The sequence below is a fragment of the Ensifer sp. M14 genome (assembly GCF_003355565.1).
GTDB lineage: Bacteria > Pseudomonadota > Alphaproteobacteria > Rhizobiales > Rhizobiaceae > Ensifer.
This window is the reverse complement of sequence record NZ_QJNR01000004.1, coordinates 3,855,781-4,081,459: the sequence shown is the minus strand read 5'-3', so window position 1 is coordinate 4,081,459 and position 225,679 is coordinate 3,855,781. Positions and strand designations below refer to the sequence as shown.

At 62.3% G+C, this 225,679-nt stretch carries 202 protein-coding genes, 1 tRNA gene and 1 riboswitch (1 of these 204 cut by a window edge); of the genes, 118 read left to right on the top strand and 85 right to left on the bottom strand.

The genetic code is table 11. From position 1 onward, the window contains the following. Window positions 1-113 precede the first annotated feature (113 nt). From BLJAPNOD_RS19815 to BLJAPNOD_RS19800, 4 genes are all read right to left on the bottom strand, one after another. Complete coding sequence (locus BLJAPNOD_RS19815; protein ID WP_147294561.1) at window positions 114-953, bottom strand: hypothetical protein; 840 nt, start codon at window positions 951-953, stop codon at window positions 114-116. A 507-nt stretch (window positions 954-1,460) separates the two neighbouring features. Continuing rightward, a complete protein-coding gene (locus tag BLJAPNOD_RS19810; protein ID WP_115420896.1) occupies window positions 1,461-1,982 on the bottom strand; it encodes a GNAT family N-acetyltransferase in 522 nt (173 codons plus the stop codon). Between the two features lie 225 nt (window positions 1,983-2,207). After that, window positions 2,208-3,272 carry an ATP-binding protein gene (locus BLJAPNOD_RS19805; protein ID WP_115420895.1) on the bottom strand — a complete coding sequence of 355 codons (1,065 nt, stop codon included), beginning with the start codon at window positions 3,270-3,272 and terminating at the stop codon, window positions 2,208-2,210. Further along, window positions 3,269-3,958, bottom strand: a complete 690-nt coding sequence (locus BLJAPNOD_RS19800; protein WP_115421384.1) for a response regulator — start codon at window positions 3,956-3,958, stop codon at window positions 3,269-3,271. Before BLJAPNOD_RS19800 ends, BLJAPNOD_RS19805 begins: the two co-directional genes overlap by 4 nt. Before the next feature lie 213 nt (window positions 3,959-4,171). Here BLJAPNOD_RS19800 and BLJAPNOD_RS19795 point away from each other — a divergent pair, with 213 nt between their 5' ends. Both BLJAPNOD_RS19795 and BLJAPNOD_RS19790 read left to right on the top strand, forming a co-directional pair. Continuing rightward, window positions 4,172-5,287 (top strand): efflux RND transporter periplasmic adaptor subunit, encoded by a 1,116-nt coding sequence (locus tag BLJAPNOD_RS19795; protein ID WP_244610976.1) that lies wholly within the window; start codon window positions 4,172-4,174, stop codon window positions 5,285-5,287. A gap of 10 nt (window positions 5,288-5,297) precedes the next feature. Then, complete coding sequence (locus BLJAPNOD_RS19790; RefSeq protein ID WP_115421383.1) at window positions 5,298-8,411, top strand: multidrug efflux RND transporter permease subunit; 3,114 nt, start codon at window positions 5,298-5,300, stop codon at window positions 8,409-8,411. Between the two features lie 170 nt (window positions 8,412-8,581). On the opposite strand, the gene BLJAPNOD_RS19785 is transcribed toward BLJAPNOD_RS19790, so the two are convergent. The 4 genes from BLJAPNOD_RS19785 to BLJAPNOD_RS19770 are packed head-to-tail and all read right to left on the bottom strand — an operon-like array spanning window position 8,582 to window position 12,727. Further along, window positions 8,582-10,087, bottom strand: a complete 1,506-nt coding sequence (locus BLJAPNOD_RS19785; RefSeq protein ID WP_115420893.1) for a tripartite tricarboxylate transporter permease — start codon at window positions 10,085-10,087, stop codon at window positions 8,582-8,584. Window position 10,088: 1 nt separating this feature from the next. After that, complete coding sequence (locus BLJAPNOD_RS19780; protein WP_115420892.1) at window positions 10,089-10,610, bottom strand: tripartite tricarboxylate transporter TctB family protein; 522 nt, start codon at window positions 10,608-10,610, stop codon at window positions 10,089-10,091. A gap of 1 nt (window position 10,611) precedes the next feature. Continuing rightward, on the bottom strand, window positions 10,612-11,592 hold the full coding sequence (locus tag BLJAPNOD_RS19775; RefSeq protein ID WP_244610975.1) for a tripartite tricarboxylate transporter substrate binding protein: 981 nt from the start codon (window positions 11,590-11,592) through the stop codon (window positions 10,612-10,614). A 31-nt stretch (window positions 11,593-11,623) separates the two neighbouring features. Next, window positions 11,624-12,727 (bottom strand): 4-oxalomesaconate tautomerase, encoded by a 1,104-nt coding sequence (locus tag BLJAPNOD_RS19770; protein ID WP_115420891.1) that lies wholly within the window; start codon window positions 12,725-12,727, stop codon window positions 11,624-11,626. A 100-nt stretch (window positions 12,728-12,827) separates the two neighbouring features. Here BLJAPNOD_RS19770 and BLJAPNOD_RS19765 point away from each other — a divergent pair, with 100 nt between their 5' ends. Beyond that, complete coding sequence (locus BLJAPNOD_RS19765; RefSeq protein ID WP_115421381.1) at window positions 12,828-13,727, top strand: LysR family transcriptional regulator; 900 nt, start codon at window positions 12,828-12,830, stop codon at window positions 13,725-13,727. 88 nt (window positions 13,728-13,815) lie between these two features. Here the strand turns inward: BLJAPNOD_RS19765 and BLJAPNOD_RS36020 are convergent, their stop codons facing one another. Both BLJAPNOD_RS36020 and BLJAPNOD_RS19755 read right to left on the bottom strand, forming a co-directional pair. Beyond that, window positions 13,816-14,775, bottom strand: coding sequence for a hypothetical protein (locus BLJAPNOD_RS36020; RefSeq protein ID WP_244610974.1), 960 nt, complete (start codon window positions 14,773-14,775; stop codon window positions 13,816-13,818). Window positions 14,776-14,932: 157 nt separating this feature from the next. After that, a tRNA-Gln gene (locus BLJAPNOD_RS19755) sits at window positions 14,933-15,006 on the bottom strand. A 330-nt stretch (window positions 15,007-15,336) separates the two neighbouring features. Here BLJAPNOD_RS19755 and BLJAPNOD_RS19750 point away from each other — a divergent pair. The 3 genes from BLJAPNOD_RS19750 (at window position 15,337) to BLJAPNOD_RS19740 (ending at window position 18,121) form a co-directional block, all read left to right on the top strand. Beyond that, window positions 15,337-16,884: a Ppx/GppA phosphatase family protein gene (locus BLJAPNOD_RS19750; protein ID WP_199565968.1), complete on the top strand. Its 1,548-nt coding sequence runs from the start codon at window positions 15,337-15,339 to the stop codon at window positions 16,882-16,884. Window positions 16,885-16,996: 112 nt separating this feature from the next. Beyond that, a complete protein-coding gene (locus tag BLJAPNOD_RS19745) occupies window positions 16,997-17,734 on the top strand; it encodes an RlmE family RNA methyltransferase (RefSeq protein ID WP_115420890.1) in 738 nt (245 codons plus the stop codon). A 3-nt stretch (window positions 17,735-17,737) separates the two neighbouring features. Further along, window positions 17,738-18,121 carry a VOC family protein gene (locus BLJAPNOD_RS19740; protein WP_115420889.1) on the top strand — a complete coding sequence of 128 codons (384 nt, stop codon included), beginning with the start codon at window positions 17,738-17,740 and terminating at the stop codon, window positions 18,119-18,121. 24 nt (window positions 18,122-18,145) lie between these two features. Here the strand turns inward: BLJAPNOD_RS19740 and BLJAPNOD_RS19735 are convergent, their stop codons facing one another. Next, complete coding sequence (locus tag BLJAPNOD_RS19735; protein WP_115420888.1) at window positions 18,146-19,555, bottom strand: DHA2 family efflux MFS transporter permease subunit; 1,410 nt, start codon at window positions 19,553-19,555, stop codon at window positions 18,146-18,148. Between the two features lie 181 nt (window positions 19,556-19,736). On the opposite strand from BLJAPNOD_RS19735, the gene BLJAPNOD_RS19730 reads away from it, so the two are divergent. The 5 genes from BLJAPNOD_RS19730 to BLJAPNOD_RS19710 all read left to right on the top strand — a co-directional run bounded on the left by BLJAPNOD_RS19730 (window position 19,737) and on the right by BLJAPNOD_RS19710 (window position 25,232). Continuing rightward, the gene (locus BLJAPNOD_RS19730; protein WP_115420887.1) at window positions 19,737-20,729 is read left to right on the top strand and encodes an MBL fold metallo-hydrolase; all 993 of its coding nucleotides are present in this window, start codon (window positions 19,737-19,739) and stop codon (window positions 20,727-20,729) included. 193 nt (window positions 20,730-20,922) lie between these two features. Next, complete coding sequence (guaB, locus tag BLJAPNOD_RS19725; RefSeq protein WP_077504250.1) at window positions 20,923-22,425, top strand: IMP dehydrogenase; 1,503 nt, start codon at window positions 20,923-20,925, stop codon at window positions 22,423-22,425. Between the two features lie 107 nt (window positions 22,426-22,532). Next, the gene (locus BLJAPNOD_RS19720; RefSeq protein WP_115420886.1) at window positions 22,533-22,949 is read left to right on the top strand and encodes an MAPEG family protein; all 417 of its coding nucleotides are present in this window, start codon (window positions 22,533-22,535) and stop codon (window positions 22,947-22,949) included. A gap of 237 nt (window positions 22,950-23,186) precedes the next feature. Continuing rightward, window positions 23,187-24,215, top strand: coding sequence for an alcohol dehydrogenase AdhP (gene adhP, locus BLJAPNOD_RS19715; protein ID WP_077504248.1), 1,029 nt, complete (start codon window positions 23,187-23,189; stop codon window positions 24,213-24,215). A gap of 141 nt (window positions 24,216-24,356) precedes the next feature. Continuing rightward, window positions 24,357-25,232: a dienelactone hydrolase family protein gene (locus tag BLJAPNOD_RS19710; protein ID WP_115420885.1), complete on the top strand. Its 876-nt coding sequence runs from the start codon at window positions 24,357-24,359 to the stop codon at window positions 25,230-25,232. Window positions 25,233-25,498: 266 nt separating this feature from the next. On the opposite strand, the gene BLJAPNOD_RS19705 is transcribed toward BLJAPNOD_RS19710, so the two are convergent. Then, complete coding sequence (locus BLJAPNOD_RS19705; protein ID WP_025426032.1) at window positions 25,499-26,449, bottom strand: LysR substrate-binding domain-containing protein; 951 nt, start codon at window positions 26,447-26,449, stop codon at window positions 25,499-25,501. Between the two features lie 208 nt (window positions 26,450-26,657). Here BLJAPNOD_RS19705 and BLJAPNOD_RS19700 point away from each other — a divergent pair, with 208 nt between their 5' ends. Then, window positions 26,658-26,954 carry a DUF1127 domain-containing protein gene (locus BLJAPNOD_RS19700; protein WP_115420884.1) on the top strand — a complete coding sequence of 99 codons (297 nt, stop codon included), beginning with the start codon at window positions 26,658-26,660 and terminating at the stop codon, window positions 26,952-26,954. A 244-nt stretch (window positions 26,955-27,198) separates the two neighbouring features. Here the strand turns inward: BLJAPNOD_RS19700 and BLJAPNOD_RS19695 are convergent, their stop codons facing one another. From BLJAPNOD_RS19695 to BLJAPNOD_RS19670, 6 genes are all read right to left on the bottom strand, one after another. After that, a complete protein-coding gene (locus BLJAPNOD_RS19695) occupies window positions 27,199-28,026 on the bottom strand; it encodes a DUF937 domain-containing protein (protein WP_115420883.1) in 828 nt (275 codons plus the stop codon). A gap of 198 nt (window positions 28,027-28,224) precedes the next feature. Next, window positions 28,225-29,598, bottom strand: a complete 1,374-nt coding sequence (locus BLJAPNOD_RS19690) for a glutamate--cysteine ligase (RefSeq protein WP_115420882.1) — start codon at window positions 29,596-29,598, stop codon at window positions 28,225-28,227. A 146-nt stretch (window positions 29,599-29,744) separates the two neighbouring features. Next, window positions 29,745-30,482, bottom strand: coding sequence for a 16S rRNA (uracil(1498)-N(3))-methyltransferase (locus tag BLJAPNOD_RS19685; RefSeq protein WP_115420881.1), 738 nt, complete (start codon window positions 30,480-30,482; stop codon window positions 29,745-29,747). 11 nt (window positions 30,483-30,493) lie between these two features. Further along, window positions 30,494-31,999: an inorganic phosphate transporter gene (locus BLJAPNOD_RS19680; RefSeq protein WP_077504242.1), complete on the bottom strand. Its 1,506-nt coding sequence runs from the start codon at window positions 31,997-31,999 to the stop codon at window positions 30,494-30,496. Between the two features lie 114 nt (window positions 32,000-32,113). Then, window positions 32,114-32,620 (bottom strand): NUDIX hydrolase, encoded by a 507-nt coding sequence (locus BLJAPNOD_RS19675; RefSeq protein WP_077504241.1) that lies wholly within the window; start codon window positions 32,618-32,620, stop codon window positions 32,114-32,116. Between the two features lie 205 nt (window positions 32,621-32,825). After that, window positions 32,826-33,614, bottom strand: coding sequence for a FadR/GntR family transcriptional regulator (locus BLJAPNOD_RS19670; RefSeq protein WP_244610973.1), 789 nt, complete (start codon window positions 33,612-33,614; stop codon window positions 32,826-32,828). A 13-nt stretch (window positions 33,615-33,627) separates the two neighbouring features. Between BLJAPNOD_RS19670 and BLJAPNOD_RS35650 the strand changes: the two genes are divergently transcribed. Both BLJAPNOD_RS35650 and BLJAPNOD_RS19665 read left to right on the top strand, forming a co-directional pair. Next, complete coding sequence (locus BLJAPNOD_RS35650; RefSeq protein WP_171986903.1) at window positions 33,628-33,780, top strand: hypothetical protein; 153 nt, start codon at window positions 33,628-33,630, stop codon at window positions 33,778-33,780. A gap of 17 nt (window positions 33,781-33,797) precedes the next feature. Continuing rightward, a complete protein-coding gene (locus tag BLJAPNOD_RS19665; protein ID WP_077504239.1) occupies window positions 33,798-35,072 on the top strand; it encodes a DUF3422 family protein in 1,275 nt (424 codons plus the stop codon). Between the two features lie 3 nt (window positions 35,073-35,075). Here the strand turns inward: BLJAPNOD_RS19665 and BLJAPNOD_RS19660 are convergent, their stop codons facing one another. Continuing rightward, complete coding sequence (locus BLJAPNOD_RS19660) at window positions 35,076-35,972, bottom strand: LysR family transcriptional regulator (RefSeq protein ID WP_115420879.1); 897 nt, start codon at window positions 35,970-35,972, stop codon at window positions 35,076-35,078. 106 nt (window positions 35,973-36,078) lie between these two features. Here BLJAPNOD_RS19660 and BLJAPNOD_RS19655 point away from each other — a divergent pair, with 106 nt between their 5' ends. From BLJAPNOD_RS19655 to glcF, 4 genes are all read left to right on the top strand, one after another. Further along, window positions 36,079-37,518 carry an FAD-linked oxidase C-terminal domain-containing protein gene (locus BLJAPNOD_RS19655; protein ID WP_115420878.1) on the top strand — a complete coding sequence of 480 codons (1,440 nt, stop codon included), beginning with the start codon at window positions 36,079-36,081 and terminating at the stop codon, window positions 37,516-37,518. Next, window positions 37,515-38,726 (top strand): glycolate oxidase subunit GlcE, encoded by a 1,212-nt coding sequence (glcE, locus tag BLJAPNOD_RS19650; protein ID WP_115420877.1) that lies wholly within the window; start codon window positions 37,515-37,517, stop codon window positions 38,724-38,726. Before BLJAPNOD_RS19655 ends, glcE begins: the two co-directional genes overlap by 4 nt. A 33-nt stretch (window positions 38,727-38,759) precedes the next feature. Then, window positions 38,760-39,140 carry a DUF4870 domain-containing protein gene (locus BLJAPNOD_RS19645; protein ID WP_077504235.1) on the top strand — a complete coding sequence of 127 codons (381 nt, stop codon included), beginning with the start codon at window positions 38,760-38,762 and terminating at the stop codon, window positions 39,138-39,140. 130 nt (window positions 39,141-39,270) lie between these two features. Then, window positions 39,271-40,566, top strand: a complete 1,296-nt coding sequence (gene glcF, locus BLJAPNOD_RS19640) for a glycolate oxidase subunit GlcF (RefSeq protein WP_115420876.1) — start codon at window positions 39,271-39,273, stop codon at window positions 40,564-40,566. A gap of 51 nt (window positions 40,567-40,617) precedes the next feature. Here the strand turns inward: glcF and BLJAPNOD_RS19635 are convergent, their stop codons facing one another. Then, window positions 40,618-41,313, bottom strand: a complete 696-nt coding sequence (locus BLJAPNOD_RS19635) for a L,D-transpeptidase (RefSeq protein WP_115420875.1) — start codon at window positions 41,311-41,313, stop codon at window positions 40,618-40,620. Window positions 41,314-41,504: 191 nt separating this feature from the next. Further along, window positions 41,505-42,275 (bottom strand): L,D-transpeptidase, encoded by a 771-nt coding sequence (locus tag BLJAPNOD_RS19630; RefSeq protein ID WP_115420874.1) that lies wholly within the window; start codon window positions 42,273-42,275, stop codon window positions 41,505-41,507. Window positions 42,276-42,524: 249 nt separating this feature from the next. Here BLJAPNOD_RS19630 and BLJAPNOD_RS19625 point away from each other — a divergent pair, with 249 nt between their 5' ends. Beyond that, the gene (locus BLJAPNOD_RS19625; protein ID WP_115421379.1) at window positions 42,525-43,160 is read left to right on the top strand and encodes a DNA-3-methyladenine glycosylase I; all 636 of its coding nucleotides are present in this window, start codon (window positions 42,525-42,527) and stop codon (window positions 43,158-43,160) included. Window positions 43,161-43,184: 24 nt separating this feature from the next. On the opposite strand, the gene BLJAPNOD_RS19620 is transcribed toward BLJAPNOD_RS19625, so the two are convergent. Then, complete coding sequence (locus BLJAPNOD_RS19620) at window positions 43,185-43,565, bottom strand: DUF305 domain-containing protein (RefSeq protein ID WP_115421378.1); 381 nt, start codon at window positions 43,563-43,565, stop codon at window positions 43,185-43,187. Window positions 43,566-43,761: 196 nt separating this feature from the next. Between BLJAPNOD_RS19620 and BLJAPNOD_RS19615 the strand changes: the two genes are divergently transcribed. The 4 genes from BLJAPNOD_RS19615 to hisG all read left to right on the top strand — a co-directional run bounded on the left by BLJAPNOD_RS19615 (window position 43,762) and on the right by hisG (window position 47,610). Beyond that, a complete protein-coding gene (locus BLJAPNOD_RS19615) occupies window positions 43,762-43,947 on the top strand; it encodes a hypothetical protein (protein ID WP_147294560.1) in 186 nt (61 codons plus the stop codon). Window positions 43,948-44,246: 299 nt separating this feature from the next. Beyond that, window positions 44,247-45,770, top strand: a complete 1,524-nt coding sequence (hisS, locus tag BLJAPNOD_RS19610) for a histidine--tRNA ligase (RefSeq protein ID WP_115420872.1) — start codon at window positions 44,247-44,249, stop codon at window positions 45,768-45,770. Between the two features lie 5 nt (window positions 45,771-45,775). Then, the gene (locus BLJAPNOD_RS19605; protein ID WP_115420871.1) at window positions 45,776-46,918 is read left to right on the top strand and encodes an ATP phosphoribosyltransferase regulatory subunit; all 1,143 of its coding nucleotides are present in this window, start codon (window positions 45,776-45,778) and stop codon (window positions 46,916-46,918) included. Next, a complete protein-coding gene (gene hisG, locus BLJAPNOD_RS19600; protein ID WP_115420870.1) occupies window positions 46,915-47,610 on the top strand; it encodes an ATP phosphoribosyltransferase in 696 nt (231 codons plus the stop codon). The genes BLJAPNOD_RS19605 and hisG overlap by 4 nt, the downstream gene beginning before the upstream one ends. A gap of 43 nt (window positions 47,611-47,653) precedes the next feature. Here the strand turns inward: hisG and BLJAPNOD_RS19595 are convergent, their stop codons facing one another. Next, window positions 47,654-48,406 (bottom strand): phytochelatin synthase family protein, encoded by a 753-nt coding sequence (locus BLJAPNOD_RS19595; RefSeq protein WP_115420869.1) that lies wholly within the window; start codon window positions 48,404-48,406, stop codon window positions 47,654-47,656. A 174-nt stretch (window positions 48,407-48,580) separates the two neighbouring features. On the opposite strand from BLJAPNOD_RS19595, the gene BLJAPNOD_RS19590 reads away from it, so the two are divergent. The 3 genes from BLJAPNOD_RS19590 to BLJAPNOD_RS19580 all read left to right on the top strand — a co-directional run bounded on the left by BLJAPNOD_RS19590 (window position 48,581) and on the right by BLJAPNOD_RS19580 (window position 53,623). After that, window positions 48,581-49,288: a glutathione binding-like protein gene (locus tag BLJAPNOD_RS19590; protein WP_077504402.1), complete on the top strand. Its 708-nt coding sequence runs from the start codon at window positions 48,581-48,583 to the stop codon at window positions 49,286-49,288. Between the two features lie 94 nt (window positions 49,289-49,382). Then, complete coding sequence (locus BLJAPNOD_RS19585; protein WP_115421377.1) at window positions 49,383-50,606, top strand: FAD-dependent oxidoreductase; 1,224 nt, start codon at window positions 49,383-49,385, stop codon at window positions 50,604-50,606. Between the two features lie 218 nt (window positions 50,607-50,824). Then, window positions 50,825-53,623, top strand: coding sequence for an EAL domain-containing protein (locus BLJAPNOD_RS19580; RefSeq protein ID WP_115420868.1), 2,799 nt, complete (start codon window positions 50,825-50,827; stop codon window positions 53,621-53,623). Window positions 53,624-53,698: 75 nt separating this feature from the next. Here BLJAPNOD_RS19580 and BLJAPNOD_RS19575 read toward each other — a convergent pair whose 3' ends face one another. From BLJAPNOD_RS19575 to groES, 3 genes are all read right to left on the bottom strand, one after another. Then, complete coding sequence (locus tag BLJAPNOD_RS19575; RefSeq protein ID WP_115420867.1) at window positions 53,699-54,145, bottom strand: hypothetical protein; 447 nt, start codon at window positions 54,143-54,145, stop codon at window positions 53,699-53,701. Window positions 54,146-54,807: 662 nt separating this feature from the next. Further along, on the bottom strand, window positions 54,808-56,445 hold the full coding sequence (groL, locus tag BLJAPNOD_RS19570) for a chaperonin GroEL (protein WP_077504224.1): 1,638 nt from the start codon (window positions 56,443-56,445) through the stop codon (window positions 54,808-54,810). A gap of 62 nt (window positions 56,446-56,507) precedes the next feature. Further along, window positions 56,508-56,804, bottom strand: a complete 297-nt coding sequence (gene groES, locus BLJAPNOD_RS19565) for a co-chaperone GroES (RefSeq protein WP_004675403.1) — start codon at window positions 56,802-56,804, stop codon at window positions 56,508-56,510. A 472-nt stretch (window positions 56,805-57,276) separates the two neighbouring features. Between groES and BLJAPNOD_RS19555 the strand changes: the two genes are divergently transcribed. From BLJAPNOD_RS19555 to BLJAPNOD_RS19535, 5 genes are all read left to right on the top strand, one after another. Further along, entirely contained in the window at window positions 57,277-58,125 is an 849-nt protein-coding gene (locus BLJAPNOD_RS19555; RefSeq protein WP_115421376.1) for a TIGR01459 family HAD-type hydrolase, read from the top strand. 13 nt (window positions 58,126-58,138) lie between these two features. Continuing rightward, the gene (locus BLJAPNOD_RS19550) at window positions 58,139-59,122 is read left to right on the top strand and encodes a bifunctional riboflavin kinase/FAD synthetase (RefSeq protein ID WP_115420866.1); all 984 of its coding nucleotides are present in this window, start codon (window positions 58,139-58,141) and stop codon (window positions 59,120-59,122) included. Window positions 59,123-59,465: 343 nt separating this feature from the next. Beyond that, window positions 59,466-62,375 carry an isoleucine--tRNA ligase gene (gene ileS, locus BLJAPNOD_RS19545; protein ID WP_115421375.1) on the top strand — a complete coding sequence of 970 codons (2,910 nt, stop codon included), beginning with the start codon at window positions 59,466-59,468 and terminating at the stop codon, window positions 62,373-62,375. 129 nt (window positions 62,376-62,504) lie between these two features. After that, on the top strand, window positions 62,505-63,125 hold the full coding sequence (locus BLJAPNOD_RS19540) for a hypothetical protein (RefSeq protein ID WP_077504222.1): 621 nt from the start codon (window positions 62,505-62,507) through the stop codon (window positions 63,123-63,125). A 3-nt stretch (window positions 63,126-63,128) separates the two neighbouring features. Then, entirely contained in the window at window positions 63,129-63,608 is a 480-nt protein-coding gene (locus tag BLJAPNOD_RS19535) for a GNAT family N-acetyltransferase (protein ID WP_077504221.1), read from the top strand. A 14-nt stretch (window positions 63,609-63,622) separates the two neighbouring features. Here BLJAPNOD_RS19535 and BLJAPNOD_RS19530 read toward each other — a convergent pair whose 3' ends face one another. Then, window positions 63,623-64,072, bottom strand: coding sequence for a nucleoside deaminase (locus BLJAPNOD_RS19530; protein WP_077504220.1), 450 nt, complete (start codon window positions 64,070-64,072; stop codon window positions 63,623-63,625). 73 nt (window positions 64,073-64,145) lie between these two features. Here BLJAPNOD_RS19530 and BLJAPNOD_RS19525 point away from each other — a divergent pair, with 73 nt between their 5' ends. From BLJAPNOD_RS19525 to BLJAPNOD_RS19515, 3 genes are read left to right on the top strand one after another with little or no spacing between them, the layout of a single operon-like run. Then, window positions 64,146-66,347, top strand: coding sequence for a pseudouridine synthase (locus BLJAPNOD_RS19525; protein WP_115420865.1), 2,202 nt, complete (start codon window positions 64,146-64,148; stop codon window positions 66,345-66,347). Between the two features lie 6 nt (window positions 66,348-66,353). Further along, window positions 66,354-66,914: a 16S rRNA (guanine(966)-N(2))-methyltransferase RsmD gene (rsmD, locus tag BLJAPNOD_RS19520; protein ID WP_077504218.1), complete on the top strand. Its 561-nt coding sequence runs from the start codon at window positions 66,354-66,356 to the stop codon at window positions 66,912-66,914. A 59-nt stretch (window positions 66,915-66,973) separates the two neighbouring features. Beyond that, entirely contained in the window at window positions 66,974-67,858 is an 885-nt protein-coding gene (locus BLJAPNOD_RS19515) for a patatin-like phospholipase family protein (RefSeq protein ID WP_115420864.1), read from the top strand. Window positions 67,859-67,883: 25 nt separating this feature from the next. Here the strand turns inward: BLJAPNOD_RS19515 and BLJAPNOD_RS19510 are convergent, their stop codons facing one another. After that, window positions 67,884-69,719 carry a monovalent cation:proton antiporter-2 (CPA2) family protein gene (locus tag BLJAPNOD_RS19510; protein ID WP_077504216.1) on the bottom strand — a complete coding sequence of 612 codons (1,836 nt, stop codon included), beginning with the start codon at window positions 69,717-69,719 and terminating at the stop codon, window positions 67,884-67,886. Window positions 69,720-69,869: 150 nt separating this feature from the next. On the opposite strand from BLJAPNOD_RS19510, the gene BLJAPNOD_RS19505 reads away from it, so the two are divergent. The 5 genes from BLJAPNOD_RS19505 (at window position 69,870) to BLJAPNOD_RS19485 (ending at window position 74,524) form a co-directional block, all read left to right on the top strand. After that, window positions 69,870-71,216: a TldD/PmbA family protein gene (locus BLJAPNOD_RS19505; RefSeq protein ID WP_115420863.1), complete on the top strand. Its 1,347-nt coding sequence runs from the start codon at window positions 69,870-69,872 to the stop codon at window positions 71,214-71,216. Between the two features lie 61 nt (window positions 71,217-71,277). After that, complete coding sequence (locus BLJAPNOD_RS19500) at window positions 71,278-72,093, top strand: 3'(2'),5'-bisphosphate nucleotidase CysQ (RefSeq protein ID WP_115420862.1); 816 nt, start codon at window positions 71,278-71,280, stop codon at window positions 72,091-72,093. Between the two features lie 58 nt (window positions 72,094-72,151). Further along, a complete protein-coding gene (locus tag BLJAPNOD_RS19495; RefSeq protein ID WP_077504213.1) occupies window positions 72,152-72,388 on the top strand; it encodes a DUF4170 domain-containing protein in 237 nt (78 codons plus the stop codon). 91 nt (window positions 72,389-72,479) lie between these two features. Further along, the gene (gene waaA / locus BLJAPNOD_RS19490; RefSeq protein ID WP_077504212.1) at window positions 72,480-73,793 is read left to right on the top strand and encodes a lipid IV(A) 3-deoxy-D-manno-octulosonic acid transferase; all 1,314 of its coding nucleotides are present in this window, start codon (window positions 72,480-72,482) and stop codon (window positions 73,791-73,793) included. A gap of 26 nt (window positions 73,794-73,819) precedes the next feature. Further along, the gene (locus BLJAPNOD_RS19485; RefSeq protein ID WP_115420861.1) at window positions 73,820-74,524 is read left to right on the top strand and encodes an HAD family hydrolase; all 705 of its coding nucleotides are present in this window, start codon (window positions 73,820-73,822) and stop codon (window positions 74,522-74,524) included. A gap of 60 nt (window positions 74,525-74,584) precedes the next feature. Here BLJAPNOD_RS19485 and BLJAPNOD_RS19480 read toward each other — a convergent pair whose 3' ends face one another. Continuing rightward, window positions 74,585-75,079, bottom strand: coding sequence for a DUF2938 domain-containing protein (locus BLJAPNOD_RS19480; protein WP_115420860.1), 495 nt, complete (start codon window positions 75,077-75,079; stop codon window positions 74,585-74,587). A 144-nt stretch (window positions 75,080-75,223) separates the two neighbouring features. Between BLJAPNOD_RS19480 and BLJAPNOD_RS19475 the strand changes: the two genes are divergently transcribed. Continuing rightward, window positions 75,224-75,889, top strand: a complete 666-nt coding sequence (locus BLJAPNOD_RS19475) for a metalloregulator ArsR/SmtB family transcription factor (protein WP_115420859.1) — start codon at window positions 75,224-75,226, stop codon at window positions 75,887-75,889. A 163-nt stretch (window positions 75,890-76,052) separates the two neighbouring features. Then, complete coding sequence (gene lpxK / locus BLJAPNOD_RS19470; RefSeq protein WP_115420858.1) at window positions 76,053-77,093, top strand: tetraacyldisaccharide 4'-kinase; 1,041 nt, start codon at window positions 76,053-76,055, stop codon at window positions 77,091-77,093. A 196-nt stretch (window positions 77,094-77,289) separates the two neighbouring features. Here lpxK and BLJAPNOD_RS19465 read toward each other — a convergent pair whose 3' ends face one another. Both BLJAPNOD_RS19465 and mutL read right to left on the bottom strand, forming a co-directional pair. After that, on the bottom strand, window positions 77,290-77,523 hold the full coding sequence (locus BLJAPNOD_RS19465; protein ID WP_077504207.1) for a DUF2093 domain-containing protein: 234 nt from the start codon (window positions 77,521-77,523) through the stop codon (window positions 77,290-77,292). 94 nt (window positions 77,524-77,617) lie between these two features. After that, window positions 77,618-79,426, bottom strand: a complete 1,809-nt coding sequence (mutL, locus tag BLJAPNOD_RS19460; protein ID WP_115420857.1) for a DNA mismatch repair endonuclease MutL — start codon at window positions 79,424-79,426, stop codon at window positions 77,618-77,620. Between the two features lie 306 nt (window positions 79,427-79,732). On the opposite strand from mutL, the gene BLJAPNOD_RS19455 reads away from it, so the two are divergent. After that, the gene (locus tag BLJAPNOD_RS19455) at window positions 79,733-81,457 is read left to right on the top strand and encodes a response regulator (RefSeq protein ID WP_115420856.1); all 1,725 of its coding nucleotides are present in this window, start codon (window positions 79,733-79,735) and stop codon (window positions 81,455-81,457) included. A 268-nt stretch (window positions 81,458-81,725) separates the two neighbouring features. After that, window positions 81,726-83,072, top strand: a complete 1,347-nt coding sequence (locus tag BLJAPNOD_RS19450) for an EAL domain-containing protein (protein ID WP_244611027.1) — start codon at window positions 81,726-81,728, stop codon at window positions 83,070-83,072. Window positions 83,073-83,092: 20 nt separating this feature from the next. On the opposite strand, the gene BLJAPNOD_RS19445 is transcribed toward BLJAPNOD_RS19450, so the two are convergent. Next, the gene (locus tag BLJAPNOD_RS19445) at window positions 83,093-84,025 is read right to left on the bottom strand and encodes a LysR substrate-binding domain-containing protein (protein WP_115420854.1); all 933 of its coding nucleotides are present in this window, start codon (window positions 84,023-84,025) and stop codon (window positions 83,093-83,095) included. Between the two features lie 90 nt (window positions 84,026-84,115). On the opposite strand from BLJAPNOD_RS19445, the gene BLJAPNOD_RS19440 reads away from it, so the two are divergent. Both BLJAPNOD_RS19440 and BLJAPNOD_RS19435 read left to right on the top strand, forming a co-directional pair. Continuing rightward, entirely contained in the window at window positions 84,116-85,666 is a 1,551-nt protein-coding gene (locus BLJAPNOD_RS19440) for a trimethylamine methyltransferase family protein (protein WP_115420853.1), read from the top strand. An 89-nt stretch (window positions 85,667-85,755) separates the two neighbouring features. Next, window positions 85,756-87,804 carry an NADH:flavin oxidoreductase gene (locus BLJAPNOD_RS19435; protein WP_115420852.1) on the top strand — a complete coding sequence of 683 codons (2,049 nt, stop codon included), beginning with the start codon at window positions 85,756-85,758 and terminating at the stop codon, window positions 87,802-87,804. A 60-nt stretch (window positions 87,805-87,864) separates the two neighbouring features. On the opposite strand, the gene BLJAPNOD_RS19430 is transcribed toward BLJAPNOD_RS19435, so the two are convergent. From BLJAPNOD_RS19430 to BLJAPNOD_RS19400, 6 genes are all read right to left on the bottom strand, one after another. Next, entirely contained in the window at window positions 87,865-88,506 is a 642-nt protein-coding gene (locus BLJAPNOD_RS19430; protein ID WP_115421374.1) for a PRC-barrel domain-containing protein, read from the bottom strand. A gap of 630 nt (window positions 88,507-89,136) precedes the next feature. Continuing rightward, the gene (locus BLJAPNOD_RS19420) at window positions 89,137-90,861 is read right to left on the bottom strand and encodes an IlvD/Edd family dehydratase (protein ID WP_077504200.1); all 1,725 of its coding nucleotides are present in this window, start codon (window positions 90,859-90,861) and stop codon (window positions 89,137-89,139) included. A gap of 183 nt (window positions 90,862-91,044) precedes the next feature. Further along, complete coding sequence (locus BLJAPNOD_RS19415) at window positions 91,045-91,929, bottom strand: SMP-30/gluconolactonase/LRE family protein (RefSeq protein ID WP_115420850.1); 885 nt, start codon at window positions 91,927-91,929, stop codon at window positions 91,045-91,047. After that, complete coding sequence (locus tag BLJAPNOD_RS19410; RefSeq protein WP_115420849.1) at window positions 91,929-92,564, bottom strand: 2-dehydro-3-deoxy-6-phosphogalactonate aldolase; 636 nt, start codon at window positions 92,562-92,564, stop codon at window positions 91,929-91,931. Before BLJAPNOD_RS19410 ends, BLJAPNOD_RS19415 begins: the two co-directional genes overlap by 1 nt. Before the next feature lie 16 nt (window positions 92,565-92,580). Beyond that, window positions 92,581-93,498, bottom strand: coding sequence for a 2-dehydro-3-deoxygalactonokinase (locus BLJAPNOD_RS19405; RefSeq protein WP_115420848.1), 918 nt, complete (start codon window positions 93,496-93,498; stop codon window positions 92,581-92,583). Then, window positions 93,498-94,268, bottom strand: a complete 771-nt coding sequence (locus BLJAPNOD_RS19400) for an SDR family oxidoreductase (RefSeq protein ID WP_115420847.1) — start codon at window positions 94,266-94,268, stop codon at window positions 93,498-93,500. The genes BLJAPNOD_RS19405 and BLJAPNOD_RS19400 overlap by 1 nt, the downstream gene beginning before the upstream one ends. 166 nt (window positions 94,269-94,434) lie before the next feature. Here BLJAPNOD_RS19400 and BLJAPNOD_RS19395 point away from each other — a divergent pair, with 166 nt between their 5' ends. The 12 genes from BLJAPNOD_RS19395 (at window position 94,435) to BLJAPNOD_RS19340 (ending at window position 106,415) form a co-directional block, all read left to right on the top strand. Further along, entirely contained in the window at window positions 94,435-95,247 is an 813-nt protein-coding gene (locus BLJAPNOD_RS19395) for an IclR family transcriptional regulator (RefSeq protein ID WP_115421373.1), read from the top strand. A 194-nt stretch (window positions 95,248-95,441) separates the two neighbouring features. After that, window positions 95,442-96,182, top strand: a complete 741-nt coding sequence (locus tag BLJAPNOD_RS19390; RefSeq protein WP_115420846.1) for an autoinducer binding domain-containing protein — start codon at window positions 95,442-95,444, stop codon at window positions 96,180-96,182. Window positions 96,183-96,351: 169 nt separating this feature from the next. Continuing rightward, the gene (locus tag BLJAPNOD_RS19385; RefSeq protein ID WP_077504193.1) at window positions 96,352-97,107 is read left to right on the top strand and encodes a LuxR family transcriptional regulator; all 756 of its coding nucleotides are present in this window, start codon (window positions 96,352-96,354) and stop codon (window positions 97,105-97,107) included. A gap of 445 nt (window positions 97,108-97,552) precedes the next feature. Continuing rightward, on the top strand, window positions 97,553-98,713 hold the full coding sequence (gene apbC / locus BLJAPNOD_RS19380) for an iron-sulfur cluster carrier protein ApbC (protein WP_115420844.1): 1,161 nt from the start codon (window positions 97,553-97,555) through the stop codon (window positions 98,711-98,713). Window positions 98,714-99,132: 419 nt separating this feature from the next. After that, window positions 99,133-100,110: a magnesium transporter CorA family protein gene (locus BLJAPNOD_RS19375; protein ID WP_115420843.1), complete on the top strand. Its 978-nt coding sequence runs from the start codon at window positions 99,133-99,135 to the stop codon at window positions 100,108-100,110. Between the two features lie 17 nt (window positions 100,111-100,127). Next, window positions 100,128-102,029 carry a potassium transporter Kup gene (locus BLJAPNOD_RS19370; RefSeq protein WP_115420842.1) on the top strand — a complete coding sequence of 634 codons (1,902 nt, stop codon included), beginning with the start codon at window positions 100,128-100,130 and terminating at the stop codon, window positions 102,027-102,029. 273 nt (window positions 102,030-102,302) lie between these two features. Further along, window positions 102,303-103,442, top strand: coding sequence for a cell wall hydrolase (locus BLJAPNOD_RS19365; RefSeq protein ID WP_199565966.1), 1,140 nt, complete (start codon window positions 102,303-102,305; stop codon window positions 103,440-103,442). A gap of 298 nt (window positions 103,443-103,740) precedes the next feature. Next, a complete protein-coding gene (locus tag BLJAPNOD_RS19360; protein WP_077504188.1) occupies window positions 103,741-104,100 on the top strand; it encodes an AtpZ/AtpI family protein in 360 nt (119 codons plus the stop codon). 60 nt (window positions 104,101-104,160) lie between these two features. Next, on the top strand, window positions 104,161-104,913 hold the full coding sequence (locus tag BLJAPNOD_RS19355) for a F0F1 ATP synthase subunit A (protein ID WP_077504187.1): 753 nt from the start codon (window positions 104,161-104,163) through the stop codon (window positions 104,911-104,913). 81 nt (window positions 104,914-104,994) lie between these two features. Beyond that, the gene (locus BLJAPNOD_RS19350) at window positions 104,995-105,222 is read left to right on the top strand and encodes a F0F1 ATP synthase subunit C (RefSeq protein WP_025426100.1); all 228 of its coding nucleotides are present in this window, start codon (window positions 104,995-104,997) and stop codon (window positions 105,220-105,222) included. Between the two features lie 76 nt (window positions 105,223-105,298). Then, window positions 105,299-105,916 carry a F0F1 ATP synthase subunit B gene (locus tag BLJAPNOD_RS19345; protein WP_077504186.1) on the top strand — a complete coding sequence of 206 codons (618 nt, stop codon included), beginning with the start codon at window positions 105,299-105,301 and terminating at the stop codon, window positions 105,914-105,916. Between the two features lie 13 nt (window positions 105,917-105,929). Next, on the top strand, window positions 105,930-106,415 hold the full coding sequence (locus BLJAPNOD_RS19340; protein WP_077504185.1) for a F0F1 ATP synthase subunit B: 486 nt from the start codon (window positions 105,930-105,932) through the stop codon (window positions 106,413-106,415). Window positions 106,416-107,074: 659 nt separating this feature from the next. Here BLJAPNOD_RS19340 and BLJAPNOD_RS19335 read toward each other — a convergent pair. Together BLJAPNOD_RS19335 and BLJAPNOD_RS19330 are read right to left on the bottom strand one after the other, a co-directional pair. After that, a complete protein-coding gene (locus BLJAPNOD_RS19335) occupies window positions 107,075-107,725 on the bottom strand; it encodes a ribonuclease HII (RefSeq protein ID WP_077504184.1) in 651 nt (216 codons plus the stop codon). Window positions 107,726-108,172: 447 nt separating this feature from the next. Beyond that, complete coding sequence (locus BLJAPNOD_RS19330; RefSeq protein WP_115420841.1) at window positions 108,173-109,330, bottom strand: PA0069 family radical SAM protein; 1,158 nt, start codon at window positions 109,328-109,330, stop codon at window positions 108,173-108,175. Window positions 109,331-109,528: 198 nt separating this feature from the next. Here BLJAPNOD_RS19330 and BLJAPNOD_RS19325 point away from each other — a divergent pair, with 198 nt between their 5' ends. Then, window positions 109,529-110,056, top strand: coding sequence for a glycosyl transferase (locus BLJAPNOD_RS19325; RefSeq protein WP_115420840.1), 528 nt, complete (start codon window positions 109,529-109,531; stop codon window positions 110,054-110,056). 361 nt (window positions 110,057-110,417) lie between these two features. Here the strand turns inward: BLJAPNOD_RS19325 and moaB are convergent, their stop codons facing one another. The 4 genes from moaB to BLJAPNOD_RS19305 all read right to left on the bottom strand — a co-directional run bounded on the left by moaB (window position 110,418) and on the right by BLJAPNOD_RS19305 (window position 114,893). Continuing rightward, entirely contained in the window at window positions 110,418-110,960 is a 543-nt protein-coding gene (gene moaB / locus BLJAPNOD_RS19320; protein WP_077504180.1) for a molybdenum cofactor biosynthesis protein B, read from the bottom strand. A 1-nt stretch (window position 110,961) separates the two neighbouring features. Then, a complete protein-coding gene (locus BLJAPNOD_RS19315; RefSeq protein WP_115420839.1) occupies window positions 110,962-111,873 on the bottom strand; it encodes a 4-(cytidine 5'-diphospho)-2-C-methyl-D-erythritol kinase in 912 nt (303 codons plus the stop codon). 7 nt (window positions 111,874-111,880) lie between these two features. Next, the gene (locus BLJAPNOD_RS19310) at window positions 111,881-113,713 is read right to left on the bottom strand and encodes a tetratricopeptide repeat protein (protein WP_115420838.1); all 1,833 of its coding nucleotides are present in this window, start codon (window positions 113,711-113,713) and stop codon (window positions 111,881-111,883) included. A 163-nt stretch (window positions 113,714-113,876) separates the two neighbouring features. Then, window positions 113,877-114,893 (bottom strand): polyprenyl synthetase family protein, encoded by a 1,017-nt coding sequence (locus tag BLJAPNOD_RS19305; RefSeq protein WP_115420837.1) that lies wholly within the window; start codon window positions 114,891-114,893, stop codon window positions 113,877-113,879. Between the two features lie 108 nt (window positions 114,894-115,001). Here BLJAPNOD_RS19305 and BLJAPNOD_RS19300 point away from each other — a divergent pair, with 108 nt between their 5' ends. The 6 genes from BLJAPNOD_RS19300 (at window position 115,002) to BLJAPNOD_RS19275 (ending at window position 118,901) form a co-directional block, all read left to right on the top strand. After that, complete coding sequence (locus BLJAPNOD_RS19300; protein ID WP_115420836.1) at window positions 115,002-115,223, top strand: DUF2007 domain-containing protein; 222 nt, start codon at window positions 115,002-115,004, stop codon at window positions 115,221-115,223. A gap of 37 nt (window positions 115,224-115,260) precedes the next feature. Next, entirely contained in the window at window positions 115,261-116,052 is a 792-nt protein-coding gene (locus BLJAPNOD_RS19295) for a methyltransferase (protein WP_115420835.1), read from the top strand. A 76-nt stretch (window positions 116,053-116,128) separates the two neighbouring features. Further along, on the top strand, window positions 116,129-116,995 hold the full coding sequence (locus tag BLJAPNOD_RS19290; RefSeq protein ID WP_077504175.1) for a S49 family peptidase: 867 nt from the start codon (window positions 116,129-116,131) through the stop codon (window positions 116,993-116,995). Between the two features lie 90 nt (window positions 116,996-117,085). Next, entirely contained in the window at window positions 117,086-117,277 is a 192-nt protein-coding gene (locus BLJAPNOD_RS19285) for a membrane protein (RefSeq protein WP_025426113.1), read from the top strand. Between the two features lie 110 nt (window positions 117,278-117,387). Further along, complete coding sequence (locus BLJAPNOD_RS19280; protein WP_077504173.1) at window positions 117,388-118,350, top strand: glycine--tRNA ligase subunit alpha; 963 nt, start codon at window positions 117,388-117,390, stop codon at window positions 118,348-118,350. Beyond that, complete coding sequence (locus tag BLJAPNOD_RS19275) at window positions 118,347-118,901, top strand: AAA family ATPase (RefSeq protein WP_115420834.1); 555 nt, start codon at window positions 118,347-118,349, stop codon at window positions 118,899-118,901. Before BLJAPNOD_RS19280 ends, BLJAPNOD_RS19275 begins: the two co-directional genes overlap by 4 nt. 3 nt (window positions 118,902-118,904) lie before the next feature. Here BLJAPNOD_RS19275 and BLJAPNOD_RS19270 read toward each other — a convergent pair whose 3' ends face one another. Continuing rightward, window positions 118,905-119,102: a hypothetical protein gene (locus BLJAPNOD_RS19270; RefSeq protein ID WP_077504171.1), complete on the bottom strand. Its 198-nt coding sequence runs from the start codon at window positions 119,100-119,102 to the stop codon at window positions 118,905-118,907. A 250-nt stretch (window positions 119,103-119,352) separates the two neighbouring features. On the opposite strand from BLJAPNOD_RS19270, the gene BLJAPNOD_RS19265 reads away from it, so the two are divergent. From BLJAPNOD_RS19265 to BLJAPNOD_RS19245, 5 genes are all read left to right on the top strand, one after another. Then, window positions 119,353-119,901: a LemA family protein gene (locus tag BLJAPNOD_RS19265; protein WP_077504170.1), complete on the top strand. Its 549-nt coding sequence runs from the start codon at window positions 119,353-119,355 to the stop codon at window positions 119,899-119,901. Between the two features lie 91 nt (window positions 119,902-119,992). Next, a complete protein-coding gene (locus BLJAPNOD_RS19260; RefSeq protein WP_115420833.1) occupies window positions 119,993-121,261 on the top strand; it encodes a 3-phosphoshikimate 1-carboxyvinyltransferase in 1,269 nt (422 codons plus the stop codon). Between the two features lie 107 nt (window positions 121,262-121,368). After that, entirely contained in the window at window positions 121,369-123,309 is a 1,941-nt protein-coding gene (locus tag BLJAPNOD_RS19255) for a DUF2207 domain-containing protein (RefSeq protein ID WP_115420832.1), read from the top strand. 112 nt (window positions 123,310-123,421) lie between these two features. Next, the gene (gene glyS / locus BLJAPNOD_RS19250; RefSeq protein WP_115420831.1) at window positions 123,422-125,587 is read left to right on the top strand and encodes a glycine--tRNA ligase subunit beta; all 2,166 of its coding nucleotides are present in this window, start codon (window positions 123,422-123,424) and stop codon (window positions 125,585-125,587) included. 13 nt (window positions 125,588-125,600) lie between these two features. Next, complete coding sequence (locus tag BLJAPNOD_RS19245) at window positions 125,601-126,104, top strand: DUF523 domain-containing protein (RefSeq protein ID WP_115420830.1); 504 nt, start codon at window positions 125,601-125,603, stop codon at window positions 126,102-126,104. 131 nt (window positions 126,105-126,235) lie between these two features. Here BLJAPNOD_RS19245 and BLJAPNOD_RS19240 read toward each other — a convergent pair whose 3' ends face one another. From BLJAPNOD_RS19240 to BLJAPNOD_RS19220, 5 genes are all read right to left on the bottom strand, one after another. Continuing rightward, the gene (locus tag BLJAPNOD_RS19240; RefSeq protein ID WP_115420829.1) at window positions 126,236-126,763 is read right to left on the bottom strand and encodes a plant virulence effector HPE1-like domain-containing protein; all 528 of its coding nucleotides are present in this window, start codon (window positions 126,761-126,763) and stop codon (window positions 126,236-126,238) included. 106 nt (window positions 126,764-126,869) lie between these two features. Continuing rightward, window positions 126,870-128,141, bottom strand: a complete 1,272-nt coding sequence (purD, locus tag BLJAPNOD_RS19235) for a phosphoribosylamine--glycine ligase (RefSeq protein ID WP_115420828.1) — start codon at window positions 128,139-128,141, stop codon at window positions 126,870-126,872. A gap of 147 nt (window positions 128,142-128,288) precedes the next feature. Beyond that, entirely contained in the window at window positions 128,289-130,652 is a 2,364-nt protein-coding gene (locus tag BLJAPNOD_RS19230) for a GGDEF domain-containing phosphodiesterase (protein ID WP_115420827.1), read from the bottom strand. Then, window positions 130,649-131,689: a spermidine/putrescine ABC transporter substrate-binding protein gene (locus BLJAPNOD_RS19225; protein WP_115420826.1), complete on the bottom strand. Its 1,041-nt coding sequence runs from the start codon at window positions 131,687-131,689 to the stop codon at window positions 130,649-130,651. The genes BLJAPNOD_RS19230 and BLJAPNOD_RS19225 overlap by 4 nt, the downstream gene beginning before the upstream one ends. A 171-nt stretch (window positions 131,690-131,860) precedes the next feature. Further along, window positions 131,861-133,060: an MFS transporter gene (locus tag BLJAPNOD_RS19220; RefSeq protein WP_077498099.1), complete on the bottom strand. Its 1,200-nt coding sequence runs from the start codon at window positions 133,058-133,060 to the stop codon at window positions 131,861-131,863. Between the two features lie 108 nt (window positions 133,061-133,168). On the opposite strand from BLJAPNOD_RS19220, the gene BLJAPNOD_RS19215 reads away from it, so the two are divergent. The 3 genes from BLJAPNOD_RS19215 to ubiA all read left to right on the top strand — a co-directional run bounded on the left by BLJAPNOD_RS19215 (window position 133,169) and on the right by ubiA (window position 135,990). Then, window positions 133,169-133,984 (top strand): helix-turn-helix transcriptional regulator, encoded by an 816-nt coding sequence (locus BLJAPNOD_RS19215; protein ID WP_077498098.1) that lies wholly within the window; start codon window positions 133,169-133,171, stop codon window positions 133,982-133,984. A gap of 203 nt (window positions 133,985-134,187) precedes the next feature. Further along, window positions 134,188-134,955, top strand: a complete 768-nt coding sequence (locus BLJAPNOD_RS19210) for a MipA/OmpV family protein (RefSeq protein ID WP_244611026.1) — start codon at window positions 134,188-134,190, stop codon at window positions 134,953-134,955. Window positions 134,956-135,030: 75 nt separating this feature from the next. Further along, window positions 135,031-135,990 (top strand): 4-hydroxybenzoate octaprenyltransferase, encoded by a 960-nt coding sequence (gene ubiA / locus BLJAPNOD_RS19205; protein ID WP_115420825.1) that lies wholly within the window; start codon window positions 135,031-135,033, stop codon window positions 135,988-135,990. 481 nt (window positions 135,991-136,471) lie between these two features. Here ubiA and BLJAPNOD_RS19200 read toward each other — a convergent pair whose 3' ends face one another. Then, entirely contained in the window at window positions 136,472-137,038 is a 567-nt protein-coding gene (locus tag BLJAPNOD_RS19200; RefSeq protein ID WP_077498095.1) for a DUF6101 family protein, read from the bottom strand. Between the two features lie 325 nt (window positions 137,039-137,363). Here BLJAPNOD_RS19200 and BLJAPNOD_RS19195 point away from each other — a divergent pair, with 325 nt between their 5' ends. Next, entirely contained in the window at window positions 137,364-139,814 is a 2,451-nt protein-coding gene (locus BLJAPNOD_RS19195; protein ID WP_115420824.1) for a DUF1217 domain-containing protein, read from the top strand. Window positions 139,815-139,825: 11 nt separating this feature from the next. Here BLJAPNOD_RS19195 and BLJAPNOD_RS19190 read toward each other — a convergent pair whose 3' ends face one another. The 3 genes from BLJAPNOD_RS19190 to BLJAPNOD_RS19180 all read right to left on the bottom strand — a co-directional run bounded on the left by BLJAPNOD_RS19190 (window position 139,826) and on the right by BLJAPNOD_RS19180 (window position 142,964). Beyond that, entirely contained in the window at window positions 139,826-141,259 is a 1,434-nt protein-coding gene (locus tag BLJAPNOD_RS19190; RefSeq protein ID WP_115420823.1) for an FAD-binding oxidoreductase, read from the bottom strand. A 44-nt stretch (window positions 141,260-141,303) separates the two neighbouring features. Continuing rightward, window positions 141,304-142,278, bottom strand: a complete 975-nt coding sequence (locus BLJAPNOD_RS19185) for an L-threonylcarbamoyladenylate synthase (RefSeq protein WP_115420822.1) — start codon at window positions 142,276-142,278, stop codon at window positions 141,304-141,306. An 86-nt stretch (window positions 142,279-142,364) separates the two neighbouring features. Then, window positions 142,365-142,964: a DUF6656 family protein gene (locus BLJAPNOD_RS19180; protein WP_115420821.1), complete on the bottom strand. Its 600-nt coding sequence runs from the start codon at window positions 142,962-142,964 to the stop codon at window positions 142,365-142,367. A gap of 316 nt (window positions 142,965-143,280) precedes the next feature. Continuing rightward, window positions 143,281-143,483, top strand: a riboswitch (cobalamin riboswitch). A 105-nt stretch (window positions 143,484-143,588) separates the two neighbouring features. Here BLJAPNOD_RS19180 and BLJAPNOD_RS19175 point away from each other — a divergent pair. Both BLJAPNOD_RS19175 and BLJAPNOD_RS19170 read left to right on the top strand, forming a co-directional pair. Then, window positions 143,589-144,833 (top strand): aromatic ring-hydroxylating dioxygenase subunit alpha, encoded by a 1,245-nt coding sequence (locus tag BLJAPNOD_RS19175; protein WP_115420820.1) that lies wholly within the window; start codon window positions 143,589-143,591, stop codon window positions 144,831-144,833. Between the two features lies 1 nt (window position 144,834). Further along, a complete protein-coding gene (locus BLJAPNOD_RS19170) occupies window positions 144,835-145,932 on the top strand; it encodes a hybrid-cluster NAD(P)-dependent oxidoreductase (RefSeq protein WP_115420819.1) in 1,098 nt (365 codons plus the stop codon). Between the two features lie 48 nt (window positions 145,933-145,980). On the opposite strand, the gene BLJAPNOD_RS19165 is transcribed toward BLJAPNOD_RS19170, so the two are convergent. Next, window positions 145,981-147,045: a GH25 family lysozyme gene (locus BLJAPNOD_RS19165; protein WP_199565965.1), complete on the bottom strand. Its 1,065-nt coding sequence runs from the start codon at window positions 147,043-147,045 to the stop codon at window positions 145,981-145,983. 417 nt (window positions 147,046-147,462) lie between these two features. On the opposite strand from BLJAPNOD_RS19165, the gene BLJAPNOD_RS19160 reads away from it, so the two are divergent. Beyond that, entirely contained in the window at window positions 147,463-147,894 is a 432-nt protein-coding gene (locus tag BLJAPNOD_RS19160; protein ID WP_171986761.1) for a BA14K family protein, read from the top strand. 66 nt (window positions 147,895-147,960) lie between these two features. Here the strand turns inward: BLJAPNOD_RS19160 and BLJAPNOD_RS19155 are convergent, their stop codons facing one another. Next, window positions 147,961-148,950: a transporter gene (locus BLJAPNOD_RS19155; protein ID WP_077498086.1), complete on the bottom strand. Its 990-nt coding sequence runs from the start codon at window positions 148,948-148,950 to the stop codon at window positions 147,961-147,963. Window positions 148,951-149,147: 197 nt separating this feature from the next. Between BLJAPNOD_RS19155 and BLJAPNOD_RS19150 the strand changes: the two genes are divergently transcribed. The 4 genes from BLJAPNOD_RS19150 to BLJAPNOD_RS19135 all read left to right on the top strand — a co-directional run bounded on the left by BLJAPNOD_RS19150 (window position 149,148) and on the right by BLJAPNOD_RS19135 (window position 156,693). After that, the gene (locus BLJAPNOD_RS19150) at window positions 149,148-150,929 is read left to right on the top strand and encodes an acyl-CoA dehydrogenase (RefSeq protein ID WP_115420818.1); all 1,782 of its coding nucleotides are present in this window, start codon (window positions 149,148-149,150) and stop codon (window positions 150,927-150,929) included. Between the two features lie 11 nt (window positions 150,930-150,940). Further along, entirely contained in the window at window positions 150,941-151,693 is a 753-nt protein-coding gene (locus BLJAPNOD_RS19145) for a crotonase/enoyl-CoA hydratase family protein (protein WP_115420817.1), read from the top strand. Window positions 151,694-152,055: 362 nt separating this feature from the next. Next, complete coding sequence (gene mcpU / locus BLJAPNOD_RS19140; protein ID WP_244611025.1) at window positions 152,056-154,134, top strand: methyl-accepting chemotaxis protein McpU; 2,079 nt, start codon at window positions 152,056-152,058, stop codon at window positions 154,132-154,134. A gap of 342 nt (window positions 154,135-154,476) precedes the next feature. Further along, complete coding sequence (locus tag BLJAPNOD_RS19135; protein ID WP_244610971.1) at window positions 154,477-156,693, top strand: methyl-accepting chemotaxis protein; 2,217 nt, start codon at window positions 154,477-154,479, stop codon at window positions 156,691-156,693. A 54-nt stretch (window positions 156,694-156,747) separates the two neighbouring features. Here BLJAPNOD_RS19135 and BLJAPNOD_RS19130 read toward each other — a convergent pair whose 3' ends face one another. Beyond that, window positions 156,748-157,998, bottom strand: a complete 1,251-nt coding sequence (locus tag BLJAPNOD_RS19130) for a class I SAM-dependent RNA methyltransferase (protein ID WP_115420815.1) — start codon at window positions 157,996-157,998, stop codon at window positions 156,748-156,750. Further along, window positions 157,995-158,765 carry a TlyA family RNA methyltransferase gene (locus BLJAPNOD_RS19125; protein ID WP_077498082.1) on the bottom strand — a complete coding sequence of 257 codons (771 nt, stop codon included), beginning with the start codon at window positions 158,763-158,765 and terminating at the stop codon, window positions 157,995-157,997. The genes BLJAPNOD_RS19130 and BLJAPNOD_RS19125 overlap by 4 nt, the downstream gene beginning before the upstream one ends. Window positions 158,766-159,012: 247 nt before the next feature. On the opposite strand from BLJAPNOD_RS19125, the gene BLJAPNOD_RS19120 reads away from it, so the two are divergent. Then, complete coding sequence (locus BLJAPNOD_RS19120) at window positions 159,013-161,226, top strand: HAMP domain-containing methyl-accepting chemotaxis protein (RefSeq protein ID WP_244610970.1); 2,214 nt, start codon at window positions 159,013-159,015, stop codon at window positions 161,224-161,226. Between the two features lie 134 nt (window positions 161,227-161,360). On the opposite strand, the gene dxs is transcribed toward BLJAPNOD_RS19120, so the two are convergent. The 5 genes from dxs to BLJAPNOD_RS19095 all read right to left on the bottom strand — a co-directional run bounded on the left by dxs (window position 161,361) and on the right by BLJAPNOD_RS19095 (window position 166,766). Beyond that, a complete protein-coding gene (gene dxs / locus BLJAPNOD_RS19115) occupies window positions 161,361-163,274 on the bottom strand; it encodes a 1-deoxy-D-xylulose-5-phosphate synthase (RefSeq protein ID WP_199566006.1) in 1,914 nt (637 codons plus the stop codon). A gap of 236 nt (window positions 163,275-163,510) precedes the next feature. Then, window positions 163,511-164,434, bottom strand: a complete 924-nt coding sequence (locus BLJAPNOD_RS19110) for a pirin family protein (protein ID WP_115420813.1) — start codon at window positions 164,432-164,434, stop codon at window positions 163,511-163,513. A 110-nt stretch (window positions 164,435-164,544) separates the two neighbouring features. Further along, the gene (locus tag BLJAPNOD_RS19105) at window positions 164,545-164,796 is read right to left on the bottom strand and encodes an exodeoxyribonuclease VII small subunit (RefSeq protein WP_077498079.1); all 252 of its coding nucleotides are present in this window, start codon (window positions 164,794-164,796) and stop codon (window positions 164,545-164,547) included. A gap of 2 nt (window positions 164,797-164,798) precedes the next feature. Continuing rightward, window positions 164,799-165,728 (bottom strand): histone deacetylase family protein, encoded by a 930-nt coding sequence (locus BLJAPNOD_RS19100; RefSeq protein ID WP_115420812.1) that lies wholly within the window; start codon window positions 165,726-165,728, stop codon window positions 164,799-164,801. Between the two features lie 63 nt (window positions 165,729-165,791). Next, window positions 165,792-166,766 carry a zinc-dependent alcohol dehydrogenase family protein gene (locus tag BLJAPNOD_RS19095; RefSeq protein WP_115420811.1) on the bottom strand — a complete coding sequence of 325 codons (975 nt, stop codon included), beginning with the start codon at window positions 166,764-166,766 and terminating at the stop codon, window positions 165,792-165,794. A gap of 16 nt (window positions 166,767-166,782) precedes the next feature. Between BLJAPNOD_RS19095 and BLJAPNOD_RS19090 the strand changes: the two genes are divergently transcribed. After that, window positions 166,783-167,184: a thioesterase family protein gene (locus BLJAPNOD_RS19090; RefSeq protein WP_115420810.1), complete on the top strand. Its 402-nt coding sequence runs from the start codon at window positions 166,783-166,785 to the stop codon at window positions 167,182-167,184. A 5-nt stretch (window positions 167,185-167,189) separates the two neighbouring features. Here the strand turns inward: BLJAPNOD_RS19090 and BLJAPNOD_RS19085 are convergent, their stop codons facing one another. The 5 genes from BLJAPNOD_RS19085 to BLJAPNOD_RS19065 are packed head-to-tail and all read right to left on the bottom strand — an operon-like array spanning window position 167,190 to window position 171,740. Then, complete coding sequence (locus tag BLJAPNOD_RS19085) at window positions 167,190-168,377, bottom strand: thiolase family protein (RefSeq protein ID WP_115421368.1); 1,188 nt, start codon at window positions 168,375-168,377, stop codon at window positions 167,190-167,192. Beyond that, on the bottom strand, window positions 168,361-169,857 hold the full coding sequence (locus BLJAPNOD_RS19080; RefSeq protein ID WP_115420809.1) for an AMP-binding protein: 1,497 nt from the start codon (window positions 169,855-169,857) through the stop codon (window positions 168,361-168,363). The genes BLJAPNOD_RS19085 and BLJAPNOD_RS19080 overlap by 17 nt, the downstream gene beginning before the upstream one ends. Window positions 169,858-169,860: 3 nt before the next feature. After that, complete coding sequence (locus BLJAPNOD_RS19075) at window positions 169,861-170,424, bottom strand: biotin transporter BioY (RefSeq protein WP_115420808.1); 564 nt, start codon at window positions 170,422-170,424, stop codon at window positions 169,861-169,863. Between the two features lie 36 nt (window positions 170,425-170,460). Next, window positions 170,461-171,066, bottom strand: coding sequence for an energy-coupling factor transporter transmembrane protein EcfT (locus tag BLJAPNOD_RS19070; RefSeq protein ID WP_115420807.1), 606 nt, complete (start codon window positions 171,064-171,066; stop codon window positions 170,461-170,463). Then, window positions 171,060-171,740, bottom strand: coding sequence for an ABC transporter ATP-binding protein (locus BLJAPNOD_RS19065; protein WP_115420806.1), 681 nt, complete (start codon window positions 171,738-171,740; stop codon window positions 171,060-171,062). Before BLJAPNOD_RS19065 ends, BLJAPNOD_RS19070 begins: the two co-directional genes overlap by 7 nt. Window positions 171,741-171,855: 115 nt before the next feature. On the opposite strand from BLJAPNOD_RS19065, the gene BLJAPNOD_RS19060 reads away from it, so the two are divergent. The 3 genes from BLJAPNOD_RS19060 (at window position 171,856) to BLJAPNOD_RS19050 (ending at window position 175,206) form a co-directional block, all read left to right on the top strand. Continuing rightward, complete coding sequence (locus BLJAPNOD_RS19060) at window positions 171,856-173,055, top strand: winged helix-turn-helix domain-containing protein (RefSeq protein WP_115420805.1); 1,200 nt, start codon at window positions 171,856-171,858, stop codon at window positions 173,053-173,055. A gap of 77 nt (window positions 173,056-173,132) precedes the next feature. Next, on the top strand, window positions 173,133-174,548 hold the full coding sequence (tldD, locus tag BLJAPNOD_RS19055) for a metalloprotease TldD (RefSeq protein WP_115421367.1): 1,416 nt from the start codon (window positions 173,133-173,135) through the stop codon (window positions 174,546-174,548). A gap of 148 nt (window positions 174,549-174,696) precedes the next feature. Continuing rightward, window positions 174,697-175,206 carry a GNAT family N-acetyltransferase gene (locus BLJAPNOD_RS19050; RefSeq protein ID WP_115420804.1) on the top strand — a complete coding sequence of 170 codons (510 nt, stop codon included), beginning with the start codon at window positions 174,697-174,699 and terminating at the stop codon, window positions 175,204-175,206. A 133-nt stretch (window positions 175,207-175,339) separates the two neighbouring features. Here the strand turns inward: BLJAPNOD_RS19050 and BLJAPNOD_RS19045 are convergent, their stop codons facing one another. Continuing rightward, window positions 175,340-176,578, bottom strand: a complete 1,239-nt coding sequence (locus BLJAPNOD_RS19045; RefSeq protein WP_244611024.1) for a D-alanyl-D-alanine carboxypeptidase family protein — start codon at window positions 176,576-176,578, stop codon at window positions 175,340-175,342. A 348-nt stretch (window positions 176,579-176,926) separates the two neighbouring features. Between BLJAPNOD_RS19045 and BLJAPNOD_RS19040 the strand changes: the two genes are divergently transcribed. Further along, on the top strand, window positions 176,927-177,976 hold the full coding sequence (locus BLJAPNOD_RS19040) for a polysaccharide deacetylase family protein (RefSeq protein ID WP_115420803.1): 1,050 nt from the start codon (window positions 176,927-176,929) through the stop codon (window positions 177,974-177,976). A 16-nt stretch (window positions 177,977-177,992) separates the two neighbouring features. Here the strand turns inward: BLJAPNOD_RS19040 and pdxH are convergent, their stop codons facing one another. Continuing rightward, a complete protein-coding gene (pdxH, locus tag BLJAPNOD_RS19035) occupies window positions 177,993-178,613 on the bottom strand; it encodes a pyridoxamine 5'-phosphate oxidase (RefSeq protein WP_115420802.1) in 621 nt (206 codons plus the stop codon). 140 nt (window positions 178,614-178,753) lie between these two features. On the opposite strand from pdxH, the gene BLJAPNOD_RS19030 reads away from it, so the two are divergent. The 4 genes from BLJAPNOD_RS19030 (at window position 178,754) to BLJAPNOD_RS19015 (ending at window position 182,138) form a co-directional block, all read left to right on the top strand. Continuing rightward, window positions 178,754-179,206 carry an RT0821/Lpp0805 family surface protein gene (locus BLJAPNOD_RS19030; protein ID WP_077498068.1) on the top strand — a complete coding sequence of 151 codons (453 nt, stop codon included), beginning with the start codon at window positions 178,754-178,756 and terminating at the stop codon, window positions 179,204-179,206. Between the two features lie 215 nt (window positions 179,207-179,421). After that, window positions 179,422-180,480 (top strand): DnaJ C-terminal domain-containing protein, encoded by a 1,059-nt coding sequence (locus BLJAPNOD_RS19025; protein WP_115420801.1) that lies wholly within the window; start codon window positions 179,422-179,424, stop codon window positions 180,478-180,480. Window positions 180,481-180,685: 205 nt separating this feature from the next. After that, a complete protein-coding gene (gene fabI / locus BLJAPNOD_RS19020) occupies window positions 180,686-181,504 on the top strand; it encodes an enoyl-ACP reductase FabI (protein WP_077498066.1) in 819 nt (272 codons plus the stop codon). Between the two features lie 49 nt (window positions 181,505-181,553). Then, window positions 181,554-182,138, top strand: a complete 585-nt coding sequence (locus BLJAPNOD_RS19015; protein WP_115420800.1) for a histidine phosphatase family protein — start codon at window positions 181,554-181,556, stop codon at window positions 182,136-182,138. A gap of 62 nt (window positions 182,139-182,200) precedes the next feature. Here BLJAPNOD_RS19015 and BLJAPNOD_RS19010 read toward each other — a convergent pair whose 3' ends face one another. Further along, window positions 182,201-182,461, bottom strand: coding sequence for a DUF1344 domain-containing protein (locus BLJAPNOD_RS19010; protein ID WP_053250645.1), 261 nt, complete (start codon window positions 182,459-182,461; stop codon window positions 182,201-182,203). Window positions 182,462-182,759: 298 nt separating this feature from the next. On the opposite strand from BLJAPNOD_RS19010, the gene BLJAPNOD_RS19005 reads away from it, so the two are divergent. The 3 genes from BLJAPNOD_RS19005 to ribB all read left to right on the top strand — a co-directional run bounded on the left by BLJAPNOD_RS19005 (window position 182,760) and on the right by ribB (window position 188,274). Then, window positions 182,760-185,939: an EAL domain-containing protein gene (locus BLJAPNOD_RS19005; protein ID WP_244610969.1), complete on the top strand. Its 3,180-nt coding sequence runs from the start codon at window positions 182,760-182,762 to the stop codon at window positions 185,937-185,939. Window positions 185,940-186,060: 121 nt separating this feature from the next. After that, entirely contained in the window at window positions 186,061-187,158 is a 1,098-nt protein-coding gene (gene aroC, locus BLJAPNOD_RS19000; RefSeq protein ID WP_115421364.1) for a chorismate synthase, read from the top strand. 15 nt (window positions 187,159-187,173) lie between these two features. Then, window positions 187,174-188,274, top strand: a complete 1,101-nt coding sequence (ribB, locus tag BLJAPNOD_RS18995; protein ID WP_115420799.1) for a 3,4-dihydroxy-2-butanone-4-phosphate synthase — start codon at window positions 187,174-187,176, stop codon at window positions 188,272-188,274. A gap of 142 nt (window positions 188,275-188,416) precedes the next feature. On the opposite strand, the gene BLJAPNOD_RS18990 is transcribed toward ribB, so the two are convergent. After that, window positions 188,417-188,947 carry an invasion associated locus B family protein gene (locus BLJAPNOD_RS18990; RefSeq protein WP_025426170.1) on the bottom strand — a complete coding sequence of 177 codons (531 nt, stop codon included), beginning with the start codon at window positions 188,945-188,947 and terminating at the stop codon, window positions 188,417-188,419. Window positions 188,948-189,302: 355 nt separating this feature from the next. Between BLJAPNOD_RS18990 and coxB the strand changes: the two genes are divergently transcribed. From coxB to rnhA, 13 genes are all read left to right on the top strand, one after another. After that, window positions 189,303-190,187, top strand: coding sequence for a cytochrome c oxidase subunit II (gene coxB / locus BLJAPNOD_RS18980; protein WP_077498063.1), 885 nt, complete (start codon window positions 189,303-189,305; stop codon window positions 190,185-190,187). A 21-nt stretch (window positions 190,188-190,208) separates the two neighbouring features. Then, window positions 190,209-191,897 carry a cytochrome c oxidase subunit I gene (gene ctaD / locus BLJAPNOD_RS18975; protein WP_077498062.1) on the top strand — a complete coding sequence of 563 codons (1,689 nt, stop codon included), beginning with the start codon at window positions 190,209-190,211 and terminating at the stop codon, window positions 191,895-191,897. A gap of 98 nt (window positions 191,898-191,995) precedes the next feature. Then, window positions 191,996-192,952 carry a heme o synthase gene (locus BLJAPNOD_RS18970; protein WP_077498061.1) on the top strand — a complete coding sequence of 319 codons (957 nt, stop codon included), beginning with the start codon at window positions 191,996-191,998 and terminating at the stop codon, window positions 192,950-192,952. Then, on the top strand, window positions 192,952-193,092 hold the full coding sequence (locus tag BLJAPNOD_RS18965; protein WP_053250651.1) for a hypothetical protein: 141 nt from the start codon (window positions 192,952-192,954) through the stop codon (window positions 193,090-193,092). The genes BLJAPNOD_RS18970 and BLJAPNOD_RS18965 overlap by 1 nt, the downstream gene beginning before the upstream one ends. A gap of 11 nt (window positions 193,093-193,103) precedes the next feature. Continuing rightward, on the top strand, window positions 193,104-193,703 hold the full coding sequence (locus BLJAPNOD_RS18960) for a cytochrome c oxidase assembly protein (protein ID WP_077498060.1): 600 nt from the start codon (window positions 193,104-193,106) through the stop codon (window positions 193,701-193,703). Window positions 193,704-193,767: 64 nt separating this feature from the next. Further along, window positions 193,768-194,646, top strand: a complete 879-nt coding sequence (locus tag BLJAPNOD_RS18955; RefSeq protein ID WP_077498059.1) for a cytochrome c oxidase subunit 3 — start codon at window positions 193,768-193,770, stop codon at window positions 194,644-194,646. A gap of 126 nt (window positions 194,647-194,772) precedes the next feature. Then, on the top strand, window positions 194,773-195,240 hold the full coding sequence (locus BLJAPNOD_RS18950; RefSeq protein ID WP_244610968.1) for a L,D-transpeptidase family protein: 468 nt from the start codon (window positions 194,773-194,775) through the stop codon (window positions 195,238-195,240). Continuing rightward, window positions 195,237-195,620, top strand: a complete 384-nt coding sequence (locus tag BLJAPNOD_RS18945; protein ID WP_077498057.1) for a DUF983 domain-containing protein — start codon at window positions 195,237-195,239, stop codon at window positions 195,618-195,620. The genes BLJAPNOD_RS18950 and BLJAPNOD_RS18945 overlap by 4 nt, the downstream gene beginning before the upstream one ends. Then, complete coding sequence (locus tag BLJAPNOD_RS18940) at window positions 195,613-196,356, top strand: SURF1 family protein (protein WP_115420797.1); 744 nt, start codon at window positions 195,613-195,615, stop codon at window positions 196,354-196,356. Before BLJAPNOD_RS18945 ends, BLJAPNOD_RS18940 begins: the two co-directional genes overlap by 8 nt. 146 nt (window positions 196,357-196,502) lie before the next feature. Next, window positions 196,503-196,868, top strand: a complete 366-nt coding sequence (locus BLJAPNOD_RS18935) for a DUF1304 domain-containing protein (protein WP_115420796.1) — start codon at window positions 196,503-196,505, stop codon at window positions 196,866-196,868. Window positions 196,869-196,871: 3 nt separating this feature from the next. Further along, window positions 196,872-197,879 (top strand): 4-hydroxy-3-methylbut-2-enyl diphosphate reductase, encoded by a 1,008-nt coding sequence (gene ispH / locus BLJAPNOD_RS18930; protein ID WP_115420795.1) that lies wholly within the window; start codon window positions 196,872-196,874, stop codon window positions 197,877-197,879. 39 nt (window positions 197,880-197,918) lie between these two features. Then, window positions 197,919-198,899 carry a homoserine kinase gene (locus tag BLJAPNOD_RS18925; protein ID WP_115420794.1) on the top strand — a complete coding sequence of 327 codons (981 nt, stop codon included), beginning with the start codon at window positions 197,919-197,921 and terminating at the stop codon, window positions 198,897-198,899. Beyond that, on the top strand, window positions 198,896-199,363 hold the full coding sequence (gene rnhA, locus BLJAPNOD_RS18920; RefSeq protein ID WP_077498053.1) for a ribonuclease HI: 468 nt from the start codon (window positions 198,896-198,898) through the stop codon (window positions 199,361-199,363). Before BLJAPNOD_RS18925 ends, rnhA begins: the two co-directional genes overlap by 4 nt. Window positions 199,364-199,409: 46 nt before the next feature. Here rnhA and BLJAPNOD_RS18915 read toward each other — a convergent pair whose 3' ends face one another. Together BLJAPNOD_RS18915 and BLJAPNOD_RS18910 are read right to left on the bottom strand one after the other, a co-directional pair. Next, window positions 199,410-199,895: a peroxiredoxin gene (locus BLJAPNOD_RS18915; RefSeq protein ID WP_115421363.1), complete on the bottom strand. Its 486-nt coding sequence runs from the start codon at window positions 199,893-199,895 to the stop codon at window positions 199,410-199,412. A gap of 140 nt (window positions 199,896-200,035) precedes the next feature. Continuing rightward, window positions 200,036-200,884 carry a protein-disulfide reductase DsbD domain-containing protein gene (locus BLJAPNOD_RS18910; RefSeq protein ID WP_115420793.1) on the bottom strand — a complete coding sequence of 283 codons (849 nt, stop codon included), beginning with the start codon at window positions 200,882-200,884 and terminating at the stop codon, window positions 200,036-200,038. A gap of 169 nt (window positions 200,885-201,053) precedes the next feature. Here BLJAPNOD_RS18910 and BLJAPNOD_RS18905 point away from each other — a divergent pair, with 169 nt between their 5' ends. Then, entirely contained in the window at window positions 201,054-201,659 is a 606-nt protein-coding gene (locus tag BLJAPNOD_RS18905) for a YqgE/AlgH family protein (protein ID WP_077498050.1), read from the top strand. A 212-nt stretch (window positions 201,660-201,871) separates the two neighbouring features. Here the strand turns inward: BLJAPNOD_RS18905 and BLJAPNOD_RS18900 are convergent, their stop codons facing one another. The 4 genes from BLJAPNOD_RS18900 to thrC all read right to left on the bottom strand — a co-directional run bounded on the left by BLJAPNOD_RS18900 (window position 201,872) and on the right by thrC (window position 208,303). Beyond that, window positions 201,872-204,781 (bottom strand): EAL domain-containing protein, encoded by a 2,910-nt coding sequence (locus tag BLJAPNOD_RS18900; RefSeq protein WP_115420792.1) that lies wholly within the window; start codon window positions 204,779-204,781, stop codon window positions 201,872-201,874. Further along, entirely contained in the window at window positions 204,781-205,392 is a 612-nt protein-coding gene (locus BLJAPNOD_RS18895; RefSeq protein ID WP_077498048.1) for a GNAT family protein, read from the bottom strand. The genes BLJAPNOD_RS18900 and BLJAPNOD_RS18895 overlap by 1 nt, the downstream gene beginning before the upstream one ends. Window positions 205,393-205,584: 192 nt before the next feature. Beyond that, window positions 205,585-206,886 (bottom strand): pitrilysin family protein, encoded by a 1,302-nt coding sequence (locus tag BLJAPNOD_RS18890; RefSeq protein WP_115420791.1) that lies wholly within the window; start codon window positions 206,884-206,886, stop codon window positions 205,585-205,587. Between the two features lie 16 nt (window positions 206,887-206,902). Then, a complete protein-coding gene (thrC, locus tag BLJAPNOD_RS18885) occupies window positions 206,903-208,303 on the bottom strand; it encodes a threonine synthase (protein WP_115420790.1) in 1,401 nt (466 codons plus the stop codon). Between the two features lie 279 nt (window positions 208,304-208,582). Between thrC and BLJAPNOD_RS18880 the strand changes: the two genes are divergently transcribed. Next, window positions 208,583-209,131: a hypothetical protein gene (locus tag BLJAPNOD_RS18880; protein ID WP_077498106.1), complete on the top strand. Its 549-nt coding sequence runs from the start codon at window positions 208,583-208,585 to the stop codon at window positions 209,129-209,131. A 75-nt stretch (window positions 209,132-209,206) separates the two neighbouring features. Here the strand turns inward: BLJAPNOD_RS18880 and BLJAPNOD_RS18875 are convergent, their stop codons facing one another. Together BLJAPNOD_RS18875 and BLJAPNOD_RS18870 are read right to left on the bottom strand one after the other, a co-directional pair. Further along, on the bottom strand, window positions 209,207-210,313 hold the full coding sequence (locus BLJAPNOD_RS18875; RefSeq protein WP_077498047.1) for an ABC transporter substrate-binding protein: 1,107 nt from the start codon (window positions 210,311-210,313) through the stop codon (window positions 209,207-209,209). Between the two features lie 229 nt (window positions 210,314-210,542). Continuing rightward, window positions 210,543-211,238 carry an HAD family hydrolase gene (locus BLJAPNOD_RS18870; RefSeq protein WP_115420789.1) on the bottom strand — a complete coding sequence of 232 codons (696 nt, stop codon included), beginning with the start codon at window positions 211,236-211,238 and terminating at the stop codon, window positions 210,543-210,545. Between the two features lie 179 nt (window positions 211,239-211,417). Between BLJAPNOD_RS18870 and BLJAPNOD_RS18865 the strand changes: the two genes are divergently transcribed. The 3 genes from BLJAPNOD_RS18865 to BLJAPNOD_RS18855 all read left to right on the top strand — a co-directional run bounded on the left by BLJAPNOD_RS18865 (window position 211,418) and on the right by BLJAPNOD_RS18855 (window position 213,359). Beyond that, a complete protein-coding gene (locus BLJAPNOD_RS18865) occupies window positions 211,418-212,086 on the top strand; it encodes a GntR family transcriptional regulator (RefSeq protein WP_115420788.1) in 669 nt (222 codons plus the stop codon). A gap of 227 nt (window positions 212,087-212,313) precedes the next feature. Next, window positions 212,314-212,907: a biotin transporter BioY gene (locus BLJAPNOD_RS18860; RefSeq protein ID WP_115420787.1), complete on the top strand. Its 594-nt coding sequence runs from the start codon at window positions 212,314-212,316 to the stop codon at window positions 212,905-212,907. After that, complete coding sequence (locus tag BLJAPNOD_RS18855; protein ID WP_115420786.1) at window positions 212,904-213,359, top strand: DUF1284 domain-containing protein; 456 nt, start codon at window positions 212,904-212,906, stop codon at window positions 213,357-213,359. Before BLJAPNOD_RS18860 ends, BLJAPNOD_RS18855 begins: the two co-directional genes overlap by 4 nt. Here the strand turns inward: BLJAPNOD_RS18855 and BLJAPNOD_RS18850 are convergent. Then, window positions 213,339-214,019 carry a winged helix-turn-helix domain-containing protein gene (locus BLJAPNOD_RS18850; RefSeq protein WP_115420785.1) on the bottom strand — a complete coding sequence of 227 codons (681 nt, stop codon included), beginning with the start codon at window positions 214,017-214,019 and terminating at the stop codon, window positions 213,339-213,341. The two genes, BLJAPNOD_RS18855 and BLJAPNOD_RS18850, sit on opposite strands and share 21 nt — an antisense overlap. Window positions 214,020-214,099: 80 nt before the next feature. On the opposite strand from BLJAPNOD_RS18850, the gene BLJAPNOD_RS18845 reads away from it, so the two are divergent. The 3 genes from BLJAPNOD_RS18845 to BLJAPNOD_RS18835 all read left to right on the top strand — a co-directional run bounded on the left by BLJAPNOD_RS18845 (window position 214,100) and on the right by BLJAPNOD_RS18835 (window position 216,041). Next, window positions 214,100-214,420 (top strand): NIPSNAP family protein, encoded by a 321-nt coding sequence (locus BLJAPNOD_RS18845; RefSeq protein WP_115420784.1) that lies wholly within the window; start codon window positions 214,100-214,102, stop codon window positions 214,418-214,420. 4 nt (window positions 214,421-214,424) lie between these two features. After that, window positions 214,425-214,772: an antibiotic biosynthesis monooxygenase gene (locus BLJAPNOD_RS18840; protein WP_077498040.1), complete on the top strand. Its 348-nt coding sequence runs from the start codon at window positions 214,425-214,427 to the stop codon at window positions 214,770-214,772. A gap of 138 nt (window positions 214,773-214,910) precedes the next feature. Continuing rightward, complete coding sequence (locus BLJAPNOD_RS18835) at window positions 214,911-216,041, top strand: site-specific DNA-methyltransferase (RefSeq protein WP_112808508.1); 1,131 nt, start codon at window positions 214,911-214,913, stop codon at window positions 216,039-216,041. 124 nt (window positions 216,042-216,165) lie between these two features. Here BLJAPNOD_RS18835 and BLJAPNOD_RS18830 read toward each other — a convergent pair whose 3' ends face one another. From BLJAPNOD_RS18830 to mutY, 3 genes are read right to left on the bottom strand one after another with little or no spacing between them, the layout of a single operon-like run. Next, complete coding sequence (locus BLJAPNOD_RS18830; RefSeq protein WP_115420783.1) at window positions 216,166-216,525, bottom strand: nuclear transport factor 2 family protein; 360 nt, start codon at window positions 216,523-216,525, stop codon at window positions 216,166-216,168. A 15-nt stretch (window positions 216,526-216,540) separates the two neighbouring features. After that, window positions 216,541-217,158, bottom strand: a complete 618-nt coding sequence (locus BLJAPNOD_RS18825) for an HAD family phosphatase (protein WP_115420782.1) — start codon at window positions 217,156-217,158, stop codon at window positions 216,541-216,543. 22 nt (window positions 217,159-217,180) lie between these two features. Beyond that, entirely contained in the window at window positions 217,181-218,269 is a 1,089-nt protein-coding gene (mutY, locus tag BLJAPNOD_RS18820; protein ID WP_115420781.1) for an A/G-specific adenine glycosylase, read from the bottom strand. Window positions 218,270-218,362: 93 nt separating this feature from the next. On the opposite strand from mutY, the gene BLJAPNOD_RS18815 reads away from it, so the two are divergent. The 3 genes from BLJAPNOD_RS18815 to BLJAPNOD_RS18805 all read left to right on the top strand — a co-directional run bounded on the left by BLJAPNOD_RS18815 (window position 218,363) and on the right by BLJAPNOD_RS18805 (window position 223,512). Continuing rightward, window positions 218,363-218,869 (top strand): DUF721 domain-containing protein, encoded by a 507-nt coding sequence (locus tag BLJAPNOD_RS18815; RefSeq protein WP_077498035.1) that lies wholly within the window; start codon window positions 218,363-218,365, stop codon window positions 218,867-218,869. A gap of 224 nt (window positions 218,870-219,093) precedes the next feature. Beyond that, window positions 219,094-219,948 (top strand): DsbA family protein, encoded by an 855-nt coding sequence (locus BLJAPNOD_RS18810; protein WP_077498034.1) that lies wholly within the window; start codon window positions 219,094-219,096, stop codon window positions 219,946-219,948. A gap of 102 nt (window positions 219,949-220,050) precedes the next feature. Beyond that, window positions 220,051-223,512 (top strand): chromosome segregation SMC family protein, encoded by a 3,462-nt coding sequence (locus tag BLJAPNOD_RS18805; protein WP_115420780.1) that lies wholly within the window; start codon window positions 220,051-220,053, stop codon window positions 223,510-223,512. Window positions 223,513-223,802: 290 nt separating this feature from the next. Here the strand turns inward: BLJAPNOD_RS18805 and BLJAPNOD_RS18800 are convergent, their stop codons facing one another. Beyond that, complete coding sequence (locus tag BLJAPNOD_RS18800; RefSeq protein WP_115420779.1) at window positions 223,803-224,852, bottom strand: AraC family transcriptional regulator; 1,050 nt, start codon at window positions 224,850-224,852, stop codon at window positions 223,803-223,805. Window positions 224,853-225,011: 159 nt separating this feature from the next. Between BLJAPNOD_RS18800 and BLJAPNOD_RS18795 the strand changes: the two genes are divergently transcribed. Beyond that, window positions 225,012-225,679: the 5' portion of a hypothetical protein gene (locus BLJAPNOD_RS18795; protein WP_115420778.1), read on the top strand. It continues 43 nt past the right edge of the window; the window shows 668 of its 711 coding nt (coding positions 1-668); it begins with the start codon at window positions 225,012-225,014; its stop codon lies off the right edge, out of view.

Here is a 225,679-nt window from a genome sequence, read left to right as displayed (position 1 = left end):
CTCTTGGCAGTCGCAGCAGTCACTCCGTGCTCAGTGGAAAATCGTCGCGATGTTCGGCTTCGACGTCCTCGATGGACGCCGAAGTCGTTGCCACAGACCGCAAGGCCTCGCGGTCAGAACGATCGGCTGTTGTTAGACCAGACCGGTCCCAGGCGCTCTTCTTCCTTAAGGCTGTTCGACCCGTAGGAGAACCGCAGACCACCGAAGATGGTGCCGGTGTCGCCCGACACCGATGATCCGAAACCGGAAACCTCCTCGTTGGCGTATTTATAGCCGCCGAACACTGTGACCGGGAAGTATACCGAGCGATAGTTCGCCGTCAGCTTCAGGCTGCTGATATCGTAGTCGATGTCGCTGGCGGTGATACGGTCGAGCGCGCCGTCGAGATCGAAACGCACATTGTCGGTCGCATAGAAGCGGGCGCCGAGTGCTGCCATGTAATGATCGGCGTCGAAACCTTCCCACCGCGCCTGGCCGTAGCCGGCCGCACCATGGATGGTCCATGTGTCCTGGAAATAGGCGCCTTCGATGCCACCCATATAGTCGTTGATGTGGCTGTCGAAGCCTGCGTCAAGACGCGCTGCCTGTACGAACGCGCCCACCGCATAGACATTATCTCGGTAGTAACCGTGCAGAGTGCCGCTGTAGTTGTTCGTATTGGCGTTCTCGATCGAGGCGCTGGTGTAGCCGAGATCCGTCTGGAGATTGAAACCGCCGCCCGCATCGAAGTTGACGGCGCCTCGCAGTGCCCAGGCGTCGGCATCGATATCGCCGGGAGAATCGATGACGCTTCCATAGGCGCCTTCGATGTATCCCGTCACGCCCAGCGATGCCTGTTCGACCGGCGCCTCATAGTAGTCGTCTGTCCCGACCAGCGGTCCGTCAATATCGGCGGCTGCCGCGAGCGGTGCGCTCGACAAAAGAAAAACAAGAAAACTGTTTGCCCGAAACATCTGCCCACCCCGCTGGAAACCCTACCGAAGAGTAAGCGAACATCGTTAATACAATCTGAAAGCGTATCGAGTTTGCAGGGCATCAGATTTGAAGGCAGCGAACGCGGTGGTGTCTCTTTGAAAAAGGCGCTCAAGGCGGCAGCGCAGTGCGCGCGAAAGGCACACTTGCCGAGGCGATCGCGTTGCTGAATTTGTTTTTGAAAGAGATTGGCTGGGGAACCTGGATTCTCACGTAATTTCAATGGCTTAGCGAAATCGCCTTTGAATTCCCTGTATTCTTCCGCCGCGAGCGACCGTGGGTGCCACCTTTGTGCCCTGGCTTTGGGCCTCAGTCAACATCGGGGGAGAGCGGAAATAATTTCCGCTCTCCGAGGTCAAGTTTACGCTGAGGCGGCATCGAGCGCGCGACAGTTTCGCACCCTCAAATCTCTCATTCTCGCCATTGTGACCGGTCCTCAAAAGCGGACGTTTTTGAGCGCGAGATTCGGCCGTGAGATCGAACATCCGCTATCGCATGACCTTCTCGAACTGAAATCCCTCGCTTCCCGCCAGATCGCTGGTGCCGGTATGGTTCGGGTCAAGGTGGTGCGCGTGGAAGAACGCGATGATCTTGAAACCACATTTGTTGACGTAGAAGTGGATATTCCTCTTCTCAAAATACGGCGTATGCGTCTGCCACTGAACGGTCTGCGAATATCGCGCTTCAATTGCGAGCCAGGCCTTGTGACCCAGACCTTGCCCGTGCTCTCCGACCTTTAGGAAAAAGAGGTCGAGCGAGTTGTGATGGGTCTTTTCGTCAATGGTCACCACAGCGCCGCCGACCTTTCGGCCCTCGCAAAGGATGCGGAGCGCCACAGCCCCAGGTGCATGGATCGATTTGTCGAGGTCGTCGTCGGAAGGGATCGGGCCGTCCGGCAATCCCCCGAACTCCTCGATGACCGCGACAGCAAACGCCTCCTGGAGTTCCTTCTTGAAGTCCGGGAGATCGTTCGAATCGGCGATGGTCAGGCTAACATTATGACTTGTCATAACTTCTCTCAGAGTGTTTCAAGGCGCGGCCGGGCCTCACTGACTAGATGTCGGTGCGCGCTTCTGTGTCACTACAGAACGACTCTTGACCGCGCGTGGCATCGATTGACGCCTTGATGGCTAGCAAGCAGAGTTTGAGGCTGTGTGGAGGAAGTGTGGAGCGTGTGTGGAGCCGGGGGCTGGTGTCCTGCAGCGACCGGACCCTGGTCACTGGCGAGCTGTGGATCAGGAGACCGGCCTTCCAAGTGAAATCTCGAACATGGCGCCGCCTTTATCGGAAGGAGCGTAGCGAACCTTTCCACCATGCGCCTCAACGATGGCGCGCACCACGGACAGGCCGAGGCCATTTCCGCCTTTCTCCAGAGAGCGGGATTGCCTACCCCTTCGGAAGGGTTCGAAAGCCGAAGAGGCGATGTCAGCGTCCAGACCTGGTCCCTCGTCGGCGACCCGCAAGACCACCAGATCATTCTCCACCTGCAGGCTGATCTCGACGACGCCGCGCACTGCGTAGCGACGCGCATTGGTGACGAGCGCGAGGAGCACCTGCCGAATCCGCATCGCATCGACGGAAACCACAACATCGGCAAGTTGAAGCCGAAGTTCAAAACCGTCCTGTTTCAATTCCTGTTCCAGCACCCCCGCAAGCCGCTGGATCTCGTCCTTGAGCCGGACAGGCTGAAGACGGAGGTCGAGGTGACCGCTATCGGCCAACGTCACCGTTCGCAGGTCTTCAACGAGCCTGGCGAGCGAGTCCACCTGCAGTACCATGGCATGGAGGGACTTTTCGTCGGGTTCAAATACGCCGTCGATCATGCCTTGCAGGCGACCCTTCATGATGGTCAGGGGCGTGCGCAATTCATGGGCGATCGAGGCATTCCAAAGGGTCATGTCGGACGCCATATCCTGCAGACGCTGGGCCATGGCATTGAAGTCTTCGACAAGAAGGGCCGTCTCGCCAAGTGAATTGTCGCCGGGAATGGCGCGGGCCGAAAGGTCGCCGTCTCTGATGCGTCTGGCGCTCATCGCTAGCGATTCCAGCGGCTCGAGAATGCGCCGCGCAAGTCTGACCGACGCCATGGCTGCAACAATCACCGCGATGAAAATGAGGACGGCCAGGATGACGAAATCGAAGCCCGTCAACCAGTTGTCGGTGTCTTCGGACCAGGGAGAGAAATAGAACAGGATGCTGAAAGCGAGGTAGGTTCCGAAAAAGACCAGCAATCCGGCGGCCACGGTGACGGACGCCATGGCAAACAGAATTTGCCGGCTAAGCCCCTTCATGAGCATCATCGATCGACCGCCAGACGGTAGCCGACGCCTCTGATACTGGTCAGCATGCCTTCGCCTCCAGCCTGTTCGAGTTTCTTGCGCAGCTTGCTCAGATGACTGTCGATGGTCCGATTCAGCGCATCGGAACCGGGCAGACATGCATCGACGAGTTCGCTTCGAGAGAAGGCCTTGGTGGGGGTTCTGGCAAGATGCGCCAGGAGCCTAAACTCAGTCAATGTCAGGGAAAGGATGACCGGCGCGCCGTCCTTCTCGATCTTCACCTGATAACTGTCCAGATCGATCGTAAGGTTTCCGGCGCGGATCATCGCGCCCGCCTGGCTCAGACCTGCGCGCCGGAGCACGGCTTTCGCTCGTGCGACGACCTCTATGGGATTGAACGGCTTGACGATGTAGTCGTCCGCGCCGATCCGCAGTCCCTGTAAACGGTCTACGTCTTCATCCAGGGCTGTGATCATGATGACGGGGGTGCGGCCCCGCCTTTGAATTTCGGCGAGAAGCTCCCAGCCATCCAGCCGCGGCATGGTTATATCCGCCAGAACGATATCGGGTTTCAGCGAGCGGTGCAGATCGAGGGCGACCTGCCCATCGCGGGCGTGCACCGTGCGAAATCCCTCACGCGTAAAATAGGCCTCAAGAATGCCGGCGATCTCCGTATCGTCTTCGGCAATCAAAACAAGTTCCGCCATGGTCATCTAGCTCCTTGCAACTTCAATGCCATTGAACCGCCTTGCGGTCGAGTAGGCGCGCTTCGCGTCCACATGATCGCAACAGAACCTCCACAAAGCCCCAACGCAACGCTTTTAGAGCACCATCATCAAGCTCTTCCTCAGCAAGATGGATGGTGAATACCGATGCAAAGCGGATCTCGTTTCTGGAAATTCGGCCTGTTGTGCTTGCCGATGTTACTTTTATCCGCCTGCAGCGATCAGTCGGGCGCCGAGGCGGTTGCAGCCGCCGAGCCACAGCCCGCTCGCGTCAGTGTCATGACGGTCCAGCCGCAAGCTGTCACGGTCTACGACGAGTTGCCGGGGCGGGTTTCGGCCTTCCGCACGGCAGAGATCCGGGCGCAGGTGAGTGGCATCATTCAGAAAAAGCTCTTCGAGGAGGGAGCCTTTGTCGATGCCGATACACCGCTTTTCCAGGTTGATCCGGCCCCCTTCGCCGCGGATGCCGATGCGGCTGCGGCCGGGCTGGCGCGCGCGGAAGCCGAACTCGTGAATGCCAAGGTGAAGTTTGAGCGCGCGGAGCTTCTCTCAGCGCAAAAGATCACAAGCGACGAAGCCTTCAACAATGCGACAGCGGCCTTATCCCAGGCAAAGGCGACTGTTGCAGAAGCCAAGGCCAATCTGGCGCGGCGAAAGCTGGAGCTCTCCAACGCCACCATTCGCAGTCCGATCAGCGGTACAATCGGCCAATCCTTCATGACGGAGGGCGGACTTGCTTCCTCTTCCGCGACAACGCCCCTCGCCGTGGTTCAGCAGATCGAGCAGGTCTATGTGGACGTGCGTCAATCGTCCATGAGCCTGGAAAGCCTGCGCGAAACAGCCTCCGGAGCGGGGATGGGAGATCCGGAAGAACTGCCGGTCAGGATCAAAACAATAACGGGCAAGCCTTATGGCCATGCCGGACGAGTGCTGTTCTCCGACATCACAATCGACAGCGCCACGGGCAGCCTTGGGATCCGGATAGTTGTTCCCAATCCCGAGGAGAAACTCCTTCCGGGCATGTTCATCCGCGCAATGGTGCCGCGCGAGGTTTACTCCGCGGCTCTTCTGGTACCACAGGAGGCGGTCACACGCGATCCGGCCGGAAGGCCGGAGCTCATCATTGTCGGTGCGGACAAAACCGGCGTGAGACGGACCCTCGACTTGGGGCCGCTCGTCGACGGAAAATACCTCGTCAGGAGTGGGCTTGCGGCCGGCGAAACGATCGTCGTGCTGGGGCAGGAGCGGGTCCAGAATGGGCAGCCGCTGGAAACGTCGCCGTCGCAAGTCTCCCCCGAGACACAGAGCTAAGGAGCGGATGATGCCGCAGTTCTTTATCGACCGGCCGGTCTTCGCCTGGGTCATCGCCATAATGATCGTGATTGCCGGGCTGATCGCCATTCCACAGTTGCCTGTGTCGCGCTTCCCCACCATTGCCCCGCCGAGCGTCTCGATCTTCGCCACCTACACGGGGGCCACGCCCCAGGTGATCAATGACAGCGTCACCAGTCTGATCGAGCGCGAAATCTCGGGCGCGAAGAACGTCCTCTATTTCGATTCTTCCGCAGATTCGTCCGGATCTACAACCATCACCGTGACATTCAAGCCGGGAACTGATCCGGAACTTGCGCAGGTGGATGTTCAGAACAGGCTGAAGGCGGTGGAGCCACGGTTGCCCGAGCCGGTTCGGCGTGCCGGGCTGTCCGTGGAATCCGCATCGTCGGGATTCCTGATGATTGTCTCCCTGAAGTCGAAGGACGGGACGCTCGACGCGCTTTCACTTGATGATTATCTCGCGCGCAACATCGCTCCGGAGCTCAAGCGTGTGGCCGGCGTCGGTCGCGTCCAGTCGTTCGGTTCGGAAGCGGCCATGCGGATCTGGGTCGACCCCACGCGCTTGCTGGCGCACTCCATTTCCATGGCGGAGGTGACGCAGGCGATACAGTCGCAGAACATTCAGGTCGCGCCAGGACGATTGGGGGATGCCCCGACAGTCCCCGGGCAGAAAGTCAGCGTCCCGCTCAACGTCAGGGGCCAGCTTCAGACGCCAGAAGAATTCGCTGAGGTCATTCTCCGATCAAACACTGACGGCTCGCGATTGACCTTGGGCGAGATCGCCAGGATCGAGGTCGGATCGCAATCGTCCAGCTTTGCCATTCTCGACGGCGGCAAGCCTGCGACCGCAGCCGCCATTCAAATGACGCCGGGCGCCAATGCCGTCAGCACATCAAGCGGGGTGCGGGCGCGCCTGGCAGAGCTTGCCCTCACCATGCCTGCAGGGATCGACTACGCGATCTCCTATGACACCGCGCCCTTTGTGAAGATCTCGATCCAGAAAGTGGCGCAGACACTCGCCGAGGCCATGGTGCTTGTCTTCCTGATCATGCTGCTGTTCCTGCAGAATGTTCGCTACACGCTCATCCCGGCCATCGTCGCTCCGATTGCGCTGCTTGGCACGTTCGCCGTCATGCTGGCGATCGGCTATTCGATCAACGTCCTGACGATGTTCGGCATGGTTCTCGCGATCGGCATCATCGTCGATGACGCCATCGTGGTGGTTGAAAATGTCGAGCGGCTGATGGCCACCGAGGGCCTGTCGCCGCGTGAGGCGACGCGCAAGGCCATGACCGAAATCACAGGCGCGGTGATCGGGATCACCCTTGTGTTGACCGCTGTCTTTCTTCCGATGGGACTGGCCTCCGGATCGGTCGGCGCGATCTACCGTCAGTTCACAGTGTCGATGGCCGTCTCCATCCTCTTCTCCGCGTTTCTGGCACTCAGCCTCACGCCAGCCCTTTGCGCGACCCTGCTGAAGCCGATCGACCACGGTCACCATCAGCGAAAGGGCCTCTTCGGTTGGTTCAATCGTGGATTTGAACGTTTGACGCGGCGTTACGCGGGCTGGATTACGAGACTTGTGCAGAAGACCGGTAGGACGATGTTCGTCTATCTGACGATTCTCGGCGCAGTGGCCTATGGTTACACCACGCTGGCGACCACATTCGTGCCGGAGGAAGACCAGGGCTCCTTCATGACGTCCGTCACGCTGCCGGCAGAGGCGACTGCGGAACGCACGCGCGACGTGGTCAATCTCTTCGAGAAGCATGTGCAAACTCGACCGGATATCGTCAACAACCTGACGATCATGGGCTTTGGCTTCTCGGGTTCAGGCCCTAATACGGCCATGTCGTTCACGACCATGAAGGATTGGGACGAGCGCTCGACAAGCGTGGACGACGAAGTGAACGCAGCGACGCAAGCCATGGCCGACGCAACTGAGGGCGAGGTCTTCAGCCTGAAGCCGCCAGCAATCGAGGAATTGGGCACGACATCAGGCTTTTCGCTGAGACTTCAGGATCGCGCCAATCATGGAGAGAAGGCGCTAGCCGCGGCCGCGGCCCAGCTCACCCAACTCGCATCGCAGAGCAAACTGCTGAGCGATGTCCGTGTCGACGGGCTTCCAAGCGGTCCGAGCGTCACGCTCAAGGTCGATCGCCAGAAGGCCAGTGCCCTTGGTGTCGCATATTCCACGATCAGCGATACGTTGGGGGGTGCCGTGGGCTCGACCTATGTGAACGATTTCCCGCGCGACGGCCGGTTGCAACAGGTGATCATCCAGGCAGAGCCGGCAAGCCGCATGCAGGTTGACGATATTCTCAACCTTCATGTCCGAAGCGACACCGGGAAGATGGTCCGCCTTTCGGAGATCGTGACAGCGGAATGGTCGACCATCCCGCTGCAGGTCACACGCTACAATGGATATCCTTCGACCAGCCTGTCCGGTTCTGCGGCGCAGGGTGTTTCCAGTGGCAAGGCTATGGACGAGATCGAGCAACTGGCGCTCAAGCTTCCCAAGGGCTTTGCCGTTGAATGGACGGGGCAATCTCTGCAGGAGCGGCAATCTGGCGCTCAGGCCCCGATGCTGATGGCTTTCTCGTTTCTGATCGTCTTCCTGGTGCTGGCGGCACTTTATGAAAGCTGGACTGTGCCGCTCTCCGTCATGCTCGTTGTGCCACTCGGCGTTATCGGGGCCGTGATCGCGGTCCATCTGCGCGGTCTGGAAAACGATGTTTTCTTCAAGGTCGGGCTGATCACCCTGATTGGCCTTTCCGCGAAGAATGCGGTGTTGATCGTGGAGTTTGCCCGCAAACGCCAGATGGATGGTCAGGGTCTTGTCGAAGCTGTCGTCGAAGCCGCGCGTCTCCGCCTGCGTCCGATCGTCATGACATCACTCGCCTTCACCTTGGGTGTCGTACCATTGGTCATAGCCTCGGGCGCAAGCTCGGAAACGCAGAATGCCATCGGAACCGGCCTGTTCGGCGGAATGATTTCCGGCACGGTGCTGGCGGTGATTTTTGTTCCGGTTTTCTACGTGGTTGTCACCCGTTTGACGCGCCGCCAGGACCGGTCGCGGGCACTACACAGTGAGGCCTAGCCAGTCAGCGTTTTTCCGAAGAGGGGCAGTTCGCCAAATATGGCAGGTGCAAGGCGTTTCACGCCACCAGAGAGAAATGCCTTGAGGCGGCCAACATTCCGGCAAGATATACAAACAGCGGATCAATAGGGATCGCAGCGGACCATCTGGCCCGCTGCGATCCTTCTTTGTTACGCGTCCTTGAAGACGTCCTCTCGGCCGCGTCGCATCGAGGGCGAGATGGCGACGATGAGTGCCATCATGCCGACCGCAAGGAGGGTGGCGGAAAGCGGCGACTGGATGAAGGTCAGCGGGTTTCCATCCGAGATGATCAGCGACTGCCGCAGCTTTTCTTCCAGCAACCGCCCGAGCACGAAGCCGAGAGCAAGCGGTGCGGGTTCGAAATCGAGCTTGTAGAGCGCATAGCCGATGAAGCCGAAGAAGGCAGCCATCATCACCTGGGCGGCATCGTTGGCGATCGAGTAGAGGCCGATGCAGCAGAAGCAGACGATGGCAGGGAAGAGCAGGCGATAGGGGACGCGCAAGAGCTTCACCCAGAGCCCGATCAGGGGCAGGTTGATGATCACCAGCATCAGGTTGCCGATCCACATCGAAGCGACCAGTCCCCAAAAAAGTTCCGGATTGCGTTCGATCACCTGCGGACCCGGAACGATACCCTGGATCATCATTGCACCGACCATCAGGGCCATGACCGCATTCGGCGGCAATCCAAGGGTGAGCAGCGGGATGAAGGACGTCTGCGCGCCGGCATTGTTGGCACTTTCCGGCCCGGCGACCGCGGCTGGTGCGCCCTGGCCGAAATCCTGAGGTCGCTTGGAAAGGTGCTTCTCCACGGCATAGCTCGCGAAGGGTCCCAGGATAGCGCCATTGCCCGGCAAGACGCCAAGAATGGAGCCAAGGAAGGTGCCGCGGGCAATGGGTGCAAGATTTTCGCGCAGTTCGCCGAGCGTCGGCCAGAGGCGGCCGATCCGGCTACGCACGACATCGCGTGTCTCAGGATCGGCAAGGTTCTTGAAGATCTCGCCGAAGCCGAAGATGCCCATGGCGAGCACCACGAATTCGATGCCGTCATGCAGCATCTCGAGATCGAAGGTCATGCGCTCGCGCCCTGTTTCCATGTCGGCCCCGACACAGGAGAGAAGGATGCCGACGACGATCATGGCGATTGCCTTGATCAGCGAGCCGCGGGCCAGAACGACAGCGAGGACCAGGCCCATTATCATCAGCGAGAAATACTCCGCTGGACCGAACAGCAAGCCCATTCGGGTCATCGGCACGCCGAGTGCTGCAATCACGATGGTTGCGGCGGTGCCGGCAATGAAGGAGCCGATGGCGGCGAGGCCGAGTGCGAGGCCGGCCTGTCCCTTCTGGGCCATCTTGTGGCCGTCGATCGCCGTGACGACCGCGGTTGCCTCGCCCGGAATGTTGACCAGGATGGCGGTGGTTGAGCCGCCGTACTGGGCGCCATAATAGATGCCGGCGAGCATGATCAGCGATCCTGTCGGATCGAGCGATAGGGTCACAGGCAGCAGGATCGCGATCGTCGCGACCGGACCGACGCCGGGCAGGACGCCGACCAGCGTACCGATCAGGCAGCCGATGAAGCAGAGCGCCACATTGTTGAGCGTGAGCGCTACGGACAGGCCGAGGCCCAGATTGGTGAAAACGTCGAACATCTCAGTATCCTAGCAGCCAGGGCGCTACGGGTACCGAAAGGCCGAGCGCGTAGCGGAACAGCCCGATACAGAATGCGGTCAGCACGACCGCGAAGACGAGCAGTTCGGGAAGGCGAGAATCGCGAGCGGCCAAGCCGGATGCGACGATCGCCAGCGGGCAGGCCACCGCCATCCCGAGGTTCGGGATGGCGATCGGACCGAGGTGATAGCCACGGATCGTGATGGCAAACAGGATGACACCGAGGACCACCGGAATAGTCTCCCGGATCGCCCAGTGGCCTGTCGAGGGACCGGGATCCTTGAGGCTAAGGGCGATCTGGAGAGCGCCAAGCCCGACGATTATGAGCGAGAGGACGCGGGGCATGAGCCCCGAGCCGACGCCGTCGCTGGTCATGAAGGGCAAGTCTGCACCTCCCCAGAGGCCGAGGCTTCCGAGAGCCAGAAGCACGAGGCCGGCAATTCTCTCCCGTCCCTGCCACCCGTTCGCGGCTGGCGGTTCCGTATTGGTCGTAACGTCCTGCATGTCATTCGACCTTGATATCGGCGGCCTTCACGACCTCACCCCAACGGGCGCGTTCCTTGGCCATGAAGTCGGCAAAGGCCTGAGCTCCCATGGTGGAGGCCACGGCACCGTCGTTCCTCAGCTTGTCGAGAACCTCGGCATCGCCCAGTGTCTCCGCGGTTGCCTTCTCGAGCTTCGCCTTGACCTCTGCCGGCATGCCCTTGGGGCCGACGAGACCATACCAGGCCGATGCGGTGTAGCCAGCAAGCCCGGCTTCGATGGCTGTTGGAACGTCAGGAAGGGTTTCGAACCGCTTGTCGCCGGTGACAGCAAGGGCCTTCAGCGTACCGCTTTCAATGAGGCCGATGGCGGACGGAATGGTCGTGACCATGAAGTCGATATGTCCTCCGACGAGATCGTTCACCGCCGGGCCAGCACCCTTGTAAGGAACGTGCTTCACCTTGATGCCGGCCGTCTGGCCGAGCAGCAGCGCGCCGAGATGGCTGGCCGAAGCATTGCCTGCAGAACCGTAGACCAGTTCCTTGGTTTTGGCGGCCTCGATCAGCTCGCCGAGCGAGTTGACCTGAAGACGCGGACCGACGACGACGACGAGAGACGCATCGGCGATCATGGCGATCGGGTCGAGCGCTTCGGCCGGGTCAGCCTTCAGATTGAAGATGTGCGGATTGACCACCATCGGGCCCTGGTTGCCGATGAGCAGCGTGTAGCCGTCTGGATCGGCGGACGCAGCCACTTCCGTGCCGATGTTGGCGGCCGCACCCGGCCGGTTTTCGACGATCATGCGGCCATCAAGTGCCTTCTCCAGGCGAGCGGCAAAGACGCGTGCGATCGCGTCGGTGCCGCCACCGGCGGCGTACGATACGATCAAGGTGATCGGTTTGGACGGATAGGCATCCTGGGCGAGGCCGGAGCCTGCCACGGAAAAGGCGAGTGCTGTGCTGCACAGGGAAAGCACGAGGCGGCGGGTCATTGTCATGGGCATTTCTGATTTCCTCCCGAGTCAAGTATGGCATTCACTTCGAGGCGACGCGATAGTCTGCAACCATCGGATCGCGTTTGCGGACGAGCGCCGCGCCTTCAAACAGCCGTCGGCTGGTTCTCATCACCGAGACCGTCGGACTGTTGTCTCCTTGGGCCTTCTCGATGCGAACGCGGAGAAGACCTGTCGGATGCTCCCAAGCCAGCGAAACGGGCAGGGCCAAATTTGGAACGTGTTGCCCGACGAGGCTCGTGGGGATGGTGGCCGCAAGCCCGAGGCTGACAGCACCGGTCGTTGCCAGCGCCGTGTGGCAGGTCGCCGGCGTGAAATAGCGGACGGCGAGATCACCCTCGCGACGCGGGGCGCCGATCAGGAGCGGCTTTGGCAACACCGATTGGCTGACATCGCCGAGCCCCATCATGCGTCCAGCCTCGCGCCGCACGGTTTCGAGCCGGGTCAGGAAGGCCGTGTCGGCGTCGAGCGCCGCTGCAGGTTCGGAACCGGTGAAGCCGAAATCCGAGGCGCGCATAACGACGAGCGGCGTTGCGCCATCGACCAGCGTGGCGTCGATGTCAAGCACCCGGTCGACGGCGTTTCCGGTCGGCAGGAGCTTGCCGGTCTTGGCCCCGATCGCATTGCGGAAGGCGAGATACACTGGGGCAGCGGTTCCTGGGACGCCGTCGATCTGCGCCTCGCCCTGATAGACGAGTTGACCATGCGGCGTGCGGACCCGGGCCTCGATGATCTTACCGGTGTTTACGTTATGCACGCGTATCAGCGTTTCATCGGCCTGTATCGTCACCAGTCCGGCTTCGATAGCAAAGGGGCCGACGGCCGAAAGCATGTTGCCGCAATTGGGAGCCGTATCGACGGATTTTTCCAGGACCTTCACCTGAGCGAACAGGTAATCCACGTCCGCTTCCGGATGGGACGAAGGACCGACGATCGCGACCTTGCTGCTGAGTGAATTGCCGCCGCCGATGCCGTCGATCTGCAGGGCGTGGCCGGAGCCCATGATTTCCAAAAGGAGACGATCGCGCTCGGCCGGGTCGATCGGGAGATCGCGGGACAGGAAAAAGGGCCCCTTCGATGTTCCGCCACGCATCATCACGCAGGGTATCCTGATCAAGTCGTCCATTCGGTGTCATCCTCCAGGCCGGTCTCTGCCGGCTGCGAGAGGAGAGTTCTCACGTCACAAATCGGTTGTGAAATGCAAAGAATTGCGCGATTATTCCGATATGCGGAATAATTTCGAATTCCTTGACCTGAAGGCGTTTCTCGCCGTCCTTGACCTGGGCTCGTTCAACGAAGCAGCCCGGCAGCTCAATTTGTCACAGCCTGCGCTTTCAAGGCGGATCAAGGGTTTTGAAGAAGCTGTCGGGGCCCAGCTCATCGAGAGAACGACGCGGCACGTTGCGCCGACCCAGATTGGACGAGAGCTTCTGCCACTTGTACGCCGTCTTGTCGACGAATTCGAGGATTCTATCCTCTCGATCAGCGATCTCGGTGGCCGTCATCGCGCACAGGTGACGATCGCCTCGGTCCCAACGGCAGCATTCTATTTTCTTCCCAGAGTTGTGCATTCCTTCAACGAAAAATTCCCCGGCATTCGCTTTCGAATTCTCGACCTGTCGGCCAATGAGGGGCTCGATGCTGTCGCGAACGGCGAAGTCGAGTTCGGTATCAATATAACCGGTGCTGCACGGGCGGATCTCAACTTTACGCCGCTGATCGAGGATCCTTTCGTCCTCGCATGCCGCCGCGACCACCCGCTTGCCACCGCAAAGTCGCTGACATGGGCGGACCTCGCAGGCCATCCCTTGATCGGAGTCAGCAAGACCAGTGGCAATCGCGCCGTACTCGATCGGGCGCTGACGACAGCCCAGGTGCAGCTCAACTGGTTCTACGAGGTCAACCATCTCTCGACTTCGCTCGGTCTGGTTGAGGCGGGGCTCGGGATATCCGTGATGCCGAAACTCGCGACCCCACAGTTGGAGCATCCCGTCATTGCCACCGTGCCGCTGAAGGGGCCTCTGGTCAGCCGCACGATCGGCCTCGTCGAACGCCGCGGCGGTCGCCTGTCGCCGGCTGCGATCCGTTTTCGGGAAATGCTGATCCAAGAATGGACGGATTGCTGAAGCGGATTGAAGTGGCCAATCGCAGGCCAGGAACGAAGGGTTGGACGCGCTTGGACCAATGTCAGCGAACACGGCTCGGCGTTAGCCGTCATTCTGTTCTCGGTCCAAGGTAATCATTGCGCGGAGGGGTCCCCAGCCAACTTTTCTGCACAGTTCTCTGGTTGGGTTGTTGAGTGCCGAGCGCCCTCTTCTCTGTTGTTAGCGCCGTGCGCGGCGAAAGTTCGAGGTAAGCGATTTCCGGTGCTTCCAGGATATCGGTCGCAGTCGACGTGGGCTTGCTCTCATTGGCCAGCCTCAACGAGGAAGCAACAGCGGGTTCGACATCGACGGGCTTCTCCGCGACCACGGACTTGTTCGTTCTGCCGCCGCCAGTGAATTCACTTAAGGTGCGGTCGACGAGGTCGTGGCGTTCGTCGATATCCAGCAAGGCCGCAGCGCGGCCTTCGAACATTTTCGACATGGCGCGTTCGCGATTGAGCGCCGTGTCCTCAATCTCGAAGTGGTAGATCAGTCGTCTGATACCATCCTCAAATCCAGGGCTGCGAGCCGTGCTCAGCTCGCCTCGATAGTTCGCCCGGATGGCATCGACATGTGAGGCGGGGACGCCGTTTTTCAGGAGATGGGTGAGACCAGGGCAATCGCCTCCGAGACTGAGGTCCGAGCGGGTCCCGAACTTTGAGAGGAGCTGACAGGCCCAGCCAACCTCGAGATCGAGCTCCATCTCGACGACATCGCCACCGCGGCCGTTGCGCTTGGCCATCGTGCTGATGTCATCGAGCCTCTCGATTTCCGCATCCCGCACGTGCTCGAACAGGATCTGGAGCTGCTTCTTAGTAGACATTGCTTCTTTCGAATTCATCCTCAGTTCGGCCAGTCGCATATTGAGCTTCCGGCCGATGATCTGAGCCTTTCTATGGTCAGAACAATGAAGGCTGAGTGAAAGGCGACTGCCTGGGCGGCAATGGACGAAGAAGGCCGGGATGCGCGGCCGCCAGTAGAAGATGTTTCCGCGGCGGATCAGATTCTCGACCTCGTGGCGCACGGCCATGGCGTATACCCTGTCTTCGCCCGAAGGGTCTGCTGCGGCGCACTAGCGCCTGGGCATCACCTTTGGGCTACAGTTTTGGGCATCAGGTCGCCAATGATGCCAAAACGATATCCGGCACGACTGGAAAATCAAGGAATTAAGGGATTTTAGCGAGAGTTGGCTGGGGAACCTGGATTCGAACCAGGACTAACGGAGTCAGAGTCCGTGGGTCTACCGTTAACCTATTCCCCAAAGCCGCCGTCGGGGCGAAGCCCGTCGGGTTGGTTGGCGGGCTTATAAACAAATCAGCGGCTGATGCAAATACCTTTTGCAAAAAAAATCGCGCATGAAGCGAAGATCGTCGTCGCGGCGGTGATGGGAACGAGCCGGCAGGGCGCTGAACCCGCCATGTTTGCGGGGGGTAGGCCGGAACCGGCCGCTCGTCCGAATTGTTGTGCACAAGCCGTTTCTCAAAAAAAGTTTGGCGAATGGGGGCGGCGCTGGTACAGTCGCCCCAACGAAAAATCGAGAAAGCGCCTTGAGCGGCTGATAAGGCTTTGCGCGGCGCAATGGTTGAGACAAGTGAAAGACCCCGATCACGGCGAAAAGCCGTCCGAATCCGGGGCGTCGGCAGCAGGCCGTAGCGATGGAAACAAGATGGTTCCGCGCAACGGCAAGGGCAAGCGGAAACGGCGCAAGTCGTCTGCTTCGCCGTCTGCAATTGCCAGCCAACCCGGCGGTGCCGGTCTGGCAGGGCGTCCCGCAGGACCAGACGATGCGGAACCGGCGCGCAAGCGCAAACGGCGTCGTCGTTCGAAATCCGCAAAACAGCAGGCTCAGGCTGCACCCGCATCTGCGGGTAGCCGCGATGCGCAGCTTGTCGACCCGGCAATGGGCGACAGGAAAGGCCACAAGCGCAACAAGAAGGCACGGCATCGTCGTGGCATTCAGGGACGGCCACTCACCTCGGGCGAGCGGCAGCAGGCGCAGTCGCGCCCCAACGACGGGGCGGCCGTATCCCGGCCCGCAGCGCCTCAGCCTGGCGGGCAAGCGCCGTCGCGTTCCGACCAGCCTCGTGCACCCTTCGTTGCCGCCAGCGAGCCACCGGCGCCGCTTTATGCGGCACTGGATCTCGGCACCAATAATTGCCGTCTGCTGATTGCGCAGCCGACCCGTCCCGGCCAGTTCCGGGTGGTCGACGCCTTCTCGCGTATCGTCAGGCTGGGTGAGGGACTGGGCGCCAGCGGCCGGTTGTCCGACGACGCGATGGACCGCGCCGTCGAGGCACTGAAGGTCTGCGCCACCAAGCTGGGTGGGCGTCTCATTCGGCGCAGCCGGTTGATCGCAACCGAAGCCGCCCGTGCGGCAGCAAACGGCGAAAGCTTCCTTGAGCGCGTCGCCAAGGAAACGGGGCTCGAGCTGGAGATCATCAACCGCGAGACAGAGGCGAGGCTTGCCGTGTCCGGCTGCTCGTCGCTGGTTGATCGCGAGACGCGCTCCGTCGTTCTCTTCGATATCGGCGGTGGCTCCTCGGAGATCGCCGTCATCCGCATCGGCGACAACAGATCCAACCGCCTCGCCAACCACATCACCCACTGGACTTCACTGCCCGTCGGCGTCGTAACCCTGTCTGAGCGCCACGGCGGCCAGCATGTGACGCCTGCAAGCTTCGAAGCGATGGTTCAGGAAGTCGAGGGTATGCTGTCGCGTTTCGACAGCCCGCCGGTCGAGGCGCTGGCAACGGGTATAGCCGGCAGCGGCTTCCACCTGATCGGCACCTCGGGCACGGTGACGACGCTTGCCGGCGTTCACCTGGATCTGCCGCGCTATGACCGCCGTCGCGTCGACGGGCTCTGGCTGTCCGACGACGAGGTCTCTGCCATGCAGGCGCGGCTTCTGTCCTGGGATTTCGACGCTCGGGCGGCAAATCCCTGCATCGGCCCGGATCGTGCCGATCTGGTGCTGGCCGGTTGCGCGATCCTCGAAGCGATCCGTCGCCGCTGGCCCTCGACACGCATGCGCGTTGCCGACCGCGGGCTGCGGGAAGGCTTGCTCACCGACATGATGGCCGACGATGGCGCCTGGCGACGCTCGCGGCCGCGCAGGCATCAGCGCAGCTCGACCACATAATTCCTTCAATCGGAAATCGATTTAGGCAATTGTGCGATAACATCTGCAGATACGGCAGGCCCGGCGCGTCCGAAGGGATGCGCGGCCTTCGCCGCCACGAAGGATAAAACACATGACGAAACCTCCTGTTGGCGGCAACCGCAGCGGCCGAAAGCTTGGCCAGAAGGTCAAGAAGGGCAAGCTCAAGGCGTCGTCCCGCCGCTGGATCGAGCGCCACATCAACGACCCTTACGTCCAGCGCGCCCAGCTCGAAGGCTACCGTGCGCGCGCCGCCTTCAAGCTTCTGGAGATTGACGAGAAGCACAAGATCCTCAATGGCGCCCGCCGCATCATCGACTTGGGAGCCGCCCCCGGCAGCTGGTCGCAGATCGCCGCCAAGGTAACCAACTCGACGGATGGCGATCCGCGCGTGGCCGCGATCGACTTCCTGGAGATGGATCCGCTGCCTGGCGTGCGCATCCTGCAGATGGATTTTCTCGACCCGCAAGCGCCTGAAAAGCTGATGGAAGCGATCGGCGGCACGCCGGATCTGGTCATTTCCGACATGGCGGCGCCGACGACCGGACACCGTCAGACGGACCATTTTCGCACCATGCATCTCTGCGAAGTGGCGGCGCATTTCGCCGTCGACGTTCTGGCCGAGGGCGGGCATTTCCTGGCAAAAACCTTCCAGGGCGGCACCGAGCGCGATCTGCTCAACATGTTGAAGCAGAATTTCCGTCAGGTCGTTCACATCAAGCCTGCATCTTCGCGTGCCGAATCGGTGGAAATGTTCCTGCTTGCCAAGGGCTTCAAGGGACGCCGCGCGACCGATGCGGATGAGCCCGCAGAAGACGAGGCGGCGGACTGAGCCATGCTGCTTTATGTGACGGTCGGCACCAACGATCTCGACGGCGCGGGCGCGTTTTACGACCCGGTGCTGGCGACGCTCGGATACCGTCGTCAGCGGCAGGACGAGACCGAAATCGGCTATGGCGCCGATGGTGATATCAGGTGCCGGTTCTGGGTGGTGACGCCGTTCAATGGCAAGCCGGCAACCTTTGGCAACGGTGTGACGATCGCGCTTGTTGCCGAAACGCGTGCGGCGGTCGACGCCTTCCATGCGGCCGCCCTTGCCCAGGGCGGCATCGACGAGGGAGCGCCGGGCCTGCGCCCATTCCACGCCCATTTCTACGGCGCCTGGGTGCGCGATCTCGACGGCAACAAGCTGTCGGCGGTCTGCGAGCGGCCGGAATAGCCCTTAGACCAACCCGCCCCGATATTACTTTCCTGCCGACGTTTCGATCTCGCGCACGGGCAACCTGTGTCCGGAGACCGAGGCGCCGGCATTCTTCGCCATCGTCAGGAACGGGATTGCCGCCAGAAGGTTGGCAACCGCAATGATCATGAACGCTGTGTGGAAGTTGTCGAGCTGCAGCGGTCCGCCGCTGAGCGATGTCTCGATTTCGAGGATCGCGCCGGCAACGGCAACCCCGAGCGCCAGGCTGATCTGTTGCAGCACCGCGCTCATCGACGTTGCCTTGCTGGCATCGGCATCGTCGATATCGGCAAAGGATAGCGCGTTGACGCTGGTGAAGAAGAACGAGCGGGCAAAGCCGGCGATCAGCAGAATGCTGATCATCACCAGATAGGGCGTTGCCGGCGTGAAGAAGCCATTGGCGAAGGTGGTGACCGCCGCGATGATGGCGGCGATGATCAGCGTCGTGCGGAAGCCGGCAAATGCGAGCACGCGGCGCGCATAGAACTTCGTGGTGATCGCGCCGACTGCACCGATGAAGGTGATCATGCCGGATTGGAACGGATTGAGGCCGAAGCCGACCTGCAGCATCAGCGGCATCAGGAAGGGCACCGCACCGACGGAAATGCGGAACACCGTGCCGCCGATCTGGGCGGCGCGAAAGGCGCTGTCCTGGAAGAGCTTGAGGTCGAGGATCGGGTGGGGATGGCGCCGCGCATGGGCGATGTAGAGCAGGCTAGCGATCACGCCCGTGATCACTGAACCGATGCCGATGATCGGCGGCAGCGCCGGCAGGCTGATGACCGATAGTCCGAAGACGACGCCGGATGCGGCGATGCCGCCAAGCAGGAAACCGACAATGTCGACCGGCGGCGGATTGCGGGGTTCCATGTGGGGCAGGTAGATGCCGGAGAGGATATAGCCGGCGATGCCGACGGGCACGTTGATCAGGAAGATCCAGTGCCAGGAGAAATAGGTGGTGATGAAGCCGCCGAGCGGCGGTCCTGCAAGCGGCCCGACCAGCGCCGGGATCGTCAAGAGCGCCATCGCCGAGACGAGTTCGCTGCGCGGGGCGCTTCGCACCAGCACCAGGCGGGCGACCGGCGTCATCATCGCGCCGCCCATGCCTTGCAGGAACCGCGACAGCACGAAGGCGAGAAGGCTGTTGGAGATGGCGCAGAGGATAGAGCCGGCGATGAAGACGAGGATCGCCGCGCGGAAAATCTTCTTGGCGCCGAATCGATCGGCCATCCATCCGCTCAAGGGGATGAAGATCGCCAGCGACACCATGTAGGCGGTCAGCGCCAGCTTGAGCGTGATCGGCCCGACGCCGATGTCGCGGGCAATGGCCGGCAGCGACGTGGCAATGACGGTTGAATCCATCTGCTCCATGAAGAGCGCGACGGCAAGGATCATCGGGACGATACGGTTCATGCGAATGTGCCTTGGGCGTGGGCGGCGTCGGCTTGGGCTCCAAGCTAGCGCTTCCGATGGCTTTGTCGGGACCAAACCGACGATTGCAGATCAAAAGCCTGTGATCCCGCCTGTCCATTGCTGTCAAGACGCTACTTCTGGCCCAGAGATGACGAGAGGCAGTCAATAGCGGGAGAAAATGATGACGAGCGACATGTCGATGAAGCGCCGCACCTTGATGACGGCGTCGACAATGGGTGTATTGGCGGCGCCCTCAATCATCACCGGGTTCGCAGTGGCCCAGGAAAAGGCGGACAATCAGAACATGCAACCAGCACAACCGCCCATTCGGGCGCTGAAACTCGGCGCGTTCAGGGTCGTGGTGATATGCGACGGCATGCGCGTTTCTCCCAAGCCGCACGAGACCTACGGTACCAACCAGTCGGAACAGGCAGTCGCCGATCTGCTGGCGCAGAATTTTCTGCCGAGCGATAGGCTGGTCAACAGCTATTCGCCTGTCCTTGTCGATACCGGCACAGAAGTCATCCTGTTTGACACTGGTCTGGGCGAGGGCGGGCGTGAGGCCGGATCCGGCCGCCTCGTCGACGGTCTCCGTGCTGCCGGCTACACACCCGAGGGCGTGTCGACCGTCGTGCTCACGCATATGCACGGCGATCATATCGGCGGCCTGATGGAAGGTGGCAAACCGGCCTTCGCCAATGCCCGCTATATCATCGGTGAAACGGAGTATGCCTTCTGGAAGGATCCGGCTCGGATCGGCACGCCGGCAGAAGGCGGTCACAAGGGCGTGCTGGAAAAGGTGGTGCCGCTTGCCGCGAAAGCCACGTTCATCGGCGATGGGGCTGAGGTCGCTCCGGGCATTTCGGCGATCGCCGCCTTCGGCCATTCGCCCGGCCATATGGTGTTCCGTCTCGAATCGGACGGCAAGGCGATGATGCTGACGGCCGATACCGCCAATCATTATGTCCTGTCGCTGCAACGACCGGATTGGGAGGTGCGCTTCGATATGGATAAGGCAGCGGCCGCCGCCTCGCGCCGCAAGGTCTTCGACATGATTGCGAGCGAAAGGCTGCCTTTCATCGGCTATCACATGCCGTTTCCCGCCGTCGGTTTCGTCGAGATGAAGGACCAGGGTTATCGCTTCGTGCCGGCGAGCTATCAGCTCGATATCTGAGCTTTTGACGGCTGAAATGTTGCTCTGCAACAACAATGGGTGGAGCCCGGGACATTTCCCGGGCTTTGCTATTTGCATCCTGACATATCCGTGTTACGAGCCCTCGCCAACTTCCAAGACAAGCTTTGAAGTCACCCGGTGGGCAAATCGCAGCCCGTTTCCCGGGGATTTTCGTTATTGAAGGGAATTGGCCATGGCGCGTATCATCGAAACGGCAACCGGTCTGGAGGCTCTGACCTTCGACGACGTTCTGCTCCAGCCCGGGCATTCCGAAGTCATGCCGGGACAGACGAACATCTCGACCCGCATTGCGCAGGATATCGACCTCAACCTCCCGATCCTGTCCTCGGCCATGGATACCGTCACCGAAGGACGCCTGGCGATCGCCATGGCACAGGCCGGCGGCATCGGCGTCATCCACCGCAACCTGACCCCGGTCGAGCAGGCCGAAGAAGTTCGCCAGGTCAAGAAGTTCGAAAGCGGCATGGTCGTCAATCCGGTGACCATCGGTCCCGACGGCACGCTTGCCGACGCGCTCGGCCTGATGAAGATGCATGGCATCTCCGGCATCCCGGTCGTCGAGAACGGCGGCAATGGCGGCCAGAAGCAGGGCCGTCTCGTCGGCATCCTGACCAACCGCGACGTGCGCTTCGCCTCCGATCCGAACCAGAAGATCTACGAGTTAATGACGCGTGAAAACCTCATCACCGTCAAGGAAAGCGTCGACCAGCAGGAAGCCAAGCGCCTCCTGCACATGCACCGTATCGAAAAGCTGCTCGTTGTGGACGGCGACGGTCGCTGCGTCGGCCTCATCACGGTCAAGGACATCGAGAAGTCGCAGCTGAACCCCAACGCCTCGAAGGATGCGCAGGGACGTCTTCGCGCCGCCGCCGCCATCTCCGTCGGCGATGACGGCTTCGAGCGTGCCGAGCGTCTGATCGACGCCGGCGTCGACCTCATCGTCGTCGATACCGCGCACGGCCATTCGCAGCGCGTTCTCGATGCGGTCACCCGCGTCAAGACGCTGTCGAACTCGGTTCGCATCATGGCCGGCAATGTCGCTACCGCTGATGGCACCAGGGCGTTGATCGATGCCGGCGCCGATGCGGTCAAGGTCGGCATCGGCCCGGGCTCGATCTGCACCACGCGCATCGTCGCCGGCGTCGGCGTTCCGCAGCTGGCGGCCATCATGGCTGCCGTCGAAGCGGCTCAGGCGGCCGACATCCCGGTTATTGCCGATGGCGGCATCAAGTTCTCCGGCGACCTTGCCAAGGCGATCGCTGCCGGCGCTTCCGCCGTCATGGTCGGTTCGCTGCTGGCCGGTACCGACGAAAGCCCGGGCGAAGTCTTCCTCTACCAGGGCCGCTCGTTCAAGGCCTATCGCGGCATGGGTTCCGTCGGCGCGATGGCCCGCGGCTCCGCCGACCGCTACTTCCAGGCGGAAGTCCGCGATACGCTGAAGCTCGTTCCGGAAGGCATCGAAGGCCAGGTTCCGTACAAGGGTCCGGTCTCCGGCGTCCTGCACCAGCTCGCTGGCGGCCTGAAGGCCTCGATGGGCTATGTTGGCGGCGCGACGATCAAGGACTACCAGGAACGCGCCACCTTCGTGCGCATCTCCGGCGCCGGCCTTCGCGAAAGCCACGCCCATGACGTCACCATCACCCGCGAGAGCCCGAACTATCCGGGTTCGCACTAAGCATCTTCACGGGGGAGCCTTCCGGCGCTCTCGTCCGTTCCTGATATGAGGCGCCTTCCGGCGCCTCTGTCTATCCTGAGTGGGTTGTTTCGAGTGGAGTAAGAACGATGACGGGCTTCGAGATCTTCTGGCCGATGGTGGCGCATGTGCTGCTCGTTTTCGTCCTCTATGCCCTCCTGTCGTTCCGCCGCGTCGGACTGGTGAAGGCAGGCAAGGTGCAAGTCTCGCAGTTTCGCGAGAACCGCGAAGAGCCGGGCGAAAGCCTGGTCGTTCGCAACAGCATCGCCAACCAGTTCGAACTGCCGGTGCTGTTCCACGTCTGCTGCGTGCTGCTCTACATCACCGAGGCGGATAACATCGTCTCGCTGGTACTCGCCTGGCTGTTCATTGCCTCGCGCTATCTGCATGCCTTTGTCCATGTCACCAGCAACCGCATTCGTTACCGCCGCCCGCTGTTCATGGCCGGCGTCGCGACGCTCGGCGGCATGTGGATCTGGCTTTCCGTCTGGATGGCGAATAGCTGACACCTTGATGTCTTCCGGCCCCTTGCGCGTCTCACGCGGCGCGTAGCGCTTCCGGCACCCGTGTCGCTCCGGCACGACTGGCGCAGATCTGCGACACTTTCCAAGATGAACTTCGCGCCTTGATGCGTATCAAGTGCCCGTCACTACTTTGCGGATAGTCTGGCTGTTGTTAGCGTCGCCCCTGTCGCCGGCGCCTTCGGGCCTATCGACGTCGAACAGACAGCATCGGAGATCGAGATGACCGCAACGATGAAAGCCGCCGTGGTGCGCGAATTCCGCAAGCCGCTCGTGATCGAGGAAATGCCGATACCGGAGCCCGGCCCCGGCCAGGTGCTGATCAAGTTTCAGGCGACCGGCGTCTGCCACACCGATCTGCATGCGGTGAACGGCGACTGGCCGGTCAAACCCAATCCGCCCTTCATTCCGGGCCATGAGGGCGTCGGCTATGTCGCCAAGCTCGGTGCCGGCGTCAAGCGGCTGAAGGAAGGCGACCGCGTCGGCGTGCCGTGGCTGCACACCGCCTGCGGCGGTTGCACGCCGTGCCGGACCGGCTGGGAAACGCTGTGCGGCAGCCAGCAGAACACCGGCTATTCCGTCAATGGCACCTTTGCAGAATACGGCCTCGCCGATCCGGATTACGTCGGCCGCCTGCCGGACAAACTCGAATTCGGGCCTGCGGCCCCCATCCTTTGCGCCGGCGTCACGGTCTACAAGGGGCTAAAGGAAACCGAAGTACGCCCCGGTGAATGGGCGCTGATCTCCGGCATCGGCGGCCTTGGCCACATGGCGGTTCAATATGCCAAGGCCATGGGCATGCACGTCGCCGCCGTCGATATCTTCCCGGACAAGCTGGCGCTGGCGAGAAAGCTTGGCGCCGATCTCGTCGTCGATGCGCGTGACAAGGATGCTGTCGAGCAGGTGCAGAAGGCGACAGGGGGCGTGCATGGCGCGCTGGTGACGGCAGTCGCTCCCAAGGCGATGGAGCAGGCCTTCAACATGCTGCGTTCCAAGGGAACGATGGCGCTTGTCGGCTTGCCGCCGGGCCAGATGTGCGTGCCGATTTTCGATACGGTCCTGAAGCGCATCACCATCCGCGGCTCGATTGTCGGCACCCGGCAGGATCTCGAGGAATCGCTGGAATTTGCCGGCGAGGGCAAGGTCGCGTCCCACTTCACCTGGGACAAGATCGAAAACATCAACGCCATCTTCCAGCGCATGGAAGAAGGCAAGATCGACGGCCGCATCGTGCTGGACCTCAACAGCTGATGTTTCGGTCGCCAGGTGTGACCTTGGCCACCCATCCGCGGTAACGCAAGTTTGTATATCCGGAGCCGTCCGCTGACCTATTCTGTCGCGGGCGGTATCCCGTTGGGCTGCCGTTGAGGAAAGAAACCGAAGGAGGCCGTCATGAACAAACCTGTCATCACGCAGGCAATGATCGACGCTTACGACGAGTACACCCATCTCAGTCTGGATCGCCGCCGGTTCATGGAGACGCTGACGGGACTTGCCGGCTCGGCTGCAGCCGCTGCAACCATTGCACCGCTTCTTGCCGCCAGCAGCGCCAAAGCCGAAGTGGTCGCCGACACCGACAATCGCATCGTCGGCGAGGACATTTCCTATCCCGGTGCCGATGGCGACATGAAGGGCTATCTGGTCCGCCCGGCAAACATGACGGGAAAGCTGCCGGCCGTCATCGTCATTCACGAGAACCGCGGGCTCAATCCGCATATTCGCGATGTCGCCCGCCGCATGGCACTTGAAGGCTTCATCGCGCTCGCGCCTGATTTCCTGTCGCCATCGGGCGGCACGCCGGCGGACGAGGATAAGGCGCGCGAGATGATCGGTGCGCTCGATGCCGGCGAAACCAATGCGGATGCGGTGGCAACCGTGGCCTTTCTCGAGCAGCACGCGCAGTCGACCGGCAAGGTCGGCGCGATCGGCTTCTGCTGGGGCGGCGGGCTGGTCAATCGGCTTGCGGTCAATTCACCGGATCTCAAGGCCGGCGTCGCCTATTACGGTGCCCAGGCCAAGGCTGAGGACGTACCGAAGATCAAGGCCGCGCTGCTCTTGCATTATGCCGGCCTTGACGAGCGCATCAATGCCGGCATCGACGCCTATCGCAAGGCGCTGGCGGACAATGGCAAGGACGCGACGATCGATGTCTATGACGGCGTCAACCACGCCTTCAACAACGATACGTCGGCCGCCCGCTACAACAAGGCTGCAGCCGACCTCGCCTGGAGCCGCACCGTGGAGTTCCTGAAGGCGAAGCTCGCCTGAGCGGCACATGCCCGTCGGGCGGCTCCCGCAACACCGTCAGGTGCTCGTTGCGCACGCCAGGCTGAGCCACCCGGACGATGGGCAAGGGTTCGCGCGGCGCGTTGGGGCGCTCACGGTTTTGCGGTCGGGCAGGCTCGGCACGGTTGCGGGCCGATCGGGACATGCGGAGCAGGGACCAGGCGGCCCTCCCTCCCGGGCTCTGGATCGCGTTAATATGGCCGCGCGTCCCATCGGATGCGCGGCCGCTTTTTTGTGTCCCGAGATGCTTACCAGCCCGGAAGCATATGGCTTTGGCGCAGGCGCGGATAGCGCGGGAAGCCCTTGATATCGCCATCGATGTCATCGTTGACGGTGATCGGCGTGATGTTGTCAAGGCAGGCGGTGATGTGGTTGGTGATCGCGTTCGACAGCGACGGCGAAAGGCCCGGGCGCTTCATGATGCCGATCTGTACCGGCGCAAGTGCCGGGAAGCCATCAGCAAGCGTCAGCACCTTCATTCCCGGACGAAGGGCTGATTCCGGCAGAACCGAAACCGCCATGCCGGCAAGCACGGCAGCGGCGACGACCGTCGACGACCAGCTGGTAAACAGGATCTGGTATTCCTTGCCGGTCGCGTCGAGTGCTGCACAGGCCGCCTGCCGCCACTGGCAGTCGCGTCGGCCGACCGCAAGCGGGATCGGCGCGTTTTCCGGTAGTGGATGGTTGATCGAGCTTACCCAACAGAGCGGCTCCGTGCGCACCACGTCCGAGGCACGGGCACGCGGATTGTGCGTGACCAGCGCGATGTCGAGATCGCCCTTGGCCATCTTTTCCGCCAGATCCACCGAAGGTTCGCAGATGATGTAGAGCTCGACGTTCGGATGCGTCTTGGCAAACCGCACGATGATCTCGGGCATGTAGCGGTCGGCGTAGTCATCCGGCGTGCCGATGCGCAAGGTGCCTTCCAGCCGATTGTCGTCGAAGGAGGCCATCGCTTCGTTGTTGAGGCGGATCATCCGTCGGGCGAAATTGAGCAGCCGGTCGCCCTCGACGGTCAGCCGGTTGCCGCGACCGTCCTTCATGAACAGCGGCTTGCCGATGCGCTCTTCCAGGCGCCGCATCTGCATGGATACGGCCGACTGTGTCTTGAAAACCCGGTCGGCGGCCTTGGTGAAGCTGCCCGTGTCGGCGATCGCGACAAAGGTTTGCAGCTGATCGATATCAAGCGGTGCGGACATGGCCGTGATACATCCATAAGATTGTTTGATGAATATCATTAAAAACATTCGTTGGACTGATCAATAAGGATTTGCGATCTATCAGGGGCAAATTTCATTGATCCCGGCCGGCAACAAGTGCCGGTTCATCTCAAGTTCCCTGGCCCACCCCTGCGTATGACCTCGCGCAGGGGACGGGTCTCTTCGTGCCTGAAAAAGGAGTACCGTCATGCGCACGACCGACCACGTCCTCGATCTCGACCTCGTTGCAGGAAAGCAGTCCTCTGCCTCCCGTGCCACTGGCGTTGTCGGCGTGATGACGGCTGCATGGCGCCTGTTTAAAAATCGATGCGAAATCGCGCGCCTGAATGAGCTGGACGACCGTCATCTGCTCGATATGGGGCTGCGGCGCGAAGATGTCCGCGAGGCGATCACCTCGCCCTTCTTCGACAATCCCGCCAGCTATCTGACGCGCGCGTCGCGAAACCGCGTGAACCTCTTCTACAAGGGGGTCCGCCACGACTGATTTCCCCATGGCGCATCCCGCCGCTTGAGGTGCGCCAATCGAGCATGATCCGCGCAAGCTGCCGCCAACGCGGATCATGCTCCGAGTTTCGAAAGTTTCGGTGCTGCCGCTACGATCGCGCGCCCAAACGTTCCCCGCAGGGTAGAGCCAATAGACCCTGCCGCTTGGCCCGGTACATGAACCAAGACATGTACCGGGCCTTTTTCTTATCCGCGCAGTTTGAATGTGTGAGGGGCGCCCGGGCTCAGGCCTTGTTGCCGGTGCCGGATTTGTAGCTGTCGAACAGCGCCTCGATGTTCTTCTGATATTCTTTCTGCATCTCCAGTCCGCTGTCGAACATGCTGTTCATCATCTGCGAGAACTGGGCGACCGCAGGGTTGTCCGCAGCCGGCTTGGCCGTGGTGCTGGCGCCCGTTTGCATCATGTCCTGGAAGGCCTTCAGGAAAGGATTGTCGGCAAAGAAGTCGGGTGCCTTGGCGGCTTCTTCCTTCTTGCCGGCGGTGAAGAAGCCTTGCATCGCCTGGGTAAAGGGATTGTCGAAGGGGTTGGCTTGCGGCTCCGGCTTCCTGGCAAGGCCGGAGGCCTCCATCCACTGCTGCATCATCGTCGCCATCGGGTTGTTGGCAAAGGCAGCATTCGCGCCGGCAAACTGGCCGGTTGCCTGCTTGAACAGACCGCCCATCAGCGTATCGGCCATGGCCGGCAGCATCTGCTTGTAGATCTCCTGGCTGATGCCGGTGACCTGGGCCGCCTGGGCCGCGATCGCGCGCGACATTTCCTTGGAGCCGAAGAGCTGCCCGAGAATGCCGTTGCCGTCGGCCATGCCTTGCGGCGTGAACGCCTGGCTGACGTCCTCGAAATATTTGGCGTAGTTGCCGCTGGACATCGCCGTCAGCAGCGCGCCGAAGTCGTAAGGGTTGGTCGTGTTGCGCTTGAAGGCGGCGGAAAAGGCCGGCAGCAGTGCGGCCGTGGCCTTGGCCATCTGCTCCTGGGCCAGTCCGAATTGCCGGGCCATCAGCTCCGTGGCCTGTCCGTTCTGCGCCTGCGTGAACATATCAAAAAGCGGTGCCATCTCCGGGGTTCCCTTCGGCCAAACGACGCATGTCGTTGCACTATAACGGGAAATGTGAGGTGGGAAACCGCTTTTTACCGCATAATTCCTTAAATCGAGTTTGATTTAAGGGCGAAATTATGCAGCAATTTTAAGCTGTTACAGCGTCCTTGGCGCGTCATGCCTGACGCGCGGCGCTGTAATGGCAAGCTTACGGGCTCAGTACTGGTACTCGGCAAAGACCGGATCGACGGAGCCGTTCCAGCGGCCATTGTAGAGCGACAGCAGATCCTCCGCGAGCGTCGCCTTTTTGGCCAGCACTTCGTCGAGCGGCGCCAGGAATTGGCTTTCGTCGATGCCGTCGCCGTTCAAACGGTTGCGCCGTTTCAGGCCACCGCGCGAGATGGAAACCGCTTCGCGGGCGATATCGTAGAGGCTGCCAGCACGGAATTTTGTGTTGAGTGCCTGGGCGGGCACCGCGTCACGCAAGGTCTCGACCTCCTCGAAGGTCCAGTCGCGGGTGAGCGCTTCGGCGGCCGCGAGCGCCTCGCCGTCGTAGAGCAGGCCGACCCAGAAGGCGGGCAACGCGCAGATCCGGCGCCACGGGCCGCCATCGGCGCCGCGCATTTCCAGGAAGCGCTTGAGACGCACGTCGGGGAAGAGCGTCGAGAGATGATTGGTCCAATCGCCCATGTTCGGCTGCCAGTCGGCAATCTCGCCCTTGAGCGCCCCGTTCATGAACTGGCGGAACGTGACATGGGTACAGTCGTGATAGTGACCGTCGCGAACGACGAAATACATCGGCACGTCGAGCGCCCACTCGACATAGTCGATGAACCCGAAGTCCGGTCTAAAGGCCGAGGGCAGCAGGCCGGCTCGCTGGTTGTCGGTGTCGCGCCAGATATCGCCGCGCCAGGACAGAAGTCCGTTCGGCTTGCCGTCGGTAAAGGGCGAACTTGCAAACAAAGCGGTCGCCAGCGGCTGCAGCTTCAGGGATACCTGCATCTTGCGGCGCATGTCCTCTTCCGAGGAAAAGTCGAGGTTCACCTGGATCGTGCAGGTGCGATACATCATGTCCAGACCCTGGGTGCCGACCTTGGGCATGTAGCGGCTCATGATGCCGTAGCGCGATTTTGGCATCTGCGGCGTTTCGGCAAGCGCCCATTTCGGGCTGCCGCCGATGCCGAGGAAGCGAATGCCGAGCGGCTCGGCAACTTCGCGCAAAACGGCAAGGTGCTGGTTCGATTCCTTGCAGGTCTGGTGCAGGTTTTCGAGCGGCGCACCGGAAAGTTCGAACTGGCCGCCCGGCTCCAGCGAGATCGCTCCATTGCCGGAATGTTCGGCAAGGCCGATGATGTTGCCCTCGTCGACGATCGGTTCCCAGCCGCTCTTTGCGGCCATGCCGTTGAGCAGCGCCTGGATGCTGGCGTCGCCGAAATAGGGCACAGGGCTGTTGTCCGCCTTAAAGAAGGCAAATTTTTCATGCTCCGTTCCGATCCGGAACCGTTCCTCCGGTTTCGAGCCCGCCGCGAGGTAAGCGGTCAGGTCAGCGACAGAGGTTACCGGCGTCTGGTCGGTGGTATCTCGGGCCATGAGCGTCTTCTTTTGCTTGAGCGGTTCCCGCCGGTCAGCGGAAGTGGATGGTGGCTGCTTGAACCGTAATCAGGTGCGGTGCAAGTCAATTTCTTTCAAGGTCTATTCAAAAAAAGTATGCGCCGCGCTTGGCCGCAGGCGACCGGTCAATGCCAATCACCGACTGTTGCCTGTATCACGGCCATTGCCGCAACCGCTGCGGTATCGGCCCTGAGAATGCGGGGGCCGAGTGGAATGGCGGTGACGAAATCGAGGGTGCGCAGCAGGGTCCGCTCGCTGTCGGAAAAACCGCCTTCGGGCCCGATCAGCAATGCCAGCTTCCTTTCCTTGATGCCGGCGAGGATCGGCAGCGGGTTCTGGCTGTCGCTGCCTTCGTCGCAGAAAATGATGCGACGATCCGCAGGCCAACCCTGCAGCAGGTCTTCAAGCCGGCGGGGCTCTTCCACACTGGGAATGCCGAGCACGCCGCACTGTTCCGCGGCTTCGACGACATTGGCGCGCACCCGATCGAGATTGCCGATCTTGCCCTGGACGTGTTGCGTCATCACCGGTTGCAATACGCCCGCGCCCATTTCGACGGCCTTCTGCACGAGATAGTCGAGACGACCGACCTTGAGCGGTGCAAAGAGGTAGACGAGATCGCAAGGTGCCGGCTGCGGGCGGGTCTGCTCGACCGCGGTCAGCATCAGGCGCTTCTTTGTCGGAAGCGAAAGCTCGGCCCGCCATTCGCCGTCACGGCCGTTGAAGACGAGAATGGAGGCGCCTTCCTCGTAGCGCAGCACGTTGATCAGATAGTTGAACTGCTCCTTGGTGGCTTCCTGTGTCGAGCCAGCCTGGAGAGGGTGCTCAACGAAAAGACGCTGCATGCGGAAATTGGCGCGCATGGGAAATACCTTCAGATGAAAATGGCGGAAAGAACGAAATAGACGGCGGCCGAAAGCGCGGCCGATGCCGGAACGGTGATGACCCAGGCCGCAACAATCGTCAGGAAATGCGAGCGGCGGACCAGGCGGCGGCGGCGGACTTCGGCAAAGTTGGTTTCGGACGATCCCATGAAGTCTGTCTGGCCGGTCTTCTGGCGCACATATTCAAGGCGACGCTTCGAGTGCCGGGTATACCATTCGCGAAAGAAGCCGACGCCGAAGACAGCGCCGACGGCCGTATGGGTCGAGCTGATCGGCAGGCCGAAGGCCGAGGCGAACAACACGGTGACAGCCGTTGCCAGCGCAACGCAGAAGGCGCGCATCGGATTGAGGCGGGTGATTTCCTGGCCGACGACGCGGATCAGGCGTGGGCCGTAGAGCAGCAGGCCAAGCGATATGCCGAGGGCGCCGATCGCCAGTTCCCAAAGCGGCGTCGGCGCCGTCTCAGTGGTGATGACGCCGTCGAGGGCGGAGACGATCGCCGCGAGCGGGCCGATGGCGTTGGAGACGTCATTGGCACCATGCGCGAAGGAGAGCAGTGCGGCCGACAGGATTAGCGGCGCACGAAACAGCTTGCGCAGCGATTGATTGCGATTGTCCAGCCCCTCCGATTGGCGGCGGATCCAAGGCTTGCTGAGGAAATAGGTGGCGATGCCGACGACAAGGCCGAGGCCGAAGCCCACCTTCAAAGAGATCGCAGCAACCTGAACCAGCGCGATCACGGCGAAATAGGTGGTGAAACTGCCGGCCGTCACGCCCATAAGCACCGGCATCCAGCGTCGGGCCGACGCGATCTTGTCCTCGCGGTAGATGATGAATTCCTTGAGGAAGGCAAGGAAGGCGGCGGCAATGACGCCGCCGAGAACTGGTGAAACCGACCAGCTGGCTGTAATCCCCGCAAGCGTCCACCATTGCACGCTGGAGACGCCCGCCGCCGCAATGCCGGCGCCGACGATGCCGCCGATGATCGAATGGGTCGTCGACACCGGTGCGCCGGAATAGGTGGCGATATTGATCCAGACGGCAGACGAGGCCAGCGCCGCCATCATCACCCAGACGATGGTCTGGGGCCCGAGAATATGCTCGCCGTATAAGATGCCCGCCTCGACGGTCAGAGTGACCTGGCGGCCGGCCAGCATGGCGCCGGCGATTTCGAAGACGGCGGCGATCGTCAGCGCCGTCACCATCGACATCGCCTTGGCGCCGACGGCCGCACCGACGTTGTTGGTGACGTCGTTGGCGCCGATGTTCATTGCCATGTAGCCGGCGATCGCGGCTGCGGCGATGATGATCGGCGCGGTGGCCGAGTTCGTGACGAAGCTCGCGGCAAAGGCCATGCTGAGCAAGAGGAACAGGAGGGCAAGGCCGGGTGCGGCCAGGCCGCGCATCACCTGCTGCGACGCCTCCTCGGCAAGGCTGAACTTGTCCAGATCCTTGTCGAGCGTCTGCTTTTCAAGGCGCATGCGCGACTTTGGCAATGGTGGTCTCCCTTTTCACCATGGCCACTACTGCCACCGTGAAGCGCTTTCAAGCGGAATTGATGATGTCTGCAAAGCTGTGCAAACAATGACCGAAGATATCGCCGGTGGTGGCTAGCCGTTGACGGCCTTGGGTGCCGGCGAGGGCGGGATCGCCACGCGGTGGCCGAAGGCGAGGATAAGCTCCTTCAGTGTCGGTTCCGCGACGCGACTGGCGGCTTCTTCGTAGCCGACCCATTCCAGCTTGCGCACGCCCTCTTCGGGGAAATGCTTGCAGAGGTCGTCGACTTCGAGCGCATGCACCTGGACCTTGACCGAAATCTTCAGGCCGTGATCCATGCGTTTCTTGTAGAGATAGAACCCGGCTGGCGTCTTCTGGACCCGGCCCTTGACACCGGCCTCCTCGTAGGCTTCGCGCTCGGCCACCTCGTGGGCGCGCTTGCCCTGCATCGGCCAGCCCTTGGGAATGACCCAGCGGCCGGTGTCGCGGCTGGTGATCAGCAGAATCTCAAGCGCCTTGGACTTCTTGCGAACCCGGTAACAGAGCGCCGCATATTGCATGCGCGCCGGTCGACGCAGCATAAGCTGCACATCGGATGCGAGCCGGTTCAGGAAGTTCAAGGTCGTTTGCTCTCCTCTTAGCGAATCAGTGTTCTCTAGGTTTACCGGCCAGTATGCCAGCGTCGCGTTGTGTGTAAATGTCGCACAGCGTCGGCCGCCGGATATGCGGTCAGCTTCGCTGCCAACTGTGGTCCCTATGCGACAGAATATGGTGCCTTCGCGCCGGCTTTGCCAGCAGGGCGGCAGCCGGGCGTTGGCCTGGCTTTCAGCTCGCCTGGTCGCGTTGCTGCAGCCGCAGCCGGGCGATGCGTGCCCATTCGCCGGTGCGCTCCGCCTCGCGGGTGGAGGCTGCGACAAAATCGATGTGGCTTTGGGCTGCGGCCTTGGCGGCTTTCGGGTCGCCGGCCATGATCGCGTCGTAGATCGCTTCATGCTGGGCGAGCAGCCGGTCGCGCGCGCCGGGCGCATCGAAGACCGAGTTGCGGTGAAAGAAGATCCCCTGCGTCAGCAGCCGATAGCAGGCGCGCAGCGTGTGCATCAGTATTATGTTGTGGGCACTTTCGCCGATCGCCTGGTGCAATTCGACGTCTGAGGCAAGCTCATCGTTGAAATCGCCATCGCGGTGGGCAGTCCGCATGCGCTCGATGATGCGGGTGAGGATGTCGCGGTCGAAGTCGGTGGCGCGGCTTGCTGCCAGCTCCGCGGTGAGGCCTTCGAGCTCCCGGCGATATTCGAGATAGTCCTGCGTCGCCTTGTGGTGGCGGCCGATCAGTTCGATCAGCGGCTTGGAGAAGACTTCGCCGACGACATCGGCAACGAAGGTGCCGCCGCCGTGGCGGCTTTCGACGAGCCCGCGCGTCTCCAGTTCCTTCAGCGCTTCGCGCAGGATCGGCCGCGATACGTCAAAGCGCTTCGACAATTCCCGTTCGCCGGGCAAGCGGTCGCCGTCACGCAGGATGCCTTCGAGGATGAGAAGCTCGATCTGCTGGACCACCTCGTCCGCCGTGCGGCTGTGGCTGATGCGGGCATAGAGGTCGATCTGGTCTTCGGTCACGCTTGGGTCTCCCATGCGCGGCAATCTAGGCATCGGCAGTCAACTGGTCAATTTCCTTGTCCACTTCGCCCCTTGGTCCGCCAAGCCTGACAAAAGTCAAACTGCGGCAATGCGTCCTTTTGCTTTTGCTCATTCGATTGATAAGAAAGTGATGATGAACGCGTGAGGGGGACAAAGCGCTTCATGGCTAAGGGAAGTTTTGCATTTCCGGTCGCGCCGATGCGGGCGCAGGCACTGGGCGAGGTCCATTCGCGGCCTTACGCCCTGGTGGCGACGCCGCGCGTGATCTTTCAGCTCGCCTTCATGACCGAGGGCGGCTCGATCGTCGACCATGCGGTTCTGTCGGAACTGTCGCGCTCGCGCGGCATCGCCCCGCCCGGACGCGATGCCAACCATCATGCCATGGCCTGGGGGCAGGGCACGTTGCGCTGGGAGCGGCATACGGAATTTTCGACCTATTTCTGGGATGGCCCGGCGCCGGAACGGTTCGGCGGCGAGGTGGAGATCCACCCGTTCGGCGACGGCTTTTCGCCGCCCGGCTCGCTCATCTCGGGCATTCGTCTGGAGATCCGGGCCGATTCTCCGGAAACCCGCGAGGCGATCAAGGTCTTCGACCCGACCAGCCTCTGTTACAGCGAGACCAAGAACGGCCAGGCGATCCTCGTGACGGACTTTCGCCAGAACGGCGACGGCCTCACGCAGATCCTGGTGATCGACCGCGGTATGACCGAGGCCGGAACCGGTGCCTTGATCCAGCGTCTGCTCGATATCGAAACCTATCGCACGCTGGCGATGGTCGGCCTGCCGCTGGCGCAGTCGCTATCGCCGGAGATCCGTCGCACCGAAGACGGCCTGACGGCGATCACCCAGCGCATGAAGGAAAACGTCCGCGAAGAGGCGGACGACATGCTGGCGGAGATCACAAGGCTTGCAGCCGATCTGGAGGCAGGGGCTGCCCTCAGCCTCTATCGCTTCGGCGCGAGCCGCGCCTATTATGGCATCGTGCAGGAACGCATCCGCACGCTCGCCGAAACGGCCGTCCCCGGCTACGAGACGATCGGCACCTTTCTCGAGCGCCGGCTCGCGCCGGCGATGCGAACGTGCCAGTCGGTCGAAGAGCGGCAGGCGAACCTGTCGCGCAAGCTGGCGCGCGCCACCGCGCTCCTGCGCAGCTGGGTCGATGTCGAACTGGAACGGCAGAACAGCGCACTGTTGAACTCGATGGACCGGCGGGCGAAGCTGCAGTTGCGGCTGCAGCAGACCGTCGAGGGCCTGTCGGTCGCCGCCATCTCCTATTACGTCGTCGGTCTGTTCGGTTATCTCGCCAAGGCCGTCAGCCACGAACTGCCGATCGATCCCGGCCTTTTGACCGGACTTGCGGTGCCCTTCGCGGTGGCCGGCGTCTGGCTCATCGTTCGCCGTATCCGCCACCATCACGGCGACGGTGAGCACAAGTAGTGTCTACTGCTCCCAGTAGGGGACGGGCCCGTAAAGCGTGGCGAGATAATCGATGAACAGGCGCACCTTGGCCGGCAGGAACTGCCGGCTCGGGTAAACGGCCGAAAGCGTCAGGTTCTTCGAACCTTCCCATTGCGGCAGCACCTGTACCAATTGGCCACTGCGCAGTTCCGGGCCGATATCCCAGGTGGACCGCAGCGCAATACCGGCGCCGGCGATCACCGCGGCCCGCACGATCTCCGACGAATTGGTCACAAGCGGTCCCTCGGGATGCCAGACGAGCGAGCCTTCGGGGCCTTCGAGCTTCCAGTTGTCGTTGTTGTGGGCGGGCAGGCAGAAATGCCGGGCGAGGTCGCTGATCTCGCTCGGCGCGCCGTTGCGGGCGATGTAATCGGGTGAGGCGCAAAGCAGCCGGCGCACCGGCGCCAGCTTGCGCGCCACCAGGCTCGAATCGGTAAGCTCGCCGATGCGCACGGCCATGTCGAAGCCGTCGGCGACGATATCGGTAAAGTCGTCGGTCAAGACGATATGCAGCTTGAGGTCCAGATGGTCCTTCATGAAACCGGTCAGATGTGGCGCGATATGCATGCGTCCAAAGGATGTCGGTGCCGAAATGCGAAGCACGCCCTGCGCCTGCGACGAGCGCCCGGACGCATAGGCTTCCGCCTCCTCAATGCCTGTCAGGATGCCGAGCACGCGGTCGTAGAAGCCCTGGCCCGCCTCGGTCAGCGAGATCTGCCGGGTGGTGCGCTGCAGGAGCCGCGTGCCCAGCCGATCTTCCAGCCGCTTGATCCGTTTGGAGATGACCGCCGGGGAAAATCCGAGCGTCCGGCCCGCTGCCGACATGCTGCCGGAGGAAACGACGCGTGCAAAAATCTCAAGATCGCCTAAATTCGTCATCAATCGTTGCCATTGTTTCCGAAATGGAGAAGCTCAATAGCATTTGCGAGGGGGCTGTCCTAGTGGTAAAGAAAATGAACCAATTGACATCTGGGCGGAGGATTTGATGGCGGAAACGATCGGCTTTCTGCAGCCAAAACCGGCCGTCATCGCCCGCCGACGCGAAATCGCCGCCGACCTCGCCGACCTCTTGCCTCCGGGCTGCCTCATCAGCGACGAGCGCGGATTGAAGCCGTTCGAGACCGACGCCTTCATCGCCTATCGCCGCATGCCGCTCCTTGTCGCCTTGCCTGAAACGACCGAGCAGGTTGCCGCCGTTCTTAAGTACTGCAGCCGTTATGGCATTCCCGTCGTGCCGCGCGGCGCGGGCACGTCGCTTTCCGGCGGCGCCATCCCGCAGGAAGACGCCGTCGTGATCGGGCTGTCGAAGATGTCGCGCATCCTCGACATCGACTTCTTCAACCGCACGGCAACGGTTCAGGCGGGCGTCACCAATCTGAATATTTCCGAGGCCGTCTCCGCCGACGGCTTCTTCTATGCTCCCGATCCGAGTTCGCAGCTCGCCTGCACCATCGGCGGCAACATCGGCATGAATTCCGGTGGCGCCCATTGCCTGAAATACGGCGTCACCACCAACAATCTGTTAGGCGTGAAGATGGTTCTGTTCGACGGCACGATCATCGATCTCGGTGGCAAGGCGCTCGATGCCGCCGGCTATGACCTGCTCGGTCTCGTTTGCGGTTCGGAAGGGCAGCTCGGCATCGTGACGGAAGCAACTGTGCGGCTGGTCGCCAAGCCCGAGGGCGCCCGCCCGGTGCTGTTCGGCTTTGCCTCGTCGGAGGCGGCCGGTGCCTGCGTCGCCGACGTCATCGGTGCCGGCATCATCCCCGTCGCCATGGAGTTCATGGACAAGCCGGCCATCGAGATCTGCGAAGCCTTTGCCCATGCCGGCTATCCCCTCGATGTCGAAGCCCTGTTGATCGTCGAAGTCGAAGGTTCGGAAGCCGAGATGGACGCGATGCTTTCAAGCATCATCGACGTTGCCCGCCGCCATGGCGTCACCACCATCAAGGAAAGCCAGTCGGCGCTCGAGGCGGCGCTGATCTGGAAGGGGCGCAAATCGGCGTTCGGCGCGACCGGACGCATCGCCGACTATATCTGCATGGACGGCACCGTGCCGCTCAGCCAGCTGTCCCACGTTCTGCGCCGCACCGGCGAGATCGTCGCTTCCTATGGCCTGCGTGTCGCCAATGTGTTTCATGCCGGCGACGGCAACATGCATCCGCTGATCCTCTACAACATCAATGACCCCGAAGATGCTGCGCGCGCAGAAAGCGCCGGCAATGACATCCTCAAGCTCTGCGTCGACGCCGGCGGATGCCTCACCGGCGAACATGGCGTTGGCATCGAGAAGCGCGACCTCATGCTGCATCAGTTCACCCAGACCGATCTCGACCAGCAGATGGCGGCGCGCGCCGCCTTCGATCCGCAATGGATCCTGAACCCGTCCAAGGTCTTTCCGCTCGAAGGACGCCCTGCCGCATGATCGTGCATTTCGAACCCGCGAGCGAAGAGGGGATTGCGACCGTCGTTCGGGCGATGGCCGCTGACAGGGCATCGCTTGCCGTCATCGGCGGCGGCACGCGATCCGGCCTCGGCAACCCCGTGCGCGCCGATCGGGTGCTGTCCACCCGTCGCCTCTCCGGCATCGTCACTTACAAGCCGGCGGAAATGACCGTCAGCGCGCTCGCCGGCACGCCGCTTGCCGAGATTGAGGCGGCACTTGCCGAAAACCGGCAGATGCTGTCCTTCGAGCCGATGGACCATCGCCCGGTCTTTGCAACGACCGGTGAGCCGACGATTGGTGGGGTGTTTGCGGCCAATGTCTCCGGGCCGCGGCGCATCATCGCCGGTGCCGCACGCGACAGCCTGCTCGGCGTCCGTTTCGTCAATGGTCGAGGCGACGCGATCAAGGCCGGCGGCCGGGTGATGAAGAATGTGACCGGCCTCGATCTGGTCAAGCTGCTTGCCGGCTCCCACGGCACGCTCGGCATTCTGACCGAACTGACCTTTCGTGTGCTGCCGAAGCCACCGACCTGCGAGACCATCGTGGTCTCCGGATTGAACGATGCCGAGGCGGCCGCCGTGATGGCGGAAGCCATGGCGCAAACGGTCGAGGTGTCAGGTGCGGCACATCTGGCCGAGAGCGTGCGCGGCCGGTTCATCGGCGGCTTGCTGCCGGACGGCGCGGCGACCGTCCTTCGGCTCGAGGGTTTGCTGGCTTCCGTGTCGATGCGGATTGAGAAACTGTCGAAGGCGCTCCAACGGTTCGGTGCGGTCACGCGGCTCGGCGAGGAGCAGACTGTGGCACTCTGGTCGGAGATCCGCGATGTGAAGCCTTATGCCGACGGCACGGAGCGGCCGCTCTGGCGCGTCTCCGTTGCGCCCTCGGCGGGGCACCAGCTGGTCGCCGCCTTGCGGCTGCAGACGGGGGTCGATGCCTTCTACGACTGGCAGGGCGGGCTTGTGTGGCTGCGAATGGAGGCGGATCCCGAGGCCGCACTGGTGCGCCGTTATATCAAGGCGCTCGGCGGCGGCCATGCGACCCTTGTTCGCGCAAACGACGCCTTTCGAGCGACCATTCCGTCGTTCGAGCCGCAACCGGCGCCGGTGGCGCTTTTGAGCGAACGCGTCCGGGAGAAGTTCGATCCGCAGCGGATTTTCAATCCAGGCCGGATGCAGGCAGTCTCCTGAGGCACGGACACATGACGAGAGAGGGAGGTATCGATGAGTGACAACGGTCCGCGGGCTCCGTCTCCCAGAGAGACCGATCGCTGGCTCGAACCCGGCAAGGTCAACGTCCAGGTCATCTATGTGCTCTACCTCGTCGCTTTCGCCGTCGGGATCACCGCCATCATCGGCGTCGTGCTTGCCTATCTCAACCGCGGCAAGGGTGCGCCCTGGGTGCAGACGCATTATACCTGGGCGATCCGGACGTTCTGGATTGCGGTGCTGTTCAGCGTCATCTCTGCCTTGTTGATGGTGTTGCTGATCGGGTTCCTCGGGTTTATCGCCACCGCGGTCTGGATCGTCGTGCGCTGTGTCGTCGGCCTGCAGCGCGCCGCCCGTGAAGAACCGATCAGCAACCCGGAAAGCTGGATGATCTAAAAAGTGCCGCGCAGGATTGACGCGGCTTTGCGAGAACGACGCGGAAAAACAAGAGCTTGAATTGCCGCAAACGATCCCCGAGGGATCGCGACGCGCATCAGGGGCAGGGCCCCGACATTGGAGTAAGCGTTTGCAGACCAATTTTACGCCCGCGCAGCTTGCCGATCCGCATGTGGCCGAATCCGAGGCTATCCTGCGCAAATGCGTGCATTGCGGTTTTTGCACCGCCACCTGTCCCACCTATGTGACGCTGGGCGACGAGCTCGACAGCCCGCGGGGCCGCATTTATCTCATCAAGGACATGCTCGAAAACGGCCGGGCGGCCGACACGGAGACCGTGACCCATATCGATCGCTGTCTGTCCTGTCTTGCCTGTACGACCACCTGCCCGTCGGGTGTCGACTACATGCATCTGGTCGATCACGCCCGCATCCATATCGAAAAGACCTACAAGCGGCCACTGAAGGACAGGCTGGCCCGCGCGGTGCTGGCGCAGGTCTTGCCCTATCCCTCGCGCTTTCGCTTCGCATTGAAAGCGGCCGCTCTCGGACGGCCCTTTTCCAAGGTGCTGAAGCGGATCGCGGCGCTCAAGACGTTCGGCGTGATGCTTGATCTGGCGCCGAAGGCGGTGCCGGAGCCCTCGGAAACCGCAATGCCGGGTACCCATGCCGCCAGCGGCAAGCGCGTCGGCCGCGTCGCGCTTTTGAACGGTTGCGCCCAACCGGTCTTGAAGCCGGAGATCAACGAGGCGACGATCCGTCTCCTGACCCGCCTCGGCATCGAGGTGGTCATCTCGGCCGGGGAGGGCTGTTGCGGCGCGTTGGTCCATCACATGGGGCGGGAGGAACAGGCGCTTGACGCAGCCCGACGCAATGTCGATGCCTGGCTCAAGGTCGCCGACGAGGGCGGTCTCGATGCGGTCATCATCACCGCGTCCGGCTGCGGCACGACGATCAAGGATTATGGCCACATGCTGCGCCTCGACCCCGCCTATGCGGAAAAGGCAGCGAGGGTTTCGGCCATGGCGAAGGACATCACAGAGTACCTGTCGACGCTCGATCTGCCGGCGCAGGATCCGCGCGGCATGACGGTGACCTATCATTCCGCCTGCTCGATGCAGCATGGCCAGAAGATCACCATGGCGCCGAAGCAGTTGTTGAAGCAGGCAGGCTTCGTCGTGCGCGATCCGGCCGAAGGCCATCTCTGTTGCGGTTCAGCCGGCACCTACAACATCCTGCAGCCGGAGATCTCTGAAAAGCTGAAAGCCCGCAAGGTGAAAAACCTTGTAGCGACGAAGCCTGACGTGATCGCCACCGGCAATATCGGCTGCATCACCCAGATCGCCACCGGCACGGCGATCCCGATCGTCCACACCGTCGAATTGCTTGACTGGGCCTATGGCGGGGCGAAGCCGGCCGGGTTGTGAAACGAAAAATGCCGGCGCGATGCGCCGGCATTCATGTCTCTGGCGAGTGGATCAGCCGCCGAAGATCTGGCGGAAGATATCGACGCCGCGGTCGTTGAAGTAGGTGTCGCCGGTCTTGCTGCCGGGACCGATGACGATCACCTTGGTGCCGACGTCGGCGCGGTCATAGAGATGCTCGACATCGTCGTTCATCATGCGGATGCAGCCTGAAGACATGTTCTGGCCGATCGTCCACGGCTGGTTGGTGCCGTGGATGCGGAAGATGGTGTCGCGACCGCCCTTGTAGAGATACATGGCGCGCGCGCCGAGTGGGTTGTCGATGCCGCCCTCCTGGGTGACCGGCAGGATGCGACCCTTGGCCGCTTCGCGTACGCGCATTTCCTTCGGCGGTGTCCAGCTCGGCCATTCCGCCTTGCGGCCCACTTTCACCACACCCGACCAGCCGAAGCCTTCGCGGCCGACGCCGATGCCGTAGCGGGTCGCGCGGTTCGGGCCGTCGATGTAGTAGAGAAACTTGTTGTTGGTATCGACGATGATCGTGCCGGGTGCTTCGTCGGTGCTGAAGCGAACCTTGGTGCGCCAGAACTGTTTCGGCGGCTTTCTCTGCGTCGCGACGAGGACGACATCGCTGTTCTTGGCAGTGGTTCCGGATGTCGCAGCAGGCGTGAAAGCCTGCGCATTGGCGGCGGCAAGAATAGTGCTGGCCGCGATGGCGATCGCGACCAAATTGCTGGCATGACGTTTCATATACGATTCCCTCTAAGCCCTCGTTGCAAGCAGGCTATGCAAAACGGCCCTAAGTTCAAGTCCGGGATACATCCGATAGATCGAACGTGATCACGGATTTTGTATCTTGAGACCCGCCTGTTGCCTGAAGATCACGTTCAGGCAACAGCAAGACGTACGGGCGCCGGGAAATATTCTATGCAAAGCGCCAATTATATGACGATAACCTTCGTGCCGACATTCACCCTCTCATAGAGATCGACGACATCCTCGTTACGCATGCGGATGCAGCCTGACGAAACCGCATAACCGATCGTCCAGGGCGCATTGGTGCCATGGATGCGGTAGAGCGTCGAGCCGAGATACATGGCGCGCGCGCCAAGCGGGTTTTCCGGGCCTCCGTCCATGCGCGCCGGCAGGTAGTGTCCCTTGGCGGCTTCGCGCGAAATCATTTCCTTCGGCGGCGTCCAGCTCGGCCATTCCGCCTTGCGGGTAACCTTGTGGGCGCCGGCCCATTCGAACCCCGGCTTGCCGACGCCGACGCCGTAACGGCGCGCCTGGCCGTTGCCGCTGACGAGATAGAGGAAGCGGTTGTTGGTATCGATGACGATGGTGCCCGCCTTTTCCTTGCCATCATAGGCAACGGTTTGCGGCAGGTACTGCGGGTCGAACTTCGACTTGACCGGGCGCTGGGCGCGGGTGGCGTTGACAGGTTGAAGCAGCGGCGTGCCGACGCGGCGTTTTGCCTGCGGTTGTATCGTTTGGCCCTGATAATACTGTTTTCGGGTGGTCGCCGGAATCTGCTGGCGGTAGAGGACCCGGCGCGCCTGCTGCGGCTGGCCGCCGAGTTGCATCACCCAGGGGGCGGTCAGGTCGGGGCTGACGATCACCGGCGGCCGGTTCTGGTACCGGTCCTGGGCTTCCACCTGGCCCGCGACGAGGGTGAGGAAGGATGCTGCAATAAGAAGGGATTTTTTCAACATCGGACGGACTCGCTACCTTTCGCCGAAACGTATCAAAATGGCGCGGCCAGCCGGAGAACGGGTCTCCGGAACGGTCGGCATGCGCCTTGGCAATGGGGCGATCGTGTCATCGCGGCGCCACGGAATGGTAAACGGCGGCCCGTCAAAGGGGCGAAGGGCCGATAAAGCTTTGGGTAGGGTTATCCGTCGCTTTAGGAATCTGGTTTGTGAATGGTAAATGGGCAGGAACAGGATGAAGCGGGGCTGATGATGACGACCAAGGGCATAATGATCGGCGAAGACGGCCTTGGGCGTTGCGCCTGGCAGAGCAATCTCGATGACTACAGGCGCTATCACGACGAGGAGTGGGGGCGGCCGGTTACCGATGACCGGCGGCTGTTCGAGAAGATTTGCCTGGAAGGCTTTCAATCCGGCCTCTCCTGGCTGACGATCCTTAGAAAGCGGGACGCCTTCCGCGCCGCCTTCGCCGGTTTCGATTTCGACAAGGTCGCCACCTTCGGCGATGCCGATATCGAGCGCTGCCTTGGCGATACCGGCATCGTGCGTCACCGCGGCAAGATCGTCTCCACGATCAACAACGCCTTGCGCGCCCAGGCGCTCAAGGCCGAGTTCGGCTCGCTTGCCGCCTATTTCTGGTCGCACGAACCTGGTCCCGACGAGCGGCCGGCATTTGTCAGCTACGAGGTGATCGCCGCCAATCCGACGACGCCGACCTCGACACGGATCTCCAAGGACCTGAAGAAGCGCGGCTGGACCTTCGTCGGCCCGACGACGATCTACGCCTTCATGCAGGCCATGGGCCTCGTCAACGACCATATCGAAGGCTGCCATTGCCGCGCGACGGTCGAGGACATGCGGCGGGCGCTAGCGCGCCCGCAACCTTGAATTTGCATCTTTCCGGGAATGGCTTTAGCCGCCGTTCTTGGCAAGCCAATCCTTCATCATCTTTATCTCGCCCTCCTGGGCCTTGATGATGTCCTCGGCCAGTTTGCGCAGCTGTTCGTCCTTGCCGAATTCGAGTTCGACCTTGGCCATGTCGATCGCGCCCTGGTGATGGGCGATCATGCCCCGCACGAAGTCGGCATCGGCATTGCCGGTAAAGGCGATGTCCATGCCCTTGTGCATGCGGGCATTCGCCTCGGCGAAGGCCTTGCTGGAGGGGGAGGTGTCACCCGCCGGGGCCGCCGCGTCAGCCGATCCGTGATGCATGTTGCTGTGGTCCTGAGCCAACACGGGAGCATGGAGGGACACAGTCAGCGCCAGGGCTGCGATGATCGTTTTCAAAGACATGATGGTATCCTTCTTCATTGCATCGTCATCTCGCGCGACTGAGGCTGCGCCATACACGCGTCGAGATGTCGGCCGTTTTTTGCGGCCGGTCATGTGAAATGTCATTTCGTCAGCGCGACCAGTGCACCTGAAGGTGAGCCGCAAGGACGGTTACACAATCACGAAGGGCTTGGGTGGTGGCGAGAGGGGTCTGATCGTGACCGCGCGCAATGTCGGTTCGGTTGCCGCGGCCAGGCGTGACGATGTCATCCCCGCCCGCTCGAACGTCAAGGTGACCGGCCCGATTGCGACGCAGGCCGAACAGAGCGAAGGATGCGCCTGCTTCTGCGGCTGGTCCTTGCACGATCCGGCGTCGTCGCAGGCCGTCTCATGGTCAGCGTGAAGGGCCTGCATCTGCGACGCGTGATGGGCAATTGATGCGGGACCAGTCGCCAGGTCCTGCGCCTGCAGCATTGCCGAAGGCGCGCCCGAGAGCAGGGCTGCAACAAACAGGAGTATAATGGCCGCAAAACGCATGCCCTCTTACTTAGGACGCTCTGTGGCAAAGAGAAGGCGTCATTCGCCGGCGGCAGTCCCGGCCGCTGCCTTCACGCGCGCTCGCAGGCGCTTTGCGCTGCGCAAACCCTTGCCGCCCATGCCTCGATCCGGTAGGGAAAGCTCCAAACCCGCAGATAGTCCGGAATGCTCCCCATGACCGAGAAACAAAAGAAACCGCAGAAGCTCAAGGCGCGCCTGCCGCGTGGCTTTGTCGATCGTTCGGCCGCCGATATTCGCGCGACCGACGAGATGATCGTCAAGATCCGCGAAGTCTACGAGCGTTATGGTTTCGATCCGGTCGAAACGCCGCTGTTCGAATACACCGATGCGCTCGGAAAGTTCCTGCCCGACAGCGACCGTCCGAACGAGGGGGTATTCTCGCTGACGGATGACGACGACCAGTGGATGTCGCTGCGCTACGACCTGACGGCGCCGCTTGCCCGTCACGTCGCCGAGAACTTCAACGAGATCCAGCTTCCCTTCCGCACCTATCGCGCCGGCTACGTCTTCCGCAACGAAAAGCCAGGCCCGGGTCGCTTCCGCCAGTTCATGCAGTTCGATGCAGATACGGTCGGTGCCGCCGGCGTCCAGGCGGATGCCGAGATGTGCATGATGATGGCTGACACCATGGAAGCGCTCGGCATCAAGCGTGGCGACTACGTGATCCGGGTCAACAACCGCAAGGTTCTCGACGGCGTCATGGAGGCCATCGGCCTCGGTGGCGACGACAAGGCCAATGCCCGCCTGACAGTGCTGCGCGCCATCGACAAGCTAGACAAGTTCGGCCCCGAAGGGGTGCGCCTGCTGCTCGGCGAAGGCCGCAAGGACGAGAGCGGCGACTTCACCAAGGGTGCTGGTCTGACCGGCGAGCAGATCGACAAGGTTCTGTTCTTCGTCGGTATCCAGAACTATGCCGAAAGCGCCGACGAACTCGCAGCGCTCGTTTCAGGCACGGCCAAGGGCGGCGAGGGTGTGCAGGAACTCAACACCATCCGCAGCCTGGTCGTCAGCGCCGGCTATGAGGCCGATCGCATCAAGATCGATCCGTCTGTCGTTCGCGGTCTCGAATATTACACCGGCCCGGTTTTCGAGGCCGAGCTGCAGTTTGCCGTCACCAACGAGAAGGGCGAAAAGGTCGTCTTCGGTTCGGTCGGCGGCGGCGGTCGTTACGACGGTCTGGTCTCGCGCTTCATGGGCCAGCCGGTGCCGGCCACCGGTTTCTCGATCGGCGTGTCGCGCCTGATGACCGCGCTCAAGAACCTCGGCAAGCTCGGTTCGGCCGAGGTTGTCGCTCCGGTTGTCGTCTGCGTCATGGATCGCGATATCGACAGCATGGGCCACTACCAGCGCTTCGTGCAGCAGCTTCGTCATGCCGGCATTCGCGCCGAGATGTACCAGGGCAACAAGAAGAACTTCGGCGACCAGCTGAAATACGCCGACCGCCGCGGTGCGCCCTTGGCGATCATCCAGGGCGGCGACGAGCGCGCTGCCGGTCTGGTGCAGATCAAGGACCTGATTGAAGGCAAGCGCCTGTCGGGCGAAATCGAGGACAACGCCGCTTGGCGCGAGGCGCGGGTGGCGCAGGTCTCCGTTCCCGTCGGCGAACTGGTCGAGAAGGTGCGCGAGATGCTCGCGGCACAGGCCGAGGATCGGGCAAGGGCTGGCTGACGGCGATGCCTCTGATCAACCTTCCCGCCTTCTCCGCAGAGCTGCTTGCCGACTTCGAAAGCCTCGGCACGCTTCGGGTCGACACGCCGGTGATCCAGCCGGCCGAGCCGTTTCTCGCCATGGCCGGCGAGGACCTTCGCCGCCGCATCTTCATGACCGAGAGCGAGACCGGCGAGAGCCTCTGCCTGCGGCCGGAGTTCACCATTCCCGTCTGCCTTCGCCACATCGAAACGGCGACAGGCACGCCCAAGCGCTATGCCTATCTCGGCGAAGTGTTCCGCCAGCGCCGCGAAGGCGGCAATGAATTCTATCAGGCCGGCATCGAAGATCTCGGCGATACCGATATCGCCGCCTCCGACGCGCGCGCAGTCGGCAATGCCATGCGGGTTGTTGCCAATCGCCTTCCCGGGCGGCCTCTGGCGGTCACGCTCGGCGACCAGGCGGTCTTCGAAGCGGTTGTCGGCGCCTGCGGCCTGCCGGGCGGCTGGCAGAAGCGGCTGATCCATGCCTTCGGCGATCCGAAACATCTGCAGAAACTGCTGGCCGAGCTTGCCGATCCCAAAGCCGCCGGTGTCTTCGGCCCCGAAGTCGAACGGCTGGCGATCAACGGTATGCTCGATGACGAGGCGCGGCTTGTCGCCCATATCGGCGAAACGATGGAGGCGACAGGCTATTCCACCAATGCCAGCCGCTCTCCGCAGGACATTGCCCGCCGCCTCAAGGAAAAGATGGAGCTGGCCAATACGAGGCTCGATCCCGAAACGCTTGATCTCGTGCGTGAATTCCTGGCGCTCGATATGCCGCTTGCCGAAGCGCCGGCTGCCCTTTTTCGCTTTGCCGAGAAGACCGGGCTGACGCTCGATGGCGCGCTCTCGCGCTTTGACGCGCGAGTGGCGGCACTTGCCGCTATCGACGCCGACATCTCCGTCATTCGTTACCGCGCCGCCTTTGGCCGTCCGCTCGACTACTACACAGGCCTCGTCTTCGAAGTCGAAGCCGAGGGCACACCGGCGGTGCTTGCCGGTGGCGGGCGCTTCGACCGGCTGCTGACATTGCTCGGCGCTCAGGAGCATATCCCCGCCGTCGGCTTCTCGCTCTGGCTCGACCGGATCGAAGCGGCGATCACTGCCAGCGGAGGTGCCGCATGACCATCACCATCGCCCTGCCGTCCAAGGGACGGATGAAGGACGACGCCTCCTCGATCTTCGAGCGCGCCGGCATGAAGATCGTCGCCGTCGGCAATGACCGTTCCTATCGCGGTCGGGTCGAAGGCTGGGACGATGTCGAGATTGCCTTCCTGTCCGCCTCGGAGATCTCGCGCGAGCTCGGCAACGGCTCGATCGATTTCGGCGTCACAGGCGAAGATCTGGTGCGCGAAGGGCTAGCCAATGCCGACGCCCGCGTCGAGTTCTGCGCCCGCCTCGGCTTCGGCCATGCCGACGTCGTCGTCGCCGTTCCGGAGATCTGGTATGACGTCGACACCATGGCCGACCTCGGCGACGTCGCCGCCGACTTCCGTGCCCGCCACGGGCGGCGCCTGGCGATCGCGACGAAGTATTGGCGGCTGACACAGAACCATTTCTCCGGTAGCCACGGCATCCAGCTCTACCGCATCGTCGAAAGCCTCGGCGCGACTGAGGGCGCCCCGGCCTCCGGCTCCGCCGATATCATCGTCGACATCACCTCGACCGGCTCGACGCTCGTTGCCAACCACCTGAAGATCCTGACCGACGGCGTCATCCTGCGGTCGGAGGCTTGCCTGGTGCGTGCCCGCAAACCGGCGCATGACAGTGACCCGGTCGTCGGCCGCATCCTCTCGGCCGTGCGCGACGCGCTTTGAGATCTGAAACGCGCCGCGCCGGGATGCTTTCGGGCGGCAGCCATCAACCTTTCGAGACGTGCACCCAACCGCCGGTCTCGCCGGCGAGCACGCCCTGGTCGGCGGGTGCCGGGCGCTGCATGGCCTTGAACAGGGTTTCGGTCGCAGTCCAGTAGGGCACGTACCACTCGCGATCGATGTCCATCACCAGCACGCGGTCGTGTGTCGCATCATAGGCGCCGATCGGCGAGACATGCGGGCCATCCCAGTCGCCGGTGACCACACCCTGATTGAAGTAGACGACGATCATGTCGTTGGCCGACTTCTCATTTTCCGTGAGCGCCTTGCGGAATGCGTCGAGCGTGGCGCTCGTATCCGGGCCGACATGTGCTGCCGAAACGGTCGCCTTGATGTCGAAGGCTTTGAGGCTTGCGTCCGTCTGGGCGACAAGATCGGCGAAGAGGACGCCATCGCCGTCCTCCTTGGTCTGCTCGCGCCATTTGCGGCTGTCGACAGCCTCCAGTAGCCCGTCCTGAGTGATCAGATTGTCCTGCGAGCCGACCGGCAGACCGCGCAATGCGTTCGTCAGCATTGCGAGCGACGCGAGCGAACAGGCGCTCGATGTCTGCTGCGGCACATAGAACGAAGCCATCGCCCAATAGTCGGGGGCCGCCGACATCCGCAGGTGGCCGTTGTCGACGGTAACCGGCACGGCCATGGGGCCGAACTTCGGTTTGCTGGTTTCCTCGGCTTGAAGTGGCTGGGCAAAGGCCATCAAACCGATAAGGGCGAGCCATCGGGCAGTTTTGTCGGACATGTCTTCCTCGTTGATCGTCGCCTGCGAGCGGGCCGCATCATTCTCTTCCGGGCAAGGCGATTATCGCAGCGCGGTAAATTTTGCCTCACCGGCTGACAAATGTGCGCGAATGACCTTATCTACGCGGCGCAAGCGGCGGGTGTCGCTTGCGCCATTCGTTTCGAGGAGCATTTGATGGCCGATCTTTCCGCCTTTCCGATTACAAAGCGCTGGCCTGCGAAGAACCCTGGTATCGTCCAGCTCTATTCCTTGCCGACGCCGAACGGTGTGAAGATCTCCATTGCGCTCGAAGAACTGGGATTGCCCTATGAGGCGCACCGGATCTCGTTCGACACCAACGATCAGAAGTCGCCGGAATTCCTGTCGCTCAACCCGAACGGTCGCATTCCCGCCATCGTCGATCCGAACGGTCCCGGTGGCGAGCCGATTGGCCTGTTCGAGTCCGGCGCTATCCTCCTCTATCTCGCGGAAAAGACGGGGAAACTTCTGCCGGCGGATGCCTCCGCGCGTTATGAGACGATCTGCTGGGTGATGTTCCAGATGGGTGGCGTCGGCCCGATGCTCGGGCAGTTCGGTCACTTCTTCAAATTCGCTGCCGACAAGGTCGCCAACAATTCCTACCCGGTCGAACGTTATCGCGATGAATCGAAGCGGTTGCTGGGCGTGCTGGAAGGCAGGCTTCAGGGGCGGCAATGGCTGATGGGCGAAGACTATACCATCGCCGATATCGCCACCTATCCCTGGGTCGAAGGCGCGCGCAGGTTCTATGGCGGCGCCGACGTGCTCGACTACGGAAGCTTCCCGAATGTGATGGCCTGGGTCGAGCGCGGTCTGGCGCGTCCGGCAGCGCAAAAGGGCATGGAAATCCCGGCCAGGGACTGAATGATCGCTGGGTATGGCCATTCGTTCGAGTTGACGAGGCTCGGGCGGAAAGGCTACGCCTTGTTGTACAGACGGATAAATGACGGGTGAGAGCGTGACCGGAAGGCTTGTTGTAATCGGTGGTGGTCAGGCCGCCTTTGCGTTGGTCGCCAAACTGCGGGCGTTGAAGGACGAAAGACCGATCACCATCGTCTCGTCCGAGGCTAGCCTGCCCTATCAGCGCCCACCTTTGTCCAAGAAGTATCTGCTTCGCGAGATGAGCCTCGACAGGCTGCTCTATCGGCCTGAGGCCTGGTACGGCGAGCACCATGTCGACATCAGACTATCGACCACCGTGACGGAACTCGACCGCGTCGCCCGCCGCGTGACGCTGAGTGACGGAACGTCGCTTGACTACGAGACGCTTGCATTTGCAACCGGCTCCACCCCACGCCGTTTGCCGGCGTCGGTCGGCGGCGACCTGGACGGTGTTTTCACAGTCCGCGATTTCAGGGATGCCGATCTCTTGGCCGAAGAGATGAAGCCCGGCAGGCGGGCGCTCGTCGTCGGCGGCGGTTATATCGGCCTCGAGGCTGCCGCGGTCGCGCGCACGCTCGGGCTCGAGGTGACGGTTATCGAGATGGCCGACCGCATCCTGCAACGCGTTGCCTCCGCCGCAACGTCGGGCATCGTGCGCGAAATTCATCGGTCGCGCGGTGTCGACGTCCGCGAGGCAACGGGCCTGAACCGGCTGACCGGCGAGAATGGTCGCGTGACCGGCGTCGAACTGTCCGACGGTTCGGTGCTGCCGGTCGATCTCGTCATCGTCGGCATCGGCGTGACCGCCAATGATCACCTGGCGCATGGGGCCGGCCTCGAAACCGCTGGCGGCATCGTTGTCGACAGCCATGGGCGGACCGCCGACCCGGCGATTTTCGCAATGGGCGATTGCGCCGTCCAGCCCTGGGACACCATGCGTATCCGCCTGGAATCGGTGCAGAATGCCGTGGATCAGGCCGAGGCGGTTGCCGCCGTCATCGCCGGCGGGACGGAGCCTTATGCGCCAAAACCCTGGTTCTGGTCGGACCAGTATGACGTGAAACTACAGATCGCCGGTTTTGGCCTCGGTCATGACGAAACCATCGTTCGTCCCGGCCAGCGCGAAGGCAGCGTTTCGGTCTGGTACTTCCGCGAGGGAAAGCTCATCGCTGTCGACGCCATTAACGATGCCAAAGCCTATGTCACCGGCAAGAAGCTGCTGGAAACCGGCATCCATCCGGACAGGTCCGTCATTGCCGATCCGCAATCGGATCTGAAGGCACTTTTGGCACAGGCTTAGCCGCACGACCGTCACGGTCTCATTGAGCCGACTTGAGATGTTCAACCACAAGGCGGTGGTGTTTCAATCTTCGTTAAGGACGAAAGCATCGTGCCGTTTCGAAACGGCGGTTGCGTTCCGACTTTCACCATTCCTTAAATGGCAGGACGCCAACAGAAGCGATGAACCGGAAGTGGGAATCCATTTTCGGACCAGAAATTTCATTTAGGCGTTTGGCGATGTTCAAGGTTCTCACATGCCTCGTGGTCGAGCATGATCTCAAGCTGGTCGTGCTCGCCGCCCTCATCTGCTTCCTCTCGAGCTACGGTGCCGTGACGTTGCTGCAGCGAGGGCGTTCATCCGCCGGCAAGGCGAGGGCGATCTGGGCGGTGGCTGCCGGCATAGCCAGCGGCTTCGGCATCTGGGCAACCCACTTCATCGCCATGCTTGCCTATGATCCGGGCGTCGTGCTCGGCTATCAGATCGATCTGACGGCCCTGTCGCTGGCAGTCGCGGTCGTTCTGACGACGATGGCACTGCTGATCGCCACCTATGCACAGGGACCTGTCTCCTGGATTATCGGCGGCATCGTTCTCGGCTTCGGTGTGGCCTGCATGCATTTCCTCGGCATGTCGGCGCTCGATGTTCCCGGCCGCATCCGCTGGGACTGGACGCTCGTTGTTGCCTCGATCGTGGCCGGATCGCTGTTCGATGTCGGCGCGCTGCGGACCATCGCGCTCGTCGATCGACCGCTGAAGGCCAAGGTTCTGGCAACGCTGTTCATGACACTCGGTATCGTTGCCTTGCACTTCACCGCCATGGGCGCCGTGACGATCGAAGCCGATTTGCTGTTGCCTGCGCCCGAGGGCATGATACAGCCGCATTTCCTGGCGTTCGTCATCGCCGGAACCGCTTTCTTCCTGCTGACGATGGTTTTGCTGGCTGCCGGCTTCGCACACCATGCCGAGCATTCGGCCGCCGCTTCCGAACGCGAATTCGTCCGTTTCGTGCGGAGCGTGAAGGATTACGCCATCTACATGCTCGACGTGAAAGGCCATGTCGCGAGCTGGAATGCCGGAGCCGAAGCCAACAAGGGCTATACCGCCGACGAAATCATCGGCAGGAATTTCGCATGCTTCTATTCGTCTGAAGACCAGCGGGTGGGCCTGCCGCAAAAGGCACTCGACGAAGCGTGCGCCAATGGCAAGTTCGAATGCGAAGGCTGGCGCTACCGCAAGGATGGCACGCGCTTCTGGGCGCATGTGGTGATCGACCCGTTCCTGCACGAGGATGGGACCCATGCGGGTTTCATCAAGATCGTCAAGGACATCACCAAGCAAAAGGTCGACGCCGATCGCATTGCCGAGGTGAGCAAGAATCTCGACATTGCGCTCGAGAACATGTCGCAGGGCATTTGCCTCTTCGACAGCGGCGACCGTCTGCTGCTGTCCAACCGCCGCTGCCGCGAGATTTTCGGCTTTTCCGAGACGCTGGCCGGAAAGGGCCTGACGTTCCACCAGATCCTCGACGAGGTTTTTGCCCGCACCTATTCCGATCCGGTAATCGCCCGGACAAAATCGGAAGAACTTTACCAGAAGCACCGCGTCGACATGGTGGGCAAGGGCGGTGGCGACATCGTCGAAAAGTTGCCGAATGGACGCTCGATCCTGACCAAGCATCGCACCCTTGCCGATGGCGGCTGGGTCAGCACCTATGAGGACATAACCGAACGCCTCGACAGCGAGGAACAGATTTCGTTCCTCGCGCGCCACGACAGCCTGACCGGCCTTCCAAACCGCCTGCAGTTCAGCAGCTACCTCGAAGAGGAACTCGACGCGGCCGCCTGGTTCTCGCGCAAGGTCGCCGTCATCGGCCTCGACCTCAACAAGTTCAAGGAAGTGAACGACCTGCACGGCCATGCAGCCGGCGACTTTGTGCTCGTCACGATCGCACAGCGAATGAAATCGTTGCTCCAGGAGGGTGAATTCGTGGCGCGCTTCGGCGGCGACGAGTTTGCCGCCGTCAAGCGCTTCGAGGACCTATCCGAGCTAAACGATTTCGTCCGCCGCATTGAAAAGAGCCTGCATGAGGAGATGCGCTTCGGCGACTTCGAGCTGAAGTCCGGCGGCAGCATGGGCGTCGCCATCTATCCGCAGGATGCCGAGACCGCCGAAACGCTGATCAACAATGCCGACCTCGCGATGTACCGTGCCAAGGCGGCGCTTAACCAGACCGTATGCTTCTACGAGGTGTCGATGGACGAGGCGGCGCGCCAAAGGCGTAGCCTGGCCAACGACCTTTGGGATGCGATCGAGAAGAAGCAGCTGGCACTGCATTACCAGGTGCAGAAGTCGGTTATGTCGGGCGACGTCATCGGCTACGAAGTGCTGCTGCGCTGGCACCATCCCGATCGCGGCATGGTGCCCCCGAACGAGTTCATTCCGCTTGCCGAAGAGTGCGGCGCGATCCTGCCGATCGGCGAATGGGTTCTGCGCGAGGCCTGCCGTGAAGCGGCAGGATGGCAAAGTGCACACAAGATCGCCGTCAATCTCTCACCGGTCCAACTCGCCAACGGCGACATCGTCAGCCTCGTGGAAGCGGTTCTTTCCGAGACCGGCCTTGACCCGAAGCGGCTCGAACTCGAGATCACCGAGTCGACGATCATCGACGACAAGGAGCGTGCGCTGCTCACTCTCCGCCAGATCAAGGAACTTGGGGTCACCATCGCGATTGACGACTTCGGCACCGGCTATTCGTCGCTCGAGACGCTGAGAGCCTTCCCGTTTGACAAGATCAAGCTCGACAAGAGCTTCATGTGGGAAGTCGAGGCAAGCCCGCAGGCAAAGGCAATTGTCCGTGCCATCCTCGCTCTCGGGCAGAGCCTATCCGTTCCCGTTCTGGCCGAAGGCGTCGAGACACAGACGCAGCTCGATATCCTGCAGGCGGAAGGCTGTGACGAAGCGCAAGGCTACCTGCTCGGCCGGCCGGCGCCGATCTCGAGCCTCGTTTCCGGGCGGTCCAAGGTGGCGGCCGCCTGAGGGGAGCCGTTGCGTCTTACCCTCGGGAATGCCGCTCCCGCGGCTGCCAAGCCGTCCGAAAATGACGAGACGCGCCTACTGGCGCAGCAGAGCCTTGCCTGCGCCTTCGACGAGGAAGCGTGGGAAGAAGAAGATGCCGTGGATCGTGCCTGAGTAGCGCTCCTCGAGGCCCGAGGATTCGCCGATGCAGAACACCGGCTGCTTGTGGCCGGATTCGAGGCTGATCGTTGTGGAGAAGCAGAAGGACGAGCAGCTGGTTGCCGCCTGCTCGAAAAGCTCCAGCACGTGATTGCGGTCGGCCGGGTCGTAGCAGCGAACGAAATTGAGCAGCCCGCATTCGCTCTCGTTGAGGCCATGGATGGCCGATGCCTTTTCGCCGAGCTGGAACAGGCCCGTCGACAGGTCTCCCGACCAGCGTTCGGACACGCAGAACTGCTCCAGGAATTCCTGATGCGGAAGCCCGGAATGCATTTGTCCCGGGACACCGAGGGGAACTGAATTTGTTCTCGTGATCTTAAACACGGTCTACCCCAGCACGGCCCCTGGCGACTGTCGTTGTGCGACCAGGCAGGCACATCCCCACTATACAACCCTCGCCAGCCATCACCCCATAGGAAGAAGAACACGCACGATAAGTCGTTTGCGTCTTTCTGTACGGAAAGGTCACCAAACTGTGACGTAGCTCGCCAAGCGAAATGATTTCGCAGGAAAGGCCGGCTTAATTTGCGATTAAATACTTATATGCTTTGCGTGATATTCTCAAAGAGAGCTTGGACATACAGTTAATATGAAAAGTTTGAGCGATTTTTCGCTCTCTTTAGGCCCGCCATCCAGTCTCTCGTGAATCTCTGTCCACTTGGGGCGTTGTTATAGTTCGTTTTTTTTCGACTTCAACGCTTTTTTAGTGCTGCTGCAGTCGCCGGGTATTTTTTCCTGAGGACAGCTTTGACGTGCGCGTGATGCGCGACCCATCAACGCCTACAAAAACAAGAAAGGGCGACCCGAGGGTCGCCCTTTCCGATCCGAATGGATCATCGTGGATCTGCTTGAACAGGTCCGCGACAAGGCTGGCGCCTTATCACATCATGTCCATGCCGCCCGTTCAGCGCGCTTGACGCGCTGAACCGCTCTTAGTGCATGGGCGAAGCTTTATGGACAGTGCTGCGATTAAGGCTGGCGCCTTATCACATCATGTCCATGCCGCCCATGCCGCCCATGCCGCCCGGCATTGACGGAGCGTCCTTCTTCGGCAGTTCGGCGATCATGGCTTCCGTCGTGACGAGGAGGCCAGCAACCGAAGCTGCGTCCTGAAGGGCGGTGCGAACGACCTTGACCGGGTCGATGATGCCCATGGCGATCATGTCGCCATACTCGCCGGTCTGGGCGTTGTAGCCGAAGTTGTCCTGGTCCTTGTCGAGGATCTTGCCGACAACGATCGAAGCTTCGTCACCAGCGTTCTCGGCGATCTGGCGGGCCGGAGCCTGCAGAGCGCGACGAACGATGTTGATGCCGGCTTCCTGGTCGTCGTTCACACCCTTGACGGTGATCTTGACGGAAGAACGCAGCAGGGCAACGCCGCCGCCCGGTACGATGCCTTCCTGAACAGCAGCGCGCGTCGCGTTCAGAGCGTCGTCGATGCGGTCCTTCTTTTCCTTAACTTCGACTTCCGTCGAGCCGCCAACGCGGATCACGGCAACGCCGCCAGCGAGCTTGGCAAGACGTTCCTGCAGCTTTTCGCGGTCGTAGTCAGAAGTGGTGTCTTCGATCTGAGCCTTGATCTGGGCAACGCGGCCTTCGATGTCGCTCTTCTGGCCAGCACCATCGACGATGGTGGTGTTTTCCTTGGAGATCGAAACCTTCTTCGCACGGCCGAGCATGTCGAGCGTGACGTTTTCGAGCTTGATGCCGAGGTCTTCGGAGATCACGGTACCACCGGTCAGGATGGCGATGTCTTCGAGCATGGCCTTGCGGCGATCGCCGAAGCCCGGAGCCTTGACAGCAGCGATCTTCAGGCCGCCACGCAGCTTGTTGACGACGAGCGTAGCAAGAGCTTCGCCTTCGACGTCTTCAGCGATGATGAGGAGCGGCTTGCCGGTCTGAACGACAGCTTCGAGAACCGGGAGCATGGCCTGCAGGTTCGAGAGCTTCTTCTCGTGGAGGAGAACGTAGACGTCGTCGAGGTCAGCAACCATCTTTTCCGGGTTGGTGACGAAGTACGGCGACAGGTAGCCGCGGTCGAACTGCATGCCTTCGACGACTTCGAGTTCGGTTTCGGCGGTCTTGGCTTCTTCAACCGTGATGACGCCTTCGTTGCCGACCTTCTGCATTGCTTCAGCAATGTCGAGGCCGATCTGACGCTCGCCGTTGGCCGAGATCGTGCCAACCTGTGCAACTTCTTCCGAAGTGTTGATCTTCTTGGCCTTGGCCTGGAGATCCTTGACGACTTCGGTGACAGCGAGGTCGATGCCGCGCTTCAGGTCCATCGGGTTCATGCCGGCAGCAACGGCCTTGGCGCCTTCGCGAACGATCGCCTGGGCCAGAACGGTTGCAGTCGTGGTGCCGTCGCCGGCGATGTCGTTGGTCTTCGAAGCAACTTCGCGGACCATCTGGGCGCCCATGTTTTCGAACTTGTCTTCGAGTTCGATTTCCTTGGCGACCGATACGCCGTCCTTGGTGATGCGCGGAGCGCCGAAGGACTTGTCGATGATGACGTTACGACCCTTCGGGCCGAGCGTGACCTTTACGGCGTCAGCGAGGATATCGACGCCACGCAGCATCTTTTCGCGCGCGGTGCGGCCGAATTTAATTTCTTTTGCAGCCATTTGAGAAAACTCCCGGGCTCATTGCCCATTGGTTGTCATGGAAAGGTGTGGACGACGGCTGATCAGCCGATGATGCCCATGATGTCGGCTTCCTTCATGATGAGAAGGTCTTCGCCGTTGATCTTGACTTCGGTGCCCGACCACTTGCCGAACAGAACGCGGTCGCCAGCCTTGACGTCGAGAGCAACAACCTTGCCGCTTTCGTCACGGGCGCCCGAGCCAACAGCGACGATTTCGCCTTCCTGCGGCTTTTCCTTAGCGGTGTCCGGAATGATGATGCCGCCCTTTGTCTTTTCCTCAGACTCGACGCGGCGGACGACAACGCGGTCGTGCAGCGGGCGGAAATTGGTGCTTGCCATTAGTCTAATCCCTCGATCAAATGACATTACGGATCGCTCATCGACCCGATGGATGGGTGTTAGCACTCTCATTTGTCGAGTGCTAGCGAGGCCGAGATAAGGCTGGGTCCGGTGTGAGTCAAGGATTGGCCGTTCAAAAAATTTCAGACGACATGGTTATCGGCGGCGCATGAAAGGCAACGAACGGCGGCCGAGCCGGAAGGTTCGCTTGCCTATTGCATGAAGCCGTCGGAATTTGGGCAAGTCGGTCCCGAAAATCGTGCCTGGTGCGGAGGTCCGGTCCGCTCGCCATTTCGGCCCTTGGTTCCGCGGTTTACATCCGACGTCTGATAGACTGCGAGCCGCCTTCTCGGTGCGTACAGCGAGCGGGCGTCGAATCCTTGGGAATGGCGGCGTTTTTCGTGGGCCGAGGCTTGTATTCTCGCCCCTTCCTTGCCATGCAAGCCGGAAACCGAGTTTGCAGGAAGCCCGCATGGCCGCAAGGATCAACAGTTTTCGGGAAATCGCAGGGCGCTACGACGTCGTGCTCTGTGACGTCTGGGGTGTTCTCCACAACGGCGTCCAGGCGTTTGCGTCGGCCTGTGAAGCCTTGGCGGAAGCGCGGGCTGCCGGGTTGACGGTCGTTCTGATCACCAATTCGCCCCGGCCGAGTCCGAGCGTCAAGGTGCAGATTCGCGGGCTTGGCGTTCCCGACGAAGCCTATGATCGCATCGTGACATCAGGCGATGTGACCCGCACGTTGATCGCTGCGGCCGAAAAGAAGATCTTCTTCATCGGCGCCGAACGCGATCTGCCGCTGCTCGAAGGTCTCGGAACCGAAATCGTCTCGTCGGAAGATGCCAAGACCGTCGTCTGCGCCGGCTTCTACGACGATGAAACCGAAACGCCGGAGCACTACCGTGCGACCTTGACCGGCCTTGCCAAGCGCAAGATCCCCTTCATCTGCGCCAACCCGGACCTGGTGGTCGAGCGCGGACATCGACTGATCCCCTGCGCTGGCGCCATTGCCAAGCTGTATGAAGAACTGGGCGGCGAAGCGCGCATTGCCGGAAAGCCCTACATCGCCATCTACCGCGCCGCGCTGACGGAGGCCAAGGCCGTTCGCGGCGGGCTCGATCTGTCGCGTATCATTGCCATCGGCGACGGCATGCCGACCGACGTCAAGGGCGCCCAGGATGCCGGCTTCGACCTGCTCTACATCAGCGCCGGCATTCACGCGCAGGAATACATGAACGAAAGCCGGACCGACGAGGCGAAGCTCGCTGCCTTCCTGAAAAAGGAAGGCGCCTCGCCGAAGTGGTGGATGCCGAGGCTCGCCTGACGGGAAGACTGAGATGACGGTTTTTCATCGCAACGAGACCCGCGATCCGCTGCCCGAGCGTCTGCGCGGCGGCGTTGTCGCCATCGGCAATTTCGACGGTGTTCACCGCGGCCATCAATCCGTGCTGGAACGGGCGCTGGACGAAGCCAAGACCCGGGGCGTGCCCGCGCTGGTGCTGACCTTCGAGCCGCATCCGCGCACCGTCTTCCGGCCGGACACGCCGGTGTTCCGACTGACGCCCGCGCCCTTGAAGGCCCGCATCCTTGAAGGCATGGGGTTTGGCGCCGTCATCGAATATCCGTTCGACCGCACCTTCTCCGAACTCTCCGCTTCCGATTTCATCCATCGGGTCCTCCTGGAATGGCTGCATGCCTCGCATGTGGTTACCGGCTTCGACTTTCATTTCGGCAAGGGCCGTGAAGGCGGTCCGGCCTTCCTGATGGCTGCGGGCGGCGACAACGGTTTTGGCGTCACTCTGGTTGATGCCTTCCGCGACGAGAACGCCTCGGTGATCTCCTCGAGCTTCATTCGCTCGTTGCTCGGGCAGGGTGACGTTTCCCATGCCGCCGGTTTGCTCGGCTATCGCTACACGGTCGAGGCCGAGGTGATCGACGGCAAGAAGCTCGGACGCACGCTCGGCTATCCCACCGCCAATATGCGACTGCCCCCGGAAGTCGAGCTTAAGGCCGGCATCTATGCGGTGCGCTTCCGCCGGGCCGACGGCTCGTTGCATGATGGTGTCGCGAGCTTTGGCCGGCGCCCGACCGTCGACAGCGACGGCGAGGCTCTGCTCGAGACCTTCGTCTTCGATTTTTCCGGCGATCTCTATGGCGAAGTCTGTTCGGTTTCGTTCTTCGGTCACCTGCGCGACGAGCTGAAGTTCGACGGGCTCGATCCGCTGGTGACCCAGATCCGGCAGGACGAGGAAGAGGCGAGGGCGTTGCTCTCCGGCGTTGCGCCCTTGAGCGACATCGACCGCCGGATCAGCTTCGCTTGAAAGAAATCCGCCGCGCCGAAGCGGCGGACCTTTTCAAAAGGCCGAAAACGCCTTAAACAACCGGCCACCATGACCCGGCACCGTCGACTGCCCATCGATCAGCGAATTATTGGCCCGGCTTTCCGCGCGCACTAGGCCGCCGGAAGGTCCGGGATTTCGGCGTTTCCGACGCCCCAGTCATTTCTAGAGCGCCGCGCGTCTCCTGGATGCGCCAAGGTCGCTCTGAAACTTTGAAGCTGCGCATGATCCCTTCCGAAAATCGATCCGGATTTCGGGGTTATGCGCCAGATACCACCCTTTCGCATGCGCGATGATCCGCGCGGAAAAGATGATTGCAAAGACCATGACAGAGACCGCTGAGAAGATCGACTATTCCTCCACCCTCTACCTGCCGCAGACGGAGTTTCCGATGCGCGCCGGCCTGCCGCAGAAGGAGCCGGAAGCAGTTGCCCGCTGGCAGAAGATGGGCCTCTACAAGAAGCTGCGTGCCTCGGCCGCCGGTCGCGAGAAATTCGTGCTGCATGACGGCCCTCCCTATGCCAACGGCAACATCCATATCGGCCACGCGCTGAACAAGATCCTCAAGGATGTCATCAACCGCTCGTTCCAGATGCGCGGCTTCGACGCCAACTACGTGCCGGGCTGGGATTGCCATGGCCTTCCGATCGAATGGAAGATCGAGGAGAAGTATCGCGAAAAGGGCCAGAACAAGGACGAGGTTCCGGTCAATGAATTCCGTAGGGAATGCCGCGACTTTGCCGCCGGCTGGATCCAGATCCAGGCGGAAGAGTTCAAGCGTCTTGGCATCGAGGGCGACTTCGACAATCCCTACACGACGATGAACTTCCACGCCGAAGCGCGCATCGCCGGCGAACTGATGAAGATCGCCAAGATGGGCCAGCTCTATCGCGGCTCCAAGCCGGTGATGTGGTCGGTCGTCGAGCGCACGGCGCTGGCCGAAGCCGAAGTCGAATATGCCGATGTCGAAAGCGACATGATCTGGGTGAAATTCCCGGTCACCGAAGGTGCGGCAGATCTGGCCGGTACCTTCGTCGTGATCTGGACGACCACGCCCTGGACCATCCCGGGCAACCGCGCCATTGCCTTCTCGTCGCGCTACGCCTACGGCCTCTATGAAGTTGCGACCGCCGAGAACGACTTCGGACCGCAGCCCGGCGAGAAGCTGATCTTCGCCAAGCGCCTGGCCGACGAGTCCGCTGCCAAGGCCAAGCTCACCTTCAATTTCGTCCGCGACATCGAAGGCGCCGAACTGGCGGCCGTCACCTGCGCCCATCCGTTGCATGGCCTCGGTGGCGGTTACGCCTTCAAGGTGCCGCTGCTCGACGGCGACCATGTGACCGACGATGCCGGCACTGGCTTCGTGCACACGGCGCCCAGCCACGGCCGCGAGGACTTTGACGCCTGGATGGACAATGCCCGCGCGCTTGAAGCCCGTGGCATCTCCTCGGCGATCCCGTTCACCGTCGACGACGCCGGCTACTTTACCGCTGATGCCCACGGCTTCGGCCCGGACGCCGAAGGCGGCGCCGGCCGCGTGCTTGACGACAAGGGCAAGAAGGGCGACGCCAATGATCGCGTGATCAAGGCGCTGATCGCCCGCCATGCGCTGTTTGCACGCGGCCGCCTGAAGCATTCCTATCCGCATTCCTGGCGCTCCAAGAAGCCGGTGATCTTCCGCAACACGCCGCAGTGGTTCGTCTACATGGACAAGGGCTTCGGCGACGGCACGACGCTGCGCTCGCGCGCGCTGTCTGCCATCGACGACACCCGCTTCGTGCCGGGTGCCGGCCAAAACCGCCTGCGTGCCATGATCGAGGGCCGTCCGGACTGGGTGCTCTCGCGTCAGCGCGCCTGGGGCGTGCCGATCGCGATCTTTGCCGGCGAGCAGGGCGAGATCCTGGTCGACGAAGCGGTCAACGCCCGCATTCTGGAAGCCTTTGAGCAGGAAGGTGCGGACGCCTGGTTTGCCGAAGGTGCCAAGGACCGCTTCCTCGGCAATGACCACGACCACGAAAAGTGGCACCAGGTCATGGACATTCTCGACGTCTGGTTTGATTCAGGCTCGACGCATACGTTCACACTTGAAGATCGTCCTGATCTGAAGTGGCCGGCCGACGTCTATCTCGAAGGCTCCGACCAGCATCGCGGCTGGTTCCACTCGTCGCTGCTCGAATCCTGCGCGACGCGCGGTCGTGCGCCCTACAACGCCGTTGTCACCCATGGTTTCACCATGGATGAGAAGGGCGAGAAGATGTCGAAGTCGAAGGGCAACACCGTCACCCCGCAGGAAGTGATGAAGGACGCCGGCGCCGATATCCTGCGCCTCTGGGTGATGACCACGGACTATTGGGAAGATCAGCGCCTCGGCAAGACGATCATCCAGACCAACATCGACGCCTATCGCAAGCTGCGCAACACCATCCGCTGGATGCTGGGCACGCTGGCGCACGACAAGGGCGAGGAGATCGCCTACGCCGAGCTGCCCGAGCTGGAAAAGCTGATGCTGCACCGCCTGGCCGAGCTCGATCAGGTCGTTCGCGAAGGTTATGATGCGTTCGACTTCAAGCGGATCGCCCGCTCGCTGATCGATTTCTCGAACGTCGAGCTTTCCGCCTTCTATTTCGACGTGCGCAAGGATGCGCTCTATTGCGACGCACCCTCGAGCCTTCGTCGCCGCTCGGCGCTCGCCGTCATCCGCAAGCTGTTCGATAGCCTCGTGCTGTGGCTGGCGCCGATGCTGCCCTTCACCTGCGAAGAAGCCTGGCTGTCGCGCAATCCCGACGCGGTCTCTGTTCATCTCGAACAGTTCCCGGCAATCCCGGCGGAATGGAAGAACGACGCTCTCGAGGCGAAGTGGGAAAAGATCCGCGCTGTCCGCACGGTCGTCACGGGTGCGCTGGAAATCGAACGTCGCGAAAAGCGCATCGGTTCGTCGCTTGAGGCTGCTCCGGTCGTCTACATCGCCGACCCGGAGCTGTTGAAGGCGCTCGAAGGCGAAGATTTCGCCGAGATCTGCATCACCTCGTCGATCACGGTGGACGCGGGCGAGGGCCCTGCCGACGCCTTCCGTCTGCCTGAGGTCGCCAAGGTCAGTGTCGTGCCTAAGGCGGCTGTCGGCCGCAAGTGCGCCCGCTCCTGGCGGATCACCACCGATGTCGGTTCAGACGCGCTCTACCCTGAGGTGTCTGCCCGTGATGCTGCCGCACTTCGGGAACTTGGCTTCAAGGCTTAAGGGATCATTTGCCGGATGAATTGCGCTTGCCGCATTCATCCGGTAAAACCTGCCCGAAATTTGGCGGATTTATCCGCCATGGGCGCTGAGTGGCCGCGCACGTGACGGTGGCCGGCTGGAAGGAATTTCATGGAAATGACGCGAGAGTTGCGACTGTTTGCTGGCGTTGCCGCTATTCTGACGAGCGGTCTGGTGCTTTCCGGCTGCATCGGCGGCCCAACCTACGGCACCGACAAGACCGCCGGCGAGCAGCTGATGGACGATCTCGGAAGCGCCGTCAGCATTGCTCCCAAGAGCGGTGCTCCGGTCAAGTATCAGCCCCGCCCTGGCTTGGTGCTGCCTCCGTCCGGCCAGCAGACGGCGCTCGTGGAGCCGCAGAAATCGCTTGCCACCCGAGAAGCGAATCCGGAATGGGTCGAGTCTCCGGAAGAGGCCCGCAACCGTCTGCGCGAAGAAGCCGACGCCAACAAGAATAACCCGAACTATGTTTCGCCGCTCGCCAAGGCCAGCGCCAATGGCCGCCGCCTTTCGGCCAAGGAGCAGCAGGAAGCCTACCGCGAAGCGCGCAAGATCGAGATGGGCGCCTACTCCGACAAGCGCCGTTTCCTGAGCGATCCGCCGCTCGAATACCGCCGCCTTCCGGAAGGTTCCGAGGCTGACCTGGGCGAGCCGGAGAAGACCAAGGAGCGCCGCCGCAAGAAGGAAGCGCAGGTCAAGAATAGCGGCAGCAAGTGGTACTGGCCCTTCTAAATCATGACGATCAGCATTCGCGACGCGCGACCGGAAGACGCCGAAACCATCCTGCGCTTCATCACCGAACTGGCCATCTACGAGAAGGAACCTGACGCGGTCGAGGCAACCGTTGAACAGTTGCAGGCGTCGCTCTTTGGTCCGGACGCGCTCACCCGTGCGGTGATCTGCGAGAAGGACGGCAAGCCGGCCGGTTTCGCCATGTGGTTCTACAACTATTCCACCTGGCAGGCCCGCAAGGGGCTCTATCTCGAAGACCTCTATGTCACACCGGATTGCCGCGGTTCCGGCGCCGGCAAGATGCTTTTGAAGCATCTCGCCAGGATCGCCGTCGAGGAAGGGTGTGGCCGCTTCGAGTGGAGCGTGCTCGATTGGAACGAGCCGGCAATTCGCGTTTACGAGGCCGTCGGCGCCGAGCCGATGTCGGAGTGGACGCGGTATCGGCTCGCAGGCCCGGCACTCGAGTCCTTTGCAGCCGGCTGAGAGGTTTGCTCGCCTCAGCGTTTTCCGGCAAAGAACCCCTTGAGAATGTCCGCGGCTTCGCGCTCGGCGAGCCCTGAATAGACGTCGGGCACGTGATGGCATGTCGGCGAGCCGTAAAAGCGCACGCCGCTGTCGACAGCACCACCCTTTGGGTCTTCGGCGCCATAATAGAGGCGACGGATGCGGGCAAAGGAAATTGCCGCCGCACACATCGTGCATGGCTCCAGGGTGACATAGAGGTCGGCGCCGCTCAGCCGCTCGTCATTGAGCACAATGGACGCTTCGCGAATGGCAACGACCTCGGCATGGGCGGTTACATCGTTGAGTTCGCGGGTACGATTTCCGGCGCGCGCGATGATCTCGCCATCGAAAACGATGACGGCGCCGATCGGCACTTCGCCGCGCTGGCCCGCTTTTTTGGCCTCTTCCAGGGCCGCATCCATGAAGCGTGTCGTATCAGCCATCGCTCAAACAATAATTTCTCTTAACCCACGGGCTTTGACCTGATAGGACAGCCGCAAAAGGCAGGCAACACAAATGACATCCAAAGACAAGCCCACACGGCCTGGCGGCAAGCCCGCTGGCCGGGACAAGAAACCTAATTTCGCTGGCAAGAAGGCGGCAGCGCCTCAGGCCGGAGCCTCGCGTCCGCCCAAGGCTGGTCCGAAGCCCGCCGTCGCAAGCGCCGACGAGCCGCAGCGCATCTCCAAGATCCTGGCGCGCGCCGGCGTTGCGTCCCGCCGCGATATCGAGCGCATGATCATGGAAGGCCGGGTCAGTCTCAACGGTGTCGTCCTCGATACGCCTGTTGTCAACGCGACCCTTGCCGACCATATCGAAGTGGATGGACATGCGATCCGCGGCATCGAGCGCACGCGCCTGTGGCTCTACCACAAGCCGGCCGGACTGGTGACCACCAATGCCGATCCGGAAGGCCGTCCGACGGTCTTTGACAACCTGCCGGACGAGTTGCCGCGCGTGCTGTCGATCGGCCGCCTCGACATCAATACCGAAGGCCTGTTGCTGCTGACGAATGATGGCGGACTTGCCCGCGTGCTCGAACTTCCGTCGACCGGCTGGCTGCGCCGCTATCGCGTGCGCGCCCATGGCGAAATCGACCAGGACGAACTGGACAAGCTGAAGGACGGTATTGCCGTCGACGGCGTGCTTTACGGCGGCATCGAGGCGACCCTCGACCGCGTGCAGGGTTCGAATGTCTGGATCACGATGGGTCTGCGCGAAGGCAAGAACCGCGAAATCAAGAACGTACTCGGCGCGCTCGGCCTCGACGTCAATCGCCTCATTCGCATCTCCTACGGCCCGTTCCAGCTCGGCGAACTGCCGGAAGGACACGTGCAGGAAATCCGTGGCCGGACGCTGCGTGATCAGCTCGGACCGCGCCTGATCGAAGACGCCAAGGCGAACTTCGACGCGCCGCTCTACAATGATCCGTCCGCAACCGTCGCGAACGAAGCGCCGGAAGCCGAAGCCTCCGACACGCGCAAGCCCGAACGCGCCAATCGTTGGGAAAAGCCGGAAGACAAGCGCGAGCGCGCGCTTTCGAAGCTCGACACCCGTCGTGACGACCGCCGCGACGGTGGCCGCGGCAAGGATGCTCCCCGTGGCAAGGGTGGGCCGCGCGACGACCGCGGCGACGCCAAGTTCGAGGATCGGCCGAAGCGCACCCCGGCGCAGCGCGCCCGCACGGCCAACGTCTGGATGGCGCCCGGTGCCCGTCCACTGGCCGAGAAGAAGCCGAAATCGGCTGAAGGCGATGCTTCGGCAAAGCCGGCTCGCCGCGAGCGTCCGGAAGGCGCACCGACAACCAAGCGCTACGGCCGCACCAAGGATGGCTTTGCGACGAAATCGTCCGGCAAGTTCGATCCCGACCGCAAGGGCGGCGCGCCCAGGGACTATGATCGTCCGGCGTCCGCCGCACCGATCAAGCGCCGGGATGAAGAGGGCGAATGGATCAGTGCCAGCGAACCCGCTCGCAAGGGCAAGGACGAAGGTCGTGATGGCGGCTTCGGCCGTCGCAAATCGGGCGATGCGGGCGACCGCAAGTCGCGCGACCATGGTGACCGTCCGCCTCGCCGCGAAGGCGGCGACCGGCCGGCCCGTTCCGAGGGTGGCCCGCGCAGCTTCTCCGACAAGCCGCGGTTCCCGCGCGCCGACGGCGACCGCCCGGCACGTCGCGAAGGCGGCGATCGCCCGCGTGGCGATCGGCCGGCCCGCGCCGAAGGCGGCCCGCGCAGCTATTCCGACAAGCCGAGAGGCCCACGCACCGAGGGCGATCGTCCGCCACGTCGCGAGGGTGGCGACCGTCCGTTCGGTGATCGGCCCGCTCGTTCCGAAGGCGGCCCGCGCAGCTATTCCGACAAGCCGAGAGGCCCACGCACCGAGGGCGATCGTCCGCCACGTCGCGAGGGTGGCGACCGTCCGTTCGGTGATCGGCCCGCTCGTTCCGAAGGCGGCCCGCGCAGCTATTCCGACAAGCCGAGAGGCCCACGCACCGAGGGCGATCGTCCGCCACGTCGCGAGGGTGGCGACCGTCCGTTCGGCGACAAGCCCCGCGGCAAGTCCTTCGGTGGCAAACCGTCCGGCGGCAAGTCCTTTGGCGAACGCTCAGGCGGTCCGCGTGGCGGCAAGCCCGGTGGTGGCAAACCGGCTGGCGGTGGCGGCCGTCCTGGTGGCGGTGGACGTCCGGCCGGTGGCAAGCCGCGCGGCAGAGGAAACTAAGCGGTCGTGCGCATTGTCGGCGGAGAGTTCCGTGGCCGCAGTCTGGCCACGCCCAAGTCGAATGATATCCGTCCGACAACCGATCGGACGCGCGAGAGCCTGTTCAACATCCTGAGCCATTCCTATCCGGAGGCTCTCGATGGGACCCGTGTGCTGGATCTTTTTGCCGGCACCGGGGCCGTCGGGCTCGAAGCCCTGTCGCGGGGGTGCCGCCAGGCGCTCTTCGTCGAGCAGGGCGTCGAGGGCAGGGGCCTCCTGCAGAACAATATCGAGGCGTTCGGCCTTCAGGGCCGTGCCAAGGTCTTCCGCAGGGATGCGACCAGTCTCGGTTCCGTCGGCACGATGGAGCCGTTTCACCTGGTTTTTGCGGACCCGCCCTATGCCAAGGGACTGGGAGAAAAGGCGCTGGAATCGGCGGCTCTCGGCAACTGGCTGGTGCCTGATGCTTTGGTGGTGCTGGAGGAACGTGCGGACGTTCAGCCGGCGCCAACAGCCGTTTTCGAGCGACTGGACGTCAGGGTCTTCGGCGACACACGCATGCACTTCTACCGCTTCCGTGGCGCCTGACGTCACACTTTTGATTCGCTTGCACAGTTAGACTGCCGATTGAACTGGGGCGCACGTCGATGAAGCAGGACGTATCCACCGTGAATGTTTCGCCGGCAAGCGCGAGCGAGCCGTCGGTCGCGCTGGCGCTCGGTGGCGGCGGTGCCCGCGGGCTCGCCCATATCCATGTCATCGAGGCTTTCGACGAGTTGGGCATTCGCCCTGTCGCCATCGCCGGTTCGTCGATCGGCGCCATCATGGGTGCCGGCATGGCGGCGGGCGTTAGCGGCAAAGAAATCCGCGAGCACACGCTGGCCACGGTTGGCCACCGCCGCGAGGTGGTCAATCGCCTGTGGCAGTTGCGACCGGCAAGTTGGTCGGAAGCGATGACCAACGGTTTCCGTTTTGGTCAGTTCAACGTCGAACGCGTCTTGAAGGCGTTCCTGCCCGAAGGCATCCCTGCGACGTTTTCGGAATTGGACGTGCCGCTCAAGGTCGTTGTCACCGACTATTACGGCCAGACGGAGCACGTCTGCGAGACGGGCGATCTGCAGAAGGCTCTTGCCGCATCGGCGGCGCTGCCTGCGGTCTTCATGCCGGTGAAGATCGAAGGACGGGTGATGATCGATGGCGGTATCTACAATCCCATTCCCTTCGATCATCTGCGCGGCCTTGCCGAAATCGTCGTCGGCGTCGACGTCGTCGGCGGCCCTGATGGCGACGGCAAGACGATCCCGAGCCGCATCGACAGCCTGTTCGGGGCGAGCCAGCTGATGATGCAGTCGATCATTGCGATGAAGCTGAAGGAGGGCGCGCCGGATATCCTGCTGCGGCCCGATGTCGGCCGCTACCGGGTGATGGATTTTCTGCGCGCAAAAGAGATCCTGGCGGCGACCGCTGGCATCAAGGATCAGTTCAAGCGCACGCTTGAAGAGCGAATGAAGGTGGTGAGCGTCTCCGGGTGAGGCCGCAGACGGGTGCTGCTGCTGATCAAGCGCTTTCCCGCGCATCGGCCGGTAGCCCCGGCAGGATGCTGTCCCCGGTTTCCGAGGAATGATCGACGTCGCGCTTGGGCTTGACCAGTGGCTCGGGCCGCACGGGTTGCGAATGCAGCATGTCGCGGCCGGCGGTAATGCCTTCGGCCTCCTGCAGAACGAGACGAGCCTCGTCGCGCTTGCGGATATCGTCCATGATCGCGAGCGCCTCGTCGTTGCCCACACCCAGCGCCTCCAGCGTCTTGCGACCGAAGAGCAGACCGGACTCGAAGGTCTCGCGCAATTCGTAGTCGACGCCCTTTGCTCTGAGTTCAAGCGTGTGCAGCCGATCGTAGGAGCGGGCGAAGATCCGGGCATCAGGATATTCGGCCTGCACCAGATCGACGATCCGGTCGGTGGTTTCCTTCTTCTGCGTGCAGATGGCGATGAGCTTGGCGCGTTCGATGCCGGCGGCGCGCAGCACGTCGAGCCGGTTGCCGTCGCCGAAATAGATCCGGAATCCGAAGGTTGCCGCCTGGCGAACACGGGCGGCGGAGTGGTCGATGATCGTCACGTCGCGGCCGCCGGCCAGCAGGATCTGTGCGGCGATCTGGCCGAAGCGGGAAAAGCCGATCATCAGCACGTCGGCGTCGGCTCCTTCGAAGTCCTCGTCCATCTCGTCGACCAGTTCGTCCTGCTCACGCATCAGCCGAGGGGCAAGCATGGAGGCGATCGGGGTCAGCGCCATCGACAACGTCACGATAGCGACGAGCAGAGAAGCGCTGCCGGTCGAGAAGACGCCGGCGACCGCTGCAGCGGTAAACAGCACGAAGCCGAATTCACCGCCCTGCGGCAGAAGCAGGCTGACGCGCACCGCGTCGTTGTGGTGCGAGCCGGCCAGTCGGCAGATCCAGTAGAGAATGAAGCTCTTCACCAGCATCAACAGCGGCACGGCGACAATGATCACCAGGTAGTTGTCGATGATGACGTCGAGTTGCAGCGACAGGCCAACGGCCATGAAGAACAGCGCCTGCAGGATGCCGCGAAAGGGCTCGATATCTGCCTCGAGCTCATGGCGATAGGACGATTCTGCCAGGAGAACGCCGGCAAGGAAGGCGCCCATGGCCATGGAAAGGCCGGCCATCTGCATCAGTGTTGCGGCCCCCATGACCACCAGAAGCGCTGCGGCTATCATCACGTCGCGCGCGCCGGTGCGGGCGATGATCTGGAACAGCGGGTTGAGCAGATAGCGGCCGGCGGCGACCAGGATCGCAACTGCGGTGATCGCAATGGCAAAATCTTCGAGCGGCGGCGTCGTATCTTCCGGCGCCTGTGCCGCCAGAAGCGGGATCAGCGCAAGCAGCGGGACGATCGCCAGATCCTGCAGCAAAAGGATCGAGAAGGCGCGTTGGCCGAAGCGCGTATTGCGGTCGTTGCCCTCATCGAGAATCTGCATGGCAAAGGCGGTGGACGACAGCGCCAGGCCGAAACCGGCGACGATGCTTCCGGCATGATCGAGCAGTCCGGTCAGGGCGATCCCGTAGGACAGGACCACGCCGGTGATGAGGACTTGCGCCGTGCCGAGACCGAAGATGTCGCGCCGCATCTGCCAAAGTCGCGATGGTTTCAGTTCCAGCCCGATGATGAAGAGCAGGAAAACGACTCCGAGTTCGGAGCCGTGCAGGATCTCTTCGCCGTCGGTGATGCCCTTGGCAACTGGGCCGATCAGGATCCCAGCCGTGAGATAGCCGAGGATCGTGCCGAGCCCGAGCCGTTTGAACAGCGGTGCCGCGATGACTGCGCCCCCGAGCAGTATTAACGCCTGGGAGTAGATGATCGGGGTCGTCGTCATGCGCGCGGCTTTCGATATTGCTTCGTCCTGCCTCGGGCAGACGGAGGTTTCGGCGGGAGTAACATTACGGTGTATGGGCGGGAATCATGCCAATGCCCTTGATGCATGCTCCAGTGCACAATAAATGGGGCAGGAATGAAAGGCCACATCATGTCAGAAACGATCGATTCCGCCTCCCTCGAAAGACGCGCCGCCGAACTGGTGGACCTTGCCCGCAAGGCAGGCGCCGACGCAGCCGACGCCGTCGTCGTTCGCGGCCGCTCCCGTTCCGTCTCGGTTCGCCTCGGCAAGGTCGAAGCGACGGAGGCATCCGAGAGCGACGACTTCTCGCTGCGCGTCTTTGTCGGCAATCGCGTCGCCAGCGTATCGGCCAATCCCGGTTTCGATCTGAAGGTGCTCGCCGAGCGGGCGGTGGCGATGGCCAAGGCCTCGCCGGAGGATCCCTTCGCTTCGCTTGCCGACCCGGATCGCCTGGCGAATTCCTACCCGGATCTCGAACTCTTCGACAATCGCGAGGTTTCGACGGACGCCTTGACGGAAGCGGCGCTGGCCGCCGAGGAAGCGGCGCTGGCGGTGTCTGGTGTTACCAATTCCAGTGGCGCGGGTGCGTCGGCCGGTATGGGCGGGCTGGTGCTTGTAACCTCGCAGGGTTTCTCCGGTTCCTACATGGCCACCCGCTTCGGTCGCTCGGTCAGCGCGATTGCCGGCGAGGGCACCAAGATGGAGCGCGACTACGATTACGACAGCCGCATCTATTTCGACGAGCTGCGTGCGGCCGATGACATCGGCCGGGTTGCCGGCGAGCGCGCGGTCGCGCGCATCAACCCTCGCCAGGTGCCGACGGCCAAGAACGTCACCGTTGTCTTCGACCCGCGCATGGCGCGCGGCTTCGTCGGCCATCTCGCCGGCGCCATCAACGGCGCATCCGTTGCGCGCAAGACCAGCTTCCTGCGCGACATGATGGGCAAGCAGATCATGAAGGCCGGTCTGTCGGTGACCGACGATCCCTTGATCGTGCGAGGCTCGTCGTCGCGCCCGTTCGATGGCGAAGGCGTGAGCGGCGCAAAGTTGACGATGGTCGAGGACGGCGTGTTGAACCATTGGTTCCTGTCGACCTCGGCTGCCCGCGAACTCGGCCTTGAGACCAACGGCCGCGGTGTGCGCGGCGGCCCGACCGTCAATCCGTCCTCGACCAACCTGGCGCTCGAGCCCGGCTCTGTTTCGCGCGAAGACCTGATCCGCAGCGTGGGAACCGGTTTCTACGTGACCGAGCTTATCGGCCAGGGCGTCAACATGGTGACCGGCGAATACAGCCGCGGCGCCTCGGGCTTCTGGGTCGAGAATGGCGAGCTGACCTTTGCCGTATCCGAGGTCACGATCGCGTCGAACCTCAAGCAGATGTTCATGGCGATCACGCCGGCCGACGACATCGACAGAAAGTTCGGCGTCGCCGCGCCGACGCTCGCCATCGAAGGCATGACGCTCGCCGGTCTGTAAGCTGCGAGCGTCAATGCCATGACAAAAGCGTACGGCCATGCGCCGACGCAAGAGGATTTGAATGTCTGACAAAGCACCATCGATCGCGACGTGGAAGGAGGATCTGGATCTGATCCTTTCCGCCGCGGTCGCCGCCGGCGAAACCGCGCTGCGCTACTTCCGCAACAAGCCCGATGTGCGCTGGAAGAACGAGGGGCGTTCTCCGGTCAGCGAAGCCGATATCGCCGCCAACGACATTTTGAAGGAACGTCTGCTTCTCGCCCGTCCGAACTACGGCTGGCTCTCGGAAGAGACCGACGACGATCAGAGCCGCCTGTCCTGTGAAACCGTCTTCGTTGTCGATCCTATCGACGGCACGCGGGCTTTCATTGCAGGCAAGGATCTTTGGTGCGTGAGTGTCGCTGTCGTCCACCGGGGTCAACCCGTTGCCGGCGTTCTCTATGCGCCGGCGCTCGACGAGATCTTTCAGGCAACAGTGGATGGACCGGCGCTGAAGAACGGCACGGGCATCCAGGTGCGCGACGTTAACGACGGCGAGGCCCTGCATGTGGCGGTCGCCGAAGACATCGTTTCGAGCCTGGCGCCTTCCTACCGCAACGGGATCGTTCGGGTGCCGCATGTGCCGTCGCTCGCCTACCGGCTGGCAATGGTTGCCGATGGCCGGATCGACGGCACCGTGGTCAAGAAGAACTCCCATGACTGGGATCTCGCCGCCGCCGATCTCATCCTCGAAAGGGCAGGCGGGGGGCTCAATACGCTTGAATCTCAGGCCCTGTCCTACAATCGCCCCAATGTCGTTCATGGCCTTCTTTGTGCGGCATCGAAGGCGGCGCTGCCGGGATTGCTTGCCGCGTCCAGGACCCTTGAGGGCCATTGACCTTTCGGGCCGAATGCCGCAAACCAACGCCCATACCCTATAAGAAAATGGAATTCCGATGGCTCACGACTCCGAGAAGAAACAACGTCTGCATCTGGTCTTTGGTGGTGAACTGACCACGCTTACCGATGTTCATTTCCGTGACCTGGACAAGCTCGATATCGTCGGCATTTTTCCTGACTACGAAAGCGCGCACATTGCCTGGAAGTCGAAGGCGCAGATGACCGTCGACAACGCGCATATGCGTTACTTCATCGTTCATATGCATCGCCTGCTCGATCCGGAAAACGATTGATGCCGATGCCGAGGGCATGCGTGGCGCGTTCCTGCGTGCCCGCTGCGTCTGACCTTCGCCCGAGCTTTCCATTGGGCGGGGGGCAGCAGCCATGAGCAGCTTTCGCGCGCGGCTGGCGCTTTCGAGCTATCGCTGGATCGGTTCGGCGATCTATCCGTTCGTGTGGTCCTATCTTGCCCTGCGCGCCGCGAAGGGCAAGGAGGACCCGGCCCGTCGCCGCGAGCGCTACGGCTATGCCAGCGTCCCGCGTCCGCAGGGTCCGCTCGTCTGGTTTCATGCCGCAAGCGTCGGCGAGACCAACGCGGTCATCCCGCTGATCAAGGAAATCCATCGTCGCGGCATCAATGTGGTCCTGACCACCGGAACGACGACCTCGGCGCGGGTCGCGGCCGGGCGTCTCGGCTCGGCGGTCATTCACCAATACGTGCCGCTCGATTTCAAGCCGGCGGTCAACCGCTTCCTCGAATATTGGCAGCCGGATCTGGCGATCATCGCCGAATCCGAGATCTGGCCGATGACGATCCTGGAACTCGGGCGGCGCCACATCCCACAGGTTCTGGTCAATGGACGGCTTTCCGACCGCACATTCGCGCGCTGGAAGAAACGGCCGGCGCTCGCCGATGCGCTGTTTGAGAACCTCGCGCTCGTCATCGCTCAATCCGATGTCGATGCCGAGCGCTTTCGCACGCTCGGCGCCCTGCCGGTGATGGTCTCTGGCAACCTTAAGGTCGATACCGACGCGCCGCCGCACGATCCGCAAGCGTTGAAGGAATACAGCCAGCAGATCGGCGCGCGCAAAACCTGGGCGGCGATCTCGACCTTCGACGGCGAAGAAGCGGCTGCCGGCGTCGTCCATCGGGCGCTGAAGGAGCGCACCGGCCTCTTGACGATCATCGTGCCGCGGCACCCCGAGCGCAGCGATGCGATCGAGGCGGCACTGACGGCCAAGGGGCTGAAGGTTGCGCGCCGCACCCGCCGCGATCCGCTCACACCGGATGTCGATATCTTCCTCGGCGATACGATCGGCGAGATGGGGCTCTATCTGCGCTTGACGGAGGTCGCCTTTGTTGGTCGTTCGCTGTTTGCCGAAGGCGGACAGAACCCGCTGGAGCCGGCCATGCTTGGCTGCGCCGTTCTTTCCGGTGGCAACGTCCAGAATTTCCGCGAGACCTACCAGATGCTCGCCAAGAACGGCAGCGCCAAGATCGTCCGCGATGTCGAGATGCTGGCCAAGGGCGTCAACTATCTGCTTGCCAACGACGACATGCGTCGCTCGATGATCGATGCCGGCCTTGAAACCGTGCAAGAGATGCGCGGAGCGTTGTCGGCGACGATGAAGGGTCTTGAGCCCTATATCAATCCGCTCGTCGTCAAGGCGCGGCTCGAACCCCGCAACGACCTCTGACCGCCCCCGGGAGACGGAAAATCACCATGAGCGCACCGACAGCCATCGCCGGCATCCTTTTCGACAAGGACGGGACGCTGCTCGACTATGCCAAGAGCTGGGTTCCGGTGAATTACGAGCTGGCGAACATCGCCGCCAAGGGCGACGAAGCCCTGGCCCGCACGCTGCTCAAGGCAGGCGGCATGGATGCGGACACCGGCCACGTGATGCCCGACAGCCTGCTTGCCGCCGGCAATACCGTCGAGATCGCCACCGGCTTCGTCGCCGCCGGCGCGCCCTTTACCGTGGAAGCGTTGACGACACTGCTTGACGGGTTGTTTGCCCGTTCGGCCGAGTATGCGGTGCCGGTCACCGATCTCGGCCCGTTCTTCGCCGGCCTGCATGCCAAGGGCTATCGCCTCGGCGTCGCCTCCAGCGATAACGAGCGCTCGATCCGCGAAACGGCCCGGCGCTTCGGCTTCGACGGCTATCTGCATTACGTCGCCGGCTACGACAGCGGCTATGGCGTCAAGCCGGAGCCCGGCATGGTGCTCGGCTTCTGTGCCGCCACGGGCCTCGATCCGCAGCAGGTGGTGGTCGTCGGCGACAACAATCACGACATGCACATGGGCCGCAACGCCGGCGTCGGCATGACGGTCGCAGTGCTCACGGGCACCGGCTCGCGCCAGTCGCTGGCTGCCGCCTCCGACCATTGCCTGGCCGACATCACCGAGCTAGAAGCCGTCCTCTAGATTTCCCGCCGAGTCACAATTCGTCCATTGCCACCTTCACGGGGGGAAGTCATGGCTGGCTCACGGCCCGACGACCGCTAGAAGCAAGCCCGACAGATAGAGCCCCAAGCCGAAGACGGCATGCGTAGCCAGGCTGCGCAGCCGCGCAACGTTCGGGTTCGGCGTTTTCGAGGCGGCAATTCCGGCGCCCATGCCCGGCTGCATCAGGAAGAACGGCGCGGCCACGGTCGCAAGGCCGACAATCAGCGCCGGGGCAAGCGTCGGCCGCATCGCCCAGTCCTGGCCCCAGATCAGTAAAAGAAGGCCAGCGAAGACAATGCCGATGGCATAATGGGCAGTCCAGCCGATCGGGCGTTCGCAAGGAACAGGTGCGGCCGCTCCGATGCGCGGGTGCAGGAAGCGACCTTGCGGAAAATGCCCGATCCAGCGGCCGACCATGGCGTAATCCAAAGACGGTATGCCGAGAGAATGCTTCAGAGCCATTGCCCAGAGATCCATCACCGCAGTCGCGCCGATCCCGATGAGGATGGCTCGCAACACCAGATCCGTTTCCATGCCCTTATCCCTTCACATCATAGATGTAGCCGCACTTCGACAGATTGCACGCGTGCGGAAGTTCGATCTGCCATCCGCGGCAGGTCGAAATATCATTCAAACAAACAATTGAATGATAGATGGAGAAATGCTAGGCTTCTGTCAATGACCGACCTTCAACTTCAGATCTTCGAAGAGCTTGCCGAACTCGCCCGCACACTCGCGAGCGCCCAACGCCTGATGCTGCTCGAGCACATCGCCCAGGGCGAGCGCTCGGTGGAGCGCCTTGCCGAACTCGCCGGTCTCAGCATCGCCAACGCCTCGCAGCACCTGCAGCAATTGCGGCGTGCCGGCTTCGTTGAGACCCGGCGGGACGGCAAGCGTGTGCTCTATCGGCTGGGGACAGGCCCGGTGATCGGGCTGCTTTCGGCGCTGCGCCAACATGCCGAGCATAACCGTGCCCAGATCCGCGAACTGGTTGCCAATCGTTTGGATCGGCCGGAACGTCTTGAGGCGATTTCACGCGAGGAACTGCTCTTTCGGATGGGCGAGGGGAGCGTCACGCTGCTCGACGTGCGGCCGCAGGACGAATTCGCCTCCGGCCATCTTCCCGGAGCGATCAATATTCCGATCGACGAACTTGAGCGCCGCCTCGCCGAGTTGCCGGCGGGAGCGGAGATCGTCGCCTATTGCCGTGGACCTTACTGTGCCCTGTCGTTCGATGCGGTGACAGTCCTTCGAGGCAAAGGCTTTGCCGTGCGTCGGCTGGATAGCGGCTTTCCGGATTGGAAGGCCGCTGGCCTTTCTGTGGAAGGCAGGGATCCGGGCTGATCACTAGCCCTGGCGGACACGCCATTGTCTTGTACCGCTTGCCTTTTTCCGCGTTCTGACGTTTTTTGTGGGCCAACAATGCCGTCGCCGTCTTTTTTGGCAGCGATAGACAAGATGTGCATCGTCCTTCCCGGAAGGACCAGACGGGGTTACGGAAAGAACTATGGTATCGGAAGCGCCGCCGTTCTGGTGGACCAAGGCGGATTGGCGTGCCCGGGCTTTGTGGCCGTTCTCCTGGATTTATGGACGTGTTGCCGGCTTGCGCATGGACCGCGCCCGTCGCGCTTCCGTGCCGGTTCCGATCATTTGCATCGGCAACTTTACGGTCGGCGGTGCCGGCAAGACGCCGACGGCGATCGCACTTGCGCGCGCCGTCAAGGCGAAGGGGCTGAAGCCCGGATTCCTCAGTCGCGGTTATGGCGGCTCCCTCGATGTGACGACGGTCGTCGAACCCGAGCACCACAGGGCACGCGACGTTGGCGACGAGCCGTTGTTGCTGGCGCGCGAGGCGTTGACGGTCGTATGCCGTCGTCGCGTCGATGGGGCCCGCCGGCTGGTGGCTGAAGGCGTCGACATCATCATCATGGACGATGGTTTCCAGAGCGCGCGTCTCGCCTTCGACTTTGCCCTGCTGGTCATCGATTCCCGTCGCGGCATCGGCAACGGCTATCTCGTGCCGTCGGGGCCGGTGCGCGCGCCGATCTCCAACCAGCTGCGCCACGCGACAGCCCTGTTGAAGATCGGCGATGGCGCTGAGGCCGACGCCTTGATCCGCCGCGCCGCGCGGGCGGGCAAGCAGATCTACGAAGCGGAGGTCGTGCGGCTCGACGACGGCTCGTTGAACGGCGTCAAGGTGCTGGCCTGGGCTGGCATCGCCGATCCGGAAAAATTCTATCGCACCGTTCGCGAGACCGGCGCCGTCATCGAAGAAACCCGCAGCTTCCCCGACCATCATCATTTCTCGGAGGACGAGATATCGGATCTTCTCGACCGCGCCGCAGCACGCGGCTGCATTCTCGTGACGACCGCCAAGGATATGGTTCGTCTTGAGCCGGGCCACGGCCGGGCGGCGGAGCTGGCGGCGGCGAGCCGGGTGATTGAAATCGACGTGCGCTTCGACGACCCGACGGCACCGGCAAAGATCGTCACATCAGCGCTGTCGGCGGCGCGCGCCCGAAAGCTGCGGGAAGCGGAGCGGAAGTAAGCTGGGGACAGAGGCAAAAGGCAACTTCGCCTTGATCAGAGAGTTGCGGCAACGCTCGATCGCCTGCGTGATACGCATGTCCAGATGGAAAGTCGCCTCGCCCGCCGGGGCTTCAGAAGAACGGAGCAGAGGCGCTCCAGCATTGTGATCCTGGCGCCTTTGAAAGCGGGATGCTTTAGCTTTTTCCGGCGAAGTCTTAGCGGCGCTGGTTCGGCAGGGCGCCGGCGCGCTTCTCGGCTTCGAGCGATGCTTCCGCATCGATGTAGGGCTCCTGGCGTGCGACGCTCCAGTAGCGCAGTTCGTCGACCGGAATGGTCTTGCCCGTCATCGCGCAGATCACATGCGAGCCGGCAAGAACGATCTGGAAGTCACCATCGAGATAACGGATCTTCGCTTCGCGCGAGGCGCTTCCTTCAAACCGGTTCATCATCGTCTATGCCCATTCCGTCTTCTTGGTCTGGTCTCTGATCTAGCCCGGCGTTCGGCAAAATGCCAGCGCATTTCGCCTTCCCGATCCTCCGGGGTCAGCTCCGGCCGAACAGCCGCTCGATGTCGGAGAGCTTCAGTTCGATATAGGTCGGTCTGCCGTGATTGCACTGGCCGGAGCCGGGCGTTGCTTCCATCTGGCGCAACAGAGCGTTCATTTCCTCGGTGCGCATGCGGCGGCCCGAGCGGACCGAGCCATGGCAGGCCATCGTCGCGGCGAGATATTCAAGACGGCTTGAAAGCCCGCTCGCCGTATCCCATTCGGCAATCTCGTCGGCGAGCTGGCGCACGAGACCCGCAGCATCCATCTCGCCCAGCATCGCCGGCGTTTCTCTGACCGCGATAGCACCGGGACCGAAGCGCTCGATGCCGAGGCCGAGGCGGCCTAGTTCGTCGGCATGCGTCATCAGCCGGTCGCAATCGTCTTCCGAAAGATCGACGATTTCCGGGATCAGCAACGACTGGGCAGCAACCGGCTTTGCGTGCAGCGCCGTTCGCATGGTTTCGAACACGAGACGTTCGTGCGCGGCATGCTGGTCGACGATGACGAGGCCGTCTTGCGTCTGTGCGACGATGTAGTTTTCGTGAAGCTGGGCGCGCACGGCGCCGAGCGGAAACGATTGCGGCGCCGGCATTTCCGCGACCGTCCGCTCCGGTTCAGGCAACGGCGATGCCGTACGGGCCGACGGTGCCGAGAACGCGGCGAAGCTTGCCTGTGGCGTCTCAGACAGACCGCGAAGCATGGTATCGAAATGCGTTGGCCGGGAGGGAGAGGTCTCCGCGCTCCAGGGTTGCTGCGGCCGGTACTGCCCGGAGCGGAACGCTTGCATCATTCCGCTTGCGCCCGTCGTCGACGCCCGGTCGCCCTCGCGCGCCAGAGCCTGGCGGATCGCGCCGATGATCAGCCCGCGGATGAGGCCGGGATCGCGGAAGCGGACATCTGATTTTGCCGGATGAACGTTGACGTCGACGAGGGCAGGATCAAGCGTGATCGACAGCACCGCCACGGGATAGCGGCCATGCGGGATCGTTTCGGAATAGGCCGCGCGAATGGCGGACAGCAGTTGCTTGTCCTGGACCGGGCGCCCGTTGACGAAGACATATTGCTGCAGCGAGTTGCCGCGGTTGTAGGTCGGCACGCCTGTAAAGCCGGTCAGCCTTATGTCCTCGCGCTCGGCGTCGATCTCGATGGCGTTGTCGCGAAAGTCCTTGCCGAGCACCTGCGCCATGCGCGCCAGCCGGTCGTCGCCGGTTGCCGGAAACTCCAGCGTCGTTCGATCCGACCCGGACAGCACGAAGCGCACCTTCGGAAAGGCGATCGCCATGCGTCGCACGACGTCCGAGATCGCCGATGCCTCGGCCTTTTCCGACTTCATGAACTTGAGCCGGGCAGGGGTCGCAAAGAACAGGTCGCGGACTTCGACGACCGTGCCGGTATTGGCAGGCGACGGGCGGACGGGATCCGTCCTGCCGCCGGCGATGCTGATGACGGCGCCCTCGGCCGCACCGGCCGTTCTGGTGGTGATCGAAAGCCGGGAGACCGATCCGATCGAGGGCAGGGCCTCGCCGCGAAAGCCGAGCGTGCGGATATCGAATAGGTTGTCGTCGAGCTTCGACGTGCAGTGCCGTTTGACCGCCAACTCCAGATCTTCAGGCCGCATGCCGGCGCCGTTGTCGGTCACGCGCAGCAACGTCTTGCCGCCGCCGGCCGTGGCGATCTCGATCCTGGTCGCACCGGCGTCGAGCGCGTTCTCGATCAGCTCCTTGGCGGCACTGGCCGGACGTTCGATGACTTCGCCGGCGGCGATCTGATTGATGAGGGTTTCGGAGAGCTGCTTGATGGCCATCGCCTATTTTCCCGGATTCGGCGGCGGAACGGAAGCGAAAATAAACGTCTGTCCCCGTCCGCTTGCCCGGATCTCCGGGCTTTGGTTGTGCAACCACTTGGTGCACCCAAAAATGAGGCGAGGATTTAATTGCCCCTTAACATTCTGCTGCGATTTTCCACAACAACCTGAATGATCACGGGTTTTGTCTTCGAAGCACTGCGGCGTTGCTGGACGTCGTGTCACCCCGCTCGAAGGCCTGCCTTCCCAGGCAATCCCAGCATGTCCCGAAATGAAACCGCCGCAGGGGCGAGTGAGGACAGCGCAATGAACGATGGGGCGCCGAACGGCGCGGACATCAACAGGATCATTCTCGAGTCGAGCTGCGATGCGCTCGGCTTTGCGATGCTTGTCTGCGGTCGGGACGACACCATCCTCTTTGCCAGCCGCACGATGCTGCAGTACTTCCCTGTTCCATCCGAGATGCTGCTGCCCGGAACGCGCCTGCGCGATTTCCTCGGCGCCGTTTACGACACCGGCGTTCGCCCCGGCACCGTTCCCGAAAACAGCCGTCGCCGGACGAACCGTGAAGATTGGATTGCCGAGCACATGGCGCTGCATTGGCGCGAGCGCTACGAGAATGTCGAGAGGGCCGGCCGCACGCGCTGGGTATCGATGCGCAAGCGGCGTCTCTCCAGCGGTATCGGCATCCTGTCGATTACCGATGTCTCCGATCAGAGGAAGCGCGACGAGCAGCTGCAGACGGATCTCGAAAGGGTCGAACTGACGGAAGAAATTCTCGACGCTCAGCCCAATCCGATCTGCGTAAAGGATCGCAACCTCAACTACATCGCCGTCAACAAGGCGTTCTGCCTGATCCACGATCTTTCCCAGGACGCGATCCTCGGGCGTTCGGCCTGGGATCTGGTTGAAAGCGACCTTGCCGAACGGTTCGAGCAGTCCGATCGGCGCGTGCTTGAAACCGGCAAGCCGCATTCGGAAGCCGAACATATCGTTCGCGCCGATGGCAGCGATCTCTGGGTTCTCACCCGCAAGTATCGCGTCGGCATGCCCGGGCGCCATTTCGTCGTGACCTGCATGAACGACGTGACCGATATCGCCGGCTGGTACAATGGCTCCGAGGATGGTTCCGCTGCCTCGGGCGGTCTCCAGATCAGCGACTACAGCATTTTCGCGCCGGCTCAGAATTTCTATGATCCCTTTCGCGCGCTGAACGTGCAGCAGCTGGTCGAGGCGGGCTCGATGATCGAGACGCTCCCGGCGCGGGGCTTGCGTGTTCTGCTTGCGACGGCCGATCGGCTGACGGAAGACCGGCTGGTAACGCGCCTGCGCGGCTCGGGCCTGGAAGCGTGTGCTGTGCGCAACCTCGACGAGTTGACTGCCTTCGGCATGGCGTCCGAGAGCGCCGGCCTGAAGCTCGACGTTCTGCTTCTCGACGGCGCTCTTCCGGATGGTCAGCATGTCCCGACGGCCTGGCGCAACTGCCCGGTCCTTACGGTCGAAGCTGATCAGGACGCTGCCGCAGTGCTTGCCGAGGTTTTCCGCGTTTGCGCCGAGCGCCCGCAAGCCTCGCCGCTGTTGCAATCGGACTGGTCGCTGTCGTTTGAGGACGAGGTGGCCGCGACCGTGCCTGTGTCGCAGGTCGATGTCCTCGTTGCCGAGGACAACCAGATCAATCAGTTCGTCTTCACCCAGATCCTTGAAGGCTTGGGGGTCTCGCACCGCATCGCCGCCAATGGGCGTGAGGCGGTCGAACTCTGGCACGAGCTGCAGCCGGCGCTGGTTCTCATGGACGTGTCCATGCCTGTCATGAACGGTTTCGATGCGGCGGTCGCCATTCGCACTGCGGAAAAGACCAAGGGGCAGAGAACCCCGATCGTCGCGGTGACCGCGCAGGCCCTCGATATCGACCTGCAGCAATGCAAGGCATCGGGCATGGACGACCACATCATGAAGCCAGTCAGCCCGGACATGATCGAGGCCGTGTTGCGCAAATTCATGCCGATAAAGGCCATACGAACGACAGGTTGAACGAAAATCGTGTCAACTCGCTAGAATTGGGGATCTCGATGGCAGATGTTGGAGCGACGCGATATCGGATTGTTAACTCCCGATTGCGATCTTCTGCATCGAATTGCCCAAGAGCGTAGAGCCCCATCCCAATGCATCGCAGCCCCACAGCCGTCCAAGCCCATACCCTGCCGGAGGCGCATTTCCGCTCCGCAGGCAGGCGCGGTGCGTCAGGTAAAGTGGTCGGTTGCTCGCCCTGCCCACCTTCTGCTTGGGCGACTTGCCGATGATGTCAGGCGAAACCCCATATCATCGCGTCGGCAAGGAGCCACCGGCTGTCGCCAGCTCGGTCGATCCGTTGACCGGGCTTGGAAATGCGCGCCAACTCCGCAAGACCGTTTGCGACCTGGCTGAAGAGCGCGCCAGCGATCCTGCTCCCTTTACGATCGGCCTTGCCAATATCGATGGTTTCAAGCCGATCAACGACCTGTTCGGCCCGCGGGCCGGAGACGAAATTCTCTGCCAGGTCGCCCATCGGCTGCAAGCCTGTGCGCCCGAGGGCGCAACGATCATTCGCTCGGAAAATGACGAGTTCGCCTTCGTCCTGCCGCTCGTCTTCGAGCGCAAGGGAGCCGAGAAAGTCGGCCAGATGTTGAAGGAGGTGCTGTCGGCGCCCTTCGATCTCGGTGATCGCAACGTCCGCCTCTCGGCCTCGTTTGGTTTTGCCGTTTATCCCTTTGCCGGCGAAGTGTTCGAAGACCTGCTGAAGAGCGCAGACACGGCGCTTTATCGTTCCAAGCGCCGCGGTCGCGGCCAGATCACCGTCTATTCCCAAGAAATCGCCCAGGAAATGAAGCGGGCGACGCAGCTTGAGCAGGCTCTGCGCAACGCAATCATCGCCAACGAGGTCGATGTGCATTTCCAGCCGATCGTCGACCTGCGCAACGACGCAGTCGTTGGCTTCGAAGCCTTGGCCAGATGGTGCGACGCCGATCTCGGTTATGTCTCGCCGGCGGTCTTCGTACCTCTGGCTGAAGAGCGCGGCTTCATCGAATCGCTCGCCGAGACGTTGTTGCGCAAGGCGGCCCATGCGGCACTCTCCTGGCCGAAGGAGCTGTTCCTGTCGTTCAACCTGTCGTCGGCGCAATTGATGGATCCGGCGACCAGCACGCGGCTCTTGACGATCATCAACCAGATCGGCCTCGACCCGCGACGGCTGGAACTGGAGATCACCGAAACCGCCGTTATGGCCGACGCGGAGACCGCCCAGAAGATCGTGACCGAGCTGCGGGCAGCAGGCGTCCGCGTCTCCCTCGACGACTTCGGTACGGGCCAGTCGAGCCTTGGGCGCCTTCGTGATTTTTCCTTCGACAAGGTCAAAATCGACCGGGCCTTCGTGTCGCGGATCTCGGTCGATCGCGCGTCCGAGCACATCATCAAGGCGATTGTTTCGATGTGCGAAGGTCTGGAGCTTCAGGTCGTCGCCGAAGGCATCGAGGATTTTTCCGAAGCCTTGAAACTGAAGGCACTCGGCTGCGGCATGGGCCAGGGCTATTTCTACGGCAAGCCGGCTGATGCCGTTGCTACCATGCGCTACCTCTCGGACCGCTATCGCGGCGTCGCAGCCCAGCTTTAAATCCTCGCGTAAATTGGGCGTCAGCCTTTGGCGCTCTCGGCCCGGTTTCGTGTGCCTTCCGCCAGCAACCAGTCCCTGACCCGTCGCGCCTGGTTGTTCAGCTCGCGCGAGCGCGGCCACACGACGTAGAATGCCAGTCCGGTCTTCAGCACGTGACTGCCGACCGGCACAAGGGCACCGGAGCGCACCTGCGGATCGGTCAGGTGTTCCCAGCCGAGCGCCACGCCTTCGCCCGACAGCACCGCCTGGATCACCAGAACATAATCGTTGATCGCAAGCCGCCGAGCCTGCGGCGGGTAGGCAAGGCCGGCGCTGGCAAACCACTCGGTCCAGTCGCAGGCGCGGCGCACCGGCTCTTCCAGGTGAATGAGGTTGTGGCGCAGCAGATCGGCCGGCGTGCCGGGCAGTCCATGCTGCTCGATATAGGCAGGCGTCGCCACCGCGTTGACGACTTCTTCCGCCAGAAGGGCTGCGTGGTAGCGCGGCCAGTGGCTCGGGTCGCCGCCGCGGATACCGAGCGGGATCGGCTCTTCGTCGAGGTCGAGGTCGCGCACGCTCGTCTGGATCCTAAGATCGATCTCCGGCAGATCCTCGCGCATGCGATTGAGCCGCGGCAGCATCCACATCGAGGCAAAGGCGGTCGAGGCCGCAAGCGTCACATTGGTCTCGCGGCCCTTCGAGCGAATGTCTTCCGCCGACTTCTGGATACGCGACAGGCCGACGGAAACATCGGCATGGAATTTCTCGCCCGCTTCCGTCAACTCGACGGCGCGGTGCACGCGGTGGAAGAGCGGAACGCCCAGCTGCTCCTCCAGTCCGCGAATGGCGTAGGAGACGGCCGCCTGGGTCATGCCGAGCTCGTTGGCGGCGCGGGTGAAGTTTTGATGACGGCCAGCGGCCTCGAACACGATGAGGCTGGCTGCTGAGGGGAGCAGGCGGCGTAGATTTTCCATAACTTAGGCTTATCGCATGGCTCAATTTTTTCCAGCGTTACAACGTGATTTTTCGTCAATACCATCATCTCAAATGATGGGAGAACGGCGATGGAAATGGCAGCGGTGGCAGCGGGTGACGCGCCGAGACGGACAAGGGGGTCAAGGCCGCAGCGCGGCGGTGTCGGTGCCAAGGGCATTGGCGTGCCCTATATCATCCGCAACATTCCGACCTACGATATCCTGAGCGAGGAGAACCTGCTGCGGATCGAGGCGATCGCCGACCGTATCCTTGCCGAAGTCGGCATCGAGTTTCGCGACGACCCGGCAGTTCTCGATCACTGGAAACGTGCAGGCGCCAAACTCGATGGCCTCCGGGTGACGTTCGAACCCGGCATGCTGAAGGAGATCGTCAGCTCTGCGCCGCGCCAGTTTACCCAGCATGCCCGCAATCCCGCCCACAGTGTCGAGATCGGCGGCAGCAACGTGGTGTTCTCGCCGGCCTATGGCTCTCCCTTCGTCACCGATCTCGACAACGGCCGGCGCTACGGCACGATCGAGGATTTTCGCAACCTGATCAAACTGGCGCAGTCGAGCCCGTGGCTGCATCATTCCGGCGGCACGATCTGCGAGCCGGTCGATGTGCCGGTGAACAAGCGCCACCTGGACATGGTCTACAGCCATATCAAATATTCCGACCGGGCCTTCATGGGCTCGATCACGGCGGAAGACCGTGCGGAAGACTCAATCGAAATGGCGCGCATTCTCTTCGGTCGCGATTTCGTCGATGCCAACTGCGTCATCCTCGGCAACGTCAACGTCAATTCGCCGCTCGTTTGGGACGGCACGATGACGAAGTCGCTGCGCGCCTATGCGCGGGCAAATCAGGCGGCGGTCATCGTGCCCTTCATCCTCGGCGGCGCCATGGGGCCGGTCACCAATGCCGGGGCGATCGCACAGTCCTATGCCGAGACGCTGGCCGGTTGCGCCCTGACCCAGTTGGAGCGCAAGGGCGCACCGGTCATCTTCGGCAACTTCCTGTCGTCGATGTCGCTGCGCTCGGGATCACCGACCTTCGGCACGCCGGAACCGGCGATCGGTAGCATGGTGATCGGCCAATTGGCGCGGCGCCTCGGCTTGCCGCTGCGCTGCGCCGGCAACTTTTCCAACTCCAAGCTACCGGATGCGCAGGCGATGCAGGAAGGCGTCATGTCGATGCTGTCAGCCGTACATTGTGGAGCCAACTTCATCCTGCACTCGGCCGGCTTCGTCGACGGGTTGCTGGCGATGTCCTACGAAAAATTCGTCATGGACACGGACTTCTGCGGCGCGCTGCATTCCTATCTTGCCGGTGTCGTCGTCGACGACAACACGCTGGCCATGGATGCCTTCCTGCAGGTCGGGCCGGGCAGTCACTTCCTCGGCTGCGACCACACCATGCGCAATTATCAGACCGCGTTCTGGGATTCAGGCCTCTCCGACAATGAGCCGTTCGAGAAGTGGACGGAGGAGGGCGGCACGGACATGGCTGTCCGGGCCAACCGCAGCTGGAAGAAGACGCTGGCCGAATACGAAGCGCCGCCATTGGATGTGGCGATCGACGATGCTTTGATCGACTATGTCTCTCGCCGCAAGGACGGCATGGCGGACGCCTGGTACTGAACGGCCGCCAGCTTCTCGGACTGCACAAAACACAAATGATCGAGTGCTTCCTGTCCACCCCAGGACAGGAGACGCTCAAGGGAACAGAAATGACGCTGCCGAAAGACCCGCTGCTCCAGCCCTATCGCCTGAAACACCTGACGCTCAAGAACCGGATCATGTCGACGGCGCATGAGCCCGCCTATTCCGAAGATGGCATGCCGAAAGATCGTTACCGCCTCTACCACTTGGAGAAGGCCAAGGGCGGTATGGCCCTGACGATGACGGCGGGCTCGGCCATCGTCTCGGAGGATTCACCTCCGGCCTTCGGCAATCTCCATGCCTATTCCGACGAGATCGTGCCCTGGCTGAAGAAGATCGCCGACGACTGTCATGAGCACGATACCGCGGTGATGATCCAGCTCACCCATCTCGGCCGCCGCACCGGCTGGAACAAGGGTGACTGGCTGCCGGTTCTCTCCGCCTCGCCGGTGCGCGAAGCCGCCCACCGCTCCTTCCCCAAGGAAATCGAGGACTGGGATATCGAGCGCATCGTCGGCGACTACGCCGCCGCCGCCGCCCGCATGCAGGCGGCCGGGCTTGATGGTATCGAGCTTGAGGCCTACGGCCATCTGATGGACGGTTTCTGGTCGCCGGCGACCAACCAGCGCGACGACGATTTCGGCGGCTCGCTCGATAATCGTTTGCGCTTTACCCACATGGTGCTCGACGCGGTCCGCCAATCCGTCGGGCCGGATTTCATCGTCGGCATGCGCATGGTCGCAGACGAGGATTGGGACAAGGGGCTTTCGAAGGAGGAGGGCATCGAGATCGCCCGTCGGCTTGCTAACTCCGGCAAGGTCGATTTCCTCAATATCATCCGCGGGCATATCGACCATGATGCGCCGCTGACCAAGGTCATCCCGATCCAGGGCATGGCGGCCTCGCCGCATCTCGATTTTGCCGGCGAAGTCAGGGCGGCAACAAAATTTCCGGTGTTCCATGCCGCCCGCATCGCCGATGTCGCGACTGCACGCCACGCGATCGCCGAGGGCAAGCTCGACATGGTCGGCATGACCCGCGCCCATATCGCCGACCCGCATATCGTCAGGAAGATCAAGGAGGGCAGGGAGGCCGAAATCCGCCCCTGCGTCGGCGCGACCTACTGTCTCGATCGCATCTATGAGGGCGGTGGCGCGCTCTGTATTCACAACGCGGCGACCGGCCGGGAGGCGATCGTGCCGCACGTCATCTCCAGAAGCACGGGACCGAAGCGAAAGGCCGTCGTTGTCGGTGCTGGTCCGGCGGGCCTCGAGGCGGCGCGCGTGCTTGCCGAACGCGGCCATGCCGTCGAAATCCTCGAGGCCACCGGCCAGGCCGGCGGCCAGATCCTGCTTGCCCAGCGCAATCCACGGCGTCGGGAACTGATCGGCATCGTCGACTGGCGGCTATCGGAGTTGGAGCGGCTCGGCGTGCCTGTTCATTACAATGTCTTTGCCGGCATCGACGACATCAAGGAGCGTTCGCCTGACCTCGTCGTCATCGCCACCGGCGGCATCGCGCAAAACCCGGCTTTGGAGGCGGGGGACGATCTGGTCGTTTCGAGCTGGGACATCATTGCCGGAGCGGTGAAGCCGGAGGGACCGGTGCTTCTCTATGACGACAACGGCGCCCATAGCGGCATGACCGCGGCAGAACTCATTGCGCGCGCCGGCGTCGAGCTTGAGATCGTGTCGCCCGAGCGCATGTTTGCGCCCGAAGTCGGCGGCATGAACCACGTGCCCTATGCCAAGACCTTCGCGGATCACAATGTGCGCGTAACGATCAACACCCGACTGAAATCGGTTCGGCGGGAAGGCAATGCCCTGGTGGCGACGCTCGGGTCCGATTTTTCGGACAGCGCGTCGAGCGAGCGACGGGTCGCCCAGGTGGTGGTCGAGCACGGCACCGTGCCGATGGACGATCTCTATCGTGAACTCAAGCCGCTCTCCCGCAATCTGGGCGCCGTCGACTACAAGGCGCTGCTGCGCGGCGAGAACCCGATCAGTGTTCGCAATGCCGACGGTAGCTTCGACATGTTCCGTATCGGTGATGCGGTTGCCAGCCGCAACATCCATGCCGGCATCTACGATGCGCTGCGTTATGGCATGCTCGTGTAAACAAAAGGAGCAGCGGTGAAAACACCGCCGCTCCGTCTCCTGGTCGTCGCTTGATCCAGCTTACTGCTGGGTACCCTCAGCCGGTGCCGGCTCAATCGCTGTGGCCGGTGCCGTTCCGGTGGTCGAAGAGGTCGTCGAGGTGTCAACCGGCTGGTTGGCGTTCTGCTCAGCAACCTGCTGCGCCTTGGTCTTGAACTCCGGCGCCGCCTTCAAGGTCTCAGCGGTTTCCGTCGTCGTCAGCTTCAAGGCATCCGTGTTGGCCTGCTCGGAGATCTGGATACGGTCGAACGGGACCGCAACATTCTTTTCGCCGAGGCCCAGGAAGCCGCCGACACCGATCACCGCGGCTTCGACGCCGCCGTCCTTCTTGATGATCAGGTCGTTGATCTCACCGACCTTCTCGTCGCCGGCATTATAGACGGTCTGGCCGACATAAGTGCTGGTCGCGATCTGGTCGCTGGCCTGCTCGGTTATGTAGCTCCCACCAGACTGCGCCATCTCGGCAGGTGCCTCGGTGGTTGCAGGCGGTGTTGTCTGTGCCTGGTCGGCGGGGGCTTCAGCGCCCGGTGCCGGCTGAATTTCCATCGTCTGCGGCTCGGCCGGCTTCGGCTGAGTAGCATCCTGAGCAAAGGCCATCGGCGCGAATGCAACACTTGCGATAAGCGCACCGGCCGCAACGGAAGATACAAGTTTCTTGGTCATGTCGATCTGCCTTTCCTTGACGTTGTCGATCAAGGCGCGGTCCTGACTATCGCCAGGTTCCACCGCACCGGTGATACCAAAGCAACGCCCGGCGGCAGAAACGGTTCCAGAAAAATTTGAAGTGACAGCTCTGGAGGTCTGGCAGTCACGCAGGCCATTCGCGTGGGCGCTGACCAATATCGTCGACGGTTTCATATGATCTATCGGTAATTATCGAGCCTTCTTCATTTCATCTTTGTATTTTAGTGATTTATTGATCACTTCTTTACGTTCATGGATTCTTGAGTGTTCTTGTCGATACTTGCGGAAGACAGGAGAGGCTATCCTCGCGGATAGTCGGTCCTGTTGATCTGGGCGGTTCCCCATGTTTCTGCATGTTTCTGCCGCGGCGATTTCTCTCCGTTTCCCTGCTTTCCGTTTTGGTGATGGCCTGCCTTGTCGGCATTGAGCGCAGCCTGTTCGGCGTGCGCTATTTTTCGGAGCGATTGCCCCAAGTCGAGCCCTATAACCTATGGCATGCATGGGGCGCTCTCAGCCGCGCCGATCGGACGACGATCGATGGCGGGGTAAAGAAAACCCCGCCGAAACGGCGGGGCTCCCAATCCAGCGCTGTTTGACGCGACGTCAGTCTCAGTGGCTTTCGCGAAGAACCTCGCTGCCGCTGCCGCCGACGAGGAAGTCGAGGTCCGCGCCCTTGTCGGCCTGCAGCACCGTGTCCTGGTAGAGCTTGTAGTAGCCGCGGGTCCATTTCTGCTCCGGCGGCTGCCAGGCGGCCATGCGGGCGGCGAATTCCTCGTCGCTGATCATCAGGTTGAGTTCGCCCTTCAGCGCATCAAGCCGGATGCGGTCGCCGGTTCTGACGATCGCCAGCGGTCCGCCGGCGTTCGATTCCGGGCTGACATGCAGCACGACGGTGCCAAACGCCGTGCCCGACATGCGGGCATCCGAAACGCGTACCATGTCGCGCACACCTTTTTCGACCAGACGGCGCGGGATCGGCATGTTGCCGACCTCCGCCATGCCGGGATAGCCCTTGGGGCCGCAGCCCTTGAGCACCAGAATGGTGTCTTCTGTCACTGGCAGATCCGGATCGTCGATCTTGGCCTTCAGATCCTCGATCGTTTCGAAGACATAGGCGGGGCCTTCATGCGCCAGCAGATGTTCGCTGGCGGCCGACGGCTTGATGACAGCACCGTTCGGCGCAAGGTTGCCCTTGAGCACGCGAATGCCGGCGGCTGCCCTGAGCGGGTTGTCGAGCGGACGGATGACGTCGTCGTTGAAGACTTCGGCATCTTCCCAGTATCGGCTGATCGGCATGCCGAAGACGGTCGGCGCATCCGGATGCAACAGATGCTGGATCCGGTTCATGACGGCAGGCAGGCCGCCGGCATAGGCGAGATCCTCGATCAGATATTTGCCCGAGGGCATGCAGTTGACGATGCAGGGCACCTGGCCGCCGACGCGGTCGAAATCCTCAAGACAGAGATCGACGCCGGCACGACCGGCAATCGCCAGCATATGCACGACCGCATTGGTCGAGCCGCCGACGGCGGCGTTGGCGATGATACCGTTTTCGAAATTCTTTTTGGTCAGGATCTTCGACAGGCGCAGATCCTCATGCACCATTTCGACGATGCGCTTGCCGGTCATGTGCGACAGCGCCATGCGGCGCGCATCGACAGCGGGAAGGGCAGCGTTGGTCGGCAGCGACAGGCCCATCGCCTCGACGATCGAGGCCATGGTGGTGGCGGTGCCCATGGTCATGCACACACCCGGCGAGCGCGACATGCCGCTCTCGGCCGCCATGAATTCCTGAACGCTCATTTCGCCGGCGCGAACGGCTTCGGAAAACTTCCAGACGTCGGTGCCGGAGCCGATGTCCTTGCCCTTCCATTTGCCGTTCAGCATCGGTCCGGAGGAAACGACGATGGTCGGCAGGTCCACCGAGGCAGCCCCCATCAACTGGCCGGGGGTCGTCTTGTCGCAGCCGCCAAGTAGCACGACGCCGTCGATGCCATAGGCGCGGATCGCCTCCTCGACGTCCATCGCGAGCAGGTTGCGAAACAACATCGCCGTCGGCCGCATCTGTGTTTCGCCAAGCGAGGACACCGGAAACTCGACGGGAAAGCCGCCGGCCTCCCAGACGCCACGTTTCACGCCTTCCGCCAGAATGCGCAGATGGCTGTTGCAGGGTGTCAGTTCCGACCAGGTGTTGCAGATGCCGATGATCGGACGCCCGTCGAAGACGTGATCGGGAAATCCCTGGTTCTTCATCCACGAGCGGTGGATGAAGCCATCCTTGTGGGTGCCGCCGTACCAATGGCGGCTGCGCAGTTCTTTCTTCTTGTCGCTCATGCGAGCTTCCTCCTCACCATGCGATTGATCGCTTGGATCAATTGTATGACTTTTTATTGGCGCTTCGCTACTGCATGTTTCCTTAAATCCTATTTCGATCTAAGGAAAAAACATGCAGCACTTCAAAGTGCTACAGCGACCTTTGCGCGTCTAACAAGACGCGCGGCGCTGCAGGGCTTGCGATCAGAGGCGGAACGACGGCTCGAAACGACCCTTGACGCTGACGCCGAGTTCGAAGGTCTTGCCGGCATGTGGATCGGCCGCGCGTGCCGCTTCGTCCAGGTCTTGCCAGGCCGACGTCACCAGCATGCGGTCGGCCTTCGGCCCGATGAAGGCCGTGCAGCTTGGCTGCGTCGTCGGCATCGCATAGCGCGCGATCCGCAAGCCGTCGGGCCGATAAACGTCGACGGTGCCGCTGCCCCAGCGCGCGTTCCAGATCAGGCCATCGGCATCGCAGACCGAACCGTCGATGCCGCCCTGCTCGCCGCTGCCGTCGACGAGCAGGCTGGGCTCGCCCGTCGGTAAGCCGGTTTCGGCGTCGATGTCGACGCGCATCAGGTGGTTGATGTCGGTATCGACGAAATAGGCGACGGTACCGTCAGGCGAAAAGCAGATGCTGTTGGGAATGGTGACCCGATCGTAGAGCTTGGTCACCTTCGTGCCGGCAACGTGATAGATGGCACCCGCTCCCTTCTCGGCGCTGCGACCCATGGTGCCGATCCACAGCGAACCGGAAGCATGGACGCGGCCGTCGTTCGAACGATTGCCAGGCCGGCCTTCCAGCGTCGTCAGCAGGCTGAAGGCGCCTGTCTGCGCATCCCTGATAAATAACCCCTGGTCCGATGCGATCAGTTGCCGGGATGGATCGATCACGGCCAAAACACTGCCGAGGAACGGCAGCGCGTGCACGGTCTTGCGGCCGGATTCCAGATGCAGCTCATGCAGCTCCTGACCCTTGATGTTGAACCACCAGGCGGTGCCGCTGCCGGGGTCGTAGGTCGGGCCTTCCCCGAGGATCGAGGTCGACTGGCAGAGGATGCTGCCGGAAAAGGCAAGGGTATCGCTCATCAGCGTGCTCCGTAGACGGCGTCGTAGGCTTTGATCGTTGCAACGGCCCGCTTGCCGACGTCTGCAGCACTCATGCCCGGTTTGTAGAGGCTCGATCCGAGCCCGAAGCTTCTGATGCCGATCTTGGCGTAGTCGGCAAAATTCTCCTCCGACACGCCGCCGACGGCAGCCACTTCGACGTCTGTCGGCAGGACGGTGCGGATCGCGGCGATGCCGGACGGGCCGAGCACGCTTGCCGGGAAGAACTTGAGGCCGGTAGCGCCGGCTGCGGCGGCGGCGAGCGCCTCCGTCGGCGTGAAGACGCCGGGCATGGTCACCATGCCCTTTTCTGCCGCCAACCGGATCACAGCCGGTTCGACATTGGGGCTGACCATCAGCCGCCCGCCGACATCGGCAAGCTGTTCGACCTGTGCCGTTGTCAGCACCGTGCCGGCGCCGATCAGGCAGCCATCGGGCGCCATCGTCACGGCGGTTTCGATGGAGCGGAACGGGTCGGGGGAATTGAGCGGGATTTCGATCGCGGTGAAGCCCGCCTCGATCAGCGTGCCGACAACGCCTTCGGTTTCCTCTGGCTTGAGGCCGCGCAGGATCGCGACCAGCGGGTATTTCATCGGTGGGAAGGGGATACGGTTCATGGCAGCAGTCTTTCGGTCAGAGGGGCCAGATTGCCTGAGCGGCAGTCGAAAGGCCGGCGCGCACGGCTTCGTCGGCATCGACGATCCGTGGGCTAAGGTCGAGGCTTGCAAGGGCTGCGCGGTAGAGCGCGCCGAGCGAACCGGAGGCAACGAGGCAGACGCTGTCGACGGTGCCCGCCGTCGCCAATGCTCCGGCGATCTCAAGCCCGATCAGCGTGCCCGACAGCGTCGCCTTGGCGTCGGTCGCCGTCGCGCCGTGCAGCAACTGGCCGGCGCGCACGCCGAACGTCAGGTTGGTGGCGAGCGCCGGGTTGGCGCAGGCCGCGGCCACGGCTGCGAGGAACGCCGGATGCTCGCCGGAAAACACCTGCGCATCCGCGACCGAGTGGCTGAGAATGGAGTGTTTCGATATTACATCGAACAGTTCGCCAGTCATGAAGGTCGAGAAACCGGTGACCTTGCCGCCCTCGAGGCGCACCCATTTGCTGTGGGTTCCGGGCATGCAGACGAGATGTCGTCCGTCGCCGAGGCTCACCGCAGCACCGAGCAACTGGGTCTCCTCGCCGCGCATCACATCGGGATGCTGCGGATCGCGCTGGGCGAGACCCGGCAGAATGCGGATGTCGCGGCCGACATCGGGCACCGCGACAGCTCCAGCTGCAATTGTCGCGAGCGAGGCTGGCGTGTCGAGGTAGCCGGCCTCGAGCCAGCCCTGCTTGGCGCCGGCCATGCCGCAGATAATCACGGGCAGGTGCGGCGGTGCGGCTACTGCGGCCAGGTGGGCTTCCAAGATGGTCGAAAAGCCTGTCTTGGCAGCCGTGGTCATGCCTTCGCCGCTGCGCCGTTCGGCAAGGACCGTGCCGTCCTCGGCAACGACCCAGAGCCGAAAGCTCGTGGTTCCCCAGTCGACTGCGGCATAATAGGCTGCGGTCATCACAATGCGCCTCCGTCAATGATCATCGTTTGGGCCGTCATGCCCATGGAACAGTTCGAAGCCAGGTAGAGGCACGGGCCGATCAGGTCGTCGGCGGTCAGGCTTCGCTTCAGGCATTGCTTCTCCAGCATCGTCAGGATCGCCGTTTCGTCCAGCCAGAGCTTCTTCTGGCGCTCGGTGACGATCATGCCGGGCAGGATCGCGTTGACGCGGATATTGTCCGGGCCGAGCTTGCCGGCGAGCGACTTCGTCAATCCGACGATGCCGGCCTTGGCCGTCGCATAGGCCGGGATTTCCGCCATGTTCAGCAGGAAGGCGATCGACGAGAAGTTGATGATCGATCCGCCACCGGCCCGCCGCATGTGCGGCGCCACGGCCTGGCTCATGAAGAACAGGTGCCTGAGATTGACCGCCTGGCTTTCGTCCCAGCTCTCTTCGGTGACATCTTCGAGCGGCTGCCGGTCGTCGCGAGCGGCATTGTTGACGAGCACGTGGAGCGCGCCGAGCGTCGCTGCGGCCGTTTCGGCGGCGGTCCTCACCGCGTCGACATCGCGCAGATCGGCATGAATGAAGAGCGGCCTGTATCCGGTCTCGGCCGAGAGCCTGTCGACGAACTCCAAGCTTGCCGCCGCGTCGATATCGACGAAGGCGACCTGCGCGCACTGGCGAACGAAACCCTCGACGAGTGCCGCCCCGATGCCGGCGCCCCCGCCGGTGATAAGGACGCGGCGATCCCTCAGATCGTGAAATTGGGCCGCAGGCAACGGCATCTGTCCGGCACTCCCCGTTCGCGCAATTTCGGCGCGCTTGTCGATTTATTTGTTCCGATATGTGGAACGCGATTTTATTATATGGAATTATCGGGCGGCAGCGGTTATTTTGTCAAGATCGGATTGGCGATCCCAGACCCTTATGGGCGGAGATGAAACGGGCGACATGCGTGCGGAACTCACAGGAATTGCGGATGGCGAGGCGGCCGGCACCGGTACGCTCGGCAAGGCCATGGCCGTTCTGGAGGCGGTGGTCATGGCCGACGGGCCCCAGCGGTTCACCGATATTCTGGCGAGATCCGGCCAGCCGCGCGGTACCTTGCACCGGTTGCTCAGCCACCTCGTCGAGGAAGGGCTGCTCGTGCAGCGGCGCGATCTCTCCTACGAGCCCGGCCTTCGCCTGTTGACACTTGCCTCTCGCGCCTGGTCCGGCAATCGTTTTCGTGATGTTGCCGAACCGCATCTTCGCAAACTGCACGAGTTGACCGGAGAAACCGTGCATCTCGGTATCCTCAGGGAAACCGAAATCGTCTATGTCGACAAGGTCGAAAGTCGGCAGACGGTGCGCATGAGTTCGCAGATCGGCAAGGCCTCTCCCGTCTATTGCACCGGGATCGGCAAGGCGGCGCTGTCGTTGTTGCCGCAACCGGAACTGGAGCGTCTTGTCGCCAGGATGGCGTTCCATGCGTTCACCCCGCATACGCATCGCTCGGCCGAAACGCTGCTGGCGGAGATTGCCGACATCCGCCGCGACGGACACGCTTTCGATCGGGAAGAACATGAGATAGAGATCCGCTGCGTTGCTGCGCCGATCCGTGTGTCGGGCAGCGATCTGACAGCTGGAATCTCGGTTACGGGGCCGGCCTACAGGGTGAGCATGGAGCAGTTGACCGCCTGGTCGGGGGCGGTGCGGGCGGCGGCGGCGGCGATCGGGGAGGAGGCCGCGATTCGCCTCGGTCCGGGCCGTGGTGGACCTTGAGTTCACTTTACGGTAAATTAGAAGCTTCGACTGGACGTGGTGTTCCAACCTCGATAACGTTAATATATCAGACTCGCTTTGCGGTTGACCGCGACCAGGTTTGATTTTGTCATTAAGAATAATTTTGACGTGATCTTCATGCGGCGTCAGCGGCCGTGCTCCTCCCCGGAGCCGGATGTGGAGAAGGGCGGAAGATGATCGATTTCAGCGCGAATATGGCGTCGTTGATGCTCCCTGACGGGCGGTCCGTAAGGGGGCCCATCTGTTGCGAGGACGATATCAGACGGGTGATCGGGCAGGTTGCGGACGCCTATGGCTTCCGTGGGTTCCTCGTGCTCGCCGTTCCGGATACCGGCTGCAACAGCCTCGAGGCCAATGCGATGATGACGACCTATCCGGTCGAGTTCCTGAAAGGTTACGATAGCGCTGGCCTGATCAATGGCAGCCCTGTGATCCAGCGCCTGCGCCGCAGCACCATACCCTTCACCTATGACGCCCACCAGCTGGCGCGCCGGCGCGCCGACGGCAAGGGCGACGCGGCGATCTGCGTCTTCGAGCAGGCGGGCATGCCGCGCGGGATTTACCTTCCGGTGCATGACGCCGGCGGCCACCGCGCCGCCATTGCCTTTGGCGGTGATCGCCCTGTTGTGTCGAACGATGAAATGCAAGAACTCAATCTGTGGGCCGGCATTCTCTTCAGCAAGCTGGTCGAGGTGCGCGAGCGCGATCGGCGCGGGTCGGGAAGCCTGTCGCGCCGTGAGGTGGAATGCCTGCGCTGGGCCGCGGCCGGCAAGACCACGAGCGAGATGGCGCGGATCCTTGCGCTGTCGGAGTACACAGTGAACCACTATCTCAACCGAGCGACGCGAAAGCTGGATTCGGTCAACCGCGTGCAGACGGTCGCCAAGGCCATGCGCGCCGGTTTGATCAACTGAGAACTGGCACTTTCTGCACATCAAAGCTGGATGCTGCGGCATGGCGCAGTTCGCTTGTCTGGAAATACACAGGCTTTTAGGCGCGTAGGGCAGGGAATCTCGATCATCTGTTGGCATTGGCCTGCAGGTCGGTCTATTTGATAATTGATGAATGCCATGGAACGCGCGAATGCAGGATACGATGACCACCGGGACGACTGACGCAGATCTGCCCCGGGGCGGTGATTTCGCGTCTGAGATCGCAAAACTGGAGACCCAGTTCGACATCATCCGCTATATGCGGCGGGTCACGCAGATGTTTGGCTTCAAAACCTTTCTCATCTGTTCGATCCCGTCCATCGACGTGGACCGCCTGGCTGCAACCACCGTTATCTCCAATATGCCTGCCGAGCTGCTGAACAAGTATGACAGCCTGTCGATGCTGCGCTTCAGCACCGGCGTCAAACGGTTGCGGGAAACGACGACGCCTTTCCAGGTGACGCTCGAAGCCTGGGAAGGCGAGGGTGGCAAGCCCGATTCGGCCAGCGAATACATTGCCATGCTGCGCGACAACGGCATCTTCCAGGCCAGTTACTTCCCGGTGCACGACGCAGAAGGTGGTCGCGGCGCCGTGATCCTGATGGGGCCGGAAGCAGAACTGCCGATGACCGTGACCATGGAACTGCAGATGATCGCAATCCATATCTACAACCGGTTGGCAGAGATCGGCTCGGTCTGGAAGAACGCCAGTGCGTCCCTTTCCGAGCGCGAGATCCAGTGCCTCAGTTGGACGGCGGCTGGAAAGACCAGCGCCGAGATCGCCGGCATCCTCGGCCTCTCCGAGCACACCGTGAACCACTACCTCAACCACGTCACCAAGAAGCTCGACGCGGTGAACCGCACGCAGGCCGTCGTCAAGGCGATGAAGAAGGGCTACATCAGCTAGCCCCTTCCTCATGCGGCTGGTTTGCAATAGCTCCGGCCCGTGCCTCGCCTCACACCGATACAGAATGCCCCGTTCCTGTGCTGCATTGAGACCATTGCCCATAAACTGGGCAGATGCTCTCTGTCTCCGATCGGCGCGATTCTTATGCTATTTATCTGAAAAAATTCGCTTTTCTCGTTGATTTCGAATCTGGCACGCATCCTGCATTGCTTGGGACATGTCCAGAGGGGACTAAAACAAGACAGCGCCCAAGAAGGTCGCGACAAAAAGGGCCGCCACTCAACCCCCGTGTGATCCCGGATCAGGTAAATGATGCCGGATCACACTTGTGATCCCGGATGTACGGACACAAGGGATGAGTGGCGGCTCTGCTTTTTCCGTTGTGTCGCATTGGCGAAGCGCCCGGCCTCGACTATCTAAGAGGACAAAAGAATGAGAGGGCGCGATGCCGGAAGTCACCAGAGACGTGGTTCTTGATAAGCTGCGAACCGTGCGCGGTCCGGATATGGAAGGCAACATCGTCGAGCTTGGGCTCGTGTCGGATGTCTTCATTTCGGATGGCAAGGCCTATTTTTCGATCACCGTGCCCGCCGATCGCGCCAAGGAGCTCGAACCCATGCGCGCTGCCGCCGAGCGCGTCGTGCGCGAAATCCCCGGCATCAGCGCTGCAATGGTTGCGCTGACCGCGGACCGCAAGGCCGCACCTGCGGCGGCCCCTGTGCAACGCCCGCAACCGGCCGGCGCCCATGCCGGTCATTCTCATGGCCAGCGGCCGGCAGGCGGTGCACCTGCAAAGGCCGGCATTCCCGGCGTCGGCGCCATCATCGCCGTCGCCTCCGGCAAGGGCGGTGTCGGCAAGTCCACCACATCGGTCAACCTGGCGCTGGCGCTCAAGGCCAACGGCCTGAAGGTCGGCCTGCTGGACGCCGACATCTACGGCCCGTCGATGCCGCGCCTCCTGAAGATTTCCGGCCGGCCGCAGCAGATCGAAGGCCGGATGATCCGCCCGATGGAAAACTACGGCCTCAAGGTCATGTCCATGGGCTTCCTCGTCGACGAGGAAGTGGCGATGATCTGGCGCGGCCCGATGATCCAGTCGGCATTGCTGCAAATGCTGCGCGAAGTCGCCTGGGGCGATCTCGATGTGCTGGTGGTCGATATGCCGCCAGGCACCGGCGACGCGCAATTGACAATGGCGCAGCAGGTGCCGCTTGCCGGCGCGGTGATCGTTTCGACGCCGCAGGACCTGGCCCTGATCGACGCCCGCAAGGGGCTGGCGATGTTCCGCAAGGTCGAGGTGCCGGTGCTCGGCATTATCGAGAACATGAGCTATTTCGTCGCCCCGGACACCGGCAAACGCTATGACATTTTCGGCCATGGCGGCGCGCGCAAGGAAGCCGAGCGTATCGGCGTGCCGTTCCTCGGCGAGGTGCCGCTGACCATGGGCATTCGGGAAACCTCCGATGCCGGTACACCGCTGGTCGTTTCCGATCCGGAAGGGGAAATCGCCCGCATCTATCGTGAGATCGCGACGAAGGTCTGGCGCGAAGTCTCGGCAGCACGAGACGACAAGAGCCGCGCGATGCCGAATATCGTCTTCGAATAGGCCGTCGTCCGCGGCCTCTTCGATCGGGTCGACCCGCCACGCGATACAGGCCGGGTCGGCTCCGAAGCCCTGCGAATAGCGGCACAATTTTGTCCGAAACCCGATTTCGATTCGGCGAAACATGCAGTAGGGTGGCGCCGGAACGGTAGACGGCGCCTGTGTCATGTATCGAGGGGGCATTGATTTTGCGTCTGTGTTGCGCCATATGCCGTGCCGCACTTGCGAAGGTGCCCAACTTAGCGCCCTCTCGCCGGAGACCTTGCCCTCCCGCGATGACCGAGTTGAGGATTTTGTCCTGACTGGGAACGCTTCATCCGATGGATTTCGATCGTGGGAATAACGTGGCGCCGATGCGGTTGCTCACTTTCGTTCGGGTACGCGCCGCTGTCGGGTGCCGCGCCTGCGGGAAGGGCGCCTGAATGATAACGGGCTATTGCTCCAACGGAGAGACGGTCACCCTGTCGGTGGCAGACGAGCCTGTTACCCTGCGTCCCGACATCGTCTGGTTCGATCTCGTCGAGCCGACCAAGGCCGAGGATCTGATGATGGAGAAGCTTCTGGGCATCTCCATCCCGACCCGCGACGACCTGAAGGACATCGAACCGTCGAGCCGGCTCTATATCGAGGCCGATGCCGTGTTCATGACCGCGTCGCTGGTCTACCGCTCTGAAACCGATATTCCCGATCTCACCGACGTTGCCTTCATCCTGCACGGCGGGCGGCTTGTGACCATTCGTTACGCAGAACCCCGTGCCTTCGCTCTCTTCAAGACGGCGATGCACCGGATCCCCGGCGGCTGCCCGAATGGCGTCGTGATGTTGACCCGGTTGCTCGAAACGATTGCCGACCGCACCGCCGAAATCCTCGAACAGGCCGTCGGCAAGGTCGATGATCTGTCGCTGCAGGTCTTTGGCGATAAGGCCGTCGTCAAGCGTAGGCCGCCGCACTTCCTCGAAGCGCGTCTGCGCGACGTGGCCGGTCATCACCGTCTGGTCGCCAAGACCCGCGACAGTCTTGCCTCGCTATCGCGCCTTTTGACATTCGTCTACACCGTTCCCGAGGTCCAGGCGGACAAGGACAGCCGCGAACTCTGCCGCTCGATCTCGCGCGACATCCAGACATTGTCGGAGCATGCCTCGTTCATCTCCGGCAACATCACCTTTTTGCTCGACGCCTCGCTCGGCCTCATCAATGTCGAGCAGAATGCCATCATCAAGATCTTCTCGATCGCTTCGGTGGTATTGTTGCCGCCAACGCTGGTCGCTTCCGTCTACGGCATGAACTTTCGCGTCATGCCGGAACTCGAATGGCAGCTCGGCTACCCCTTGGCGCTGGCCGCCATGGTGATATCCGCCGTGATACCCTTTTTCTTCTTTCGCTGGAAAGGCTGGCTCTAACAGCCAGTAGGACACGCATGACCCAATCGCATGCCCCTTCCACACAAGGGTCGAAAGACCTGCGCCGGCTGCTCGTCCTCGGCCTCGGCTCCATCGGCGTGGTCTACGGCGATATCGGCACCAGCCCGCTCTACGCCTTTCGCGAAGCGCTGCGCCCGGTGTCCCACGACGGCGTGACCGATGTCGAAATCATCGGCCTGATCTCGCTGATGATCTGGACGCTGACGATCATCGTGACGATCAAATATGTGCTGTTCCTGCTGCGCGCCGACAACCAGGGAGAGGGCGGCACGCTCTCGCTGCTGGCGCTGTTGATGAAGACCGGGAACGGCCACACGGCAATCCTGTTCTTCATGGGCATTGCCGGTGCCGCACTCTTTATTGGCGACGCGATGATCACGCCGGCCCTATCCGTGCTTTCGGCCGTCGAGGGCCTGAAGCTCGTGACCCCGGCGCTGTCGGACTATGTTGTCCCCATCGCCGTCGTCATTCTGCTTTTGATGTTTGCGGTGCAGTCGAAGGGAACGGCCGCCGTTTCCAACTTCTTCGGCCCGATCACGCTCATCTGGTTCCTGGTCATGGGCGGCATCGGCGTCATCCACATTTCCGACGACCTGTCGATCTTCAAGGCCTTCAATCCCTATTATGCCGCCAGCTTCATGTTCAATGAGGGCTATGTCGGCATCATCGTGCTCGGTGCCGTCTTCCTGACGGTGACCGGGGCGGAGGCGCTCTATGCGGACCTTGGCCATTTTGGCCGCCGCCCGATCCAGTGGGCCTGGTTCCTCGTCGTCTTTCCGGCATTGACGCTCAACTATCTCGGCCAGGGCGCGTTCATCCTGAAGAACCCCGAGGCGATGTCGGACCCGTTCTTCCTGATGTTCCCGAAATGGGCGCTGCTGCCGGTCGTGATCCTTGCGACCTTCGCCACGATCATCGCCAGCCAGGCGGTGATAACCGGCGCGTTTTCCCTGACGCGCCAGGCGATCCACCTCGGCTTCCTGCCGCGCATGGCGATTTTCCACACCTCGGAAACCCACACGGGCCAGATCTACCTTCCCAACGTCAACACGCTTTTGATGTTCGGCGTCATGGCGCTGGTCTTCGTCTTCGGCTCGTCGGAATCGCTCGCCACCGCCTATGGTATTTCGGTGACCGGCGCGATGGTGGTCACGACGGTGCTCTCCTTCGAGTTCCTGCGCGCGCGGTGGAACTGGTCGGCGCTTTGGGCCGGCGCCGTGCTTTTGCCGCTGTTTGCATTGGAGTTCGTGTTCCTCGGCGCCAACATGCTGAAGATCCATGATGGTGGCTACGTGCCGGTGTTGATTGCCGCCACTTTCATCGTCATCATGTGGACCTGGAAGCGCGGCACGGAGATCCTCCATGCCAAGACCCGCCACATCGACATTCCCTTGGCGAGCTTCGTCAAGTCGATCGAGCGCAAGAGCGAGCATGCGCCGGTTTCTGTGCCGGGCACCGCGGTGTTCCTGACGAGCGACCCGGAATCGACGCCGGCAGCCCTGCTGCACAACATCAAGCACAATCACGTGCTGCATCAGCAGAACTTCATTCTGACGATCCGCACCGCCAACACGCCGAAGGTTCCCAAGACCGAACGCGTCAGCGTGCAGCCGCTGTCGGAGCGCTTCACGCTGCTCGAAATGCGCTTCGGCTTCATGGAGACGCAGAACGTTTCTCAGGCGCTCGGCCTCTTCCGCAAGTCCGGGCTGAAGTTCGACATCATGTCGACGTCGTTCTATCTCGGCCGGCGCAAGCTGGTTCCGGATGCGCAGTCCGGCATGCCGCATTGGCAGGATCGCCTGTTCATCGCGCTTGCCAATGCGGCGATCGACCCTTCCGACTATTTCCGCCTGCCGACCAACCGCGTGGTCGAACTCGGCTCACACGTCATCATCTGACGTCACCGGTTGGGAAGGCGGCTGGCGGGCCGAAAGTCCGCCCTCACTGTCTTTCAGTGAAGACGCATTAACCAAACATCAAGGTTAATGCTTCATTTTCAAGGCTCGAACGAAGCGTTGCCGGCCATGCGCCCGGCAGCTTCATTGTCCTAGCGTCCCCGCGCGGAATCTGTCCGCTGGCCCATCGCCGGCGAGGGCAGCGCCGTGCCTTCGATAAGCGTTGCGTGGAGTGGGTTGGTGCGTAAGAGTCAAAAACTGCGTCGCGAATCTCGTATGAACGTCTCCGCCTGGCTGGCTCCGACCCTCATCGGACTTGCGGTCTATATCGGTTTCCCGACGGTTGCCGCCTATTCCGACCTGGCGACCTTCCTCTCTGGTATCAATCGCGGTGGTGAACGCTGGCGGATGTACATGACACCGTCACCGGCGGGATCGATCCACGACGTCGAGATGGTCTTTGCCGACCCGATCACCACGAGCGCGCTCGATGGCGGCGCCGGTATCGAACTTCCAGATGGCAGCCGCGTCGCGTTGACCGCGGAAAGCAAGCACGCCGGCACGCCGGACGAAGACCGCGTCAACCGCAGGGGCAAGAAGGGCCGTATCGTCGCGGTCACCCCCGTCACCCCGCCCAAGGATTTTTCGGCCGGCTCGATCCTCCAGCGCACGAGTTCGCTAATGGAGCCCGGTTTCGAGGGCGCTGAAAAGATGGTCTTTTCCAAGCCGAAGATTAAAGGCAAGGAGATCGAGATCGCCACGGCCTTCTACAAGAAGAAGCCACCAAAGATCGAGCCCGGCCTCTCGCCGATGCTGGCCAAGCTCGTCACCAACGACAAGCCCGACATTCTTGCGACTGCCTATGTCCGGCCCGAGCCGGACTATGCGCGTGAATCGCCCTTCGATTCGATCCTGAGAGAAGACAAGAACGCCGGGCGTTTCATTCCCGACATCGCCCCGGAAGATCATGCCTGGGCCGCGACCCCCCTTCCGGCTGAGGTCTTCAGCAAGGAAGAGCAGACATGCCTTGCCGAAGGCATCTACTTCGAGGCGCGCAGCGAACCTTTGAAGGGGCAGGCGGCCGTCGCGCAGGTGATTCTCAACCGTGTCCGCAATCCGACCTATCCAAAGACGATCTGCGGCGTCGTCTATCAGAACAAGGCCTGGCGCAACCGCTGCCAATTTTCCTTCGCCTGCGACATGATCCGCGACCTGGTCTATTCCCGGTCGCACTGGAAGGAAGCCAAGGATGTCGCCATGGCCGTCACCGCCGGCAAGATCTGGCTGCCGGAAGTCGGCTCGGCAACCCACTACCACGCCACCTACGTCAACCCCGCCTGGGCGAAGACCATGAAGCGGGTCGGCAAGATCGGCCTGCACATCTTCTACCGGACCTATGGCGGCGGCTGGAGCTGACGCAGGCCGGCTTTGATCCTGCAGCGTTTGGAGCATTGGTCGCGGGCCGGAGATTCTGGCTCGCGATCGGCCGATTCCCGCCCTTGTCTGCCAGCTGGCGTTGTGAAATGCAGTCAAGCTAATGAAATCATTATGAAATATTGTCCATGTCGAAGCGCTATGCACGCCTTGACTATGCGAATGCCTAAAACTATGTTGCGCGCGACTTCAAATGGGGCTGAAACGTGGCTTGAACAGCAGCCTTTTGTGTGACCGAAATCACGGTCGTGACCGTGTAAGGTAACAATGGGAGAGCCACGTGACAGAGAAACCCGAGGAAAGTCTGGAAGCGCGGCTGAAGCAGCTCGGTGAAAAGATTGAGTCCAAGCGACCCAGTCAGCCGGATGGTGCTGAGGCCCGAGCCGCCGAAAGCCGTAAAGGCTATGCCGCGGCAATGAAGCTCTCCAGCGAGTTCATCGCTGGCATCGTGGTTGGGGCGTTTCTGGGCTATCTTTTGGACCACTTTGCGGGTACAGGGCCGTGGGGCATGATCATTTTCCTGCTCCTTGGCTTTTGCGCCGGTGTGTTGAATGTACTGCGTTCGGCCGGGATGGTGGCAACACTCGACTCGGTAAAGCGCAGTTCGGGGAATGACAAGACGGACGGAGATGGCGCCTGAGGCGTCGCCCGGAAAACACGGTATCCGCTCTAAAGGCGGGCAGAACGAAAGAGAAGCGCGGTGTCAAACGATCCGACCCACCAGTTCCTGGTCAACAAGATTGTCCCGATCGAAATTGGCGGAATTGACTTTTCCTTCACCAATGCGTCGCTGTTCATGGTTGCGACCGTGGGTGCTGCGGCCGGTTTCCTTTACCTGACGACATCGCAGCGCGGGCTGGTCCCGACGCGCCTGCAGTCGGTTTCGGAAATGTCCTATGAATTCATTGCTTCCATGCTGCGCGAAGGCGCTGGCCAGGGCGGCATGAAGTTCTTCCCGATGGTGTTCTCGCTGTTCATGTTCATCCTGACGGCGAACCTGCTCGGCATGTTCCCTTACTTCTTTACCATCACCAGCCAGATCATCGTCACCTTTGCCCTGGCGCTCTTCGTCATCGGCACGGTGCTGTTCTATGGTTTCTATAAGCATGGTTTTGGCTTCCTGAAGCTCTTCGTGCCACACGGCGTGCCAGGCGTGCTTCTGCCGCTGGTCGTGTCGATCGAAATCATTTCGTTCCTTTCCCGTCCCATCAGCCTCTCGGTCCGTCTCTTCGCCAACATGTTGGCCGGCCACATCACGCTGAAGGTTTTCGCTGGCTTCGTTACCTCCCTGAGCGCGCTTGGTGCGCTTGGTATCGGTGGTGCGATCCTGCCGCTCATCATGACCGTCGCTATCACCGGTCTTGAATTCCTCGTCTGCTTCCTCCAGGCCTATGTCTTCGCGGTACTGACCTGCATGTACCTCAACGACGCTGTCCATCCCGGAAGCCACTAAGGAATACAGTCGCTTGCTTCCGGTCGGTCCTCCGCCGGAAGCGCAATCCTAAGCCGCAACACCATTCGAAGGAGTTCAATCATGGAAGCGGAAGCAGCAAAGTACATCGGCGCAGGTCTGGCTTGCCTCGGTATGGCCGGCACGGCTCTCGGCCTCGGCAACATCTTCGGCAGCTACCTCTCTGGCGCGCTGCGCAACCCGTCGGCTGCTGACGGCCAGTTCGGCCGCCTCGTATTCGGCTTCGCCGTTACGGAAGCTCTGGGCATCTTCTCGCTGCTCGTAGCCCTGCTCCTCCTCTTCGCCGTCTAATAACGGCTGGAGTTTCGGCCGCGACCCGTAAAAGGGCCGCGGCCGAGCATATTCTTGAGTGCACCTGGAGGTGAGCATGTTTGTGACCGCGGCCTATGCCCAGCAGTCAACCACCACTGAAGGCGCCGAAGCACACGATGCCGCTGCGGCCGGTGAGGTGCACACCGAAACGGGTGTGGCCCACGAAGGCGAGGCTGGCTCCGGCGTGTTCCCGCCCTTTGATTCGACCCATTTCGCATCGCAGCTGCTTTGGCTCGCGATCACGTTTGGCCTCTTCTATCTCCTGATGTCGAAGGTCATCATTCCGCGCATCGGCGGAATTCTGGAAACCCGTCACGACCGGATCGCTCAGGATCTCGACGAAGCGTCGCGCCTGAAGGGCGAAGCTGACGCTGCCATCGCATCCTATGAGCAGGAATTGGCAACCGCCAAGGCCAAGGGTCATCAGATCGCCGACGGCGCCCGCGAAGCCGCCAAGTCCAAGGCTGTCGCCGACCGCAACGCTGTCGAAGCCGATCTTTCCAAGAAGATCGCCGCTGCGGAAGACCGCATCGCCGACATCAAGACCAAGGCACTCGCCGATGTTGGCGCGATCGCCGAGGAAACTGTGACGGCTGTCGTCAAACAGCTCATCGGTGGCACCGTCACCAAGGCTGAGATCGTCGCTGCCGTCAAGGCATCGGCCGGTAACTGAGGAGCACTGAACCATGCATCTTGATGCGACCTTCTATGCCCTCGTCGGCTTGATCCTGTTCTTCGTCCTGATTGCCTACCTCAAGGTTCCGGGCATGATGGGCAAGGCGCTTGACGCCCGTGCCGACAAGATCACCAACGAGCTGGCGGAAGCCAAGCGCCTGCGCGAAGAAGCCCAGGCTCTCGTTGCCGAGTACCAGCGCAAGCGCAAGGATGCCGAAGCGGAAGCTGCCGGTATCGTTGCCGCCGCCCAGCGCGAAGCTGAAATGCTGACCGCAGAAGCCAAGCAGAAGACGGAGGAATTCGTCGTCCGCCGGACCGCGCTGTCGGAACAGAAGATCAAGCAGGCCGAAAGCGACGCGATCAACGCCGTCCGTTCGGCTGCCGTCGATCTGGCCATCAGTGCTGCCGAAAAGGTTGTTGCTGCCAAGGCGGATGCCGGCGTCCAGAGCGAGCTGTTCAAGAAGGCACTTGGAGAAGTCAAGTCGCGCCTGAACTAAGCTTCGGCTGCAAGACACGATCTGAAACCCCGCCATGTGCGGGGTTTTTTCGTTTCGAAACTTTGTCGGGTGTGCAGACGTTTCACCGGAATGTGGCCCGCAGCGCCGGGCGTCAAAGACGACGCGCAAGGGATGGGGTCACGCTCTGGGACCTGCTGCTTGATTTTCTGCGCAAATCGATGCCGATTTAAGGGGCTGCGCAGTCGGAAGGCCAGAGTTGTGCCGTTCGATGGTGCGCAAGCTTTCAGCCGAGGACTGTATCGGGCCGGCGAAATAGGGCGACAAACCGAACGCACAGTGCGAGCGGTCGGTTTGGTTGGCACGCCATGTGTCAAATGTGACGCGCAAGGGAAGCGGTAACGCTTCAAACCAGCTGCATAATTTTCGGCTTGAATCGGTTCTGATTTAACGGGCCTTGCATTGAGGTCGGAGCGCTCGCCAATGGGGCGCGCTGAACTGGTCGACTTTCACCGGCAAGGCGCTGTCCAAAGCGCCCTTCGCGGCGCGTCCGCCAACAGCGGCCGTTGTAGCTGTCCCGATCGTTACAGCGCCGGCCTCCTACATGGCGGGCAGCGGACGCTTCCCGCTATGAACGGCCTCCATGTCCTTCCCATGAGCAGGTTCGGGAGTCGTGCAGGAGGCTCTGCCGACGTCGACCGTCAGTCCTTGCGCAGCGGACGGAAGCTCATGCGATGCAGCGGGCAGGGACCTTTGGCATCGATTGCCTTGCGGTGCACCACCGTTGCGTAACCGGCATGGACCGCAAAGCCATAGCCGGGGTGAGCGATGTCTGCCCGTTCCATCATGCGGTCGCGCGTCACCTTCGCAACGATCGAGGCTGCAGCGATCGAAAGCGAGCGGGCGTCGCCCTTGACCACCGCCTTGGCGTGGCACCCGAGGCCTGGCGGCACATCGCGGCCGTCGACCAGCACGAAGCGAGCCGTCAGCGACAGGCCGTCGACGGCCCTGCGCATCGCTTCGAGGCTGGCCTTGCGAATGTCGATGCTATCGATCGTTGCGGCCGAGGAAGAAGCGATCGAAACCGTGGCAGTTGTCAGGATCTCGTCGAACAATCGTTCGCGCGCCGCTGCGCTCAACTTCTTGCTGTCGTTCAGTCCGTCGGGAATGGCGTCCGGATCCAGAATGACGGCGGCGGCAACGACGGGGCCGGCAAGTGGCCCGCGTCCCGCTTCGTCGGCACCAGCGACAGGCCACGCACCGTCCTTTCGGGCGGCCAGCTCGAAGCTGAAGTCCGGCACAAGGAGAACATCCGGGAAAAGGGGAGAATCGATCGATCTGCGATGTGTCATGCGGCGAAACTCGCATGATCGACCGATTCTCTTCAAGTCCCCCGACCCGAGTGCGGCGGCAGCCGGGGGTATGCCAGCGTCATCCCGAGGCACGAGGGAGACGCCGGAATTCTCTTCTGTCACGGCGCGTCGGCCATGACGGGCGACGCCCGCAATTGCCTGCGCCGGCTTTCCCATCGGCATCAGATGCCGATCTCCAGTGGCCTGCGTCATTTCAAACGCCTGGCGGCTGCGCTAGGGGCCTGAATTATCGAATGTTTTTAGCTATGGATCGAATATGATCCAAGCAAACATGCAATCGATATCTGAAGCCGCAGCGCCAAGGCCGAGGTTGGCCGGCCTTCCGCCCGACAATCGAGGTCCACAGACCTCCGGGCGGGATCTCGCATCCTTCTACCCATCCGGAAAACTCTCGGCCTCCAGCGACATACGCAAGACATGTTGCCGCTAGAGCAGCGAAAGCTGGACGCCCGTCCCAAGCGGCGGGACGAAGATGTCGTCGCGCAATTGTCGGCGGTTGAGGTTGAGACCGAGGCGCTTGGCTGCAAGCTCGAATCGTCGACCGATCTGCCAGGCATAGGGTCCAGCACCCTTCATCCGCTTTCCGAACTCGGCATCGTAATCCTTGCCGCCGCGCATCGAACGGATGAGTGACATCACATGCCGATAGCGGTCGGGGTAGTTGCGCAGCAGCCAGTCGCGAAAGAGCGGGCTGACCTCCAGCGGCAAGCGCAACAGCACGTAGGTCGCTTCCAGTGCTCCTGCCGCCCGCGAGGTCTCCAGCACCCGCTCGATCTCATGATCGTTCAGGGCCGGGATGATCGGCGAAACCAGGACACCCGTCGGAATGCCTGCCTCCGTGAGGGCGCGTATCGCTTCCAGTCGTTTGGAAGGGGTCGAAGCGCGCGGTTCCATCGTGCGTGCCAGCTTTCGGTCGAGCGTCGTCACCGAAATGCCGACCCGTGCCAGTCCCTTTTCGGCCATCGGTGCAAGCAGGTCGATGTCGCGCGTCACCATCGCCGACTTCGTCACGATCATGACAGGGTGGTTGGCCGCCTGCAGCACTTCGAGGATCTGGCGCATGATCCGCCATTCCTTCTCGATCGGTTGATAGGGATCGGTGTTGGTGCCGATCGCAATCGGCCGCACCTTGTAGTCCGAGCGGGCAAGTTCGCGCTCCAGCAGGCGCGGGGCATCAGGCTTGGCAAAGAGCTTCGCTTCGAAATCAAGTCCGGCCGAAAGCCCCATGAAGGCGTGCGTCGGACGGGCGAAACAATAGATGCACCCGTGCTCGCAGCCGCGATAGGGGTTGATCGAGCGGTCGAAGGAGATGTCAGGAGAATCGTTGCGGCTGATCACCGAGCGCGGCTTTTCCACCTGCACTTCCGTCTTGAAGGGTGGGAGGTCTTCGAGGCTCTCCCAGCCATCGTCGAAAGCCTCGCGCGCCTGCTGTTCGAACCGGCCCGACATGTTCAGCCCGGCGCCCCGTCCGCGGCGGCGGTCAACCTCGATCCGGAGACCGGTTCCGCTCATCAAAGCTTCGGCAACCTCTGCCGTGTTGGCAGGTGCCAGCGCACCCTGCTTGATCTGAGACAGCTCGTTCATCGGAATCTCCGAGGGATCGCTGAAGTTTGATCCCGTTTTGTTCTGATTATTTTCCTATCGCGAAAACAAGAACAATTCAAGAACAAAAATCATACGCCTGAATTCTAAGCGAGAGCCTTCAGACGGTTCACAAACTGGGCGGGAGTGATCATGCCATACGGCGATAGCATTTTACGCTGCAATGCGGTAGGAACAGCTATGCTGACGATCATCATGGAAACGCGCGACAACGAGGCGGAACTGGCACAGACGCTATCCGTGCTCGTGGCAGGTGCCGTGGAGGGATTGGTCAGTGATGTCATCATCCTCGATCACGGCTCCAAGGACGGGTCGGTGCATGTGGCCGATGCCGCCGGTTGCCGTTTTTGCGTCGATTGGGATCTGGGCGAAATCGTGCGCTCGGCGCGTGGCGAATGGCTGATGCTGCTGGAGCCGGGTGCGCGGCCGATCGGGCGCTGGGTGGACGAACTCGTCGAGTACGTGTCGCTTCACAAGAGCCCGGCGCGCTTCTCTCCGTCGCGGTTGCACCGCAAGCCGCTGCTGCAGCGTATTTCGCGGCGAGGAAAGCCGCTCGAGGCCGGTTTCCTCATGCGCAAGGGTGACGCCTTGGCCGTTGCGCGCGGGAAGATGCTGCTGAGCGATATGACGAATATCCGCGCGGTGCGAAAGCTTGCGACCGAGCTGGTGCCGGCGTGGGTTGCAGTCGACAGCCGCCAGAGCATCTAGAACACGAGCTGGTGCCAACAAAAAAGGTGCCAGTCCTGCGGACGGCACCTCCAAGCGGCTACCAAATATCCTTGCTAGCAAATTCGAGTCCGAGCGACCGGGCGAGCCGCGCGTCGTATGTTTTGTTTCCCCTCGCCGGGGGGACATCGGCGATGGGTTCGTCTTTGCTCCGTTTGAAGGATTTGCTCGGGTCTCGTTGCGGTCCTTCAATGCAGGCTGACGGATGAAGCTGTAGCAGACAGGCAGGCGCTTGCCAGTTCCCCAGGGAACAGCCCCGCTCCCAGCGGGACCGGGTTCATCGATTGCCGCTCGCCCGCTCCGGCGTCTTGCAAGACGCGCCGTAGGTCGAAGACTGCGCCGCTCAGCCCCGCTTCAGGTGCTCGTCGAGCCGCGGCATGATCTCGACGAAATTGCACGGCATGTGCCGATAGTCGAGCTGCTGCTTGAGAATGCCGTCCCACGCATCCTTGCAGGCCCCGGGCGAACCCGGCAGGACGAAGATGAAGGTGGCGTTGGCGACGCCGCCGGTCGCGCGCGACTGAATCGTCGAGGTGCCGATCTTCTCGTAGGAAATCCGGTGAAAAACTTCCGAGAAGCCATCCATGCGCTTCTCGAACAGCGGCTCCAGCGCCTCCGGCGTGACATCGCGGCCGGTGAAGCCGGTTCCGCCTGTGGTGATCACCACGTCGATTGTGTCGTCAAGCGTCCAGGCCTCCACCTGGTCGCGGATCTCCTGGCGGTCGTCGGGCACGATCGCGCGCGCTTGGAGACGATGGCCGGCATCGCGGATGCGGGCTTCGAGCGTATCGCCGGATTTATCGTCGGCCAGCGTGCGCGTGTCGGAGACCGTCAGAATGGCGATGCCGACGGGCACGAAAGGGCGATTGTCGTTGATCCCGGCCATGCTAATTCCCCCTGCCCACGGTTCTTGCGGCGAGAACGTACCATTCGGGGTGGGCGGCAGAAAGAGTGTCTGCAGCGTGCCGCGCGCTTTCGTCGCTATCGAACAAGCCGAAGCAGGTGGCGCCCGAACCGGACATCCGAACCAGCGCGGCGCCGGTCTTTGCCAGCGCGTTCGAGACGTCGGCGATAACAGGCTGCAGCAGGCAAGCCGGCGGCTCAAGATCGTTGCGCATGGTGGCCATGGCCGCAAGCCAGGCAGCAGGGGTTTCGAGCCTGACGGGGAGGGACAGCGGCGGGTTGCTCTTTTTTTTCAGCGTCCGGAAGATCACCGGCGTCGAGACGGCGACCAGGGGATTGACCAGCACGATCGGAAAAGCGGGAAGCTCCGGGGCGGGGGTGATCTCCTCGCCGATGCCGCGGGCAACAAGCGGCCGCCCGTCGAGACACATCGGCACATCGGCACCAAGCCGGAGCGCCAAGGTGGCGAGAGATACCGGCTCGATCCGGACATTCCACAGATCGAGCAATCCACGCAGCGCTGCGGCCGCGTCGGCAGACCCGCCACCAATCCCCGAGGCAATGGGCAGGTTCTTTTCGAGATGAATATGAACCGGGGCCGTGTCGAGGCCCTCTAGGGCGAGGGTCTGGCGCAGCAGGTCCCGCGCCTTGAGCACGAGATTGCCGCCTTGGTCATCGCCCGTCACTGAAAGTTCGGCGGCGAATGGCCCGGAGAGAGTGAACCGGTCCTCGCTCGACGGCGCGAGGCCGATGCGGTCGCCCCGATCGGCAAAGGTAACGAGACTTTCGAGAAGATGGTGGCCGTCGGCCCGTTGGCCGACGACATGCAGTGCCAGATTGATCTTGGCGGGCGCCGCCCGCGTTAGCGCGAAGCCCGCGATCTCGCCTTCAGGCATGCTGGTATCAGGACTTCTTGTCCGGTGCAGGCGCCTGCGGGGTGACCTTCTTCGGCGCGGTCTCCTTGGCGTCGGCGGAGGCCGGAACCTCTTCCTTCAGCGCCGGCAAGCCGTTTTCGATCTTGGCCTTGATCTTCGGAATCTCGGCTTCCTCGGGCTTCAGCTCAAGCGTCTGCGTCCATTGGAACACGGCTTCCAGCTTGCGGCCGACGCGCCAATAGGCATCGCCGAGATGGTCGTTGATCGTCGGATCGCCGGCCATCAGCTCGGCAGCTTTTTCAAGCTCGACCACCGCATCGTCGAAGCGGTTCATGCGGAAATAGGCCCAGCCGAGCGAATCGACGATGTATCCGTCATCCGGCTTCAGCTCGACCGCCTTGCGGATCATGTCGAGCCCTTCTTCCAGGTTGATGTTCATGTCGACCCAGGAATAGCCGAGATAGTTCAGCACCTGCGGCTGATCGGGGTTGAGCTCGAGAGCCTTGCGGAAGCTCGGCTCGGCCTTGTCCCAGAGCTTCTGGCGCTCATAGGCAATGCCGCGCTGGAAGAACACGGTCCAGTCGCTGCGCTTCGGCACCGCGCCGATCTGATCAACGGCCCGGTCGTAAAGCTCGCCCATCTCCTTGTAATCCTTGGCATCGGAAAGCACGCTGCCATAGGCGAGATAGTTGCGGATGTTCTTCGGATCGACGTCGATCAGCGCCTTCAAATGCTTCTTGGCTTCCTCCACCTTGCCGATGCCGGCAAGACTGAGGCCCAGCTGCAGCTCGGAAAGCCTGCGCATGGGCGAAGCTTCGGGCACACTCTGGTAAAGCTCGATCGCTTCCTTCGGCTTCTTGAGGTTTTCGGCAATGCCAGCGAGCATGACCAGGATATCGGCACTATCAGGGTCGAGACGACGGGCCGTCTGGAGATAGAGCGAGACGATGTCTTCGGCGCCGTCACGGTTGAGCGCGCCGCCGATGGAGAAGAGCACGGCTGCCGCACCCTGCGATGCGTTCTTGACCTGCTGCTCCTGAGGTATGCCGGCCTCGATATTCTTCCTGAGCGCCTCGAGTGGCGTGTAGTTGTTGACCATGTTCTCGCCGACGGCGATCGTGTCCAGGGCCTTCTGCTTGTTGTTTTCACGCGCCTCGAAGCGCGCCAGGGCCTCGACCGCACGCATGAACGTGTCGGGCGCGGCGCTGCCGCCTTCGCGATCGAGGATCGCGTCGTTGAGTTTGGCGCGTGCGGTGGCCTTGTCGCCGGAAGCTATGGCAATGGCGCCTGCGTGGTAGTTCTTGAACACGCGGAACCACTCCGGCCCTTCAAGGCCGTTGACCTGCGCCAGCGCTTCCTTGGGCTTGCCCTGGCCGAATTTGGCCCAAGCGGAAAGCAGGCCGTTCATCAGCCGGTCGAGATCGTTCGGCCCCTCATAGTTGAGAAGCTTCTGCGCGTTGCGGTACTCGCGCTTGCTGATCGCCTCGATCGCCCGGATCACGGTGGTGATGCGCTCGACGGCCGGATCGGACTTCAGCTGCTCGGCGATCTTGGCGCCGTCGTCGAACTTGCCGGCCATCAGCAGCGTGATCATCAGTCGCTGCTTGACTTCATTGTTGTTGGGCTCGAACTGCAGGGCGATGCGGTAAAGTTCGTTGGCCGCGGCAAAGTCACGATCCGTGTCGGCCGTGCGGGCGGCGAGGAACGCGCCGGCGAAGGTGTTGACGGTCGTGATATCGAAAGGCTCGGTCTCCTCGACGGCAGCCTTTTCCTCGGCGAAAACCTGATAGCTGCCGCCAACCGTGGCAAGAGCCATCAGTGCAGCGCCGCTCAAAAGGCGGAGGATCGTCTTTTGCCGCATGTCAAACCTTTCATTGCCGATCTCTCGGCCTTGCGCACGACTGAGGGTTGTTCTGGAATCAGCCACGTGTTGCCCGGCACAACTCTTGAGGAACAGAATGGCTTTTTTGGCGCAACGCGGCAAGAAATTCCTCTTGGATGTCCCGGTTCGGCCGAAGGTCGCCTCAGCTGACCCGGTCGATGCAGAAGTCGATGACCTCGACCAGCGCCGATTTCCACGGCGAAGCCGGGAGCGGTGCCAAGGCATCGCGCGCGATCGTGCCGTAGTGCTGGGCACGGGCGATGGTATCGCTCAAGCCGCCGTAGCGCTTGATCAGGCCGAGCGCCTTTTCGAGGTTCGCATCGCTGCTGTCGCCACCTTCAATCGCCTCACGCCAGAAGGCGCGATCCTCCGGCGTGCCGCGGCGATAGGACAGGATCACCGGCAGGGTGATCTTGCCTTCGCGGAAATCGTCACCGACATTCTTGCCCAGCTCGCTGGCCGAGCCGCCATAGTCGAGCACGTCATCGACGAGCTGGAAGGCGAGGCCGAGGTTCATGCCGTAGGATTTCAGTGCATTGCGGTCGGACTTGCTGGTCTGAGCGACGATCGGACCGACTTCGGCGGCCGCAGCAAACAGCGCTGCGGTCTTGGCGCGGATGACCTGAAGATAGTCGTCCTCGGTCGTCTCCATGTTCTTGGCGACGGAAAGCTGCAGCACTTCGCCCTCGGCGATCACCGAGGCTGCGGTCGAAAGCACGTCGAGCGCATCGAGCGAGCCGACATCGACCATCATGCGGAAGGCCTGGCCGAGCAGGAAGTCGCCGACGAGCACGCTTGCCTGGTTGCCCCAGATCGTGCGGGCGGTGGATTTGCCGCGGCGCAGATCGCTTTCATCGACGACATCGTCATGCAGCAGTGTTGCCGTATGCATGAACTCGACGCTGGTGGCGAGCTTGACGTGAGCATCGCCCTCGTAGCCGAACATCGCAGCGGAAGCGAGCGTCAGCATCGGGCGCAGGCGCTTGCCACCCGAGGATATCAGATGGTTGGCAACCTCGGGAATCATCTGGACGTCGGAGCCGGCCCTCGACAGGATGAGCTGGTTGACGCGTTCCATGTCGGGAGACGTCAGATCAACGAGCGGCTTGACGGACGCCTGTTTGTTTTTGCTGTCTTCCAGCGGTATCACTACGCCCAACACCGGGACTCCTGTTTTCATTGTCGCTTTCGACAATAGGAAGGGGGGCCACGTGCGGCAAGAGGCGAATTGTCCCGCTTGCTGAAATAGGACAGGAAAAACCGCTGGATGAAGGAATTGATCCGCACCAACGACGTCGTTCTGCTCTCTTTTGCCGAGAGCCTGATGAAGGACGCTGGTATCAACAGCCTGATCGCCGATCAGGGCATGAGCATTCTGGAGGGATCGCTGGGGCTCCTGCCGCGCCGTTTCCTGGTGCCGGACGACGACGCCGATGCCGCGCGCCGCATCCTCGTCGACGCGGGGTTGGAAGCGGAGTTGCGGGCATGATTGCCGACTTGTTGGCACCCATCGGTGGTGATCGGCCATGAGCGACGGACCCGAGACCTTTGTCGAGACCGAAACGGTCGACGCGTTCCACCGCGGCAGGTTTCATGTCGTGCAACCGCTGGGGCAGGGCCATCGTTCCGGCATGGATGCGATGCTGCTCGCCTCGCTGGTCGCTGCCGACCGCGCCTGCCGCGTGGCCGATCTTGGCGCCGGCGCGGGTGCCGCCGGCATGGCGGTCGCCTCGCGGCTGGATCTGGCCGAGGTGGTGCTGGTGGAGCGCTCGCCGACCATGGCGGCATTCGCGCGCCGAAGCCTCGCGCTTCCGGAAAACGGGCGCTTCGCCGAGCGGGTTTCGGTGATCGAGGCGGACGTCGCGCTTGCCGGGCGGGCGCGCCGTGCCGCCGGATTGCCTGACGACGCCTTCGACCATGTGATCATGAACCCGCCGTTCAACGATTCCTCCGACCGCCGCACGCCCGATAGCCTCAAGGCCGAGGCGCACGCGATGAGCGACGACCTCTTCGAGATCTGGATCAAGACGGCGGGCGCGATCATGAAGCCGGGTGGGCAATTGTCGTTGATCGCCCGGCCGGAATCGATCGCCGATATCATTGCTGCCTGCGGTCGCCGCCTCGGTGGCATCGAGATAACACCGCTGCATCCGCGCAGCGGCGAAAATGCCGTGCGCATCCTCGTCACCGCGATCAAGCAGAGCCGCAAGCGACTGGTGCTGCGGGCGCCGCTGGTCGTGCACGAGGAGGGCGCTCATCGCTTTTCCAGGGATGTCGACGACCTCAACAACGGCCGTACCGCCTATCGGCGTCGTTGATTTACCGTATGCGGCATTGCGTTTGAGCGACCAGTGCATACATGCAGGAACAAGAGTTCGTATTGCAGGAGTTGAGATGGCCGGGTTCTTCAAAAGGCTGATGCCGAAGCGTTTTCGGCGGGATGGCATTGCGATCCCGGTCGTGCGGCTTCACGGCGCCATCATGGCCGGCGGCGGTCAGTTTCGCCCAGCGCTCAACATTGCTTCTGCCGCGCCTCTGCTGGAGAAGGCCTTCGCGGTGAAGGAGGCTCCAGCCGTTGCGATTTCGATCAATTCCCCCGGCGGCTCTCCGGTGCAGTCGCGGCTGATCTACCAGCGCATCCGCGACCTCGCCCAGGAAAAGAAGAAGCGCGTCCTCGTCTTCGTCGAGGACGTGGCGGCTTCCGGCGGTTACATGATCGCGCTTGCCGGCGACGAGATCATCGCCGATCCGACCTCGATCGTCGGCTCAATCGGCGTCGTCTCCGGCGGTTTCGGCTTCCCGGAACTGTTGAAGAAAATCGGCGTCGAGCGGCGCGTCTACACTGCCGGCGAGAACAAGGTCATGCTCGACCCGTTCCAACCCGAAAAGGAACGCGACATCGAGTTCCTGAAAAGCCTGCAGCTCGACATCCACGATACCTTCATCCAGATGGTGAAGGCGCGCCGCGGGCAATTGCTCGCCGACCATCCCGACGTCTTTTCCGGTCTGTTCTGGACAGGTCGGCGCGGATTGGAACTCGGCCTGATCGACGGTCTCGGCGATCTGCGCGGCGAGGTAAAGAAGCGCTACGGCGAGAAGGCGCGGCTTGAACTGATCCAGCCGGCGCGCAGTCTTTTCGGCCGTCGCCAGACGGGCGCATCGATTTCCGCCGATATCGCTGCACCGATCGCGGCTTCTGCCATGGCGGGTCTTGCCGAAGCCGTCGAGGAAAGGGCATTGTGGGCGCGTTTCGGGCTTTGAGCCGCGACCGGCGCTATGGGCCGACAGCGCCGCGCGTCTTAGTCAGACGCGCAAAGGTCGCTGTAACGCTTTGAATGGCTGGGAGGAAAAATGCCGCAGCTTATCCTGCTCCTGATCGCAGGCTTCGTTCTATGGATCGGCTACCGCAAGTTCATTGCGGATGCCCAGAAACTGACGCGTCAGCGCGATCAAACGCGCCGCGAGCAGCAGACCGGCGCGAGCGGTACCCTGGTCAAGGATCCCGAGACCGGTGAATACCGGCTGAAACGCGAAGACGACTGAGATTTTTCGCGCACTTTTGCGTGCACGCAGGTCGCCTTGAGCGCTTGACCCCTGCCGCCCGGCATGGCACCTGTCCGGCTCTCATTTCATGAAGAATTCGGACGTTCCCCATGACCACCGCCTCTCTGCCCGACCATATGAACCCCAAGCGCTCGTTCCAGGCCCTGATCCTGACGTTGCACAACTATTGGGCCGACAAGGGTTGCGCGGTGCTGCAGCCCTACGACATGGAAGTGGGCGCCGGCACGTTCCATCCGGCAACGACGTTGCGTGCGCTCGGCCCCCGCCCATGGCGCGCGGCCTATGTTCAGCCTTCGCGCCGCCCGACCGACGGTCGCTATGGTGAGAACCCGAACCGTCTTCAGCACTACTATCAGTATCAGGTGATCCTGAAGCCGAACCCGTCCAACCTGCAGGAGCTCTATCTCGGCTCGCTGGAGGCGATCGGCCTTGACCCGTTGCTGCACGACATCCGCTTCGTCGAGGACGATTGGGAAAGCCCGACGCTGGGCGCCTGGGGCCTCGGCTGGGAATGCTGGTGCGATGGCATGGAAGTGTCGCAGTTCACCTATTTCCAGCAGGTTTGCGGCATCGAATGCTCTCCGGTCGCCGGTGAGCTGACCTATGGCCTCGAACGTCTGGCAATGTATGTCCAGGGCGTCGACAACGTCTATGATCTGAACTTCAACGGCCGCGAAGGCGACGAGAAGATCAGCTATGGCGACGTCTTCCTGCAGGCGGAGCAGGAGTATTCGCGCTACAATTTCGAATACGCCAACACCGCCATGCTACATCAGCACTTCATCGATGCGGAAACGGAGTGCCAGGCGCTTCTGGCAGCCGGCGCGCCGGGTGACGGCACCAACAACCAGCTGCACAAGTGCGTCTTCCCGGCCTATGACCAGTGCATCAAGGCGAGCCATGTCTTCAACCTGCTCGATGCGCGCGGGGTGATTTCGGTGACCGAGCGGCAGAGCTATATCCTGCGTGTGCGCACGCTGGCCAAGGCCTGCGGCGAGGCGTTCCTCTTGACCGATGCCGGCGGCGCCAACCTCAACCGGGATGCCGCTTGACCACCGCACCAGCCAGCCTCATCGTTCATATCAATGGCTGGCCGGGCACCGGAAAGCTCACCATCGCGCGCCATCTTGCCGAGCATCTCGGCGCGAGGCTTGCCGACAATCACACGCTGATCAATCCGGCCGAGGCGCTGTTTGCCCGAGGCACGCCGCTCTATCGGTCACTGCGGGCGACTGTCAGGACGGCGGTGCTCGATCATGTGCACCGGGCCGATGCTGCGCAATCCTTCCTGTTCACCGATGCGCTGTCGGACGATGAATTCGACAGCCGGTCATTCGACGATTATGCGACATTGGCTGCCGATCGAAGTGCCCGTTTCGTTGCCGTCGTTCTCGATTGTTCGATGGAGGAAAACCTGAAGCGGCTAATGCGCGCGGGTCGTTCCAAGGCTCACAAGCTGACCGATCCGCAGGTGTTGATGGATCTGAGAAGCCGGCATGTTCTGTTGAAGGGAAAATGCGATCAACTGATCGAACTCGACGTCACCAGTCTCGGCGCCGATGAAGCGGCGAGCGAGATTGCGGCGCGGATTTCGCAAGGCTAGATCTCATGCGACCGCGCCCGCCTTGATGCCGTTCTTGCAGAACGGCTTCTGTGTCGGATAGGCCTCGGTGTAGAGCTGGCCGGAATAGGTTTGCAGGGCTCTGCGAACTCCGGATGGCTTCTCGGACGGACCAACGTTCGCATAGGCAACGAAGAGCGCCAGAAAGGCGATCACGTTGGTGAGGGTTGCGAGCGTTTTCATGGTCTTCACTTCATATCCGGGGTTGTTCGATGGCGCGACTATCGCCGATCGTCCGGTTCCTCGCCGTTCCCGATGGAACAGGAATCGAAGTGTTTTGGCCTGGGGATGTGCCGTGGCGGTGAACAGTGTGTTCACAGCCTTCGGCTTGCATTTGGAAAGGAGTGTGCTTCGCCACCCAAATGCTCAAGAAAGGTCTTTGAAGCTGAAAAGCCGGTGTTAATCTCTGCCGAGCTTTTTTGGAGGGTATCCCATGATTGGTCTGGCCATCGGCGTTGCCGTTATCCTGTATCTGGTTTTCGTCTATAACGGCCTCGTCAAGGCACGGCAGATCGCCGAGGAAGCCTGGTCGGGCATCGACGTGCAGCTGAAGCGGCGCGCCGACCTCATCCCCAACCTGATCGAAACCGTGAAGGGCTATGCCGCGCACGAGAAGTCGACGCTCGAGGAGGTCATCGCGATGCGCAACCGCGCCCAGGCGGTTCCATCAGGCGATGTCGAGGGGCGGGCGGCGGCCGAAGGCGCCCTGTCGCAGGCTCTCGGCAAACTCTTCGCCCTTGCCGAAGCCTATCCGGATCTGAAGGCCAACGAGAACTTCGCCGAACTGCAGCGCTCGCTGGAGACGATCGAGGGCGAGATCCAGATGTCTCGCCGCTACTACAACGGTGCGGCGCGCGACCTCAACGTCAAGGTCGAGAGTTTCCCCTCGAACCTCATTGCCAATGCCTTCCGCTTCGTGAAGGCAGGCTATTTCGAGATCGCCAACGAAGCGGATCGTGCGGTGCCGCAAGTGAAATTCTGATCGGGCGTTACCCGATACGACCACCCGATGATAAGAGACACGCCTGCCGAGGCGGAGAGCCCCGGCGCCATTCGCATAAAGAGATCCGAGCATGAGTGATACCGTGAAGAAGCTGACCATCCTGCCGACCGACCATCCCTTGCGCGGTCACGTCCGCCCGCCGGGTTCGAAGTCGATCACCAACCGGGCGCTGCTTCTCGCGGGGCTTGCCAAGGGCACGAGCCGGCTGACCGGCGCCCTGAAGAGCGACGACACGCGCTATATGGCCGATGCGCTGCGGGCAATGGGCGTCGAAGTCAGCGAGCCGGATGACACCACATTCGTCGTCACCGGAACCGGTCGGCTGACATCGCCGTCCGCGCCGCTATTCCTCGGCAACGCCGGAACCGCGACGCGCTTCCTGACTGCGGCCGCCGCTCTCGTCGACGGCCCGGTGGTCGTCGATGGCGACCAGCACATGCGCAAGCGGCCGATCAAGCCGCTGGTCGACGCGCTGCGCACGCTCGGCGTCGAGGTGACGTCCGAAACCGGCTGCCCGCCGGTCACCGTCAACGGCAAGGGCGGCTTCCCCGCCGGCCGTATCGAGATCGACGCGGGTCTTTCCAGTCAATATGTCTCGGCTCTGCTGATGGCGGCTCCCGGCGCCAAGGGGCCGGTTCGCATCGAGCTTGCCGGCGACGAGATCGGCGCGCGCGGCTACATCGACCTGACGGTCGCGGCGATGCGCGCCTTCGGCGCCGAAGTCGAGCAGTTGAGCCCCTCCGTCTGGCAGGTTGCGCCGACGGGCTACCGCGCCGCCGATTTCGCCATCGAGCCGGACGCGTCGGCTGCGACCTATCTCTGGGCTGCCGAGGTGTTGACCGGGGGCTCCATTGATATCGGCGTGCCGGCGTCGGTATTCTCGCAACCCGACGCCCGCGCCCACGCCGTCATTTCCAGCTTCCCGCATCTTCCCGCCGTCATCGATGGGTCGCAGATGCAGGATGCGATCCCGACGATCGCGGTTCTTGCCGCCTTCAACGAAACGCCGGTGCGCTTCGTCGGCCTTGCCAATCTGCGGGTGAAGGAATGCGACCGCGTTCGCGCTCTGTCGCTGGGCCTGACCGCCATCCGCCCGGGATTGGCGCACGAGGAGGGCGACGATCTCATCGTCTCCTCCGATCCGGGGCTTGCTGGCCAGACATTGCCGGCATCGATCGATACCTTCGCGGATCATCGCATCGCCATGAGCTTCGCCCTTGCCGGGCTGAAGATCCACGGCATCGCCATCGAGGACCCCGGCTGCGTCGCCAAGACCTATCCGGCCTATTGGGATGCGCTGGCATCGCTCGGCGTCGCCTACACAGGTGACCGTCCTTGATATCGCGCCTCAAGCCTTTTCAGGAAAAGTGCGAAGCGGTTTTCCGTCAGGAAATGCGAAAAACCATGAATTCGCTCCTCAAGATCGATCGAAAGGTCTGAGACCGTATGGCCCGTTTCGTCGCTCTGCTTGGCATGTTGTTCCTCCTGCTGGCGACGGCGGGTGCCGGGCGGGCGGACGAAGTGTTCTCGTCCTATCATTCGGTGATCGATGTCGCCAAGGACGGCACATTGACGATTACCGAGACGATCACGGCCAATGCCGAGGGCAACCAGATCCGGCGCGGGATCTTTCGTGATCTGCCTCTGACCTTCACCGACGCCAAGGGCCGCCGCAGCAAGGTGGATTTCAAGCTGCTTTCGGTCGAGCGCGATGGCGAAGAGGAACCCTATCGCACGGAAACGATTTCGGGCGGCATCCGCATCTACACCGGCTCGGCGGAGGTATTTCTGCCGCACGGCGAGCACACGTTCCAGTTCACCTATGAGACCAGCCGGCAAATCCGCTTCTTCGAGGATCACGACGAGCTTTATTGGAACGTGACCGGCACCGAATGGGCGTTCCCGATCGATGAGGCGAGCGCCACCGTCAATCTGCCGGAAGGCGTGCGACCCGAAGCGCTCGACGTTTTCACCGGCGGCTACGGCGCGACCGGCAAGGACGCGCGCGCGTCCGAGGAAGGCAGCGAAATTTTCTTTGCGACCACCCGGCGGCTGGAGCCGAAGGAGGGGTTGACGATCGCGGTCAAGATGCCGAAGGGCAGCATAGAGCAGCCTTCCTCCAGCCAGGAAAACGCCTGGTGGATGCGCGACCATATGGCGCTTCTGATCGCAGCAGCGGGTCTTGTGGTGGTGGCGCTCTACTATGGCCGCGCCTGGCTGAAGGTGGGGCGAGATCCGGCACGCGGCGTCATGGTGCCGCGCTGGGACCCGCCCGAAGGCATTTCTCCGGCGCTGGTCAACTACATCGACAACAGGGGCTTTTCCGGTGAGGGCTGGACGGCAGTGTCTGCGTCGGCGCTCAGCCTTGCGGTCAAGGGACATGTTGTGCTTGAGGACCTGAAGAGCGCCATCGTCATTGCCGCAACCGGCAAGGGCAGCAGCGAAAAGCTGCCGACCGGCGAGGCGAGCCTGATGAAGGCCGTCAATGCTGCCGGCGGCAAGCTGAAGATCGACCGTGCCAATGGCACGAAGGTGCAGGCAACGGGTGCCGATTTTCGCAATGCTATTGAGCGCGAGCACCGCGGCAAATATTATCTTGAAAACACCGGCTACATCATTGCCGGCGTGCTGCTCTCGGTTCTGGCAATCGCTGCCGTATTCCTGTTCGGCGATCTGAGCGAGGACAGCATCCCGCTGGTGATCGTCCCGGTCTTCATAGCCTTTGTCATTTCGATCCTCGCCGTTTCCTTCGGCAAGTCCCTGCAGCGCGAAAAGAGCCTGATGAGCCGCATCATGTCGATCGTGGTGATCGCCTTCATCGGCTTTGTCGCCTTCACCATCTTTTCGAGCATCCTGGCGGTGGTGTTCTATTCCGCCGCCGAGACCGACGAGCTGCCGCTGCTGTTTGCGATCGGCGGCATCGTGCTCGTCAATGTGCTGTTCTTCTTCCTGATGGGCGCGCCGACGCCGCTCGGCACCCGGATGATGGATGGCATCGACGGCCTCCGGCAATACATGACCCTTGCCGAAAAGGACCGGATGAACATGCAAGGCGCGCCCGAAATGTCGCCCCGACATTTCGAGACGCTGTTGCCCTATGCGGTTGCGCTCGGGGTGGAAAAGCCGTGGACGCAGACCTTCGATCGCTGGCTGCTGGCGGCCGCCGCGGGGGCTGCGGCTGCGAGCGCCTACCAGCCGACCTGGTACCATGGCGACGGTTTCGGCTCGACCTCTTTCGGTGATCGCATCGGCGGCTTTGCCGGCTCGATGGCCGAGACCATGACCTCGTCCTTGCCGCCGCCGCCGAAATCCTCGTCGTCAAGCTTTTCCACCGGCGGCGGCTTTTCCGGTGGCGGCGGCGGCGGCGGCGGCGGCGGTGGCTGGTGACCTCGCCGCGAGCCTCTTGTCAGCGGGTCAAATTCATCGTCGGGCTTGGTGACATTTTCACCAGAGCTTGCTAAGTCGGCGGCAACCGTCCGGAACAGAAAAAGTCATCTCCATGCCCGATCTTCTTATCGAACTCCGCTCCGAGGAAATTCCTGCCCGCTTGCAGCGCAAGGCGGCCGGCGACCTCAAGAAGCTCTTGACCGACGCACTGGTGGAAGCGGGTTTGACCTATGAAGGTGCGCGCGAATACTGGACGCCCCGCCGGCTGACGCTTGATATCCGCGGCCTCAACGCCCGCTCCGCCGACGTGCGCGAAGACCGCAAGGGCCCGCGCACCGACGCCAATGAAAAGGCGATCGAAGGCTTCCTGCGCGGTGCCGGCCTATCCTCGATCAGCGAGGCCCATGTTCACAGCGATCCGAAGAAGGGTGATTTCTACGTCGCTCATATCGTCAAGCCGGGCCGTCCGGCCGAAGAGATCGTCGCCGAGGCGATGCCGGATATCATCCGCAATTTTCCCTGGCCGAAGCCGATGCGCTCCGGCGCCGCCTCGGCCAAGCCGGGCGCTCTGCGCTGGGTTCGCCCGCTACAGTCGATCGTCTGCACCTTCGGCTCGGAAACCGACGAAACCCATGTGATCCCCTTCGAGGTCGACGGTATCGTCGCCTCCAACGTCACCTACGGCCATCGCTTCCATGCGCCCGAAGCGATCACCGTGCGCCGCTTTGCCGATTACGCCGAGAAGCTGGAGCGTGCGAAGGTCGTGCTCGACGGCGAGCGCCGCAAGCAGATGATTTCGGCCGATGCGCATAATGTCGCCTTCGCCAACGGCCTGGAGCTTGTCGAGGACGAAGGCCTGCTTGAGGAAGTCTCCGGCCTCGTCGAATGGCCGCAGGTCCTGATGGGAAGCTTTGAAGAGAGCTACCTCGACATCCCCTCGGAAATCATCCGCCTGACGATCAAGACCAACCAGAAGTGTTTCGTAACCCGCGCGCCGGGCGCAGACACGCTGTCCAACAAGTTCATCCTCGTCTCCAACATCGAGGCGAAGGACGGCGGCAAGGAGATCGTGCACGGCAACGGCAAGGTCGTGCGCGCCCGCCTGTCGGACGCCGCCCATTTCTGGCATCGCGACCAGGGCAACCTGCCGGATCTCGAGACCTTGAAGCCGTCGGCCGAAAAGTTCGGCCTTGATCTTACGAAACCGCTTGATCAGCGCATGGCGAAACTCGACGCGCTGAACGTCACCTTCCATGCCAAGCTCGGCACGCAGGGCGAGCGTGTCGCCCGCATCCGGGCGCTTGCCGCGGAACTTGCCAAGGTGACCGGCGCCGACGCCAAGTTGGTTGATCGTGCCGTGGTGCTGGCAAAGGCCGATCTGCGCACAGAAGCCGTCGGCGAATTCCCCGAACTTCAGGGCATCATGGGCCGCAAATATGCGCTGCTCCAGGGCGAAGACGGTTCTGTCGCAACGGCGATCGAAGATCACTGGAAGCCGAATGGCCCCTCTGACCGCGCGCCGACCGATGCGGTTGCCGTCACTGTAGCGCTCGCCGACAAGCTCGACACGCTCGTCGGCTTCTGGGCGATTGAAGAAAAGCCGACCGGTTCCAAGGATCCCTATGCCCTGCGCCGTGCCGCTCTCGGCGTCATCCGCCTCATCCTGGAAGGCAAGGCGCGCCTGCCGCTCGTGCCGTTCTTCGAGATCGCGCTGACAGCGCTCAGGGCGCAGAAGCCGGCGCTGACGGGCGATGTTTCGGCGGACCTGCTCTCCTTCTTCCACGATCGTCTCAAGGTCTATCTGCGCGATCTCGGTGCCCGTCACGATCTGATCGATGCGGTGCTGACGCCGGATGCGGACGACCTCCTGATGATCGCCCGCCGCGTCGAGGCCTTGACCGCCTTCATCACCGACGAGGAAGGCAAGAACCTGCTCGCCGGCACCAAGCGTGCGACGCAGATCCTGGCCGCCGAAGAGAAGAAGGGCACTGCCGTCGCCGACGCCGTCGATGCCGGTCTCTTCCACCTCGACGCCGAAAAGGCGCTGCATTCCGCAGTCCAGCTCGGGTCCGGCGAAGCCCGCGATGCGATCGCCAAGGAAGATTTCCGCTCCGCCATGCAGGCCTTGTCGAGGCTGCGCGAGCCGGTCGACCAGTTCTTCAACGACGTCCTCGTCAACGACGATGACGTGTCGATCCGTGCAAATCGCCTGGCACTGCTCGGTCTGATCCGCTCGGCAACCGGCACCGTTGCCGACTTCTCCAAGATCGCGGGATGACGGGGAGGGGCGCATGACGGCGAAGATCCTCGTCAGCGCCTGTCTCATGGGGCATGCGGTGCGCTACGATGGCGCGTCGAAGCCGCTTGTCCACCCGGCCATAGACCGCTGGCGCGAAGAGGGTCGGCTCGTTACCATCTGTCCCGAGATGTCGGCCGGCATGCCGGTGCCGCGCCCGCCGGCCGAGATCGCGTCGGGCCTGTCGGGTGTCGATGTGCTCGACGGCAAGGCAGCCGTCGTCGAGAACACCGGCCGTGATGTCACCGGTGAGTTTCTTGCCGCCGCCGAAAATGCGCTGTCGCTCGCGCTTGAAGCAGACTGCCGTTTCGCACTGTTGATCGATGGCAGCCCGTCCTGCGGTTCGGGCTTTGTATACGACGGCACGTTTTCCGGCGCGCGTCATGCTGGGCAGGGGGTTGCCGCCGCGCTGCTCGCAAGGAACGGCATCGAGGTCTATTCGGACAGGGAAATTGAAGCTTTGATCGAGCGGGTCGATGCGCTGCGCGAACCCCGATAATGAGGCTGGATAAGAAGATTGCGCCCCTGCTTCTCTCAGGGGCGCAATCTCTCGCTTTCTCAGCGAATTGCCCGTCAGCCCTTGAATGCAGAGCCGGCTGACTGGGGCAGGGAACTTTCCCGTTCAGGCCTTCAGTTTAACCGAAGTTCGAGGCTGGTCGGATCAAATTGCCGTGAGGTTTCGCCAGTCGCCGCTGCCGCGACGGCAGGTCCCGCCTGTGTCATGGTTTGAACCGCGGCAGTCTTGGCAGTCTCGTCGATCGTGGGTGCGACCGCGCCATGATCGCCCGGGTTTGCGAGGTCGCCGAGAGCTGCAGCCGTCGCCACATCAGCCTGACCCGTTCCGCCGGATGCCGCCTTGATCACATCCGCGGATGGCTTGCTGACGAAAACGACGGGCGAACCGCCGAGCCAGGCTTCGGTGCGCACGAGCTTCATCTCGCCGTTGATTTCCTTGAGCTCGACCTTGGCGCTGCCCTTCTCGATTTCGGGCACCACATAGGTGATCTTCTTCCTGTTCTGCAGGGGAGGGCATTGTGGACAGGTCACCGCCGCCACACTGGAGTTGACCGCTTGGCCGGAAACGACGGCGTCGATCGACGATGCCCAGGCGCTGCCGGCTGCAAGCGCAACGGCGGTGGTGATCAGCAACAGGCGCATCGGTCTTCTCCCGAGTTTGTTCTCGGCGAGAATATGTCTTCTCTCTTACTTTCCAGTCAGGAGAATTGGTAAAAATTGAATGATTCGGCGCATTTGCCGATTGCGGTTAGGCCTTCTCGCGGGCAACCGCGCGCCAGCCGATATCGTGGCGATAAAAGCCATTGTCCCAGGAAACGCCGTTGACGCTGGCATAGGCGCGATCCTTGGCAGCGCTCGCGCTTTCACCAATGGCGGTGATGTTCAATACCCGGCCCCCCGTTGCGACCAGGCTGCCGTCCTTCATCGCTGTGCCGGCATGAAACACCTTGGTCTGCGCCGAGGCTGCCGGCAGCGCATCGATGGGCGTGTTCTTGTCGTAGCTGCCCGGATAGCCCTTTGAAGCCATGACCACGGTCAGCGCCGTCTCGTCGCGCCATTCGGCTTCCATGCCCGAAAGCGTGCCCGTTGCAGCGGCGTAGAGCAGCGGCAAGAGATCGCTCTTCATGCGCATCATCATCACCTGGCATTCCGGATCGCCGAAACGCACATTGTACTCGATCAACTCCGGCCCCTTGGCGGTGATCATCAGCCCGGCGAAGAACACGCCGGAAAAGGGATGCCCGCTTTCGGCCATGCCGCGCATGGTCGGCTCGATGATCTCCTTCATCGTGCGTTCGGTCATCTCGGGCGTCATGACCGGCGCGGGCGAATAGGCGCCCATGCCGCCGGTGTTCGGGCCGGTGTCGCCGTCGCCGACACGCTTGTGATCCTGCGCCGAGGCGAGCGCCAGCGCGGTCTTGCCGTCGCTGAGGCAGAAAAAGCTTGCCTCCTCGCCGTCAAGAAAGGCTTCGACCACCACTTCCGCGCCGGCTGCACCGAAGGCACCGTCGAAACAATCGTCGATCGCGGCAAGCGCTTCGTCGATTTCCATGGCGACGGTGACGCCCTTGCCGGCGGCAAGGCCGTCGGCCTTGATGACGATCGGCGCGCCTTGGGCGCGCGCATAGGCCTTGGCGGTTTCGGCGTCTGTGAAGCGACCGTAGGCGCCGGTCGGGATATCGTATCTGGCGCAGAGGTCCTTGGTGAAGCCTTTGGAGCCCTCTAGCTGGGCCGCAGCAGCGGACGGGCCGAAGACGACGATGCCGGCGCCGCGCAGCACGTCTGCAAGGCCGGCCACCAGCGGGCCTTCCGGCCCGACGACGACGAAGTCGATCGCCTCTTTCAGGCAGAATTCAACGACCGCCGTATGATTGTCGGTGTCGAGCGCAACGAGGGTCGATTCCTCGGCAATGCCGGGATTGCCCGGCGCGGCGTAGAGCTTGGTCAGTTTCGGCGACTGCGCGATTTTCCATGCCAGCGCATGTTCGCGTCCGCCCGATCCGATCAGAAGAACCTTCATTGCCTGCTCCCGACATGCCGAAATTGTTGCGTTGCGGTTAAGGCGAGGCGGCTGTCAGGTCAAGGGGGCAGGGGGCTGTGGCGCACGATTCCCGCGGTGTAAGGCCCTCATCGGAGGCGCTGGGAGATGAAACGCGTGAAAGTGCGTTCAGGCGATTGCCTGCTGGTTCTTGCGATCATCCTTTTCGTTGCCGTAGCGGGCCGTACGCGTCAGCGCCCAGATGCCGAGATCCTCGATAGGCAACGGTTTGCTGATGAGGTAGCCTTGGAACAGGTCGCAGCCCGCAGCCGTCAGCATCGCGAGTTTCTCCGGCGTATCGACGCCTTCGCCGACAACGGCGACGTCCTTGGCGTGGCAGAGCGCGATCAACGCCCTTAGAACCGGCAGCGATTGCGATGCGGTCAGGTTCGAGACGAGCGCCCGGTCGAGCTTGATTGTATCGGCGGTGTATTCGATGATCTGCTGGACCGAGGTGTATCCCGCTCCGAAATCGTCGATCGACAGGCGGAAGCCCTTTTGACGAAGCTCGTCGATGTTGCGGCGTAGCTGGTCGCTGAATTTCACGGCGAATGTCTCGGTCAGTTCGATCTCGATTGATTGCGGCTGCAGCCCATGGCGGTTGAGGCAATCGGAGAAATAGTCGGCAATCGCCTTGGAATGCAGTTCGGCCGAGGAAATATTGATCGCCAGGATCGTATCGGGACCAAACAGCGCCTTGAGCTGCGCGCAGTCGGACATCGCCTGGTTGATCACCCACCAGTCGATCTTGGTGAAGAGGCCGGAGCTTTCGGCGATCGGCACGAATTCATCGGGCGTCACATTGCCAAGCACCGGCGAATACCAGCGTAAAAGCGCTTCGCAACCCGTCACCCGCCCATCGGTATCGACAATCGGCATGTAGACCAGATGGAATTGTTCGTCGGGATCGAGTGAGCGCAATTCGTCTTGGATCTGGCGCAGGCGCGTGCGCTTGTCGTGCAAGGCGCGCGAGAAGCGGGACGAGCGGTTCTTGCCGCTGGTCTTTGCCTGATACATCGCCGCGTCCGCATTCGAGATCAACTCGGCAAGATTGGTCGCATCGTCGGGGCAGATGGCAGCGCCGATGCTGGCGGTGACCGGATAACTCTTGCCCGAGACTTCGAAACCGTCTTCAAACAGCGCGAGGATGGCGGCAGACACTTCCCGCACGGTGCCGTCTCCCGGCCGGGACCGGACCAAGACCGCGAACTCGTCGCCCGACAGCCGTGCCAGGATCGCCGGCTTCTGGCCGCGTCGCTCGGTGATCGCTTCGACATTCTCGGCGATCCGCGTCGCCAGGGTCTTTAAGAGTTCGTCGCCGATCTCGTGGCCATGCTTGTCATTGACGAATTTGAAGTTGTCGATGTCGATGAACAGCAGGCTGCATTTTTCACCCGAGACAATGGCCTCGCGCACGATGCCGGCGGCAACCGCGTTGAAATGACCGCGATTGCTGATGCCGGTCAGCGTGTCGGTCCAGGAGCTGCGCTGCACCAGCTTAAGCGATTGTTCCGATTGGCGATGAAGCTCCCTGATGTTTTCGGTCAGCCGCCCGATCTCGCCCTTCTCGGCCATGTTGCGGATCTCGTCATGGGCACCGACCATGACGGCCATGACGTTGGCGTCGAGCGTGGCGATCGGGTCGGTGATGAACCGCCGGATGAGCACGATGATCAGCCAGATCGAAAACAGGCTCATAGCCACGGCACCAAGCGCGAGCAGCAGTTTCTGTTGCGCCATCAGCCGGTCGAAATGTTCGCTCGAAACCGTCAGCGTGGCATAGAGCGATGGCCCGAGATGCACGCTTGCGGAAAGATCGTCGGTGACCGCAAGCGGCCAAGGCTGCAGCACGACGTCGGCGCCGTATTCCTGCTTGAGCGTTCCCTGCATGTCGAGGAAACGGTCCGGCTGGATTGCTACCTGGATAAGCAGCGCACCGGATTTCTTGCTCGGCAGCGGCCGCGTGAACGTGACGGGATCCAGGAAATACGAATAGACGATACGGGCCTTCTGCCCGGCGTCAGAGAGATAGGTCCAATCGGCGAGCTTCTCTTCGCGGATCAGTCGCCGCGACAGGTTGAGTTGCGCATCGTCGATTTCGGCGAAGGGATCCCAGCTGTTCTCAAAATAATACTCAGACTGCAGGTCCGATGTCAGGATCGCCAGCGATACGTAGCCCATCGGGTCGTCGGAAAGCGACTTGACGCTTTCCTGCAGCCGCACGCCGAGCGCATTGGCGCGGTAGTTCTTGTCGGTTTCGGAGATGTACTGGCGCAGCGAATTGCTGTTGAGGAGCGCATTGAGGAAGCCCTTGCTGCGGCCGATCTCGTTCTGGAAGACGGCTGCGGCATGTTCCAGCCGCTGCGACAGCTTGGCGTGTTCGAGCGCCCGGATCGAGCGGCTCTGGGTGACATGGACCGAAATCGCCGCCAGCAGGTAGCCGGCCAGCACCACGGGAAAGATCAGGATGAGTGCGCGCTTGCCGAGGGTCACTGGAAATTCGCCAATGTGCTGATGATGCGCCGGCGCAGCTGTACCGACGTTGTTGACAGTTCCTGCTGGTACTGGCTCTTGGCCAGAATGTCTGGCGACGGATAGATCGCCTGGTCCGCGCGGATAGCGTCCGGCAGAAGCGCAAAGGCGGCCTTGCTGGGCGTCGGCATATTGAGCGCCTGCGCGTTTGCGGCAGCACTTCCGGGCGAGCCGATATAGTCGAGGAAGGCGAGCGCTCGTGCCTTGTTCGGCGATTTGGCAACGACCGACATGCAGTCGAGCCACGAAAGCGTGCCTTCCTTGGGCACGACATAGCGCCAGACGTCGGGTGTGCCGGCCTTTTCGTTCAGGACGTGCTGGTCGCCGCTATAGCCGAGCGCCAGATGGATATCCTTGCCGATGGCCTGGTTCTGGATCGAGCTGATGACGTATTCATAGGTCAGAACCGAGGGCGCCTGTTCCTTCATCATGTTGAAGGCGATCTTGAGCGTTTCGGGTTCATTGGTGTTGATCGACTGGCCGAGCAGCATCAACGGCGCAACGAAGGCCTCGTTGTGATCGTCATACATGGCGACGTGTTTGTGGAGTGCTGGAGCCGGCTGCATCAGGTCCCGCCAGGATGTCGGTGGTTCAGGCAGCATGTCCGATCGATAGAGAATTCCCATCGTGCCCCAGAGGTACGGCAGGCCACGGTTCGAGCAGCGCGTGCGCCAGCTTTCGTCATAGTCCCTGAGCGAGGCCACATTGCTTTCGTCGACCGCTTCCAGCACGCCTTTGCGCCCGAACAGTGCGGCGCCGTTCTCCCCGGTCACCACCAGATCGACAATGCTGTTTGGATCAGCCAGCACTTCATCGCGGGTATCGCCGCTGTCGTAGTAGACCTGATGGATCCCGACGCCGGTTATCGCCGTCCAGCGATCGAGGATCGCCTGATCGATATAGGATTCCCAGATCAGCAGGTTGAGCGTTTCGGCTTGCCCCGCCGTTGCCAAAAGCAACGTCGTCAAAAAGGCAGGAATCGCCGATCGCCTTCGCATTGTCTACCCTTGCCCAATTCCCATCCAGCGACCGTAGCGCGCAAAAATTGATGAATGATTACGCAGGGCTGCGGGAAATAGCAGGACTGGCACATGGTAGTTGCACGCGGAAAAAACAGAACGGGCGCCGCATGGCGGCGCCCGTTGAAAAATATACGCTCGATGTGCGTGCTAGTGGCGCGCAGGCATCCTGGGCAGAAGGATTGTCAGAATGCCAAGCAACGGCAGATAGGAGCAGATGGTGTAGACGAACTCGATGCCCTGCCGGTCGGCAAAAATCCCGAGAAGGGCCGCGCCCATGCCGCCGAACCCAAAGGCGAAGCCGAAGAAGACGCCGGCAATCAGCCCGACGCGGCCCGGCACCAGTTCCTGCGCGAAAACGACGATAGCCGAAAACGCCGAGGAGAAGATGAAGCCGATGATGATCGACAGAACGCCCGTCCAGAAGAGGTCCGCATAGGGCAGCATCAACGCGAACGGAATGACGCCGAGGATCGAGAACCAGATGACGAAGCGCGCGCCGTAACGGTCGCCGATCGGACCGCCGAGGAAAGTGCCGGCGGCGGCTGCGCCCAGGAACAGGAAGAGCATCAGCTGCGCCTGTTGCACGGAAACGCTGAACTTCTCGATGACGAAGAACGTGAAGTAGCTGGAGATGCTCGCCATGTAGACATTCTTGGTGGCGGTCAGCAGCACCAGCACGGCAACGGCCCAGATCACGCGGTTCTTCGGCAGCGGAAGCGTGCGGCTCGGGGCCGGCTTGCTCATCGACGAGCGGCGGTGGCGCACGTACCAGGTGCTGACCCAGGAGAGCACGAAGAAGCCGATGATCGCCACGATCGAGAACCAGCTGAGGCTGCCCTGGCCGAAGGGGAGGACGATGAAGGCGGCAAGCAGCGGCCCCATGGCGCTGCCGGCATTGCCACCGACCTGGAACAGCGATTGCGCCAGGCCGTGCCGTCCGCCGGAGGCAAGACGGGCGATCCGCGAGGATTCCGGATGGAAGATCGCCGAGCCGACGCCGATCAGGCTTGCAGCCAGAAGCAGCATCGAGAAATCATGGGCGTTGGCCAGCAGGATCAGGCCGGAGCAGGTCGACAGCATCGCCACCGGCAGTGAATAGGGCAGCGCCCAACGGTCGGTGATGATGCCGACTGCCGGCTGAAGCATCGAGGCGGTCAGCTGGAAGGTGAAGGTGAGAAGCCCGATCTGCACGAAATCGAGCGAATAGTTCGCCTTGAGCAAGGGATAGAGCGCCGTCAGCAGCGACTGCATGATGTCGTTCAGCATGTGGCAGAAGCTCACTGCCAGGATGACGGAAAATGCCGTCTTTTCCGGGGTTATGCTCCCCGTTGAAGTAACCGTTGCCATGGATGTTTCCTTGCCGTCTCGATGGTTGTGTGCGGCGACGGATATCTCTACTGATCTTGCCCATGGCCTGCTTTTGTGATGTGGTCGAGTTCTTTCGCGAGTGGGCCAATGCCGATCCATCGAGTAAACCTGCCCGAACTGCCCGACGCCGACCATTTCCGGAACCTGGACTGGATCGAGGCCGGAAACTCGGCCGTGCTCGCCCTTGGCCGCGATTACGGTGCCGGCCTGACCGTTCCGCTGCACAGCCATACCCGCACGCAATTGTGGTGGGCGCGCCAGGGTGTCGTCCTTGTGAGCACCGCCCACGGGCGTTGGCTCGTTCCACCGGGACACGCGCTTTTGATCCCGGCCGGCGTTGAGCATTCGACCGAGATGATCAGCGATGTGCGCATGCACTCGATCTATTTCGCGCCGTCGCTGCTGCGTGCCGAGCGGCCGATGGTCATGGAGATCACGCCGCTTGCGGGCAGCCTGGTCGATGCCTTGGTCAGCGTTGAGAGCGAGACCATGTCCGAGCGGCGGGAGCAACTGATCATGGATCTTCTGCTCGAAGAGATCTCCCTTCTGCATGAACGGCCGCTCGGCCTGCCGTTTCCGCGAGAGCAGAAGCTGGCGCTTCTCTGCCGACAATTCCTGGACGCGCCATCGGCGACTGCGAACATCGACCAATGGGCCGATCGGCTGGGTTTGAGCCGCCGGACATTCACGCGGATGTTCCGCAACGAGACAGGCGTCAGCTTCGTCACCTGGCGCCAGCAGGCCTGCATTTTCGCATCGCTGCCGCGGCTGGCTGACGGCGAACCGATCACCAACGTTGCGCTCGATGCCGGCTACGAGAACGTCGGTGCCTTCACCACAATGTTCCGGCGCATGCTTGGGAGCGCCCCAAGCCACTATCTGAAAATGTACCAGGGCCGGTGACGCATCGCCGGCATGGCAAACGGGAGCTGAATTCACCTGGTTAACGGAATCGTAGGAACAAGGGGCAATAAGTCGCCCCGTGCCCATTCAGATTGCGCCACTGCCCGGCGCATGGGGCACGGTTCAAACTTCGCCCCGGCGAATGATTCTTCCGGAGTTGTTCCTTGCGTATCCGTTCTTTTTTCCTCCTTTCTGGAACCCTTTTGTTGTCCGCAGGCACCGCCTCGGCTGGTGACGGCCAGTATTTCTGGTCCGGCGACTGGTACTTGAAGGTCGGTGCAACCGGCTTTCTCGGCCCGAAGTATGAAGGCGCCTCCAAGCGCATGTTCCAGGCCGCACCGCTGGTATCGCTCGGCAAGGCCGGCAGCACCGTTCGCTTCTCCTCGCGCAACGACAACATGTCCTACGCACTGCTCGATCAGGGCGGGTTCCGCGCCGGTGTGGCAGGCAAGCTGATCTTCGAACGCGATTCAGGCACATCCAGCGATCTTAATGGGTTAGCCCCGGTCAAGTTCGGCGGGGAGCTCGGCGGTTTCGCCGAAGTGTATCCGGCTGACTGGCTGCGCGTGCGCGCGGAAGTCCGCCAGGGTATCCGGAGCCATCACGGCATCGTCGCCGATGTCACTGCGGATGCCTTTACCGACATCAGCAGCAATGTCCGTATTTCCGCAGGTCCGCGGATGACGGCCGCCACCAGCGACTATTTCGGCGCCTATTACGGCGTGAACGATGCTGAATCGGCAGCGTCAGGCCTCAGCACCTACAGTCCGCATGGCGGCATTCATTCCGCCGGCGTTGGCGCGGCGATCAACTGGCAGGCAACCGAGAAACTCGAAACCGGCGCCTATGCCGAATATCGCCGTCTGCTGGGTTCCGCCGCCGACTCCAGCCTCGTGCGCGAGCGCGGCAGCCGCAACCAGGTCCTCGTCGGCCTGTCGGCCACCTATCGCTTCGACTTCACGCTTCACTGACCGGCGCCACTTCGCTTCGGGACGGTGCGGCATCGAACCGCTTGACCGTCCCGGCGCGTGGCGTCAAACAGGGGCATGAACACGTCCTCCGCCGATTCCGGGCGCGTCCACGACGCGCCGTCGAACAACTGGGTCTATCGCGCGTTGCCGCGCGCGCTCTGGCCCTATGCGCAACTTGCTCGCTGGGACCGTCCGATAGGCTGGCAATTGCTGATGTGGCCATGCCTGTGGTCGGTCGCCCTGGCCTCGGGCGCGGCGGCGGCAGCCGGGCAGTTCTCGGCCGGTCGGTTCGTTTTTCATTGCTTCCTCTTCATCGCCGGCGCTATCGCCATGCGCGGGGCTGGCTGCACCTTCAATGATATCATCGACCACGACATCGACATGGAAGTGGCGCGCACACGTTCGCGGCCATTGCCATCCGGTCGGGTCTCCCGCTTTCAGGCAAAGGCCTTCATGGTGCTTCAGGCGCTCGTGGGGCTGGTGATCCTGCTGCAGTTCAATGCCTTCAGCATTTCGCTCGGCATTCTGTCGCTTGGACTTGTGGCAATCTATCCCTTTGCCAAGCGCTTCACCGACTGGCCGCAGTTCTTCCTCGGCCTTGCATTTTCCTGGGGTGCGATCATGGGCTGGACGGCGGAGTTCGCAACGCTTTCGCTGGCGCCGGTGCTGCTCTATGGCGCAGCGATCGCCTGGACGATCGGTTACGACACGATCTACGCCTACCAGGACAGGGAAGATGACGAACTGATCGGCGTGCGGTCGACCGCGCGCCGCTTTGGCGACAACCCGCGCCCGTGGCTGATCGGGCTCTACGGCCTTGCGATCGTGCTGATGCTGTTGTCATTTCTCGCGGCAGGCGCCGGGCTGTTTGCCTATCTCGGTTTGGGCGTCGCTGCCGTGCTTCTGATCTATCAGATCCTGGTGCTGAACATTCACGACCCGGCGCAATGCCTCGCATTGTTCAAGTTCAACGGTGTTGTGGGACTGATCATCTTCGTCGGGCTCGTGGCGGCTCTGCTCGTCCGCGCCATATGAAAAATCCTCCGTCTTGGCGGAGGACCCTGCGGTCTGTCCGAAATGTTTGAGGCATGTCCTCGGTGCTTTCCCGGGAGATCGGCGGGAGCCGAAGCGCTCAGCCCCAGCTGATCGCGCTGGCAGCCTTGCGCTTCTTCGCCTCTGTGCGCGCACGGAGAACTGCAACGATTGCGTCAATGGCGGCGGCAAGGTGCTTGCGCATCGGGTATCTCCTTCGTTCGTGATCTTGGCTATGGGCCTGATATGGCATGAAGAAGGCGAGGCGGCTGTTTCCGAAGGAACATCGTGGTTTTTATGGTGGACGTTTTGACCGATAGCGCTGCGCGTCTTATCAGGCGCGCAAGGGTCGCTACAGCACTTTGAATTGCTTTACGTTTTTATCCTTTGATTGAATGCGATCCAAGGAAACATGCAGTAGGCCGCAAACAAAAACCGGCCGCAGGGAACGACCGGTTTTTGCACTGGAGGAATTCGGGAACACTTAGCTGCGGGCGATGATTTCTCGCCCGTCGATTTTCATCGCAACGCCAAGCCGGCCGGTGGAGCGGCGAACCAGGAACCGTGGCCGGCGGTCGGCGAAGAAGGAATGGCGGCGTCGCGGCTTGATCGGCGCGGTGCGCACGTCGCCGAGATGCTCTTCTAAAGCGCGGGCCACACCATCGGCTTCGACCATCAGCATCGGGATGCGATAGGCTTCTGCCCAGGCGCGCCAATCGGCAGCTATGTCGGAAAGATCATGTGCGACGAGCAACGGAACGCAAAGGTCCGGATCGTCATGATGAAGTTCAAGCGTCACTGTAACGTCTCCGTCGCCGTGGTCGATCGCGCGTGCCGCGACCCCTTTGAATGCCCGCGCCGGCAGTGCGATCGAAAGCGGCAGGCCGCTTGATGGTAGCACCTTGCGCAGAACCGCGCCACGCTCGTCCAGGCTGATCGTGACATTGCCCGAGTGGCCACGCAGGACGTAGCTTGCCTGCTGAGGAAAACGCTTCGGATCGAGCCGGAGCGTATTTTCGACCCATGCGGGTTGAGAGAGTGTATTGCGCATTTCAATCGCCCTTGTTTTTCCTTGAGAGCCGATTTCCGGTCTTCTCTTCGGGACTTTTCGTCCTCTATGGGCTGGAGAATAGGCGGCCCCCCTTCCGACCGACTTAAAAATCGCGGTTAAGAAAACTTTGCGTTTTTCGATGGTTAGCAAAAGCCGACCGGCCAAGGTTTCTGTTTCGTCAACAGGGTCATCGGCATTTGTCGTATCGTTGCCGAGGCCGGGCGAAAAGCCACACACAAGCCTGTCGTGCAATCATGCCGTGTCAGAATTCTGTTTCGGGGGAGGGTGTGACCCGCCCCTTGAGTTAAGCGACGGGGCAGCAGGCATGGTTTCGACCTATCTCAACTACAGCCGGATCACGAGCGATTTGAGAACCAGTCTCAATCGCGTGGCGGACCAGCCGCTGGTCGCGCGCGAGGCCCAGTACTACAAGGAAAATATCGGCAACGTGAAAACGGTCGACGCGTTCCTCGACGACTATCGCCTCTATGCCTATGCCATGAAGGCGTATGGCCTCGAGGATATGGCCTATGCCAAGGCCTTCATGCGCCAGGTGCTCGAAAGCGATCTCAAGGATAAGGACAGCTTTGCCAACCGCCTGACTGATGAGCGCTACCGCAACTTTGCCGAGGCGTTCAACTTCAGCACATCGTCGGCCACCGCACAGACGACGGCGCAGCAGGACGCGCTGATCGGTCTCTACAACGAACGTGTCTCCAATCTCGACACTGTTCTCAAAGGAGACAACGCCTATTTCAATGCGGCGATGGACCTTGTCACCAACGTCGATCAATTCCTTGGAAATGAACGTTTGCGTTCCTATGCCTTCGGAATCTTCAACATCGACAAGCGCAACTATTCCTATGATCAGGTGCGGTACGCTTTGACCAGCGAGCCGGCGGATCTCGCCAACTCCCAGACCGCGGCGCAGACGCGGCGCACCGAAGTCACCAAGACGCTGACCGATCTGGAGACGCGCGAAACTGCCGTAAAAGACATCAGCACGCTGACCGCACAGCTCGCCGCGGCTGCGGAGGCCGACAAGCCGGCGATCCAGGCGCAGATCGACGCCAAGAACGCCATTGTCGCCGATCTCAACACCAAACTGCCGCCACGCGGCGATCAGTCGAATGCACTGGCTTCGCAGCTTTCGACTGAAGTGGGCCTGTTGACGCGCCAGATCAGCATGCTCGATTCGTATCGCCAGTTGAACGCCGCGTTCAACTTCGAGCCCGATGGCAGTGTGCCGGCGGGCGGCAAGGCGATCACCGAAGAAAAAAAGAAGATGCTGAATGAGGCTTACATCTTCAGCAGCCCGCGTCTGACGCCGTCCGGCGCCGTGCTCAACAGGGATTACTTCGAGCAGAAGATAGGTTCGATCACCACGGTGGCCGAACTCGTGGCCGATACGCGCATGCTCAACTATGTCAGAACGGCCTTCGGGCTGCCTGCGACAGCCGTCGGCGCGACGATCGAGAACATTCTCACCAGCGACATCAACGATCCGAACAGCTACGTGAACAAGTTCGGTGGTGAATACAACAAGGCCTACAAGGCTCTGCTTGCCGCGTTCAATTTCAAACCCGACGGCACATTGCCGGCGGACACCAAGCCGCAGACGGCGGCGCAGACCAAGACGACGACCGACGGCTACATGGTCCATTACAACGACGCTGACGATGAAGACGACGAATCCAAGATCGGCCGGTACAAACTGCAGATCAAGACGCTGAAAACGGTCGATGATCTCATTGGCAACAGCGAATTGCGGTCGTTCGTGCTGAGCGCGTTTGGTCTTGAAAAAGAGGATCTGACGCCGCGCAGGCTCAAGCAGATTCTGACAAGTGATCTCAACAATCCGACAAGCTACGCCAATTCCCTGCGGGACGAGCGTTACACCAAGCTGGTGAAGGCGTTCAATTTCAACCCCGACGGCACGCTCGGCGCGCCGAAGCTGGCGCAGAACGAGGCCGACATCGTCAATATGGCCAAGGCCTACATCGTCGAGAAGTCGCGTTTTGGCACCGAGGAAGAAAAGAAAACCGCCAAGACGAAGGCTGAAGAGGAAAGCAAGTACTATACGACGCAGATCCAGAAGGTCGAGACGCTCGACGATTTTCTGAAGGACAAGCGGCTCGTTGATATCGTGCTCATCGGCGCCGGCATCGATCCTGAGGGCGTCAAGACCGACTACCTCAAGCAGATGTTCGCGTCAGATCTCGACGATCGCAAGAGCTTTATCAACACCGATCCGAACGGCTTGAAGTATCGCGAGATCGTGTCCGCCTTCAATTTCGACAAGGACGGAAAGATCGTCAGCGGTGAGGCCGGACAGATACAGACCCGGCGCGGTCTGATCACCACCATCGATCTTTACCTCAACCAGACGCTCGAGGAGAACGAAGGCGCGGACAATGCCGGTGTTCGCCTGGCGCTCTATTTCAAGCGCAAGGCATCGGAAATCACCACACCCTACGATCTGCTCGCCGACAACGCGTTGATGCAGGTCGTCCGCACCGCCTACAGCATGCCCGAAGGCATGGCGAGCGCCAAGATCGAGATGCAGGCCGCCTACATCGAACGCACGATGGATATCAAGGATCTCCAGGATCCGGACAAGCTTGAAAAGCTGCTCCAACGCTTCACCGCGTTGTACGACGTCGAGAACAATACCGACGTCTCTCCCGGGCTCGCCATCCTCACCGGCGGCAGCGGCGGCGGCATCAGCGCCGATGCGTTGTTTTCACTTGCGCAGTTGAGGTCCGGCGGGCGGTAAGCCCTGCGCCGTCAGTCCGCCCGCAACACCTTGTCGGGGTTCATGATGCCTGCCGGATCGAAGGCGTGCTTGATGCGGCGCATCAGCTCGATCTCGATCGGGGAGCGAACCTCGACGAGTTCGTCGCGTTTCAATTGCCCGATGCCGTGTTCGGCCGAGATCGAGCCGTTGTATTTCGCGACGATGCCATGAACGATGGCGTTCATTTCCCGCCAGCGATCGAGAAAGGCCTGTTTGTCGGCGCCGACGGGCTGCGAGATGTTGTAGTGAATGTTGCCGTCGCCCATATGGCCGAAGGAGCAGATGCGCGCTCCCGGCATCGCCCGCATGACGGCGGCGTCTGCTTCCTTCATGAAGGAAGGGATGCTTGAAACGGGAACGGAAACGTCGTGCTTGATCGAGCCGCCTTCCGGCTTCTGCGCCGGCGACATGCTTTCGCGCATGTGCCAAAGGGCCTTGCGCTGTTCCTCGCTCGTGGCAATCACTGCGTTTTCGACCAGGCCGGCGACAATGCCCTGCTCAAGCAGTTCATGCACCATGCGCTCGGCACTTTCGGCGGAATCGGAGGTGGAGATGTCGATGAGCGCGTACCAGGGGTGAACCGTCTGCATCGGATCGCGCACGCCAGGAATATGCCTAGCCGTGAACTCGACGCCGAGCCGCGGCATCAGTTCGAAACCGGTGAGCGCCGTCCCGCAGAGGCTTGATGCCGTGCCGAAGAGGGCAAGTGCATGCTCGACGCTGCCGACGCCGGCAAAGGCCACCTGATGGCCAAGCGGCTTCGGAAACATCCTGAGGACGGCACCGGTGATCACGCCGAGCGTGCCTTCCGCGCCGATGAAAAGATCGCGCAGGTCGTAGCCGGTATTGTCCTTCTTCAGCCGCCGCAGCCCGTCCCAGACCTCGCCGGTCGGCAGCACCACCTCAAGCCCGAGGCAAAGCTGGCGCATGTTGCCATAAGCAAGCACCGCCGTGCCGCCGGCATTGGTCGAAAGGTTGCCGCCGATGCGGGCCGAGCCTTCCGACCCCAGCGACAGCGGAAACAGCCGATCGTGGTCGTTGGCCGCCTTCTGAATATCGGCGAGGATACAGCCGGCATCGGCAACGATAACGTTGCCGACGGGGTCGATGTCGCGAATCCGGTTCAGTCTCTGCAGTGACAGGACGATGTCGGCCTTGCCCTCGCGCGGGATCTGCCCCGCCACGTGGCCGGTGTTGCCGCCCTGAGGAACGATCGCCGTCCGGGTTGCGCTGGCAAGCTTCATGATGCGCGACACTTCCTCGACCGCACCGGGGCGAAGCACCATGGGCGTGGTGCCCTTGTAGAGTCCGCGGGATTCGACGAGATAGGGGGCAAGGTCAGCCGGGTTCGTCAGCGCATTGGCGCTGCCGACGATGTCGATGAAGGAGGCGATCAGTTCGGGAGAGGGGAGCGTAGTCGTCATGGCCCTGCCTTCGCAAATGCGCCTGGCGGCGCTCAGTATCTCGGTCAGTCTCTGGGGGCGGCCGCGCGTTGCAGCCGGTCAAGGATTGCTTCGCCCAACCCTTCGGATGGGATCGGGCCGAAGGCGATGGTCGCAGCACCGCTGGCATCTGCCCTTTTCATATAGTCGAACAGATTGGCGGCTGCCTCGCGCAGGCTGCCTGCCGGGCTGAGATCGAGCACGATCGCCGCATGCTCTTCGCCGGGGAGCGCTGTGTTGCCGAAGCGGATCAGAGCTTCTCCCGGGCGCACGTCGCCGGCGTCGAGCCGGACCGCAGCGCCCGGCGCGTAGTGCGAGGCGAGCATGCCCGGAGCCTCGATTGTCGCGCCGGCACTTTCGGGTCTCGACACGGCAAGGCCGGTCAGATTTTCGATGTCGAGGACGTCGAGACCGCCTGGGCGCAGCAGGCGCAACGTCCCGTCCTCGACCTTGATGATCGTCGATTCAAGTCCGATCTCGGCCGAGCCGGCGTCGAGAATGAGCTTTAGGCGCGGGCCGAGATCGGCGTCCACATGGGCAGCGCTCGTCGGGCTGATCTTGCCCGACGTATTGGCGCTCGGCGCGGCGAGCGGTCGGCCGAAGCGGGCAATCACGCGGCGGGAGAAACCGTCCGGCATGCGGATGCCCAGCGTGTCCAGACCGGCCGAGGCGAGCGCATGCACGGTGCTGCCAGTGCGCTGGGGCAGGATCAGCGTCAGCGGGCCGGGCCAGAAGACTTCAGCCAGACGCCGCGACAACGGGTCGAACGTCACATGGGCTTCAGCCATCGCCATGTCGGACACGTGCGATATCAGCGGGTTGAAGCGAGGGCGCCCCTTCATCTCATAAATGCGGCTGATCGCATCCGGGTTGGTGGCATCGGCGGCCAGGCCGTAGACCGTCTCGGTGGGAATGGCGACGGGCTCGCCTTCGGCAAGCACGGCGCAGGCGCGCTCGATCGCGCGTTCCGGCTCGGTCCGTGTATCGATGATTTCGGCCATGTCGCTTCCGTTTCCCTTTCGAGGTCTCCTTAAAGGAGCCACGAGGAAAACAGAACGATTTTCTTCAGGCGGAGCGTGCCGGTGGCTCAGAGGCTGCGGATGATGCGCCGCAGCGCATCGTCGCGCGCGCCGAGCATCAGAACGTTCTTGAGCGCGACCTTCGGATCGTCGGTGCGAAACAAGAGCCCGTTGTCGCTGACGCTGCGATTGATGGTCATCTGGCCTTCCTGCGCATCGGGTTCGATCGCGACGGCGAAATACATCCGGGAATAGCCGGTCTGGATGCGTTCGAAAAAGTGTTTTTCGTCGCCGAGATCGCAGAAGAAGTTGGCGAAGTAGAAGGACCAGGTGACGTCCTTGGATTGGGCGAGATGTGTTCTCGCCGCCGTCACATGGCAATAGCCCAGATGCGGCCGGCCGGCGAGCGTGCGGTGGAAGATCATCTTGGGAAACTGGATCGAGGTATGGAAGCCGTTCATCCGCTTGTGCGTCGTTTCGCCGGCGGTCGTCAGCTTGTGGCCGGTGCGCTGGGCAACCTCGTCGTAACTCAGATAACGCCGTTCGCGCTGCGACCATTGCCGCCTCTCGATGCGGCCGGTGCGCAGGAACTCGGTATGGACCGCCCCTTTGGGAGCGATCGTTGGCAGCTTCTCGGCTGCGGCGTCGTAGTATTTGAGCTTTGCCATGGACTTCAATGCGCTGTTTGCCGGTTCGGCCGGTTTCTCCGTCAGGCGACGCTAATGCATTATGGTTAATGGAAGATTTCATTGCGCCCGGCAGGAAGGATGAGCCGACGGCGCGATAGATGTCGCAAAATGGCGAAGGCTTCGCGCTTTCGCGCCGGCCTTGCCGGAAAAATCGACAACTGCACAATCTTTGGCCTATCTTGTTGTTTATAATGATAAATGACCAGACTTGTGGTGTTTCTGACACGCGATGCGCTGTGTCGTCTTTCTGGAATCCGATGTCGTTAACCGGCAGCTGCGACGAAGGCTTCCGCGATTAGATATGTCTACTCAAGGTGCCGCCTTTTAGGGAAGGCGGAGAATTGGGAAGCCGGTCAAATCCCGGCGCTGCCCCCGCAACGGTGGTGGAGCGAAAGCCACGGCACAAAGCCACTGGACGGGTTCGTCCGGGAAGGCGCCGGGCTGGTCCTTGCGGACAGCTCCTGAGCCCGGAAACCAGCCTTGACACGAATAGACCGTAACGGGTTGCGGCGGGCAGCCGGATCGGAGCCGTCATCGCACAGGCAATGCGCCTGCGTGGGTTCCAGTCCTGCCTCTCCGAAACAAGGCGAACGAGGACAGGACATGGACATCAAGGGCGATATGCTCCGCAAGCTGAAAGGTCGACGCGACGGCTACAGCCTCGACCGGGCCTTCTACATCGACCCGGACTACTACAGGCAGGATCTCGAAAGCATCTGGTACAAGGACTGGCTGTTCATCGGCCACGACTGCGAGGTCCCGCGCGCCGGCAACTATTTCACCGCCCAGGTCGGCGATTACCCCGTTGTCATCGTCCGCGACCGGCAGGGCACGATCCGCGCGCTGCACAATTCCTGCCGCCACCGCGGTTCGCGCGTCTGCTCGCAGCACAAGGGCTCATCGGCCAAGCTCGTCTGTCCCTACCATCAGTGGACCTACGAGCTCGACGGCACGTTGCTTTTTGCCCGTCAGATGGGCGAGGATTTCGACAAGGCCGCCCACAGCCTGAAGCCGATCCACTGCGAAACGGTCGGCGGCTACATCTTCATCAACCTGTCCGAACAGCCGATGGATTTTGCCCCGTTCCGCGACATGGTCGCGCCCTATCTGGCACCACACCGGCTCGGCGAAACCAAGGTCGCGTTCGAAAGCACCATCATCGAGAAGGGCAACTGGAAGCTCGTCTGGGAAAACAACCGCGAGTGCTACCATTGTGCCGCCAACCACCCCGAGCTTTGCCGCACCTATCCGGAAGCCCCGACGGCGACCGGCGTGCAAGGCGCCAAGGATGATCCGGTCATTGCCGCCCACTGGGCAAAATGCGAAGCGGCAGGGCTTCCGAGCGAGTTCCGCATGTCCGCAACCGGCCAGTTCCGCTCAGCGCGCATGCCGCTGATCGACGACGCCGAGAGCTACACCATGTCCGGCGCTCGCGCCGTGCGGCGGCAACTATCGGCAGATGTCAGCCAGAAGCATATCGGCACGCTGCTCCTGTTCCATTATCCGTCGACCTGGAACCATGTGCTGGCCGATCATGCCATCACCTTCCGCGTTCTGCCGCTCGGGCCCGAGCTGACGCAGGTGACGACCAAGTGGCTGGTCAACAAGGATGCCGTTGAGGGCGTCGACTACAATCTGGAAGAACTGACGCACGTCTGGACGGAGACCAACGATCAGGATCGCCAGATCGTCGAGGAAAACGCCTTCGGTATCCGCTCGCCGGCCTACCAGCCGGGGCCTTATTCGCCCGATCACGAAGGCGGCGTGATGCAGTTCGTCGAATGGTACTGCAAGTTCATGGAGCAGCGCCTGCAGGGCGAAGCCGCTCCGCTCTTCCGGGTTGCCTGACATGCAGATGGCATCCTCTTTCCATCACTTCGATGAACTCCATGTCTGGATTGACAGGCAGAACATGCTCGAATGCATATCCGCGGTCGTCGAGACCGCTGATGTGATGACCTTTACCTTCCGGCCCGAGAGGCCGGCCTGGTTTCGCTATCTGCCCGGGCAGTTCGTCACGCTCGAACTGCCGGTTACCGACGACGAGCCGGTGATGCGCACCTACACGCTGTCGTCGACGCCGTCGCGCCCTCTGTCGATCGCCGTCACCGTCAAGGCGCAGGCCGACAGCATCGGCACGCGCTGGATGTTCGATCACCTGAAGCCCGGCATGCGGCTGAAGGCCTTCGGCCCGCTCGGCGATTTCAGCTTCGTGCGCCATCCCGGCGAAAAATACCTGTTCATCTCGGCAGGCTCCGGCGTCACGCCGATGATGTCGATGACGCGGTGGATGGCGGACTGCATTCCGGAGACCGACGTCACCTTCATTTCCTGCGCGCGCCGGCCGGACGATCTTCTCTTCCGCTCGGAACTCGAAGTGCTGGCGCGGCAGATGTCGGGGCTGAACCTCGGCTTCGTGGTCGAGGGGCATGAGGCCCGGCATGGCTGGCACGGGCTGCGCGGCCGCATCGATGGCGCCAAGCTGCCGCTGCTCGCGCCCGACTTCATGGAGCGCACGGTGTTCTGCTGCGGCCCCGAGCCGTTCATGCGCGGCGTGCGCGAGCTTTTGACGGCGGCCGGTTTCGACATGAGCCGCTACCACGAGGAAAGCTTCCAGCCGGCCGCAGCACCGGCCGCCGAGGAGATCGCCGTCAGGGCAGGGGCGACAAGCGACGCCGACGCTCAAGGCGCCAAGGTGGTGTTCACCATGAGCGGCAAGGAGATCGAGGCCAAGCCCGGCCAGACGATCCTGCAAGCGGCACGAGCCAACGGTGTGCGGATCGGGGCTGCTTGCGAAGGCGGCATCTGCGGCACCTGCCGGGTAATGAAGGTCGCCGGCGACGTCGAGATGAACCACAATGGTGGCATTCTCGATGACGAAATCGATGAGGGCTACATCCTCGCCTGCTGCTCGCGCCCGCTGGGAGACGTGCAGATCGAAGCCTGAAGCCACCTGATGGTCGCGGGGAGGATGTTCTTCCCGCGATCGGCCCTGTCAGCGGCTGGCCGCGGCCGCGAGCCGCACCGCGCGGTCGTGCCGGCCGAAATCGATCGATCCGGTCGCCATCATGTCGACGCCTTCGCCGGCGGCGCTTACGGCTTGCGCGCGGCTGATGAGCAGGGGCTCCTCGATCGTCGCCATTGCCCGGGCCGCGCTCAATACGCCGGCCCCGTCATCGGCTTTGGCCATGAGAACGAGTGGCATCGGTTTTTCCGGCAAGAGGTCGCCGCCCGCCCAGACCGATCGCAGGCTGGCACTGGTCATCGCGGCGACATTGACGTCGATATCGTCGAGCGTGCCAGGCACCCGATAGGGACAGCGGCGTTTGCCGCAATTGATCCCCGACGAGAATTGCCACAGTGCATAGCTGTCCCAGTTGCCTATCGGAAAGACATTGCGGATATCGGGCTTGTAGCGGGCATACCAGAGCGGCAGACGTGAGAGCAGCCGATGTTTGGCACGGTTGGCGGCAATGTATTTCGCCGTGACGTGGTTGGTATAAAGCATCGGGTAGCGGCCGGTGCGGGTCTTGATATGCCCGGCAAAGATCGCCGCATCCTCGAGCGACATGTATTTGTCGGGGTCGATGCCTTCGATATCGAGCACCATCAGCTCGTCGTCGCGTGGCTCCGCATAATCGAGGAAATGGTTGGCCTGATCGACCGGGTTGCCGGGGCGGGCGAGATGGTAGGCACCCCACAGCAGCCCATGGGAGCGGGCGATCATCCGCCGAGTCTGATAGAGCTCGCGGCTGACGGCGTACTTGCGCCACATCGTCCTGCAATGGGCGACCGTGTCGCCGCCATGATCGCCGGTGCAAGAGAAACTCTCCGGCAGGCCGTCGGAGGCCTTGGCGATGAAGCCGGAAATGCGCTTGTCGGCGAGCATGACCTCCCAGTCGATGCTGTTCATCTCATAGGCATCGACGATGATGGCGTTTGATTTCGTCTTCCAGGGCTCCAACTCGCCGGCGCGTACGTTCGTCGCCGCGAAAGCCAGACCCAGAAGGGTCGCGAGGCGCAGAATCATCCGTACCGTGGAAATATGCCGCTTTGCCATTCAGTGAGATTGCCGACTCTACAGTTAATGGATCGTAAATCCCAGTCCCCGAGCCGACTGTGCTTGAGACTGTGGCGAATGTATAGAGACTTGTGGCTGTATATCAGGGACGCCTACTATTGCCGTCATTTCGCCCGGCCATTGCCCTGTCTGCGGCGTCACAGAAACGCAAGGGGCCCATCATGGTTGGGAAGCCAACTTCTCACGATGCTCCGTCGCATCGGCGGAAGTGCAATTTTTCGTTCCGGATCATGGAACAAAACCCGTCACTTAGGCGTTGATCGACGATTTCGCTTCTTTCGACCAAGCGACGCCGGCGAGCGGTGCCGAAACGGGATGAGATCGCACAGAACTCGTGATGGTGGTTCGCAGGCGCCGGAAGCGCGGATGGCTCTTATGGAGGGTTATATGAGAACAATGACAGGCAAGTGGTTCGCCGCAGTGATTGCTTCGGCAGTCTTGATGACTTCGGCCGCACCGTCTCAGGCTTTCATGCCGGCTCCGCCGCGTGTCGAACGGCAGAGTGACGCAACCGAGATCCAGTATCGCCGGCCAGGATATGAACGTCGCGGCGGATATTATTATTACAATGGCTATCGCGGTTATAACTATCGCCGTCCGGGCTATCGTTATTACAATGGCTGGTGGTACCCGATGGCGGCCTTCGGCACAGGGGTGATCATCGGCGGGGCGATTGCCCAGCCACCGCGCTACGAGCGTCCAGCACCTGCCTATGGCAGCCGTCACGTGCAGTGGTGCTATGACCGCTATCGCTCCTACCGTGCTTACGACAACACCTACCAGCCCTATGGCGCGCCGCGCCGGCAGTGCTATTCGCCGTATAGCTAAGTGGGTAGACGAGGGAACAGCGACGAAGGCCGGGCCATTGTCCGGCCTTTCTCATGTCGGCCAAGGTCAGAGAATGCCGATCCGCCTGAGGATCCACCAGGCAAGACCCATGGAAAGCGCGATGAACAGTGCGGCATAGAGCGTGCCGCCGCCGTCGGCGAAGGGGAGGGCGCCCGTGTTCATGCCGAAGAAACCGGTGACCAGCGTCGGCGGCAGCAGGAACGCGGTCATCAGCGACAGAATGTAGAGGTGCCGGTTGGTTTCCGAGGAAATCTTGCTGTCGATCTCCTCATGCAACAATCGGGCGCGCTCCTGCAGTGCGAAGACGTCGCGGTCGACAGCCTCCAGCCGATCCGAAAGGCGCTCGGTGACGTCGATGAAGCCGGGCGGCACCTCGTCTTCCTCCGACGCGCCGGCGCGGCGAAGCAGTGCGAGGATCGTGCGCAGGTGCCGGTGAAGGCGAACGACGGTCCTGCGCAACGGTGCCAGGCCCGGTTGCTGCCGGTGGCCGGCCTCGCCGTAGACATGGTCCTCGATGACGTTCAGTTCTTCGGTGAGTTCGAGCACCAGCGAGATCAGCGTGCGCTGGAATTCCACCACAAGCATCTCGAAGAGGTCGATCGGCCGGGCGCATTTCGTGCTCTTTTCGACCGCGGCCTTCACCCGGTCGATGCTGCGCAGCGGATGCAGTCGGGTGGTGATGATCACCCTGTCGCTGACGGCGAAATGCAGCCAGCCGATGGTCTTCGTCACCGCGTCGAAAGTGCGCTCGAAATCGACCAGTGTCCCGTGCACGACGTCGTCGGACACGGTGATGGCCGCCTGGGTGTCGTGGCTCGTCAGCGTCGTCACCGCGGTGGGCGGCAGGTTGCCGATCCGCTCGATCAGGCCTGGCGTGCGCGCGTCCGACAGCGCCAGATGCAGCCAGATCCAGCCATCGCCCTTCAGCAGGCCATCGATCGAGGCATCGTTGGCGATGCGCTGGCATCGGCTTTCGCCTGGCAGGAAGCGGTAGGCCCAGACGAGCCCGGGTATTTCTGGGGAAATCAGGTTCATTTGAACGCCTTGGCGAGAGCCATCGTGACTGGCTTCTATGCGCCGTTGATGACAGTTTTGTTACGGTGCCGGCTGCACCGGCAGCCATCAGTCAGTGGCTTGAATTGACGTTGACGTTTACGTAAAAATCAATAGTGTTCGGCCAAACAAAGATGCGCCGGCAGCTGCGAAAGCGCCCGGTATCTGGGAGGATCATCATGTACAAGGCACCCGTTGACGAGATTGCGTTCACCTTGAAACACGTGGCCGGCATGGCCGGCGCGCTGGAAAGCGGCGCTCTCGGCGATCTTGGCGAAGATCTCGTCGATGCGATCCTGTCGGAGGCCGGACGGTTCGCGACAGAAGAAGTGGCGCCGCTCGGCCACATCGGCGACAAACAGGGTTCGCGCCTTGTCGATGGCAAGGTCCAGACACCGGACGGCTGGCGTGATCTCTACCACAACTGGATCGGCGGCGGCTGGAACGGGCTGACGGCGCCGGAAGAATTCGGCGGCCAGAACCTGCCGCATATGCTGCATGTCGCGGCGATGGAGATGTGGAACGCCGGTTCGATGGCGTTTGCGCTCGGGCCCACGCTGACCATGGGTGCGGTCGACGCGCTTGAGAAGCACGGCTCCGAGGCGCTGAAGGCGACGTATCTGCCGAAGATGGTGTCCGGCGAATGGACCGGCACCATGAACCTGACGGAACCGCATGCGGGGTCCGATCTCGGCGTTCTCAAGACCCGGGCCGAGCGTCGCGACGACGGCAGCTATCGCATTTTCGGCCAGAAGATCTTCATTACCTGGGGTGAACACGACTTTACCGACAACATTATCCATCTCGTGCTGGCGCGGTTGCCGGATGCGCCTGCGGGCACCAGGGGTATTTCGCTGTTCCTGGTGCCGAAATTCCTGGTGAATGCGGACGGTTCGCTCGGCGAGCGCAACGATCTGTTCTGCCATTCGCTGGAGCACAAGCTCGGTATCCACGGCTCGCCGACCTGCACCATGATCTATGGCGACGGCAAGTTCGGGCCTGAGAAGGGGGCTGTCGGCTATCTCATCGGCGAGGAAAACCGTGGCCTTGCCTGCATGTTCACGATGATGAACAACGCCCGTCTTGCCGTCGGCATGCAGGGCGTGGCCATTGCCGATGTGGCAACCCAGAAGGCGATCGCCTTTGCCAAGGAGCGCACCCAGGGCAAGGCGCCCGGCTGGTCCGGCCAGGGCATGAGCCCGATCATCGAGCACCCGGACGTTGCCCGCATGCTCTTGACGATGAAGGCTCTGACGCAAGGGTCGCGCGCCATTGCCTATGCCTGCGCCCACGCGGTCGACATGGGCCATGCGGCAGCCGGCGAAAAGGCCAGCTATTGGCAGGAGCGCTCCAGCCTGCTGACGCCGATCGCCAAGTCCTTCGCCACCGACGCCGGCGTCGATGTCGCCTCGCTCGGCATCCAGGTTCACGGCGGCATGGGCTTCATCGAGGAGACCGGGGCTGCCCGTTATCTGCGCGATGCCCGCATCGCCCCGATCTACGAGGGCACCAACGGCATTCAGGCGATCGATCTCGTGACCCGCAAGCTGCCGCTTTCGGGCGGCGCGCATGTGCGCGGCTTCATCGCCGAGCTGCGCGAGATCGCTGCGGCAGTCCGCGCCTCCAACCGCGAAGGTTTCGGTGAAACGGCATCGCGGCTCGATGCGGCGCTCGACGCTCTTTCCGATGCGACGGAATGGCTGCTTGCGGCCGTATCTGCCGGCCAGCTCTCCGAGGCGCTCGCGGGTGCGACCGCCTATCAACGCCTCTTTGGCCTCACCTTGACCGGCGCTTATCTCGCCAAGGGCGGTCTCGCCGAGGCGTCCGATGGCAAGGATGAGCAGCGCATCGCGCTCAGCAGGTTCGCCGCGGAAAACATGCTGGCGGAAACCTCCGCCTTGAAGGATCTTGTCGTTACCGGTGCCGACAGCCTCGCTGCTGCGCGCGCCGTCTTGGGTTGAGGGGAAAGATCATGACCGACCAGGTTCTTGTCGAGCGTCCGGAGGCCTATCCGGGCGTGCAGGTCATCCGCCTCAACCGGCCGGAAAAGAAGAATGCCATCACGCGCGACATGTACGCGAAGATGACCAATGCCCTGACGGTCGCCGGCAGTGACCCGGCGGTTCGCGTGACCGCGTTTCTCGGCACGGACGGATGCTTTTCCGCCGGCAACGACATGGCCGACTTCCTGGCGTTCGCCATGGGCGGCACCATGGGCACGGAGGTCATCGATTTTCTCAAGGCTCTCGCGAGCGCCGCCAAGCCGGTGGTCTCGGGTGTCGACGGGCTTGCGATCGGCATCGGCACGACGATCCATCTGCATTGCGATCTGACGATCTCTTCCGCCCGCTCGGTGTTCAAGACGCCCTTCGTCGATCTGGCCCTGGTGCCGGAAGCGGCTTCGAGCCTGATCGCCCCGCGCATCATGGGGCATCAGCGCGCCTTCGCCCTGCTTGCCGCCGGCGAGCCGCTGGAGGCGCGCGATGCGCTCGAGGCCGGCCTCATCTGGAAGATCGTCGGCCAAGATGCGGTTAAAGACGAGACGCTGTCGCTCGCCGCCCGCCTTGCCAAGAAGCCGCCGGAGGCGCTCCGCATCGCCCGCGATCTCGTTCGCGGTGATCGCAGTGACGTTCTCACGCGCATCGACGAAGAGGCAAAGCACTTTGCAGCGCAGCTGAAAAGCGCCGAGGCAAGGGCGGCTTTCGAAGCTTTCATGCGCCGCTAAGTCTTTGCCAGGCGTCATCTTCAAAGCCTGAAATGCAAAGACGGGGACTGCAGATTAGCCGCCCCATTGTGAAGATCGCGTTGCTGCCGGCATCCCGAACTCGCATATGCCAATTTTAATCGCTTCTTAAATAGCGATCGCTAGCGTGCGGCGCGATAGGCCTACCCTCATTTGGGGGGCCCCGGCCGCATGAAGCATGGCCGGCCCAGCCTTTTTTGGCATGTTCAACGTTTTCCCGAGGCTTGACCGACCGCCATTCCGGCGGCTGAGCGATGCTGCGCGTGAAAATCATCGAGAGCTCATGTCCGGCGAAGTGCGCCGGCCCCTGTTAGGAGCCCATCTTGTCCAACCGATCGAACCTCATGACGCGTATTCTTGTTGCCGCGTCCTGTGTCGTTGTCACCGCCTTTGCCGGCTTTTCCGTCTATATCGACAGCCTTCAATACGACACCACCACCAAGGCGGTCGAGGAAAACATCTCGTCTTCCGGTGTGCAGGCAGCCCAGAGCGTCGCCAAATGGCTGAATGGCCGCGTCACGCTGACGGCCATGGTGGCCGATGCCGCCGGTCGGACGGCAGATGACAACGGCGTCCAGCCGATCCTCAAGAATGACGTGCTGACCAACGAGTTCATCTCGACCTATGTCGGCAACGAGGCCGGAAAGTTCATCACCTGGCCCGATAATCCGATGCCGGCAGGCTACGACCCGCGCCAGCGCCCGTGGTACCAGCAGGCGGTCAAGGCCGACGCGCGCGTCCTCACCGAGCCCTATGTCGACGCCTCGACCGGCGACCTCATCATCAGCGCTGCCGTTCCGGTCAAGCGCGACGGCAAGCTTTACGGTGTCACGGGCAGCGACTTCTCGCTCGAAACGCTGGTCTCGATGGTCAAGGGCATCGACGTCGGTGGTGAAGGCTTCGCCTTCCTCGCCAGCAAGGACGGCCAGATCCTCGTCCACCCGGATTCCAAGCTCGTCACCAAGACGCTTTCTGATGCCTTCCCGATCGACACACCGACGATCAGCTCCGGCATCATGAACACCGAACTCGACGGCAAGCCGATGATCGTCAGCTTCGTGCCGGTGCAGGGGCTGCCCTCGGTCGAGTGGTACGTCGGCTTCGTCATCGATGCCGATGTCGCCTATTCCGCCATCGATCAGTTCCGCATTGCCGCCACCGTCGCAACCATTCTGGCTGTCGGCGTTATGCTCGTCTTCCTCGCAACCTTCCTCAACCGTCTGGTCATCCGCCCCGTCACCGACATGACCGGCGCGATGGAGAAGCTTGCGGCCGGCAATCTCAATGTTGAAATCCCTGGCGAAGATCGCCGCGACCAGATTGGCTCGATGGCCGCCGCGGTTGCCGTCTTCCGCGGCAATGCGGTCGAGCGTGCCCGTCTCGAAGACGAGGCGGATGCGAACCGTTCGCTGTCGGAGCGTGAGCGTCTGGACCGTCAGGCCCGCGACGCCCGGGACGCAGCCGAAGTGCAGCAGGCCGTCGATGGTCTGGCAACCGGTCTCGGCCGTTTGGCGGACGGCGATCTCGCCTACCGCATCGACAATCCGTTTGCCGATCGTCTCGATCGCCTGCGCGCCGATTTCAACAACTCGGTTGCCAAGCTGCACGACACGCTCTGCGCCGTCGGCGCCAATGCCCGTGGCATCGATGCCGGCGCGACGGAAATCCGCTCGGCGGCCGACGATCTGGCCCGCCGCACCGAGCAGCAGGCAGCCTCCGTCGAAGAGACGGCAGCAGCACTTGAAGAGATCACCACCACGGTCAAGGATTCAGCCCGCCGCGCCGAGGAAGTCGGCGCGCTGGTCGCCCGCACCCGTGCCGGTGCCGAGAAATCCGGCGAAGTCGTTGCCAACGCCGTCGTGGCGATGCATGCGATCGAGAAGTCCTCGGGCGAAATCTCCAACATCATCGGCGTCATCGACGACATCGCCTTCCAGACCAACCTTCTGGCGCTGAATGCCGGCGTCGAGGCGGCGCGGGCAGGGGAAGCCGGCAAGGGCTTTGCCGTCGTCGCTCAGGAAGTGCGCGAGCTTGCCCAGCGTTCGGCCAATGCCGCCAAGGAGATCAAGGCGCTGATCACCACCTCGGGCAACCAGGTGCGCAACGGCGTGACGCTGGTCGGCGATACCGGCAAGGCCTTGGAGACGATTGTTGCTGAGGTCCAGGAGATCAACAAGCATGTAAGCGCGATAGTCACTGCGACACGCGAACAGTCGACGGGTCTTCAGGAGATCAACACGGCGGTCAACACCATGGACCAGGGCACGCAGCAGAACGCGGCGATGGTGGAAGAGCAGACGGCGGCAAGCCATGGTCTTGCCTCGGAAGCCGCCTCGCTCAATGCGCTTCTCGCCCAGTTCAATCTCGGCAATACTCAGGCCGCCTATGCTCCGGCCGCAGTACCGCGCCGCCGCGCTGCATAAATAAAACACCTTAGATGCGAAATGAGACCCGGGGCACAACCCCGGGTCTTTGCGTTTCGACGCCGCCTCGCGAAAATCCAGCGCGGGAACCGTAATTCGTTGTTCGAACTCTCCTTTTTTACGCTTTGATAAAGTGTCGAGGCCTACCGTCCGATTGCTGCGAAATGACTTCGCACCGCACATCCGCCGATCGGGTCCATCTCCCGAAAAGGTCGCCTCAGGACCGCCGCGCTGTGTTCCAGACACCTGCCTCACGCTGCGCGTGTTTTGGCCTTTCCATCACGCGTTCGAAGTTTTGCTCGTGATCCGCTTTTCAAGCGATCGCGCGAAGGGAGACGAACGGTGATTCTTAAGACTGCGACCGCACGCAACATGTTTGCCATCGTAATGACTGGCCTTTTGACCTGTATGGTCACGGCTGCCATCGTGTTCTGGCTATCCTACCAGCAGCTGAAAGAGCGCAGCATCGCGGAGATGACCAACGCCGCCTATGCAAGCGCTGCCAATGTCGAGGCGAGGTTCGCAGAGACGAAGACGCTCGCCAACAACATGCGCTCCGCTCTCTATGCCATGAAGGACAGTGGCACCACATCTCGCGAAGGCACGGTCGCGTTGCTGAAAACGCTGATCGGTGACAATCCTCTGGCCGTCGGCCTCAGCACCGCTTGGGAGCCAAACGCCTTCGACGGCAAGGACGCGGATTATGTCGGCAAGCCGGGCCATGACGCCAGCGGTCGCTTTATCCCCTACATCGCGCGCTCCGGCGACCAGATCGTTCACGAGGCGCTGATCGACTACGACAAGCCGGGCGCGGGCGACTACTATCAGGTTCCCAAGAAGACCGGCCGTGACATGATCACCGAGCCCTACTTCTACAAGATCAACGGCCAGGACGTGCTGATGACGTCGATCATGGTGCCGCTGAAGCTCGACAACGCCTTTGTCGGCGTCGATGGCGTCGACATGGCTCTTGGCCAGCTTTCCAAGGAGCTTGGCAAGCTGGCGCCGTTCGGTACCGGTTTCGTTTCGCTGGTCAGCCAGGGTGGCAGCATCATCAGCCATCCCGACGAGAAATTCCTCGGTAAATCGCTGAAGGACAACGGGCTCGATGCCGGCGGCTGGGGGCAGCTTCTGGGCAAGACCGAGCACGCGCTCGAACTCACGCATACGGATGGCTCTGTGCATATCGCCGTTGCCGTACCGGTCAAGCTTCTGCCGGATACGACCTGGTATGTCGTTGTCTCCGTACCGCAGGCGACCGTGTTTGCCGGTCTCTCGCAGCTTGCAATGATCTCCGTCGCGGTCATCGCGGTTGCGGCGCTGATCATGATCCTGGTCGGCTGGACGCTCGCCACCCGCTTCCGCAAGCGCGTTGCAGCGGTCATCGGCGTCACCGGTGAAATCGCAGCCGGCAAGACCGATGTCGATCTGTCGGAAGCTGAACGCAAGGACGAGATCGGTGATCTCGCCCGCTCGCTTCGGGTCTTGCGCGATGCGACCATCGCCAAGCTCAAGCTCGAAGACGAGGCGGATGCGAACCGTTCGCTGTCGGAGCGTGAGCGTCTGGACCGTCAGGCCCGCGACGCCCGGGACGCAGCCGAAGTGCAGCAGGCCGTCGATGGTCTGGCAACCGGTCTCGGCCGTTTGGCGGACGGCGATCTCGCCTACCGCATCGACAATCCGTTTGCCGATCGTCTCGATCGCCTGCGCGCCGATTTCAACAACTCGGTTGCCAAGCTGCACGACACGCTCTGCGCCGTCGGCGCCAATGCCCGTGGCATCGATGCCGGCGCGACGGAAATCCGCTCGGCGGCCGACGATCTGGCCCGCCGCACCGAGCAGCAGGCAGCCTCCGTCGAAGAGACGGCAGCAGCACTTGAAGAGATCACCACCACGGTCAAGGATTCAGCCCGCCGCGCCGAGGAAGTCGGCGCGCTGGTCGCCCGCACCCGTGCCGGTGCCGAGAAATCCGGCGAAGTCGTTGCCAACGCCGTCGTGGCGATGCATGCGATCGAGAAGTCCTCGGGCGAAATCTCCAACATCATCGGCGTCATCGACGACATCGCCTTCCAGACCAACCTTCTGGCGCTGAATGCCGGCGTCGAGGCGGCGCGGGCAGGGGAAGCCGGCAAGGGCTTTGCCGTCGTCGCTCAGGAAGTGCGCGAGCTTGCCCAGCGTTCGGCCAATGCCGCCAAGGAGATCAAGGCGCTGATCACCACCTCGGGCAACCAGGTGCGCAACGGCGTGACGCTGGTCGGCGATACCGGCAAGGCCTTGGAGACGATTGTTGCTGAGGTCCAGGAGATCAACAAGCATGTAAGCGCGATAGTCACTGCGACACGCGAACAGTCGACGGGTCTTCAGGAGATCAACACGGCGGTCAACACCATGGACCAGGGCACGCAGCAGAACGCGGCGATGGTGGAAGAGCAGACGGCGGCAAGCCATGGTCTTGCCTCGGAAGCCGCCTCGCTCAATGCGCTTCTCGCCCAATTCAATCTTGGCAATACTCAGGCCGCCTATACGTCGGCACCGACGTCCCGTCGGCGGGCGGCTTAAGTCTGACACGACGATCTGAATGACGAGAAAAGGCCCGGATGACCGGGCCTTTTTCTATTTTTCCAGCGTGACGACGGCCTCGACATGGGCAGACCAGAGGAACTGGTCGATCGGCGTGACCGAGGTGATGCGGTATCCGGCGGCAACGAGGATCGCGAGATCGCGCGCAAGGGTGATCGGATTGCAGGAGACGGCGACGACCTTCTTGACGCCGGAGCGGGCGATCTCCTGACACTGCACGTCAGCACCGGCACGGGGCGGATCGAAGACGATGGCGTCGAAAACCTTCAGTTCCTGCGCCATCAGCGGCCGGCGGAAGAGATCGCGCTTCTCGATCGTCACCGGCTTCAGCCCTTGCGTATTGCGGGCGGCAAAGTCGAGTGCCTTCAGCGCCTTGTCTTCACCTTCGACCGCATGCACCCGCGCCTTGCGGGCCATCCGCAGGGCGAATGTGCCGCTGCCGGCAAACAGGTCGGCAACGCGTTTTGCCTTGCCGATATGATCGAGCACCAGCGCTGCCATCGCCTCTTCTGCCGCAAGTGTCGCCTGGGTGAAGCCGCCAGGAGGCGGCGAGACGGCGACACCACCGAATTCGATGATTGGCTTGGTCGGCTCGACGATGATCTCGCCGTTGAGGCTGACGCGGGCAATGCCGCGTTCGCCGAGAACCGTCTCGACGGTGCGCCGGCGTTCGCGGTCGCCAAATCCCTTGATACCATCGACCGAGAGGTCGAGGCCTGACAGCGTTTCGAGAACAGTGATGCGGAACGGTTCGGCGTTGACGGCCATGGCCGAGCCGATCTTGCCGATGGTTGCGAGCCGCGAGACGATGCCCGGGCTCGCGACGGGACATTCCGATATAGCAACGATGTGGTGCGTCTCTGCCTGGTTGAAGCCGAGCAGCAGGTCCTTCTCGGTCTTGCGGGCGGTGAAGACCACGCGGCGGCGCTCGCCGGGATGGGCAGTAATCAGCGGCGCGACATCAGGCTTCAACCCCTTCGACTTCAAGGCGTTGATCACCAGCTCGCGCTTGAAGGTCTGGTAGAGAGCTTCGCCGGCATGCTGCAGCGTGCAGCCGCCGCAAGTCCCGTTCTGACCATCCGGGCCGAAGTGGCGACAGTGCGGTTCGACCCTATCAGGCGATGCTTCGCGCAGCGATATCAGCGTGCCCTGGGACTTGTTGATCGCAAAGGCTGCGCTTTCTCCCGGCAGGGTGAAGGGTGCATAGACCGGACCGTCCTCGGTCTCGGCAATGCCGTCGCCCTGCGCGCCAAGGCGAGCGATCGTCAGGGTCTGCGTGCTCATGGCTTTTTCCCGGCCAGCAGGAATTCGACGTTGCCGTCGCCGCCTGATATCGGCGAGGGGATGAGGCCAAGGCTCTGCCAGCCCATGTCTTCGACCAGCCAGCGCTCGAGCTCGGCGGCAACCGCCGGCGCGCTGTCTGGATCCTTCAGCAGGCCCGCCTTGCTGATGGCATCGCGGCCGGCCTCGAACTGCGGCTTGACCAGCAGAATGCAGTGCGCGCCCGAAAGTGCCATCTCAAGTGCCGGCGGCAGCGCAAGCTTCAATGAAATGAAGGAAACGTCGGAAACGATGAAGGTGACATCGCGGTTGTCGATATCGTCCTCAGTCATCGCCCGGGCGTTGAGGCCTTCGATGCTGGTGACGCGCGGGTCGCTCTCGATGCGCGGATGGATCTGGCCATGGCCGACATCGATCGCAACCACATGCTCGGCACCGCGCTTCAACAGCACTTCGGTGAAACCGCCGGTCGACGCGCCGATATCGACGCAGCTCTCGCCCGTGGGATCGAGCCCGAAATGGTCGAGCGCGGCGGCAAGCTTCAGCGCTGCGCGCGAAACATAGTCCTGCGCCGGGTCGTCGATGGTGATGGTCACGCTTTCGGCAAAGGCCAGGGATGGCTTGGTGACCGTACGGCCGTCGACCTTGACGGTGCCGCGCTGGATCGCGTCGCGGGCGCGAGCGCGACTGGCGACCAGTCCCGTGTTGAGCAGCAACTGGTCCAGGCGGACCCTGTTCTTGTGTTCTTCATTCTGACGATCTTCTGACATGTGTTTCTCATGGAGGGTTGCCGGCCTTATGGCAAGCCCCCCTCGCTGTAGAGCAGGCTGCGCGGCGCGAAGACATGGTGACAAAAAACGAATGCCATAGCCTAATATTCACGTCTCCTTAAATGATGGGTGGCACTTTCGGCTGATGTCGCAGCCTGCATGATGCAGGATCTCCGTTCCGACCCGGACATCCCGACACATCTGATCATCCCTCGACCTGACGCTTCCCGGCGCAAGGAGTTTCCGCATGCCCCGTTTCCATCTCAGACTCACGCACCGTATCGGCTTGCTGGTGCCGATTGCAATCGTCGGCATCCTCGCCATCGTCGGTATCTTTGTCGTGGAGCGGAACCTCGCGGAGGGTTACCGTCAGCAGGTGCAGGCGCACAGAAACGCCGACCGGACGCTTCTGGTGCTCGAAAGCGAGTTCCTGCAGAACCGTCGTGCAGAGAAGGACTTCCTGCTGCGGCGGCAGGAGAAATATGCCGCCGCGCATCAGGAAATTGCCGCCAAGGCGAAGGAGACGATCGCCGCTCTCGGTACTATGCTCGGCAGCCAGTCGACGCTGTCGCAACTCCAACTGATCTCAGAGGGGTATGAGCGCTACCTCGGCGAGTTCGCTGCCGTTGCCGACGCTAATCGCACGCTCGGCCTCGAGCCAACAGCGGGCAAGGAGGGTGCGATGCGTGCCGCCGTCCATTCGATTGAGGAGGCGTTGAAGGCCGTTACTGACAAGGGATTAAAGGCGAGCATGCTGACGATGCGCCGCCACGAGAAGGACTTCATCATGCGGCGCGATCACAAATACGTCGAGAAGCATGCCGAAGAGGTGAAGGCCTTCGCGAGCTTGCCGGCCGAGACGTTCGGCGGCAAAGAAAACCAGGGCAAGATCTTACCGGCCCTGCAGAATTACAGCGTCGCCTTTGCAGACTACGCCGCGCTGGCTGAAAACGAGACTGCGTTGCGCACGCGCATGTCCGAGACATTCTCCACCGTTGAGCCGATCTTCGAGCAGATGGCGACAGCGATCGAAGAAGAGAAGGCCGAGGCCGAGACCGAGAGCGCAGCGATGCAGCAGTTCGCCGAGAAAATCGCGCTCGGCGCGGTCCTGGCGGCCATCGCCATAATCGCGGCAACTGTCTTCCTCGTCGGACGGACGATTTCCGCGCCGATCGTCGCCACCACCCGTTCGATGACGCGCCTTGCCGATGGCGATACAACGTCCGCCATTCCCTATGCCGGCCGCAAGGACGAAATCGGCGAGATGGCCGGCGCCGTCGAAATCTTCCGGCAGGCGGCGATCGCCAACCAGAGGCTGGAGGCGGAAGCCGCGCAAAACCGCGCGCATGCCGATGCCGAGCGCGTGCGCCTGCAGGAGGAGGCCGAAGCTGCCGCCCAGGCACGCCTTCGCCAGGCGACATCGGGTCTTGCCGGAGGCCTTCAGCGGCTGGCGGCTGGCGATCTCGCCTTCCAATTGTCCGAGCCATTTGCGCCGGACTTCGAACAACTGCGTCATGACCTGAATTCGGCTGTTTCCCGGCTTGGCGATGCGCTGGCGGCGGTGGCCGATTCCAGCGGTTCGATCGATGGCGGCTCGCGGGAAATCAGCGAAAGTGCGGACGACCTGTCGCGGCGCACGGAGCAGCAGGCTGCCTCGCTGGAAGAGACGGCGGCGGCCCTCGACGAGATCACCGCCAATGTTACAAGCTCGACCCGGCGTGCCGAAGAAGCGCGCGTCGTGGCCGGCGAGGCAAATTCAAGCGCTGCCAAATCAGGTGTCGTGGTCGCAAGCGCCGTGGAGGCGATGCGCCGGATCGAAAGTTCCTCCGGCCAGATCTCCAACATCATCGGCGTCATCGATGAGATCGCCTTCCAGACCAATCTCCTGGCGCTCAACGCCGGCGTCGAGGCGGCGCGGGCGGGCGATGCCGGCAAGGGCTTTGCCGTCGTAGCCCAGGAAGTGCGTGAACTTGCCCAGCGCTCGGCCAAGGCCGCCAAGGAGATCAAGGAGCTTATCCGCAATTCCAGCGTCGAGGTCGAAGGTGGGGTCAAGCTGGTGCGTGATACCGGTGAGGCGCTGAAGGCGATCGGTGGCCACGTCGCCACGATCAACCAGCACATGGACGCGATCGCCATTTCGGCACGCGAACAGTCGGTGGGCCTCGGCGAAGTCAACACCGCCGTCAACCAGATGGACCAGGTGACGCAGAAGAATGCGGCGATGGTCGAAGAGGCCAACGCCGCCAGCGCTCAGCTTGCCAGCGAAGCCGGACGCCTGCGCGAGCTTATTGCCCGCTTCACCCTGCCGGGTCGAACGAACGGCGCGACGGCGGCAAGCGACCTGCGCGCCATGGCGCGCACGATGGCGGCGCCAACGGCACCGGTGCGCGCGGCGAGTGCCACTCGCCCGATATCACACGGCAATGCGGCGGTGGCCCAAGACGACTGGCAGGAATTCTGATCGCCGCCGAGGCACGACAAGAAAGCAAAAGCCCCCGGCTATGAACTGCCCCCCGAAGTTGGAGGTCCAACTTTCGGGGGGCAGTTCATAGCCGGGGGCTTTTGCATTTAGGACGGTAAGTCGATCGCGCAGGCTTAGCCAGCCGCGCCAAGTCCGATGTCCTGCTTCTGGCCGAGCGCCTTGAATACGGTCGAAACGATGCCGGCGCGGTCGAGGCCGGCGGCGGCGTACATTGCTTCGGGCTTGGCCTGTTCCATCCAGATATCGGGCATCACCATCGGGCGAACCTTCAGGCCGCCGTCGAGCAGGCCGTCTTCGGCGAGGAACTGCAGCACGTGGCTGGCGAAGCCGCCGACAGCGCCTTCCTCGATGGTAACAAGCACTTCATGATGACGGGCAAGCTGACGGATGAGGTCATGGTCGAGCGGCTTGGCAAAGCGCGCGTCTGCGACGGTCGTCGAAAGGCCTGCCGCATCGAGATCCTCGGCGGCCGTCAAACAGTCGGCAAGCCGCGTGCCGAAGGACAGCAGCGCCACCTTGGAGCCTTGCTTGACGACACGGCCCTTGCCGATTTCGAGAATCTGGCCGCGCTCGGGCATCTCTACGCCCACGCCTTCGCCGCGCGGATAGCGGAACGAAATCGGACCGGCATCATAGGCTGCGGCCGTGCGCACCATGTGCTTGAGTTCCGCCTCGTCGGCTGCCGCCATGACGACGAAGCCGGGCAAGGTGGCGAGATAGGTGGTGTCGAAGGAGCCCGCATGGGTCGGCCCATCGGCGCCGACGAAGCCGGCACGGTCGATCGGGAAGCGCACCGGCAAGCCCTGGATCGCCACGTCGTGGACCACCTGGTCGTAGCCGCGCTGCAGGAAGGTGGAGTAAAGCGCTGCAAACGGCTTGTAGCCTTCGGAGGCAAGGCCGGCCGCAAAGGTCACGGCATGCTGTTCGGCAATGCCGACGTCGAAGCAGCGCTTGGGGTGCGCGAGCGCAAACTTGTCGAGACCGGTGCCCGACGGCATGGCGGCCGTGACCGCAACGATCTTGTCGTCGAAGCCGGCTTCCTGCGTCAGAGCTTCGGCGAAGACTGAGGTATAGGCAGGCGCGTTCGGCTTTGCCTTGGCCTGTGCACCGGTGATGACGTCGAACTTGTTGACGCCGTGATACTTGTCGGCTGCGGCCTCGGCCGGCGGATAGCCCTTGCCCTTCTGCGTCACCACATGGATCAGCACCGGGCCCTTGGCGTTGTCGCGCACGTTGCGCAACACGGGCAGCAGATGCTCGAACGAATGACCATCGATCGGGCCGATATGGTAGAAGCCCATCTCCTCGAACAGCGTGCCGCCGGTGACGTAGCCGCGCGCGTGTTCGACGGCGCGGGTGATCGCCCGGTCGACGGTCTTGCCGAGATAGGCCGTCAGCTTCTTGCCGACTTCGCGAATGCCCATGTAGGTGCGGCCGGAGGCGAGGCGCGCCAGATAGGCGCTCATCGCGCCGGTCGGCGGGGCGATCGACATGTCGTTGTCGTTGAGGATGACGATCAGGCGGGCGTCGAGTGCGCCGGCATTGTTGAGCGCCTCATAGGCCATGCCGGCCGAAAGCGCGCCGTCGCCGATGATGGCGATGACATTGCGGTTCTTGCCGTCGAGGTCGGCGGCAACGGCCATGCCGAGGCCGGCGGAAATCGACGTCGAGGAGTGCGCCGCACCGAAGGGGTCGTATTCGCTTTCGGCGCGACGGGTAAAGCCGGAGAGACCGCCTTCCTGGCGCAGGGTGCGGATGCGGTCGCGACGGCCGGTCAGGATCTTGTGCGGGTAGCACTGATGGCCGACGTCGAAGATCAAGCGGTCATGCGGCGTGTTGAAGATCTTGTGGATGGCGATCGTCAATTCGACGACACCCAGGCCGGCACCGAGGTGGCCGCCGGTGCGCGAGACCGCATCGATCATCTCTGCACGAACTTCGCCGGCAAGCTGCGGCAGATCCTTGTCGTCGATCTTCTTCAGATCGTCGGGAAAGGTCACCTTGTCGAGCAAGGGTGTTGCCGGCATCGGGGTGGTTGGCAGTTGTGTCACGCTGCATGCCTCATGCGCACCGCACGGATCGGGTGCGCGATAGTTGGTTGTACCGTTAAAGCGGCTCTTTAGACGCAATTGTTGCTGAATGCAAAATTAGGCTTTCCTGCGTCGTCATCCAAGACACTACCGCATGATTCCCTGAATCGAAATCGATTTAAGGAAACATGCGGCAACTGGAAGCGGCAAGCGGTCACGGTTATCCCGTGCCCTTAGCCGGCCGGCAGAGGCACGAATTCCTCCTCGTCGCCGGGTACGATATCGAAGCGGCCGGTGCGCCACTCCTCCTTGGCCTTTTCGATGCGCTCCTTCGACGACGACACGAAATTCCACCAGATGTGGCGGGCCGAGCCGAGTGCGGCGCCACCGAACAGCATGATATGACAGCCGAGCGGACCGGCAGTGACGGTGATTTCGTCGCCCGGACGGAAGACCAGCAACTGATTGTCGGCGAAGTGGTCGCCGGCAATGATCGCTTCGCCTGAGAGGATATAGAGCGCGCGCTCTTCCCAGTTGGCGGCAAACGGCGCGCTCTTGCCGGGCGCGATGTTGAGGTCGACATAGATCGTGTCGGTGAAGACGGAGACCGGCGATTTCTGTCCTTCGAAGCTGCCGATCACCACCCGGGCATCGATGCCGTCGTCCTTGAGTTGCGGCAGCAGGTGTCGTTCGGTGTGGTCGAAGATCGGGTCGATCTCTTCCTTGTGGTCGGGTAGCGCCAGCCAGGTCTGCAGGCCCGAAATCGAGCGTTCATGTCCGCGCTGGTTTTCCGGTGAGCGCTCGGAGTGAACGATGCCGCGGCCGGCGGTCATCAGGTTCACGTCGCCGGGGCGGATGACCATTTCGGTGCCGAGGCTGTCGCGATGCTTGATCTCGCCGTCGAACAGGTAGGTCACGGTCGAAAGGCCAATATGCGGATGCGGCCTGACGTCGATCGCTTCTCCGGCGCGCAGGAGCGCCGGGCCCATGCGATCGAAGAAGATGAAGGGCCCAACGAGGCGGCGCCTGGCGGTCGGTAGTGCTCGGCGCACTTCCAGGCCACCGATGTCGCTGGTGCGCGGAATGATCAGGTGTTCGATCGCGTCGCAGGCGGGTTTGTCGCCGGCGAGCGGGTCGGGGCCAGGAAAGAAGGACATGGTGCACGCTCCCGTTGTTCGTAGGGTCCGACCCTAGCCCCGAACCACGGCAGCGGGTAGGGGCGAGGGGAAGACGCAGCGTTTCCGGACGTTGCCCAATCCGGGCGCGGTTACTCCGCGTCGAGCGGTTCCACGCCCTGCGGCTTGCCGGCACGGTCGAGCCTGATCTTTTCGATCCGGTCCTCGGCCGCCTTCAACAGCGCCTCGCAGTGCTTTTTCAGCGCTTCGCCCCGCTCATAGATTTCGATCGACTTGTCGAGCGCGACGTCGCCGCGCTCCAGCGCCGAGACGATACGCTCCAGTTCTTCCACGGCTTGCTCGAAGGAGAGGGCCGAAACGTCGGGTTGCGTGTTGGTGGTCATGGTTACCCTCTCATCAATCTCAAAATGTGCATGCCGGCCGACTCGGCGAGCCCCTGCAGGTCATAGCCGCCTTCGAGCAGGCTGACCATGCGGTTGCCGGCGCTCCGGTCGGCGATTTCGTGCAGGCGGCCGGTCGCCCAGTCGAAATCCTCGCCGACGAGGTTGATCTGCGCCAGCGGATCGCGGTGGTGGGCGTCGAAACCGGCTGAGATCAGGATGAAATCCGGCCGGAAGTTCGTTAGCGCCGACAAGACGCGCGACCGGAATGCCTCGCGAAAATGCTCGCTGCCGACATTGGGCGAGAGCGGCGCGTTGACGATGTTGCCCTTGACGCCGGTCTCGTCCTTGGCACCGGTACCGGGATAGAGCGGCATCTGGTGGGTGGAGCAGAAAAGCACCGACGGGTCATCCCAGAAGATGTCCTGCGTGCCGTTGCCGTGGTGCACGTCCCAATCAACGATGGCGACGCGTTCGGCGCCATGGGCCACCTGCGCGTGCCGGGCGGCAATCGCAACGGTGTTGAAGAAACAGAAGCCCATGGCCTTGTTCTTTTCGGCGTGGTGGCCAGGTGGACGGGCGGCGACAAAGGCATTGTCGGCCTTGCCGGTGAAGACTGCATCCACCGCCTCGACGGCACCGCCGATGCCGGTCAAGGCGGCTTCGAGGCTCAAGGGGCTGGCGTAGGTGTCGGCTTCGAGATCGTTGATGCCTTCGTCGGGGATCGCGCGCTTGACGGCGCGCAAGTGTTCTTCCGGATGCACCAGCAGCACCAGATCTTCGCTCGCCTTCGCTGCTTTTATGCGCTTGAGGTCGGCGAAATTTGGGTGTTCGAGCGCAAGGTTCAGCGCTTTCAGCCGGTCCGGCCGTTCGGGATGACCTTCCGGAACCTCGTGTTCCAGGAAGACCGGATTTTCATAGAGCAGCGTGGTCATGCGCCGAAACTAGTGCTGCAACCGGCCAAGGTCCATGGCACGCCCAAGGGAAAGTCCTGATTTTCAACAGCGCGTATCGAGGAGCAGCTTGCCGTCGCGCTTGGCGTCTGCCTGATGCGCCAGCGCTTCGTCAAGGCGGCTGAGCGGATAGATTTGTGCAACCCGGCTCGAAAAGAGTCCGGAGCGAAGACCGGCAAAGCTTTGCGCAAAAACCTCTTCAATGGCCGGGCGCCCGGCCGCGTGTACCCAGGTTCTGAGCCACAGGAAAGAAAAGCGCACGTCCGGCCGCGCCTGGATTGCCGATATCGGCACGGGCACGCCGCTCAGCGCGCCATATTGGATGAATGCGGCGCCGGGCTGAAGCGTCTGGCCGATGAGGGCCCCGGCAAACGGGCCGCCGACCGCGTCGAGAATGGCGTCGAAGGCAAGGCCTGAAGGGATGGGCCCGTCATCGGCGACGACGACTTCGCCGTGTGCGTCGGAAGCAAGCCGCGCTGCGCTGCGTTCGCTGCGCACGATCCCGACCGGGTGTGCACTTTCGCCTGCGATGAGTTTCATCAACATGCCGCCGATGGCGGAGCCCGCCGCGGTCACGCCGATCCGGCGGTCGGGCATCGGTCCGAAATGGGCTTTCAGCGCTTCGATCAGCCGAATTGCCGTCAGCGGATTGACGTAGCTGGTGGCCGCCTGGCGGTCGTCGATATCGTTGGGCACGGCGAAGCACCATTCGGCGGGCCGCACCAGATACGCCTGCCAGAGGCCGCTCGCGCCGATCGGGATCACCCGATCGCCGGGCTTCAAGCTCGTAACGCCGGCCCCCACGCGCGTAACGGTGCCGACACCTTCGAAGCCGGGCACGAAGGGCAGGGTGGTCCGGGCACTGTAGGCGCCGGTGACGGGAATGAGATCGGAAGGATTGATCGCCGAAATGGACAGCGCGACCTCGACCTCGCCGGGCCCTGGCGCGATGCGCTCGGCATCGACGAGCGCAATCACTTGTCGCGGATCGCCGAACTGGCTAACGAGAGTGGACCGCATTCTAAGAGGGCCTCGCATGGACGGCAGGGAGAGGGACAACGTCACGGAAATCCGCATTCCGTTTCGCGATATAGACATGCATGGCCACATGCACAATGCCGCCTATTATGCCCATGCCGAAGCGGCGCTTTCCCATCTCTGGCGGCATCGGCCGTCGGGCGTTCACGAGCCGGCCTATCTTGTTCGCCGCTCGGCCTGCGTCTTCCATCGGGGGCTGCGTTATGACGAGCCGGCGCGCTTTATCGTCACCGTCGCCAAGATCGGCGGCAGCTCGGTGAGCTTTGCCGTGCGCGTCGAGGCGGCCGGCCAGCTTGCGGCCGAACTCGAAATCGTCTGGGTCGCCGTCGATCGCGAGCGGCACACGCCGCTGCCGCTGCCGGCCGCAACCCGAGAATGGCTCGGCAGCTACATTCTCTGACAAAATTACCCCACGGGCCGCAGGCTGCGGAAAAGTGCGACGGTGCCCATGCCGCCGCCGATGCCCATCATCGCCAGCGCCTGCGTTTCCTGTGGGACTGCCAGCATCTGCGTGAAAAGCCTGACCACGAGGATCGCCCCGGAGGCGCCATAGGGGTGGCCAAGCGCAATGGCACCGCCGTCGATGTTGACCTTATCCGGTGAAATGCCGAGCTGGTCGAGGCTGCCGAGCACCTGCGAGGCAAAAGCCTCGTTGAACTCGATGAAGTCGACGGCGTCGGTATCGAGCCCGGGATTGCGCGCTTTCAGCTTGTCCATCGCCGGCACCGGGCCGAGCCCGAGCAAATCAGGATGCACGCCGGCGGTTGCCGCGTCGACGAATTCGAGCGCAAAGGACAGGCCGAGGCGCTGCGCTTCAGCGAGGCTGGTCACCAGAACCATCGCCGCGCCGTCGTTGATCGGGCAGGCATTGCCGGCCGTCACCGTGCCGTCCTTGACGAAGACGGGTTTCAGCCGCTGCAAGGTTTCGAGCGACGCATTGGCGCGCGGGCATTCGTCCGTATCGACGGTCCCGGCTGTTGTTTCGATCGGCACGATTTCGCGCGAAAACCGGCCTGCGCCTTGAGCGGCGACGGCACGTCGCTGGCTCTCGAGCGCAAATGCATCCTGTCTTTCGCGGGAAATGCTGCAGGCCGTGGCGACGTTTTCGGCGGCAACGCCCATGTCGGGGTCGCCGATCTCGTCCGGCGCCATGCGCGAGCGTTTGATCGGTTGAGGCTCCTCGTCCGGCGCCGTCGGAGGCCTCAGGCGAATATGGGCGCGGCTGGCGCTTTCGGTGCCGCCGGCGAGATAGAAGCGTCCGGCCCCTGCCTGAATAAGGCGTGCGGCAAGCATGATGGCTTCCAGACCGGCGCCGCATTGCCTGTCGACGGTCAGGCCTGATGTCGATACCGGGAGCCCGGCTTCGAGTGCTGCAAGCCGCCCGAGATTGCCGGCGCAGTTGGCGGCATTGCCGAGGATGACATCGTCGATCACATCGGCAGCCAGGCCGACATCGGCCAGAATGCGGTTGATCAGGGGCGCGGCGAGCCGTGCCGGTTCGACCTCCGCGAGCGCGCCGCGCACGCGTCCAACAGGCGTGCGCAGGGCCGCCACGATCACCGGGATGCGCGCTGGGTCAGACGAAGGGCTCAAGGGCGTCATGTCCGTCCACAATCCATTGCTTGAGAGTGCCGGCCGCCACCTTACCAGATTGCGTCATCGGCAAGGCACGGCAAAGCCAGATTCTCCTGGGATGTTTATAGCGCGGCAGATGGATGTCTAGATGACGGTCGAGCGCTGCCCGGTCGATCGTGACGGCATTCGGCTCGATGACGGCGACAAGCTCGCTGCCGAGGTCGGGATGGTCCAGGCCGAGAACGAAGGCCGCATGTACATCGGCATGGTCGGCAAGCGTCGCTTCGACCTCCTGCGGGTAGATGTTGTTGCCGCCAGAAAGCACCATGCCCCCTGAGCGACCGACGAGATGCAGCGTACCGTCGGCGTTCAGGAAACCGAGATCGCCAACGGTTGCGAGCTTGCCGACGCGCCGGAGGCCCGCGCCATCGCCAGCGCCGATATAGCCCAACGCAATCAGGTCGCTGTCGACGAAGATCGTGCCGGTTTCGCCTGCTGGCAGCGGTCTCTCACCCTCGTCGAGCACGACGAGGCCGACACAGGGAAAGGCACGGCCGACGGCCGTCGCCGATGCAGTGTCGCCGGAGCCGGCAACACTGATGAAGCCGAGCTCGGAGGCGCCGTAATACTCGACGATGTCGGCCCGAGGAAAAGTTGCCGCCGCGGCTTCACGGTCGGCCGGTGTCAGCTTGGCGCCGGCAACGGTGATCTTCTGGACGGAGGTCAATGCGGAGGATGACGCGCAGAGCCGCCGCAACATCGTCGGCACCAGCACGAGCCGCCGGACGTCCATCGCGGCAATGGTCTCGGACGCGCGTGCCGCGTCGAAATGTGCCATGCCGACGAATTCGGCGCCGGCGACAAGGGTTTCGGCAAGCGCATAAAGCGTCAGCCCATGGGCGAGCGGGCCGGGGGCGAAGGTGCGCGTGTCGCTGTCGATGCCGAAAAAATCCTGCCCGGTCTTCAGGCTGCGCCGCCAGGAGCCGCGATCGCGCACGATTGCCTTCGGCATGCCTGTTGTGCCGGAGGTGAAGACGACGAGAAACGGTTCGTCGTCAGCGCCGATGGCAAGCGGCGAACTGTCGTCGCTGGTGCCGGCCGCGAAAGCCGTGCCTTTGTCGGCAAGGGGTGTGCCGAGCAGCAACCCTTCGCCGTCGGCGCGAACGACGATGTCGGGGCGCAGTTGCCTCCGCATCGCGGCACGCGTCGCCTCCGGCAGATGCGGATCGATCAACGCCACGCAATGGCCGCCCGATGTTGCGGCGACGAAGGCTGGCGCGAAAAGGGGATGGTTGCCGATCTCGAGTGCGATCAGCTTCGTGGCGCCGGGCAGTACGTTTTCATTTTGCGCGTTTACGGTCAGCTTCCCGAACGCCGAAACGATCTGGCCGGCGCAGAGCGCAAGCTCCTGGAATGTGAAAACCCGGCCTTCCATGTGGAAGGCCGGGGCATGTGGATTTTGGTCCGTATGACGCGCGAGGGCGGCGGCAAACGGCATTGGTCAGGCGCGAACCGGCAGCAGCGGATAGCCGGCAAAGACAGCCCGCGCGGCAAGCGTCGCGATGGCGGCCTTCAAGAGGTCGCCGGGCAGGAAGGCGAGCGAACCGGTAGCAACGGTCAGGAACGGTGTGCCGGTGACGGCCGATACCCAGGGCATGCCGATCGCGTAGAGCACAACGATGCCGCCGACCACGGAGGCGAAGAAGAAGCCGACGAACTGGCCAAGCTCGGCCTGGCCTTCCCGTACGAAACGCTGGGCGATCAGGCCGGTGACAAAAGTGGTAACGACCCAGCCGAGGATGAAACCGCCCGACGGGCCGGCAAACACGGCGAGACCACCGCGGCCGCCTGACAGCACCGGCAGGCCGATGGCGACGAGCAGCAGGAAGAGCAGGAAAGCCAGCGCGCCGCGCTTGGCGCCGAGAATGCAGCCGGCGAGCATCACGCCCATGGACTGCGCGGTGATCGGCACGGGAATGAAGCCGAGCGTGATCGGCGGAATGAGGCCGAGCACGACGACGATCGCGGCAAAAAGGGAGATAAGGACGAGGTCTCTGGTGTTCATGCTGTTCCTGTTCCTTGTTTATTAGGGTGCGCGAATTTATTGGCGACGAAAACCGCGGGCGTCAATCGCCGCAGCGATCGTATCCGCATCTTTGAGCGTCAGGATGATCAGCGGACCGATGATCGTCAACGGCCGCACCGGCAGCCCGCGCGCCCGGTGTGCTTCGCGGATGGCCTGGTAGCGCGCGAAAATATCGGGCACGAAACGCAGGACGAGCCCGAGCGCCAGGCTGACATCGGCGGCGCGCACCCAGCCCAGGCGTTCGAAAGGTGTCAGCAGCACCGTGATCTCGTCCATGAAGGCACCGATCGTCGTTGTTGCGGTTACCGCTGCGGCAAACAGCACGAGCGCCATCAGCCGCAGGGTCAGCACGGCGACTTCGTTCAAGGGCAGAAGAAAGAGGTTCACGGCCGCGAGAAAGAAGATCGTGAAGAAGACGAAGCCGACGCGCTTCAGCGCTTCGCGGAAGGTGAGGCCGACCGAGAGATAGAGCCCGCCCGAGATCACGAGCGCAGTCAGTTGGACAAGCAGCGAGCCGCTGAGGAAAAGCAGAATGCTGAGAGCCACCAGTGCGAAGAGCTTCGCCCGCACCGGAAGACGGTGCAGCCAGCTGTTGCCCTCGATGTGCAGGCTCGTCAGCATCCGGCGATCTCGTGGTAGCGGCGGATCGTTTCGTGCGGGCTGCCGTCGGCGGCAAGCCGTCCCTCGTGAAAGAGCAGCAGGCGCTCGACATTTTCGACCAGCGGCAGGTCGTGGGTGATGACCAACGTGTCTTCGTCCAGCGTCGCGATCGTGTCGGCGACGCGCCGGCGGTTGCGCAGGTCGAGCTGGTTGGTCGGCTCGTCGAGTATCAGGATTTTCGGATCGGTGACGACGACGCTCGCCATGGCGATCAACTGGGTCTCGCCGCCGGAGAGTTCGTGAACCCGCCGCCGCGCCAAGTGTTCGACGCCGAAGCGCGACAGAACGGCCTGCGTCCGTCGGTCGATCTCGTCGCCCTTCAGGCCGCGGTTCTTCAGGCCGAAGCCGATATCGTCGGCAACGATGGGCATGATTAGCTGATGCTGCGGATTCTGGAAAATGAAGCCGGCCTCGGAAAGCACGGCGCGCTCGTCCTTGACCGTATCGAGGCCATTGACGGTGACGGTGCCGGCGGAAGGTTTGACAAGGCCGTTGATCAGCCGCGCGAAGGTGGTCTTGCCGGAGCCGTTGAGCCCGATGATGCCGACGCGCCGTTCGGTGATTTCAAGCGTCAGCGGCTGCAGAGCCACCCGTTCGCCGAAGCGGACCGAGCAATCGGTAAAGCGGATGTTCATCCCGTCCCTCGCGGTTTGCGGTCTGCTCTATAGGCCAAGACGGCGGGGAAGGGCAATGTGCTTGCGATCAAGGTCCCCATTTGAAATATGGGAATAAAAGCCTACTCTTTATCTCATGACGATTCGGCTCTCCAATAGTGATGCCCGGCGCATCTTCCTCGCAAAGCAGGGCCTTTCCGGCGCACCGCACCGCGCGCTCGGCAAGGACGGCCTCTTGAAGCTGATCCATGACATCGGTTTCGTGCAGGTCGACAGCATCGCCACCGTGGAGCGCGCCCATCACCAGATCCTGTTTTCGCGCAACCAGACCTATCGCCGCGAACACCTGACATCGCTGCTCGAAGACGACGGCGAATTGTTTGAGCACTGGACGCATGATGCATCGATCATCCCCAGCAGCTTCTACCGTTACTGGAAGCACCGCTTCAAATGGGAAGGCGAAACGATCGTCGAGCGCTGGAGCAAGTGGCGAGGCGAGGGGTTTGAGAAAAGCTGCGACGACACCTATCAGCGGATCGCCCAGGGCGGCCCGGTGCTGGCCCGCGAGCTGAAGGAGGCTGAACACACGTCGGGCGGTTGGTGGAACTGGCATCCGTCGAAGACTGCGCTCGAAATCTTGTGGCGCACCGGCAAGCTGGCCATTGCCCGGCGCGAAAATTTCCAGAAGGTCTACGACCTGACCGAGCGCGTGATCCCGTCGCACCATCAGGATGCCGAGGTGGAGCATCACGAATTCATCGACTGGGCCTGCCGCAGCGCGCTGGAACGCCTGGGCTTTGCCACCCATGGTGAAATCGCCGCCTTCTGGGATCTGGTTTCGCCGGATGAGGCGAAGACTTGGGTGGCGGAACATCGCGACGAACTGATCGACGTGGCGATCGAACCGCTCGATGGCGGCAAGCCGCGCTCGTCCTATGCGCTTGCCGGCTTTGCCGACACGCTCGGCGATGTTCCCGAGCCGCCCGGTCGTGTGCGTGTCTTGAGCCCCTTCGATCCCTTGCTGCGCGACCGCAATCGCACCGAGCGGCTGTTCGGCTTCTTTTATCGGATCGAGATCTTCGTGCCCGAGCCGAAGCGGGAATATGGCTATTATGTCTTCCCGCTGATCGAAGGCGATCGGCTGATTGGCCGCATCGACATGAAGGCCGACCGCAAGCGTGGCAGCCTCGACGTTCGCCGGCTCTGGCTGGAGCGCGGCGTCAAGGCGTCTTCCGGCCGCATGGAGCGCATCGACGCGGAACTCGAACGCGTCGCCCGCTTCACCGGCGTCGAGCGCATCGAACGCCTCGACGGCTGGAACGCTTCGCTCCTCTGATCGATATTTTTCTTGGCTTGAACCGCTCGCCTTCCTAAATGGAGGCCATCGAACTTATGACGCGGGAGCGCACGACCATGAACACCGATCTGATGAGCCTCTTCGACGCTGATGAGGCAGCGATCCGCAAGGTTCTGTCGGAGACGCTTGCCGGCGCCGACGATGGCGAACTGTTTCTCGAACATGCCCAGGCCGAGGTGCTCTCCTTCGACAATGGCCGGCTGAAGGGCGGAAGCTTCAACACCGACCAAGGGTTTGGCCTGCGTGCGGTTGCTGGCGAATCGGTCGGCTATGCCCACGCCGGCGAGCTTTCGCTGGCAGCGCTTCGCCGTGCGGCCGATGCGGTCGGCCAGGTGACGCGCGGTTATGCCGGCTCCTATGCGGCCGCACCCCAGCGCACGAACAAGAAGCTCTATGGCGATGAGAATCCCATCGGCGAACCGAGCTTCGAGGCGAAGGTCGCGCTGCTGCAGGAGATCGATGCCTATCTGCGCGCAAGGGATCCCAAGGTCCGCCAGGTGACGGCCTCGATCGCCGCAAGCTGGCAGCTGGTCGATATCCTGCGCGCCGACGGGCACCGCGTTCAGGACATCCGACCGATGACGCGCATCAACATCTCGGTGGTTGCCGGCGATGGTGATCGCCAGGAAAGCGGCTCCTACGGCATCGGCGGGCGTCGTGGTTTCGGCGACTTCATCACCGAGGAAAATTGGAAGAAGGGTGCCGACGAGGCGCTGCGCCAGGCGCTCGTCAATCTCGACGCAATCGATGCGCCGGCCGGCACCATGGACGTGGTGCTGGCATCGGGCTGGCCGGGCGTGATGCTGCACGAAGCCGTCGGCCATGGCCTTGAAGGCGACTTCAACCGCAAGAAGACCTCGGCTTTCGCCGGTCTGCTCGGCGAGCAGGTGGCAGCCAAGGGCGTGACCGTCGTCGACGACGGCACGATCGAGGCGCGTCGCGGCTCGATCTCGATCGACGACGAAGGAACGCCGTCGGGCTACAATGTGCTGATCGAGGACGGCAAGCTCGTCGGTTACATGCAGGACCGGCAGAACGCCCGGCTAATGGGCATGCAGCCGACCGGCAACGGTCGACGCCAGGGTTATGCCCATGTGCCGATGCCGCGCATGACCAACACCTACATGCTGTCGGGCGACAGGACGCCGGAGGAAATCATCGCTTCGGTGAAGAAGGGCATCTATGCCGTCTCCTTCGGCGGCGGCCAAGTCGACATCACCTCCGGCAAGTTCGTCTTCGGCTGCACCGAGGCCTACATGATCGAGAACGGCAAGATCGGCGCGCCGGTCAAGGGCGCGATGCTGATCGGCAATGGCCCCGACGCGATGAAGCGCGTGACCATGGTCGGCAACGACACCAAGCTCGATACCGGCATCGGCAACTGCGGCAAGGCCGGGCAATGGGTGCCGGTCGGCGTCGGTCAGCCGCATCTGCGCATGGACCAGATCACCGTCGGCGGTACGCAGGCCTAAGGCCTCTTCGTCAAATCCTGACGAAGTCTCCACCGAACGTTGGCGTTTTGCCGCTTTGGACTAACTGCACAGTCTTACCCTGAGATCGATGTCGATCTCAGGGCTGATGCAACGCGGATGAGTGCCGCAGAGGATGTGGGTGAGTTGCATGAGTGAACGGCAGGCAATGCGTTTAGGTGTGAGACCGTTTGCTGCAGTGGACGAACAGGCCGTCATCGACGTTATCGTGCCGATCCAGAGTGCCGAATTCGGCATTGCGATTACGGCAGATGACCAGCCGGATCTACGGAAGATCCCGGATTTCTACCAATCCGGCAAGGGCGGCTTCTGGGTAGCGACCGCCGGCGACAATATCGTCGGCACCTTGGGCCTGAAGGACATCGGCAACGGGAATGCGGCGCTTCGCAAGATGTTCGTTGCTGCCGACTATCGCGGGCGCGAACATGGCGCCGCCTTGCGCTTGCTCGAGGCGTTGTTTGCCCATGCGAGCGCAGCCGGGATCCGTGCGGTCTATCTCGGGACCACCGAAAAATTCCTGGCCGCACATCGTTTATACGAGAAGAACGGTTTCGTCGAGATTAGCCGGGACGATTTACCCGCGGCCTTTCCCCTGATGGCGATCGATTCGAAATTCTACGTTCGACGCATCGCCGGCTGAACGCTTCGACGCTGGGGCTACAGCGCCGCGCGTCAAATGGAACGCGCAAAGGACGCTGTCACATTTTAAATTTGCTGCATAATTCTATCCTCAAATCGGTGCCGATTTAAGGGGCTGCGCAGCAAGGCACCGGTCAACCGCGCGACGGCAGCAGCATGCAGTCGTATGAATGTTTCTTCAGCGCGCTGCAGGCGGAAACCGCCGCGTCACGGCTCGTGAAGCCGACGAAGCGGGCCCGATAGATGGTGGCAGCACCTTCGCCGACCGCTTCCGTATAGGGCGACGCCTTCGCCAGCCTGTCGCCGCCGGCTGCTTGCGCCTGTGCCAGGAGCGCACGGGCGGCTTCCGCCGACGGTGCAGCCGAGATCTGGATCTGCCAGCCCCCGGCAGCGGGAATTGCGGCTGTATTTTCGACTTCGAGCATGGCCGTCGGCCGCTCGGCCGGAACCACGGCTGTCGATGACGCGGCTATCAATGCCGCGACGCTGTCGCCCTTGGCGCGGTGTGGCGCCGTAAAGGGCAGCGGCACGTCCGACATCGTCGCCGCGGATGCAACCTCGACGGGGGCAGCGCTGCGTGTCTTGGCGGCATCCACAAGCTGGCGGCCGGTGGATGCCTTGCCGAGATGGCGGTTCAGCAAGGCCGCCATCTTGTCGTCGCGGCTGCGCGCCGTGCGCCCGCCCAGGACAACGCCGATGACGCGGCGGTTGCCGTCCCTGACGGCGCTGACGAGGTTGAAGCCGGAGGCATTGGTGTAGCCGGTCTTGATCCCGTCCATGCCGTCATAGCGGTACATCAGGTTGTTGTGGCCGCGGATCTTGCGGCCGCGGAATGTGAAGCTCGGCGTGGCGAACAGCCGGTATTCCCTGGGATAGTCGCGCATCAGTGCAACGGCGAGCGTCGACATGTCGCGCGCCGTCGTCACCTGCTTGCTTGCCGGCAGGCCGGATGCGTTGATGAAAACGGTGCGGCTCATGCCGAGCTGGCGTGCCTTGGCCGTCATCTTCCTGGCAAAATTCTGCTCCGAGCCGCCGAGCTTTTCGCTCATCGCGGCGGCCGCGTCATTGGCCGATCGAACGATCATGCCGTAGACCGCCTCGCGCACGGTGATGGTGCTGCCTGGTTTCAGGCCCAGCTTCATCGGCGGCTTGGCCGCCGCCGCCCTCGACACCTTGATCTTGCTGTCCCAGTTGATGTCGCCGCGCCGCAACGCCTCGAAGGTGAGGTAGAGCGTCATCATCTTGGTGAGCGACGCCGGATGGTTGAGCGTATCCGCATTTTCCGACGACAGGACCTTGCCGGTGCGCGCATCGAGTACCAGCGAAGCGCTGCCGGCAAACGCCGTCGCAGAGCCCAAGGCGAATGCGCACATCGCCAACAGCAGGCGGCGGATAATCTTCATGTCGGTCCCCATCGAAATGCGCCGCCGGGCAGGCGCGCAGCTGTGTCGTTTTGTGACATGACCGTGTCTTTGCTGCAACTTTGAGGCAGAATACGATATTTCTTTGCGACTTTCGCCGGGGTGGTAAATCAAAAATTAACGCCATCGGCCTTCAGCAAGGTTTAACGCTCGCGCCGTTAACCTCCATAGTGGTGCGTCCTGACAGGACGTGTGAAGCACACACCAGCACTTGAAGCCTCCAGACGATCTCCTCGATAAATCGATTGAGATCCAAGGCGTTCTTCAGTGGTTGTCAAAGGCTGATTTGAACGGACTGATATGGCGGGCGGCATCACGGCAGGGATAAAGACGAAAGTGCGACGCGCCGCGATTTCCGGCGGGCTTGAACTGGCAGGCGGTCTGAGCCGCGCCGGCCTGATGCCGGACGCGCGCGGACGTGGCGCCATCTTTACCCTGCATCACGTCCGCCCGAGGGTTATCAGGGACTTCGATCCGAACGCCCATCTCGAAATCACGCCTGAATTTCTCGATATGGCCATCACCCAGTTGAAGCGGGACGGCTATCGCTTCATCGCGCTCGACGACTTGCCAAAGGCGCTTGCCGACAGGGACGGCGCGCCCTTCGCTTGCTTTACTCTCGACGACGGCTACCGCAACAATCTCGATCATGCCCTGCCGGTCTTTACACGGCATGGCGTGCCGTTCACCGTTTTCGTTGCCGGCGGCTTCGTTGATCGCACCCATACGCTCTGGTGGGAAACGCTCACCGATCTGCTTTCGGCAACCGGGCGGTTCCGGTTCGATTTCGGCAGCGGAATGCAGCTGCTCAACGCTGAAAGCGTCGCCGAAAAGCAGGCCGCTTTTGGCCGTATGGCCGCGTACATCCACCGCCAAGACGAAAGCGCCGCGGTCTCCGCGTTGAATGCATTGGCGCTGGAGCACGGGATCGATGCGTTGGCGATGACCAAGGCGCTGACGCTCGACGAAGCCGGCCTCCGCCGCCTTGCCCAAAGTCCGCTCGCCAGTCTCGGGGCCCACACGGTCAGTCATCGCGCCGTAGCGCGGCTGAGTAGTGAGCAGGCCGTCCAGGAGATTGAGGCCTCCGCCGCTCGCGTCGAAGCGATCACGGGCAAAAGACCGCGCAGCTTTGCCTATCCCTATGGGGACCGCCCGGCTGTCTTACCGCGCGACCACAGACTTGTCGCCGATCTCGGGTTTGCGGTCGCCGTGACCACCATGCCGGGCACGCTCGCGGCGGCAGCGCCGTTGCACGCCTTGCCGCGCATTTCGCTCAACGGTCATTTCCAGCGCGCCCGCTACGTTTCGGCCCTTGCCTCGGGCATTCCGTTCCGGCTTGCCCGCAGTTAGCCGCCGGACGCGTCCGTCAGGGGTACATTCGTACCTTCTCCCAGCCGCCTTCCGGTGTCTCACGCCGAAATTCCAGGCGGTCGTGCAGACGGAACGGCCGGTCGTGCCAGAACTCGATCGAGGTCGGGCGGATGCGAAAGCCGGACCAGTATTCCGGACGGGGAATTTCGCCGAGCGCATGGCGGGCCGTGTACTCAGCAACTGCCTTTTCCAGCGCGAACCGGCTTTCGAGCGGGCGGGACTGCTTCGACGCCCAGGCGCCTATACGGCTGCCCCGCGGTCGCGACTTGAAATATTCATCCGCCTCTGACTCAGAGACGATTTCGACCGGCCCGCGCAGCCGCACCTGACGCCGGAGCGACTTCCAGTGAAAACACATGGCGGCCTTGCGCGCGCTCAGAACCTCGCGGCCCTTCTGGCTCTCGAAATTGGTGTAGAAGACGAAGCCGCGCTCATCGAAATCCTTGAGCAGAACCATGCGCACATTCGGCAGTCCGTCAGGGTCGACAGTCGCCAGCGCCACGGCGTTGGGGTCGTTGATCTCGCTGCCCTCCGCGTCCTTCAGCCATGTGCCGAAAAGGGAAAAGGGCTCATTTGCTTCCGTGAAGTCACCGCTTGTTAACTCATTCACCGCCATATTGCCTTCTAACGCCGTGATGTCTGGCGCGGAAACGCTTCGGGATGAGCCCGAGCGGTGTTTCCGCATCGAAAATGTCAGAGCCTGCTTGTTGACTTCCTCGGGAAACGTGCGGCTCTTGCGAGTCTGACAGGATTGCCGTGCAAGACATAGCAAAGTGGATCGATGGCAAGAAGGGGTATTCCTTCGCGGTGATGCGTGGCGCGGCAATTTGCCTGCCGGTGCTCATCCTGTCCGGCTGCATGGGAGCCGGCCTCGACCTGTTCGGCAGCAGTGTCGATCGCACCGTTTCGACCGGTACCGTTCCCGTTGCCAAAACCTCCGATGGTCTTTCCGATGCGGTCCTGGTGCGCAATGCCGTCACCTCGGCCGAACTCGGGCAGGGCTCGCTCAACCCTATTCCCTGGGCGAATTCGTCGTCCGGCAGCGCCGGCGTCATCAGCAGCATTCAGGAAGACAATGCCAGCGGCATGCTGTGCCGCCGCTTCACCACCACCCGCCATTCCTATGAGGGCATCGCCAAGTTCGACGGCAGCACCTGCAAGCTTGGCGATGGAGAGTGGTACCTCACCAGCTTTGGCCCGCGTGCCTGAAATCCCGTGTTAACCACATTTCGGCAAACCGCGGACGGAACGTCTGGATCGCCGTCTTGGCCTGCTTCATCGTCGCTGCGGCTAACCGATCTTTAGCAAGTTCTGCCCATCCTCGCTGCTGAACGGGACATGCCACCACTGCGCGTGATCCCCGGTTTGAGGCATAAGGCGGGCATCCGGGAGAAGCCGCCGATCAGAGAAGATGGTAGAAAACCATGCGTGATCCCTATGCAGTCCTCGGCGTCCGGCGCACCGCCGGTCAGGACGAAATCAAGGCGGCGTGGCGCTCGGTCGCCAAGGCTATCCATCCCGACCACAATCAGGACGATCCGACCGCTGCCGAACGTTTTGCCGAGGCCGGCAAGGCCTACGAGCTGCTGCGCGACCCGAAGCTCCGAAGCCGGTACGATTATGCCCGTCGCGAAGCCGAGCTGCGTCGCATGGAGGCGATGAAGGCGAAGATGCGCGGCCCCGAACCGGAGGAACAGCCGGTCGACGCTGAAACCGCCGAGGATGCGGTCTCGCAGATTTTTGGTGCGGAGACGCGGGCAAGGACGGCCAGGCCTGCCGCGAAGCCGGCTGCGGCGCGGGCCCCGGAGAGACCCACCGCGGCACCCGAGCCGAAGCCAGAATCGGTCAGCGAGCCGAAGCAGGAGGCAGTCGCCAAGACCGAGCCGCCGCTGATGCAGCGCGCCGCCGCACCCGCCGCCGAGCTTGTGGCCGCCATTGTCCGACGCATTCGCGGCCGGGCGGCGAAGACCGCCGACAAGGTCCCCGATCTTGCTGTCGATCTTGCTGTCACCATCCAGGATCTGATCGATCGTCAGCGCCTGTCGCTTGAGCTGCCCGATGGCGAAACCGTCAAGGTTCAGATACCGCCGGGCGCCGTTGACGGGCAGACGGTCCGGTTGGCAGAGCAGGGGTATCGCGTCACCGGCATGACACGCGGCGATGTCGTCGTCACTTTGCGTGTCGACCAGAGCGGCGCATTCCGAACCAGTGGGCTGGACCTGCTGACGACATTGCCTGTTGACCTTCAGAGCGCTGTCCTCGGCTGCGAGCATGTCATTTCCACGCCGATCGGCGAGGTGACGGTTGTCGTTCCGGCCTGGTCCGGATCGGACAAGGTCATCCGCGTCGAAGGCTTCGGGCTGCCGGGTGCCTATGGCGCGCGGGGCAATCTGCTGGTCGAATTGCGGCTCGTCTTGCGCGACACGCCTGACGACAAGGTTACAGACCTGATGAAATCGCTGCGCGATGGCTTCTATTTGTGACGGTTTGCTGACACGCTGACCCAATATTACGGGGACTAACAGTTCCTGATCCCGGCCGCGCTTGAACCACCGGAGCGGCTATGCCATAGGCAATTCTCGACAATTTGCCGCACGTGCGCCGATAGCGCCGGTCAGGCGTTTTTGAATTTTGTTAAGTCTGGCGTCGGCCGTTGTCGATGCCGGCATTTAGTATTGGGGACAATGCATGGCTCAGGCATCGGGTTTGATGAAGGGCAAGCGTGGCGTCATCATGGGCGTCGCGAACAATCGTTCGATCGCGTGGGGGATCGCCAAGGCGATCCATGCCCAGGGTGGCGAAGTTGCGCTGACCTATCAGGGTGATGCACTGAAGAAGCGCGTAGAGCCGCTGCTCGCGGAAATCGACGGTTTCATGGCCGGCCACTGCGACGTCAGCGACGAAGCGTCCATCGACGAGGTTTTCTCCGCGCTCGAAAAGCATTGGGGCAAGATCGACTTCGTCGTGCACGCCATCGGCTTCTCCGACAAGGACGAACTGACCGGCCGTTATGTCGACACGTCGCCGGAAAACTTCGCCAAGACGATGCAGATCTCGGTCTATTCGTTCACGTCGGTTGCCCGTCGCGCTGAAAAGCTGATGACGGACGGCGGCTCGATGCTGACGCTGACCTATTACGGCGCCGAGAAGGTCATGCCGAACTACAACGTCATGGGTGTTGCCAAGGCTGCTCTTGAAGCGAGCGTCAAGTATCTGGCTGTCGACCTCGGTCCGAAGAACATTCGCGTCAATGCGATCTCTGCCGGCCCGATCAAGACGCTGGCCGCCTCCGGCATCGGCGACTTCCGCTATATCCTGAAGTGGAACGAGTACAACGCACCGCTGCGTCGCACCGTCACCATCGAGGAAGTGGGCGATGTCGGCCTCTACATGCTGTCCGACCTGTCGCGCTCTGTCACGGGCGAAGTCCACCACGCCGACAGCGGCTATCATGTCGTCGGCATGAAGGCTGTCGACGCCCCGGATATCTCCGTCATCAAGGATTGATCGGCGCCGCCGGCCGGCCCGAACAGCCTCCTGCCCGGAGCGAAATGTAGTGCTGATCTATGTGATCCGTCACGGACAGACCGACTGGAACGCGGAAAGCCGCCTCCAGGGGCAGAAAGACATTCCTCTCAACGACACCGGCCGCCAGCAGGCGACCGGAAACGGGGTGGCGCTCGGCGCCATTCTCGGCCCTGATGCGGCACAGTTCGACTTCGTCGCCAGCCCTCTTGGCCGCACCCGCGAGACCATGGAGCGCCTGCGCCAGGCGATGGGTCTCTACCCCACCCTCTACCGCACCGACGACCGGCTGAAGGAAGTTTCCTTCGGCGACTGGGAGGGCTTCACGCTGCCGGAACTGAAGCGGTCCGTGCCGGAGCGTATCGCCGAGCGACGCAAGGTGAAATGGGATTTCATCCCTCCAGGTGACGATGCCGAAAGCTACGAGATCCTGTCGTGGCGGATCGCCGCCTGGCTCAAGGACGTGAACAAGCCGACGGTCTGCGTCAGCCACGGCGGCGTCATCCGCGCGCTATTCAAGCTTTTTGGTGAAATGGACGAAGATGAGGCGGCATCCGCTGCCATCCCGCAGGATCGCCTGTTGCGGATTGCCGGAAATACGATCGGCTGGATCTAAGGCTTCGATGAAGCCGGATCAGGGCGCCGCCCGTCGAGGGGCGGGGCCACGTCTTTGCGGTCCTACTGGACGATTTCCAGGTCGTTGATCACACGCTTGCCGTCGACCTCTGTGTAGAACACGAGAACTTTTACGCCGGCGGTGAGGCCTTCGAAGTTGAACTCTTCAGGCGCCTGATAGCTCTTGCCATCGTCGAGTTGGAGGCTGAGGCGATCGGTATCGACGCCGGTGATGACAGCCTCTACGTCGGCACTTTCGGCAAGGGCCGACAGAGGCGAAAGCAAGCCGGCGGTGGCCATGAGCGCGGCAATGACAAAACGCATCTTTCTTGCCCTCTTCAATGTATCTGCGATTCTTCTTGTCATCACCCTTTGATCCCCGATTGTGGCAAAAATTGCCTTGTACCGTCGCTTTTGACGGGCATTTTCCCTCGTTTGGGGGTTGCCCGGCCGGTTGGGGGAGACTGAACGCCAAACGTGCAGTTTTCAAGCGTTCAGCCGGCGGGATCGGCGACGCTTCCGCATTGTATCCCCATGAATTATGGGGTTTTCCAAAGAAATGTCACGAAAGCCAATCTTAAGACTCGAACGCTACCTTCGGTTGGGGATCGAGGGGAATAGAGTGAAGATTGTTGACGTTCTGCGCCAACGCATTCGGGCGGCAGCCAGATTTGCGAAACCGTCGCTGATACCGGCTGCGATCGCGGGCATCGTGGTGTTCAGCGGCGGCCACATTTATGAGCGCCAAAATCTTGAGAACTTCCGAAGCGATCTGAGGATCGACGTCGAGAATGAGCTGAACCTCATCGCCAATCGCCTCCAGTCCGAGGTCAACACCAATATTGCCGCCCTCAACGGGTTCGCCAACAGCATCGGCGTTCACCCGGAGATGACCGCGGATGATTTCACGGTCATGTCGACCAAGTTGCTGCTGCAGAATCCGCAAATGGTGCGGGCGTCGGCAGCGCCGGGCGGTGTGGTTCGCATCGCGTTTCCCCGCGAAAGCCAGCAATGGTTCGTCGGTACCGATTTCAACAAGTTCGGCGCGACGCGGCGTGCCGTGGAGCGGGCTTCGTCCACCGTAAAGCCCGTGATGATCGGCCCCATTCGCCTGCCGAGCGGGCGCAACGGCTTCGAACTTTTCCTGCCTGTCTTCGCCAAGATCCAGGGGCGCATGGAGCGGTGGGGGTATGTCGAGGCGATTCTCGACGAAAAGGCTCTCTATCGCTCCGCACGCCTGCTTGAGGACGGTGTTGAAACGCCGGAATCGACCGGTGATCATCGCCATGTCGACGTGCATCTCGCGATCCGCGATGTATCGGAGCCGGAGCGTATCCAGGATGCCTTCTTCGGCAATGACAGCGTTTTTCGGGCGGCTCCGGCCACGCGCCAACTCGTTCTGCCCGGCGGCGTGTGGGAGCTCGCGGCAACACCGATTGGCGGCTGGGACCAACTACCGGAAAACAGCGCCGACCTGCGCCTGGCGATTGCCGCGGCGGTCGCCGTCGTCGTCGTTCCCATTCTTTTGACCGGCGGCCTGGTCAACGAGCGCCAGCGCAACATCGCCAAACTCCGGGCACGCGAAGGTGAGGTGATGACGCTTTCGCATCGTCTCAATCTGGCGCTCGAGGCCTCCAAGATCGGCATATGGGAAATCGATCAGGCAACGCAGGAGCGGTCCTGGGACGACCGCATGTTCCATCTGCACGGCTTGGCCGTCCATGAAGACGAGCCGACCTATGAGGAATGGCGCTCGACCGTCCACCCTGATGATGTCGGCATTGCCGCCAACGCTCTCTTTCGCAGCCTCGACGAGGGGCTGGAGTACCGTTCCCAATATCGTGTTGTGCTCTCCGATGGCAACATACGGCACATCCGCAATGTCGGTTCCGGCCATCAGGGTATCGACGGCCGCTCGAAGATCACCGGCATCAGCTGGGATGTGACCGATGACGTGTTGAAGAACGAACGTCTGGGGGCTGCCAAGGCTCTGGTTGATCAGCAGAACCTGGAACTCGAGCGGGCCCTGAAGGGCCTTTACGAGCGCGAGCAGGAACTCGAGAAGCTGTCGCGCCGGCTCGACCTCGCGCTCGACAGCTATCGTTGCGGCATGTGGGAGGCGGATCTCGACAACAACGTCGCCTATTGGGACGAGCGCATGCACCAGCTCTACGGGCTGCTCTATACCGATGGCTCCACCAACGAGGAAACCTGGCTCGGCGCCCTTCATCCTGAAGATCGTGGCTCTGCACTTCTGGCGGTCAACACGGCGATCGGCGCCCGCGAAACCTACGTCCACCAGGCGCGCGTGGTTCTGGCTGAAGGTGCCGTTCGACACATTCGCTCGGTCGGCAAGCTGCATGTGTCGCCGGAGGGGCGCAGGAAGCTGGTCGGCATTGCGCTCGATGTGACCGACGACGTCGTGATGACCGAACAATTGCGCGCCGCCAAGGCAATGACGGACGCCAAGAACGCCGAGTTGGAGCAGGCGCGGATCCGCATCGAGCACAATTCGCTGCACGATCCGCTGACCGGCCTGGGCAATCGCCGGATGCTCGACAAGGCGCTGGAGCGCCTGACCGGTGAAGGTGCCGACAAGCCGCAACACATCGCCATCCTTCATATCGACCTCGACCGCTTCAAACAGATCAACGACACGCTGGGCCATGCGGCCGGCGATGCGATGCTGGTTCATGCGTCGGAGATCCTGCGCTCCAACATTGGGCCGGGTGACCTCGTGGCGCGCATCGGCGGCGACGAGTTTGTCGTCGTCGTCACCGGCGCGCCGGGCGATGCCGCACTTGCGGCGCTGTGCGACCGGATCATCGCGGAGATGCGCCAGCCTGTCGACTACAACGGGTTTCCCTGCCGCTTCGGCGTCAGCATCGGCGTCGCCGTGGCGCGCCAGGCGCACGGCGATGCGCGCAAGCTGCTCGTCAATGCCGACATGGCGCTCTATCGGGCGAAGGAAAACGGTCGCAACCGCTACCAGTTCTTCACGCACATCCTCCAGGCCGAAGTCGTCACCGCCAAGCGTGTCGCCGATGAAATCCTCGAAGGCATCGAGCGCGACGAGTTCGTTCCCTGGTACCAGCCGCAATTCGACGCCTCCACATTGGCGCTTTCCGGTGTGGAGGCGCTCATCCGCTGGCGCCATCCGCGGCATGGCATTCTGACGCCGGACAGGTTCCTTGCGATCGCCGACGACCTGAACGTGACCGCGGCCCTCGACCGCCTCGTCCTCGAAAAATCGCTGGCCGACCAGATGCGCTGGGCTGCCGCCGGCCTCAGGGTGCCAAAGATCTCGGTCAACGTCTCGGCCAAGCGCCTGCAGGACGAGCGGTTGCTTGCCTCGCTCGAAGGCCTGAGCATCGTGCCGGGGCAGATTTCCTTCGAGCTGGTGGAATCGATCTTCCTCGATGAAAGCGACGATATCGTCACGGCCAATATCGAGGGCATTAAAAGGCTCGGTATCGACATCGAGATCGACGATTTCGGCACGGGTCATACCTCGATCGTCAGCCTCTTGAAGATCAAGCCGAAGCGGCTGAAGATCGACCGCCAGCTCGTGGTTCCGGTTCTCAGCGCCCGCACGGAGCAGGCGCTGATCCGGTCGATCATCGATATCGCCCGCTCGCTCGGGATCGAGACGGTGGCGGAAGGCGTCGAGACCATGGCGCATGCCGAGATGCTCGGCATTCTCGGCTGCGATCTGCTGCAGGGTTATGCCTTCTCGAAACCGCTGAGCGCGGAGAACTTCCTGGCATTCGCGACGGAGCGCGGATTGAGGCTCGCCTCCTGAGGCGGTTGCAAATCTCGCCTGCCCATCGGAAACACTTTCCCCTGTCCCGGCTTTCCACTATGAGAGTGGCGCCCGTACATGAAACATGTACGTCCGTTGCTTCTCAGAGTTCGGTTGCCTCATGTCGCACAATACCTTCGGTCATCTTTTCCGCGTCACCACCTGGGGCGAAAGCCATGGGGCCGCGCTCGGCTGCGTGGTGGATGGGTGCCCGCCCGGCATTCGTTTCACCCTGGCCGAGCTGCAGGCCTGGCTCGACAAGCGCAAGCCCGGCCAGTCGCGCTTCGTCACGCAGCGCCGTGAGGACGATCTCGTCAAGGTTCTCTCCGGCGTGATGCTGGATGAGGACGGCGAGACGATGATCTCGACCGGCACGCCGATTTCGATGCTGATTGAAAACACCGACCAGCGCTCGAAGGATTATTCGGAAATCTCCAAGCGTTATCGCCCGGGGCACGCCGATTACACCTATGATGTCAAATACGGCATTCGCGACTACCGCGGCGGTGGCCGCTCGTCGGCGCGCGAAACGGCGGCACGCGTTGCCGCCGGCGGTATCGCCCGCAAGGTTGTGCCGGGGCTGGTCGTGCGCGCAGCGCTCGTGCAGATCGGCAAGCACAAGATCGACCGGGCCAACTGGGATTGGGCCGAGGTCAACAACAACCCGTTCTTCGCGCCGGATCCGGCGATAGTGCCCGTCTGGGAGGAGTACCTGGACGGTATCCGCAAATCGGGTTCGTCCATCGGCGCCGTGGTCGAAGTGGTGGCCGAGAGCGTGCCGGCCGGCATCGGTGCGCCAATCTACGCCAAGCTCGACCAGGACATCGCTTCGAACCTGATGTCGATCAACGCCGTCAAGGGCGTCGAGATCGGCAACGGTTTTGGTGCTGCCGAGATCACCGGCGAGGAAAATGCCGATGAGATGCGTATCGGCGCTGACGGCCAGCCCGTCTTCCTCTCCAACAACGCCGGCGGCATTCTTGGCGGCATTTCGACCGGCCAGCCGGTCGTCGCCCGCTTTGCGATCAAGCCAACCTCTTCTATTCTCACGGAACGTCGTTCGATCGATAGCGACGGCAACGAGGTGGATGTGCGCACCAAGGGGCGTCATGACCCCTGCGTCGGCATCCGCGCGGTGCCGATCGGCGAGGCGATGGTTGCCTGCACGATTGCAGATCACTACCTGCGGGACCGCGGCCAGACCGGCCGGCTCAAATAATTCAGGAAGATCATCATGTCCTATGACCAGAAGCGTGTCGTTGATGCCATCCGTGCCTTCGAAGCCGGAGAGATCGTCGTCGTCACCGATGATGACGGCCGCGAGAACGAAGGCGACCTGATCGTCGCAGCCGTGCATTGCACGCCGGAGAAAATGGCCTTCATCGTGCGCCATACTTCGGGCATCGTCTGTACGCCGATGCCGCGCGAGGAGGCGAAGCGCCTGAACCTCAACGCCATGGTGGCGGAGAACGATTCCGCTCACACCACCGCCTTTACCGTTTCGGTCGACTTCAAGCACGGCACGACCACCGGGATCTCGGCCGACGATCGCACACTGACCGTGCGCAATCTCGCCAATCCCAATGTCGGACCGACCGATTTCGTGCGCCCCGGCCACATCTTCCCGCTGGTCGCCCGCGAAGGCGGCGTTCTGATGCGGTCCGGCCATACGGAAGCTGCCGTCGACCTCTGCAAGCTTGCAAGCCTGCCGCCGATCGGCGTCATCTGCGAACTGGTGAATGACGACGGCACTGTTACGCGTGGCCCGCAGGTCAGTGCCTTTGCCGAAAAGCACGGTTTGAAGCAGGTCTCCGTCGCCGACCTGATCGCCTATCGTCAGCGCAAGGAAACGCTGATCGAGCAGGGCGGTTCGTTCAACATCGAGACGCCCTATGGCAAGGCCAAGGGACACTCCTATTCGTTGCCCTGGGATCCGATGCAGCACCTCGCCGTCGTCTTCGGCGACATCCGTGACGGCGTGGACATCCCGGTTCGCCTGCACCTCGAAAATGTCGGTGCCGATGTTTTCGGCAAGGACTGCCAGATCGACCGGATCATGAAGCGCATGGCCGAAGAGGGCAGGGGCGTCATTGTCTACCTGCGCGAAGGCTCGGTCGGCGTCGGCGTGTCGCAGACCGCCCGCAAGGGCAAGCACGAGCGCGAAGCCCATGACGAGGCGCAAGCCCGCGAAAGCGAATGGCTGGAGATCGGCCTCGGCGCGCAGATCCTCAAGGATCTCGGCATCAGCTCAATCCGGCTGATCGCCTCGCGCGAGCGCCACTATGTCGGTCTCGAAGGCTTCGGCATCAAGATCGCGGCGACCGACATCATCTGACGCCGTACGATTGCGCATCTTTGAACTTGGCAAGCCCGGGCAACCACCCGGGCTTTTGTCTGTCTTACGATTGGCTTCGCCGCAGAAACGAAAGAGCCGCGCTCGGGGCGCGGCTCTGAAACGTATTCTCTGGCGCGCGCCATCAGGGCAGGGCGTCGTAGCCTTCGCCAAAACCCTTGAGGTCGACCGGAATGCCGATGCCTTCTTCCGGCGACTGGAAGACGATGAAGGTTGCTGTCGCGCCGGAGCGGAAGGTCTTCAACAGTTCGTCTTCAAGCACGACCTCGGCATAGCAGCCGTCGGAGAAACAGCGCACGAAATAGGCGCGGCCGATATCCTTGCCGTCGACGTTGAGACCAAGACCGTTCGGCAAGAGCACGCCTAGCGGCGCCAGAACGCGCAGGATCTTCGCCTTGCGGTCGGCGGTCTTCAGCACGACGACCGAGAGGCCGACTTCCGGCCGGTCTTCGGCGATGACGTTCTGCATCAGGGCGCACTGGTCGGTCGATGCACCTGCCGGCTGATCGCAGACGATCGACCAGGCGCCGTGGTTGGACTTGACCGTTCCGGGCGCGCCAGCGGGTTGTTGGGCAGCGCTCGCCGTGGGAAGGGCGAGGACGGCAAATCCGAGAGCGGCAAGAGCCGACAGTCGGGAGAAGAGGGGCAGGCCCATGTAAACCTCAAAACGTCGAATCATCAGGGCTATTCTTGAAGCGCGCGGGGAGAAATGAAAAGCCCTGCGGGGTACATTCCAGCGCCATATGGCGGAAATTGGGCTCGCGGAACGCCATTGTCGCGCTGACGTGGCGTGAGAGCGGCAACAGTGGCGCGGATCCAGGCATATAAGTCGATTCGCTGGGGGTTCCGAGGGGTGCCTGTGAGAAAAGTCGCATTTGTGCAAAAATGCCGCATGGGGTTGATTGCACAGATGTTGCGGCGTTGGGCAAACTGTGGTTTGAAGCGCAGCAGTATCGCAGGGATTCTGCGTTCCGGTTTGATCCTGATCAAGCGCATTGGGGAGACATATTGTGAAAAATAAGGCCTATGCAGTTATGGCAGCGCTTGCCTGTCTGCTTTTTGCTTCGAGCGCCTACGCTGACAAGCCTGTCGACTGGCAGACGAACTTTCAGACGGCGGCGACGGGCATTATGGAAGAAATCACGTGGTTTGAACACTATACCCTGTGGTTCATCATTCCGATCACTCTGTTTGTCCTCCTGCTGCTGATTGTCGTGGTGGTCAAATTCCGTGAGAGCGTCAATCCGGTGCCCTCCAAGACCAGCCACAACACCGCTATCGAGGTTGTCTGGACCGTCGGTCCGGTCATCATCCTGCTGTTCCTGGCCATTCCGTCCTTCCAGCTTCTGACCGCGCAGTTGACGCCGCCGGCCAATCCGGATCTGACGGTCAAGGCGACGGGTAACCAGTGGTACTGGTCCTATGAATATGAAGTCGGCGAAAGCCCGCTCTCCTTCGACAGCCTGCTGATGAAGGAAGAGGATCGTGCGAGCCTTGGCAAGGAAGACAAGGTCGAATATCCGCGCCTTCTCGCCGTCGACAACGAAGTCGTCGTTCCGGTCGGCAAGACCGTTCGTCTGCTCGTTACGGCTGCCGACGTCATTCACGCTTTCGCGATGCCCGCCTTCGGCGTTAAGATCGATGCCGTTCCCGGCCGCCTGAACGAAACCTGGTTCAAGGCTGACCGTGAAGGCCTCTACTATGGCCAGTGTTCCGAGCTCTGCGGCAAGGACCACGCCTATATGCCGATCGCCGTCCGCGTTGTTTCGCAGGAAAAATACGACGCCTGGCTCGCTGCCGCCGCAACCAATATCGGCGATGCGAACAAGGCGCTCATGGCGTCCATCGACGGCGCGGCGAAGGCCGTTGACGTCGCCGCTAACGCCGCACAGTAATCGGTAAGGGGAGCTCGACCCATGGCTGGAACAGCCGCTCATCACGACCAACGCCATGATCATTCCGATCATGGTCACGCAGACCACGCGCACAAGCCGTTGACCTTCTTTCAGCGCTGGTTTCTGTCGACCAATCACAAGGACATCGGCACGCTCTACCTGATCTTCGCGATCTTCGCGGGCATCATTGGCGGTACGCTGTCGATCTTCATGCGCGCCGAGCTGCAGGAACCGGGCATCCAGATCTTCCACGGTCTGGCGCAGATGGTTTACGGCTTCGAGGGCGACGCTGCCATCGACGGCGGCAAGCACATGTTCAACGTGTTCACGACCGCGCACGCGCTCATCATGATCTTCTTCATGGTCATGCCGGCGCTGATCGGCGGCTTCGCCAACTGGATGGTCCCGATCATGATCGGCGCGCCGGACATGGCGTTCCCGCGCATGAACAACATCTCGTTCTGGCTGATCATTCCGGCCTTCCTGCTGGTGCTGCTTTCGATGTTCGTCGAAGGTCCGGCAGGCGCCTATGGTGCAGGGGGCGGGTGGACGATCTATCCGCCGTTCTCTACGTCAGGCATGCCCGGGCCGGCGATGGATCTCGTGATCCTCGGCCTGCACATTGCTGGTGCCTCGTCGATCCTCGGTGCGATCAACTTCATCACCACGATCCTGAACATGCGCGCTCCGGGCATGACGCTGCACAAGATGCCGCTGTTTGCCTGGTCGGTTCTGATCACCGCCTTCCTGCTTCTGCTCTCGCTGCCGGTTCTGGCAGGCGGCATCACCATGCTGCTGACCGACCGCAACTTCGGCACGGCGTTCTTCGCGCCTGAAGGCGGCGGCGACCCGATCCTGTTCCAGCACCTGTTCTGGTTCTTCGGTCACCCGGAAGTATACATCCTGATCCTGCCGGGCTTCGGCATCGTCAGCCACATCGTTTCCACCTTCTCGCGCAAGCCGATCTTCGGCTACCTCGGCATGGCTTACGCCATGGTTGCGATCGGCGCTGTCGGCTTCATCGTGTGGGCACACCACATGTATACCGTCGGCATGTCGCTCGACACGCAGCGCTACTTCGTCTTCGCGACGATGGTTATTGCGGTTCCGACCGGCGTGAAGATCTTCTCGTGGATCGCGACGATGTGGGGTGGCTCGATCCGCTTCACGACCCCGATGGTCTGGGCGATCGGCTTCATCTTCCTGTTCACTGTCGGTGGCGTTACGGGCGTTCAGCTCGCCAACGCCGGCCTCGACCGTTCGCTGCATGACACCTACTACGTGGTTGCTCACTTCCACTACGTTCTGTCGCTCGGCGCCGTGTTCGCGATCTTCGCTGCCTGGTACTACTGGTTCCCGAAGATGACCGGCTACATGTACTCCGAGTTCCTCGGCAAGCTGCACTTCTGGGTCATGTTCATCGGTGTGAACCTGATCTTCTTCCCGCAGCACTTCCTGGGTCTTGCCGGCATGCCGCGCCGCTACATCGACTATCCGGATGCCTATGCCGGCTGGAACATGGTGTCGTCCTACGGCTCGTACATCGCAGCCGTCGGCGTGCTGATCTTCCTCTTCTGTGTCGCCGAAGCCTTCGCCAAGAAGCGCGTCGCTGGCGACAATCCGTGGGGCGAGGGTGCAAACACGCTCGAATGGCAGCTGTCTTCGCCGCCGCCGTTCCACCAGTGGGAACAGCTCCCGCGCATCAAGTGATGGGAAAGAAACAGAAGCCGCCGGTTCCGGCGGCTTCCCCCCGCCGGAGAACCGGCAAAAGACGGCCCCTATGGGCAAAAGACGATCAAGGACGAGACATGACGGTCATCGACAATCACGAAGCAATGGGCATGGATGGCGCACCGCGCCTGTCCGAGGCCTCTGCGCGCGATTATTTCGAGCTTCTTAAGCCCCGCGTCATGTCGCTCGTCGTGTTCACGGCGCTTGCGGGCCTCGTGCTCGCCCCCGGACACATCAATCCCTTCATCGGTTTCATCGCCATCCTGTGCATCGCTGTTGGTGCCGGCGCCTCCGGCGCGCTCAACATGTGGTACGATGCCGATATCGACGCGGTCATGACCCGCACGGCCAAGCGCCCGATCCCGGCAGGCAAGATCCTGCCCGAGGAAGCGCTCGCCTTCGGCCTGACGCTATCGGCGTTTTCCGTGATCATCCTTGGGCTCGCCGTCAATTGGCTCGCAGCCGGGTTGCTCGCCTTCACCATCTTCTTCTACGCCGTCATTTATACGATGTGGCTCAAGCGCTCGACGCCGCAGAACATCGTCATCGGTGGTGCTGCCGGCGCCTTCCCGCCGATGATCGGCTGGGCCTGCGTGACTGGCGGCGTTTCGGTAGAAAGCATCGTACTTTTCCTCATCACCTTCCTGTGGACGCCGGCGCATTTCTGGGCGCTCGCGCTGTTCAAGATGGGCGATTATGGCTCCGTCGGCGTGCCGATGCTGCCCAATGTCGCAGGCCAGGCGACCACCAAGAAGCAGATCGTCATCTATGCGGTTCTGACGGCGCTGATCGGCATCTGTCCCACCTTGCTCGGCTTTGCGAGCGTCGGTTATGGCGCGGTCGCGGCAGCACTTGGTCTCGGTTTCGTCTGGTATTCGATCGGCGTGCTGCGCATGCCTGAGACGGATGAGCGCATGCTGCCCGCCAAGAAGCTTTTCGCCTTCTCGATCATGTATCTGTTCGTGATCTTCTCCGCCCTGATGGCGGATCACCTGATCGTCAATATCTGGCTGAATGCCGGGAGTGTTGCCTGATGGAAACCGTCAAGCTCAACGAAGCCCAGAAGAAGTCCCGCCGCGGCCGCAACATTGCGCTCGGTGTCGTCTTGGCTGGCCTTGTCGTCCTCTTCTACGTCGTCACGCTGATCAAGTTCGGCAACGGCATGGTCAACTGAGGAGCCGCAGCATGACGACCTCTCAGAACCCCGAGCAGAAGCAGCGCTCCAACGGTGTCATCGTCGGCACCTGCGTCGCCTTCGTTGTCGGCATGACCGGCATGGCCTATGCGGCCGTGCCGCTCTACGACATGTTCTGCCGCGTCACCGGCTATAACGGCACGACGCAGCGCGTCGAGCAGGCATCGGACGTCATCCTCGACGAAAAGGTCAAGGTTACCTTCGACGCCAATACCTCGGGCGGCCTGCCCTGGGAGTTCAAGCCGGTGCAGCGCGACATCGACGTCCGTATCGGCGAGACCGTGCAGGTGATGTACCGCGCCAAGAACCTTTCGTCGAAGCCGACGACGGGCCAGGCGACGTTCAACGTCACGCCGATGCAGGCCGGTGCCTACTTCAACAAGGTCCAATGCTTCTGCTTTACCGAGACGACCCTGCAGCCGGGAGAGGAGATGGAGATGCCGGTGGTATTCTTCGTCGATCCGGACATGGTCAACGCGGTCGAGACCAAGGACATCAAGACACTGACGCTTTCCTACACCTTCTACCCGCGCGAGCCGTCAAAGCCGGTCGCACAGGTGAAGACGGGCGAAACTGAGAACAAACTTTGACTGGAGGCCCGTTTCGGCTAAGCCGGAAGGGCGACAAGAGAAAGACCTATCGGGGATTACTGACATGGCCGATGCGCATCAGAAGAATCACGACTACCACATCATCGACCCGAGCCCCTGGCCGTTGCTTGCCTCGATCGGCGCATTCGTCATGGCGTTCGGCGGTGTCGGCTACATGCGCTATCTTTCCGGCGGCTCCTTCAAGCTGTTCGGCGCAGAGCTTGCCAATCCGTGGGTCTTCTTCATCGGCCTCGTCGTCGTTCTCTACACCATGTACGGCTGGTGGTCGGACACGGTAAAGGAAGCACACGAGGGTCACCACACCCGCGTCGTCTCGCTGCACCTGCGCTATGGCATGATCATGTTCATCGCTTCGGAAGTGATGTTCTTCGTCGCCTGGTTCTGGGCCTATTTCGACGCCAGCCTCTTCCCCGGCGAAGCCATCCAGGCAACCCGTACGGCCTTTACCGGTGGCGTCTGGCCGCCGAAGGGCATCGAGGTACTCGACCCCTGGCACCTGCCGCTCTACAACACCGTCATCCTGCTGCTGTCCGGCACGACGGTCACCTGGGCGCACCACGCACTGCTGCACAATGATCGCAAGGGCCTGATCTACGGCCTGTCGCTGACGGTCGTCCTCGGCGTGCTGTTCTCCTACGTTCAGGCCTACGAATACGCTCACGCTCCGTTCGCCTTCAAGGATTCGATCTACGGCGCGACCTTCTTCATGGCGACCGGCTTCCACGGCTTCCACGTCCTCGTCGGCACGATCTTCCTTCTCGTCTGCCTGCTGCGCGCGCTGCGTGGCGACTTCACGCCGAAGCAGCATTTCGGCTTCGAAGCGGCCGCCTGGTACTGGCACTTCGTTGACGTCGTCTGGCTCTTCCTCTTCTTCTCCATCTACATCTGGGGTGGTTGGGGCGCGCCTATCGCTCACATGTAAAGACAAGAGAGCTCACGCTCTTCTCGATGAGGCGGCTGCGACCATGCAGCCGCCTTATTTTTTGTCTGTCTTGCGGTTGTATCGGGAGGACGAGTCGGCATGAAAGTGCGTGTGTTTGTGGTGACAATGGCGTGGCTGCTGGCTGCATGCTCTTCGGCCCTGGCGAACGACCCGGCCGACCGCGTGGTGGTGCACAAGGCGAAGCGTCTCCTGCAGCTTTACCGTGATGGCGAGATGCTGCGTGAGTATTCGATCGCTCTTGGTGGCAATCCCATCGGTCATAAAGAACGCGAAGGCGATCGGCGGACGCCGGAGGGCCTTTATGTACTGGACTGGCGCAATGACAAGAGCGGCTATCACCTGTCGATGCATGTCTCCTACCCCCGGCCCGAGGACGTCACGGCAGCGGCAGCCAAGGGTGTCGAACCCGGTGGCATGATCATGATCCACGGTCAGCCCAATTATTTCGGCTGGCTGGCGTTTATGACGCAGATGTTCGATTGGACGGATGGCTGCATTGCGGTTACCAATGCCGAAATGGACGAAATCTGGAACATGGTTCCCAACAACACCCCGATAGAGATCAATCCGTGAGCGACGACAAAGCCCTCTATCCGCCGGTCGAACCGGTCATGGCAGGCATCAAGGGCCTGTGCCCACGCTGCGGCCAGGGCAAGCTGTTCGATGGGTTCCTGACGGTCAAGCCCGTCTGTGCCAACTGCGATCTTGATTATCGCTTCGCCGATTCCGGTGACGGTCCTGTCGTCTTCGTCATCCTGATTGTCGGCTTCATCGTCGTCGGTGCAGCGCTCTGGATGGAGGTCAACTTCAATCCGCCGCTCTGGCTGCATTTTCTGCTGTGGATACCGCTGGCGATCGTCTTCAGTCTCGGGCTGACGCGCATGCTGAAGGGCATCCTCATCAACCTGCAATACCGCAACAACGCGCGGCCGGGTGAAATCGATCGTGGCTGAAGTCCTGACCAAAAAGAAGGGCAGCCTTGTTGGGCGCATCGGCGCCTTCATCCTGCTTGCGACCACTTTTGCGATCCTCATCTCGCTCGGCACCTGGCAGATGCAACGGCTGCACTGGAAAGAGGGCCTGCTCGCCGCGATCACCGAACGTCGGTCGGCGCCGCCGGTGACGCTCGCCGAGATCGAAGGGATCCTGGCCGAAGGCGGCGACATCGACTACCGGACCGTCACCGTCCCCGGCCGGTTCGACCACAGCAAGGAACGACACTTCTTCGCGACTTACAACGGTCGCACCGGCTACTACATCTTCACGCCATTGATGCTGGATGACGACCGCTTCCTGTTTATCAATCGCGGTTTCGTGCCCTTCGAACAGAAGGAGTCGTCGACCCGTCTTGCGGGCGAACTCCCGACCTCCGTGTCGATCAACGGCCTTGCAAGGCCGAAGCTCAGTGAGAAGCCATCGTCGATCGTCCCGGACAATGACCTCGCCAAGAACATCTTCTACTGGAAGGACCTCGACGCGATGGCGTCGTCGGTCGGGCTTTCCGCCGACAAGGTCCTGCCGTTCTTCGTCGATGCCGATGCGTCGCCCAATCCAGGCGGCTTGCCGATCGGTGGCGTTACCCAGTTCGATCTGCCGAACAGCCATCTGCAGTATGCGCTGACCTGGTACGGCCTTGCCGGAGCCTTGGTTGTGGTCAGTGGTGTCTTTCTCATGCGGCGCAAGCCATAGGCGACCCTCTAGCGCGCGTCTTGTGACGCGCAAAGGTCGCTGTGGCACTTTGAATTACTGCCTGTTTCCCTAAATCGAATAGGATTTAAGGAAACAGGTGGTAGCGCCATGCTATCCCTGCGCGACACAGTTGAGGGACATGTGGAATGGGCTTGATATCAACAATCCTGATCGCGCTGACGGCGGTGTTGCATCTCGGTTTTCTCGTGCTGGAAATGTTTCTCTGGACCAAGCCGCAGGGCCGTTCGGTCTTCCGCATGACGGCGGAGCAGGCGGAGGCGACCCGGGTGCTCGCCGCCAATCAGGGGCTCTACAACGGCTTTCTCGCCGCCGGGCTTTTGTGGTCTCTCATACAGCCGGAGGCGTCATTTGCCTTCGAGTTGAAGGTGTTCTTCCTTGTGTGCGTGATCGTTGCCGCTATATATGGCGCTTGGTCGGTCAAGCCGCGCATCCTGCTGATCCAGGGCGGCCCGGCCATTGCAGCCCTTGTTTTCGTTCTACTGGCATCCTGATCCATGGCATCATCCGCGGCAAAATCTCCGATTACCATTCGCCTCTGCGGGCCGCGCGGCTTCTGCGCCGGCGTCGACCGGGCGATCCAGATCGTCGTTCTGGCGCTGAAGGAATTCGGCGCGCCGGTCTATGTTCGCCACGAGATCGTGCACAACCGCTATGTCGTCGAAGGGCTCGAAGCCAAGGGTGCGATTTTCGTCGAGGAGCTCGACGAGATCCCGCCGGAGCATCGCAAGCAGCCGGTGGTGTTTTCCGCCCACGGCGTGCCGAAATCGGTGCCTGCGGATGCCGACACGCGCAATCTCTTCTACCTCGATGCCACATGTCCGCTGGTCTCCAAGGTCCACAAGCAGGCGATGCGCCACAACCGGCTCGGCCGCCACGTTGTGCTGATCGGCCATGCCGGCCATCCCGAAGTCATCGGCACGATGGGACAACTGCCGGAAGGTGCCGTATCCCTGGTCGAGACCATCGAGGATGCGGATGTCTACATGCCGCCCGATCCTGACAATCTCGGCTTCGTCACCCAGACGACGCTTTCCGTCGATGACACCGCTGGCGTGATCAAGCGGCTGCACGAACGCTTCCCCAATCTGACGGCTCCGGCTGCCGATTCGATCTGCTATGCCACCACCAACCGCCAGGAAGCGGTCAAGCAGGCCGCACCCGGCTGCGACCTGTTTCTGGTGGTCGGCGCGCCGAACTCGTCGAACTCCAAGCGCCTGGTCGAAGTGGCGCTGAAGGCCGGTGCGAAGAAGTCGGTCCTCGTGCAACGGGCAGCCGAAATCGACTGGGAGACGATCGGCGATATCTCGACCGTTGGACTATCCGCGGGCGCATCGGCGCCTGAAGTCATTGTCAACGAGATCATCGAGGCGTTCCGCGAGCGCTATGATGCCGTCGTTGAGCTTGCCGACACGGTCGAGGAAAACGAGAACTTCCTCGTCAACCGCGAGATTCGCCATGTGCCGCTGACATCAGCCGACATGGCCTTCGTCAACGGCGAATAACCCATCTATCTTGCCCGCCTATCTTGAAAGTGAACAACCGTGGCAGTTTATACCGATATCACGGAAGACGACCTGAGCGCCTTTCTTGAGGCCTATGACGTCGGCCAGTTGACGTCCTACAAGGGCATTGCCGAGGGCGTCGAAAACTCCAACTTCCTGCTGCACACGACAAAGGGCGCCTATATCCTGACGCTCTACGAGAAGCGCGTGAATGCCGGTGATCTGCCGTTTTTCCTCGGACTGATGCATCACCTGGCCGATTGTGGGCTTTCCTGCCCTCTGCCTTTGCCGCGCGCCGACGGAGAACTCCTGGGCGAACTCTCTGGCCGCCCGGCCGCCGTGATCTCGTTCCTTGAAGGTATGTGGCTCCGCAAGCCCGAAGCCAGGCATTGCCGCGAGGTCGGCAGGGCGCTGGCCGAGATGCATGTCGCCAGCGAGGGTTTCGACCTGAAGCGCACCAATGCGCTCTCGGTCGGTGGCTGGCGGCCGCTCTGGCTCAATTCCGAGGCGCGCGCCGACGAGGTGCAGACCGGCCTCAAGGACGAGATTTCCGCCGAGCTTGCGCACCTCGAGAGCCACTGGCCGAAGACTTTGCCGGATGGCGTCATTCATGCCGATCTGTTCCCTGACAATGTCTTCTTCCTCGGCGACCAGCTGTCCGGCCTGATCGACTTCTATTTCGCCTGTAACGATTATCTCGCCTACGATGTGGCCGTCTGCCTGAACTCGTGGTGCTTCGAGAAGAACGGCTCCTACAACATCACCAAGGGCATGGCGCTGCTTTCCGGCTATGAGAGCGTGCGCAAGCTGACGCCGGACGAGGTCGAAGCCCTGCCGCTGCTCTGCCGCGGTTCGGCGCTGCGCTTCTTCCTGACGCGCCTCTACGACTGGCTGATGACGCCGGCCGGCGCGCTGGTCGTCAAGAAGGATCCGCTCGAATACCTGACGAAGATCCGGTTCCACCGGGCGATCGTTTCCAGCGCCGAATACGGCCTCCGGATCGAAGAGACCTCCGCATGAAACACGTTGACATTTTTACGGACGGCGCTTGCTCGGGCAATCCGGGGCCGGGTGGCTGGGGCGCTGTCTTGCGCTATGGCGAGGTGGAAAAGGACATGTGCGGCGGCGAGGCGGAAACGACCAACAACCGCATGGAGCTTCTGGCTGCGATCTCGGCGCTTGATGCGCTGAAGGACACTTGCGAGGTCGACCTGCACACCGACAGCAAATATGTGATGGACGGCATTTCCAAGTGGATCCACGGCTGGAAGAAAAACGGCTGGAAGACCGCGGACAAGAAGCCTGTGAAGAACGGTGAACTCTGGCAGGCGCTGGACGCGGCCAACCGCCGCCACAAGGTCACCTGGCATTGGGTCAAGGGCCATGCCGGCCATCCGGAAAACGAACGTGCCGACGAGCTTGCCCGCAAGGGCATGGAGCCCTTCAAGAAGGGGCGTCGACCGGATCCTCTTCTCGCAAAATGAAAAACGGGCCGTTTGGGCCCGTTTCCATTTGCATTGAAATCTGCTCTCAGAGCTGTTCCAGCATTGCCGCAGCACCCGAAACGGTTGCCTGGCCCGGGCTGTCTTCGAGGTTGAGAACCTTCACCACGCCGTCTTCGACAAGCATGGAATAGCGCTTCGAGCGGATGCCGAGCGTGCCGGCAGAGAGATCGACATCCATGCCGAGCGCCTTGGTGAAGGCGGCATTCCAGTCGGAGAGGAAATGTATCTTGCCCATGCCGCCCGACGACGTCGCCCAGGCACCCATGACATGCAGATCGTTGACGGCAACCACGGCGATATCGTCGATACCGCGCGACAGGATCGCGTCGCGGTTTTCCAGATAGCCGGGAAGATGGTTGAGCGAGCAGGTGGGCGTGAACGCGCCCGGCACTGCAAAGAGCACGACGCGCTTGCCCTTGAAGAGCTGTTCGGTCGTCACTTCCACCGGACCATCGGCGGTCTTTTCCTTGAAGGTCGCAGCGGGCAGCTTGTCTCCGACGGCAATGGTCACGGCATTCTCCTTGCGTTGCGCGTTTGCCCAGACCGGCGTTCCGGCGAGGCGTTGTCGCGGCTTGAATTGTCTTGCGTCCGGGCGTCTCCGGCCGGCGTCCTTCGACGCCATGCCTAAAACGGGTGGACTATAGAGGCGCATCAATCAAAGGCAAGGGTCGTCTCCATGCTGCGCCCGTCCGCACGCACGGTGAGGATCACCGGTTTTCCCTTGAGCGTCTTGTCTTTGCCGGAGAGCCGAACGGGGATCTCCGCCTGAAGCTCGGCACCTTCTGCATTGGTGATGACCGGTTTGCCGAAGGCGACGCCGGAGGGGCCGGCCAGAAACAAGTCGCGGTGCTCCTTGGCTGCATCCGGCGGCAGCCGCAACGAGAGCTGCACCACTGCCTTCCGCTCGTCATAGACGGCTCTTGCAACCTTGAAATTCTCGGAGGGAGCTTCCGGCAGGGCGGCGACTGCGCCATCGATGCGGGCAGCATCAAGCGGGTTGTCGAAATCGCCCTGCTTGAGCGTCAGGTTCAATTCGCCCTGTACCGGAATACAGATGTCCTCACAGATCCCGAGAAAGACTGACGCGCGGATCGTCACGTCCCCTTCACCGTGCAGCCGCTTCAGGGTGAGCGGGAAGGCAACCGACTTGTCGTAGCCGACATAGCGTACCACCCCGTCGTCGAAGGTCTTGGGAACGGGAAAGCCGATCTTCTCAAGCACGACGCCCTCAGCCGGATCAAGGGTGACCTGCGGAGGAATACCGCTGGCGCCGGGTTCACGCCAATAGGTCTTCCAGCCGGGGTTCAGCTTGACCTCGAGCGTTGCAGGGATCGTGCCGTCCTGTTGCGGCGCAGCGGCGACGAGACGGATCATGCCGCCTGTTGATGTCATCCATTCGCTGGTCGCAGCCTGGGCGCCGACGGGCAGAAAAAATGCGAGGAGAAGGCTTGCCCTGCCGATGCGCTGGACCATGTTCTCATATGTGGGGCGTTTGATCATGGCCAAAGCATTATCGCTTTTACCGGCAACGCTCCAGACGCCCCTTTGGGCGCTGAGATCATAAATGTTTGATCACGCAGGGCACGGTAAACGCGCTACGTGCATTATTTGGCGGTCGCGACGTTGAAGCGCTTTTCATTTCGCGGCGAATTGGTAGGCTATCTGCATTATGGCAATAACCATGGCACAGAAGAAGCGGGAACGCGGTTTCCTTGACGGTCAGTTCCTGATCGCCATGCCTGGGATGTTTGACACCAATTTTGCCCGCACCGTCATTTTCATCTGTGCCCATTCGGACGACGGCGCCATGGGGTTCATCCTCAATCGGCCGCAGCAACTGACCTTCCCGGATGTGCTGATGCACCTCGACATTCTTGACGAGGATGAGGCAATCCGCCTGCCGGCGATGACGCGCGACTTCCAGATCCAGGCTGGTGGCCCGGTCGAGACCGGACGTGGTTTCGTCCTGCACTCCGACGACTATTTGAGCGATTCCAGCATCCCTGTCAGCGACGATATCTGCCTGACCGCAACACTCGACATCGTCCGTGCGATCTCACGCGGGGAGGGGCCGCATCGCGCCACCATGATGCTGGGCTATGCAGGCTGGGGGCCCGGCCAGCTCGAAGCGGAAATCACCCAGAACGGTTGGCTGACCTGCCCGGCGCGCGACGAGTTGATCTTCGACAAGGCGCTTGGCGATAAGTACGATCGCGCTCTTGCTTTGATGGGCGTCAGCCCGGCGATGTTGTCGATCGAAGCCGGCCACGCCTGACGCCAGGCGCTGAAAAATGCGGACAATCAATGCAGGCATTGCACGTCAACCAGATCGGTCGGTGTGGCCATCGGGCTGCGTTGTGTTCGCAGCCCGCAGTTGGTGCGCCTTGGCGGGCCTGGAGCATTTCCGACTTACGCTGAAACGCTCTATCTCTTTGATCTTGCGCATCTCCTGACGGAAAACCGCTTCGCACGTTTCCTCGAAATGCTCTAAGCCCGTTTCATCAGCGGAAACCGCTCTTTCAGCAACCGCTGGATCGACTCCGAGCCAATCGGCGGGCCGAACAGGAAGCTCTGGCCGTAGTCGCACCCCATCTGCGCGAGCTGGATCGCGTCTTCCTCGGACTCGATGCCTTCGGCCACCACCTGCATTTCAAGTTCGCGCGCCATGGTGATCACCGAGCGCAACAGAATGCCGCGCTTGTCGCTCGGGTCTCGCACCAGCGCCTTGTCGATCTTGATCGTATCGAACGGGAACCGGGTGAGATAGGAAAGCGACGAGTGGCCCGTACCGAAGTCGTCGAGTGCCAGCTTCAGCCCGGCTTCCTTCAGTTTCTCAAGCACCAGCCGTGCCTGTTCCGGGTTCTCCATCACGAGAGATTCCGTCAGCTCCATCTTCACCTTGGCCGGGTCGCAACGGTTCTTGTTGAGAACGGCACGAATGTCGTCATAGAGCTCGTTGTTGAGCAGTTGCGCGCTGGAGAGGTTGATCGACACGAAGATCGGCAGGTCGCCGGTCTGGATCTGCCATTCCGTAAGGTCGCTGGTGGCCTTGTCGAAGGCAAACATGCCGAGCTGGTTGATCAGGTCGGAATTTTCGGCGATCGGGATGAATTCGGTTGGAGAGACGTTGCCGCGCTTGGGGTGGTCCCAGCGCATCAGCGCCTCGAAACCGGCGATCTCGGCGTCGCTGAGCCGCACGATCGGCTGATAGACCAGCGACAGTTCCTTGCGCTCGATCGCGCGCTTGAGATCGGCTTCGAGCTGCATGCGGTCGGAGCCGGACGTTCTGAACGCCGGGCGGAAGGGCTCGACGCGGTTGCCGCCTTCCTTCTTGGCGCGGAACATTGCCAGCTCCGCATCGTCGATCAGGCCGGCAGCGCTCTGCTCCTGGTCGAGCCAGGAAACGAGGCCGATGGAGGCGGTGAGGTTGATTTCGCGGTTGCCGTAATTGAGCGGCACCATGATCGCCTTGCTGACCGCGTCGGCGAAATCGGCGACCTTGGCCGGATCGCGCTCCGACATCAGGATCAGTCCGAACTGGTCACCGCCAAGGCGTGCGAGCGTATCCTGCGGACGCAGCAGTCGGCGCAGACGGCGCGTGAGCGCGATCAGGATGTTGTCGCCGGCGGCAATGCCGAGCAGGTCGTTGACCTGCTTGTAGCGGTCGATGTCGATGGCAAGAACGGTCGGGCGTGCCGTCGTCGTGCTGTCGGCCATCAAAAGGATCGATTGCAGGCGGTCGAGGAAGACCTGGCGATTGGGAAGGCCGGTCAGATTGTCGTGCAGGGCGTTGTGCAGCAGACGTTCGACCGAATTGCGCTGCTCGGTGATGTCGATGATCGTGCCGACGCAGCGGATGATTTCGCCATTGGCGCCGAGAACCGGGCGCGCGCGGATCGACAGCCAGTGATAATGGCCGTCCTCGGCGCGGACGCGGAATTCATGATTGAGCTTGCCGCGGCGATGCTCGAGCAGCACATCGAGCGTGGCGCGGAAGCGATCGCGATCGTCAGGGTGCAGGCGCGGCAGCCAGTTGCGCAACGGCCCGTGCATCGACCCCATGGAGAGCCCGAGCTGCAGCGAGATGTCGGGAATGGTCACGACCCGGTCGCGCGCCACGTCCCAGTCCCAGACCGTATCGCCGGAACCGGTCAGCGCCAGAGACTGGCGCTCAAGATCGGAAAACAGACCCTGTTGGTAGGCGCCGCCGGCAAAGGCATGCTGCATGACCGTAAAGCCGATCAACAGCACGATGAGAACCAGCCCGCCGCCGAGTGCCGGCTGGACGATGTCGTTGGCCAGCTGGCCCGTGACGGTCAGCCAGGCGCCGAACAGCCAGACTAGAATGAGCAGCCAGGCGGGGACAAGCAGGATGGCGCGGTCGTAGCGGTTGAAGCCGAGATAGGCGATCAGCACGATGCCGACGGTCGCCGTCAGCGCGAAGGAGAGGCGGGCGATGCCCGATGCTATCGCCGGATCGTAAACGGCGACGCCGAAAAGCAGTCCGAGTCCGAGGATCCAGGCGAGGGTCGCGTAGCCGAGATGCTGGTGCCAGCGATTGAGGTTCAGATAGGTGAAAAGAAAGATCACGAGGCCCGCCGCCAGGAAGACTTCGGTTCCCGCTCGCCATATTCGCTCGTCGCCGGCGGTTACGCTGATGAGCTTGGAAAGAAAGCCGAAATCGACGCAGATATAGGCAAGTACCGCCCAGGCGAGCGCCGCCGTCGCCGGCAGCATTGACGTTCCCTTAACCACGAACAGGATCGTCAGGAACACCGCGAGGAGACCGGCGATGCCGAGCACGATGCCGCGATAAAGCGTGAAGGCGTTGACTGTGTCCTTGTAGGCGTCCGGCTGCCAGAGGTAGATCTGCGGCAGCTCGGGCGTCGCCAGCTCGGCGACGAAGGTGATGACGGCCCCCGGGTTGAGCGTGATCTGGAAGACGTCCGAATCGTCACTCGGCAGTCGTTCCAGCGCGAAGCCTTCGCTCGGCGTGATCGAAAGGATGCGCTGCGACCCGAGGTCGGGCCAGAACAGCTTGGAGTTCACCAGGCGAAAGTGTGGCGCGACGATCACACGGTCGAGCTGTTCGCCCGAAACGTTGGCGAGCGCGAACACGGCCCAGTCGCCCTGGTGGTTCTCGGTGCTGGAGCGCACTTCGATGCGCCGGACAATGCCGTCGGCACCTGGCGCCGTCGAAACCTGGAAGGCTTCGCTGCGGCCGCTGTAGATCTCGGTCGTGGCCGTCAGATCGAGTGCGGTGTCTTCGCGCGAAATCTTGACCGGCTCGAGAGCATGGGCAATGCCGCCAAAGGCGCAGAACAGCGTTGCGAGAGCGATCAGAAACGCTGCCAGCTTCGAGGCTGACCATGCGAAGGGCGAGCGGGTTAGAGGCATCAAAGGGGCAATTTCCTGTTCGGTACGGCATCGTCGGACAGGAGGGAGAAAAGCACATGGTCACGCCATTGCCCGTTAATCCTCAAGTACTGTCTTAAGTAGCCTTCACGCTCAAAACCGGCCTTTTCAAGGAGCCGGATGCTTCTTGAGTTCTCCGGAATACAGGCTGCTTCAATACGGTGCAACTCAAGGCTCGAAAAGATGTAGGGAATTGCCAGCTTTAGGGCGGCAAACATGTGGCCGTGGCCGGCATGGCGCTCGCCCATCCAGTAGCCGATCATGCAGTTTTGCCCGGCGCCGCGGCGGATGTGGCCGATCGTGATCCCTCCGAGCAGGGTTTCCGCAGGCTTGTGGAAAAGAAAGAGCGGCACGGCCTGGCCCGACGCGAATTCCTGCTCGTTGCGGATGACGCGGCTGCGAAAGGCGCTTTCCGTCATTTCATCGGCGCGCCAGGTCGGTTCCCACGGCTCGAGAAAGCCGCGGCTCTCGCTGCGAAGCTGGTACCATTGGCGATAGTCGGCGTAGCGGGGGAGGCGAAGCAGGTAATCCTGATTGGCGATCTCGACCGTCTCGGGCTGCCGCGACAGGAACCGAAAAACCGATCGTGTCATAAGTGCCTCCGAGGCCTTCCAGTTGAACGCGCGGAAGATCCTTAACCGCCCGGCGCACAGTGCCCCTCGCGCTGTCGCAACTCCAAGCGTTGCACAACTTTGCGCACAAATCGAATCCGATTTTACAAAAAGTCGCAAACACTTCGCCGGCCAGGCCCCACGCTGGCCCTGGCCGAAACTTGGTGGGCCGGATCAGCTCGCGACGGCGTGTGCGACGGTGGTTTTTCCTGTCAGGGACGACAGGATGTCGTTCATCGGCGCCAGCTGTTCGAGCGGGCCGATTGCCGACAGCGTCGGGGTGGTGTCGAAGAACAGGCGACCGGCGAGATCCGTCAGGCGCTCGATGGTGATGCCGGACAGGCGCTCCATCAGTTCGTCGTTCGGGATCGGACGGCCGTAGAGCATCATCTGGCGGGCAATCTGGCCGGCGCGCGCCGCCGGGCTTTCCTGGCCCATCAGCAACTGGGCGCGGATCTGGGCGCGGGCGCGCTCGATTTCCTGCTGTTCGATGTTCATCGACGACTTGCGCAGCTCGTCGACAATCACGGGCATCAACTCCGGCAGGTTTTCGCCGCCGGTTGCCGCATGTACGCCGAAGATGCCGGTGTCGGAGAAGCCCCAATGGAAGGCATAGACCGAGTAGCAGAGGCCGCGATGCTCGCGCACTTCCTGGAACAGGCGCGAAGACATGCCGCCGCCGAGAATATTGGCGAGGATCTGCGAACAGTAGAAATCACGGGCGTGATAGGCCTTGCCTTCGAAGCCGAGCAGGATCTGCGCGTCCATCAGGTCGCGGGTTTCGCGGCTTTCGCCACCGGTATAGATCGCGGTCTCGAGAACCGGTGTTGCCAGCGGCGTGCGCGGCAGGGTCGAAAAGCGCTCTTCGACCTGGCGCACGAAAGCCTCGTGCTCGACGGCGCCGGCGGCGACGACGAACATCCGGTCGGTGGTGTAGTTGCGGCCGAGATACTGGCGGATCTGGTCTGCCGAAAACGACATCACCGTCTCCGGTGTGCCGAGGATCGGACGGCCGACCGTCTGGTTGCGATAGGCGGTTTCGGCGAAACGATCGAAGACGACGTCGTCGGGCGTGTCGTCGGCAGCGCCGATCTCCTGCAGGATCACCTGCTTTTCGCGGCGCAACTCCTCATCGTCGAAGCTCGACTCGGTGAGGATGTCGGCAAGGATGTCGACCGCCAAAGGCACGTGATCCTTGAGGACGCGTGCGTAATAGGAGGTGGTTTCGGTCGAGGTCGCGGCGTTGACTTCGCCGCCGACATTCTCGATTTCCTCGGCGATCTGGCGGGCGGTACGCCGGCCGGTGCCTTTGAAAGCCATGTGCTCAAGCAGATGGGCGATGCCATGTTCGCCCACGGTTTCGTTGCGTGAACCCGATTTGATCCACACGCCGAGCGCCACGCTTTCGAGATGCGGCATCTGCTCGGTTACCACCGTCAACCCGGAAGGGAGCCGGGTGCACTCAACTTTCATCATACGTTTCTTCTCGTTCTTACCCCTGGAGGCGGGTGCGTTCGCCGATAAAGGTCTCGACGCTCTTCAGATCCGCTTCCAGGATATCGAAACGCTCCTCCCTGTTCATCAGGTCAGCAAGCCACGTCGGAAGCGCCGGGTCAATACCACTTGCCGATTTTACGGCGTCGGGGAATTTCGCCGGATGGGCGGTTGCCAGCGTCACCATCGGGGCTGACGCCTTCTCGTGCTTGGCCGCCACGAAGACGCCGATGGCGCTGTGCGGGTCGAGCAGGTAGCCGGTCTCTTCCAGGGTCTTGGCAATGGTCTTGGCGACCTCTTTCTCGGAGGCGCGCCCGGAGCGGAACTCCTTGCGTATCGCTTTCAGTGCCTTTTCGCGTATGGCAAACGAGCCGGACTGCTTCAGGCTCTCCATCGCGGCGCGCACTTCGGCCGGGTCACGATCGTTCGCCTCGAACAGAAGCCGTTCGAAGTTTGACGAGATCTGGATGTCCATCGACGGCGACGTCGTCGCCTTGACCTCGCGCATTTCGTAGCGGCCGGTCTTCAATGTGCGGGCGATAATGTCGTTTTCGTTGGTGGCGACTACAAGCTTGTCGATAGGCAGGCCCATGCGCTTGGCGACGTAACCGGCAAAGATATCGCCGAAGTTGCCTGTTGGCACTGTGAAGGAAATCTTGCGGTCCGGTCCGCCGAGCGCGATCGCGGTGGTGAAATAGTAGACGATCTGGGCCATGATCCGCGCCCAGTTGATCGAATTGACGCCCGAAAGCTTGACACCATCGCGGAAGGCCGCGTCGTTGAACATGCCTTTGACGAGGTTCTGGCAGTCATCGAAATTGCCTTTGACGGCGATGGCATGGACGTTGCCGGCCTTCGACGTCGTCATCTGGCGCTGCTGGACCGGCGAAACCTTGCCATGCGGGAAGAGGATGAAGATGTCGGTGCGCTCGCGGCCGGCAAAGGCATCGATGGCGGCACCTCCGGTATCGCCCGAGGTTGCGCCGACGATGGTCGCCCGTTCGCCGCGCTCGGCCAGCACATAGTCCATCAGCCGGGCCAGCAGCTGCATCGCCACGTCCTTGAAGGCGAGCGTCGAGCCGTGGAACAGCTCCATGACGAAGGCATTTGGGCCGGTCTGGACGAGGGGCGCGATGGCCGGATGACGGAAGGTGGCATAGGCCTCGTCGATCATCTCGCGAAACTTGGTCTGGGGGATCTCGCCATGGATAAAGGGCTCGAGGACGGCGAAGGCGATATCCTGGTAGGATTTGCCGCGCAGCGCCCGGATCTCTTTCTTGGACAGCGTCGGCCACTCCTTGGGGAGGTAGAGACCGCCATCGCGCGCAAGGCCCGCAAGCAGTGCATCGCAAAAGCCGAGGGGGGCGGCCTCGCCGCGCGTCGAGATATACTTCACCATCCTAGTCCTTCGTCTTGCCTTCGGATCACGGCGACCCTATGCGAGCCGGCCGCGGTGCGTCTGTCTTATTGCGTCAGTCCTTGACAAAGTCCCCACGCATTCTTGTCACCCGTGCAATTTCCGGTCTCAGCGTCGTTTCGGAAAATTCCGATCGAGGCGGTTGACCCAATCGATTTTTCAATTCGCCGCTGCTATAGACGATGCTCGAAGGCCATGAAAGGCCTTCCGGCCGAGATTTCGGTCAAGGAGTTTCAACCGGTTCAGCAGAGGTTGTTCAACGTGTTTGGCAAAGTATCCCGGCCTGTCCTCGCAATATCATTTCTCGCGGTCCTCGCCGGCTGTAACAAGACGCAATCCGGTGGAGCGATCGATGCAGGTGGCAGCGCCGCCGCACCAACGCCGGCCGTCGTCCAGGCAGCATGCCCGCAGGTGGTCTTAAGAGACGGCACCTCGTCGTTCCGGACCTATGCCAAGGGCGGCAAGGACGATCCGACGAAGGTCATCTACCAGGCGTCGCTCGCCGATACCACGCGGCAATGCGTGCTGAGTGAGACTGCCATGACGGTCACCGTCGTGGTTCAAGGCCGTGTCGTCAGCGGTCCGGCCGGCGGCCCCGGCAAGGTCACCATGCCGATCCGCGTGGCGGCAACGGATGAAGAAAAGACGCTCTATTCCGAGTTGGTCCAGCACGTGGTCGAGGTCCCCGCAAGCGGTTCGACCCAGTTCGTCTTCACCAAGACGGACGTCACACTGCCGGCTGGCTCCGGTTCCAACGCCAAGGTTTTCGTCGGCTTCGACGAAGGTCCGCCGGCCAAGCGAAAGAAGTAAGCGTGCTGCAGCGGCAGCCTGAAACAAAAAACGCCGGGGCTAGCCCCGGCGTTTTCATTTGGCGTTCTTGTGCGATTATTCGGCAGCGACGCTCTTGCCGCCTTCCCACTTGTAGAGGGAGAAGGCCTGCGAGGTGAGGTCACCGGCTTCACCGTAGGTGAGCTTGCCCAGTACCGTGTCAATCGCCTCGCCGGACTTGATTGCGGTCGCAACCGCAGTCGCATCGTCGGCGGAGCCAGCCTTCTCGATGCCGGCCTTCAGCACTTGCACGGCGGCATAGGCGTTGAGGGTGAACGCTTCGGCCGGAATATTCTTCGCCTTCAGCGCCTCGACGGCCGGAGCCGACGCCGGGTTGCGGGTGGCGTCGCTGGCATTGGTGTAGATCGTGCCTGCAGCAGCTTCGCCGCCGATTGCCCAGAACTCGGTGTTCGACAGGCCGTCGCCGCCGAAGATCTGTGCGGTTACGCCCTGGTCGCGCATCTGGCGTGCGAGCAGGCCGCCTTCCGGATGGTAGCCGCCGAAATAGACGACATCGACCTTTTCGGCCTTCAGGCGGGTGACGATGGCGCTGAAGTCCTTGTCGCCCGGATTGAGGCCTTCATAGACGACTTCCGTGATGCCGCCGGCGTTGATGCCCTTCTTGAAGCCGTCGGCCAGTCCCTTGCCGTAGGGCGCCTTGTCGTGCAGCACGGCGACCTTCTTGTCCTTGAGGTTCTTGACCACAAAGGCGGCGGCGACTTCGGCCTGCTGGTCGTCGCGACCGCAGGTGCGCAGGACGTTCCAAAGGCCGCGGGTGGTCAGGTCAGGCGTGGTCGCCGTCGGCGTCACCATCAGGATGCCGTTTTCGGCGAGAACGTCGGACGCTGCCATCGAGGTGCCCGAAAGCACCGGGCCGACGACGAAGCGGATGCCTTCGCCGGCTGCCTGGTTTGCGACCGATACGGCCTGCTTCGGGTCGCCGGCATCGTCCATCATCTTCAGGACGATCTTTTCGCCGTTGATGCCGCCGGCCTTGTTGATCTCTTCGGCAGCCGCTTCAGCGCCGTTCTTGACCTGCTCGCCATAGGCCGCGACCGGGCCGGTCAGCGGCGTGATGACGCCAACGGTGATATCGGCAAAGGCGAACGGTGCGAAGGCGACGCTGGCCGCCAGGGTCAGGCCCGTCAACATTGAAAGACGCATGGTGTTTCCTCCTAGAAATACCCCTTGTGGGGCTTGGCTGATATGGCCCTCGTGCGCGGTGCGAAAATCGGGGAGATCTTCGGAGGGACTGCGACCGCACATCAATGTGACATCGTGTCCCTCGGCGCCTAATCGGACGCCCGCCGTGATGGCCGAGAGCTTTTTCCCGCCCCGGTGAAAATCCGGGGCGAAAGGGGTCTGCAGGCGGCTTGCGCCCGGGGGTGCCGGATCAGGCCGTCAACGATTCTGACCACTCGGAAAGAGCGGCGATCACGCCCGGCAGTGCCGACATGCGCGAAATTACCGTCTCGGCGCCCGCCTCGGTCAACTGGTCGGCATGCGAGGGATGGGTGTGCGAGCCGCCGGTGAAGCCGACGACACGCATGCCGGCTGCGCGCGCGCCATGGATGCCATGCACCGAATCCTCGATGACCAGGACGCGCGAAGGGGCGACGCCCATCTGCTTGGCGCCGTGCAGGAAGATGTCCGGCTTCGGCTTGACGCGGTCGGCGCCGAGGTCGCGGGCGGAATAGATGTGGCGACCGAAGTGGTCCTTGATGCCGACCTTGCCGAGCATCATGGCAAGCCGCGCCGAGGTCGAGTTGGAGCAGATGCAATGCGGCAGCGTCAGCTGCGCCAGCATCGGCTTGACGCCGTCGATGATCTTGAGGTCGCGCTCGAGGCGGTCGTCGAGGATGGCGTCGACCTTGCTGATGAGCGAGGCGGAAAGCGGAATGCTCGCTTCCTTTTCGATCTGCAGCAGCGTGTTCTGCCAGGTCATGCCAGCAAAGCGCTCTGCCATTTCCTCGACGCTGATCGGGTAGCCAGCTTCGGTCAAAAGGGCCGCTTCGACTTCCGAGGCGATAATTTCCGAATCGACGAGAACGCCGTCGCAATCGAAGATGATGAGATCGATACCGTTCATTTAAGTCAGTTCCCTGGGAGAAGGAGGCGCCGCAGGCAGGGGGAGGGTCTCTTTCGCGGCGAGTGCTTTTGTACGCCGAAGGTTTATACGATGGCGGCCGAAATCTCAACCTTTGGAAATCGTCGAAAGGCCGATGTCGCTTGCTCGACAGGCCCCTCCAGCGCCTCTAGATGTAGCCGATGGACAAGCAACGGGACGACACGATCGCAAGCCGCATCAGCCGCGCACTGGCCGAGAGGATCATCTCGGGCGCGCTGACGCCGGGCGAGCGCCTGCGCCAGGACCACATCGCCGAGGAATTCGGCGCCAGCCATGTGCCGGTGCGCGAAGCATTCCGGCTGCTGGAGGCGCAAGGGCTTGCCGTCAGTGAACCGCGTCGCGGTTTCCGCGTGGCAGCGTTCGATCTGAAGGAAGTGCGCGAGGTCGCCGAAATGCGGGCGGTTCTCGAAGTGCTGGCGCTGCGCCATGCGATCCCGCATCTGACCGCCGCGATCCTCGATCGTGCCGAAGCCGCCACAGTCGCGGCCGATACCTCGCGTGACGTCCGTTCATGGGAGGCGGCCAACCGCGCCTTCCATCGGTTGATCCTCGAGCCCTGCGGCATGCCGCGGCTGCTGGTCTCGATCGACGATCTTCACGCGGCCAGCGCCCGCTTTCTGTTTTCGGCCTGGCGCAGCAGCTGGGAAGCGCGCACCGACCATGACCATCGCGCGATCCTTGCCGCCTTGCGTGAAGGGCGGGGCGACGAGGCTGCGAAAATCCTCGAGCGCCATGTCGGCTGGATCGGCAGGACACCGGTCAAGACCGCCGCCGGCGAGATGCGAGAGGCGTTTTCGATCGTCGGATAGGCTTTCAGCGCAGCCGTTGTGCTCCGGCTGCAGTCGTCGGCGGAAAATTATCTATAATTTAGTTTGTCTCTATTCTGCAGGCTGTTGCGGGCTGTAAAGTGCGCATTCGTGCGCCGTTTTCGTGCGGTCCGTGGATTGACCAGCCTGCCTTCTGACGCTAGTGGGGCTGAAATTATAGATAGAATCAAAGATTATCTATAATTTGAACGCAACCCACGGAGACCCAGATGTCCAATCTCGCTTCCGCCCACGCGCCTCTGTTCGATCCGCTCCGCCTCGACGGTAAAACCTGGCCGGTTAAGACCCTGTTCGTGCTGCTTGGAACCGGTTTTCTTGCTCTCTCCTCGCAGATCAGCGTGCCGATGGTCCCGGTGCCGGTGACCATGCAGACTTTTGCCGTGACGATGATCGGCGTCGTCTATGGCTGGCGGCTCGGCGTGGCCACGATCCTTGCCTGGCTCGCCGAAGGCATGATGGGCCTGCCGGTTCTGGCCAATGGCGCCGGCGGTCTTGCGCATTTTGCTGGCCCCACCGCCGGTTATCTCGCGGCCTTCCCGCTGGTCGCCGGCCTTGCCGGCTGGCTGGCGCAACGCGGGTGGACCGGTGATCGTGTCGTCCTCAGCTTCTCTGCCCATTTCGCCGCCAACATGCTGTGCCTTGCGCTCGGTGCGATGTGGCTGGCGAGCCTGATCGGTTTCGAACAGGCTATCGCCCTCGGTGCAGCGCCCTTCGTGCTCGGCGCGGCGCTGAAGTCTGCGCTTGCGGCGGCCGTGCTGAAAGCCGTTCAGCGCTATGCGCAAAAGCCGACGGACCTCATTTGACGGTCCGGCTGCGCGGGCACCATCTGTTGTGCCTGCTGACCTTCGTGGGCGAGGGCTACACGCCCTCGTTCACCCGCAACTATGTCGAGATCGCCAAGCGCCTTTCCGCCGGTGAAGCCGTAACGGTCGTCGACGGACCGGACGATATCTGTGCGCCGATGTTGTGCGATGCCGGTGCCCATTGCCGGGACGAGAGCATCACACGGCGGGACAGCCTCGCACTTGCCTCGGTTTCCGACATCCTTGACCGGCAGATCGTGCCTGGATCGGTACTGGTGCTCGATGCCGACAGGCTAAGGCGATTGCGTTCGGCCTTCGTCGAGGGCAAGACTGCGGCGGCTTGCGCCGAATGCGAATGGGCGGGGCTCTGCAGCCGCGTTGCAGGCGGCGGTTTCACAGACGTCCTCGTGCACGCAGCCGAGGATCTGTGTCTATTGCGGGAAGAGGTCTGAAAAGGCCTTCTCGCCGCTATCGGTGAAGCGGATAGCGCGGCTGTTGGTCTCGCGCTTTGCCCAGCCCTTGTCGATGAACAGCGTCAGCAGTGCCTCGCCGAGCGAGCCGGCAAGGTGCGAACGGCGCTCGCTCCAGTCAAGGCAGGTTCGGCAGATCGGTCGGCGCGAGTTCTTCAAGGATGCGTAGCTTATGCCGAGCGCCTCGATGCGGATCTGGCCGGCATCGGTCAAGGCGAGGTCGTCGCCCGCGACCTCGATCTGTTTCTCCGCGATCAGGCTGTCGAGCATGCGCACGCCATAATCGCCGGCAAGGTGATTGTAGCAGACGCGGGCCTTGCGCAGCGCCGGATCCTTGGGCCCGGGGCGATGCCGGTTCATGCCGCGGCTGGCGGCAAACCCCATGAGGTTTTCGAGCATCAGGCCGACCTCGTCTTCGGCCAATTGGTAGTAGCGGTGACGACCCTGCTTGCGCTGGGTCAGAAGGCCCCCGGCCTCGAGCTTGGAGAGATGGGAACTCGCCGTCTGCAACGTGATGCCTGCATGCGTTGCAAGCTCCGTCGGCGTTAGCGCCCGGCCGCCCATCAGGGCGGTCAGCATGTTGGCGCGGGCCGGATCGCCGATCAGCGAGCCGATGAGAGCGATGTCTGGACCTTCCTTCATACTTCGATGGTAGTCGAAGCATTGCTGGCCGGCAAGCAGGCATAGTGGGTTCATCGAGAGGCACACACGAGGAACCACAAATGATCACCTGCTTCATCCGCTACGAGATCGATCCCTTCAAGAAAGAGGAGTTCGCCGCTTATTCCCGCAACTGGGGCGAGGCAATCCCGCGCTGCGGCGCCGACTTGATCGGCTACTTCGGGCCGCATGAAGGCTCGGCCACGACGGCCTACGGCGTCTACAATATCGACAGCCTTGCCGCCTACGAAGCCTATCGCGCCCGGCTTGCCGCCGACCCGTTGGGTCGCGAAAACTATGCGTTCGCCCGCAAGGAACGGTTTATCCTGAAGGAGGACCGCATCTTCCTGAAGAACGTTTCGTCGCAGGCTGGAAGGGATTGAACTCATGATCGCCGTTATTTTCGAAGTGCTGCCGGCCGAAGGCTGTCGCGAGACCTATCTCGGCATCGCCGCCGACCTGCGCCCGCTGCTCGATGGCATCGACGGATTCATCTCGATCGAGCGCTTTCAAAGCCTCGCCGATCCCAACAAGGTGCTGTCGCTGTCATTTTGGCGCGACGAGGACGCCGTTAAGGAATGGCGCAACGGCGCCGAGCATCGCGCCGCCCAGGAGGCGGGTCGCAATGGCGTCTTTGCCGACTACCGTTTGCGCATCGCATCGGTCGTGCGCGACTACGGCCTGAACCAGCGGCATCAGGCGCCGGTCGACAGTCGCGCCTTCCACGCGGCTTGACGGCTCTCGGCAAGCGAAGCGATTGGCCTCCCATCGTTAATTCGGATTTTTTCCTGGCGGCCTTCAGGCTTTGGTAACCATCTTCGGTAACCATAAGCTCCATAGTCCGTCCCGAGTAAGCGTATTTGCGAGTTGTCCATGTCATCAGTTGTTTCGCTTGCCGAAGTCTCCCGCGCCGCCCGCCCGCTGGGCTGGCTCGATTCCATCATCAAGGGTGACTGCGTGGCCGCGCTCAATGCGCTTCCCGACAATTCGGTCGATGTCGTTTTCGCCGACCCGCCCTACAACCTGCAGCTTGGCGGTATGCTGACCCGCCCCGACCAGTCGGTCGTCGACGCCGTCGATGACGAATGGGACCAGTTCGCTTCCTTCGAAGCCTATGATGCCTTCACCCGCGCCTGGCTGCTGGCCTGCCGTCGCGTGCTGAAGCCGACCGGAACGCTTTGGGTCATCGGCTCCTACCACAATATCTTCCGCGTTGGCGCCATCCTGCAGGACCTGCATTTCTGGATCCTCAACGACATCATCTGGCGCAAGACCAACCCGATGCCGAACTTCAAGGGCCGCCGGTTCCAGAACGCCCATGAAACGCTGATCTGGGCGACGCCGAACGCCAATGCCAAGGGTTACACCTTCAACTACGATGCGATGAAGGCGGCCAATGACGACGTGCAGATGCGCTCCGATTGGCTGTTCCCGATCTGCTCGGGCCACGAGCGCCTCAAGGGCGACGACGGCAAGAAGGTGCATCCGACCCAGAAGCCGGAAGCGCTGCTTGCCCGCATCATGATGGCGTCCACCAAGCCGGGCGACGTCATCCTCGATCCCTTCTTCGGCTCCGGCACGACAGGCGCCGTTGCCAAGCGTCTCGGCCGTCACTTCGTCGGTATCGAGCGCGAGCAGGACTATATCGACGCGGCATCGGCGCGCATCGACGCCGTCGAGCCGCTCGGCAAGGCCATGCTGTCGGTCCTGACCGGCAAGAAGGCCGAACCACGTGTGGCCTTCAATACGCTGATCGAAAGCGGATTGATCAAGCCCGGCACCGTGCTGACCGACGCCAAGCGACGTCATAGCGCCATCGTGCGCGCCGACGGCACGCTTGCCTCCGGCGGCGAGGCCGGCTCCATTCATCGCCTGGGCGCCAAGGTCCAGGGTCTCGATGCCTGCAACGGATGGACATTCTGGCACTTCGAAGAAGGGAACACCCTGAAGCCCATCGACGAACTCAGAACCGTCATTCGAAATGACCTGGCAAAACTGAACTGATCAACCAGTTCCACCAGGTCCTTCGAAAAGCGCTCTGACCGGTTTTTGTACCTTCAGTCCCGGAAGGAGAGCTTTAAACGCCCGGAATCCGCGAGGTTTCCGGGCGTTTGTACGTTCGGATTTGTCAGTCGTCGTCGAAAACCTCGATCGCGACGATCCGTCCTTCACCGTTGAAATGAAGAAACTCGACACCTGAACGCTCTACCTTCTCGCCGGTCTTGGCGTTCGTTGCCGTCAGATGCCACGTGGCTCGCGCCGACGAGGGCGAAAGCGTTTCGATCACGCCGTCTTCAGCCACCTGATCCGGATAAACCAGAAAATAGTCCCGAAAGGCGGAGACGATTGCGGCTCGTCCGGAAAGGGCGCCGACGCCGTTCGAGACATAACGCGCATTCTCGGCGAAAGCGTCGCATATCGACTGGAAGTCGAGCGCGTTGATCGCTGCATGGTAGCGTGCGGTCAGCGCGGAGGGATTGCGGGACATTGTGACAAGCCGGGATCAGCGCTGGATACCATAGGCGGCGAGATCGGCTTTGAGCTTTTCCGGGTCGGTGAAATGCACCGCGTGCCAGCCCGCCAGTCGCGCGCCCTCGACATTGGGCATGCTGTCGTCGATGAACAGTGTCGCCGGCGGATCGAGGTCGAAGGCGCGGGCATGGGCCTCGTAGATCGCCACATCCGGCTTGATCAGGCCGACGTCGCCCGACACGGTGACACCGCGCGGCATCGTCAGGAACGGATAGAGCAGTTGTGCCTCGCGGAAGGTGTCGGAGGCGAAGTTGGTCAACATGGTCACATCGCGGCCCTCTGCGATCAGGTTTTCCATCAGGGAAACCGTTTCGACATAGGCGTGCGGCACCATCTCCTGCCAATGCTTGCGGAAGGCGCGGATATGCTCTTCGCGCTCCGGATGATCCTTGATCAGCAGCGCTTCCGCTTCCTCCCAGGAACGGCCGCGGTCCTGCTCGATGTTCCAGTCGTGGGTGCAGACATTGGCGAAGAACCACTGCCGCTCCGCCTCGTCGGGAATGATGCGGCTGAAGGGCAGGTTCGGGTTGTAGTGGATCAGCACCTTGCCGATGTCGAAGACGATGTGGCGGATTTCGATGCTGCTCATGACCTGTTCCTCTTTAAACGTCTCAGCGCTCGGCTTTGAAGGCATCCGGGATCGCCTGGGCGATCGCCTTTTTCATAACCGTCGGCAATGCCTGGGCTTTCAGCGACGAGACCGGCTCCCACCAGCCGTCGTTTCCGGTCTCGGCGCGCGCGACATTGGCCCGGTAGACCGACAGGCGCAACTCGAAATGCGTGAAGACATGGGTAATGGTGCCGCAGTCTTCCCAGGCCGCCGCAAAGGGCTGCGCCGCGACCGACGTGTCGCCGTCCTGGCGCGCCGTCCAGGCGGTGCCGGGCACTTCGGTCATGCCGCCAAGCAGGCCGGTTTCGCCGCGCTTGCGCAGATAGACCGTGTCACGGGCATCGATCGCCACGAAGGCGGCGCCGAGCCGGAGCGGCTTGTCCTTCTTCTTCGCCTTGCGCGGAAAGGTTTCGGGATCGGCGACGGAAAGCGCCAGACAGTGCGGCCGGAACGGACAGAGCGAACAGGCCGGGCGCTTCGGCGTGCAGATCGTCGCGCCGAGATCCATCATCGCCTGGGCGAAATCTCCGGGCCTGTCGGCTGGCGTGAGCGCCGCGACGAGCGCACGCATCTGCGGCTTTGCCGCCGGCAGCGGCGCTTCGATCGCAAAGAGCCGCGAGATCACCCGCTCGACATTGCCGTCGAGCACGGCGCTTTGGCGGTTGAAGGCGATGGCGGCAACGGCCGCCGCCGTATAATCGCCGATACCGGGCAGGGCCTTCAGACCCTCTTCCGTGTCCGGGAAGCGACCGTCGTGATCGCGCGCCACGGCCTCGGCGCATTTCTTCAGGTTGCGGGCGCGTGCGTAATAACCGAGACCCGCCCAGGCCTTCATCACGTCCTCGTTGTCGGCGGCGGCGAGTTCTTCGACCGTCGGCCATAGCGTCAGGAACTTCTCGAAATACGCCTTCACCGCCTGCACGGTCGTCTGCTGCAGCATGACCTCCGACATCCAGATATGGTAGGGATTGGCAACCACGCCTTGTCTCGCCATCGACGGCGAGACCCGCCATGGGAGCTCGCGGTGGTGCCGGTCGTACCATTCAAGAAGAAGCGGGGCGGCCTTCGCCGCCGTGATCGTATTGTCCATGATTTGCCGGAGGTTCCTATTCCGGCTTATACTTGGCGAAGGCGAGCCGGCGCATCAAGGCTCAATCGACATTGCATACAGAAAGTCGCGTTCGTGAGTGAACAGAAGTCCCGCCGGGGTGTGATCCAGATCGCAGAGGTCGCAAACGGGCTGATCGATCCCGTGCTCGCCAAGCGCGCCGGCATCAACACCATGCTGCTCGGCTCCTGGGACGAGATCGCCGGTGCCGATTTCGCCGACTGCACCCGACCGGAAAAGATCGCCTGGCCGCGTCGCGCCTCGGAAATCTCCGGCGAGGGTGGCCATCAACCCGGCGTGCTCACCGTGGCCTGCGAGGGCGCTCGGGCCCTGTTCCTTACCCATGCCCAGGGCGAGCTGATCCAGCGGATCAACGGCTTCTTCGGCTTTTATGCGATCGGCCAGCTGCGGATCGTGCAAAAACCGGTCTCGCAGCCGACCAGGCGCAATCGCACGCCACGCCCGCTCACAGGCGAACCGGCCCGCAAACTCGAAACCATGGTCGAGGGCATCGAGAGCGAAGAGCTGAAGGCGGCGCTGCGGCGGCTCGGGACCGCCGTCATGTCTCCACGCCGGCGATGACGTGCGTCGCGATCTCCGAGTTGCGCTCCCTGCGCTTAGGGCACTTGTTCTTGAGCATGTCGTTATCGCAAAACCGTCCCGTACTTTTGCGCGAGATGCTTTAGGGCCGCACCATCAGCCGGTCACAATTCTTTGAATTCTGTTGAGAAGCTGCCCCTTGCCGCCCTGCGCGCGGCAAGATATCGAATCCGCACTGCAATTCCCTCCGAACACGGGTAAAATTCATGTCCGCTTCCGCAATGACCCTTTCCAAACGCCTGCTCAGCGGTGTTGCCATCGCGACCGTCGCTCTCGTGCTTGCCGCCTGCAGCGACGACAAGAAGGAACAGGCTTCGGCGACCCCGACCGAAACCACGGAAACGGCCGCCAAGACCGAAGTTAAGCCAGCCGATGCGAAGCCTGCCGACGCGATAACCACCGCATCGACGACGGCTGCCGCGACAACGACCACGGAAGCCAAGCCGGCCGGCACGGAAGTCGCCCAGTCGACGGCCGCTCCGGCGGCAAAGGTCGAGCTGCCGAGCTCGGAAGGCTCCGTCGACATGGCCAAGCTGCTCGAACCCGGCGCGCTGCCGGAAATGGCGATCGGCGATGCCAACGCGCCGGTCACGATCGTCGAATACATGTCGATGACCTGCCCGCATTGCGCCGCCTTCCACAACAACACCTTCGAAACGATCAAGACGAAGTACATCGACAGCGGCAAGGTTCGTTTCGTCCTGCGCGAATTCCCGTTCGATCCGCGTGCGGCTGCCGCCTTCATGCTGGCGCGTTGCGCGCCCGAGGGCCAGTATTTCCCGATGATCTCGATGCTGTTCAAGCAGCAGCAGCAGTGGGCTGCCGCCCAGAATGGCCGCGATGCCTTGCTGCAGATGTCCAAGCTCGCCGGTTTTACACAGGAGAGCTTCGAGTCCTGCTTGACGAACCAGAAACTTCTGGATGATGTGAACGCAGTTATGCAGAGGGGCGCAAAGGACTTTGGCGTACAATCGACGCCGACCTTCTTCGTCAATGGAGAGCACTATTCTGGGGATATGTCGGTTGACGTTATGTCGGCCCTCATCGACAGCAAGCTCTGATCCTTCGCTTTTCCTGAAAACGGGCGACGGCAGTAGCCGTGCGCCCGTTTTTTATGCCCGACAGCCGGGTGACGAGGGGCGTCCAGCGCCAGCGTCTGCCGCATGAAGTTCAACAAGCTCCGCCTGCTCGGCTTCAAGTCCTTCGTCGAACCCAGTGAATTCATCATCGAGCGTGGTCTGACGGGCATCGTCGGCCCGAACGGCTGCGGCAAGTCGAACCTTGTCGAGGCGTTGCGCTGGGTGATGGGGGAAAACTCCTACAAGAACATGCGCGCGTCCGGCATGGACGACGTGATCTTTTCGGGCTCCGGCAATCGCCCGGCGCGCAACACCGCCGAAGTCGGCCTCTATCTCGACAACAGCGATCGCACCGCGCCTGCCGCGTTCAACGACAGCGACGAAATCCAGGTGACGCGCCGCATCGAGCGCGAACAGGGCTCGGTCTACAGGATCAACGGCAAGGAAGCGCGCGCCAAGGATGTGCAGCTCTTGTTTGCCGACGCTTCCACCGGCGCCCGCTCGCCGTCGATGGTCGGGCAGGGCCGCATCGGCGAACTGATTTCGGCCAAGCCGCAGGCGCGCCGCCAGCTTCTCGAAGAAGCGGCGGGCATTTCCGGCCTGCATTCGCGCAGGCATGAGGCCGAGCTGCGGCTGAAGGCGGCCGAGACAAACCTCGAGCGCCTGGACGACGTCACCTCGCAGCTGGAAAGCCAGATTGAAAGTCTGAAGCGTCAGGCGCGTCAGGCCAATCGCTTCAAGATGCTGTCCGCCGATATCCGCAAGCATGAGGCGATCCTGTTCCATATCCGCTGGGTCCAGGCCAAGGAGGCCGAGGCCGAGGCGACGAGCCAGCTCAACCAGGTGACGGCCCTCGTCGCCGAAAAGGCGCAGGCGCAGATGCAGGCGGCCAAGGATCAGGCGATCTCCAGCCTGAAACTGCCGGAGCTGCGCGAGAACGAGGCGAAACTGGCGGCCGCCTTGCAGCGGCTTCAGATCGCCCGCTCGCAGCTCGAGGAAGACGCCGGCCGCATTCTGCGCCGGCGCGACGAATTGCAGCGTCGCCTGGCGCAGCTCGCCGAGGATATCGCCCGCGAGGAACGCCTGGTCGCCGACAATGCCGGCATTCTCGCCCGCCTCGACGAAGAGGATGAGGAACTGCGCGAGGCGCTTGGCGAGGCGGACGACCGGGCGAGCGAAGCCCGGGAGCGTCTCGAAGAGGCAAATGAAAAGCTTTCGGAAAGCGAAGCCGGTCTCAGCCGACTGACGGCGGAGCGCGCCGAAGCACAGGCAGGCCGCAACCAGCTTGAGCGCGCGCTGCGCGATCTTTCGGAGCGGCAGGCGCGGCTGGCGCGCCAGCTTTCCGATCAGACCCGCGATCTCGACGAACTCGACCGGCAGATGTCGACGCTGCCCGACCCGCACGAAAAGCAGGGCCAGGTGGAGGTGGCCGAGGCGGCCCTCGAAGAGGCCGAGGCGAATGTCGCCGATATCGAGGAGGCGCTGGCCGAAACCCGCCGCGCCGAGGCCGACGCCCGCCCGCCGGTCGATCGGGCGCGGGCCGTTCTCAACGGTATCGAGACCGAGGCACGCACGATCCGCCGTATGCTCGAAGCAGCCGGCGGTGGCGACTATCCGGCCGTCGTCGAGGAGATGAAGGTCGATCGCGGTTTCGAGACGGCGCTGGGAGCGGCCCTTGGCGACGATCTCGATTCGCCCCTCGATAGCGCCGCCCCTGCCCATTGGCGCACACCGGGCGACCATTCCGGCGATGCCCCTTTGCCGCCGGGCGTGCGCTTGCTGATTGAGCACGTTCGCGCACCGCAAGCCCTGACCCGCGCCTTGAGCCAGATCGGCATCGTCGACAGTGAGGCCGACGCCGAGCGGTTGATGCCATTGCTGAAGCCCGGCCAGAGCCTCGTGACGAAGCAGGGCTCGGTCTGGCGGTGGGACGGCCACGTGACCGGATTCGAAGCGCCGAGCGCTGCAGCGCTGAGGCTCGCCCAGAAGAACCGCCTTGCCGAACTCGACACCGAGGCGGACCAGGCCGGCGAGGCGCTCCGCCGTGCCGAGGCCGATCTTGCTGCCGCCGGCTCGCGCATCCGCGCCGAGGATGAGCGGCTGCGGCTTGCCCGCGATGCCCAGCGCATGATCACCCGCCAGCTGGGCGAAGCCCGCGATGCGCTGGCCGCCGCCGAGCGCGCATCCGGCGATCTCTCGCGTCGTCGTGCGGTGGTTGCCGAAACCAAGAGCCAGCTCGAAAGCCAGCTGGAAGAGGTAGCCGAACAGATCGAGACGGCCAACGACGCGCTTGCCGATGCACCCGACCTTTCCGAGCTTGAGCTGAAACTGCGCACGCAGACGGCGGATGTCGCAACCGACCGCGCCGCGGTTGCCGAACGGCGCGCCGCTCACGACGGACTTGCGCGCGAGAACGAGGCACGCCAGCGCCGCATCACGGCGATTGCAGGCGAACGCCAGACCTGGAAGGCGCGGGCGGCCAGCGCCGACGAGCACATCGCCACCCTCAGGGATCGCGAGGCGGAAGCGCGCGAGGAGGTCGAAGACCTGATGGACGCGCCCGACGAGTTCGACGACAAGCGGCGCGCGCTGATGAACGAACTGCAGAAGGCCGAGGCTTCGCGCCGCGAGGCTGCCGACATCCTGGCCGAGGCCGAGGGCCGCCAGCGCGAGGCCGATCGCATGGCCGCAACAGCACTTTCGGAGCTGGCGGAATCGCGCGAGAAGCGCGGCCGCGCCGAGGAGCGGCTGGTGTCGGGCCGCGAGCGCCGCGTCGAGATCGAGGGTCGCATCCAGGAAGCCCTTTCCTGCGCCCCGCACGAAGTGATGCGGCTGACCGGGCTTGCCGTCGACGAGGCGCTGCCGGACATGCGCAATGTCGAGCGTGAACTGGAACGGCTGAAGATCGAACGCGAGCGCCTTGGCGCCGTCAACCTGCGTGCCGAAGAAGAGCAGAAGGAGCTATCCGACCGGCTGGCTTTGCTCTTGAAGGAGCGCGACGACGTCATCGAGGCGATCCGCAAGCTGCGCAGCGCCATCCAGAACCTTAACCGCGAGGGTCGCGAGCGACTGATCGTCGCCTTCGATGTGGTCAACGCCCAGTTCCAGCGGCTTTTCACCCATCTCTTCGGCGGCGGCACGGCGGAGCTGCAATTGATCGAGAGCGACGACCCACTCGAAGCCGGCCTTGAAATCCTCGCGCGTCCGCCGGGCAAGAAGCCGCAGACCATGACGCTGCTTTCGGGTGGCGAGCAGGCGCTGACCGCGATGGCGCTGATCTTCGCCGTGTTCCTGACCAATCCGGCGCCGATCTGCGTGCTCGACGAAGTCGATGCGCCGCTCGACGACCACAATGTCGAGCGCTATTGCAACCTGATGGACGAGATGGCGGCTTCGACCGAAACCCGCTTCGTCATCATCACCCACAACCCGATCACCATGGCCCGCATGAACCGCCTGTTCGGCGTCACCATGGCGGAGCAGGGCGTATCCCAGCTCGTGTCCGTCGACCTGCAGACGGCAGAGCGACTGAGGGAAGTGGTTTAAGCATTACTCGAATTCGAGAACGAAGCTTTCGGTCGAATCCAGCGGAGCCATGTCATCCCAGGTGGTGACGCGCACAGCCGCCGCGCGCGGCTCTCGGCCTTGAGCCGCCTGTGCAAGACCAATCTATGGCCTCATCTTGAAGCTGACGCCGCCGACGGCGTCGTAGCCGCTGTTGAACAGCGAGGCGACGAATTCGTTCTCCGCCACCGATGTGATCGTTGCAAGATAAGCGCTGCAACGTGGGCGGCACGGGCCGATGGTCAGCTTTCAACGCATGCATACGTTTCGCTTCATGCCGCTCTTCGAAGCTCGCTGACACGCTGTTCTTCGCGCCAGGAGGAAGGGCTCTTGCCTGTGACGCGCAGGAACTCGCGGTTGAAGTTGGATTTCGTCAGGAAGCCCGCCTCGAAGGCGATCTGCGTGATGGCCTCATTTGTCGTCTGAAGCAGCCGACAGGCTTCCTCGACCCGGTAGTTGTTGACGTATTGCGAGACGCTGATGCCGTGGATGCGGTTGATGGCGTTGGAAATACGCCGCGCCGGTACACCGAGCTTGCGCGCGATCCGAGAGAGGTTGAGTTCAAGATCCTTGTAGAGCGCCTTCTTGTGCATCAACTCGCCGATGCGTTGCACGATTTGTGCGTCCTCTTCGCTTGCAGCGCGCTCCTCGGGTAACGCCTCTTCATCCTGCCGTTCGTTGTCCGTCGACGTGTCGAAGCTGGCGATCGAAGCGGCGGTCCCAAGAATGAGCAGGGCGAGCACGTTGCCGGCCGCGACGATTGCGCCGGAATAGGCGCCGCCGTTGCGCGTCTGGTCAAAGCCGATGGCGACGTCGCTGAGGGCTGACGCGACGAGCGCCCATCCGGTGATCTGCAGCGCGCGGTATGATCGAAGCACACCGTCGAGGCGGGACGTGACCAGTGCGTTCGGCCCAAGCCGCGCAAGCCATAGCAAAGCAATGCCGTAGCCGAGAAAGAACAGGATAATCGCGGTGCCGACAGCATCTCGCCAGGCAAACATCATCACCCCGACGATGAGCGCCGGCAGGAGGTGCCAGCCGATTTGCCTGAGGCTTGGCTGGCTGTCGCTTGCAAGGTTGCTGAAGCAAACCCAGGCGAGCGCTGCGTTGAACGTCGCAAGCATCGCCTGAGCCGGCAGGATGGCGCGAATGTCGTAGCCCCACCGGATGCCGATCAGCACGGACTGCAGCGCATAGGCGCACACGAGCAGGAGGAACAGGCGCTGCTCAAACGTCATGACGTCGTCCCGTTGCGACAGCATGCGGACGATCACGATCGTCAGTAGGAGGGAGACGACGAAGGGTAGCGGTACAAATAACATGAGTGGATGGATTCTTCGGAGGAGGTGTGGACGTTTCGATGATGCCCTCGATTGCGATCATGGTCGACCCAAAACGCGATCAAGGTCGCCGCTTGGTTCGATTTCGGGCGAGCTGTTCCTGTCCGGCGATGGTGCCGGATCGAACGAATGGAGAGCCAAATGTCGATCGCACTGCCTGCAATGGTCCTTGCCCCCATCCTTCTCGTCGCCATGGCGAGCAATGCCGAGACATCGGCGACCGACATCGATATCACCGGTGTCACGGCTATCGTCGCAACGGGAGACGCCAGCGCAATCGAACTCACCAGTGACGAGAGCTTGCCCTATAGCGCCTCGGTCGAGAGCAAGCGATCCGGCTGGTTTGCACCCTTCTATTCCAGCTGGTTTTACAGCGACTGCGTATCGCAAACCCGGATGCGCGTCGAAGGCGCCACCCTCTACGTGGAAGTGGCTGCGCCGTCCTGGCCGGAACTGGAGGACTGCAAGACCCAGCTTCGCGCCAACCTCAAACAGGGAGCATCGGTCTCGATCGAGCAACCGGCATTTCAAGCCAAGCTGGAGGGAGAGTTTTCGAATGTCGCGCTCAAGGGCAAGGCGGCGGATGTTTCGATCGATGGGCACGTCGGACAGGTCAGGCTCGACGTGGACGCCCTGCGGGCGCGGCTGATCTACGAAGAGACCCGACAATCAGAGACCGTCGAAATCTCCGGAAAGGCGCTCGATATTCATCTTGGCTTCGATGCGGCAAGTTTCATCGATTATCAGGTGACGGCGACGGCGTCTTGGGTCGACAGTTCGCGAACGGCGGTCCCCGGCGCTAGCCCAAA

Coding starts and splice junctions, on each gene's coding strand:
- BLJAPNOD_RS18895 (WP_077498048.1), bottom strand. CDS start 205,392: ATGACACGATCGGTTTTTCGGTTCCTGTCGCGGCAGCCCGAGACGGTC.
- BLJAPNOD_RS18900 (WP_115420792.1), bottom strand. CDS start 204,781: ATGCCTCTAACCCGCTCGCCCTTCGCATGGTCAGCCTCGAAGCTGGCA.
- BLJAPNOD_RS19695 (WP_115420883.1), bottom strand. CDS start 28,026: ATGGCACCGCTTTTTGATATGTTCACGCAGGCGCAGAACGGACAGGCC.
- waaA (WP_077504212.1), top strand. CDS start 72,480: ATGAGCAGCTTTCGCGCGCGGCTGGCGCTTTCGAGCTATCGCTGGATC.
- BLJAPNOD_RS19550 (WP_115420866.1), top strand. CDS start 58,139: ATGACGGTTTTTCATCGCAACGAGACCCGCGATCCGCTGCCCGAGCGT.
- BLJAPNOD_RS19255 (WP_115420832.1), top strand. CDS start 121,369: ATGGCCCGTTTCGTCGCTCTGCTTGGCATGTTGTTCCTCCTGCTGGCG.
- BLJAPNOD_RS19385 (WP_077504193.1), top strand. CDS start 96,352: ATGCAGGATACGATGACCACCGGGACGACTGACGCAGATCTGCCCCGG.
- BLJAPNOD_RS36020 (WP_244610974.1), bottom strand. CDS start 14,775: ATGGCCGTGCGCCACGAGGTCGAGAATCTGATCCGCCGCGGAAACATC.
- BLJAPNOD_RS19195 (WP_115420824.1), top strand. CDS start 137,364: ATGGTTTCGACCTATCTCAACTACAGCCGGATCACGAGCGATTTGAGA.
- BLJAPNOD_RS19390 (WP_115420846.1), top strand. CDS start 95,442: ATGATCGATTTCAGCGCGAATATGGCGTCGTTGATGCTCCCTGACGGG.
- BLJAPNOD_RS19705 (WP_025426032.1), bottom strand. CDS start 26,449: ATGTCCGCACCGCTTGATATCGATCAGCTGCAAACCTTTGTCGCGATC.
- BLJAPNOD_RS19465 (WP_077504207.1), bottom strand. CDS start 77,523: ATGATGAACCGGTTTGAAGGAAGCGCCTCGCGCGAAGCGAAGATCCGT.
- BLJAPNOD_RS19630 (WP_115420874.1), bottom strand. CDS start 42,275: ATGTTGAAAAAATCCCTTCTTATTGCAGCATCCTTCCTCACCCTCGTC.
- BLJAPNOD_RS19025 (WP_115420801.1), top strand. CDS start 179,422: ATGCGTGATCCCTATGCAGTCCTCGGCGTCCGGCGCACCGCCGGTCAG.
- BLJAPNOD_RS19165 (WP_199565965.1), bottom strand. CDS start 147,045: ATGGCAAAGCGGCATATTTCCACGGTACGGATGATTCTGCGCCTCGCG.
- BLJAPNOD_RS19620 (WP_115421378.1), bottom strand. CDS start 43,565: ATGTCTTTGAAAACGATCATCGCAGCCCTGGCGCTGACTGTGTCCCTC.
- BLJAPNOD_RS19415 (WP_115420850.1), bottom strand. CDS start 91,929: ATGAGCGATACCCTTGCCTTTTCCGGCAGCATCCTCTGCCAGTCGACC.
- BLJAPNOD_RS19155 (WP_077498086.1), bottom strand. CDS start 148,950: ATGAACCTGATTTCCCCAGAAATACCCGGGCTCGTCTGGGCCTACCGC.
- BLJAPNOD_RS19125 (WP_077498082.1), bottom strand. CDS start 158,765: ATGTCAGAAGATCGTCAGAATGAAGAACACAAGAACAGGGTCCGCCTG.
- BLJAPNOD_RS19805 (WP_115420895.1), bottom strand. CDS start 3,272: ATGATGCTCATGAAGGGGCTTAGCCGGCAAATTCTGTTTGCCATGGCG.
- BLJAPNOD_RS19300 (WP_115420836.1), top strand. CDS start 115,002: ATGAAGGAATTGATCCGCACCAACGACGTCGTTCTGCTCTCTTTTGCC.
- BLJAPNOD_RS19655 (WP_115420878.1), top strand. CDS start 36,079: ATGGCGGAAACGATCGGCTTTCTGCAGCCAAAACCGGCCGTCATCGCC.
- adhP (WP_077504248.1), top strand. CDS start 23,187: ATGACCGCAACGATGAAAGCCGCCGTGGTGCGCGAATTCCGCAAGCCG.
- BLJAPNOD_RS19815 (WP_147294561.1), bottom strand. CDS start 953: ATGTTTCGGGCAAACAGTTTTCTTGTTTTTCTTTTGTCGAGCGCACCG.
- BLJAPNOD_RS18800 (WP_115420779.1), bottom strand. CDS start 224,852: ATGTTATTTGTACCGCTACCCTTCGTCGTCTCCCTCCTACTGACGATC.
- purD (WP_115420828.1), bottom strand. CDS start 128,141: ATGAAGGTTCTTCTGATCGGATCGGGCGGACGCGAACATGCGCTGGCA.
- BLJAPNOD_RS19060 (WP_115420805.1), top strand. CDS start 171,856: ATGACGATTCGGCTCTCCAATAGTGATGCCCGGCGCATCTTCCTCGCA.
- BLJAPNOD_RS19720 (WP_115420886.1), top strand. CDS start 22,533: ATGACGGGCTTCGAGATCTTCTGGCCGATGGTGGCGCATGTGCTGCTC.
- BLJAPNOD_RS19785 (WP_115420893.1), bottom strand. CDS start 10,087: ATGTTCGACGTTTTCACCAATCTGGGCCTCGGCCTGTCCGTAGCGCTC.
- BLJAPNOD_RS19340 (WP_077504185.1), top strand. CDS start 105,930: ATGCATCTTGATGCGACCTTCTATGCCCTCGTCGGCTTGATCCTGTTC.
- BLJAPNOD_RS19625 (WP_115421379.1), top strand. CDS start 42,525: ATGACGACCAAGGGCATAATGATCGGCGAAGACGGCCTTGGGCGTTGC.
- hisS (WP_115420872.1), top strand. CDS start 44,247: ATGCTCCCCATGACCGAGAAACAAAAGAAACCGCAGAAGCTCAAGGCG.
- BLJAPNOD_RS18990 (WP_025426170.1), bottom strand. CDS start 188,947: ATGGGCCTGCCCCTCTTCTCCCGACTGTCGGCTCTTGCCGCTCTCGGA.
- BLJAPNOD_RS19445 (WP_115420854.1), bottom strand. CDS start 84,025: ATGGAAAATCTACGCCGCCTGCTCCCCTCAGCAGCCAGCCTCATCGTG.
- BLJAPNOD_RS18805 (WP_115420780.1), top strand. CDS start 220,051: ATGAAGTTCAACAAGCTCCGCCTGCTCGGCTTCAAGTCCTTCGTCGAA.
- ctaD (WP_077498062.1), top strand. CDS start 190,209: ATGGCTGGAACAGCCGCTCATCACGACCAACGCCATGATCATTCCGAT.
- BLJAPNOD_RS19515 (WP_115420864.1), top strand. CDS start 66,974: ATGAAGCAGGACGTATCCACCGTGAATGTTTCGCCGGCAAGCGCGAGC.
- BLJAPNOD_RS19280 (WP_077504173.1), top strand. CDS start 117,388: ATGACCACCGCCTCTCTGCCCGACCATATGAACCCCAAGCGCTCGTTC.
- BLJAPNOD_RS19475 (WP_115420859.1), top strand. CDS start 75,224: ATGACCGACCTTCAACTTCAGATCTTCGAAGAGCTTGCCGAACTCGCC.
- BLJAPNOD_RS19635 (WP_115420875.1), bottom strand. CDS start 41,313: ATGAAACGTCATGCCAGCAATTTGGTCGCGATCGCCATCGCGGCCAGC.
- BLJAPNOD_RS19120 (WP_244610970.1), top strand. CDS start 159,013: ATGCCCCGTTTCCATCTCAGACTCACGCACCGTATCGGCTTGCTGGTG.
- tldD (WP_115421367.1), top strand. CDS start 173,133: ATGAACACCGATCTGATGAGCCTCTTCGACGCTGATGAGGCAGCGATC.
- BLJAPNOD_RS19260 (WP_115420833.1), top strand. CDS start 119,993: ATGAGTGATACCGTGAAGAAGCTGACCATCCTGCCGACCGACCATCCC.
- BLJAPNOD_RS18865 (WP_115420788.1), top strand. CDS start 211,418: ATGGACAAGCAACGGGACGACACGATCGCAAGCCGCATCAGCCGCGCA.
- BLJAPNOD_RS19730 (WP_115420887.1), top strand. CDS start 19,737: ATGACGAGCGACATGTCGATGAAGCGCCGCACCTTGATGACGGCGTCG.
- BLJAPNOD_RS19505 (WP_115420863.1), top strand. CDS start 69,870: ATGTCAGAAACGATCGATTCCGCCTCCCTCGAAAGACGCGCCGCCGAA.
- BLJAPNOD_RS19660 (WP_115420879.1), bottom strand. CDS start 35,972: ATGACGAATTTAGGCGATCTTGAGATTTTTGCACGCGTCGTTTCCTCC.
- BLJAPNOD_RS19555 (WP_115421376.1), top strand. CDS start 57,277: ATGGCCGCAAGGATCAACAGTTTTCGGGAAATCGCAGGGCGCTACGAC.
- BLJAPNOD_RS19500 (WP_115420862.1), top strand. CDS start 71,278: ATGTCTGACAAAGCACCATCGATCGCGACGTGGAAGGAGGATCTGGAT.
- BLJAPNOD_RS19510 (WP_077504216.1), bottom strand. CDS start 69,719: ATGACGACGACCCCGATCATCTACTCCCAGGCGTTAATACTGCTCGGG.
- BLJAPNOD_RS18935 (WP_115420796.1), top strand. CDS start 196,503: ATGGGCTTGATATCAACAATCCTGATCGCGCTGACGGCGGTGTTGCAT.
- BLJAPNOD_RS19370 (WP_115420842.1), top strand. CDS start 100,128: ATGACCCAATCGCATGCCCCTTCCACACAAGGGTCGAAAGACCTGCGC.
- BLJAPNOD_RS19690 (WP_115420882.1), bottom strand. CDS start 29,598: ATGGCCCGAGATACCACCGACCAGACGCCGGTAACCTCTGTCGCTGAC.
- ileS (WP_115421375.1), top strand. CDS start 59,466: ATGACAGAGACCGCTGAGAAGATCGACTATTCCTCCACCCTCTACCTG.
- BLJAPNOD_RS19485 (WP_115420861.1), top strand. CDS start 73,820: ATGAGCGCACCGACAGCCATCGCCGGCATCCTTTTCGACAAGGACGGG.
- BLJAPNOD_RS19540 (WP_077504222.1), top strand. CDS start 62,505: ATGGAAATGACGCGAGAGTTGCGACTGTTTGCTGGCGTTGCCGCTATT.
- thrC (WP_115420790.1), bottom strand. CDS start 208,303: ATGGTGAAGTATATCTCGACGCGCGGCGAGGCCGCCCCCCTCGGCTTT.
- BLJAPNOD_RS19335 (WP_077504184.1), bottom strand. CDS start 107,725: ATGACACATCGCAGATCGATCGATTCTCCCCTTTTCCCGGATGTTCTC.
- BLJAPNOD_RS19745 (WP_115420890.1), top strand. CDS start 16,997: ATGACGAAACCTCCTGTTGGCGGCAACCGCAGCGGCCGAAAGCTTGGC.
- BLJAPNOD_RS19010 (WP_053250645.1), bottom strand. CDS start 182,461: ATGCGTTTTGTCATTGCCGCGCTCATGGCCACCGCCGGCTTGCTTTCG.
- BLJAPNOD_RS19770 (WP_115420891.1), bottom strand. CDS start 12,727: ATGGACGACTTGATCAGGATACCCTGCGTGATGATGCGTGGCGGAACA.
- BLJAPNOD_RS19145 (WP_115420817.1), top strand. CDS start 150,941: ATGACCGACCAGGTTCTTGTCGAGCGTCCGGAGGCCTATCCGGGCGTG.
- glcE (WP_115420877.1), top strand. CDS start 37,515: ATGATCGTGCATTTCGAACCCGCGAGCGAAGAGGGGATTGCGACCGTC.
- BLJAPNOD_RS19580 (WP_115420868.1), top strand. CDS start 50,825: ATGTTCAAGGTTCTCACATGCCTCGTGGTCGAGCATGATCTCAAGCTG.
- BLJAPNOD_RS19430 (WP_115421374.1), bottom strand. CDS start 88,506: ATGACCAAGAAACTTGTATCTTCCGTTGCGGCCGGTGCGCTTATCGCA.
- BLJAPNOD_RS18955 (WP_077498059.1), top strand. CDS start 193,768: ATGGCCGATGCGCATCAGAAGAATCACGACTACCACATCATCGACCCG.
- BLJAPNOD_RS19735 (WP_115420888.1), bottom strand. CDS start 19,555: ATGAACCGTATCGTCCCGATGATCCTTGCCGTCGCGCTCTTCATGGAG.
- BLJAPNOD_RS19265 (WP_077504170.1), top strand. CDS start 119,353: ATGATTGGTCTGGCCATCGGCGTTGCCGTTATCCTGTATCTGGTTTTC.
- BLJAPNOD_RS19045 (WP_244611024.1), bottom strand. CDS start 176,578: ATGTGCGCATTCGCCTTGGGCTCTGCGACGGCGTTTGCCGGCAGCGCT.
- BLJAPNOD_RS18845 (WP_115420784.1), top strand. CDS start 214,100: ATGATCACCTGCTTCATCCGCTACGAGATCGATCCCTTCAAGAAAGAG.
- BLJAPNOD_RS19180 (WP_115420821.1), bottom strand. CDS start 142,964: ATGGCAAAGCTCAAATACTACGACGCCGCAGCCGAGAAGCTGCCAACG.
- lpxK (WP_115420858.1), top strand. CDS start 76,053: ATGGTATCGGAAGCGCCGCCGTTCTGGTGGACCAAGGCGGATTGGCGT.
- BLJAPNOD_RS19410 (WP_115420849.1), bottom strand. CDS start 92,564: ATGAACCGTATCCCCTTCCCACCGATGAAATACCCGCTGGTCGCGATC.
- BLJAPNOD_RS19170 (WP_115420819.1), top strand. CDS start 144,835: ATGCAGATGGCATCCTCTTTCCATCACTTCGATGAACTCCATGTCTGG.
- BLJAPNOD_RS19240 (WP_115420829.1), bottom strand. CDS start 126,763: ATGCGCCTGTTGCTGATCACCACCGCCGTTGCGCTTGCAGCCGGCAGC.
- BLJAPNOD_RS18860 (WP_115420787.1), top strand. CDS start 212,314: ATGTCCAATCTCGCTTCCGCCCACGCGCCTCTGTTCGATCCGCTCCGC.
- BLJAPNOD_RS19795 (WP_244610976.1), top strand. CDS start 4,172: ATGTTACTTTTATCCGCCTGCAGCGATCAGTCGGGCGCCGAGGCGGTT.
- groES (WP_004675403.1), bottom strand. CDS start 56,804: ATGGCAAGCACCAATTTCCGCCCGCTGCACGACCGCGTTGTCGTCCGC.
- BLJAPNOD_RS19790 (WP_115421383.1), top strand. CDS start 5,298: ATGCCGCAGTTCTTTATCGACCGGCCGGTCTTCGCCTGGGTCATCGCC.
- BLJAPNOD_RS19130 (WP_115420815.1), bottom strand. CDS start 157,998: ATGAGCACGCAGACCCTGACGATCGCTCGCCTTGGCGCGCAGGGCGAC.
- mutL (WP_115420857.1), bottom strand. CDS start 79,426: ATGGCCATCAAGCAGCTCTCCGAAACCCTCATCAATCAGATCGCCGCC.
- BLJAPNOD_RS19330 (WP_115420841.1), bottom strand. CDS start 109,330: ATGAACGAGCTGTCTCAGATCAAGCAGGGTGCGCTGGCACCTGCCAAC.
- BLJAPNOD_RS19455 (WP_115420856.1), top strand. CDS start 79,733: ATGAACGATGGGGCGCCGAACGGCGCGGACATCAACAGGATCATTCTC.
- BLJAPNOD_RS19245 (WP_115420830.1), top strand. CDS start 125,601: ATGACGGCGAAGATCCTCGTCAGCGCCTGTCTCATGGGGCATGCGGTG.
- BLJAPNOD_RS19295 (WP_115420835.1), top strand. CDS start 115,261: ATGAGCGACGGACCCGAGACCTTTGTCGAGACCGAAACGGTCGACGCG.
- fabI (WP_077498066.1), top strand. CDS start 180,686: ATGGCTCAGGCATCGGGTTTGATGAAGGGCAAGCGTGGCGTCATCATG.
- BLJAPNOD_RS19325 (WP_115420840.1), top strand. CDS start 109,529: ATGCTGACGATCATCATGGAAACGCGCGACAACGAGGCGGAACTGGCA.
- BLJAPNOD_RS18870 (WP_115420789.1), bottom strand. CDS start 211,238: ATGAACGGTATCGATCTCATCATCTTCGATTGCGACGGCGTTCTCGTC.
- dxs (WP_199566006.1), bottom strand. CDS start 163,274: ATGCCGGCAACACCCTTGCTCGACAAGGTGACCTTTCCCGACGATCTG.
- BLJAPNOD_RS18825 (WP_115420782.1), bottom strand. CDS start 217,158: ATGAGCAGCATCGAAATCCGCCACATCGTCTTCGACATCGGCAAGGTG.
- BLJAPNOD_RS19040 (WP_115420803.1), top strand. CDS start 176,927: ATGGCGGGCGGCATCACGGCAGGGATAAAGACGAAAGTGCGACGCGCC.
- BLJAPNOD_RS19105 (WP_077498079.1), bottom strand. CDS start 164,796: ATGACCACCAACACGCAACCCGACGTTTCGGCCCTCTCCTTCGAGCAA.
- BLJAPNOD_RS19530 (WP_077504220.1), bottom strand. CDS start 64,072: ATGGCTGATACGACACGCTTCATGGATGCGGCCCTGGAAGAGGCCAAA.
- BLJAPNOD_RS19710 (WP_115420885.1), top strand. CDS start 24,357: ATGAACAAACCTGTCATCACGCAGGCAATGATCGACGCTTACGACGAG.
- BLJAPNOD_RS19065 (WP_115420806.1), bottom strand. CDS start 171,740: ATGAACATCCGCTTTACCGATTGCTCGGTCCGCTTCGGCGAACGGGTG.
- BLJAPNOD_RS19685 (WP_115420881.1), bottom strand. CDS start 30,482: ATGCGCGCCAATTTCCGCATGCAGCGTCTTTTCGTTGAGCACCCTCTC.
- BLJAPNOD_RS18965 (WP_053250651.1), top strand. CDS start 192,952: ATGGAAACCGTCAAGCTCAACGAAGCCCAGAAGAAGTCCCGCCGCGGC.
- BLJAPNOD_RS19800 (WP_115421384.1), bottom strand. CDS start 3,958: ATGGCGGAACTTGTTTTGATTGCCGAAGACGATACGGAGATCGCCGGC.
- BLJAPNOD_RS19075 (WP_115420808.1), bottom strand. CDS start 170,424: ATGAACACCAGAGACCTCGTCCTTATCTCCCTTTTTGCCGCGATCGTC.
- BLJAPNOD_RS19450 (WP_244611027.1), top strand. CDS start 81,726: ATGTCAGGCGAAACCCCATATCATCGCGTCGGCAAGGAGCCACCGGCT.
- BLJAPNOD_RS19050 (WP_115420804.1), top strand. CDS start 174,697: ATGAGTGAACGGCAGGCAATGCGTTTAGGTGTGAGACCGTTTGCTGCA.
- BLJAPNOD_RS19590 (WP_077504402.1), top strand. CDS start 48,581: ATGGCCGATCTTTCCGCCTTTCCGATTACAAAGCGCTGGCCTGCGAAG.
- BLJAPNOD_RS18950 (WP_244610968.1), top strand. CDS start 194,773: ATGGCGTGGCTGCTGGCTGCATGCTCTTCGGCCCTGGCGAACGACCCG.
- BLJAPNOD_RS19665 (WP_077504239.1), top strand. CDS start 33,798: ATGGCTAAGGGAAGTTTTGCATTTCCGGTCGCGCCGATGCGGGCGCAG.
- BLJAPNOD_RS19375 (WP_115420843.1), top strand. CDS start 99,133: ATGATAACGGGCTATTGCTCCAACGGAGAGACGGTCACCCTGTCGGTG.
- groL (WP_077504224.1), bottom strand. CDS start 56,445: ATGGCTGCAAAAGAAATTAAATTCGGCCGCACCGCGCGCGAAAAGATG.
- ribB (WP_115420799.1), top strand. CDS start 187,174: ATGTCCTATGACCAGAAGCGTGTCGTTGATGCCATCCGTGCCTTCGAA.
- BLJAPNOD_RS19780 (WP_115420892.1), bottom strand. CDS start 10,610: ATGCAGGACGTTACGACCAATACGGAACCGCCAGCCGCGAACGGGTGG.
- guaB (WP_077504250.1), top strand. CDS start 20,923: ATGGCGCGTATCATCGAAACGGCAACCGGTCTGGAGGCTCTGACCTTC.
- ubiA (WP_115420825.1), top strand. CDS start 135,031: ATGAACACGTCCTCCGCCGATTCCGGGCGCGTCCACGACGCGCCGTCG.
- BLJAPNOD_RS19645 (WP_077504235.1), top strand. CDS start 38,760: ATGAGTGACAACGGTCCGCGGGCTCCGTCTCCCAGAGAGACCGATCGC.
- BLJAPNOD_RS19315 (WP_115420839.1), bottom strand. CDS start 111,873: ATGCCTGAAGGCGAGATCGCGGGCTTCGCGCTAACGCGGGCGGCGCCC.
- BLJAPNOD_RS19765 (WP_115421381.1), top strand. CDS start 12,828: ATGCGGAATAATTTCGAATTCCTTGACCTGAAGGCGTTTCTCGCCGTC.
- BLJAPNOD_RS19595 (WP_115420869.1), bottom strand. CDS start 48,406: ATGTCCGACAAAACTGCCCGATGGCTCGCCCTTATCGGTTTGATGGCC.
- BLJAPNOD_RS18840 (WP_077498040.1), top strand. CDS start 214,425: ATGATCGCCGTTATTTTCGAAGTGCTGCCGGCCGAAGGCTGTCGCGAG.
- BLJAPNOD_RS19100 (WP_115420812.1), bottom strand. CDS start 165,728: ATGACCACGCTGCTCTATGAAAATCCGGTCTTCCTGGAACACGAGGTT.
- BLJAPNOD_RS19185 (WP_115420822.1), bottom strand. CDS start 142,278: ATGGCCGAAATCATCGATACACGGACCGAGCCGGAACGCGCGATCGAG.
- BLJAPNOD_RS19420 (WP_077504200.1), bottom strand. CDS start 90,861: ATGAGCGACAAGAAGAAAGAACTGCGCAGCCGCCATTGGTACGGCGGC.
- BLJAPNOD_RS19220 (WP_077498099.1), bottom strand. CDS start 133,060: ATGGCAACGGTTACTTCAACGGGGAGCATAACCCCGGAAAAGACGGCA.
- apbC (WP_115420844.1), top strand. CDS start 97,553: ATGCCGGAAGTCACCAGAGACGTGGTTCTTGATAAGCTGCGAACCGTG.
- BLJAPNOD_RS19095 (WP_115420811.1), bottom strand. CDS start 166,766: ATGCGGTCCACTCTCGTTAGCCAGTTCGGCGATCCGCGACAAGTGATT.
- BLJAPNOD_RS19775 (WP_244610975.1), bottom strand. CDS start 11,592: ATGCCCATGACAATGACCCGCCGCCTCGTGCTTTCCCTGTGCAGCACA.
- BLJAPNOD_RS18890 (WP_115420791.1), bottom strand. CDS start 206,886: ATGATGAAAGTTGAGTGCACCCGGCTCCCTTCCGGGTTGACGGTGGTA.
- BLJAPNOD_RS18905 (WP_077498050.1), top strand. CDS start 201,054: ATGGCAATAACCATGGCACAGAAGAAGCGGGAACGCGGTTTCCTTGAC.
- BLJAPNOD_RS19190 (WP_115420823.1), bottom strand. CDS start 141,259: ATGACGACTACGCTCCCCTCTCCCGAACTGATCGCCTCCTTCATCGAC.
- glyS (WP_115420831.1), top strand. CDS start 123,422: ATGCCCGATCTTCTTATCGAACTCCGCTCCGAGGAAATTCCTGCCCGC.
- BLJAPNOD_RS19150 (WP_115420818.1), top strand. CDS start 149,148: ATGTACAAGGCACCCGTTGACGAGATTGCGTTCACCTTGAAACACGTG.
- BLJAPNOD_RS19090 (WP_115420810.1), top strand. CDS start 166,783: ATGGACGGCAGGGAGAGGGACAACGTCACGGAAATCCGCATTCCGTTT.
- BLJAPNOD_RS18910 (WP_115420793.1), bottom strand. CDS start 200,884: ATGATCAAACGCCCCACATATGAGAACATGGTCCAGCGCATCGGCAGG.
- BLJAPNOD_RS19345 (WP_077504186.1), top strand. CDS start 105,299: ATGTTTGTGACCGCGGCCTATGCCCAGCAGTCAACCACCACTGAAGGC.
- moaB (WP_077504180.1), bottom strand. CDS start 110,960: ATGGCCGGGATCAACGACAATCGCCCTTTCGTGCCCGTCGGCATCGCC.
- mutY (WP_115420781.1), bottom strand. CDS start 218,269: ATGGACAATACGATCACGGCGGCGAAGGCCGCCCCGCTTCTTCTTGAA.
- BLJAPNOD_RS18875 (WP_077498047.1), bottom strand. CDS start 210,313: ATGCGTCTTTCAATGTTGACGGGCCTGACCCTGGCGGCCAGCGTCGCC.
- BLJAPNOD_RS19290 (WP_077504175.1), top strand. CDS start 116,129: ATGGCCGGGTTCTTCAAAAGGCTGATGCCGAAGCGTTTTCGGCGGGAT.
- BLJAPNOD_RS18830 (WP_115420783.1), bottom strand. CDS start 216,525: ATGTCCCGCAATCCCTCCGCGCTGACCGCACGCTACCATGCAGCGATC.
- BLJAPNOD_RS19395 (WP_115421373.1), top strand. CDS start 94,435: ATGCGTGCGGAACTCACAGGAATTGCGGATGGCGAGGCGGCCGGCACC.
- BLJAPNOD_RS19225 (WP_115420826.1), bottom strand. CDS start 131,689: ATGCGAAGGCGATCGGCGATTCCTGCCTTTTTGACGACGTTGCTTTTG.
- BLJAPNOD_RS19480 (WP_115420860.1), bottom strand. CDS start 75,079: ATGGAAACGGATCTGGTGTTGCGAGCCATCCTCATCGGGATCGGCGCG.
- rnhA (WP_077498053.1), top strand. CDS start 198,896: ATGAAACACGTTGACATTTTTACGGACGGCGCTTGCTCGGGCAATCCG.
- BLJAPNOD_RS18850 (WP_115420785.1), bottom strand. CDS start 214,019: ATGAAGGAAGGTCCAGACATCGCTCTCATCGGCTCGCTGATCGGCGAT.
- BLJAPNOD_RS19810 (WP_115420896.1), bottom strand. CDS start 1,982: ATGACAAGTCATAATGTTAGCCTGACCATCGCCGATTCGAACGATCTC.
- BLJAPNOD_RS19285 (WP_025426113.1), top strand. CDS start 117,086: ATGCCGCAGCTTATCCTGCTCCTGATCGCAGGCTTCGTTCTATGGATC.
- BLJAPNOD_RS18810 (WP_077498034.1), top strand. CDS start 219,094: ATGTCCGCTTCCGCAATGACCCTTTCCAAACGCCTGCTCAGCGGTGTT.
- BLJAPNOD_RS19605 (WP_115420871.1), top strand. CDS start 45,776: ATGCCTCTGATCAACCTTCCCGCCTTCTCCGCAGAGCTGCTTGCCGAC.
- BLJAPNOD_RS18960 (WP_077498060.1), top strand. CDS start 193,104: ATGACGACCTCTCAGAACCCCGAGCAGAAGCAGCGCTCCAACGGTGTC.
- BLJAPNOD_RS19215 (WP_077498098.1), top strand. CDS start 133,169: ATGCCGATCCATCGAGTAAACCTGCCCGAACTGCCCGACGCCGACCAT.
- BLJAPNOD_RS19700 (WP_115420884.1), top strand. CDS start 26,658: ATGCGCACGACCGACCACGTCCTCGATCTCGACCTCGTTGCAGGAAAG.
- BLJAPNOD_RS19350 (WP_025426100.1), top strand. CDS start 104,995: ATGGAAGCGGAAGCAGCAAAGTACATCGGCGCAGGTCTGGCTTGCCTC.
- BLJAPNOD_RS18835 (WP_112808508.1), top strand. CDS start 214,911: ATGTCATCAGTTGTTTCGCTTGCCGAAGTCTCCCGCGCCGCCCGCCCG.
- BLJAPNOD_RS19525 (WP_115420865.1), top strand. CDS start 64,146: ATGACATCCAAAGACAAGCCCACACGGCCTGGCGGCAAGCCCGCTGGC.
- BLJAPNOD_RS19400 (WP_115420847.1), bottom strand. CDS start 94,268: ATGCCGTTGCCTGCGGCCCAATTTCACGATCTGAGGGATCGCCGCGTC.
- aroC (WP_115421364.1), top strand. CDS start 186,061: ATGTCGCACAATACCTTCGGTCATCTTTTCCGCGTCACCACCTGGGGC.
- BLJAPNOD_RS19310 (WP_115420838.1), bottom strand. CDS start 113,713: ATGCGGCAAAAGACGATCCTCCGCCTTTTGAGCGGCGCTGCACTGATG.
- BLJAPNOD_RS19160 (WP_171986761.1), top strand. CDS start 147,463: ATGACAGGCAAGTGGTTCGCCGCAGTGATTGCTTCGGCAGTCTTGATG.
- BLJAPNOD_RS19110 (WP_115420813.1), bottom strand. CDS start 164,434: ATGTCCTTCTTTCCTGGCCCCGACCCGCTCGCCGGCGACAAACCCGCC.
- BLJAPNOD_RS19270 (WP_077504171.1), bottom strand. CDS start 119,102: ATGAAAACGCTCGCAACCCTCACCAACGTGATCGCCTTTCTGGCGCTC.
- BLJAPNOD_RS19535 (WP_077504221.1), top strand. CDS start 63,129: ATGACGATCAGCATTCGCGACGCGCGACCGGAAGACGCCGAAACCATC.
- BLJAPNOD_RS18970 (WP_077498061.1), top strand. CDS start 191,996: ATGACGGTCATCGACAATCACGAAGCAATGGGCATGGATGGCGCACCG.
- BLJAPNOD_RS19440 (WP_115420853.1), top strand. CDS start 84,116: ATGGAAATGGCAGCGGTGGCAGCGGGTGACGCGCCGAGACGGACAAGG.
- pdxH (WP_115420802.1), bottom strand. CDS start 178,613: ATGGCGGTGAATGAGTTAACAAGCGGTGACTTCACGGAAGCAAATGAG.
- BLJAPNOD_RS19495 (WP_077504213.1), top strand. CDS start 72,152: ATGGCTCACGACTCCGAGAAGAAACAACGTCTGCATCTGGTCTTTGGT.
- BLJAPNOD_RS19200 (WP_077498095.1), bottom strand. CDS start 137,038: ATGCGCAATACACTCTCTCAACCCGCATGGGTCGAAAATACGCTCCGG.
- BLJAPNOD_RS19080 (WP_115420809.1), bottom strand. CDS start 169,857: ATGCCGTTTGCCGCCGCCCTCGCGCGTCATACGGACCAAAATCCACAT.
- BLJAPNOD_RS19070 (WP_115420807.1), bottom strand. CDS start 171,066: ATGCTGACGAGCCTGCACATCGAGGGCAACAGCTGGCTGCACCGTCTT.
- BLJAPNOD_RS19405 (WP_115420848.1), bottom strand. CDS start 93,498: ATGACCGCAGCCTATTATGCCGCAGTCGACTGGGGAACCACGAGCTTT.
- hisG (WP_115420870.1), top strand. CDS start 46,915: ATGACCATCACCATCGCCCTGCCGTCCAAGGGACGGATGAAGGACGAC.
- BLJAPNOD_RS19740 (WP_115420889.1), top strand. CDS start 17,738: ATGCTGCTTTATGTGACGGTCGGCACCAACGATCTCGACGGCGCGGGC.
- mcpU (WP_244611025.1), top strand. CDS start 152,056: ATGACGCGTATTCTTGTTGCCGCGTCCTGTGTCGTTGTCACCGCCTTT.
- BLJAPNOD_RS19365 (WP_199565966.1), top strand. CDS start 102,303: ATGAACGTCTCCGCCTGGCTGGCTCCGACCCTCATCGGACTTGCGGTC.
- BLJAPNOD_RS35650 (WP_171986903.1), top strand. CDS start 33,628: ATGCGCGGCAATCTAGGCATCGGCAGTCAACTGGTCAATTTCCTTGTC.
- BLJAPNOD_RS19175 (WP_115420820.1), top strand. CDS start 143,589: ATGGACATCAAGGGCGATATGCTCCGCAAGCTGAAAGGTCGACGCGAC.
- BLJAPNOD_RS19435 (WP_115420852.1), top strand. CDS start 85,756: ATGACGCTGCCGAAAGACCCGCTGCTCCAGCCCTATCGCCTGAAACAC.
- ispH (WP_115420795.1), top strand. CDS start 196,872: ATGGCATCATCCGCGGCAAAATCTCCGATTACCATTCGCCTCTGCGGG.